225 protein-coding genes and 2 pseudogenes (1 of these 227 cut by a window edge) are annotated in these 223,305 nt (G+C 62.5%); 108 read left to right on the plus strand and 119 right to left on the minus strand.

Annotation, left to right across the window (positions count from 1 at the left end; genetic code table 11):
* Positions 1–59: 59 nt before the first annotated feature.
* Positions 60–959, minus strand: a complete 900-nt coding sequence (locus CLU94_RS26370) for a sensor histidine kinase (RefSeq protein WP_143451560.1) — start codon at positions 957–959, stop codon at positions 60–62.
* A 288-nt stretch (positions 960–1,247) separates the two neighbouring features.
* Between CLU94_RS26370 and queE the strand changes: the two genes are divergently transcribed.
* From queE to CLU94_RS26410, 8 genes are all read left to right on the plus strand, one after another.
* Entirely contained in the window at positions 1,248–1,883 is a 636-nt protein-coding gene (queE, locus tag CLU94_RS26375; protein ID WP_099667849.1) for a 7-carboxy-7-deazaguanine synthase, read from the plus strand.
* A gap of 10 nt (positions 1,884–1,893) precedes the next feature.
* Positions 1,894–2,340: a 6-carboxytetrahydropterin synthase QueD gene (queD, locus tag CLU94_RS26380; RefSeq protein ID WP_034755997.1), complete on the plus strand. Its 447-nt coding sequence runs from the start codon at positions 1,894–1,896 to the stop codon at positions 2,338–2,340.
* Positions 2,333–2,842 carry a tRNA adenosine(34) deaminase TadA gene (gene tadA, locus CLU94_RS26385; RefSeq protein ID WP_099667850.1) on the plus strand — a complete coding sequence of 170 codons (510 nt, stop codon included), beginning with the start codon at positions 2,333–2,335 and terminating at the stop codon, positions 2,840–2,842. The genes queD and tadA overlap by 8 nt, the downstream gene beginning before the upstream one ends.
* Positions 2,843–3,087: 245 nt before the next feature.
* Positions 3,088–5,451, plus strand: coding sequence for a TonB-dependent hemoglobin/transferrin/lactoferrin family receptor (locus CLU94_RS26390; RefSeq protein WP_099667851.1), 2,364 nt, complete (start codon positions 3,088–3,090; stop codon positions 5,449–5,451).
* Between the two features lie 61 nt (positions 5,452–5,512).
* A complete protein-coding gene (locus CLU94_RS26395; protein WP_099667852.1) occupies positions 5,513–6,667 on the plus strand; it encodes a hemin-degrading factor in 1,155 nt (384 codons plus the stop codon).
* A 164-nt stretch (positions 6,668–6,831) separates the two neighbouring features.
* On the plus strand, positions 6,832–7,749 hold the full coding sequence (locus CLU94_RS26400) for an alpha/beta fold hydrolase (protein ID WP_099667853.1): 918 nt from the start codon (positions 6,832–6,834) through the stop codon (positions 7,747–7,749).
* Positions 7,750–7,786: 37 nt separating this feature from the next.
* On the plus strand, positions 7,787–8,704 hold the full coding sequence (gene ldcA / locus CLU94_RS26405; RefSeq protein WP_099667854.1) for a muramoyltetrapeptide carboxypeptidase: 918 nt from the start codon (positions 7,787–7,789) through the stop codon (positions 8,702–8,704).
* 14 nt (positions 8,705–8,718) lie between these two features.
* Positions 8,719–9,897, plus strand: coding sequence for a DUF418 domain-containing protein (locus CLU94_RS26410; protein WP_257219013.1), 1,179 nt, complete (start codon positions 8,719–8,721; stop codon positions 9,895–9,897).
* Here CLU94_RS26410 and CLU94_RS26415 read toward each other — a convergent pair.
* Complete coding sequence (locus tag CLU94_RS26415) at positions 9,894–10,610, minus strand: SOS response-associated peptidase (protein ID WP_099667856.1); 717 nt, start codon at positions 10,608–10,610, stop codon at positions 9,894–9,896. The genes CLU94_RS26410 and CLU94_RS26415 overlap by 4 nt on opposite strands.
* 144 nt (positions 10,611–10,754) lie before the next feature.
* On the opposite strand from CLU94_RS26415, the gene CLU94_RS26420 reads away from it, so the two are divergent.
* Positions 10,755–10,976 carry a hypothetical protein gene (locus CLU94_RS26420; RefSeq protein ID WP_099667857.1) on the plus strand — a complete coding sequence of 74 codons (222 nt, stop codon included), beginning with the start codon at positions 10,755–10,757 and terminating at the stop codon, positions 10,974–10,976.
* Positions 10,977–10,989: 13 nt separating this feature from the next.
* On the opposite strand, the gene CLU94_RS26425 is transcribed toward CLU94_RS26420, so the two are convergent.
* From CLU94_RS26425 to CLU94_RS26450, 6 genes are all read right to left on the minus strand, one after another.
* Positions 10,990–11,235, minus strand: a complete 246-nt coding sequence (locus CLU94_RS26425; RefSeq protein WP_099667858.1) for a hypothetical protein — start codon at positions 11,233–11,235, stop codon at positions 10,990–10,992.
* A 72-nt stretch (positions 11,236–11,307) separates the two neighbouring features.
* Positions 11,308–11,637, minus strand: coding sequence for a hypothetical protein (locus CLU94_RS26430; RefSeq protein WP_099667859.1), 330 nt, complete (start codon positions 11,635–11,637; stop codon positions 11,308–11,310).
* 237 nt (positions 11,638–11,874) lie between these two features.
* The gene (locus CLU94_RS26435; RefSeq protein ID WP_143451561.1) at positions 11,875–12,081 is read right to left on the minus strand and encodes a hypothetical protein; all 207 of its coding nucleotides are present in this window, start codon (positions 12,079–12,081) and stop codon (positions 11,875–11,877) included.
* Between the two features lie 101 nt (positions 12,082–12,182).
* The gene (gene mntP / locus CLU94_RS26440) at positions 12,183–12,752 is read right to left on the minus strand and encodes a manganese efflux pump MntP (protein ID WP_070218395.1); all 570 of its coding nucleotides are present in this window, start codon (positions 12,750–12,752) and stop codon (positions 12,183–12,185) included.
* Between the two features lie 192 nt (positions 12,753–12,944).
* Positions 12,945–13,799, minus strand: a complete 855-nt coding sequence (locus CLU94_RS26445) for an undecaprenyl-diphosphate phosphatase (RefSeq protein ID WP_099667861.1) — start codon at positions 13,797–13,799, stop codon at positions 12,945–12,947.
* Between the two features lie 76 nt (positions 13,800–13,875).
* Complete coding sequence (locus CLU94_RS26450; RefSeq protein WP_099667862.1) at positions 13,876–14,496, minus strand: LysE family translocator; 621 nt, start codon at positions 14,494–14,496, stop codon at positions 13,876–13,878.
* Between the two features lie 172 nt (positions 14,497–14,668).
* Between CLU94_RS26450 and CLU94_RS26455 the strand changes: the two genes are divergently transcribed.
* Positions 14,669–15,556, plus strand: coding sequence for a LysR substrate-binding domain-containing protein (locus CLU94_RS26455; RefSeq protein WP_099667863.1), 888 nt, complete (start codon positions 14,669–14,671; stop codon positions 15,554–15,556).
* 9 nt (positions 15,557–15,565) lie between these two features.
* Here CLU94_RS26455 and CLU94_RS26460 read toward each other — a convergent pair whose 3' ends face one another.
* Positions 15,566–16,429: an alpha/beta hydrolase gene (locus CLU94_RS26460; RefSeq protein WP_099667864.1), complete on the minus strand. Its 864-nt coding sequence runs from the start codon at positions 16,427–16,429 to the stop codon at positions 15,566–15,568.
* Positions 16,430–16,526: 97 nt separating this feature from the next.
* On the minus strand, positions 16,527–17,168 hold the full coding sequence (locus CLU94_RS26465; protein WP_143451562.1) for a hypothetical protein: 642 nt from the start codon (positions 17,166–17,168) through the stop codon (positions 16,527–16,529).
* 162 nt (positions 17,169–17,330) lie between these two features.
* On the opposite strand from CLU94_RS26465, the gene CLU94_RS26470 reads away from it, so the two are divergent.
* Positions 17,331–17,759, plus strand: a complete 429-nt coding sequence (locus tag CLU94_RS26470) for an SMI1/KNR4 family protein (RefSeq protein ID WP_099667866.1) — start codon at positions 17,331–17,333, stop codon at positions 17,757–17,759.
* On the opposite strand, the gene CLU94_RS26475 is transcribed toward CLU94_RS26470, so the two are convergent.
* The 3 genes from CLU94_RS26475 to CLU94_RS26485 all read right to left on the minus strand — a co-directional run bounded on the left by CLU94_RS26475 (position 17,756) and on the right by CLU94_RS26485 (position 20,570).
* Positions 17,756–18,088 (minus strand): hypothetical protein, encoded by a 333-nt coding sequence (locus CLU94_RS26475; RefSeq protein ID WP_099667867.1) that lies wholly within the window; start codon positions 18,086–18,088, stop codon positions 17,756–17,758. The genes CLU94_RS26470 and CLU94_RS26475 overlap by 4 nt on opposite strands.
* A 26-nt stretch (positions 18,089–18,114) precedes the next feature.
* Complete coding sequence (locus tag CLU94_RS26480; protein ID WP_099667868.1) at positions 18,115–18,801, minus strand: hypothetical protein; 687 nt, start codon at positions 18,799–18,801, stop codon at positions 18,115–18,117.
* Between the two features lie 98 nt (positions 18,802–18,899).
* On the minus strand, positions 18,900–20,570 hold the full coding sequence (locus CLU94_RS26485) for a DUF6138 family protein (RefSeq protein ID WP_099667869.1): 1,671 nt from the start codon (positions 20,568–20,570) through the stop codon (positions 18,900–18,902).
* Positions 20,571–20,967: 397 nt separating this feature from the next.
* Here CLU94_RS26485 and CLU94_RS26490 point away from each other — a divergent pair, with 397 nt between their 5' ends.
* Positions 20,968–21,660 (plus strand): DUF3334 family protein, encoded by a 693-nt coding sequence (locus CLU94_RS26490; RefSeq protein ID WP_034784631.1) that lies wholly within the window; start codon positions 20,968–20,970, stop codon positions 21,658–21,660.
* Positions 21,661–21,719: 59 nt separating this feature from the next.
* Here the strand turns inward: CLU94_RS26490 and CLU94_RS26495 are convergent, their stop codons facing one another.
* From CLU94_RS26495 to CLU94_RS26505, 3 genes are all read right to left on the minus strand, one after another.
* On the minus strand, positions 21,720–22,166 hold the full coding sequence (locus CLU94_RS26495) for a GNAT family N-acetyltransferase (protein ID WP_143451563.1): 447 nt from the start codon (positions 22,164–22,166) through the stop codon (positions 21,720–21,722).
* Positions 22,167–22,229: 63 nt separating this feature from the next.
* Complete coding sequence (locus CLU94_RS26500) at positions 22,230–22,892, minus strand: hypothetical protein (RefSeq protein ID WP_099667870.1); 663 nt, start codon at positions 22,890–22,892, stop codon at positions 22,230–22,232.
* Between the two features lie 69 nt (positions 22,893–22,961).
* Positions 22,962–23,504 carry a DUF2939 domain-containing protein gene (locus CLU94_RS26505; RefSeq protein WP_143451564.1) on the minus strand — a complete coding sequence of 181 codons (543 nt, stop codon included), beginning with the start codon at positions 23,502–23,504 and terminating at the stop codon, positions 22,962–22,964.
* Positions 23,505–23,727: 223 nt separating this feature from the next.
* On the opposite strand from CLU94_RS26505, the gene CLU94_RS26510 reads away from it, so the two are divergent.
* The 5 genes from CLU94_RS26510 to CLU94_RS26530 all read left to right on the plus strand — a co-directional run bounded on the left by CLU94_RS26510 (position 23,728) and on the right by CLU94_RS26530 (position 29,416).
* Positions 23,728–25,326, plus strand: a complete 1,599-nt coding sequence (locus CLU94_RS26510; protein ID WP_034756044.1) for an ABC-F family ATPase — start codon at positions 23,728–23,730, stop codon at positions 25,324–25,326.
* Positions 25,327–25,463: 137 nt separating this feature from the next.
* Entirely contained in the window at positions 25,464–26,597 is a 1,134-nt protein-coding gene (nadA, locus tag CLU94_RS26515; protein WP_099667872.1) for a quinolinate synthase NadA, read from the plus strand.
* Complete coding sequence (nadC, locus tag CLU94_RS26520) at positions 26,594–27,460, plus strand: carboxylating nicotinate-nucleotide diphosphorylase (protein WP_099667873.1); 867 nt, start codon at positions 26,594–26,596, stop codon at positions 27,458–27,460. Before nadA ends, nadC begins: the two co-directional genes overlap by 4 nt.
* On the plus strand, positions 27,460–28,218 hold the full coding sequence (locus CLU94_RS26525; RefSeq protein WP_099667874.1) for a substrate-binding periplasmic protein: 759 nt from the start codon (positions 27,460–27,462) through the stop codon (positions 28,216–28,218). Before nadC ends, CLU94_RS26525 begins: the two co-directional genes overlap by 1 nt.
* Positions 28,219–28,333: 115 nt before the next feature.
* The gene (locus CLU94_RS26530) at positions 28,334–29,416 is read left to right on the plus strand and encodes a TIGR03118 family protein (protein WP_099667875.1); all 1,083 of its coding nucleotides are present in this window, start codon (positions 28,334–28,336) and stop codon (positions 29,414–29,416) included.
* A gap of 55 nt (positions 29,417–29,471) precedes the next feature.
* Here the strand turns inward: CLU94_RS26530 and ypfJ are convergent, their stop codons facing one another.
* On the minus strand, positions 29,472–30,365 hold the full coding sequence (gene ypfJ / locus CLU94_RS26535) for a KPN_02809 family neutral zinc metallopeptidase (RefSeq protein ID WP_099667876.1): 894 nt from the start codon (positions 30,363–30,365) through the stop codon (positions 29,472–29,474).
* A gap of 165 nt (positions 30,366–30,530) precedes the next feature.
* Here ypfJ and CLU94_RS28815 point away from each other — a divergent pair, with 165 nt between their 5' ends.
* Positions 30,531–31,424: a GNAT family N-acetyltransferase gene (locus CLU94_RS28815; RefSeq protein ID WP_099667877.1), complete on the plus strand. Its 894-nt coding sequence runs from the start codon at positions 30,531–30,533 to the stop codon at positions 31,422–31,424.
* 4 nt (positions 31,425–31,428) lie between these two features.
* On the opposite strand, the gene CLU94_RS26545 is transcribed toward CLU94_RS28815, so the two are convergent.
* On the minus strand, positions 31,429–32,127 hold the full coding sequence (locus CLU94_RS26545) for a DAPG hydrolase family protein (RefSeq protein WP_180278785.1): 699 nt from the start codon (positions 32,125–32,127) through the stop codon (positions 31,429–31,431).
* Between the two features lie 108 nt (positions 32,128–32,235).
* Between CLU94_RS26545 and CLU94_RS26550 the strand changes: the two genes are divergently transcribed.
* Complete coding sequence (locus CLU94_RS26550) at positions 32,236–32,910, plus strand: TetR/AcrR family transcriptional regulator (protein WP_099667878.1); 675 nt, start codon at positions 32,236–32,238, stop codon at positions 32,908–32,910.
* Here the strand turns inward: CLU94_RS26550 and CLU94_RS26555 are convergent.
* The 7 genes from CLU94_RS26555 to CLU94_RS26585 form a co-directional block, all read right to left on the minus strand.
* On the minus strand, positions 32,873–33,553 hold the full coding sequence (locus tag CLU94_RS26555) for a DNA alkylation repair protein (RefSeq protein WP_099667879.1): 681 nt from the start codon (positions 33,551–33,553) through the stop codon (positions 32,873–32,875). The genes CLU94_RS26550 and CLU94_RS26555 overlap by 38 nt on opposite strands.
* Positions 33,554–33,737: 184 nt before the next feature.
* The gene (locus tag CLU94_RS26560; RefSeq protein ID WP_034756072.1) at positions 33,738–34,514 is read right to left on the minus strand and encodes a peptidylprolyl isomerase; all 777 of its coding nucleotides are present in this window, start codon (positions 34,512–34,514) and stop codon (positions 33,738–33,740) included.
* A 116-nt stretch (positions 34,515–34,630) separates the two neighbouring features.
* A complete protein-coding gene (locus tag CLU94_RS26565; protein WP_077404793.1) occupies positions 34,631–35,410 on the minus strand; it encodes a peptidylprolyl isomerase in 780 nt (259 codons plus the stop codon).
* Between the two features lie 112 nt (positions 35,411–35,522).
* Positions 35,523–35,825: a BolA family protein gene (locus CLU94_RS26570; RefSeq protein ID WP_257219016.1), complete on the minus strand. Its 303-nt coding sequence runs from the start codon at positions 35,823–35,825 to the stop codon at positions 35,523–35,525.
* Positions 35,822–36,451 (minus strand): septation protein A, encoded by a 630-nt coding sequence (locus CLU94_RS26575; protein ID WP_099411909.1) that lies wholly within the window; start codon positions 36,449–36,451, stop codon positions 35,822–35,824. The genes CLU94_RS26570 and CLU94_RS26575 overlap by 4 nt, the downstream gene beginning before the upstream one ends.
* Positions 36,452–36,526: 75 nt before the next feature.
* Positions 36,527–36,928 (minus strand): peptide-methionine (R)-S-oxide reductase MsrB, encoded by a 402-nt coding sequence (gene msrB / locus CLU94_RS26580; RefSeq protein WP_034756083.1) that lies wholly within the window; start codon positions 36,926–36,928, stop codon positions 36,527–36,529.
* A 9-nt stretch (positions 36,929–36,937) separates the two neighbouring features.
* Positions 36,938–38,416 (minus strand): protein adenylyltransferase SelO, encoded by a 1,479-nt coding sequence (locus CLU94_RS26585; RefSeq protein WP_218965366.1) that lies wholly within the window; start codon positions 38,414–38,416, stop codon positions 36,938–36,940.
* A gap of 226 nt (positions 38,417–38,642) precedes the next feature.
* Here CLU94_RS26585 and CLU94_RS26590 point away from each other — a divergent pair, with 226 nt between their 5' ends.
* Positions 38,643–40,295 carry a 3-(methylthio)propionyl-CoA ligase gene (locus CLU94_RS26590; RefSeq protein ID WP_099667880.1) on the plus strand — a complete coding sequence of 551 codons (1,653 nt, stop codon included), beginning with the start codon at positions 38,643–38,645 and terminating at the stop codon, positions 40,293–40,295.
* Between the two features lie 6 nt (positions 40,296–40,301).
* Here CLU94_RS26590 and CLU94_RS26595 read toward each other — a convergent pair whose 3' ends face one another.
* From CLU94_RS26595 to CLU94_RS26610, 4 genes are read right to left on the minus strand one after another with little or no spacing between them, the layout of a single operon-like run.
* Entirely contained in the window at positions 40,302–41,828 is a 1,527-nt protein-coding gene (locus tag CLU94_RS26595; protein WP_257219017.1) for a chemotaxis protein CheW, read from the minus strand.
* The gene (locus CLU94_RS26600) at positions 41,815–42,348 is read right to left on the minus strand and encodes a chemotaxis protein CheD (RefSeq protein WP_099667881.1); all 534 of its coding nucleotides are present in this window, start codon (positions 42,346–42,348) and stop codon (positions 41,815–41,817) included. Before CLU94_RS26600 ends, CLU94_RS26595 begins: the two co-directional genes overlap by 14 nt.
* A complete protein-coding gene (locus tag CLU94_RS26605; protein WP_099667882.1) occupies positions 42,345–43,169 on the minus strand; it encodes a CheR family methyltransferase in 825 nt (274 codons plus the stop codon). Before CLU94_RS26605 ends, CLU94_RS26600 begins: the two co-directional genes overlap by 4 nt.
* Before the next feature lie 3 nt (positions 43,170–43,172).
* The gene (locus CLU94_RS26610; RefSeq protein ID WP_257219018.1) at positions 43,173–45,173 is read right to left on the minus strand and encodes a methyl-accepting chemotaxis protein; all 2,001 of its coding nucleotides are present in this window, start codon (positions 45,171–45,173) and stop codon (positions 43,173–43,175) included.
* A 627-nt stretch (positions 45,174–45,800) separates the two neighbouring features.
* On the opposite strand from CLU94_RS26610, the gene CLU94_RS26615 reads away from it, so the two are divergent.
* Positions 45,801–47,888 carry a 3-hydroxyacyl-CoA dehydrogenase NAD-binding domain-containing protein gene (locus CLU94_RS26615; RefSeq protein WP_099667884.1) on the plus strand — a complete coding sequence of 696 codons (2,088 nt, stop codon included), beginning with the start codon at positions 45,801–45,803 and terminating at the stop codon, positions 47,886–47,888.
* Positions 47,889–47,933: 45 nt separating this feature from the next.
* On the opposite strand, the gene CLU94_RS26620 is transcribed toward CLU94_RS26615, so the two are convergent.
* From CLU94_RS26620 to CLU94_RS26630, 3 genes are all read right to left on the minus strand, one after another.
* Positions 47,934–48,782 (minus strand): alpha/beta fold hydrolase, encoded by an 849-nt coding sequence (locus CLU94_RS26620; RefSeq protein WP_180278786.1) that lies wholly within the window; start codon positions 48,780–48,782, stop codon positions 47,934–47,936.
* A 107-nt stretch (positions 48,783–48,889) separates the two neighbouring features.
* A complete protein-coding gene (locus CLU94_RS26625; protein WP_099667886.1) occupies positions 48,890–49,288 on the minus strand; it encodes a VOC family protein in 399 nt (132 codons plus the stop codon).
* Positions 49,289–49,389: 101 nt separating this feature from the next.
* Entirely contained in the window at positions 49,390–49,683 is a 294-nt protein-coding gene (locus CLU94_RS26630) for a DUF2798 domain-containing protein (RefSeq protein WP_099667887.1), read from the minus strand.
* A 97-nt stretch (positions 49,684–49,780) separates the two neighbouring features.
* On the opposite strand from CLU94_RS26630, the gene CLU94_RS26635 reads away from it, so the two are divergent.
* Complete coding sequence (locus CLU94_RS26635) at positions 49,781–50,686, plus strand: LysR family transcriptional regulator (protein ID WP_099667888.1); 906 nt, start codon at positions 49,781–49,783, stop codon at positions 50,684–50,686.
* Here the strand turns inward: CLU94_RS26635 and CLU94_RS26640 are convergent.
* Complete coding sequence (locus CLU94_RS26640) at positions 50,683–51,432, minus strand: nucleotidyltransferase domain-containing protein (RefSeq protein WP_099667889.1); 750 nt, start codon at positions 51,430–51,432, stop codon at positions 50,683–50,685. The two genes, CLU94_RS26635 and CLU94_RS26640, sit on opposite strands and share 4 nt — an antisense overlap.
* Before the next feature lie 193 nt (positions 51,433–51,625).
* On the opposite strand from CLU94_RS26640, the gene CLU94_RS26645 reads away from it, so the two are divergent.
* Positions 51,626–51,826, plus strand: coding sequence for a hypothetical protein (locus CLU94_RS26645; RefSeq protein ID WP_077404762.1), 201 nt, complete (start codon positions 51,626–51,628; stop codon positions 51,824–51,826).
* Positions 51,827–51,923: 97 nt separating this feature from the next.
* Here the strand turns inward: CLU94_RS26645 and CLU94_RS26650 are convergent, their stop codons facing one another.
* Positions 51,924–53,624 (minus strand): MFS transporter, encoded by a 1,701-nt coding sequence (locus CLU94_RS26650; RefSeq protein ID WP_099667890.1) that lies wholly within the window; start codon positions 53,622–53,624, stop codon positions 51,924–51,926.
* Positions 53,625–53,857: 233 nt separating this feature from the next.
* Between CLU94_RS26650 and CLU94_RS26655 the strand changes: the two genes are divergently transcribed.
* The 4 genes from CLU94_RS26655 (at position 53,858) to CLU94_RS26670 (ending at position 57,079) form a co-directional block, all read left to right on the plus strand.
* Positions 53,858–55,036: an acetyl-CoA C-acyltransferase gene (locus tag CLU94_RS26655; protein WP_099667891.1), complete on the plus strand. Its 1,179-nt coding sequence runs from the start codon at positions 53,858–53,860 to the stop codon at positions 55,034–55,036.
* A 125-nt stretch (positions 55,037–55,161) separates the two neighbouring features.
* Positions 55,162–55,464 (plus strand): Dabb family protein, encoded by a 303-nt coding sequence (locus CLU94_RS26660; RefSeq protein WP_070288489.1) that lies wholly within the window; start codon positions 55,162–55,164, stop codon positions 55,462–55,464.
* A gap of 124 nt (positions 55,465–55,588) precedes the next feature.
* Entirely contained in the window at positions 55,589–56,590 is a 1,002-nt protein-coding gene (locus tag CLU94_RS26665) for an NADP-dependent oxidoreductase (protein ID WP_099667892.1), read from the plus strand.
* 60 nt (positions 56,591–56,650) lie between these two features.
* Positions 56,651–57,079: a GNAT family N-acetyltransferase gene (locus CLU94_RS26670; RefSeq protein WP_099667893.1), complete on the plus strand. Its 429-nt coding sequence runs from the start codon at positions 56,651–56,653 to the stop codon at positions 57,077–57,079.
* Between the two features lie 59 nt (positions 57,080–57,138).
* On the opposite strand, the gene CLU94_RS26675 is transcribed toward CLU94_RS26670, so the two are convergent.
* From CLU94_RS26675 to ygfZ, 9 genes are all read right to left on the minus strand, one after another.
* Positions 57,139–58,149 carry an ABC transporter permease subunit gene (locus CLU94_RS26675; protein ID WP_099667894.1) on the minus strand — a complete coding sequence of 337 codons (1,011 nt, stop codon included), beginning with the start codon at positions 58,147–58,149 and terminating at the stop codon, positions 57,139–57,141.
* 24 nt (positions 58,150–58,173) lie between these two features.
* Positions 58,174–59,673 carry a sugar ABC transporter ATP-binding protein gene (locus CLU94_RS26680; protein WP_099667895.1) on the minus strand — a complete coding sequence of 500 codons (1,500 nt, stop codon included), beginning with the start codon at positions 59,671–59,673 and terminating at the stop codon, positions 58,174–58,176.
* 82 nt (positions 59,674–59,755) lie between these two features.
* A complete protein-coding gene (locus CLU94_RS26685) occupies positions 59,756–60,691 on the minus strand; it encodes an ABC transporter substrate-binding protein (protein WP_077404737.1) in 936 nt (311 codons plus the stop codon).
* A 64-nt stretch (positions 60,692–60,755) separates the two neighbouring features.
* On the minus strand, positions 60,756–61,706 hold the full coding sequence (gene tal / locus CLU94_RS26690; protein WP_099667896.1) for a transaldolase: 951 nt from the start codon (positions 61,704–61,706) through the stop codon (positions 60,756–60,758).
* Positions 61,707–61,708: 2 nt separating this feature from the next.
* Positions 61,709–63,193: a xylulokinase gene (gene xylB / locus CLU94_RS26695; RefSeq protein ID WP_218965369.1), complete on the minus strand. Its 1,485-nt coding sequence runs from the start codon at positions 63,191–63,193 to the stop codon at positions 61,709–61,711.
* Between the two features lie 32 nt (positions 63,194–63,225).
* A complete protein-coding gene (locus CLU94_RS26700; RefSeq protein WP_099667898.1) occupies positions 63,226–64,233 on the minus strand; it encodes a LacI family DNA-binding transcriptional regulator in 1,008 nt (335 codons plus the stop codon).
* Between the two features lie 209 nt (positions 64,234–64,442).
* On the minus strand, positions 64,443–65,180 hold the full coding sequence (locus CLU94_RS26705; RefSeq protein ID WP_077404719.1) for an NRDE family protein: 738 nt from the start codon (positions 65,178–65,180) through the stop codon (positions 64,443–64,445).
* Positions 65,171–65,461 carry a DUF4936 family protein gene (locus CLU94_RS26710; RefSeq protein ID WP_099667899.1) on the minus strand — a complete coding sequence of 97 codons (291 nt, stop codon included), beginning with the start codon at positions 65,459–65,461 and terminating at the stop codon, positions 65,171–65,173. Before CLU94_RS26710 ends, CLU94_RS26705 begins: the two co-directional genes overlap by 10 nt.
* A 7-nt stretch (positions 65,462–65,468) precedes the next feature.
* On the minus strand, positions 65,469–66,584 hold the full coding sequence (gene ygfZ, locus CLU94_RS26715; RefSeq protein WP_099667900.1) for a CAF17-like 4Fe-4S cluster assembly/insertion protein YgfZ: 1,116 nt from the start codon (positions 66,582–66,584) through the stop codon (positions 65,469–65,471).
* A 176-nt stretch (positions 66,585–66,760) separates the two neighbouring features.
* Here ygfZ and mltG point away from each other — a divergent pair, with 176 nt between their 5' ends.
* The 3 genes from mltG to CLU94_RS26730 are packed head-to-tail and all read left to right on the plus strand — an operon-like array spanning position 66,761 to position 69,454.
* On the plus strand, positions 66,761–67,747 hold the full coding sequence (gene mltG / locus CLU94_RS26720) for an endolytic transglycosylase MltG (protein WP_099667901.1): 987 nt from the start codon (positions 66,761–66,763) through the stop codon (positions 67,745–67,747).
* A gap of 21 nt (positions 67,748–67,768) precedes the next feature.
* On the plus strand, positions 67,769–68,410 hold the full coding sequence (tmk, locus tag CLU94_RS26725; protein ID WP_099667902.1) for a dTMP kinase: 642 nt from the start codon (positions 67,769–67,771) through the stop codon (positions 68,408–68,410).
* 15 nt (positions 68,411–68,425) lie between these two features.
* The gene (locus tag CLU94_RS26730) at positions 68,426–69,454 is read left to right on the plus strand and encodes a DNA polymerase III subunit delta' (RefSeq protein ID WP_099667903.1); all 1,029 of its coding nucleotides are present in this window, start codon (positions 68,426–68,428) and stop codon (positions 69,452–69,454) included.
* Between the two features lie 63 nt (positions 69,455–69,517).
* Here CLU94_RS26730 and CLU94_RS26735 read toward each other — a convergent pair whose 3' ends face one another.
* Entirely contained in the window at positions 69,518–69,871 is a 354-nt protein-coding gene (locus CLU94_RS26735; protein WP_099667904.1) for a hypothetical protein, read from the minus strand.
* Between the two features lie 199 nt (positions 69,872–70,070).
* On the opposite strand from CLU94_RS26735, the gene CLU94_RS26740 reads away from it, so the two are divergent.
* From CLU94_RS26740 to CLU94_RS26765, 6 genes are all read left to right on the plus strand, one after another.
* Positions 70,071–70,457 (plus strand): VOC family protein, encoded by a 387-nt coding sequence (locus tag CLU94_RS26740; RefSeq protein ID WP_099667905.1) that lies wholly within the window; start codon positions 70,071–70,073, stop codon positions 70,455–70,457.
* Between the two features lie 85 nt (positions 70,458–70,542).
* Positions 70,543–71,322, plus strand: coding sequence for a TatD family hydrolase (locus tag CLU94_RS26745; protein ID WP_077404693.1), 780 nt, complete (start codon positions 70,543–70,545; stop codon positions 71,320–71,322).
* Positions 71,323–71,338: 16 nt separating this feature from the next.
* Complete coding sequence (locus tag CLU94_RS26750; RefSeq protein WP_099667906.1) at positions 71,339–71,989, plus strand: ankyrin repeat domain-containing protein; 651 nt, start codon at positions 71,339–71,341, stop codon at positions 71,987–71,989.
* Between the two features lie 256 nt (positions 71,990–72,245).
* Positions 72,246–73,169 carry a methyltransferase domain-containing protein gene (locus tag CLU94_RS26755; protein WP_099667907.1) on the plus strand — a complete coding sequence of 308 codons (924 nt, stop codon included), beginning with the start codon at positions 72,246–72,248 and terminating at the stop codon, positions 73,167–73,169.
* Positions 73,170–73,386: 217 nt separating this feature from the next.
* Complete coding sequence (locus CLU94_RS26760) at positions 73,387–73,635, plus strand: hypothetical protein (protein WP_092708370.1); 249 nt, start codon at positions 73,387–73,389, stop codon at positions 73,633–73,635.
* A 152-nt stretch (positions 73,636–73,787) separates the two neighbouring features.
* Positions 73,788–73,985: a hypothetical protein gene (locus CLU94_RS26765; protein ID WP_034784591.1), complete on the plus strand. Its 198-nt coding sequence runs from the start codon at positions 73,788–73,790 to the stop codon at positions 73,983–73,985.
* Positions 73,986–74,042: 57 nt separating this feature from the next.
* Here CLU94_RS26765 and CLU94_RS26770 read toward each other — a convergent pair whose 3' ends face one another.
* A complete protein-coding gene (locus CLU94_RS26770; protein WP_251348638.1) occupies positions 74,043–75,161 on the minus strand; it encodes a phospholipase A in 1,119 nt (372 codons plus the stop codon).
* A 284-nt stretch (positions 75,162–75,445) separates the two neighbouring features.
* Between CLU94_RS26770 and fusA the strand changes: the two genes are divergently transcribed.
* Positions 75,446–77,554 (plus strand): elongation factor G, encoded by a 2,109-nt coding sequence (fusA, locus tag CLU94_RS26775; RefSeq protein ID WP_099668518.1) that lies wholly within the window; start codon positions 75,446–75,448, stop codon positions 77,552–77,554.
* An 83-nt stretch (positions 77,555–77,637) separates the two neighbouring features.
* Here fusA and CLU94_RS26780 read toward each other — a convergent pair whose 3' ends face one another.
* Genes CLU94_RS26780 through CLU94_RS26795 form a run of 4 tightly spaced genes read right to left on the minus strand, consistent with a single transcriptional unit; the run spans position 77,638 to position 82,309 of the window.
* Positions 77,638–78,807 (minus strand): HlyD family secretion protein, encoded by a 1,170-nt coding sequence (locus CLU94_RS26780; RefSeq protein WP_099667909.1) that lies wholly within the window; start codon positions 78,805–78,807, stop codon positions 77,638–77,640.
* 21 nt (positions 78,808–78,828) lie between these two features.
* On the minus strand, positions 78,829–80,286 hold the full coding sequence (locus CLU94_RS26785; RefSeq protein WP_099667910.1) for an efflux transporter outer membrane subunit: 1,458 nt from the start codon (positions 80,284–80,286) through the stop codon (positions 78,829–78,831).
* 17 nt (positions 80,287–80,303) lie between these two features.
* Complete coding sequence (locus tag CLU94_RS26790) at positions 80,304–81,878, minus strand: DHA2 family efflux MFS transporter permease subunit (protein WP_099667911.1); 1,575 nt, start codon at positions 81,876–81,878, stop codon at positions 80,304–80,306.
* Positions 81,875–82,309 carry a MarR family winged helix-turn-helix transcriptional regulator gene (locus CLU94_RS26795; protein ID WP_099667912.1) on the minus strand — a complete coding sequence of 145 codons (435 nt, stop codon included), beginning with the start codon at positions 82,307–82,309 and terminating at the stop codon, positions 81,875–81,877. The genes CLU94_RS26790 and CLU94_RS26795 overlap by 4 nt, the downstream gene beginning before the upstream one ends.
* A gap of 130 nt (positions 82,310–82,439) precedes the next feature.
* On the opposite strand from CLU94_RS26795, the gene CLU94_RS26800 reads away from it, so the two are divergent.
* Positions 82,440–82,970 (plus strand): SRPBCC family protein, encoded by a 531-nt coding sequence (locus tag CLU94_RS26800; RefSeq protein WP_099667913.1) that lies wholly within the window; start codon positions 82,440–82,442, stop codon positions 82,968–82,970.
* A 245-nt stretch (positions 82,971–83,215) separates the two neighbouring features.
* Here the strand turns inward: CLU94_RS26800 and CLU94_RS28240 are convergent, their stop codons facing one another.
* The 3 genes from CLU94_RS28240 to CLU94_RS26805 form a co-directional block, all read right to left on the minus strand.
* Positions 83,216–84,076, minus strand: a complete 861-nt coding sequence (locus CLU94_RS28240; RefSeq protein ID WP_143451565.1) for a hypothetical protein — start codon at positions 84,074–84,076, stop codon at positions 83,216–83,218.
* Positions 84,077–84,457: 381 nt separating this feature from the next.
* Positions 84,458–85,366 (minus strand): hypothetical protein, encoded by a 909-nt coding sequence (locus CLU94_RS28245; RefSeq protein ID WP_143451566.1) that lies wholly within the window; start codon positions 85,364–85,366, stop codon positions 84,458–84,460.
* A gap of 14 nt (positions 85,367–85,380) precedes the next feature.
* Positions 85,381–86,331: an alpha/beta hydrolase gene (locus CLU94_RS26805; protein ID WP_099667914.1), complete on the minus strand. Its 951-nt coding sequence runs from the start codon at positions 86,329–86,331 to the stop codon at positions 85,381–85,383.
* 140 nt (positions 86,332–86,471) lie between these two features.
* On the opposite strand from CLU94_RS26805, the gene CLU94_RS26810 reads away from it, so the two are divergent.
* Entirely contained in the window at positions 86,472–89,672 is a 3,201-nt protein-coding gene (locus CLU94_RS26810) for a PAS domain-containing protein (protein ID WP_257219020.1), read from the plus strand.
* Here the strand turns inward: CLU94_RS26810 and CLU94_RS26815 are convergent.
* Genes CLU94_RS26815 through CLU94_RS26830 form a run of 4 tightly spaced genes read right to left on the minus strand, consistent with a single transcriptional unit; the run spans position 89,669 to position 98,135 of the window.
* A complete protein-coding gene (locus CLU94_RS26815) occupies positions 89,669–92,551 on the minus strand; it encodes a hybrid sensor histidine kinase/response regulator (RefSeq protein WP_180278787.1) in 2,883 nt (960 codons plus the stop codon). The genes CLU94_RS26810 and CLU94_RS26815 overlap by 4 nt on opposite strands.
* Before the next feature lie 7 nt (positions 92,552–92,558).
* Positions 92,559–93,749 (minus strand): hybrid sensor histidine kinase/response regulator, encoded by a 1,191-nt coding sequence (locus CLU94_RS26820; RefSeq protein WP_099667917.1) that lies wholly within the window; start codon positions 93,747–93,749, stop codon positions 92,559–92,561.
* The gene (locus CLU94_RS26825; RefSeq protein ID WP_099667918.1) at positions 93,746–94,624 is read right to left on the minus strand and encodes a CheR family methyltransferase; all 879 of its coding nucleotides are present in this window, start codon (positions 94,622–94,624) and stop codon (positions 93,746–93,748) included. The genes CLU94_RS26820 and CLU94_RS26825 overlap by 4 nt, the downstream gene beginning before the upstream one ends.
* A gap of 28 nt (positions 94,625–94,652) precedes the next feature.
* On the minus strand, positions 94,653–98,135 hold the full coding sequence (locus CLU94_RS26830; RefSeq protein ID WP_099667919.1) for a response regulator: 3,483 nt from the start codon (positions 98,133–98,135) through the stop codon (positions 94,653–94,655).
* 282 nt (positions 98,136–98,417) lie between these two features.
* Here CLU94_RS26830 and CLU94_RS26835 point away from each other — a divergent pair, with 282 nt between their 5' ends.
* Complete coding sequence (locus CLU94_RS26835) at positions 98,418–98,870, plus strand: Hsp20/alpha crystallin family protein (protein WP_099668519.1); 453 nt, start codon at positions 98,418–98,420, stop codon at positions 98,868–98,870.
* A 101-nt stretch (positions 98,871–98,971) separates the two neighbouring features.
* Here CLU94_RS26835 and CLU94_RS26840 read toward each other — a convergent pair whose 3' ends face one another.
* A complete protein-coding gene (locus CLU94_RS26840; protein ID WP_099667920.1) occupies positions 98,972–100,318 on the minus strand; it encodes an MFS transporter in 1,347 nt (448 codons plus the stop codon).
* A gap of 217 nt (positions 100,319–100,535) precedes the next feature.
* On the opposite strand from CLU94_RS26840, the gene cyoA reads away from it, so the two are divergent.
* From cyoA to CLU94_RS26875, 7 genes are all read left to right on the plus strand, one after another.
* Positions 100,536–101,519 carry a ubiquinol oxidase subunit II gene (gene cyoA / locus CLU94_RS26845; protein WP_251348654.1) on the plus strand — a complete coding sequence of 328 codons (984 nt, stop codon included), beginning with the start codon at positions 100,536–100,538 and terminating at the stop codon, positions 101,517–101,519.
* An 84-nt stretch (positions 101,520–101,603) separates the two neighbouring features.
* Entirely contained in the window at positions 101,604–103,607 is a 2,004-nt protein-coding gene (cyoB, locus tag CLU94_RS26850; RefSeq protein WP_099667922.1) for a cytochrome o ubiquinol oxidase subunit I, read from the plus strand.
* Positions 103,600–104,238, plus strand: a complete 639-nt coding sequence (gene cyoC / locus CLU94_RS26855) for a cytochrome o ubiquinol oxidase subunit III (RefSeq protein WP_086144570.1) — start codon at positions 103,600–103,602, stop codon at positions 104,236–104,238. Before cyoB ends, cyoC begins: the two co-directional genes overlap by 8 nt.
* Positions 104,235–104,621, plus strand: a complete 387-nt coding sequence (gene cyoD, locus CLU94_RS26860) for a cytochrome o ubiquinol oxidase subunit IV (protein ID WP_099667923.1) — start codon at positions 104,235–104,237, stop codon at positions 104,619–104,621. Before cyoC ends, cyoD begins: the two co-directional genes overlap by 4 nt.
* Positions 104,618–105,475: an SURF1 family protein gene (locus CLU94_RS26865; RefSeq protein ID WP_099667924.1), complete on the plus strand. Its 858-nt coding sequence runs from the start codon at positions 104,618–104,620 to the stop codon at positions 105,473–105,475. Before cyoD ends, CLU94_RS26865 begins: the two co-directional genes overlap by 4 nt.
* Positions 105,459–106,808, plus strand: a complete 1,350-nt coding sequence (locus CLU94_RS26870; RefSeq protein ID WP_099667925.1) for an ATP-binding protein — start codon at positions 105,459–105,461, stop codon at positions 106,806–106,808. The genes CLU94_RS26865 and CLU94_RS26870 overlap by 17 nt, the downstream gene beginning before the upstream one ends.
* A complete protein-coding gene (locus tag CLU94_RS26875; RefSeq protein WP_034788474.1) occupies positions 106,798–107,334 on the plus strand; it encodes a response regulator transcription factor in 537 nt (178 codons plus the stop codon). Before CLU94_RS26870 ends, CLU94_RS26875 begins: the two co-directional genes overlap by 11 nt.
* 392 nt (positions 107,335–107,726) lie before the next feature.
* Here the strand turns inward: CLU94_RS26875 and CLU94_RS26885 are convergent, their stop codons facing one another.
* Positions 107,727–108,488 carry a hypothetical protein gene (locus tag CLU94_RS26885; protein ID WP_143451567.1) on the minus strand — a complete coding sequence of 254 codons (762 nt, stop codon included), beginning with the start codon at positions 108,486–108,488 and terminating at the stop codon, positions 107,727–107,729.
* A gap of 146 nt (positions 108,489–108,634) precedes the next feature.
* On the opposite strand from CLU94_RS26885, the gene CLU94_RS28250 reads away from it, so the two are divergent.
* Entirely contained in the window at positions 108,635–108,841 is a 207-nt protein-coding gene (locus tag CLU94_RS28250; RefSeq protein WP_143451568.1) for a hypothetical protein, read from the plus strand.
* 25 nt (positions 108,842–108,866) lie between these two features.
* Here CLU94_RS28250 and CLU94_RS26890 read toward each other — a convergent pair whose 3' ends face one another.
* The 15 genes from CLU94_RS26890 to CLU94_RS26960 form a co-directional block, all read right to left on the minus strand.
* Positions 108,867–109,385, minus strand: a complete 519-nt coding sequence (locus CLU94_RS26890; protein ID WP_143451569.1) for a DUF6998 domain-containing protein — start codon at positions 109,383–109,385, stop codon at positions 108,867–108,869.
* Between the two features lie 53 nt (positions 109,386–109,438).
* Positions 109,439–109,813 (minus strand): hypothetical protein, encoded by a 375-nt coding sequence (locus CLU94_RS26895; protein ID WP_099667929.1) that lies wholly within the window; start codon positions 109,811–109,813, stop codon positions 109,439–109,441.
* Between the two features lie 155 nt (positions 109,814–109,968).
* A complete protein-coding gene (locus CLU94_RS26900; RefSeq protein ID WP_218965321.1) occupies positions 109,969–110,196 on the minus strand; it encodes a hypothetical protein in 228 nt (75 codons plus the stop codon).
* 51 nt (positions 110,197–110,247) lie between these two features.
* Positions 110,248–110,742, minus strand: a complete 495-nt coding sequence (locus tag CLU94_RS26905; RefSeq protein ID WP_099667930.1) for a GNAT family N-acetyltransferase — start codon at positions 110,740–110,742, stop codon at positions 110,248–110,250.
* On the minus strand, positions 110,739–111,113 hold the full coding sequence (locus CLU94_RS26910; protein WP_099667931.1) for a hypothetical protein: 375 nt from the start codon (positions 111,111–111,113) through the stop codon (positions 110,739–110,741). Before CLU94_RS26910 ends, CLU94_RS26905 begins: the two co-directional genes overlap by 4 nt.
* Positions 111,114–111,294: 181 nt before the next feature.
* Entirely contained in the window at positions 111,295–111,816 is a 522-nt protein-coding gene (locus CLU94_RS26915; RefSeq protein WP_099667932.1) for a GNAT family N-acetyltransferase, read from the minus strand.
* The gene (locus CLU94_RS26920) at positions 111,813–112,178 is read right to left on the minus strand and encodes a hypothetical protein (RefSeq protein WP_099667933.1); all 366 of its coding nucleotides are present in this window, start codon (positions 112,176–112,178) and stop codon (positions 111,813–111,815) included. Before CLU94_RS26920 ends, CLU94_RS26915 begins: the two co-directional genes overlap by 4 nt.
* A gap of 25 nt (positions 112,179–112,203) precedes the next feature.
* A complete protein-coding gene (phnE, locus tag CLU94_RS26925) occupies positions 112,204–113,007 on the minus strand; it encodes a phosphonate ABC transporter, permease protein PhnE (protein ID WP_099667934.1) in 804 nt (267 codons plus the stop codon).
* Entirely contained in the window at positions 113,004–113,816 is an 813-nt protein-coding gene (locus CLU94_RS26930; protein ID WP_099668521.1) for a PhnE/PtxC family ABC transporter permease, read from the minus strand. Before CLU94_RS26930 ends, phnE begins: the two co-directional genes overlap by 4 nt.
* An 11-nt stretch (positions 113,817–113,827) precedes the next feature.
* The gene (locus tag CLU94_RS26935; RefSeq protein WP_099667935.1) at positions 113,828–114,640 is read right to left on the minus strand and encodes a phosphonate ABC transporter ATP-binding protein; all 813 of its coding nucleotides are present in this window, start codon (positions 114,638–114,640) and stop codon (positions 113,828–113,830) included.
* 67 nt (positions 114,641–114,707) lie between these two features.
* Positions 114,708–115,586, minus strand: a complete 879-nt coding sequence (locus CLU94_RS26940) for a putative selenate ABC transporter substrate-binding protein (RefSeq protein ID WP_180278788.1) — start codon at positions 115,584–115,586, stop codon at positions 114,708–114,710.
* Positions 115,587–115,612: 26 nt separating this feature from the next.
* The gene (gene selD, locus CLU94_RS26945; protein WP_099668523.1) at positions 115,613–116,677 is read right to left on the minus strand and encodes a selenide, water dikinase SelD; all 1,065 of its coding nucleotides are present in this window, start codon (positions 116,675–116,677) and stop codon (positions 115,613–115,615) included.
* A gap of 44 nt (positions 116,678–116,721) precedes the next feature.
* Positions 116,722–117,813, minus strand: coding sequence for a tRNA 2-selenouridine(34) synthase MnmH (gene mnmH / locus CLU94_RS26950; RefSeq protein WP_099667936.1), 1,092 nt, complete (start codon positions 117,811–117,813; stop codon positions 116,722–116,724).
* A gap of 66 nt (positions 117,814–117,879) precedes the next feature.
* Positions 117,880–118,569: an LrgB family protein gene (locus CLU94_RS26955; protein WP_099667937.1), complete on the minus strand. Its 690-nt coding sequence runs from the start codon at positions 118,567–118,569 to the stop codon at positions 117,880–117,882.
* Entirely contained in the window at positions 118,566–119,024 is a 459-nt protein-coding gene (locus CLU94_RS26960; RefSeq protein ID WP_099667938.1) for a CidA/LrgA family protein, read from the minus strand. The genes CLU94_RS26955 and CLU94_RS26960 overlap by 4 nt, the downstream gene beginning before the upstream one ends.
* A 103-nt stretch (positions 119,025–119,127) precedes the next feature.
* On the opposite strand from CLU94_RS26960, the gene CLU94_RS26965 reads away from it, so the two are divergent.
* From CLU94_RS26965 to CLU94_RS26995, 7 genes are all read left to right on the plus strand, one after another.
* Positions 119,128–120,036: a LysR family transcriptional regulator gene (locus tag CLU94_RS26965; RefSeq protein ID WP_099668524.1), complete on the plus strand. Its 909-nt coding sequence runs from the start codon at positions 119,128–119,130 to the stop codon at positions 120,034–120,036.
* Between the two features lie 26 nt (positions 120,037–120,062).
* Positions 120,063–120,887, plus strand: coding sequence for a glutaminyl-peptide cyclotransferase (locus tag CLU94_RS26970; RefSeq protein ID WP_099667939.1), 825 nt, complete (start codon positions 120,063–120,065; stop codon positions 120,885–120,887).
* A 39-nt stretch (positions 120,888–120,926) separates the two neighbouring features.
* Positions 120,927–121,823: a hypothetical protein gene (locus CLU94_RS26975; RefSeq protein ID WP_218965322.1), complete on the plus strand. Its 897-nt coding sequence runs from the start codon at positions 120,927–120,929 to the stop codon at positions 121,821–121,823.
* Positions 121,820–122,467, plus strand: a complete 648-nt coding sequence (locus tag CLU94_RS26980) for a hypothetical protein (RefSeq protein ID WP_099667940.1) — start codon at positions 121,820–121,822, stop codon at positions 122,465–122,467. Before CLU94_RS26975 ends, CLU94_RS26980 begins: the two co-directional genes overlap by 4 nt.
* Before the next feature lie 281 nt (positions 122,468–122,748).
* Entirely contained in the window at positions 122,749–124,773 is a 2,025-nt protein-coding gene (locus CLU94_RS26985; RefSeq protein WP_099667941.1) for a ferritin-like domain-containing protein, read from the plus strand.
* Positions 124,773–125,699: an MNIO family bufferin maturase gene (bufB, locus tag CLU94_RS26990; RefSeq protein ID WP_099667942.1), complete on the plus strand. Its 927-nt coding sequence runs from the start codon at positions 124,773–124,775 to the stop codon at positions 125,697–125,699. Before CLU94_RS26985 ends, bufB begins: the two co-directional genes overlap by 1 nt.
* A complete protein-coding gene (locus CLU94_RS26995; protein ID WP_099667943.1) occupies positions 125,689–126,573 on the plus strand; it encodes an HvfC/BufC N-terminal domain-containing protein in 885 nt (294 codons plus the stop codon). The genes bufB and CLU94_RS26995 overlap by 11 nt, the downstream gene beginning before the upstream one ends.
* Positions 126,574–126,638: 65 nt before the next feature.
* On the opposite strand, the gene CLU94_RS27000 is transcribed toward CLU94_RS26995, so the two are convergent.
* The 9 genes from CLU94_RS27000 to CLU94_RS27040 form a co-directional block, all read right to left on the minus strand.
* Positions 126,639–126,887, minus strand: coding sequence for a DUF3297 family protein (locus CLU94_RS27000; protein ID WP_010398340.1), 249 nt, complete (start codon positions 126,885–126,887; stop codon positions 126,639–126,641).
* Between the two features lie 109 nt (positions 126,888–126,996).
* Positions 126,997–127,398, minus strand: coding sequence for a GFA family protein (locus tag CLU94_RS27005; protein ID WP_099667944.1), 402 nt, complete (start codon positions 127,396–127,398; stop codon positions 126,997–126,999).
* A gap of 11 nt (positions 127,399–127,409) precedes the next feature.
* Positions 127,410–129,182 carry an ABC transporter ATP-binding protein gene (locus CLU94_RS27010; RefSeq protein WP_099667945.1) on the minus strand — a complete coding sequence of 591 codons (1,773 nt, stop codon included), beginning with the start codon at positions 129,180–129,182 and terminating at the stop codon, positions 127,410–127,412.
* Complete coding sequence (locus CLU94_RS27015; RefSeq protein ID WP_099667946.1) at positions 129,179–129,733, minus strand: hypothetical protein; 555 nt, start codon at positions 129,731–129,733, stop codon at positions 129,179–129,181. Before CLU94_RS27015 ends, CLU94_RS27010 begins: the two co-directional genes overlap by 4 nt.
* Positions 129,733–130,254: a MauE/DoxX family redox-associated membrane protein gene (locus CLU94_RS27020; protein ID WP_099667947.1), complete on the minus strand. Its 522-nt coding sequence runs from the start codon at positions 130,252–130,254 to the stop codon at positions 129,733–129,735. The genes CLU94_RS27015 and CLU94_RS27020 overlap by 1 nt, the downstream gene beginning before the upstream one ends.
* On the minus strand, positions 130,248–131,114 hold the full coding sequence (locus CLU94_RS27025; RefSeq protein ID WP_099667948.1) for an SDH family Clp fold serine proteinase: 867 nt from the start codon (positions 131,112–131,114) through the stop codon (positions 130,248–130,250). Before CLU94_RS27025 ends, CLU94_RS27020 begins: the two co-directional genes overlap by 7 nt.
* On the minus strand, positions 131,096–132,109 hold the full coding sequence (locus tag CLU94_RS27030; protein ID WP_099667949.1) for an ATP-grasp domain-containing protein: 1,014 nt from the start codon (positions 132,107–132,109) through the stop codon (positions 131,096–131,098). Before CLU94_RS27030 ends, CLU94_RS27025 begins: the two co-directional genes overlap by 19 nt.
* A 64-nt stretch (positions 132,110–132,173) precedes the next feature.
* A complete protein-coding gene (locus CLU94_RS27035; protein WP_099376727.1) occupies positions 132,174–132,359 on the minus strand; it encodes a hypothetical protein in 186 nt (61 codons plus the stop codon).
* Between the two features lie 204 nt (positions 132,360–132,563).
* Positions 132,564–132,749 (minus strand): hypothetical protein, encoded by a 186-nt coding sequence (locus tag CLU94_RS27040; RefSeq protein ID WP_099667950.1) that lies wholly within the window; start codon positions 132,747–132,749, stop codon positions 132,564–132,566.
* Between the two features lie 307 nt (positions 132,750–133,056).
* On the opposite strand from CLU94_RS27040, the gene CLU94_RS27045 reads away from it, so the two are divergent.
* From CLU94_RS27045 to CLU94_RS27055, 3 genes are all read left to right on the plus strand, one after another.
* Positions 133,057–133,431, plus strand: a complete 375-nt coding sequence (locus tag CLU94_RS27045; RefSeq protein WP_143451570.1) for a hypothetical protein — start codon at positions 133,057–133,059, stop codon at positions 133,429–133,431.
* A gap of 7 nt (positions 133,432–133,438) precedes the next feature.
* Positions 133,439–133,768 carry an immunity protein Imm33 domain-containing protein gene (locus tag CLU94_RS27050; RefSeq protein ID WP_099667952.1) on the plus strand — a complete coding sequence of 110 codons (330 nt, stop codon included), beginning with the start codon at positions 133,439–133,441 and terminating at the stop codon, positions 133,766–133,768.
* Between the two features lie 85 nt (positions 133,769–133,853).
* The gene (locus tag CLU94_RS27055) at positions 133,854–135,326 is read left to right on the plus strand and encodes a serine hydrolase domain-containing protein (RefSeq protein WP_218965323.1); all 1,473 of its coding nucleotides are present in this window, start codon (positions 133,854–133,856) and stop codon (positions 135,324–135,326) included.
* Between the two features lie 5 nt (positions 135,327–135,331).
* Here CLU94_RS27055 and CLU94_RS27060 read toward each other — a convergent pair whose 3' ends face one another.
* Both CLU94_RS27060 and CLU94_RS27065 read right to left on the minus strand, forming a co-directional pair.
* Positions 135,332–136,678 (minus strand): S41 family peptidase, encoded by a 1,347-nt coding sequence (locus CLU94_RS27060; RefSeq protein ID WP_099667954.1) that lies wholly within the window; start codon positions 136,676–136,678, stop codon positions 135,332–135,334.
* Between the two features lie 105 nt (positions 136,679–136,783).
* Entirely contained in the window at positions 136,784–137,374 is a 591-nt protein-coding gene (locus CLU94_RS27065; protein WP_099667955.1) for a type 1 glutamine amidotransferase family protein, read from the minus strand.
* 217 nt (positions 137,375–137,591) lie between these two features.
* Here CLU94_RS27065 and CLU94_RS27070 point away from each other — a divergent pair, with 217 nt between their 5' ends.
* Positions 137,592–139,238: a phosphoethanolamine transferase gene (locus CLU94_RS27070; RefSeq protein WP_099667956.1), complete on the plus strand. Its 1,647-nt coding sequence runs from the start codon at positions 137,592–137,594 to the stop codon at positions 139,236–139,238.
* Positions 139,239–139,307: 69 nt separating this feature from the next.
* Here the strand turns inward: CLU94_RS27070 and CLU94_RS27075 are convergent, their stop codons facing one another.
* Positions 139,308–140,081: a ferredoxin--NADP reductase gene (locus CLU94_RS27075; RefSeq protein WP_035818959.1), complete on the minus strand. Its 774-nt coding sequence runs from the start codon at positions 140,079–140,081 to the stop codon at positions 139,308–139,310.
* Between the two features lie 233 nt (positions 140,082–140,314).
* Complete coding sequence (locus CLU94_RS27080) at positions 140,315–141,460, minus strand: acyltransferase family protein (protein WP_257219022.1); 1,146 nt, start codon at positions 141,458–141,460, stop codon at positions 140,315–140,317.
* A 264-nt stretch (positions 141,461–141,724) separates the two neighbouring features.
* On the opposite strand from CLU94_RS27080, the gene CLU94_RS27085 reads away from it, so the two are divergent.
* A complete protein-coding gene (locus tag CLU94_RS27085; protein ID WP_099667957.1) occupies positions 141,725–143,230 on the plus strand; it encodes an anion permease in 1,506 nt (501 codons plus the stop codon).
* Between the two features lie 18 nt (positions 143,231–143,248).
* Here CLU94_RS27085 and CLU94_RS27090 read toward each other — a convergent pair whose 3' ends face one another.
* Positions 143,249–143,896: a hypothetical protein gene (locus CLU94_RS27090; protein WP_143451571.1), complete on the minus strand. Its 648-nt coding sequence runs from the start codon at positions 143,894–143,896 to the stop codon at positions 143,249–143,251.
* A gap of 244 nt (positions 143,897–144,140) precedes the next feature.
* Positions 144,141–144,545, minus strand: coding sequence for a ribonuclease domain-containing protein (locus tag CLU94_RS27095; protein WP_099667959.1), 405 nt, complete (start codon positions 144,543–144,545; stop codon positions 144,141–144,143).
* A gap of 418 nt (positions 144,546–144,963) precedes the next feature.
* On the opposite strand from CLU94_RS27095, the gene CLU94_RS27100 reads away from it, so the two are divergent.
* Positions 144,964–146,826 carry an amidohydrolase gene (locus CLU94_RS27100; RefSeq protein WP_099667960.1) on the plus strand — a complete coding sequence of 621 codons (1,863 nt, stop codon included), beginning with the start codon at positions 144,964–144,966 and terminating at the stop codon, positions 146,824–146,826.
* A gap of 77 nt (positions 146,827–146,903) precedes the next feature.
* Here CLU94_RS27100 and CLU94_RS27105 read toward each other — a convergent pair whose 3' ends face one another.
* From CLU94_RS27105 to CLU94_RS27125, 5 genes are all read right to left on the minus strand, one after another.
* Positions 146,904–148,853: a cytochrome c/FTR1 family iron permease gene (locus tag CLU94_RS27105; protein ID WP_099667961.1), complete on the minus strand. Its 1,950-nt coding sequence runs from the start codon at positions 148,851–148,853 to the stop codon at positions 146,904–146,906.
* A 155-nt stretch (positions 148,854–149,008) separates the two neighbouring features.
* Positions 149,009–149,713, minus strand: a complete 705-nt coding sequence (locus CLU94_RS27110) for a hypothetical protein (RefSeq protein WP_099667962.1) — start codon at positions 149,711–149,713, stop codon at positions 149,009–149,011.
* A 100-nt stretch (positions 149,714–149,813) separates the two neighbouring features.
* Positions 149,814–150,848 (minus strand): zinc-dependent alcohol dehydrogenase, encoded by a 1,035-nt coding sequence (locus CLU94_RS27115; protein ID WP_218965372.1) that lies wholly within the window; start codon positions 150,846–150,848, stop codon positions 149,814–149,816.
* A gap of 195 nt (positions 150,849–151,043) precedes the next feature.
* Positions 151,044–152,006 (minus strand): acetoacetate decarboxylase (ADC), encoded by a 963-nt coding sequence (locus tag CLU94_RS27120; RefSeq protein WP_218965324.1) that lies wholly within the window; start codon positions 152,004–152,006, stop codon positions 151,044–151,046.
* A gap of 86 nt (positions 152,007–152,092) precedes the next feature.
* Positions 152,093–153,322 (minus strand): NADH:flavin oxidoreductase/NADH oxidase family protein, encoded by a 1,230-nt coding sequence (locus CLU94_RS27125; RefSeq protein WP_099667963.1) that lies wholly within the window; start codon positions 153,320–153,322, stop codon positions 152,093–152,095.
* A 253-nt stretch (positions 153,323–153,575) separates the two neighbouring features.
* Between CLU94_RS27125 and CLU94_RS27130 the strand changes: the two genes are divergently transcribed.
* The 4 genes from CLU94_RS27130 (at position 153,576) to CLU94_RS28260 (ending at position 157,607) form a co-directional block, all read left to right on the plus strand.
* A complete protein-coding gene (locus tag CLU94_RS27130) occupies positions 153,576–154,385 on the plus strand; it encodes a type 1 glutamine amidotransferase domain-containing protein (protein ID WP_099667964.1) in 810 nt (269 codons plus the stop codon).
* Complete coding sequence (locus tag CLU94_RS27135; protein WP_099667965.1) at positions 154,385–154,798, plus strand: MerR family transcriptional regulator; 414 nt, start codon at positions 154,385–154,387, stop codon at positions 154,796–154,798. The genes CLU94_RS27130 and CLU94_RS27135 overlap by 1 nt, the downstream gene beginning before the upstream one ends.
* Positions 154,799–155,019: 221 nt before the next feature.
* A complete protein-coding gene (locus CLU94_RS28255; RefSeq protein ID WP_143451572.1) occupies positions 155,020–155,787 on the plus strand; it encodes a S1 family peptidase in 768 nt (255 codons plus the stop codon).
* Positions 155,788–156,299: 512 nt separating this feature from the next.
* A complete protein-coding gene (locus tag CLU94_RS28260; RefSeq protein ID WP_143451573.1) occupies positions 156,300–157,607 on the plus strand; it encodes a HEPN domain-containing protein in 1,308 nt (435 codons plus the stop codon).
* A gap of 109 nt (positions 157,608–157,716) precedes the next feature.
* Here the strand turns inward: CLU94_RS28260 and CLU94_RS27155 are convergent, their stop codons facing one another.
* Positions 157,717–158,397 carry an NAD(P)H-binding protein gene (locus tag CLU94_RS27155; RefSeq protein WP_218965325.1) on the minus strand — a complete coding sequence of 227 codons (681 nt, stop codon included), beginning with the start codon at positions 158,395–158,397 and terminating at the stop codon, positions 157,717–157,719.
* Positions 158,398–158,416: 19 nt separating this feature from the next.
* Here CLU94_RS27155 and CLU94_RS27160 point away from each other — a divergent pair, with 19 nt between their 5' ends.
* A complete protein-coding gene (locus CLU94_RS27160; protein WP_099667970.1) occupies positions 158,417–159,994 on the plus strand; it encodes a PA domain protein in 1,578 nt (525 codons plus the stop codon).
* Between the two features lie 247 nt (positions 159,995–160,241).
* Positions 160,242–161,633 (plus strand): chitinase, encoded by a 1,392-nt coding sequence (locus CLU94_RS27165; protein ID WP_257219024.1) that lies wholly within the window; start codon positions 160,242–160,244, stop codon positions 161,631–161,633.
* A gap of 36 nt (positions 161,634–161,669) precedes the next feature.
* Here the strand turns inward: CLU94_RS27165 and CLU94_RS27170 are convergent, their stop codons facing one another.
* Positions 161,670–162,254, minus strand: a complete 585-nt coding sequence (locus CLU94_RS27170; protein ID WP_099667971.1) for a TetR/AcrR family transcriptional regulator — start codon at positions 162,252–162,254, stop codon at positions 161,670–161,672.
* A gap of 93 nt (positions 162,255–162,347) precedes the next feature.
* On the opposite strand from CLU94_RS27170, the gene CLU94_RS27175 reads away from it, so the two are divergent.
* Entirely contained in the window at positions 162,348–162,746 is a 399-nt protein-coding gene (locus CLU94_RS27175; RefSeq protein ID WP_099667972.1) for a nuclear transport factor 2 family protein, read from the plus strand.
* Positions 162,747–162,910: 164 nt separating this feature from the next.
* Positions 162,911–163,333 (plus strand): DUF2061 domain-containing protein, encoded by a 423-nt coding sequence (locus CLU94_RS27180; protein WP_099667973.1) that lies wholly within the window; start codon positions 162,911–162,913, stop codon positions 163,331–163,333.
* A gap of 9 nt (positions 163,334–163,342) precedes the next feature.
* Here CLU94_RS27180 and CLU94_RS27185 read toward each other — a convergent pair whose 3' ends face one another.
* Entirely contained in the window at positions 163,343–164,788 is a 1,446-nt protein-coding gene (locus tag CLU94_RS27185) for an amidase (RefSeq protein WP_099667974.1), read from the minus strand.
* A 101-nt stretch (positions 164,789–164,889) separates the two neighbouring features.
* Here CLU94_RS27185 and CLU94_RS27190 point away from each other — a divergent pair, with 101 nt between their 5' ends.
* The 7 genes and pseudogenes from CLU94_RS27190 (at position 164,890) to CLU94_RS27220 (ending at position 173,354) form a co-directional block, all read left to right on the plus strand.
* Positions 164,890–165,798, plus strand: coding sequence for a LysR family transcriptional regulator (locus tag CLU94_RS27190; RefSeq protein WP_099667975.1), 909 nt, complete (start codon positions 164,890–164,892; stop codon positions 165,796–165,798).
* A 130-nt stretch (positions 165,799–165,928) separates the two neighbouring features.
* The gene (locus tag CLU94_RS27195) at positions 165,929–167,278 is read left to right on the plus strand and encodes an MFS transporter (protein ID WP_218965326.1); all 1,350 of its coding nucleotides are present in this window, start codon (positions 165,929–165,931) and stop codon (positions 167,276–167,278) included.
* Positions 167,271–167,783 (plus strand): MarR family winged helix-turn-helix transcriptional regulator, encoded by a 513-nt coding sequence (locus CLU94_RS27200; protein ID WP_099667977.1) that lies wholly within the window; start codon positions 167,271–167,273, stop codon positions 167,781–167,783. Before CLU94_RS27195 ends, CLU94_RS27200 begins: the two co-directional genes overlap by 8 nt.
* The gene (locus CLU94_RS27205; RefSeq protein WP_099667978.1) at positions 167,780–168,979 is read left to right on the plus strand and encodes an FAD-dependent monooxygenase; all 1,200 of its coding nucleotides are present in this window, start codon (positions 167,780–167,782) and stop codon (positions 168,977–168,979) included. Before CLU94_RS27200 ends, CLU94_RS27205 begins: the two co-directional genes overlap by 4 nt.
* Positions 168,980–169,203: 224 nt before the next feature.
* Positions 169,204–171,216 (plus strand): c-type cytochrome, encoded by a 2,013-nt coding sequence (locus tag CLU94_RS27210; RefSeq protein WP_099668530.1) that lies wholly within the window; start codon positions 169,204–169,206, stop codon positions 171,214–171,216.
* A gap of 59 nt (positions 171,217–171,275) precedes the next feature.
* Positions 171,276–172,046, plus strand: a pseudogene (locus CLU94_RS27215) (class I SAM-dependent methyltransferase).
* On the plus strand, positions 172,047–173,354 hold the full coding sequence (locus CLU94_RS27220) for an NRAMP family divalent metal transporter (protein ID WP_099667979.1): 1,308 nt from the start codon (positions 172,047–172,049) through the stop codon (positions 173,352–173,354).
* Positions 173,355–173,357: 3 nt separating this feature from the next.
* Here CLU94_RS27220 and CLU94_RS27225 read toward each other — a convergent pair whose 3' ends face one another.
* On the minus strand, positions 173,358–174,152 hold the full coding sequence (locus CLU94_RS27225; protein WP_099667980.1) for an SDR family NAD(P)-dependent oxidoreductase: 795 nt from the start codon (positions 174,150–174,152) through the stop codon (positions 173,358–173,360).
* 70 nt (positions 174,153–174,222) lie between these two features.
* Here CLU94_RS27225 and CLU94_RS27230 point away from each other — a divergent pair, with 70 nt between their 5' ends.
* The 7 genes from CLU94_RS27230 to CLU94_RS27260 all read left to right on the plus strand — a co-directional run bounded on the left by CLU94_RS27230 (position 174,223) and on the right by CLU94_RS27260 (position 179,181).
* Positions 174,223–174,630: a MerR family transcriptional regulator gene (locus CLU94_RS27230; protein WP_099667981.1), complete on the plus strand. Its 408-nt coding sequence runs from the start codon at positions 174,223–174,225 to the stop codon at positions 174,628–174,630.
* On the plus strand, positions 174,627–175,280 hold the full coding sequence (locus tag CLU94_RS27235) for an SMI1/KNR4 family protein (RefSeq protein WP_099667982.1): 654 nt from the start codon (positions 174,627–174,629) through the stop codon (positions 175,278–175,280). The genes CLU94_RS27230 and CLU94_RS27235 overlap by 4 nt, the downstream gene beginning before the upstream one ends.
* Before the next feature lie 100 nt (positions 175,281–175,380).
* The gene (locus tag CLU94_RS27240) at positions 175,381–175,932 is read left to right on the plus strand and encodes a DUF4142 domain-containing protein (RefSeq protein ID WP_099667983.1); all 552 of its coding nucleotides are present in this window, start codon (positions 175,381–175,383) and stop codon (positions 175,930–175,932) included.
* A gap of 103 nt (positions 175,933–176,035) precedes the next feature.
* The gene (locus tag CLU94_RS27245; RefSeq protein WP_099667984.1) at positions 176,036–176,416 is read left to right on the plus strand and encodes a hypothetical protein; all 381 of its coding nucleotides are present in this window, start codon (positions 176,036–176,038) and stop codon (positions 176,414–176,416) included.
* A 14-nt stretch (positions 176,417–176,430) separates the two neighbouring features.
* Positions 176,431–176,862, plus strand: a complete 432-nt coding sequence (locus tag CLU94_RS27250; RefSeq protein ID WP_099667985.1) for a hypothetical protein — start codon at positions 176,431–176,433, stop codon at positions 176,860–176,862.
* Positions 176,863–177,101: 239 nt separating this feature from the next.
* Positions 177,102–177,569 carry a cache domain-containing protein gene (locus CLU94_RS27255; protein WP_306558512.1) on the plus strand — a complete coding sequence of 156 codons (468 nt, stop codon included), beginning with the start codon at positions 177,102–177,104 and terminating at the stop codon, positions 177,567–177,569.
* A gap of 79 nt (positions 177,570–177,648) precedes the next feature.
* Positions 177,649–179,181, plus strand: a complete 1,533-nt coding sequence (locus CLU94_RS27260) for a methyl-accepting chemotaxis protein (RefSeq protein ID WP_099667986.1) — start codon at positions 177,649–177,651, stop codon at positions 179,179–179,181.
* Here the strand turns inward: CLU94_RS27260 and CLU94_RS27265 are convergent.
* Entirely contained in the window at positions 179,178–180,260 is a 1,083-nt protein-coding gene (locus CLU94_RS27265) for a hypothetical protein (RefSeq protein WP_099667987.1), read from the minus strand. The two genes, CLU94_RS27260 and CLU94_RS27265, sit on opposite strands and share 4 nt — an antisense overlap.
* 10 nt (positions 180,261–180,270) lie before the next feature.
* Positions 180,271–180,702, minus strand: a complete 432-nt coding sequence (gene cadR / locus CLU94_RS27270) for a Cd(II)/Pb(II)-responsive transcriptional regulator (RefSeq protein WP_099667988.1) — start codon at positions 180,700–180,702, stop codon at positions 180,271–180,273.
* Positions 180,703–180,801: 99 nt separating this feature from the next.
* Here cadR and CLU94_RS27275 point away from each other — a divergent pair, with 99 nt between their 5' ends.
* The 3 genes from CLU94_RS27275 to CLU94_RS27285 all read left to right on the plus strand — a co-directional run bounded on the left by CLU94_RS27275 (position 180,802) and on the right by CLU94_RS27285 (position 185,689).
* Positions 180,802–183,087 (plus strand): heavy metal translocating P-type ATPase, encoded by a 2,286-nt coding sequence (locus CLU94_RS27275; RefSeq protein WP_099667989.1) that lies wholly within the window; start codon positions 180,802–180,804, stop codon positions 183,085–183,087.
* Between the two features lie 85 nt (positions 183,088–183,172).
* Positions 183,173–184,630: an alpha/beta fold hydrolase gene (locus tag CLU94_RS27280; RefSeq protein WP_099667990.1), complete on the plus strand. Its 1,458-nt coding sequence runs from the start codon at positions 183,173–183,175 to the stop codon at positions 184,628–184,630.
* A 9-nt stretch (positions 184,631–184,639) separates the two neighbouring features.
* Complete coding sequence (locus tag CLU94_RS27285; protein WP_099667991.1) at positions 184,640–185,689, plus strand: alpha/beta fold hydrolase; 1,050 nt, start codon at positions 184,640–184,642, stop codon at positions 185,687–185,689.
* Between the two features lie 19 nt (positions 185,690–185,708).
* On the opposite strand, the gene CLU94_RS27290 is transcribed toward CLU94_RS27285, so the two are convergent.
* A complete protein-coding gene (locus CLU94_RS27290) occupies positions 185,709–186,518 on the minus strand; it encodes an anti-sigma factor family protein (protein ID WP_257219025.1) in 810 nt (269 codons plus the stop codon).
* A complete protein-coding gene (locus CLU94_RS27295; RefSeq protein ID WP_257219026.1) occupies positions 186,505–186,996 on the minus strand; it encodes a sigma-70 family RNA polymerase sigma factor in 492 nt (163 codons plus the stop codon). The genes CLU94_RS27290 and CLU94_RS27295 overlap by 14 nt, the downstream gene beginning before the upstream one ends.
* A 234-nt stretch (positions 186,997–187,230) precedes the next feature.
* Between CLU94_RS27295 and CLU94_RS27300 the strand changes: the two genes are divergently transcribed.
* Genes CLU94_RS27300 through CLU94_RS27310 form a run of 3 tightly spaced genes read left to right on the plus strand, consistent with a single transcriptional unit; the run spans position 187,231 to position 188,968 of the window.
* A complete protein-coding gene (locus CLU94_RS27300; RefSeq protein ID WP_099667994.1) occupies positions 187,231–187,629 on the plus strand; it encodes a c-type cytochrome in 399 nt (132 codons plus the stop codon).
* 58 nt (positions 187,630–187,687) lie between these two features.
* A complete protein-coding gene (locus tag CLU94_RS27305) occupies positions 187,688–188,581 on the plus strand; it encodes a metallophosphoesterase family protein (RefSeq protein WP_099668532.1) in 894 nt (297 codons plus the stop codon).
* 3 nt (positions 188,582–188,584) lie between these two features.
* Positions 188,585–188,968, plus strand: coding sequence for a cupredoxin domain-containing protein (locus CLU94_RS27310; RefSeq protein ID WP_099667995.1), 384 nt, complete (start codon positions 188,585–188,587; stop codon positions 188,966–188,968).
* Between the two features lie 765 nt (positions 188,969–189,733).
* On the opposite strand, the gene CLU94_RS27315 is transcribed toward CLU94_RS27310, so the two are convergent.
* From CLU94_RS27315 to CLU94_RS27330, 4 genes are all read right to left on the minus strand, one after another.
* Complete coding sequence (locus CLU94_RS27315; RefSeq protein ID WP_099667996.1) at positions 189,734–190,135, minus strand: hypothetical protein; 402 nt, start codon at positions 190,133–190,135, stop codon at positions 189,734–189,736.
* Positions 190,136–190,371: 236 nt separating this feature from the next.
* A complete protein-coding gene (locus tag CLU94_RS27320) occupies positions 190,372–190,773 on the minus strand; it encodes a ribonuclease E inhibitor RraB (protein ID WP_099667997.1) in 402 nt (133 codons plus the stop codon).
* A 248-nt stretch (positions 190,774–191,021) separates the two neighbouring features.
* Positions 191,022–192,500 (minus strand): MFS transporter, encoded by a 1,479-nt coding sequence (locus CLU94_RS27325; RefSeq protein WP_289905585.1) that lies wholly within the window; start codon positions 192,498–192,500, stop codon positions 191,022–191,024.
* Positions 192,501–192,628: 128 nt separating this feature from the next.
* Positions 192,629–193,213, minus strand: a complete 585-nt coding sequence (locus tag CLU94_RS27330) for a GNAT family N-acetyltransferase (protein WP_180278790.1) — start codon at positions 193,211–193,213, stop codon at positions 192,629–192,631.
* A gap of 97 nt (positions 193,214–193,310) precedes the next feature.
* Here CLU94_RS27330 and CLU94_RS27335 point away from each other — a divergent pair, with 97 nt between their 5' ends.
* The 4 genes from CLU94_RS27335 to CLU94_RS27350 all read left to right on the plus strand — a co-directional run bounded on the left by CLU94_RS27335 (position 193,311) and on the right by CLU94_RS27350 (position 196,023).
* Complete coding sequence (locus CLU94_RS27335) at positions 193,311–194,192, plus strand: LysR family transcriptional regulator (protein WP_180278791.1); 882 nt, start codon at positions 193,311–193,313, stop codon at positions 194,190–194,192.
* A 213-nt stretch (positions 194,193–194,405) separates the two neighbouring features.
* Entirely contained in the window at positions 194,406–194,825 is a 420-nt protein-coding gene (locus CLU94_RS27340; protein WP_099668001.1) for an NTF2 fold immunity protein, read from the plus strand.
* Between the two features lie 117 nt (positions 194,826–194,942).
* A complete protein-coding gene (locus CLU94_RS27345) occupies positions 194,943–195,560 on the plus strand; it encodes a hypothetical protein (RefSeq protein ID WP_099668002.1) in 618 nt (205 codons plus the stop codon).
* Positions 195,561–195,564: 4 nt separating this feature from the next.
* Positions 195,565–196,023, plus strand: coding sequence for a hypothetical protein (locus tag CLU94_RS27350; RefSeq protein ID WP_143451574.1), 459 nt, complete (start codon positions 195,565–195,567; stop codon positions 196,021–196,023).
* Positions 196,024–196,054: 31 nt separating this feature from the next.
* On the opposite strand, the gene CLU94_RS27355 is transcribed toward CLU94_RS27350, so the two are convergent.
* Together CLU94_RS27355 and CLU94_RS27360 are read right to left on the minus strand one after the other, a co-directional pair.
* Complete coding sequence (locus CLU94_RS27355) at positions 196,055–197,107, minus strand: NAD(P)/FAD-dependent oxidoreductase (protein ID WP_099668004.1); 1,053 nt, start codon at positions 197,105–197,107, stop codon at positions 196,055–196,057.
* 22 nt (positions 197,108–197,129) lie between these two features.
* A complete protein-coding gene (locus CLU94_RS27360; protein ID WP_099668005.1) occupies positions 197,130–197,672 on the minus strand; it encodes a GNAT family N-acetyltransferase in 543 nt (180 codons plus the stop codon).
* 76 nt (positions 197,673–197,748) lie between these two features.
* Here CLU94_RS27360 and CLU94_RS27365 point away from each other — a divergent pair, with 76 nt between their 5' ends.
* The 7 genes from CLU94_RS27365 to CLU94_RS27395 all read left to right on the plus strand — a co-directional run bounded on the left by CLU94_RS27365 (position 197,749) and on the right by CLU94_RS27395 (position 201,917).
* Entirely contained in the window at positions 197,749–198,945 is a 1,197-nt protein-coding gene (locus CLU94_RS27365; protein WP_257219028.1) for a citrate synthase, read from the plus strand.
* A gap of 45 nt (positions 198,946–198,990) precedes the next feature.
* Entirely contained in the window at positions 198,991–199,482 is a 492-nt protein-coding gene (locus CLU94_RS27370; RefSeq protein WP_099668006.1) for a MarR family winged helix-turn-helix transcriptional regulator, read from the plus strand.
* Between the two features lie 28 nt (positions 199,483–199,510).
* Positions 199,511–199,969 carry a PaaI family thioesterase gene (locus CLU94_RS27375; protein ID WP_099668007.1) on the plus strand — a complete coding sequence of 153 codons (459 nt, stop codon included), beginning with the start codon at positions 199,511–199,513 and terminating at the stop codon, positions 199,967–199,969.
* On the plus strand, positions 199,966–200,391 hold the full coding sequence (locus tag CLU94_RS27380; protein ID WP_099668008.1) for a GNAT family N-acetyltransferase: 426 nt from the start codon (positions 199,966–199,968) through the stop codon (positions 200,389–200,391). Before CLU94_RS27375 ends, CLU94_RS27380 begins: the two co-directional genes overlap by 4 nt.
* 50 nt (positions 200,392–200,441) lie before the next feature.
* Entirely contained in the window at positions 200,442–201,065 is a 624-nt protein-coding gene (locus CLU94_RS27385; RefSeq protein ID WP_143451575.1) for a hypothetical protein, read from the plus strand.
* A gap of 74 nt (positions 201,066–201,139) precedes the next feature.
* Complete coding sequence (locus CLU94_RS27390; RefSeq protein ID WP_099668010.1) at positions 201,140–201,553, plus strand: hypothetical protein; 414 nt, start codon at positions 201,140–201,142, stop codon at positions 201,551–201,553.
* A gap of 64 nt (positions 201,554–201,617) precedes the next feature.
* Positions 201,618–201,917 (plus strand): hypothetical protein, encoded by a 300-nt coding sequence (locus CLU94_RS27395; RefSeq protein ID WP_099668011.1) that lies wholly within the window; start codon positions 201,618–201,620, stop codon positions 201,915–201,917.
* Positions 201,918–201,975: 58 nt separating this feature from the next.
* On the opposite strand, the gene CLU94_RS27400 is transcribed toward CLU94_RS27395, so the two are convergent.
* Positions 201,976–202,995, minus strand: a complete 1,020-nt coding sequence (locus tag CLU94_RS27400) for a tyrosine-type recombinase/integrase (RefSeq protein WP_099668012.1) — start codon at positions 202,993–202,995, stop codon at positions 201,976–201,978.
* Positions 202,996–203,216: 221 nt separating this feature from the next.
* On the opposite strand from CLU94_RS27400, the gene CLU94_RS27405 reads away from it, so the two are divergent.
* Positions 203,217–204,239, plus strand: coding sequence for a DNA-binding protein (locus CLU94_RS27405; RefSeq protein WP_257219029.1), 1,023 nt, complete (start codon positions 203,217–203,219; stop codon positions 204,237–204,239).
* 154 nt (positions 204,240–204,393) lie between these two features.
* Here the strand turns inward: CLU94_RS27405 and CLU94_RS27410 are convergent, their stop codons facing one another.
* The 5 genes from CLU94_RS27410 to CLU94_RS27430 all read right to left on the minus strand — a co-directional run bounded on the left by CLU94_RS27410 (position 204,394) and on the right by CLU94_RS27430 (position 207,109).
* A complete protein-coding gene (locus CLU94_RS27410) occupies positions 204,394–204,927 on the minus strand; it encodes a DUF3592 domain-containing protein (protein ID WP_180278793.1) in 534 nt (177 codons plus the stop codon).
* On the minus strand, positions 204,924–205,373 hold the full coding sequence (locus CLU94_RS27415) for a GNAT family N-acetyltransferase (protein ID WP_099668015.1): 450 nt from the start codon (positions 205,371–205,373) through the stop codon (positions 204,924–204,926). Before CLU94_RS27415 ends, CLU94_RS27410 begins: the two co-directional genes overlap by 4 nt.
* 88 nt (positions 205,374–205,461) lie before the next feature.
* Positions 205,462–206,022 carry a hypothetical protein gene (locus tag CLU94_RS27420; protein ID WP_099668016.1) on the minus strand — a complete coding sequence of 187 codons (561 nt, stop codon included), beginning with the start codon at positions 206,020–206,022 and terminating at the stop codon, positions 205,462–205,464.
* Entirely contained in the window at positions 206,019–206,453 is a 435-nt protein-coding gene (locus CLU94_RS27425; protein WP_099668017.1) for a DUF1801 domain-containing protein, read from the minus strand. The genes CLU94_RS27420 and CLU94_RS27425 overlap by 4 nt, the downstream gene beginning before the upstream one ends.
* 47 nt (positions 206,454–206,500) lie before the next feature.
* Positions 206,501–207,109 carry a hypothetical protein gene (locus tag CLU94_RS27430; RefSeq protein WP_143451576.1) on the minus strand — a complete coding sequence of 203 codons (609 nt, stop codon included), beginning with the start codon at positions 207,107–207,109 and terminating at the stop codon, positions 206,501–206,503.
* Positions 207,110–207,297: 188 nt separating this feature from the next.
* Here CLU94_RS27430 and CLU94_RS27435 point away from each other — a divergent pair, with 188 nt between their 5' ends.
* Both CLU94_RS27435 and CLU94_RS27440 read left to right on the plus strand, forming a co-directional pair.
* Positions 207,298–208,206, plus strand: coding sequence for a VirK/YbjX family protein (locus CLU94_RS27435; RefSeq protein WP_099668019.1), 909 nt, complete (start codon positions 207,298–207,300; stop codon positions 208,204–208,206).
* A gap of 137 nt (positions 208,207–208,343) precedes the next feature.
* Positions 208,344–209,696, plus strand: coding sequence for a serine hydrolase (locus tag CLU94_RS27440; protein ID WP_180278794.1), 1,353 nt, complete (start codon positions 208,344–208,346; stop codon positions 209,694–209,696).
* A 169-nt stretch (positions 209,697–209,865) separates the two neighbouring features.
* Here the strand turns inward: CLU94_RS27440 and CLU94_RS27445 are convergent, their stop codons facing one another.
* The 4 genes and pseudogenes from CLU94_RS27445 to CLU94_RS27460 form a co-directional block, all read right to left on the minus strand.
* On the minus strand, positions 209,866–211,581 hold the full coding sequence (locus tag CLU94_RS27445; protein WP_099668021.1) for a DUF262 domain-containing protein: 1,716 nt from the start codon (positions 211,579–211,581) through the stop codon (positions 209,866–209,868).
* Positions 211,582–211,638: 57 nt separating this feature from the next.
* Positions 211,639–212,007 carry a hypothetical protein gene (locus CLU94_RS27450; RefSeq protein ID WP_143451577.1) on the minus strand — a complete coding sequence of 123 codons (369 nt, stop codon included), beginning with the start codon at positions 212,005–212,007 and terminating at the stop codon, positions 211,639–211,641.
* A complete protein-coding gene (locus CLU94_RS27455; protein WP_099668023.1) occupies positions 212,004–213,572 on the minus strand; it encodes an EAL domain-containing protein in 1,569 nt (522 codons plus the stop codon). Before CLU94_RS27455 ends, CLU94_RS27450 begins: the two co-directional genes overlap by 4 nt.
* 91 nt (positions 213,573–213,663) lie before the next feature.
* A pseudogene (locus CLU94_RS27460) lies at positions 213,664–215,163 on the minus strand (MFS transporter); the annotation flags it as partial.
* 60 nt (positions 215,164–215,223) lie between these two features.
* Between CLU94_RS27460 and CLU94_RS27465 the strand changes: the two are divergent.
* On the plus strand, positions 215,224–216,120 hold the full coding sequence (locus tag CLU94_RS27465; RefSeq protein WP_257219030.1) for a LysR family transcriptional regulator: 897 nt from the start codon (positions 215,224–215,226) through the stop codon (positions 216,118–216,120).
* Here the strand turns inward: CLU94_RS27465 and CLU94_RS27470 are convergent.
* A complete protein-coding gene (locus CLU94_RS27470) occupies positions 216,117–216,692 on the minus strand; it encodes a helix-turn-helix domain-containing protein (protein WP_099668025.1) in 576 nt (191 codons plus the stop codon). The genes CLU94_RS27465 and CLU94_RS27470 overlap by 4 nt on opposite strands.
* Positions 216,693–216,772: 80 nt before the next feature.
* On the opposite strand from CLU94_RS27470, the gene CLU94_RS27475 reads away from it, so the two are divergent.
* Positions 216,773–217,303, plus strand: a complete 531-nt coding sequence (locus CLU94_RS27475; protein WP_099668026.1) for a GNAT family N-acetyltransferase — start codon at positions 216,773–216,775, stop codon at positions 217,301–217,303.
* 27 nt (positions 217,304–217,330) lie between these two features.
* Here the strand turns inward: CLU94_RS27475 and CLU94_RS27480 are convergent, their stop codons facing one another.
* Positions 217,331–218,521, minus strand: coding sequence for a low temperature requirement protein A (locus CLU94_RS27480; RefSeq protein ID WP_099668027.1), 1,191 nt, complete (start codon positions 218,519–218,521; stop codon positions 217,331–217,333).
* Between the two features lie 168 nt (positions 218,522–218,689).
* On the opposite strand from CLU94_RS27480, the gene CLU94_RS27485 reads away from it, so the two are divergent.
* The 3 genes from CLU94_RS27485 to CLU94_RS27495 form a co-directional block, all read left to right on the plus strand.
* Positions 218,690–219,148 carry a hypothetical protein gene (locus CLU94_RS27485; RefSeq protein ID WP_143451578.1) on the plus strand — a complete coding sequence of 153 codons (459 nt, stop codon included), beginning with the start codon at positions 218,690–218,692 and terminating at the stop codon, positions 219,146–219,148.
* A 460-nt stretch (positions 219,149–219,608) separates the two neighbouring features.
* The gene (locus tag CLU94_RS27490; RefSeq protein ID WP_099668029.1) at positions 219,609–219,986 is read left to right on the plus strand and encodes a hypothetical protein; all 378 of its coding nucleotides are present in this window, start codon (positions 219,609–219,611) and stop codon (positions 219,984–219,986) included.
* 180 nt (positions 219,987–220,166) lie between these two features.
* Positions 220,167–223,305 carry the 5' portion of a hypothetical protein gene (locus CLU94_RS27495; RefSeq protein ID WP_099668030.1) on the plus strand. The gene runs 530 nt beyond the window's last position, so 3,139 of the gene's 3,669 nt are visible here — the first part of the coding sequence; it begins with the start codon at positions 220,167–220,169; its stop codon lies off the right edge, out of view.

The raw sequence follows: 223,305 nt of genomic DNA on the forward strand, positions 1-223,305 counted from the left end.
ATGATGCAGCGCAGCGGGACGGGAGGTGTTGATATTGAGCAATATTTATGACGCCACGATCAGTCGTGCAGCAGGGGCGCCTCCTCGCAGGCGGCCAGCGGCAGGGACAGGCGCAAGGTGGTGCCGGCGCCGCTGCGGCTTTCGATGTGCAGGCTGCCGCCGGCGGCGGCCACGCGCTCATGCATGCCGGACAGGCCGCAGCCGAGGCGCGGTGGCGAACCCGACAGCCCGACGCCGTCGTCGCTGATGCGGCATGCCAGGGTGGCTCCCGCTTGCTGCAGGCTCAGCTGGACATGCGTGGCGCGCGCATGGCGGGCGATGTTCGCCAGCGCTTCCTGCAGCACGTGATACAGCAGGGGGCCGTGCGCGCTGCCGGCGGCGGCGTCGAGCCGGTAGTCGCAGCTGCAAGCGATGCCCGTGGTGCGCTTGAAGTCCGCCAGCAAGCCGTCGCACGCCGCTTGCAGGCCCGCGTCGAGGGCGGGCGGGCGCAGGTCGTGGATGACGCAGCGCAGCGCCGCGATGCTGAGGTCGATATTGCGCGCCATCATGGCCAGTTGCCGCGCCAGCAAGGGTGCGGCGTCATGCGTGCTGGTCTGCAGCATGGCCAGGTCGATTTTCAGGGTCAGCAGATGCTGGCCCAGGTCGTCGTGGATGTCGCGCCCGATGCGCAGGCGTTCCTGCGCGCGCGCCTTGTGCTGTTCGCCGGCCAGGCGCGCCTGTTCCGCCTCCGCGCGCAGCTGTTCCAGTGCCTGCAGGCGCAGCGCCAGGCGGTGCTGGCGCCACAGCAGCAGCGCCAGCGCACCGAGCAGGACGGCGCAGGCCAGCATCAAGGGGGAGGGCGTGCCAGCCTGCTGCATTGGCCCGGCGGCATGGCTGGCGTGCAGGGCCGCGAGTGCGGCCGCCGCCAGGCAGGCCAGAATACTCAGGCGGTACGGCGGGCGTAGCCAGCGTTGCGGCATGTCCATGCTCCCTTAATGTTTTCCATCAGGCAATGTTCTTACAGAAAATATATTAACTTGGGATCATTTACATTGTCTAAACGCAAAAGCCGCGCAGTTATGCCTGCCCATGTCGATTTCCGGCCCCGGACGCCGCAGCGGCAGGCGGCGGGCACGGCATTTGCACGGGAAGTGTCGTGGCGGCATATAATAGAGGGTTGTCAATCGGCTTTTGCGGTAACGGCGCCACGCGCCAGCCCCGATGCGTTCGCCCTGCGCGATGACGCCAGCCAGCTCTTAGGAAATACAGTGACTTATAGCATCAAAGAGATTTTTTATACCCTGCAGGGCGAAGGTGCGCACGCGGGCCGTCCGGCCGTGTTTTGCCGCTTTTCCGGCTGCAACCTGTGGACGGGCCGCGAAAGCGACCGCGCCACGGCCGTGTGCCAGTTCTGCGATACGGATTTCGTCGGCACGGACGGCGAACTGGGCGGCAAGTTCAAGACGCCGGCCGAACTGGCCGCGCTGATCGACAGCCTGTGGCCCGCCAGCTACGCGCCCAGCAAATACGTGGTGTTTACGGGCGGCGAACCGCTGCTGCAACTGGACACGGCGCTGATCGACGCCATGCACGCGGTCGGCTTTACCATCGCCATCGAAACCAATGGCACCTTGCCCGTGCCGGCCGGCGTGGACTGGATCTGCGTCAGCCCGAAGATGGGTTCCACCCTGGTGGTGCACAAAGGCAATGAAATCAAGGTGGTCATCCCCCAGTTCCAGCAAGACCTGGCCGCCTACGAACAACTGGACTTCGAGAACTTCTTCGTGCAGGCGATGGACGGCCCCCTGGCCGCGCACAACATGAAGCTGGCCATCGAAACATGCAAAAGCAACCCGAAGTGGAAGCTGAGCCTGCAAACCCATAAACTCCTGCAAATCCCTTAAAACAAATAATATGCTGACTATCACACGCAAGCTCGAATTCGACGCGGGCCACCGCATTCCCGACCACAAAAGCCAGTGCCGCAACCTGCACGGCCACCGCTACACGGTGGAAATCACCCTGGTCGGCAAGGTCATCGAAGCGGAAGGCAATTCCGACAATGGCATGATCATGGACTTTTCCGACGTGAAAACCCTGGCCAAGCAGCACCTGGTCGATGTGTGGGACCACGCCTTCCTCGTCTACGAAAAAGATACGGCCGTGCGCGACTTCCTGGCCAGCCTGCCCGACCATAAAACCGTCGTCATCGACCGCATCCCGACCGTGGAAAACCTGGCGCGCATCGCCTTCGACATCCTGAAAGCCGCATTTACCGATCATTTCGGCACGGGCTTGCACCTGCATAAGCTGGTGCTGCATGAAACGCCGAATTGCTGGGCAGAAGTGACCGATGACTGAAATGCACGCTAGCGCGCAGGACGCGCGCTACATGCAGCTGGCCCTGGAACAGGCCCAGCACGCATGGGACCTGGGCGAAGTGCCCGTCGGCGCCGTCGTCGTCAAGGATGGGGAAGTCATCGCCGTCGGCTACAACCAGCCCATCGGCCGCCACGACCCCACGGCGCATGCGGAAGTCATGGCCTTGCGCGCGGCCGCTGAAAAGCTGGGCAACTACCGCTTGCCCGGCTGCGAGCTGTACGTGACCCTGGAACCGTGCGTGATGTGCTCGGGCGCCATGCTGCATGCGCGCCTGGCGCGCGTCGTGTACGGCGCGGGCGACCCGAAGACGGGCGCCTGCGGTTCCGTGCTGAACCTGTTTGAACAGCCGGCGCTGAACCACCAGACAGCCATCGCTGGCGGCGTGCTGGCCGAGGAGTGCGGCGCTTTCCTCAAGCGCTTCTTTGCCGAGCGCCGCCGCGCGCAGGCGGAAGCGCGCAAGCTGGCCCATCCTCCGGCCTGATTTCGTCCCAGACAGGGCAGGGCCGCCATGGCCTTGTCCCGCGCGTCAGCCATGCCAGCCACCCCGGCTGGCATTTTTTATAACTGTTGCGAAATAACATCTGTCTAGACCACTTTGCCATTCTCAAATGAGAATGATTCGTGTTACAGTATTGTTTTCGCCAGCAAACTTTCCTTATACATCGTTAACACTTTCGTTATCGATCCGGGTTCAAGAGCCAGCCTTTACTCTTCCACCGGATCATCATGACTACTGTGCCTACGCAGCGCCTCGCTGCACCCGTCGTATCCCCAGCTCACCTGCCTGTCCGCCGCCATAACCTGGTGCTGCGCGCCGCCTTGCTGGGCCTGTTCGCCGCGCCGCTGCTGCCCGTGGCCGCGCAAAACGCCGCCGTCAATGCAGGCACGGCCGCGCAGGAACCGGCCAAGCTGCCTGTCTTCCCGGAAATCGTCGTGAACGCCAAACAGGATTACGAGCGCCGCGCGGGCACCAAGACGGTGATCCGCAGCGACGACCTGGAGCGCCGCAACGTGACGGACATGGCCGGCGTCGTGCGCTATCAGCCGCTGATCAGCACGTCAATGGCGGCCTCGGGCGGCGGCGGCATGTGGGATGGCGCGGGCAATACCGGTTACAACATCCGCGGCCTGGAAGGCAACCGGGTCAGCCTGGAACTCGACGGCATTTCCCTGCCCGACGCGGCACCGAAGCCGGACAGCACTAACATGAACGCCTTCGGCATGGGCCGCGATTATTTTGATCCGGAAACTTTCCGCGAAGTGCGCATCGATTCGGGCACGACGGCCGTCAGCGGCGCCAATCCCGGCCTGGGCGGCGGCGTGGCCTTCATCACCAAGTCGCCCGAAGATTACCTGGGCGAAGGGGTGGACCATTATGTGGCGTATAAATACGGCCGCGCCACGGTGGACCGCAGCAACGCGCACACCCTGACGGGCGCCGCCAAGATCGGCGCCAGTCTGCAAGGCCTGGCCGTGTACGTGCACCGCGATGGCGAGCAGCTGGACAGCCGTGGCAGCGCCACCGTCAACCCGGATGACTGGCATTCGAACGCCCTGCTGTCGAAGCTGGTGTGGGCCTTGCCGGGCGAACAAAAGCTGGACTTGACGGTCGACATGTTCGAACGCAAGAACAAGCGCGACCTCAACAATAAAGTCAGCGCCATGTACCCGGACGGCGTGCAGCAGGATTCCACCACCAAGCGCACCCGCGTCAGCCTGGGCCACGAGGTGGTGCTGAAGGATTTCGCCCTGTTCGACCGCCTGACCTCGAAAGTCTACCTGCAGAACGCGAAGATCGAGGACAAGAGCAAAGGCCGCTATGTCTACCGCGGCAACTCCCTGCGCGCCATCGACACCAGCTTCAAGAATGACAGCATCGGCCTGACCTCGGAAGCGTTCAAGCAGCTCAACGCCGACAACGCGCTGCTGTACGGCGTGCAGCTGGAACAGGCCAAATCGCGCCGCCCCTGGATGGAAGACCGCACCCTCATTGCCACGGGCGAGCACCAGATCACGCGCAAGAACCGCATGGCCGACATGGATGCCACCAAGCTGGCCCTGTACGTGCGCGACGACCTCAGTTTCGACTTGGGCGGCAAGAAGGCCGTGCTGACGCCGGGCCTGCGTGCCGACTACCGCAAGCTGGAGCCGAAAAACCTGCAGAACTACCTGATCGGCGTGCCGAATGCGGCCAAGGAAGTGCGCAAGGAGAGCGATTCCTACTTCACGCCGAGCCTGAGCCTGTCCGTGGAAGTGCTGCCGCAAATGCAAGCCTACGCCACGTTCACGCGCGGCACGCGCCTGCCGACGGCGATCGAACGCACGGGTACCTATGATTCCATCAGCTATACGGGCACGGGGAATGGCTATGCCGTGCTGGGCAATCCGAATCTGGGCAAGGAAACCAGCAAGGCATATGAACTGGGGCTGAAAGGCGACGTGACCAGGGGCTTGAGCATGCAGGCGTCCGTCTACCAGACGGAGTACAAGAACATGATCGAGTACGTGGCGCAAGAGCTGGATCCGGTGAATTACCCGACCCTCACCCTGGGCCTGTTCCGTCCGGAAAACATCGGCAATGCGCGCACCTGGGGCGCCGAGCTGAGCCTGCGCGCGGAGCTGGGAACCTGGTTGCCGGCCATGCAGGGCTACCGCGTCGACCTGGCCACGGGCGTGGCCAAGGGCCGCTCCTTCAATACCCTGACGGGCGAGAGCGGCGGCCTGGCCTCGGTGGCGCCGGCCAAGACGGCGCTGACCTTCGGCTATGACCATACGAACAAGTTGTTCGGCCTGGAACTGACGGCGCTGCATGCCGGCGAGAAACAGGCGCCGAACGATTTGCTGATGGGCGGGACCGCGCCGCTCTTCAAGGTGCCGTCGTACACCATCTTCGACCTGTCGACCTACTGGAACGTGCACAAGAACGCCAAGATCATCGTCGGCGTGTACAACTTGACGGATCGCAAGTACTGGGATTATGCCGCCGCGCGCAGCCTGGCCTCCGGCACCACGGCTGCCAGCCGCCTGGAGATCGAGCGCTACGCCAAGCCGGGCCGCAACGTCGCCGCCAGCCTCAGCGTCAACTATTGATTTTTACCGGGGAGGGGTGCTTGCCCCTCTTTTTTTCCATGTTTGATTGAATGGTCTCTCTATGAAGTTATCCAAACTCGTTCTATCCCTGCTAGGCAGCCTGCTGATCGCAAACGCATACGCGGCCCCAGCCACTTTGGCGGAACGCTGGTCCACCTTGCGCACGGATCAGCCGAAGCTGCAGATCCGCGACGCGGCGCGCGCGCTGGGTGTATCCGAAGCGCAATTGCTGGCAACCAACATCGGCAAGGGCGTCACGCGCCTACAGGCCGACGGCAACCAGCCGCGCGAAATCATGCGCGCCGCGCTGGACCTGGGCATCGTGCAAGCGATCACGCGCAATGAAAACGGCGTCATCGAAACGACGGGCGTCGCCAGCAAATTCAAGCAGGCGGGCGACAAGTCCGAGCAGGCCGACGCCAAGGACCCGGAAACGGAAGCGCGCCAGCGCAATATCGCGGGCGGCTACCTGGGCGGCCAGATCGACCTGCGTTTCCACTTTGAAAACTGGAAATACGCATTTGCGGTAGAACAAGCAGGCCGCGATGGCAAGCCGACGCGCAGCCTGCAATTTTTTGACGCCAACGGCACGGCCGTGCACAAGATCTACCTGCGCAACGAGCCGGGCGTGGCCGTCTACGATAAATTGGTGGCCACCTTCCGCATGCCCCGGCAAAGCGCGGAGCTGAACGTGCTGGCCGTGGCGCCGAAAGCGGCGGAAAAGCCGGATGCCGAGATCGACGTCAAGGAATTCCAGCTGGCCTGGAAAGACATGACGGACGTGCACCAGTTTGCGCAAATCATGCGCGAATTCCACCTGTCGCGCGAACAGGCCCTGCGCCTGGCGCCGGCCGGCGTGGTCGAGCGCGTGACGCCAGCGGCGCTGCGCACCCTGCTGGAAAACGCGGCCAAGGACAAGGTCGCCATCATGGTGTTCCTGGGCAATGAAGGCTTGACGCAGATCTACAGCGGCAAGATCGAGAAAACCATGGCCGCCGGCGGCTTCTTCAACGTGCTGGACCCGGACTTCAACCTGCACATCCGCGACACGGCCCTGCGCAGCGGCTGGATCGTCAAGCGCGGCGGCGTCACTTCCGTCGAGTTCTTCGACAATGACGGCACGCAAGTGGTCTCCTTCTTCGGCGTGCGCGAGCGCGGCAAACCGCAGCCGCAAAGCTGGGTGGACCTGGCCGATTCCTTGCCTAAGGCCAAGTAAGCAGTAGCGATGATTCTGCACGGTTGCCGCGCGCCGTACCGGCGCGGCAACACTTCAGCTTGTGTACCGCGTGCCGGTCTCATGTCTGAAGCACAATAGTGGTATGCTGATTGCAAGGCCGCAGCGATCGTGCCTGCGTGCTGGTTCCTGGAAGAGAGGCAATCATGGCAACCATCATGGCGAACGGCCTCAACATAGCTTATGAGAGCCACGGCAACCCCGATGACCCGTGCGTGCTGCTGGTCATGGGCCTGGGCATGCAACTGATTGCCTGGCCGGCGGACTTCGTCGAAGGCATCGTCGAGCAAGGCTTCCGGGTTGTGCGTTTCGACAACCGCGACAGCGGCCTGTCGAGCAAGATGGCGCTGGCGGGCAAGCCGTATCTGCCGCTGGCCTACGTGAAAAACCTGCTGGGCTGGCCCCTCAAGACTTCCTACACCCTCGATGACATGGCGGACGACGCGCTGGGCTTGCTGGCGTCCCTGCGGATTGCCCAGGCGCACGTGATCGGCGTGTCGATGGGCGGCATGATCGCGCAAGTGATGGCGGCGCGCGCGCCGCTGCAGGTGCTCAGCCTGACGTCCATCATGTCGAGCAGCGGCCGGCGCGGCTTGCCCGGCCCCACGCGGGCCGCGCGCAATGCGCTGCTGCAACGCCCGAAACGCAACGCCAGCCGCGCCGAACTGATGGCGCACATGGCCGCCACCGTGCGCGTGATCGGCAGTCCCGCCTATCCCGTGTCGGAAAAACTGCTGTACCAGCGCATCGAAGCGGCGCTGCAGCGGGGCAGTTGCCCCGAAGGCGTGGCGCGGCAAATGGTGGCGATCGCCGCCTCGGGCGAACGCACGGCCTTGCTGCCGAGCATCAGTTGTCCGGCCTTGGTGATCCATGGCGCGGCCGACCCCTTGATCCCCGTCGCCTGCGGCATCGATACGGCGGCGCTGATCCCCGGCGCCCGGCTGGAAGTGATCGAAGGCATGGGGCACGACATGCCGCCCCAGCTGATCGAGCGCCTGCTCGCCTTGATCGATGTGCATCTGCAAGGTAAGATGGCGCCCCAGATGCGCTCCCAGCCAGCTTGAGCCAGGCGCGCCCACCACTTGACTAGCCAGGCATATTTTGAAGACACCTGAGATTGGCATCGCCATCGTCGCGCCGGGCGGTTGTGCGCCCGACGAGGCGGCTTTGGCGCGCGGCATCGCCCGCTTGCAGGCGCAAGGCGCCACCGTCCACAATTACTACGACCCCGAGCACACATTCCAGCGCTTCGGCGGCACGGATGCGGGCCGCCTGGCGCAGCTGAACGCGGCGGCCGCCGACCCAGACGTGCAGGTGGTGATCGCCTTGCGCGGCAGCTACGGCATCAGCCGCATCCTGCCCGACATCGATTTCGACCGCATGGCGGACAGCGGCAAGCTGTTTGTCGGCTACAGCGACTTCACGGCCTTCCACATGGGCTTGCTGGCAAAAACGGGCCGCGCCAGCTTTGCCGGCCCCATGATCTGCGACGATTTCATCCGCGACGAGCCCGAGCAATTTACGCTGGATCAACTGTGGTCGTGCCTGGCCGGTCCCACGCACACGGTCACGGGCGCGGCGGCGGGCAATCCGCAGGTAGAGCTGAGCGGGCAACTGTGGGGCGGCAACCTGGCCATGCTGGTTCACTTGCTGGGCACGCCGTATTTCCCCCAGATCGATGGCGGCATCCTGTTCCTGGAAGACGTCAACGAACACCCGTACCGGGTCGAGCGCATGCTGCTGCAACTGCTGCACGCGGGCGTGATCCAGCGCCAGCAAGCGGTCGTGCTCGGTGACTTTTCCGGCTATAAACTGAGCCCCATGGACAAGGGCTACGATGTCGACGCCATGCTGGCCTACGTGCGCGAGCGCCTGCCCGTGCCCGTGTTGACGGGACTGGAATTCGGCCACATCCGCCGCCGCGTCACCTTGCCGTTCGGCGGCCAGGCGCGGCTGCAATCGGATGCGTCCGGTTTCAGCCTGCAGGTGGGCGATTACCCGACCCTGGCGCGCCCCTGAACGTCCTGCACTCCGTGGGCGCCAAGCCCGGCAGGTTGCTGCAGCTCGATGTGCTGCGCGGCATCGCCGTGTTTGGCATCCTGCTGGTGAATATATGGTCGTTCGCCTGGGGCAGCCTGTCCTTGCGCTACGGCACCTTGCCGGCGCAGCCTCCCGTGCTCGACCAGCTCGTCATTTTTGGCGTGGCGGCGCTGGCGCAATTCAAGTTTTACCCCATCTTCGCCTTTCTGTTCGGCGCCGGTTTTGCCTTGCAGACACGTTCCCTGCGGCGCCAGCTGGGTAGCTGGGAAGTGGCGCAAGCGGCTTACCTGCGCCGTTTGCGCTGGCTGCTCGTGTTCGGCCTGCTGCACGGCTTCTGCATCTGGAGCGGCGACGTGCTGACCTCGTATGCCGTCGCCGGCATGCTGGTCCTGCCCTTGCTGTCCGCCAGGCTCAGCCGCGTGCGCAACCGCGCCTGGCTGGTGGCGGCCGGTTTTCTATTATTCATGTGCCTGTTGATTCCGGTGGGCCAGCAGGGCGGCGCGCCGGACATCGCACGCGACCTGCAAGCCTTTGCGGAGCGCTACGCGGTCTACACGCAGGGCGGCGCATGGGCCGTCGCCAGGCTGCGCGCCAACGATTTCCTCGTCTCCTTGCTGTATTCGGCCGTCATGCTGCCGCATATCATCGTGCTGTTCTTGCTGGGCATCTTGTCCGTGCGTTTCGGCTGGCTGACGCAGCCGCAGCGCCACCAGTGCCTGTGGCGCCGCGTGCGTGCCGTGGGCCTGGGCGCGGGCTTGCCGTTCAACCTGCTGGCGGCGGGGGCCGTCGCGTGGCAGGTGGCCGATCCGTATCAAACCGTCTTTGACACGGCCCTGTTCGAAGTGGGCCTGTTCGCCGGCGGCCCCGTGCTGGCGGCCGGCTATGTGGCCGCGCTGATGCTGGCCGGCCCCTTCATGCTGCGCTGGCTCGGTGCATGGCTGGCGCCCGTGGGACGCATGGCGCTGAGCAATTACCTGCTGCAATCGCTGATCGGCACCTGGCTGCTGCAGGGGCCGGGCCTGGGCTGGGGCGCAACATTGCGTCCCGCCGAGATGCTGGGCCTGGCGGTCGTGATGATGGCGGGGCAGGTGCTGCTGAGCCGCTACTGGCTGCGCCATTTCAGGCAAGGTCCCATGGAAGCGCTGTGGCGCCGCCTGGCGCGCCTGCCTTAATCCGTACCCCAGTCGAACGCACTTTGCGCCGCGGCCGGCGGCGGCGCCTTGGCCCTGGCGGACGGCACCAGCGGATTGTCGACGGCATGCCATTCGAACAAGTCCACGTCGAGCATGCAGGTGCGCGCCAGGTGCAGCGCTTGCTCGGGCGTCAGGGCGGGGTCCAGCCAGCGGTGCGCGTCTTCCCGGCTGACGGCCACGGGGCGGCGGTCGTGGATATCGACCATGCCGCCCATGCTGTCGGCCGTCACCAGCACGAAGCCCGCTTCTTCCCGATTGACCTTGTAGGGGCCGAACTGGGCCAGCGCCAGCAGGAACAGGGGCGCGCGGTCCTTGCGGTGGATGTGCCACGGCTGCTTGCCGCCTTTCTCGCCCGTCCATTCATACCAGCCGGAAACGCAGACGATGCCGCGCCCCGCGCGCAGCAAGGGTTTCCAGTAGGCGCCGGCGAGCTTTTCCAGGCGGGCATTGATGGCGATGGGGATTTTCTTCTTGCCGGGAGCGGGCGTGGCCGCGGCGGCCCAGGCGGGCCGGTAGCCCCAGAAGACATCGTCGACCCGGTGCACGCCATCCTGGATGTGCAGGATGGGCCGGTAGGTGCCGGGCGAGACGTTCAGGTGCGCTTCCGCCTCGCTGTCGAACACCGCGTCGGTCCAGCCGAAGGATGACGCCAGCACGCGCGCCGTGTCATTTTGATCGAATCGTCCACACATGGGGAAATCATACCCGATCGCCTGCCGGCGCGAGCGCGGCGCGCGCCCTTTTCGTGAGTGTGGTCAAACGTACAGACGTGGGCGGCCGCAAGGCGCACAGTGGAAGCCAGTCAGGTCCCTGACGCTTCTTGCATCGGAGGAATTATGCCTTTTGAAAATCCCACCATCCACAAAGGTTTTACCATCAGCGCCACGGCCAGCCAGCGCCGCGATGGCCGCTGGGTCGGCTCGTATGTCAGCCAGAACCAGGCGTGCGGCGCGTATGCGGATACCTGCGATTACGACGATTGCAGCAATGAAAAAGAGGCGCAGCAACTGGCCCTGTCCGTCGGCTGGCGCCTGGCCGATGGAGTGCCGGCACGTTGAGACCGCTTGCGGGTCAGTGTTTTCGCCGCAGGGCCAGCAGCAAGCCGGCCACGGGGAAGAACAGGGCGGTACCCAGCCGGACGGAGGTCAGCGAAGCGGCCTCCACGCCCACCACATGGGGCAAGGCCAGCAGCAACAGGGGCGTGGGCACGGCGATGGCGAAGAAAAACAGGTACCACGAATAGCCATTCTTCTTGGCCAGCAAGGCAATCAGGGCGCAGCCGACGAGGAAGACCAGCGGCAAGTTCACATATTCCATGGTTTTGCGTTTTCATCCGGGAAAGCGCGTCATTATACGCGCGCCCGGGCGGGCCGGATGGGCTTGCCGGCGTCAGTTGCCGACGAAATCCGGCGGCTGCGGCGCCTGCGTACCGGCCTGCGTATCGGCCTGCGTATCCGCGAGCGGGGCCTCGGCCGGCAGCAGCGCCTTGATGGCGCCGTTATAGATGAGTTCCTGGGCGTACGCCGAGGCCTCGATCAAGGCCGCATGCACGGATTTGAAACTGCTCGGCGTTTCAATCAGCACGGGCTTGGCATACGCCTGCAAGGTATCGCCGCGCTTGCTGATCAAGATCATGCCCCGGTAGCGCCCATCCTTCTCCAGCGCCCCCGTCACATGAAATTCATAACCCCTGATCTGGTGTTTTTGTTCCTGATCCATGTCTCCCGCCTCCAGACCTGATTGTCGTGGCCCAGACCTGCTTACGCGTATCGAACAGCAGAGTGTTTGATCTGAATCAAGACCGCCATTTCAAGCCACGATTCAACGAACGTCGCGACGGCAGCGGCAAGCGTAGCGAGCGGAGCGGATGTGTGGCTGAGAAGCGCAACCGTACATTGGTACGGTGAGCATCGCCAGCCGCAAAGCCGCCCGCGCAGTAGCTTGCGGCTGCCGTCATCATCCAGCGCGGATGGCGCGGATCTGCCGGGCCGTTTCTTCGATTTCCCGATACGCTTCCTGAATGTAGCCATCGAGCGGATGCCCGTCCATCCACTCGAAATAGGCGCGCTCGTCGTGCTTGATGGCAAAAGGGACGTGGTGATCGCGTATCGATTCGGCCGTTTCGCGCACCAGCGAGGCAAAAAGCAGCTCAAGAGTTTCCATGATGGTCACCTTGCGGGACAGGAATGCAGAGCCTTGAATGTAGCACAAAGTGGCGCGTCGCCTGCGCAGCCGGCCATGGCGTGCGCAGGCCTTGCCCGGCGTCAGGCCGGATGGCCGATATGTTCGTACAGGATCACGCAGCCGATGACGATCAGCACCAGGCCGCCCACCAGCTCGGCGCGCCGGCCCGCCACCGTGCCAAGCACGCGGCCCAGCATCACGCCCAGGGTCACCATGACGAAGGTGGAAAAGCCGATGGCGGCCGCCGTGACGACGATGTTGGCGCCCAGCAAAGCCAGACCCGCACCCACCACCATGGCGTCGATACTGGTGGCCAGGCCCGTCACGGCCAGCACCCAGAACGAGTGCGACTGGGCCGGCGCCTCTTCCTCGTCGGCATCGGAAAGGGCATTGCGTATCATCAGCAAGCCGATGATGCCCAGCAGGCTGAAGGCGATCCAGTGGTCCCACGCTTCCACGTAGGGCGCGGCCACGCTGCCCAGGGCCCAGCCGATGATGGGCGTGATGGCTTCGATGACGCCAAAGATCAGCCCCGTGCGCAGCGCTTCGCGCCATTGCGGCTTGTGCAGGGCGGCGCCCTTGCCCACGGCGGCCGCGAAGGCATCGGTGGACATGGCAAGCGAGAGGGCGGCGGTGGCGGCGAAATTCATCGTTGGCTTTCAGTAAAACCTAGCTGGGATAATAAGGCAACAACGCCGAAGAAAACCGTAGCGAGCGGAAGGGAGGCTCGGCGCCCCCGTTGGCCCGAGAAGCGCAACTGTACGCAGGTACAGTGAGCATCGCAGGCCGTAAATCACGACGCGCAGTAGGTTTTATAGGCGTTTAACGCAAACCCGGCGATTTTACCCTACGTACAGCACCACCAAGGAGGCCAGCAGGCAATATGCGCCAAAGAAATGCCAGCGCCCCTGTTCCAGCCAGCGCGACAGCCAGCGCAGGGCCAGCAAGCCGGCCAGGAACGACAGCAGCATGCCCAGCAGGCTGGGGCCGAGCAGGTGCAGCAGGCTGTTGCCGTGCTCCAGATGATCGAGGCTGCCGTTTGCCACGGCCTGGTAGAAGCGCCAGCCTTCCTTGACCAGCACGGCCGGCGTCAGCACGACGGCCAGGGCGAAGCTGAATTCTTCCGCGCGGCGCTGCGGCACGCCCATGGCGATGCCGGCGGAAATGGTGGCGCCCGAGCGGGAAAAGCCCCGGAAGGGCAGGCACAGTCCCTGCACGGCGCCGATCACCATCGCCTTGCCGATGGACAAGGTGCCATGCTGGCGCGCCTGCAGGCGCGACGACACAATGATCAGCACGCCTGCGGCGGCCAGGGCGGCGGCCATCAGTTTTGCGTTGCCGAACAGGTGCTCGATTTCAAAGCCCGGCGCATCCTTGCTCATGACGTGCGTAATGCCTTTCAGCAAGCCGAAGCCGACGATGCCCGTCAGGGCCGTGGCGGCCACGAGCAGCAAGGCATTGCTGCGGAAGGCAGTGGCCGAGCTGAAATACGTGGCGCGCCAGGATTTCCAGAAATACACGATGACGGCGAACATGGTGCCCGTGTGCAGCATCACCAGCAGCATGGTCAGCTCCGGTGACGTGGGGTCCAGGCCCATCAGTTTTTCCGCCATGATGACGTGGGCGGAGCTGGACACGGGCAGCAGCTCGGCGAAGCCCTGGACGATGGAAAGAATAAATAGTTGTAAAAAACTCATGGATATCGGTGCTCGGCGGGGGAAGAAAGGTCGCCGATTTTACCCGCCGGATACGGCGGGCACGTCCCGCGCCAGATTACAGTTTGTCCATGTTGGCGCAGGCGAGCGCGACGCCCAGCGCCATCAGGACCGCGCCGATCAGCCGGTCGATGCTCCGCTGGTGGCTGACCATGCGCATGCGGAAGCGCGCTTGCGAGAAAAAGACGGCCACCAGGGCGAACCAGGCCAGGTGGATGGCGGACATGCACAGCCCGTAGCCGAACTGGACTGCCAACGGCGTGCCGGGCTGCACCACCTGGGTGTAGGTGCTGATGACAAACAGGGTCGTTTTCGGGTTCAGGGCATTGGTCAGTAAGCCGTTGAGCAAGATTTGACGCCGGGGCACGCTGGCGCCGCCATGCAGGTCGATGACGAGTCCGGCGCGGTTGGTCCAGGTTTTCCAGCCGATCACGGCCAGGTAGAGGGCGCCGGCCAGCTTGATCGCCGTAAATAGCGCAGGCGAACCGGCGATGAGCAGCGCTACGCCAAACATCGTATAGAACACGTGCACTTGCACGCCCAGCGCGATGCCGAGCGCGGCCAGCAGGCCGGCACGGCGGCCATGCAGATAGCTGTTGCGCGTGACCATCGCGAAATCGGGGCCCGGAACGATGGAGGCCAGCAGGGTAATCAGGGCAACGGCAAGCAATGCAATCATGTGTCTTCCTTGGGCAGTGGTGGCGCCCGCACGGCCATCGGTGACTATTTCTCGCCTGTTGGGCAAGGGCGCGGCGCGCATGCGGGCTGCCGGAAGACAAATTATCCCTATAATGGCCTTCCATGAAAAACGATGATATCTTGCGGATATGTGTGAGAAAAAGTGACAGATCATGACTAGGCAGACGGCGCTGGGCACCTTGCGTTTCTTCGAGGCTGCGGCCAGGCTGGGCAGTTTCGTCCAGGCGGCCGCGGAGTTGCACGTGACGCACGGGGCCGTCAGCCGGCAAATCCGCCTGCTGGAAACGTCGCTGGGCACGCCCCTGTTCGAACGCCGCAACCGCGGCGTGTTCCTCCTGCCGGCGGGCGCGCAGCTGCGCGATGCCGTCCAGCAAGCATTCGAGCGGCTCGACGCCGCCCTCGAAGCCGTGCGCCAGCCGGTGCGCCAGGGGCCGCTGGTGGTGTCGTGCGAGCCGACGATCGCGATGAAATGGCTGATACCGCGCCTCGGCGACTTTTACCAGCAGCATCCCGAGGTGCCGCTGCACCTGTTCGCCTCGGGCGGGCCGGTGGCGTTCCAGCGCGACGCGGTGGACGTGGCGCTGCGCCGCAACGATTTTCTGTGGGATGCGGGCTTGCATGCGGAAAAGGTGTGCGATGAATGGATCGCGCCCGTGTGCGCGCCGGCCCTGCTGCGGCAAGGCGGGCTGGACCTGTCCGCGCAGCGCCTGCTGCACACGGCGTCGCGTCCGGCTGCCTGGGCCCACTGGCGCGCCGCCGGCAAGGATGCCGACGGCGGCGGCCAGGGCGGCAGCCAGACCTACGAGCACTTCTATCTGAGCCTGCAAGCGGCTTGCGCCGGCCTCGGCGTGGCCATCGGCTCTGTCTTCATGGCGCGCGAAGACCTCGACAGCGGGCGCCTGGTCGCGCCCTTCGGTTTCCGGCGCGACGGCAGCGCCTATTTCCTGCTGTCGCCGCTGCCATTTGATGGCGACGCGCGCCGCACCACCTTGCTGCACTGGCTGCGCGAGCAGATGGGGCAGGCGCTGCCGGCGCCGTAGCCGCGCCCCTTATTGCGGCGGCGTGGCCGGCTTGAAGACGCTGCGAAACGCTTTCAGGGCGGCAGGGTGATAGATCGTGCCGTGGGTTTCTTCCGGCATCTTTTCCACATGCCATTGCAAGCCGCGCGGCGCCTGTTTTTCCAGCACGTCGGCCAGGCGCTGCACTTCCACGGCGATGCCTGCCTCGCTGCTGGACGCCAGGTACAGGCTGTGCTTGCCCGGCGTGCCTTTCGCCAGCAGGGCTGCCGCCTGGCGCGGCAGGGCGCCATGATTCCACCACAGGCTGGGGTCGAACGCCACGTAATGGTCGAACAGCTGCGGTTCCAGCAGATAGGTTTCCACCACGAACAGGCCCCCCAGCGATTCGCCGACGATGGCCGTCTCGCCCGTCGTGCGGTAGCGGCGCTTGATTTCCGGCATCAGCTCATCGCGGATGAAGGTCCGGTAAGCGGCCGCACCGCCCACGACGGGGGCGATCTTGCGGTCTTCCGCATTCCCGGTCGGGCCCGTCAGGTCGCGCCGGCGCTGCGTGTTTTGCATGCCGACCAGCATGAAGGGGCGCATCGTGCCATTCGCCACCGACACTTGCAGCAAGCCGGCCACGTGCAAAAAGTCTTCGGCCACGCCGCCGTCCGGCATGTACAGCACGGGCAGCGGGGCGTCGGGCGGCGTATCCCAGGCGCGCGCCATGTACACATTGATGTGGCGTTTTTCTTTCAGCGCCTGCGAATCGATGCTGAAACTTTCGCCGATGACGAGCGGCGTGGCTGCGCTGGAGGAAGCGGCAGCGGCGGACGCGGCAGTGGCGAGGTGGAAGGGGCTGGACAGCAGCAGGGCGGCGGTGAGGTGCAGTGCAAGGCAAGAGCGGCGCATGGTTTCCTGTGATAAGTAAGTTTGGATCGATGGCATGTACTCGTATAGACATGCCATCAAGCAATTCTATCTCATCTTTCTTGTCTTTGATGCAGCCTTACTTGATCGTCAATAGTTTTCGCTCGCGCACGATACCGGCCTTGTCGATCGTGTAGGCGACCAGCAGGGCGCCATCGTCGGCGCAGGCGTGGCAGGTGATCAGGGGCGTGGAAAACAGCACGCTCTGGCCGCCATCGCCGGTGGCCGTGCTGCCGACGAACTCGGCGGGCGCGAACGGCATGGCGTCCGGGTGGGCGGCGGTAAACGCTTGCCAGGCAGGCGTGGCCCGGTCTTCCTCGCGCACGGAGTGCTCGTCGACATCGATGGCCGCGCCATCGCTGCCGATCAGCAAGGTGCTTTCATTCGTGTTGGCGCGAAACGGATAGGTGACGGTGGCCAGCGCCACCTTGCCCAGCGGGCGCCAGGCAGAGATGTAGCCTGGCATGTTTGCCCCGACCAGCATCCTGGCGGCGGCGATGGCTTGCGGGGGCGCACCGGTACGCTTCATGGTGCGCAGCAGGCAGACGTCGGGCGCGGAGTGCGATTGCCCGGTGCGGCAGGCCGACAGCGAGCGTTCCTGCCAGACGGCACGCGCATCGATGGGCCCCGTCTCTTCGGCATGGGCGGCCTGCATGGCGGCCAAACCGGAAAAGGCCAATACGGCGCAACCTATTACATGGCGGGGAAATGGTATGGACATGGGGAACTTTCTGTAGCGGAAACAATAGAGCCTCAGATTATAGGAGGGGGCCGACGAGCTTGCGCGCACGGCTGGATGGTCGCTTGACGCCCGGCGTCCGCTCGCCGATGATGGCGCGCTGAGGCAGCCCGCCGCGCGCCCATTCAAAGGAAACCCATCTCTATGCGTCTTGCCCCAGTCATCGCCGCCGTCGCGCCGTACTGGCGTGCCAGTCCTGGCGCCACGCCGGCATCCCTGGCTGCCATCGAACAGGCCATGGGCTTGCCGTTGCCGCCGGATTTACACGACTTCCTGTGCTGGTCCGATGGCGGCGCAGGGGATGTCGATGGGCAATCGCTGTCGCTGTGGCCCGCGCGCGAGCTGGTGGCGCTGAATGGCGCGTATCAACTGCAGCGCTACCTGGGCGGCCAGTGCCTGGGGATCGGTTCCGATGGCGGGCCGCTATGCCTGCTGCTCGATTATCGCGCGGGCGCTACGCCGGCCCTGGCGTACGTCAACTTCGGCGACCTCGATCCGGCCGAGGTACGCGTCATCGCCCCCGCGTTCGGCGAGGGCATGGCCTTGCTGGCGGCCGGCTTGCGCCTCGATTAACGCTTTTTGGCCGCCGCCTGGCGCAAGGCCTTCGCTTCCTGCTTGTTGGGGATGTGCGGGCGCGTGGCCAGCACCGCCTTGACGGCGGCGATGGCGGCGCCGAACTGCTGCTCGGCCTGCTCTGGGGTGGCGCCTGCATAATCCTGCTGGTTGGATTGCGCGGCACGCAGCCGGCGCAGCAGCGCCAGCAATTGCTTGCCGTGCAGGCTGGCCAGGTCTTGCGCCAATACCTGCTTGCTCAGCGCACCGTCCACGTGGTCGGGATCGAGCAGGCGCAGCAGGGCCAGGCCTGCCGGCTGGGCGACGGGTGTCAGTTTGGGTTTATCCACCGGCAGCCTTAGGGATGAGTGAAGGATTACAGGTATTCCCAGATTTCATCGAAGGTTTCGCGCGCGAAATCGTTGCGCCAGGCTTCCGAGTTCTTTTCGCGGCTGACGGCAAACACGGCGCGCCACGCCTGTTTTGGCGAGCTCGTGTAGGTCGCGGCGATCTTTTGCAGGCCGGCCTTGCATTGCTCGACCTTGCAACCGCTCTTCGCCAGTTGCTGGGCGGCAGGCGCCCATGCCAGCGGTACCTTGACGACCTGGCATTCGAAGCTGACGGCGGCCGTCTGGATGCCGTTTTCCACCGTCACCGGATCCGCCTTGGTGGCCTGGCAGGCGGCGCCCTTCTTGGCGGCGATGACGTTCGCCGCCAGCAATTCGGCGGCCGGCGTCACGGCCGCGCGCATGGTCGCGGGGAACAGGTCGGCGATCAGCTTGCCCGTTTCCGTTGGAAACTTGGCGTCCGCTTCCTTCATGTCGCTGTACGACGCGTATTCGGCGCTCTGGTGGCCGGCCAGGCGGGTGGGGCGCAGGTAGGCGTTGAGCTTGGCGACGCTGGCTTCATCCTGGTTGATGATGGTCTTGATGTACAGGTCGGCCGCATCGAGCGGGGCCAGTTCCGCGGCGTCGGCGGCGATGGCGGGCTGGGCCAGCGCCACGGCGGCGGCAAAGCTTGCTGCCAGCAGGAAGGTGCGCGATGTTTGTTGTGTTTGATGCATGTATTTTCTCCACGATTCAATGTCAGGCGCCAAAAGATGCCTTAAGGCAACTCTGGCGCCGCGCATTATATATGGTGAAAGTCATAACGTTGCGCACATTAGGCGCCAGTCTTGCTGGCCGCTTCAAGCAAGGCCAGCAGCAACTCCCTGCGCCGGCCTTGCGCCTTGCGCGCCAGGGCCGCCAGTTTTTCCAGCTTGCCCCAGATGGGATACAGCATGTGCTCGACCTGATAGCCTTCCAGCCCTTGCAGTTGCTGGCAGAACAGTTCCAGTTTCTCCACCTCTTCCAGTTCCGCCTGGATTTTGACTTTGGCGTTATCCGTGCACGCGCGCAGGCAGGCCGCCAGCACGGGAACGGACTCCGTCGTCACGCCATGCCGTTCGGCGAACGCGGCCGTGAACTGATCCTGCACGGACTGGTGTTCCTCGTCGACGTTGGCCATGTAGTGCTGCACCAGCGGGAAATGGCGTGCATCGAGCAAGCCCAGGCCAAACGTGGCGTAACTGCCGGGCATGCAATTCTTTTCGCCTTCCGTGTCGGCATAGAACTCGTATTGCTCGATGGCGGCGCGCGCATACGCGTCCAGTTGCGGCTGCAGCGATGCATGGGCGAGGGCGTTGGCAAAGAAGCGGTGCGTGTCGGAGCGGGCCAGGCCTTTCAAGGGCAGATATTCCTTGACCTTCGATTTGAGCTTGATCTGGTAGCTTTTCGGGAAACCGTTGTTCAGCAGGTGCGTGATGAACGCGAGCGCCTGCGCATACGCGTCCTCTTCTTCCTGGGCAATCGTGATGCTGATCGTGGCAAACACGTCGTTGGCGCGGCATTCCAGCAGCGCATTTTTGACGTGGATGTCGCCGTCGGGGAAGGTGCCGCTGCCTTCCTTGAGCATGCGCACGGCCCGTTCACTGCCCAGTTCACGCGCGATTTCCAGGAATTTCAGGCCCGTCGACTTGGCGTAGCTCGGTTCGTGGCGCAAGATCATCACGGCCCCGTACAGCAGCAGGTCGATCGGCGCCAGCGCCTGGGCATCGGGCGCCGCGCCCGCTTTCAAGGTGTATTCCGTGCCGCTGTAGCTTGACGTTTGCACGTCATAGAACTGCGGCAAGAACTGTTTTTCCGCCCAGGCCGACACGGCCTGGATGATGTCGCTGCGATGTTCGGCCAGCGCTTGCGGCCGCGACTTGTTCAGCTGTTCGATGCGCTCGAATTGTGCGATGGTCCAGGCGATATCGGGCTGCGGAAACAGCTGGGGATCGAGCAGGTGGCGCGCCAGGAAGAAGGTTTCCAGCTTTTTCGTCGGCCGGTTGCCGCGCTCGAGTTTCTGCGCGACGTAGCTGTGGATGCGCGCGAGCAGGGCGCTGCGCTTGCCTTCGTTGACATGATCGAGCAGATTCAGGTGCAGCGTGCCCTGTGCCGTCTGGAATTTGCCGCGAAAGCTGAAGCGGTAGTCGATCAGGGGCGTGTCGGCCAGCGTTGCCAGTTTCGCTTGCACCATGGCAACCAGCTGGGGCGCGATGCTGTCGCGTACGACGGCTTCATCGAGGCGCGATGGCGTCCTCTGCGTGAAATCCCCGGCATCGGCCAGATGGTAATCGTCGGCCGTGGTGCGGCCGGGTTTGTAGTCGAGCAAGAGATCGTTAAAAATACCCATTTGCAAGGTGGTCCGATTCACGGCGCTTTCCAGATCGGTGCGCTTCAGGCGCTCGACAAACCACGCCTCCACGGCCGCCATCATTTCCGCCGTTGCCTGTTCCTGCAGTGTACTCATCCTCTCATGCCTTTCAGTAGTTGCGTCCCGCGGGGCAGTATACGTGATGCTGCCTTTTCGCCATGGTTTCAACCGTGCCAGCCTGATTCTTCCTGCATGCTTATCTTCCGCATAATGTTGCATTGCAGTGTATTGGTATTTCCGCACAGATCGTCAAGTAAATGCAGGTATGGCTGGACGGAAATGTTACATCTGGGTATTCTGCGCATGATACTTATTTCTATACAGAAAAAGGTAAGAGGGCGGTTCGGGGCGGCGGCAACGCGGCGCGCGCCGCCACGCAAGGTCAGGCATGCAAAGGTGAAGTCGTCCGCCAGCTGAGCGAAACTGTCAGGTTTCGGCTCGCGGCGGGCAGGGAACAGTGCTGTCATCTTTAAAATAGTAGGAGAGGTTGCTCATGGATGCAGAAAAGGATGTTGTGTACGGTACAGAAGATTTGTTGATGAGTTTGTGCAACTCGGTGGTTCGGGTGCTCAACGTTGCAACGCAAAGCAAGGTCAATTATTCAGGCATGGTGCAGCGCATCACCAAGACGGGACTGAAGCCGGATATCGGCTGTTTCGTGATGTTCGATGGCGGTTTCACGGGCCTGGTGGTACTTAATTTTGCCGCCGATACGGCGATGGAAATCTATGAGCGCTACATGTTGCACATGGGTATGCCGAAGTCGGAGCTGGCCAGCTTCTACACGTCGGACGAAGTGTCGAACATCATGGGCGAGCTGATGAACCAGATCGTGGGCGACTTCACGGGCAAGGTGCGGCGCGAGCTGCAAACGAATATCACCCAGAGCCAGCCGAAGATGCTGGTGCTGAACAAGCAGGTGATGCTCAGCGTCGACACGCCGCTGGACCGCCCGGAAATGCGCCGCGTCACTTTCTACACGGAAAAGAACAATATTTTCTACCTGGAACTGGCGATCGACCGTACCGAGTTCATCAAGTTGCACGATTTCGATTCCCGCGAAGTCGACGCCGACTCGCTGATGGATGGCGAATTCGCGAACCGCGAACGGGACGCCGCCCCGGCGCCTGCCGCGGAACCGGAAGACGACGACAACGCCGACCTGCTCAAGTCCCTGGGCATGTAAGCAGAGGTCGCTGACCAGGGCTGGCGGCAGGTTTGCCGCCAGCCCTGGTCGCATGCCGCCTACAGGGTCTTGCTCATGAATACCCGGCTCGTCCCCTCGGGACTGCAGGCAATCTCGCCGAAGCGGCACCAGCCGCGCCGCTCGTAAAACTCGGGCGCCTGGAAAGTGATGGTGTACAGCACCGCCGAGGCGCAGCCGCGCCGGCGTCCTTCCTCTTCGAACTGCGCCAGTATCTGGCTGCCCAGTCCCAGTCCCCGCAAGGCGGCGGGCAAATAAAACAAATCGAGAAACAGCAGGCCCAGCGAAGTCCGGCCCATGGCGCCGCCCAGCACGCGCTGGCTGTCGCGGTCGCGCACGACGACGCTCAATACCTGCCTGTCGCTATAGCCGGTGATGGCGTCGTTGTAGGCATTCAAGCCCTCGAGGATGGTTTGCTCGACTTCCGCGTCGATCGTGGCGCTGATGCAGATGGTGTACGGTAATTGGATGGGCGGGTGTGCAGGCATGTTCGAAAAGGGGATAATGGATAACTGTATGAATATACAGTATTCCGCCTGTTCGCGTCTGTTTTATTGTGACAACGTCAATGTTTCCATCCTGCGAATGCCGACCATGCCGCGTTGCTGGCTGTCATCGAGTGACCAGTACTCGAGCGCGTACGCATAACTGCCGTCGATGATGGTCAGCGATTCCTTCTGGCGGCCGTTGGGCGCCTTGTAGTACAGGCGCCGCGCGGGCCTGCCATCGACCTGCTGCTTGAACGATTGCGGCGAAATGTGGGCGCGCTTGCCCGTCTTGCCGGCCATCGACATGGCCGTGATCGTCACATAGGCCCGATCCGGGCACCGCGCCAGCAGGTGCGCGCCGCTCAGGACGGTCACTTGCGCTTGTTCCAGCGGGAAACCGAACGGCTGCATGCCGACGATATCGTCGCAGCCCATCTGTTGCGCCAGGGTGCTCAGCACGGCCGGATCGAGCGCGCTGGTATAGTGTTTTTCAGCGGCCTGCGCCTGTCCCAGCGCCAGGCGGCGCTCCAGCTCGGCCAGCGAAATGTCGCTGGGCATGGGCAGCAGTGCCGGGGCGTCCGGATCGGCGGCCCTGGACGTTTCCGCCTGCATGCGCGCGGCAACGGAGTGGCTGCGCTCGGCGGCGGCGATCCCATCGTGGGCATGGGCGGATGGTGCGGCGCCGGCAAAGGCCATGGCCAGCGCCAGGGTCGTGTGTTTCAGCATGAAATCTCCTGCAATCGGATACAAGTGGCCCGCATTGTGTATCAGATTGCCTGCGCATGCGCGCTTCTTCTAGCGTGCGGCCATCGCCGACGCAATCTCGATCGAACTCAGCTTCCAGCCCCACACGCCATGGCGCAGCAGGACCAGCGCGCCTTCCTGCGCATTGCCATCCTTTGCGCGCACGATGAAGGTGTTCAGGCCGGCATAGCCGGCAGAATAGTCGGCCTTCTTGCGCGCGCCATCGGCGGGCGCATCCGGATTTGGCTCTGCTTGCGGGCTGACGGCGCTCTTGTTGACCAGCGCCACCACGCCGGCGGGCGAGACCATGGTGTCGACCATCTTGCCCAGCATGGCGCTGGCGATCGACTGGCCCAGCGCGGCCAGCGGGTTGCCGCTGCCGGCGGTCGCCTCGATGCTGCGCGCCATGCTCGCTTCCAGCTGCGTCTTGACGCTGGCGCGCAGGGCGGGGAAGTCCACGTGTGCGGCCAGGGCATCTGCGTTGCGCTCGGCCAGCGCGGTCTTGATCTGGTGCAAGGTGTAGTAGGGCGAAGCGTAGGCGGTGACAGCGACGGCAATGACGGCCGCAGCGGCGGCGATGGTGATTTTTTTCAAGTGATGCCTGTGAGGTAAAGGGTAGAAAACAATGCCACGCAGCGTAGCTGCTAAATGGGAATACGGCAATCATATTTTCTTGCCATTATTTCTGCGCCGTATGCCTGCGCATGGGCTCCGGCTGCGCTTGCCGGGCCACTATAGAGTGGAAGAGGGTGGGTGCTGTATAATGGGGGAAAAGTACTTAACTAGCTGTTTTAACTGAATAAAGACCTAATATCACATGCTTTCAACCGCAAATATTACGATGCAGTTTGGCGCCAAGCCATTGTTTGAGAATATCTCCGTCAAGTTCGGCGACGGCAACCGCTATGGTTTGATCGGCGCGAACGGCTGCGGCAAGTCGACGTTCATGAAGATCCTGGGCGGCGACCTGGACCCGTCGGGCGGCAACGTCATGCTCGATACCAACGAGCGCCTGGGCAAGCTGCGCCAGGACCAGTTTGCGTTTGAAGACATGCGCGTCCTCGACGTCGTCATGATGGGCCATACGGAAATGTGGGCCGCCATCCAGCAACGCGACGCGATCTACGCGAACCCGGAAGCGACGGACGACGACTACATGCAGGCCGCCGAGCTGGAAGGCAAAGTTTCCGAATACGACGGCTACACGGCCGAATCGCGCGCGGGCGAACTGCTGCTGGGCGCCGGTGTCGCCATTGATTTGCATCAAGGCCCGATGAGCAATGTCTCGCCAGGCTGGAAGCTGCGCGTGCTGCTGGCGCAGGCGCTGTTCTCGAACCCGGACATCCTGCTGCTCGACGAGCCGACGAATAACCTGGACATCAACACGATTCGCTGGCTGGAAGACGTGCTCAACGAGCGCAATTCCACCATGATCATCATTTCCCATGATCGCCACTTCCTGAACCAGGTGTGCACCCACGTGGCCGACATGGACTACGGCACCCTGAAGATTTATCCAGGCAACTACGACGAATACATGTTCGCCTCGACCCAGGCGCGCAACCAGCAGCTGGCCAACAACGCGAAAGCGAAAGACAAGGTTGCCGAGTTGCAGGAATTCGTGCGCCGCTTCGCCGCGAACAAGTCGAAGGCCCGCCAGGCGACGTCGCGCGCCAAGCAGATCGAAAAGATCAAGGTCGACGATATCAAGCCATCGTCGCGCGCCTATCCGTTCGTGCGTTTCGACGGCGAAAAGAAATTGCACCGCCTGGCCGTGGAAGTCGAGAATATCTCGAAAGGCTTCGACCGCCAGCTGTTCAAGAATTTCAGCATCATGGTCGAAGCGGGCGAGCGCATCGCCATCATCGGCGCCAACGGCGCCGGCAAGACCACCATGCTGCGCTGCATCGCGGGCGACATCGCCGGCTTGCAGCCGGACCAGGGCCGCGTGAAGTGGGCGGAAAACGCCAACGTGGGCTACATGCCACAAGATCCGACGGAAGATTTCGCCAAGGACACGAACCTGACCGACTGGATCGGCCAGTGGACGAAAGAGGGCGACGACGACCAGGCCGTGCGCTCCATCCTGGGCCGTTTGCTGTTCGGCGGCGACGACGTCAAGAAGGCCGTCAAGGTACTGTCCGGCGGTGAAAAGGGCCGCATGATGTACGGCAAGCTGATGCTGGGCCGCCACAACGTGCTGATGCTCGATGAGCCGACCAACCACATGGACATGGAATCGATCGAATCCCTGAACATCGCGCTGGAAAAATACGCTGGCACCCTGATCTTCGTGTCGCATGACCGCGAATTCGTCTCTTCGCTGGCCAACCGCATCATCGAGATCAAGGAAGATGAAGTGGTCGATTACCGCGGCAACTACGAAGACTATCTGAAGAGCCAGGGTATTGACTAAATTCTGAGGCAAGATGCCGGATGGCGCGCCAGTCGCCCATCCGGCAGCACCACACCGACGCGCCGCGGTCCTTTCGTTCCGGCGCACCTGCTTTATTGCAATCGTGCCGGTCTATCCCGTTTTTGTTTGACACAGCCATGCAAACTTTAGCCATCAAATCCGTCGAGTACGAACATCCACAAGACGGAGCCAGCTGCACTGCCCATGCCTGGGCACGCACGCCAGCGACGCCTTCCCCGGCCGAAAAAGCCGAACTGATCACGCGCATCAAGCGCTTGCTGATCGAGCGCGAAGCCGTGCTCGTTGCCCACTACTACGTTGATGCTGACCTGCAAGACCTGGCTGAAGCCACGGGCGGCTGCGTCTCCGATTCCCTGGAAATGGCCCGCTTCGGGCGCGACCATCCGGCCAAGACCCTGGTCGTGGCCGGCGTGCGCTTCATGGGCGAAACGGCGAAAATCCTCAGTCCCGAAAAAACGGTCTTGATGCCCGACCTCGACGCGACCTGTTCGCTCGACCTGGGCTGCCCGGTGGATGAATTCACGGCCTTTTGCGACGCCCATCCGGACCGCACCGTCGTCGTCTACGCCAACACCAGCGCCGCAGTCAAGGCGCGCGCGGACTGGATGGTGACGTCGTCCATCGGCCTCGACATCGTTGCCCATTTGCATGCGCAGGGCAAGAAAATCCTGTGGGCACCGGACAAGCACCTGGGTTCGTATATCCAGAAGGAAACGGGCGCCGACATGCTGCTGTGGCAGGGCAGCTGCCTCGTGCACGATGAATTCAAGGGCATCGAACTCGATTTGCTCAAGGAAGAGTATCCGCAAGCCAAGGTGCTCGTGCATCCGGAGTCGCCCGCCAACGTGGTGGCCCTGGCCGACATGGTCGGTTCCACGTCGCAAATGATTGCGGCAGCGCAAACCATGGACACGGACACGTTCATTGTCGCCACCGACAACGGCATCCTGCACAAGATGCGCGCGGCCGCGCCGGGCAAGCGTTTCATCGAAGCGCCCACGGCCGGCAACAGCGCCACTTGCAAGAGCTGCGCTCACTGCCCGTGGATGGCCATGAATGGATTGCTGAACCTGGCTGAAACGCTGGAAAACATGTACAACGAAATCCACGTCGATCCCGCCGTCGGCCAGCTGGCCGTGCGTTCGATCAACCGCATGCTCGACTTCGCCGCCGCCAAGAAGGCGGGCCTCAAGCCGGGCGCGGATCTGGCAAAAGAAACTAAATTGTTCCAAGGAATCGGTCCAGCATGAGTACCCTCGTCAATTCTTTCGCTCCTTTCGATCCCGCCCTGGCGCGCGCATTCGAAGGCAATTTGCTGGCCGCCTTGCTGGAAGACGTGGGCCAGTGCGACCTGACGGGCGAACTGGTGCCGCCCGACCATATCGTCACGGCCCGTGTCATCGTGCGCGAAGCAGCCGTGCTGTGCGGCGCGCCTTGGTTCGAAGGCATCATGAAAAGCCTGGACCGCAGCATCGACATCGCTTGGCATTACGCGGAAGGCGACATGATGACGGCCGACAGCGTCGTCTGCACGATCGAAGCGCCGGCCCGCGCCTTGCTCACGGCCGAGCGCAGCGCCCTCAATTTCCTGCAATTGCTGTCGGCGGTCGCCACGGCTACGCGCCAGTATGTCGACGTGGTCGCCGGCACCAAGGCGTCCATCCTGGACACGCGCAAGACCTTGCCGGGCCTGCGCCTGGCGCAAAAGTATGCGGTGCGCGTGGGCGGCGGCAAGAACCAGCGCCTGGCCCTGTATGACGGCATCCTGATCAAGGAAAACCATATCGCTGCCGCGGGCGGCGTCAGCCAGGCCCTGGAAAATGCGCGCAACCTCGACGCGGGCGTGCCCGTGCAAATCGAGGTGGAAACCCTGGCGCAATTGCAGGAAGCGCTGGACGCGGGCGCCGTTTCCGTCTTGCTCGATAACTTCAGCAACGACATGATGCGCGACGCCGTGGCCTTGACGCATGGCCGCGCCTTGCTGGAAGCGTCTGGCGGCATCAATTTCGATACCGTGCGCGCGATTGCCGAAACGGGCGTGGACCGCATCTCGATCGGCAGCCTGACCAAGGACGTGCGGGCCACCGATTACTCCTTGCGCATCGTCGGCTGATGAGCGGAGCAGGGCGGCGCCTGCTGGCCTTGGCGCTGCTGTGGCCGGCACTCGCCGCGCCGCTGCAGGCGCGCGAGCTGCTGGCCGTGGGCGCGCAGTTCGAGCGCGTCTTCGAGTACCAGGATAGCGGCGAGTATGGCGGCCTGGGCGCGGAACTGCTGCGCCTGATGGCGGCACGCACGGGCAATACCGTGCGTTTTCGCATGGTGCCGTGGGCGCGCGCGCAAGCCATGCTGGTGCAGGGCCAGGCCGATATCTTGATCGGCCCCTACAAGACGCCCGAGCGTATCGCCGGCATGGCGTTTTCCGACAAGCCGTTTTACCAGGACCAGATGGTCTTTTACACGCGCCAGGATGCCAGCTTCAGCTGGGATGGCGACTACGCGGTGCTGAAGAGCCGCCGGGTGGTGCTGCTCAATGGCTGGGCCTATGGCGCGGACTGGGAGCGCGTGCGGCCCGGCTTGCAGGTCAGCGTGGCGAATAACGTGGAAAACGGCTTGAAGATGCTGGTGCACAACCACGTCGACGTGTTCGTCAGCAACCGCCGCAATACCGATCCCGTGATCGCCCGCCTCGGCTATGGGCGCCAGGTGAAACCCTTGCCCAAAGTCATAGAAGTGCAGAACGGCTATTTTGCCTTTCCCCGCTCGCCCGCCTTCGACAAGCTGCGCCTGCAGTTCGACCAGGAATTGAATAGCCTGATCGAGACAGGCGAACTGAAAAAGCTGGGCAAGCGCTACGACGTCGGCATACCCTGACGGGGCGCAAGCCCTATCTGCGCTGCGCTTGACGCGGCTCAAGCGTCCGGCACGGTCCGCTTATACCCTGATGGCAGGCAGCGCAACTCTGCCCATCACGCAGAAGGGGAACGCCATGAAAACGCATACCACCAGGCAGATTGTTTGCGCCTGTCTCGCCGCCGCGCTGGCCACCGCGCTGTTTGCCTGCGGCGGCGGCCACCACCATCACAAGCCGCCAGCCCTGAACGCATATGCGGCGACCAGCCTCGTGTCCGATACGGCCGCGCTGCCGGCCGCGCACACGGACCCCAACCTCGTCAATGCCTGGGGCGTGGCGTTCAATCCGCGCGGCTTCGTCTGGGTGGCGGCGAATGGCACGGCGAAGTCGACCTTGTACGATGGCAACGGCGTGCCGCAATCGCTGGTGGTCAGCACGCCGGCAGGGCCGACGGGCATCGTCTTCAACGGCACGCAGGATTTCAAGCTGAGCCAGAATGGCGTGACGGCGCCCAGCCCCTTCATCTTCGCCAGCGAAAGCGGCAGCATCTCGGCCTGGTCGCCCACGGTCAGTCCCGTCACGGCCCTGGTCGTGTATGACGGCAGCGCCGGCGGCAGCGTCTACAAGGGCCTGGCGATTGCCGCCCGTGCGGGCGCCAACTACCTGTATGCGGCCGATTTCCATAACGGGCGCGTCGATGTCTTCGATGCCAATTTTGCCAGGGCCAGCTGGCCTGGCGCGTTCAGCGATCCCGGCTTGCCGGCTGGCTATGCGCCGTTCGGCATCCAGGCCATCGGCGAGCGCATCTATGTCGCCTATGCCAAGCGCGAAGCCAGCGGCGACGATGAGGAGGCGGGCGCGGGCCTGGGCATCGTCAATGTGTACGACACCGGCGGCACGCTGATCAAGCGGCTGGTGAGCGGCGGGGCCTTGAATGCGCCATGGGGCATGGCGCTGGCGCCGGCCGACTTCGGCTCTGCCAGCAATATGCTGTTGATCGGGAATTTTGGCGATGGCAAGATCAACGCCTATGACAGCGTCACGGGCAAGGCTGGCGGGCCGCTGCTCAAGCCCGACGGCACGCCGCTGGTGATCGATGGCTTGTGGGGCATCGCCTTTGGCAATGGCCTCAACAGCCAGCCCGTCAATACCCTGTTCTATGCGGCCGGGCCGGCTGACGAGGCGCACGGACAATATGGGCGCATCGACGTGAAGTAGCGTGGCACGGGCAGGCGCGCTGTGCCCAGCGCGCCTGCAACCGGCCGGCGAGGGCCTACAACTGGCGCGCCTCGAAGGTGTTGCACTGGGAAATCTGGCCGCTCTCGATGCCCTTGCTGAACCAGCGCACGCGCTGCTCCGAGGTGCCGTGCGTAAACGAGTCCGGCACGACATGGCCTTGCGACTGGCGCTGCAGCGCATCGTCGCCGATGGCCGTGGCCGCTTTCAGGGCCGCTTCCACGTCGCCCTGTTCCAGGATCTTGCGGTCGGCGTTCGCGTGATACGCCCACACGCCGGCAAAGCAGTCGGCCTGCAATTCCAAGCGCACGGACATGGCGTTGGCCTGGCGCTCCGACTGCGTGCGGCGGGCATTGTCGACCTTCTCGGACAAGCCCATCAGGTTTTGCACGTGGTGGCCCACCTCATGCGCGATCACGTAGGCCTCGGCAAATTCGCCCGAGACCTTGAAGCGCTGCTGCATCAGGTTGAAGAAATCGAGGTCCAGGTAGACTTTCTGGTCGCCAGGGCAATAGAAGGGGCCGCTGGCGCTCTGGCCCGTGCCGCAAGCCGTCGGCGTGCTGCCGGAAAACAGCACCAGCTTGGGTTTCACATAGCTGCCGCCTTCGGCCTTGAACAGGGCGCCCCACGTGTCTTCCGTATCGGCCAGCACGGTTTTCACGAAGCGGGCCATCTCGTCCGATTCGGGCGGCTGGCGCGCGGGCGACTGGCTTTGCTGGGTGCTGATCTGGCCGCCACCGCCGCTGAGCAGGTTGAGCAAGGTCAAGGGATTGACGCCCAGCACATACGAGCCGACGAGGGCGATGACGATGGTGCCGATGCCGATCGAGCGCCCGCCAAACCCAAAGCCGCCACCGCCGCCGCCCCCACCGCCGTCTTCGCCACGGCGATCTTCCACATTGTCGCTTTCGCGATTGCCTTCCCATTTCATGATATCTACTCCTGCTGCGATTTGCGATTGATTGGTGACGCCGCAAGATGTCTCTTGCGGTGAGTCTTATAACGAATCTTACAATTATCGCAGCAAACCGCGCCGCGACAGGAGCGACAGTGTTACGCTTTGCAACTTTCCACCCACATCACAACAGGTACACGCATGGCGCTTGCCAACGATACACGCATTTCTCCCGTCGCGGTGGTCCAGGCCCAACTGGACGCCTACAACGCGCACGACGTGCCGGCCTTGCTGGCCATCTATGCTGATGACGCACAGCAATTCCAGCATCCCGATACCTTGCTGGCCACGGGCAGCGGGCAAATCGGCCCCCGTTTCACGGCCCGCTTCGCCGCCAGCAAACCGCACGCGCAGTTACTCAACCGCATCGCCTGCGGCAAGCTGGTGATCGACCATGAAATCGTCCATGGCGACACGGACGATGGCGTGTCGGCGCAGGAACTGGTGGCGACGTATGAAGTGGAGCAGGGACGCATCAGCCGCGCCTGGTTCAGCTTTGGCGCTTTGAGCTGCTTGCGCGTGGCGCTGCCGGCCGACGTGCCTGCCATGAACGCGCTGATTGCCCGTTCCGGCGTGGCGCTGAGCGCGGGGTTCTATACGCCGGAACAGGCCGAGTCCGTGACGCGCCACGTGTTCGGCGTCGATACGCAGCTCATGGCCGACCAGACGTATTTCGTCATCGAACGGGAGGGCGCCATGCTGGCTTGCGGCGGCTGGAGCCGGCGTGCCACCCTGTATGGCGCCGACCGCGCCAAGAGCGGCCCGGACCCGCTGCTCGATCCGGCCAGCCAGCCGGGCCGCATCCGCGCCTTCTTTGTCGAGCCGGCGGCCGTCCGCCAGGGATTGGGCCGCATGCTGATGCGCCATTGCGAACGCCAGGCGCTGGCCGCCGGTTTTACTGCCCTGGAACTGGCCGCCACCTTGCCTGGCGTGCCGCTGTACCTGGCCAGCGGCTTTGCCGTGACGGAAGAGTTTTACCTGGACTTGCCCGATGGCGTCAAACTGCCGCTGGCGCGCATGCACAAGCGGCTGTAATGTTTTACCAGGGCAACGGTGCTTGCTCTCCATTCGCGTGCTCGCCGTAATACAGCGAGGGCAAAAAGCGCGACAGGTAGGTAAATTCGCTGTAGCAATGGCGCAGCAAGTTCAGACCCAGCACGTCGGGCACGTCGCGCACGGGGTTCAGGCTATTGCGGCCTAGCAAGAAGCGGCTGCGCAGCACGCAGCCCGTGGGGGTGTCGCGCGTCAGGTGCAGCATTTCGCCATCGAGCGGGTCGCCCTGCGGGTCGAGCACCACGTGGTCGCCGAAGCCGATGCGCGCGCAGATGGCGGCCGACAGGGCGCCGCTGTCCCTGGCCTGTTGCAGTTGCGCCGTATCAAATACATCCTTCGGATCATGGAACTTCAGCTTGGCTTTCACGGGTGGAATGTCGCCCAGCGATTCCACTGCCTCGATCGAGGCGCCGTAGTAACTTTCTCCCTTTTTCCACGCGCTGTTCCAGCCATGATGGGCCACGTGATCGTGCGGGTGCCACCATTTGATGTGCTGCGTCGTCTCGAAAAACGTAAACCACCAGTCCAGCATGCGCCCGCTGCAGCCGTGCAGTTCCGTGCGCGCTGCCACCAGCAGACAACCGTTTTCCAGGCGCGTGACGCCCGTTTCCAGGTGCAGGGGAAATGGGTCGAGCAAGTCGCCCGTGCTGGTAATGCTCCATGGGAATTCAATATGCTGCGTCATGTCGTTCTCCTTTGTTGGGGGTGAGCCAATTATATATTAAAGAAACGTTTAGCGTTTCCTAAATATGTTTCAGTGTAAAATTGCTCATCGATCAAGCTTGGAGCTGGCATGCAGGAAGAAGAGAGCAAGGCCTTGCGCGGACGGGGCCGTCCGGCGCGGCCTCCCGAGGAAGCGCGCGAGGCGGCCGTGCAGGCGGCTACCTGGCTGCTGCTGAACGAAGGCTATGCGGCAACGACCATGGAAGCGGTGGCGCGCCATGCGGGCATGGCAAAGAAATCGCTGTATCAATACGCGGCCAACCGCGAGGAACTGGTCGCCCTGGTGGTGCGCGGCTGGACGGATGCTTTCCTGCCGGCCATGGCGCACGATGCGGCCAGGCCTGGCGAGGTGTTGCCGCTGTTAAAAGAGATCTTGCAGGCGATGGCGGGGCGCGTGCTGACGGCGGACGCCGTCGGACTGTTCCGCCTGCTGTGCACGGAGTTTCCCGCCCGCGCGGATCTACTTGCCGTGTATCAGCGCAACGGCATCGAGCGGGGCACGGCCCTGCTGGCCGACTGGCTGCAGCGCCAGGCCGCGCGCGGCCATCTGGCGTTGCAGGATGGGCGGGAGGTGGCCGGCTTGCTGCTGGCCATGGTGATTGCCGAGCCCCTGCGGCAGATGGCGCTGGGCTTGCTGGCGCCCGCGCCGGCCTGGGATGCCGCGCCGCGCATCGATGCCGCGCTGCGCCTGCTGGGCGGCTCGGCCTTCAGCGTGGCTGGTGCTTCAGCGCTTCGCGGTAGCTGAGCGCCGACAGTTGCTGGCGGTGCGCGTCGGCAAACGCCGTCACGGCCTCGGGCGTGTGGCGCGCGTAGTCGCGCAAGGCCCAGCCGATGGCCTTGCGGATGAAAAACTCGTCTTCGTGGGCCAGCGCCAGCGCCGCGTCGAACAGCCAGGCCGCATCCGTGTCGGCCCGCCAGCCCAGCTGGTGCAGCATGGCGATGCGGCGCAGCCAGAAGTCATCATGGCGCAAGGCGCCCTCCATGTGCGCATGGCCGTCGCCGCCGCGCTGTCGTTCCGCCTGCAGCACCTCGCCGACGATGCCCGCCATGCCGTCGACGCTGTCCCACCACGCGCGCTGGCGCGCCAGTGCCAGCAGGGCGGGGAGGTGTTCGATGCCCAGCTGGCGCCGGTGCAGGGCCAGCATGTCGAGCGCCACGTGCTGGTATTCGCGCTCCGGCTGTTGCCACAGCAGTTGCGCATGTTCCAGCAGGGCATCGGCACCGATGCCTTGCAAGCCCGCCAGCAAGCCCCTGGCGGCCAGCCGCCGCTGCGGCGCCGCCACGCCCAGGAAAACGAACTGGTCGCGCATGTAGGCTTGCATGGGCCCCGCGCGGCCCGGTTCGGCAACCGCTTCCAGCGCCGCCTTCAGTTCTGCATGTAAATCCATCGCATCTCGCTTTTTTCAGGCGTAAAAAAAGCGCCCCGAAGAGCGCTCTTGTCCAGCCATCCAAACGGTTGATAGAAGCGTAGCGAGCGGCAGCGATTTGTGGCCGAGACGCGCAACCGTACGAAGGTACGGTGAGCATCGCAGGCCGCAAAGCGCGACGCGCAGTAGCTTATATCAGGCGTTTTTATTGGATTTTTGCCTTCTTCATCAGTTCGTCGCGGTAGGCGGCGAGTTTCTTCTGTTGCAGCGACTCGGCCACCTGGCCCTTGACTTCTTCCAGTGCCGGCAACTTCGTCGGACGGGTTTCTTCCAGCTTGATCACGTGGAAGCCGAATTGCGATTGCACTGGCGTTTGCGTGACCTGGCCTGGTTTCAGGGCGACCATGGCGTCAGAGAATGGCTTCACGTACGAAGCTGGGCTAGCCCAGTCCAGGTCGCCGCCATTGGCTGCGGAACCGTCTTTCGATACTTTCGCCAGTTCTTCGAACTTGGCGCCGCCTTTCAGCTTGGCGATGATGTCTTTCGCTTCCGCTTCGGTGGCGACCAGGATGTGGCGTGCATGGTATTCCTTGTCGCCCGCTTGTGCCTTGAACTTGTCGTATTCGGCCTTGATTTCAGCGTCCTTGACAGGGTTTTTCTTCACGTAGTCGGCCAGCAGGGCGTTGATGATGATGCTTTGACGGGCATTGTCGATCTGCGACTTGACTTCCGGGCGGGTGCCGTAGCCTTGCTTGTCGGCTTCCTGGATCAGCACTTCACGGCCGATCAGGTCTTTCTTGATGGCTTCGCGCAATTGCGGCGAATCCGCTTGTTTGCCTTGGGCAACGACTTGCTTGACGACCTGGTCGACGCGCGACGAAGGGATGGCCTTGCCGTTCACGGTGGCCACGTTTTGCGCGAACGCAGGGATCGCTACTACGGCGACCAGGGCTAAGATCAGGCGGGCTGGCTTCAAAATCATGTTCATTCCTAATAAGTATACAAAAACCGATACAAAAGATCGCGACTGCCGTGCAGTACGCATTCAGGCGCAGAATACACGACCGGCGCCGAAAAGGGCGCCGGGGAGGTCAGTTCTTACTGAACTTTCGCTTTTTTGATCATTTCTTCCTGATACGCTTGCAGTTTCTTTTGCTGCAGCGCTTCGGCGATCTGTGGCTTGACTTCTTCCAGGGTCGGCAGTTTTGCCGCGCGGGTGTCGTCCAGCTTGATCACGTGGAAACCGTTAGGCGTTTGCACCGGGGTGTCGGTGACCTGGCCTTTTTGCAGTTTCACGAAGGCGTCGGAGAAGACTTTCGGGAAGGACGATGGTGCTGCCCAGTCCAGGTCGCCGCCGTTGTCGGCCGAACCGGCATCTTTCGATTGCTTGGCCAGGTCTTCGAACTTGGCGCCGCCTTTCAGCTTGGCGATGATGTCTTTCGCTTCCGCTTCGGTCGCTACCAGGATGTGGCGTACGTGGTATTCCTTGTCGCCGGTCTGGGCCACGAAACGGTCGTATTCCGCCTTGATTTCAGCGTCGTTGACGGGGTTCTTTTTCAGGTAGTCGCCGACCAGGGCGTTGATGACGATGGCCTGGCGCGCGTTCTCGATTTGCTGCTTGACTGCTGCATCTTTACCGAAACCTTTGTTTTCCGCTTCTTGCATCAGCACTTCACGGCCGATCAAGTCCTTCTTGATCATTTCGCGCAATTGCGGCGAATCCGGTTGCTGGCCTTGGGCGACGACTTGCTTGACGACTGCATCAACGCGCGACGATGGGATAGGCTTGCCATTAACAACGGCAACATTTTGCGCAAAAACAGGTACCGCGACAACGGCGAGTAGTGCGATCAGCAAGCGGGCTGGCTTAAAAGTCATTATTAAATCCTGTTAGGGAAAGTTTCGTAAAAAACGCATGGAAAGAAATCCAGGCATGGCGCCAGAAGCAAGGGCATACCCAAGTGATCCGGGTACGCCAAAAACGCCATCCTTATGCTACCTCGGACGGCGCCAATGCCACAATCGCCAATGCATGTATCTCATTATGCATCATATCGTGCACGGAATCATACACCAGTCGATGGCGCATGACGAGCCTGAGCCCTTCAAATTGACTAGAAATAATGCGTAGATTGTAATGGCCGCCGCCCGAGGCGGCGCCCGCATGGCCCCGGTGGCGCGCCGAGTCGTCTTCCAGCACGCATTCCAGAGGGGAAAGTGCCGTTTCCAGGCGGGTACGAATGCGCTGCATGCGCGTTTCCGGCGCAGTATTTTCGGTGGTGGTGTGCATCATGCGTCTTCCTTGATATGTTTGGCCAGGAACAGGGTTTGCGCCACGATGAAGGCAAAGAAAATGCCCGTCGCGCCAAACGCCTTGAAGCTGACCCAGGCAGCCATGTCGCCCTTGTACAGCACGAAGGCGACGAACAGGTTCAGTGCGCCGATGGCGCCGAAGAAAATGATCCATGCGGCCAGCAGCTGGTTCCAGACGGCATCCGGCAATTGCACTTGCGCTTCCATGGTCTTGCGGATCAGGTTTTTCTTGAAACCCACGTGGGCGATCAAGAGGGCCAGGCCGGACAGCCAGTAGATCAGGGTCGGCTTCCATTTCAGGAAGAAATCGTCATGCAGGTAAATGCTGGCGCCGCCGAACACGACAAAGATGAACAGCGACAGCCACAGCATGCCGTCCACCTTGCGCCCGCGCAGCAGCAGATAGCTGACCTGGCAAGCCGTGGCGACGATGCCGACGAGGGTGGCAAGTATCCACGGCGCCTGGTCGGCCTTGATCAGGCCGCCTGACACGAAGCCGGACAGATATTGCTGCACGAAATCGTGCGTGGCCGCTTCATACATGCCGCCCAGTTTGAAGGCGGTGAAGAAGGCGATCAGGGGGAAGAGGTCGAATAGAAATTTCATGGCGAGACTTTACACTGGTCTTATTAAAATCATCTTAGGAATGGCTTAGGAGCAAGGCCCAAGCCATTGCCGGCATCACGGCTGCGGATCGAAGCGCAGGGAAGCCGAATTGATGCAATAGCGCAAGCCGGTCGGCGGCGGGCCGTCCGGAAACACGTGGCCCAGGTGGGCGTCGCAGACGGCGCAGACGATTTCCGTGCGCACCATGCCGTGGCTGCGGTCGACGATTTCCGTGACATTCGCCGGGTCGAGCGCCTGGAAATAGCTGGGCCAGCCGCAGCCGGAGTCGAATTTCGTGTCGGAGGCAAATAGTGGCGTGTTGCAGCAGACGCAGGTGTAGACGCCGTGTTCATGGTGGTCCCAGAACTTGCCCGTGAAGGCCCGTTCCGTGGCCGCGTGGCGCGTGACTTCGTATTGCATCGAGTCGAGCATGGCGCGCCATTCGGCGTCGGTTTTCTTGACTTTATTCGTGGTCATAAGGACTCCTCAGGATGAGCAACTGACTTCAAGGTGGCTGGCCCAGTCGGGCGGCAGGGCCGCATAGTGCTGGTGTTCGGGCTGTTCGTCAAATGGCTTTTGCAAAACTTCCAGCAATTTCGCCACTTCCGTGTAATCGTGCTGCTGGGCTTTCTCGATGGCCACTTGCGCCAGGTAGTTGCGCAGCACGTATTTCGGGTTGACCTGGTTCATGGCGGCTTGCCGTTCAGCATCGACGCTGTGCTCCTGCAGCAGGCGCGCGCGGTAGGTCGTCGCCCACGCATCGAAGGCGGGGCGGTCGATGAACATGTCGCGCAGCATCGTGTCGTGTTCGGGGGCGGCCACTTGCAAGGTCGCCAGTGCGCGGAAGAAGTTGGTGAAATCCACGTGGTTGGCTTGCATCAGCGCAAACATGCTGTCGAACAGGGCCGTATCGTCGTCCTGCGTCGTGCGCAAACCCAGCTTGGCGCGTAGCAAGGCATTCATCTTGTCCGCAAACGCGGGTTGGTAGCCGTCCAGCGCCGCCTGCGCCAGTTCCACTTCGCCGATCAGCGGCAGCAGGGCCTGGCCCAGCGCATAGCAGTTCCAGTGGCCCACCTGCGGCTGGTTGGCGTAGGAATAGCGGCCCTGCTGGTCCGTATGGTTGCAGATGTGCTCGGCGTCAAACGCTTCCATGAAGCCGAAGGGGCCATAATCGAGCGTCAAGCCCAGGATGGACATATTGTCCGTGTTCATGACGCCATGCATGAAGCCCACGGCTTGCCAGTGAGCAATCATGTGCGCCGTGCGCACGCACACTTCGGCCAGCAAGGCTTGATATGGATTTGATGCGGCGCGCAAATGGGGATAAAAACCGTCGATGACGTAATCGGCCAGGATTTTCAGCTCGTCCGGCTTCTTGCGGTAAAACCAGTGTTCGAACGAGCCGAAGCGCACGAAAGTGGGCGCCATGCGCGTCACGACGGCGGCCGTTTCCACCGTTTCGCGCATGATGCCTTGCTGCGAACCCATGATGGATAGCGCGCGCGAGGTGGGAATGCCCAGCGCCGCCATGGCTTCCGAGCACAGGAATTCGCGGATGGACGAGCGCAGCACGGCGCGCCCGTCGCCCATGCGTGAATACGGCGTGGCGCCGGCGCCTTTCAGCTGCAGCTCCATCGGGCCGTGTTCGGTGGCGATATCGCCCAGCAAGATGGCGCGGCCGTCGCCCAGCTGGCCGGCCCAGACGCCGAACTGGTGACCCGAATACACGGCCGACAGGGGAATCGAGCGCTCGGCAACCGTGTTGCCACTCAGCAGCTCCACGTAATCGGGCCCGGCCAGGCGCGCGGCATCGAGGCCGACCAGGCTGGCGGCCGGCCCGCTGGCGGCCACGAAATACGGGGCGGGCAGGGGCGTGGGCATCAAGCGCGTATAGAACGCGGGCGGCAAGGCCGCAAAGGCGTTATCCAGTGGTAAGGTATGAGCGGTGATGGCAATTCCAGTCAGATAAGAGGGAGCGGCAAGGTGCGCCAGCCTGGAAGGCGATTTTACCGCACGGCGCCAAGCTGCGTGGCGGGCGCGGAAATGGGGGCCACTGCGGCAAAAAACGGAATCAAAAATTCCATGCTGCAATGCAATATCGAAATGCGTTGACGATTTCCGCACGACCGTACGAAACTAAGGAAAATCTTTAAATTCCAACAATAACCGAGTATCCAACCCAGGAGACACGATGTCGGCATTTCCCTTGAGTCCAGTGATGGGCCAGATGATGAATCAGCCCCTGCTGATTTCCAGCATTATCGAGTTTGCAGCGCGTCATTATGGAGGCAGCGAAATCATTTCGCGGCGGGTGGAGGGCGATATGCATCGCTACACCTACCGCGATTGCCACCAGCGCGCGCGGCGCCTGGCGAACGCCTTGCATGGCCTCGGCGTCGGCATGGGCGACCGGGTCGCCACCCTGGCCTGGAACGGCTACCGCCACCTGGAAGCCTATTATGCCGTGTCGGGCTCGGGCGCCGTGTTGCACACCATCAATCCGCGCCTGTTCCCCGACCAGATCGCCTACATCTCGAACCATGCCGAAGACCAGGTCTTGCTGTTCGATTTGACCTTCTTGCCCGTGGTGGAGAAAATCGCCGCCGACTGCACGTTTGTCCGTCACTTCGTGCTGATGTGCGACCGCGAGCGCATGCCCGCCAGCAGCACGATTCCCGACCTGCTGTGCTATGAAGACTTGATCGCCACGCATTCCGACGATTACGCCTGGCCCCTGTTCGACGAAAATGCAGCCGCCACCCTGTGCTACACGTCGGGCACGACGGGCAACCCCAAGGGCGCCCTGTATTCGCACCGCTCGACCGTGCTGCACGCGTACGCGTCGGCCATGCCCAGCGCCCTGAACGTGCGCGCCTCGGACACCGTGCTGCCCGTCGTGCCCATGTTCCACGTGAACGCGTGGGGCTTGCCGTATTCCGTGCCCCTGTCCGGCGCGCGCATGGTGTTTCCCGGCGCGGCGCTCGATGGCAAGTCGCTGTACGAACTGTTCGAGGCGGAAAAGGTGACGTTCTCGGCCGGCGTGCCCACCGTCTGGCTGGGTTTGCTCAATCACGCCTTGCAGAATGACTTGCAGTTTTCCACCTTCCGCCGCACGGTGATCGGCGGCGCCGCGTGCCCGCCCGCCATGATGGATACCCTGATCGACAAGTTCGACATCGAGGTCATCCACGCCTGGGGCATGACGGAAATGTCGCCGCTGGGCACGGCCGGCGGCTTGCAGACCAAGCACCTGGACTTGCCGAAGGAGGAACAGCGCAAGATCCTGCAAAAGCAGGGCCATGCGATTTATGGCGTGGACATGAAGATCGTCGACGACGATGGCAAGGAATTGCCGTGGGATGGCGTGGCCTACGGGCATTTGCTGGTGAAAGGGCCGTGGATCATTTCCTCGTACTACAAGAACGAGGGTGGCGAGGTGTTGCAGGATGGCTGGTTCCCCACGGGCGACGTGGCCACCATCGATGCGGACGGCTACATGCAGATCACGGACCGCAGCAAGGACGTGATCAAGTCGGGCGGCGAGTGGATCGGCACCATCGACCTGGAAAACCTGGCCATGGCGCACCCGGCCGTGCTGCAGGCGGCCTGCATCGGCGTGTTCCACCCGAAATGGGACGAGCGCCCCGTGCTGGTGGTGGTGGTGCGTCCCGGCATGGCGGTCACGCGCGACGCCTTGCTGCAATTTTTCGAAGGCAAGATCGCCAAGTGGTGGACGCCGGACGACGTGCTGTTCATCGACGCCTTGCCCATGGGCGCCACGGGCAAGATCCAGAAAAACAAGCTGCGCGAGCAGTTCAAGGGGCACAAGTTGCCGGGCATGTAAAGCAGCCTAGGCCGCCTGCGGCAGCGCCGACCCCAGCTTTTCCAGCAAATGATCGCACTGGAAGACGGACAGGGTCTGGCGCTGCGCATCCGTGCCGATATCGATCATTTCATCCATTTCGCTGCGCAAGTCGTCATGCTCTCCCGTGCGGATGATTTGCGGTGCCGCAAAGCGCTGGCTGTCGGAAATCGTCATGATGTTATCGACATGGTCGACGAGAAAACCGTAGCGCTCGTCACCCCGTTCCACGATCAGAATCTTGCCCGCGCTGGCGTCCGGCAAGGCCGGCATCGCATACAGCTGGCGCAAGTCGATGATGCTGATCATTTGCTGGCGTAAATTCAGCATGCCGCGCATGCAGGCCGGCATGCCCGGCGGCGTGGTGATGGCGCCGCTGAAATCGATGATTTCGCGCACTTGCCCGATTTCCACGGCGAAGCGGGTTTCCACCGTAAACGTGATGTAGACGCGGCGTTGCGCCTTGCGCGTGGCGGCGGTGGCCGTTTCCGGGTCGCTGGGGTACAGGCGCGCGTGGCCGTCGCGCATCTCGACGATCTCCGCCTGCGACAGGATTTCCTTGTGATCCAGGAAAATGATGTCGCCCAGGCCTTCCTTCGTGATGCAGCCGGCAAACATGGCGGCGCGCGCCTTGCTCAGCAGGGGAATCGGCAGCACTTCGTCGCCAAAGAAATGCACGATGCTGTCGACGGAGTCGACGAGGAAGCCCACGGTCGTGTCCTCCAGGCGCACGACGATGATGCGCTGGTCGCCGGTGGCTGCCTTGCCGGGCTCGCCCGCCTGCAGCAGGGCGCCGAAATCGACTACGGCCACCTGGCTGCCGCGAAAATGCATGCGTCCCAGGCACAATTCGCTGTTCAGCAGGGAACTGTGCAGTTCCGGCACCCGGATGATTTCCTGGATGGCCAGCATTTCGAAGGCAAACGTGGCGCCCGCCGCATGGAAGCTGACGCACTGCCGGCGTTCGCTTTGCGCATGGTAGCGGGACGTGCTGAGCCTGGCGCCCGTGGCCTGCAGGGCCAGCACGTGGGGCACGTTTTCGATGCGCAGCAGGGCGTGCGGGTCGAGTACCTGCAGCAGGCGCGCGCCGCCGTCCTGCAGGATCGTGCCGGCGATGACGGCGTGGCTGTCGCCGGCCGCATAGTGCAGGGCGCTGCGGGCGCTGGCGGGCACGCGCAGGATTTCGCCCGTATCCTGGAAGACGATGCCGATCAGTACTTGCTGGAAATCGAGGATGGCGATCTTGTCCGTGGCCACGGCGCGCGGCGCGTCGGCGCGGAACAAGCGGCCCAGGTTGACCACCGGAATGACGCTGCCGCGCAAGGTGAACATGCCTTCCAGGTAGGCGGGCGACAGGGGCAGGGCGGTGACTTTGGCGGGGTAATTGACGACCTCGCGGATGCAGCTGGCGGGCAGGGCGAATTCATCGTCGCCCAGGTGGAAGGAACCGAACAGTTCGGTGGCCGTGTCGCTGGCGCCCTGCGCTTGCAAGCCCGTTGCTTCATGCATATCCATATGCGCCTTCCTTGCGTGGAATCAATTCGGGTTGCGCCACCACATCGGTGACGGCATAGCTGTGCCGGGCGCAATCGATCAGCAACTGGCGCCCGTGGCGGCCGCCCAGCGCGCAAAAACTGACGTGCAAGCCGCACTGGTCCAGGTATTTTTGCGCCGCTTCCGCGTTTTGCCGGCCCACTTGCAAGCGCCCGTTGCGCGGGCCAAACATGCTGGCGCCGCCCGCCAGCACCACTTCGATATCGGCGTAATCGGCCTGGCGCACGCCCATCAGGCGCAGCAGCGAGGGCACGGCCTGGCTGACATAGCGTGCATTCGGAGCGCCAGGGGCGCCGGCGGTACCGGGCGCTTCCGGCAGCAGGCAGTGGGCCAGGCCGCAGCAGGGGCCATTCTTCCAGATGAAGCCGATGCCGATGCAGGAGCCGAGCAAGGCTTGCAGCTGCTCGCCCTGCGTGCCCACGCTGAGTTGCCCCATGCCAACATGTTGCAGCGGCAAGTTTTGCTCGATGATGATGCTCATGCGGTACCCGCCTTATAAATCATGGGAAACTCGAATTGATAGCCGGTGCCGAGGCGGGCGATGGTTTCCGACTCGCCCAGGATCAGCCGGCCCTCGTCCTTCAGGCTCAGGCGCGCCTGGCGCAGCACGGTTTCCTGGTGCTCGGCGTCGAAATAGATCAGCACGTTGCGCAGGAAGACCAGGTCGAAGCGCTGGGCCGGGCGCAGCGCTTCCAGCAGATTGTGCTGGGCAAAGCTGACGTGCTGGCGCAGTTCCTCGTTGACCTTGACGCCATACGGCGCGGGCGTGAAATATTTGCGCAGCAAGTCCGGGTGCGACAGGCGGATGCGCTCGACGGAGCGGCCGCTGTACTGGCCGGCCCGCGCCGCGCCCAGGATCTGCTGCGAAATGTCGCTGGCCAGGATCTGGTAGCGGAAGGCGGGCGCCTGCAGCTTGAATTGCTCGCACAGCATGGCGATCGAATACAGTTCCTCGCCGCTGGCGGCGGCCGCCGACCAGATGGCGAGGCAGCCGCCCGGATGCGCGCGGGCCCAGGCGGGCAGGTAGCGGTCGCGGAAGTAATCCCAGATGGACGGCGTGCGGAAGAACAGGGTGTCGTTGGTGGTCACCAGGTCGATGAAATGGGCTACCTCGTCGCGGTCGCTGGCCACGCGGTCCAGGTAAGCCTGGTAGCTGTGCAGGGACAGCGCCTGCAGCCGTGGCTGCAAGCGCCGTTCCAGCAAGACGCTCTTGCGTGCCGTCATGGCGATGCCCGTATGCTGGCGCACCAGCGCGATCAGGGTCGTCAGCACCTCGGGCGTCAAGGTGGCCGCGTGGCTCATGGCCTACACCACGAAGCCGGAGACAGTCTGGTTCAGGCTGCCCGCGCGCTCGTTCAAGCCATCCGTCGAGCGGGCGATGCTGTCGCAGTTGGCGGCCGACTTTTCCGTTTCCTCGGCAATGTACTGGATCGCCGTGGACACTTCGCGCGCCGTCAGCAGCTGCTCGTTGGCCGCCTTCGAGATATCCGAGATGGCCAGGGTGGTCTTCGCCACGCCCGAGACGATCTTGTCGAAGGCGTCGCTGGCCTGGCGGGAGATTTCGCTGCCCGTCGAGACGCGCTTGACGGATTCGTTGATCAGCTTGGAAATTTCCTTGGTCGCCTGCGAAGAGCGCTCGGCCAGCTTGCGCACCTCGTCGGCAACGACGGAAAAGCCCAGCCCGTGCTCGCCCGCGCGGGCCGCCTCGATGGCCGCATTGAAGGCCAGCATGTTCGTCTGGTTGGCGATTTCGCTGATCACCTTGACGATTTCGCCGATGTCTTCCGACGAGCGGTTGATCAAGTCCATCGCTTCGATCGACTTGGCGACGGCGCGCGCGCCCGCTTCCGCTTCCTGCTGCGTGGCTTTCGCCAGGTAATCGGCGTTCGAGGTGTTTTCCGCGATGGAATTGATGGAAAAGGTCAGGCCGTCGATGGAGGCGTTCATTTCTTCCACCGTGGCGCCCAGCGCCTGCGTGCCCACGGCCACGCCCGTGGCCCGTTCGGCGATCGCGTGCGAGGCGTCGGCAAAGCCGTTCGCCGCCGACACCACGTTGCCGATCACGCCGCGCAAGTCGATGATCATCTTGCTGATGCCGCCGGCCAGCAGGTCGATCGGCTCGTCGCCCTCGGGCACGATATTGCAGGTCAGGTCGCCTTGCGCCGCGCGCGCCACCGATTCGAGCAGGGCATTGACCTTGCGGCTGTCGTTGGCGGCCTTGGACTGGATGCTGTTTTCCAGGTTCACCTGTTCGCTGATGTCGATGGCGAACTTGACCACCTTATACGGCTTGCCGTTGAGGTCCAGGATGGGGTTGTAGGTGGCCTGTATCCACACCACCTTGCCATGGTTGCCCAGGCGCTTGTAGCGGCCCGCGTCGAATTCGCCGCGGTTGAGCTTTTGCCAGAATTTCTTGTACTCGGCGCTGCTCGCATACTCGGGCTCGCAAAACATGCGGTGGTGCTCGCCCTTGATATCGCTCAAGTCATAGTCCATGACGGCGAGGAAATTGTCGTTCGCATCCAGCACATTGCCCTGCATGTCGAATTCGATCACGGCCTGCGCCTTGCCGATGGCGCTGACCTTGCCTTCGTATTCGGCGTTGCGCTTTTTCAGGGCCGTGACGTCGCTGGCGAACTTGACCACCTTGAAGGGCCGGCCTTCCGTATCGAAAATGGGGTTGTACGAGGCATTGAGCCAGATTTCGCGGCCGTCCTTGGTGAGGCGCTTGTATTCGCCCGCGTCGAACTGGCCTTGCCCCAGCTTGTGCCAGAACTGCGCATAGTCGTCGCTGTTGGCGTAATCGGGCAGGCAAAACATGCGGTGATGCTTGCCCTTGATCTCGTCGAGCGTGTAGCCGACGGACTTGAGGAAATTGTCGTTGGCGTCGAGGATGGTGCCGTCGAGCCGGAACTCGATCACGGCCTGGGCCTTGCTGATGGCGTCGATCTTGCCTTCGTAATCGGCGTTGCGGCGCTTGGTGACCGTGATGTCGGTGGCAAACTTGATGACTTTATACGGTTTGCCGTCCGCGTCGAGGATGGGGTTGTAGGATGCGTTGATCCACACTTCGCGCCCATCCTTGGCGCGGCGCTTGTATTCGCCATGGTCGAACTCGCCGCGTCCCAGCTTGGCCCAGAAGTTGCTGTATTCATCCGTCTTGACATATTCGGGGTCGCAGAAGATGGCATGGTGCTTGCCTTGCACTTCCGCCAGGGTATAGCCGACGACGCGCAGGAAATTGTCGTTCGCATGCAGGATGGTGCCGTCGAGTTCGAATTCGATCACGGCCTGGACACGGTTCAATGCAGTATTTATCGCTTGTAAGTCCAGATCCTGGGAGTGGCTGACATGGCTGGCTGCGTCCATAGTATTTCCTTCGGGGTGAGAAGAGGAATGGGAACGATAATGCCGCTGCTATTACTTTTACTGCTATCCATAAAAGGCAGCAATGTTATTGCCGCGGTCGACATCTGGTGATAATCGGTGAGAATGTGCGCGCAGAACGGCCGCCAGTGTTTTTCCTGCGGTATGCCTTATTGTAGATAAATTGTAGAGTATTGATTTGTATCAACAATTTTATTATTCCCCAGCATCTGGCGAAAAACAAGGGGCGGGAATAAATAATGTAAAAACTGTCGCAATTGGCCCATGCCGGCATATAACAAACGCATTTTCTTACATAATAAAACGGCGTTATTATTATTGTGCTTTTATTATTTAAATGAATATTCAAGTGATAGCTTCTACTGGACCTTGCTGCATGCAGCAGAATCTTTCCGCAAATGATGTTGTACCATGGCGTACCATGCTGGCGCCTGCGCGCGCACGACAAAAATAATACGAGCGTTCTTTTATGCGGTATAGTGCAGCTTCATCCCTTGCAACCACCTCATCGCCAAGCAAAAACCTATAGACCAACAAGGAAGAGACATGAGTGCTGAATATCAAGTGAACGGCGCCGTTGCCGTCATTACCCTGGCCAACCCGCCCGTCAACGGCCTGGGCCTGGCGACGCGCACGGCCGCCGTGGCCGGCATCCGCCAGGCGCTGGCGGACGACGCCGTCAAAGCCATCGTCATCACGGGCGCCGGCAAGGCCTTTTCGGGCGGCGCCGATATCAAGGAATTCAATTCGCCCAAGGCGCTCACGGAACCAACGCTGCACACCCTGATCAACGTCGTCGAGCAATCGACCAAGCCCGTCGTGGCAGCCATCCACAGCGTCTGCATGGGCGGCGGCCTGGAGCTGGCGCTGGGCTGCAACTACCGCGTGGCCGCGCCTGGCGCGCAGATGGCCTTGCCTGAAGTCAAACTCGGCATCTTGCCGGGCGCGGGCGGCACGCAGCGCCTGCCGCGCGTGCTGGGCCTGGAAATGGCCCTGAACATGATCGTCTCGGGCACGCCCGTGGCGTCCGAAAAACTGGCCGGCACGGCCCTGTTCGACGAAGTCATCGCGCCCGGCGCGGACTTGCTGGCCGCCGCCGTGGCCTTCGCCACGAAAGTGGGCGACGTGCGCCCGCTGCCGAAAGTGCGCGAGCGCAAGGTCGATTACCCGAACCACGAAGCGTTCCTGCAGTTTTCGCGCAATACCGTGAAAGCCATGTCCGGCCCGTTCCCCGCACCGCTGAAATGCGTCGATGCCGTGGCGGCCGCCGTGACGATGAAATTCGACGAGGGCTTGAAGTACGAGCGCGAACTGTTCATGCAGCTGGTACAGTCGCCGGAATCGAAAGCCCTGCGCCACGCCTTCTTTGCCGAGCGCGTCGCCAGCAAGGTGCCCGACGTGCCGGCCGACACGCCCGTGCGCGCCATCGCCAGCGCGGCGATTGTCGGCGCCGGCACTATGGGCGGCGGCATCGCCATGAATTTCGCCAACGCGGGCATCCCCGTGACCTTGCTGGAAACGAAGCAGGAAGCGCTGGACAAGGGCCTGGCCACCATCCGCAAGAATTATGAAAACACGGTCAAGAAGGGCAAATTGACGCAGGACAAGGCCGAGCAGCGCATCGCGCTCGTTTCCGGCACGTTGGCGTATGCGGATATCGCGCAGGCGGACATCGTCATCGAAGCCGTCCTCGAAGAACTGGGCGTCAAGGAAACCGTGTTCAGGCAGCTCGACGCCGTCATGAAGCCGGGCGCCATCCTCGCCTCGAACACCTCGACCCTGGACCTGGACAAGATCGCCGCGTTCACCCAGCGCCCGCAAGACGTGGTCGGCACGCATTTCTTCAGCCCGGCGAACGTCATGAAACTGCTGGAAATCGTCCGTGGCAAGGAAACGGGCAAGGATGTGCTGGCCACGGCGCTGGCGCTGTCGAAAAAGCTGAAAAAGACGGGCGTCGTTTCCGGCGTGTGCGACGGTTTCATCGGCAACCGCATGATCGAGCAATACAGCCGCCAAGCCGGTTTCCTGCTGGAAGAAGGCTGTCTGCCCGAGCAGGTCGACAAGGCCGTCGAGAAATTCGGCTTTGCCATGGGCCCGTTCCGCATGGGCGACCTGGCCGGCAACGACATCGGCTGGGCCATCCGCAAGCGCCGCTACGTGGAAAAACCGGAAGTGACGTATTCGAAGACGGCCGATCTGCTGTGCGAACTGGGGCGCTATGGCCAGAAGACGGGCGCCGGCTGGTATGACTACAAGCCGGGCGACCGCAAGGCGTACGCCTCGGAACAGGTCAACGCCATGATAGTCCAGCACTCCGCCGACATCGGCGTGGCGCGGCGCAAGATCGGCGACCAGGAAATCGTCGAGCGGCTCGTGTATGCGCTCGTCAACGAAGGCGCGCGCATCCTGGAAGAGGGCATCGCCCTGCGCGCCTCGGACATCGACATGGTGTATCTGACGGGCTACGGTTTCCCGCTGTTCCGCGGCGGCCCCATGTTCTACGCGGACACGGTCGGCTTGCCGAACGTGCTCGACACGATCGCCGGCTATGCGAAAGGCCGCCATGGCGAAGCGTGGACGCCTGCGCCCCTGCTGGTGAAGCTGGCGGGCGAGGGCAAGGGCTTCAATAGTTGATGTTGGGCTGTTGAATGACAAAGGGCAGATTTCTCTGCCCTTTTTTTATTTCTTCTTCGCCACCATCTTGACCGCTTCGTTGACGATGACGGGATTGTCCTTCTGGATGTAGTAGCCGGCGCCCGTGATGCGCTCGATGGCCGGCGCGCCGGACAGGCGCTGCCAATCCTTTTCCTGGGCCCGCACCACGTTTTCAAACGAGCCCATTTCCTCGATGCCGAACTTGTCGCGCACCAGCAGCATGGCGGGCACGCGCAGCGGGCTGCCCATGTCGACGTGCTGCAGACATTGCGTCTGGGCATCAAATTCGGCCGATTCCGTACTGTTGAACATCAGCTTGCGCCGCGTCTTGACGAGCATGGCGTAGGTGGATGCGTCCGTCTGCAGGCGGTTCCATTGCTGCGGGTGCGTGGGATCGAGCAAGACCAGGCCGGCCACGTCCTGCGGGTACAGCTTCGCATACACATACTGGTACAGTCCGCCCAAGCCATGGCCGACCAGCACATACGGCGGTTTCAGGCCCGCTTGCGCCAGCAGGGCGCGCTGCTGGGCGGCGATGGTGCACGGGTCGCGCGGCGTGGTGGTTTTCTTGCTGTCGCCGTAGCCGGGACGGTCGTACACAAGCACGCGGTGCTGCTTTGCCACTTCGGGCGCCACCTTGGCCCACACATCCTTGCCGTCGCCCATGGCCGACTGGAACACGACGGGCACGCCGCCCTGGCCGCTCACGGTGTAGGCGATGCTGGCGTCGGGCAGGGCGGCGGTAGCCGGCACGCCGGGCATGACCGGGGTCGATGGCAACAGGGAGCAGCCGGAAAAACAGCCTGCCAGCAGCAAGCCGGCGCTGGAGAGGAGCATGGTGCGCGCGGGGCGGCCGACGAATAGATGATGCATGAATCTCCTTCTTGGTGCAGGGACCGGGGACCGGTATGGCGTGCCAGCCATTATAGGCAAATCGTCACGAAGTGGAAATGCCGAACAGAGACGGATTTCCCGTCCTGTCAGCCGGCGTCGGCGCGGTGGCAGACGGCTTCGATGCGGTTGCCGTCCGGATCGAACAAAAAGGCCGCGTAATAGCTGGCGTGATAGTGGCGCAAGCCGGGCGCGCCCAGGTCGATGCCGCCCTGCGCCAGCCCCGCGTGCCAGAACGCTTCCACGGCCGCGCGCGAGGGGGCCTTGAAGCAGCAATGGCGGCGCGGCGCGTCGCCGGGCGCGGGGCCCAGGCGGACGGAAAAATAGCTGCGTTCGGGGTGTTCGGCATCGCTGCGCTCGCCATAGCCTATCCACGCATTGGCATGGTCGCTGCCCACCTTGGGCACGCCGAGCGCGGCGAAGATGGCGTCGTAGAAGCGCTCGGCGCGTTCCAGGTCGCTGACGGTGAGGGAAACGTGGTCGAGCATGGTCACTCCGCAGTAAAAACAAGGACGGCCATAGCATAGCCCGGATCAGGGCGGCCGTGGGCGGGAGTGACCGAGTGATACTGCCGGTGGCCGACTGCCGGTTAAGGTCGGCGGACGCACGCACATGGCGCATTGGCCGCGCAGGCGGGGCAGGTCGGCGCCGGGCGCGCCAGCCGGGTGACGATATTGCGGCTGATGACTTGCACGCGGGGCGCGAACAGCATCACGGCGCAGAAGGCCACGGGCCAGGCGGCAAAGAACGCGTGGCGCCAGCGGGGCAGGAAGTCCGCCTGCAGGCCGATATTGAGCCAGGTGACCCAGGCGCTCATCAGCAGGGTCATGACCAGCGACATCAGGAAGGCAAATACGCAACGCAAACGCAGGGCTTCGGACATGGGACACTTTCAAAATGGTAAGGAAAGGGCAGCGTAACAACTTGCAGCAATCTATACTAGAGCCATATTTTTAATTTCAAATTCCGAAAATGCAATCATGCTCGATGATTTAGCCCTGTTTGTTTCCATTGTCGAGGCGGGCAGCCTGCATGCGGCGGCCGTCAAGGAAGACTTGCCCGCCGCCACCGTCACGCGCCGGCTGCAAAAGCTGGAAAGCCAGCTCGGTTACCGCTTGCTCAACCGCAGCGCGCGCCGCTTGCAGCCGACGGCGGAAGGCTGGCAATACTACGAGCAGTGCCGTCCCCTGGTCCATGCCCTGAGGCAAGCCACGCAGCAGCTCGACGCCAGCCTGTCGGCCGTCTCGGGCAGCATCCGCGTGTTGGCGCCCGTCAACTTCGCCAGCGGCTTGCTGACGCCGGCCTGGGTCAGCTTCATGCAGAAGTATCCGGACATCCGCCTGGAGCTGGAACTGTCGAACCTGCTGCAAGACCTGGTGGGCAGCGGCGCCGACCTGGCCATCCGCGTGGGCTCGCTCGACGACTCCTCGCTGATGCAGCGCCGCCTGGGCAGCGCCGCGCTGGTGATGGTGGCCGCGCCCGGCTACCTGGCGCGCGCCGGCGTGCCGCGCGACTTGCAGGAGCTGGAAAAGCACGAGCTGATCGTGGCCGAACCGCTGCGCACCTGGCGCTTGCGGCGGCCCGGCGACGGCGCCGAAATGGTGATCGAACCGCAGGCGCGCCTGCGCGTGAACGAGATGCGCCTGGCCGTGGAGATGGCCGACGCGGGCATCGGCATACTGCTGTGTCCGCTTCTGCAATGCCGCGACGAAGTGGCCAGCGGCAGCCTGGTGCGCGTGCTGCCCGACTGGATGCCGCAGCCGCGCCACGTGTACGCCGTGTGGACGCAGCGGCGCTACCTGCCGGCCCGCGTGCGCGTGCTGCTCGAGCACCTGGCGGCGTTTGCGGCCGGCAATCCGCTGTTGAACGACGGGACTGGCGTCTAGCCCGCCTGTTGCTGCACCAGCCACTGCGTGAATCGGCGCAGCGCCGGCGCAAAGCCGCTGGCCGGCGCGGCGCCGGGCCTGGCCTGGGCAAGGAAATAGGCTGCCTGCGCCTGCATGGCGGGATAGCGGCGTAGCAACAGCGCGGCATGCTCGTCCAGGCTGGCGGGCCAGCCGGGATCGCCATCCTGGCGCAGCAGGTTGCAGGAACGGATCAGCTTGCGCGACGCTTCGCGCTGCAGGCGGGCGATGGCGGCAGGGTCGCGCTCGTCATCGAGGCGCCGCGCATAATCGTCCAGCACGCGGGCAAAGTCGCCATTCACGGCCAGGGCGATGGCGCGCGAGGGAGAGAAGGGCGCAAAGTGCGGCGCCAGGTCCTCGCCCCACAGGCAGCGGCACTGGTGCTTGAGCCAGTAGCCCCAGCTGTACAGGTGCTCCGGCGCCAGCACCTGGGCCCGGTGGCCGATATCGAAATCGATTTTCAGTACTTCCCGGCGGCGTGCCTGCAGGGCCAGGCGCAGCGCTTCCAGCGTTTCCAGTTGCGGCGGCGTGGGCGGCTGGCGCAGCACCAGGGTCAGGTCGAGGTCGGACACGCCCGGCGTGGCATCGCCGCGGGCGATGCTGCCATACAGGTAGATGCCGTCCAGCAAGTTGCCGGCGTGCGCAGCCAGGCTGGCGCAGACGTCTTGCAGCAAGGCGTCGAAATGGTGCTGCAGCGGGCCGCAGGGGGCGGGGGCGATGGTCGGCATGCCTGGGGACGAGTCCGGTGGGAGAAACTTCCACCATAGCATGCAGTGGCGCGCGCGCAGGTAATCCTTTCTAATAAGTAATACCGAGCGCTTGTACTTTTCGCCAGGATCGCGTTAAGATAAAGCTGCCCGCTTATCCAGTGGGCAATCTGGTGTTTTTCGCGCAATCCCGTCCCTATCCATGAGAGTAGCAATGAAATATCTGATCATTCCCTTCTTGCTGGCCATTACTGGCTGTGAAGTACTGTATGACGCAAACCGGGACAAGATCGGCGAGTATTGCAACAGCCTCAATAATTTTGACGACCGCAACGCCTGCCGCAAGCGCAACCAGACCAGCTACCAGGAATACGTGCAGCAGCGCGACCAGCTGAAAAAGAAAAACGACAAGTAAGCCTGCCGCCATAGACGCCACATAAAAAAACGCCGCTGACCAGTCAGCGGCGTTTTGCTTTGCAGACCCCGGTCTTGCGGCCGGGGCTGGCATCCATTTAATCGTCGGCGTAGATATTGTTGTCCTTGGTTTCCTTGACGAACAGGGTGCCGATCACGACAGTCGCCAGGGCGACGACGATCGGATACCACAGGCCATAATAAATGTCGCCCTTGAAGGCCACCAGCGCGAAGGCCGTGGTCGGCAGCAAGCCGCCGAACCAGCCGTTACCGATATGGTAGGGCAGGGACATCGAGGTGTAACGTATGCGCGTCGGGAACATTTCCACCAGCATGGCGGCGATCGGGCCATACACCATGGTCACGTACAGCACCAGGATGAACAGCAGCAAGACGACCATCGGCTTGTTGATCTGGTCCGGATCCGCTTTCGCAGGGTAGCCCGCTTCCTTGATGCCGGCGCCCAGTTCTTTCTTCAGCGCCGCTTCGTGGGCCTTGCTGTCCGCATCGAAGTTCAGGCCGTCCGGCGTCATGACGGCGTTGAACGAGCTAAATTCCTTCGTACCGATGCGCACCTTGGCGATGCTGCCGGCCGGCGCGTCTTCCTTCGTGTAATTCACCGAGCTGTTCGACAGGAAACCCGTGGCGATGTCGCACGACGATGGGAACTTCTTGGTACCCGTCATGTTGAACTGGAAGTGGCAGGAAGCCGGATCGGCGACCACCACCACTGGCGAGTTCTTCAGTGCCGCTTCCAGCTGCGGGTTGGCGAAGTGGGTCAGGCCGTTGAAGATCGGGAAGTAGGTGGCTGCGGCGATCAGGCAGCCGCCGAGGATGATGTACTTGCGGCCGATGCGGTCGGACAGGCTGCCGAAGAACAGGAAGAACGGCGTGGCCAGCAGCAGGGCGACGGCGACGAGCACGTTGGCCGTTGCCAGGTCCACCTTCAGGGTCTGGATCATGAAGAACAGGGCGTAGAACTGGCCCGTGTACCACACGACAGCCTGGCCGGCGGTCAAGCCGATCAGGGCCAGGATGACGATCTTCAGGTTCTTCCACTTGCCGAACGCTTCCGTCAGCGGGGCTTTCGAGGTCTTGCCCTCGGCCTTCATCTTGGCAAACGCCGGCGATTCATTCATGGCCAGACGGATCCATACGGAAATACCCAGCAGGATGACGGAGACGAGGAAGGGAATGCGCCAGCCCCACGCTTCGAAATCCTTCTCGCCGGTCGCCAGGCGGGTGCCCAGGATGACCATCAGCGACAGGAAGAAGCCCAGGGTTGCCGTCGTCTGTATCCACGCCGTGAACGCGCCGCGCTTGCCTTCAGGCGCATGCTCGGCCACGTAGGTGGCTGCGCCGCCGTACTCGCCGCCCAGCGCCAGGCCTTGCAGGATGCGCAGGATGACGAGGATGATCGGTGCGGCGATGCCGATGGACGCATGGCCCGGCAGCAAGCCGACGATGAAGGTGGAGCCGCCCATGATCAGAATGGTGATCAGGAAAGTGTACTTGCGGCCGATCATGTCGCCCAGGCGGCCGAAGACCAGCGCGCCGAACGGACGCACGATGAAGCCGGCGGCAAAGGCCAGCAGCGCGAAGATGAAGGTGGTGGTGGGGTCGCCGATGAAGAATTGCTTGGCGATGATCGATGCCAGCGAACCGTACAGGTAAAAATCGTACCATTCAAAGACGGTGCCCAAGGAGGATGCAAAGATGACCTTGCGTTCCTCTGGCGTAATCGGCGTTCCTTTGGTGGAAATTTTCCGTACGTCGGCAGAGCCGGATGGTGATGCCATGGTTTGTCTCCCTATGTTTTATAGTGAACCATTGCCGCGGTCTTTTTGACCATTCTTGCAACAGCTGGAGGCGAGTGTGTTCTCCGAACCTTACGTCATGCTTGCTTGAAACTTACAGCAAGCTTACAAATTGCCATTCCTTTCAACTTTGCGAACGACCGTACTTAAATGTGCTATTCTGATTCCGCAGATCTATCACCCGACCATATAACATTCCCACAAGGAGACACAGCATGAATGAAGCCGTCATCGTATCGACCGCCCGCACGGGCCTGGCCAAGTCCTGGAAGGGCGCGTTCAACATGACGCATGGCGCCACCCTGGGCGGCCATGTGCTGGCGGCCGCCGTCGAGCGCGCGCGCATCGAGGCGGAGGAAGTGGAAGACGTGCTGGTCGGCTGCGCCTTTCCCGAAGGCGCCACGGGCGGCAACATCGCGCGCCAGGTGGCCTTGCGCGGCGGCTGCCCCGTCACGACGGCCGGCATGACCGTCAACCGTTTTTGTTCCTCGGGCTTGCAGGCCATCGCCCTGGCGGCGCAGCGCATCATCGCCGGCGAAGGCGATATCTATGCGGCGGGCGGCGTGGAATCGATTTCCTGTGTGCAAAACGAGATGAATACGCATATGTACCGCGACGTCTGGCTGCAGCAGCACAAGCCGGAAGTGTATTGGCCCATGCTGCAGACGGCTGAAACCGTGGCCAAGCGCTATCAGATTTCGCGCGAGCGCCAGGATGCCTACGGCGCGCAAAGCCAGCAGCGCGCCGCCGCGGCCCTGGCTGCCGGCCTGTTCGATGCGGAAATCGTGCCGATGACCACCGTCATGGGCGTGGCCGACAAGGCCAGCGGCATGCTGGTGTCGCGCGAAGTGACGATCTCGGCAGACGAAGGCATCCGCGCGGACACGACGTATGACGGCGTGGCGAAGATCCGCCCGGCCATTCCGGGCGGCGTCATCAGCGCCGGCAACGCTAGCCAGTTTTCCGATGGCGCTTCGATGGCCATCGTCATGAATGCGAAAGTGGCCGAAGCGAAAGGTCTGCAGCCGCTGGGCATCTTCCGCGGCTTCGCCGTGGCCGGCTGCGAACCCGATGAAATGGGCATTGGCCCCGTGTTTGCCATCCCGAAACTGCTGAAAAAGGCGGGCTTGACGGTGGCCGACATCGGCCTGTGGGAACTCAATGAAGCGTTCGCCGTGCAAGTGCTGTACTGCGCCGACACCCTGGGCATCCCCATGGACCGCCTGAACGTGAACGGTGGCGCGATCGCCGTCGGCCACCCGTACGGCGTGTCGGGCGCCCGCCTGACGGGCCACGCCTTGATCGAAGGCAAGCGCCGTGGCGTCAAATACGTGGTGGTGACCATGTGCATCGGCGGCGGGCAGGGCGCGGCCGGGTTGTTCGAAGTGCTGTGATATAGGTAAACCCGGTCTGCGGGCGGCTTCCAGGGCCGCCCGTTTGCATTGCGCGCCCTGTTCCTGCAAGACGCGCCGATAGCGGTTACAGTAATGCTTCATTAATAAACAAGCAGCCTGCCGCCATGATCAAGCACATCGTTTTCTGGAAACTCAAAGACCACGCCGAAGGCGCCGACCGCGCCACCAATGCATTGAAACTGAAAGCCCTGCTCGATTCCTGCTCGGACTTGGTGCCGGGCATCTTGAAATTCGAGGCAGCCGTGGCCCAGCCTGGCCTGGAAGCGACCTACGACATCGTGCTGTACAGCGAGTTCGCCAGCCGCGAGGCGCTCGACGCTTACCAGAACCACCCCGAGCACGTGAAAATCAAGCCATTCTTTGGCGCCGTGCGGGAAGCCAGACAGTGCATGGACTATGAAGTGTAAATCCGGGGTCAGTCGCTTCGCGATCGGAATGCGTCCCATTGGGACGTATTCCCCCGCGGGGTCTGACCCCAGCTCTTGCGTTACGGGCTAAATTCTGAACTTCCCCCCACAAACAGGATCCCATATGACCACCTACCAACGCATCGTCCTCGCCTCGCGCCCCGCCTCCAATGAGGAAGTGCAGCCGGCACATTTTCGTCTGGAAACTAAAGACATTCCCGCCATCCAGGATGGCGAATTGCTGGTGCGCAACCAGTACCTGTCGCTCGACCCCTATATGCGCGGGCGCATGAGCGCCAATAAAAGCTATGCGGCGCCGCAGGCGCTCGATGAAACCATGATAGGCGGCACGGTGGGCGTGGTGCTGGAATCGAAGCATCCGAAGTTTGCCGTGGGCGACACCGTCGTGGGCACCCTGGGCTGGACGGAAGTGGCCGTATCGGACGGCACCATGCTGCGCAAGGTCGATACGACGCACATTCCCGCCTCCGCCTACCTGGGCTCCGTCGGCATGCCGGGCATGACGGCGTGGTATGGCTTGAACCAGATCATGGCGCCGAAAGCCGGTGAAACCGTGGTCGTGTCGGCCGCCAGCGGCGCCGTGGGCAGCGTCGTGGGGCAGCTGGCGAAATTGAAAGGCTGCCGCGTGGTCGGCATCGCCGGCGGCGCGGACAAATGTGCGTATGTGGTCAATGAACTGGGTTTCGACGCCTGCGTCGACTACAAGGCGGGCAACTTGGAGGCCGACCTGGCGGCGGCCACGCCGGACGGCATCGACGCCATCTTTGAAAACGTGGGCGGCGCCATCTTCGATGCGGCCCTGGCGCGCACCAACGCGTTTGGCCGGATCGCCGTGTGCGGCTGGATAGCCGGCTACAACGGCGAACCGACGCCGCTCGACAATGCGCGCCTGATCCTCACCAACCGCCTCACCGTGCGCGGCTTCATCGTTTCCGAGCAGCCGGAATTCTGGCCGCAAGGCTTGAGTGAACTGGGCACGCTGGTGGCGACGGGCAAGCTGAAATTCCGCGAATCCGTGGCTGACGGCCTGGCCAGCGCGCCGGAAGCGTTTATCGGCCTGTTGAAAGGCCGCAATTTCGGCAAGCAGTTGGTCAAGCTCAGCTGATCTCTCTGTGAAAAGGCAGGTCGTGCGACAATTGCGGCCTGTCTCTTTCTACATTACACCATGACCAAGCACACCATCCGCCTCGGCGACTGGGCCACCCTGGGCCCTGACGCCACCGCCATCCGTTTTGAAGTTTTCGTCGATGAACAAAAGGTGCCGGCCGAGATCGAACTCGACGACATGGACGCCGTCTGCCTGCACGCCGTCGCCTATGACGATGCCGGCAACGCCATCGGCACGGGCCGCCTATTGCCTGACGGCCACATCGGCCGCATGGCCGTGCGCCAGCCGGGCCGGGGCACGGGCGTGGGCGGCGCCATTTTGACCTTGCTGATGGACAAAGCCCGCGAACGGGGCGACAAGGCGGTGGTGCTGAACGCGCAAACCGTGGCCGCGCCATTCTATGCGCGGCACGGTTTCGTGCAGCAGGGGGAACAATTTGAAGAGGCGGGGATTGCGCATGTGGAAATGCGCCTGCAGTTTGCCTGATTAATCAAGCAGGCCTGGTTCGCACGGCGTCCGCGAATACGGACGCCGCGCGGCTACGCTTAATTCTGCGCGTGCGACTGGCGCCATTTATCCAGAATCACGGCCAGCACGATCACGACGCCCTTGGCTACATACTGCCAGAACGACGACAGTCCCAAAATCGTCAAGCCATTGTTCATCACGCCGATGATCAGGGCGCCGATGACGGTGCCCCAGACGGAACCCACGCCGCCCATCAGGCTGGTGCCGCCCAGCACGACGGCCGCGATGGCATCGAGTTCATAACCGGTACCCCAGTTGCCGTTGGCCGCATACAGGCGGCTGGCCGACATGGCGCCGCCCAGGCCCGCGAACAGACCGCTGATCGTGTAGACAAACATCAAGACGAGACCGACTTTGATCCCCGTCAAACGGGCCGCCTGGATATTGCCGCCGACGGCGTAGATATGCAGGCCCAGGGTGGTCTTGCGCAAGATGAACCACGTCAGCACGACGACGGCCGCCGCCAGCCAGATCAGCCAGGGCACGGCCAGGAAGCTGCCGTTGCCCATCCATTCGAAGCTGGGGATTTCCGTGTTCAGCACGCTGGTGCCATCCGCCAGCAGGTAAGCGGCGCCGCGCAGGGCCGTCATGGTGCCGAGGGTCACGACGAAGGGGTTCAGGCCGACGAGGGCCACCAGCACGCCGTTCAGCGCGCCCAGCAGCAGGCCGACGATGAGGAAGGCGGGAATCGAGAAGCCGGCGAACTGGGCCGATAGCGACATCAGCATGCCTGCCACGGCCGAGACGGCCAGCACGGAACCGACGGACAGGTCGATGCCGCTGGTCAAAATGACGAAGGTCATGCCCGACGCCAGCACGATGTTGATCGACACCTGGCGGAAGATGTTCATGGTGTTATTGCTGGTCATGAACGTCGACGTGCCATCGGCCGAGAAATACACGGTCAGGCCATACATGGCCAGGTACAGCACCACCAGCACGGGCAGCATGCCCAGGCGGCGCATCAGGTTCGAGGCATTGAAGGGTTCGCCGGCGCGCGCGGCGCCGCGGGTGGTAGTCGTTGTCATGTTGAATCTCCTGAATGATTATTTTTATGCCGCTTCCAGCTGGGTGGCATAGGCGAGGATGTTTTCCTGCGTAATGTCGTCGCCCGTCACTTCGCCCGTCAGGCGTCCTTCGCACATCACCATCACGCGGTCGCAGATGCCGACCAGCTCGGCCAGTTCGCTGGAAATGCACAGCACGGCCGTGCCCGCATCGGCCAGCTGGTGGATGATCTTGTAGATTTCGCTCTTCGCGCCCACGTCCACACCCCGCGTCGGTTCGTCGAGGATCAGCACTTTCGGCGCGATGGCCAGCCAGCGCGCCAGCAAGACTTTCTGCTGGTTGCCGCCAGACAATCCGCCGACGATGCCGTCCGGCCCCGACACCTTGACGTTCAGGTTGCTGATCGCTTCGCGCGTGAGCTGCGTCAGGGCGCCACGGTTGACGACGCCCGCCGTCGCATGCTTGGACAGGATATTCATCGACATGTTTTCCATGGCCGACAATTGCATGAACAGTCCCAGGCTCTTGCGGTCCTCGGGCAGGTAGCCAATGCCGTGGCGGATGGCCGCCAGCGGGCGCTGGATATGCACTTCCTGGCCGTCGAGCCACACTTGCCCCGATTGTTTCTTGTCCGCGCCAAAGATCAGGCGCGCCAGTTCCGTGCGGCCCGCGCCGACGAGGCCGGCCAGGCCCGTGACTTCGCCCGCATGCAGGGAGAACGAGGCGGGCTTGACCTTGCCGCCGCCCACGTTTTCCACGCGCAAGCGCTCGGCGCCCCGCGTGGTGCGCCGCTGGTGCGAATAAAAGTCGTCGGCGGGGCGGCCCACCATCATTTGCACGACTTTCTTTTGATCCAGCTCATCCTTGCCCAGCTCGCCCACATAGGCGCCATCGCGCAGCACCGTGATGCGGCGCGCCAGGCGTTCCACCTCGGCCATGCGGTGGCTGATGTACAGCACGGCCAGGCCCTTGTCGCGCTGTTCTTCGATGATGCGGAACAATTGTTCTGTTTCCCGGTCGGACAGGGCGGCAGTGGGCTCGTCCATGATCAGGATGCGGCTTTCGTGCACGAGGGCGCGGGCGATTTCCACCTGCTGCTGCTCGGCGATCGACAGGGTGGACACCATGGTGTCCGCGTCGAAGCGGGAACCGAGGTCGGCCAGGATGGCGTTCGTGCGCGCGCGCATTTCGCCGCCCTTGACGGTCCAGAACGGTCCTTGCGGCTCGCTGCCCATGAAGACGTTCTGCGCCACCGTCATGTTCTTGGCCACGCTCAATTCCTGGTAGATCAGGTTGATGCCCAGCGCGCGGGCCTCGCCGGGGTTGCGGATGCGGATCGGCTTGCCGTCGAGAATGATTTCGCCCGCGTCCGGCGTGTACACGCCCGACAGAATCTTCATCAGGGTGCTCTTGCCGGCGCCGTTTTCGCCCATCACGGCATGGATTTCGCCGCTGCGCACCGTCAGGTGCACGCCGCGCAGCGCGCGCGTGGCGCCAAAGCGCTTCTCGATGCCGCGCATTTCAAAAATAATATCGTCGCTCATGACTGTCCTTCCTTGCTTTTGAAACTGCCGCCCGCCACCGGCCGGGGCCGGGACGGGCAACACGTGGTTCAGGTCAGGCAGATCAGTTCTTTACCCAGCCCGTGTAGGTGGCGACGTTTTCCTTGGTGATGGCCGGGGTCGGCAACAGCACCATGGTCTGTTTCGGCGTGCGGCCGTTCATGATGTCGTAGCCCATCTGCACGGCGTCCGTGGCCATGCGGTACGGGTTTTGCGCCGAGGTGGCGGCAAACAGGCCGGCCTTGTTTTTCAGGGCGTTCTGGCCATCGGGCGCGCCATCGACGGCCGTGATCAGTTTCACGTCCGTGCGCTTCGACTGCTTGATCGCCAGTTCGGCGCCGATGCCCGTCGGGTCGTTGATGGCGAACACGCCGTCGATCTTCGGATGGGCCGTCAGCAGGTTCGACATCACGGTCATGCCGCCGTCGCGGCTGCCGCCCGCGTTCTGGTTGTCGGACAGAATCTTGATATCCTTGAACGCGGCCAGGGTCTTCTTGCAGCCATTCACGCGGTCGATCACGGACGTCACGGGCGGGCCGTTCAGGATCACCACATTGCCCTTGCCGCCGATCTGTTTGGCCAGGTAGGCGCACGACACGTCGCCCGCCATGGTGTTGTCGGACATCACGGTGGCCGAAGCGCCCACGGCGCCCACGTCCACGGCGATCACGACCACGCCCGCATTGCGCGCTTTCTTGATGGCTGGCGCGATGCCCTTGGAATCGACGGCGTTCAGGATGATGATGTCGGTCTTGTTGGCGATGAAGTTCTCGATCTGGTCCACCTGGGTGTTCAGGTCATACTTGCTGGAAACAGTCGTGACTTTCACGCCAGGGCCGCCCAGTTTTTTCGCGCTTTCTTCCGCGCCGCGGCCGATGGCGACAAAAAACGGGTTGGCCAGGTCGCCCACGCTCACGCCGATGGATTTCAGCGGTTTGTCGGCGGCGAAGGCGCCGCAGGCGGCGGACAGCAGCAGGGAGGCGGTAATGACTTTTTTCATGAGGATCTCCAAGGGTTTTTATTGTAAAAAACAAACGGTGCTACGGTAAAAACTGGGTGAAAACTTAGCGAGTGCGCAATTTCTCGATCATGGCGTCCAGCTTGCCCGCATCGACGGCGAAGCCGCGGATGCCTTCGGCCAGCTTTTCGGTCGCCATCGCGTCGTCGTTCAGGGCATAGCGGAAAGCGGCTTCGTCGTAGGTGACGGCCGGTTGCGGCGCGCCTAGGTCGCCGCCCAGCGCGCGCTCGAACGGCGCATCCGCCGCTTCCAGCTTGGCCAGCAAGTCCGGGCTGATGGTCAGCAAGTCGCAGCCGGACAGGGCCGTAATCTGGCCCACGTTGCGGAAGCTGGCGCCCATCACTTGGGTGGCGATGCCGTGTTGCTTGTAGTAATTGAAGATGCGCGTGACCGATTGCACGCCCGGATCGTTGGACAGGCTGCGCGCCGCTTCGTCCCATGCCGCACCCTGCGACTTCTTGTGCCAGTCGTAGATGCGGCCCACGAACGGCGAAATCAGGCGCACGTTCGCATCGGCGCAGGCGACGGCCTGGCAAAATGCGAACAGCAAGGTCAGGTTGCAAAAGATGCCGTCTTTTTCCAGCTCGCGCGCGGCCTGGATGCCTTCCCAGGTGGCGGCGACCTTGATCAGCACGCGTTCGCGGGCCACGCCGGCTTGCTCGTACAGGGCGATCAGGCGGCGACCGCGGGCGACGGTGGCGTCGCGGTCAAAGCTCAAGCGGGCATCGACTTCCGTCGACACGCGGCCCGGCACGACTTTCAAAATTTCCAGGCCGAAGCGCACCAGCACCTGGTCGACGATATCGTCCAGGCTGGCGGATTGATGCGCGGCGACCGTGCTTTCCAGCAAGGGCGCGTAATCGGGCTGCAGCACGGCCTTCAAGATCAGCGACGGGTTGGTGGTCGCGTCTTGCGGCGCGAAGCGCGCCAGTTGCAGGAAGTCGCCCGTGTCGGCGACGACGGTGCTGTGTTGCTTCAATTGTTGCAGCTGATTCATTACTATTCCTTATCACTGAGTTGGTGCAAGGCTTGCACGGCGGGAAACAGGCTACGGTAGCGGCCGTAGCGGATGCTCAAGGCTGCGCTGTGCGCGGCATCGGGCAGGAAAGTGTTTTTGATGGGCAAGCCGGTGGACAGCAGCTGGCGCTGGCCGATGGCGGCAAAGCCCAGCTTGGCCGCGCCCAGGCTGGCCGACAGTTCGCTGTTGTGCAGGGTGCGCATTTCGCGTCCCAGCACATTGGCCAGCAATTGCGCCCAGTACTGGCTGCGCGCGCCGCCGCCCACCAGCATGCAGTGGGGCACGACGGCACCCGTCGACGTGACGGCCGCCATGGCGTCGCGCAAGGCAAAGGCCACGCCTTCGAGCACGGCGTAACCGAGCTGCGCCTGCGTGCTGTCGTGGCCCAGTTGCAAAAAGGCGCCGCGCACTTGCGGGTCGTTATGCGGCGTGCGCTCGCCCGACAGGTAGGGCAGGAACAGGGGCGCGGACGGGGCGACGGGGGCGTCGAGCGGCAAACCCGCTTCCACCAGCGCCAGCAGGGCCGCTTCGTCGGGCTGGCCCAGCACGCCGGTGGCCCAGCGCAAACAGCTGGCGCCGGACAAGATCGCGCCCATCGCATACCAGCGGCCGGGCAGGGCGTGGCAAAAGCTGTGCACGCCGCCGGCCGGGTTGCCCAGGGGCGTTTCGGTCACGGACACGATGGCGGCGCTGGTGCCCAGCGAGATAAAACTGTCGCCGCCGTTGACGGCGCCGATGCCCACGGCCGAGACGGGATTGTCGCCGCCGCCGCCCGCCACCACAACGTTGGCGGGCAAGCCCAGCTTGTCGGCGATGGCGTCCGGCACGGTACCGGTGGCGGCGTCGCCTTCGGCCAGGGCCGGCATTTGATCCAGGCGCAAACCGCAGGCCGTGACCATGGGTGCGAACCAGGCGCGTCGGGCCTCGTCCAGCCACAGGGTGCCGGCCGCGTCGGACATGTCCGTGAGTTTGATCCCCGTCAATTGCAGGCGCAGATAGTCTTTCGGCGACAGCAGGCAGGCGATGGCGGCGAAGGCGGCCGGCTCGTGCGTTTGCAGCCACAGCAGTTTCGGTGCCGTCAAGCCCGCCATGGGCAGGCTGCCCGTCACGTCCGCATACGCGGGATAGTCGCGCGCCAGGGCGGCCGCTTCGGCTTCGGCGCGCGCATCGTTCCACAGGATGGCGGGACGGATGACTTCATCGTTGGCGTCGAGCAGCACGGCGCCGTGCATCTGGCCCGACAGGCCGATGCAGGCGATCTGTGCATAGTCCTGCGGCCAGCCGGCGCGCAGCTGGGCCAGCGCCTGGATGCAGGCGGCCCACCAGTCCTGCGGCGCTTGTTCGGACCAGCCTGCTTGCGGGCGGCTGGTGTCGATGCGCACGGATGCCTGGCCGCGCACGCTGCCTGCGCTGTCCATCAGCACGGTTTTCAGTTCGGAGGTACCGAGGTCGATACCGAGGGAAATCGCTGGATGCATGGTGTGTCTATGTGTAAAGGTCAGGGGCAGCCGCAGGAGTTGCGTACGCGCAAGGTTGGCGACAAACGCTGCACGTGCTGGGCGCGGCCCGGATTGGCGATGCGGTCGATCAAGAGGTCGACGGCCATGGCGCCCAGCTCTTCGAGCGGCTGCGCCATCACGGTCAGGCGGGGGCTGAAATAATCGGCCCAGTCGAAATCATCGAAGCCGGCCAGCGCGACGTCTTGAGGTACCGCAATGTGCGCGTCGCGCAAGGCATGCATGGTGCCGATGGTCATCAGGTTATTGCCGGCGACGATGGCCGTGGGACGCTGTGCGGCGGGCAGGGCCAGCAATTCGCGCGTGGCTGCGCCGCTGCGCTCCAGGTTGGAGTCGCCCGAGCGCAGCAGCTCGGGATCAAAGGCGATATCGGCGCGCTGCAAGGCTAGGCGGTAGCCGTCGATGCGCTCGTCCGTCGTGGACAGGCCGGGCGCACCCGCGATGAAGCCGATGCGGCGGTGGCCGTGGACGGTGATCAGGTGGCTGACCAGCTCGGCCGTGGCGTGCGTGTTTTCCACGCCCACCTGGTCGAAGGGCTGGGGCGACATGCGGTCGACCAGCACGGAAGCGATCTTGTTGCTATTTAAATAGTCGAGGGCGCGGTTGTGCGGATCGCCGGACGGCGCCAGCACGATGCCGTCGACGCGGCGCTGGTGCAAGTTCTGCACCACCTTCAACTCCTGTTCGGGGTCGTCATGCGTATCGGAAAACAGCATCATCAAGCCATGGCGCGTGCAAGCCGCCTCGATGGCGCGCACGGTTTCGCTGAAGTAATGATTGGTGAAGGCGGAAATGGCCACGCCGATGGTGCCCGACGAGGAGCCTGCCAGTGCGCGCGCCAGCATGTTCGGCACATAGCCGATCTGCTGCATGGCCGCGTTGACGGCGGCGACGGTTTTCGGGCTGACCTTGCGGGTGCCGTTGACTACGTGAGAGACGGTCGACAGCGATACGTCCGCCGCCCGCGCTACATCTTCCATGGTGGCCATGGTGTCTCCTGAGGTTTTTCTTATTATTGTGTACTGCGATTGGGTACGGCTGTGTCGCCGCGATTGAAGCTATCGTAAACAAAAGAAAGCGCTTGCGCAAGCGCTTTCTTTTTTTGCGCGAACGATATTTTGCCAAGGCAAGCAAGCCGCGCGGGAGGGAATGGATGAGGGAAACGGGGCGGAGCCGGACGGTGCCGGCCCCGCAGCAATTACTGAATCACCAGCTCGTGCAATTCGCCGGGCGAGTCCGGGAACAGTTTCACGACGGTGGACGTGCGCGTGCCGTAGCCCGGCGTTTCGATGCAGACGGCGGACAGCACGCGCTCGAGGTCGAGTGGTACGCCCGTGTCCGGCAAGCGGAAGTCGGGCGCGCGCGTGGTGTCGGCCAGCATGTCGAAATACGCTTCGTCGGGCGCGCCCTGGCACAGCAGGCTGGCGAACTGGGCCTTGGTTTTCAGCACCTTCGGCCACGGCGCGTCGAGCAGGGCGTTCGACAGGCCGTAGATGCCCGGTTCCAAGGGCTGGCCATTGCGCGCATCGCCGTCGCCCCGGTTGGAAAACCAGATCAGGGTATCCGCGTCGCCCAGCACCAGGTTGAAACCGTTGTAGGCTTTGCAGCCGGGACGGATCTGTGCGATGTAGTCTTGTGGCGACATGTCGCCGGCCAGATAGTCTGCCACCAGGGCGCCGCGCGAGGGGGCGTCCGGGTTGCGGTCTTGCGGGCTGCGGATATTCGTGATGGCGGCAAAGCGCGAGCTGCCGCTGCCGGCCTGGGTGATGCCCATCCAGCTGCCGCCCGCCTGCAGGTCGCGACCCGCATACACTTGCGGGTGCTCGGGCCAGGCGCCGGCGGGGGCGCTGGCGCGTTCATAGAATTCGTCGCGGTTGGCGGCGGCAATCAGCGGGATGTGCGGATTGACTTTCCAGGCAAAAACGATCAGGCACATGGGGGCAAATCCATGAACACTTCCGTATGCCGCGCGCCAGCCGTCAGGGACAGCAAGCCCGCTTCCTCTGCCATGCTGGCCAGCAGTTCCGTAAAGCCTTCGCCGACGACGGGGTAGATTTCCATCCACGTCTGCAAGCCGTCCTTGGCTTCCGGACGGCGCTTCAGTTGCGGCGCCACGCCGGAAGCGGCCGCCAGCTTGCCTTGCAGGGCGCGGACCCGCGCTTCCAGCGCCTGGGCGTGCTCTTCTTTTACCTGATAGTAAACGTACAGATCTTTCATGGCATTCTCACAAGTCGAGTGCGTCGAGCACGTAAGGCATGGACAGGAACTGCACGGCGGCGCCCTGGGCCGAGCCGTAGCGCACGGCGCCGGCGGCGCTTGAACCTTCTTCGATCGCCCCCAGCTTCATTTCGACGAGGGCGTCGATGCCGCCGTCGCCGTTGGGCGCCGCGTTGACGACCATGCCGCAAGGCTGCTCGGGGTCGCTGACGGCAAACAGTTCGCCACCGGCGGCGACGCTTGCGTCAGCGATGCTGACGAGGGTGGTGCGGCGCTTGAGCTTGCCCAGATACTGGCTGCGCGCGACGATTTCCTGGCCCGGGTAGCAGCCTTTCTTGAAATTGACGCCGCCCAACAGCTCGAAATTGACCATTTGCGGCACGAATTGCTCTTGCGTGGCGGCCGTGATCTGCGGGATGCCCGCGTGGATGTCCGACAATTGCCAGGCGTCATTGCCGCCCTTGGCCAGCTGCGTCGTCAATGGCGTCCACGCGTCGCGCGCCGTGGCGGCCGACGTCAGCCATTCATAGCGGGGGCTGCCGAAAGCGTCGGCCACGCGCAGCAGGGTGCCGGACGCGTGTTCGACCTTGCTGAACGGCGTGGCGGGCAGGATGGGGAACCAGGCGGACAGGGCCGCGTTGGCGTGCTTGCCGCCCAGGCCCAGCACGACCTGGTTCGCTTCGTCGCCGGAGGCATCGTGCAGCTTGGCCTTGGCGCGCAGCACGAACATCTGCAGCCGCTTCTGGATGGCTGGCTGTATGGCGCGCGGCAATTGCAGATAAATGGTGGTGGCGTTGCGCCACATCAGGAAACTGGCCAGCAGCCGGCCTTTCGGCGTGCAGTAGCCGGCCAGGCGCACTTGCTCCGGGCTCAGGTGTTCCACGTCGTTGGTCAGCTGGCCGTGCAGGAAACTGGCTGCCTCGTCGCCGTTCAAGCCGATCAAGCCCTGGTCCGTGATGGCCGCGACAAAACCTTCTTGCAGTTGGGGCACTGTCAGGGACTGGCCGAAGTCGGCGATAGGGGTGGCGGCGATGGGGGCGGTGCTGTCAGGCGCGCCATCGGTGGCAACGGGGCGGGCGCCTTGTGCGGTTAAAAATTGATTCCAGTTATTCATAATTTCCATTAGATCAGCGATTAAGCATTATCATTACGGGTTCATTATAGTGATGTCGGGCAGATTGCGTCGGCAGCGGCAAGATTGCCAGTGTTGGCGCCGCTTTGCGCGCACTTGCTTCACAAATGAACGATCATAACAAGCGGACGTTGGCCATCAGCGCCCGCATCACAAGAATCGGAACAATGGCTTTCTTTAAAAAACTTGTAGTCAGCTCGGTCATCGCCGCCATCGGCGTCGGTGGTACTTTTGTGTACTGGGCGCAGCAGCCCATCACCACGGACGGCGAAGCGATTCCGTTTACGATCAGCCCGGGCAGCGGCGCGCATGCGGCCGGCCAGCAGATCGCGGACGCGGGCGTGCCCATCGTGCCCATCCTGTTCAACATGCTGGCGCGCATCGAAGGCAAGACGTCGAAGATCAAGGCCGGTTCCTACGAATTGAAACCGGGCACCACGCCGCAGCGTTTGATCACGCAACTGGCGCGCGGCGAGTTCGCGCAAGAGTCGCTGACCATCATCGAAGGCTGGACTTTCAAGCAGATGCGTATGGCCATGGCCAACCATGCCGGTCTCAAGCACGATACCGTGGGCCTGTCCGACAAGGAACTGATGGCGAAGATCAGCCCGGAATATGTGTTGCCGGAAGGCTTGTTCTTCCCGGACACATATCTGTTCGCCAAGGGCGCCAGCGAAATGCAGATTTTCAGGCAGGCGCACGCGGCCATGATCGGCCGCCTGTCCGAAGCGTGGGACAAGCGCGATCCGGCCTTGCCGTATAAAAACCCGTACGAGGCGCTGATCATGGCCTCCATCGTGGAAAAGGAAACGGGACAAAAGTCCGAGCGCGCCATGATCGCCGGCGTGTTCGTCAATCGCCTGAAGACAGGCATGCTGCTGCAGACCGACCCGACCGTGATCTATGGCATGGGCGACAACTACCAGGGCAAGATCCGCAAACGCGACCTGGAAGCGGACACCCCGTACAATACCTACACGCGCGGCGGCTTGCCGCCCACGCCGATCGCCCTGGCTGGCGCGCAATCGCTGACGGCGGCGCTGGCGCCGGCCCGCACGCAAGCGCTGTATTTCGTCGCGCGCGGCGACGGCACCAGCCAGTTCTCGGCCAACTTGCCCGACCATAACCGCGCCGTGAATCAATACCAGCGTTAATTATTTCAAACTAGAAGCTTCATGACACCACACTATCAACCCCGTTTCATCACCTTCGAAGGCATCGATGGCGCGGGCAAGTCGACGCATATCGGCTTTGTCACCGACTACCTGCAGCAGCGGGGCGTGACCCTCGTCTCGTCGCGCGAACCGGGCGGTACCAGCCTGGGCGAAAAGCTGCGCGAATTGCTGCTGCATGAAAAGATGCACCTGGAAACGGAAGCCTTGCTGATGTTCGCCAGCCGCCGCGAACACATCGCGCAAGTCATCGCCCCCGCGCTGGAGCGCGGCGAATGGGTCATTTCCGACCGCTTCAGCGATGCCAGCTTTGCCTACCAGGGCGGCGGGCGTGGCATGGATTTACGCAAGATGGAGCAACTGGAAGCGTGGGTGCACCCGCACCTGCAGCCGGACCTGACGTTCCTGTTCGACGTTCCGCTGGCCGTCGCCCGTGCCCGCCTGGACGCCACGCGTGCGCTCGACAAGTTCGAGCAGGAGCAGGCCGACTTCTTCGCCGCCACGCGCAACGAGTACCTGCGCCGCGCGGCCCAGTTCCCGCAGCGTTTCCGCATCATCGATTCCACGCAAAGCATTGCCGATATTCAAGTACAACTGGCGCAACTGCTTGACGTGTTACTTGAGAAAAGCATCGCAACGTATTGATTTGCAAAGAATAAAATGACGACTTCTCTCTATCCGTGGCAACAGGACGCCTGGCAGCAATTGCAAGCCTTGCGCCCACGCATGCCGCACGCCATCCTGTTCCATGGCGCGCAGGGCATCGGCAAGGCCGACTTCATCGAGCATTTCGCGCAGGCATTGCTGTGCGAAGACGTGCGCGCCGACGGCCATGCCTGCGGCGCATGCGCCTCGTGCGGCTGGTTTAGCCAGGGCAACCATCCCGATTACCGCCGGGTCCGTCCGGAAGCGCTGGAAGACGACGTGGCCGACGACGGCGAAGAGGGCGAAGGCGCGAAGAAAAGCGCCAAGACCAAGACGCCGTCGAAAGACATCAAGATCGAGCAGATCCGCAACCTGGCCGACTTCATGAACATTTCCACGCACCGCCAAGGCTTGCGCGTGGTGGTGCTGTACCCGGCCGAGGCGCTGAACACGCCTGCCTCGAATGCCTTGCTGAAGACGCTGGAAGAGCCGCCGCCGGGCACCTTGTTCTTGCTGGCATCGAACAGCCTGGACCGCCTGCTGCCGACGATATTGTCGCGCTGCAGGAAATTTGCCTTGCCGATGCCCAGCCATGAGCAAGCCTTGACGTGGCTCAAGCAACAAGGCTTGAACGATGCGGACAGCTGGCTGCGCGAGCAGGGCGGCGCGCCGCTGGCCGCACTGGCCCAGTCCGAATCGGGTGGCCGCGAAGAGACGGAACAATTGTTGCAAGTCTTGGCTAACCCTGGCGTGGAAGCGGCCCTGAAAGCGGCCGATAAATTGCAGAAGTCTCCGCTGGCGCCGCTCGTGGCATCGCTCCAGCGCTGGCTGTACGACGTGTTTTCAGTCAAGCTGTCCGGCACCATCCGCTACTACCCGCGCCACCGGCGCGAGCTGGAAGCGTTGGCGGGACGCATCAACGTGAGCCGTTTGATGGCCGCCATCAAGGCTGCCAACGAACGCCGGGCGATTGCCGAGCATCCCCTGTCGCCCAAGCTGTTCCTGGAAGACATGCTGCTCGACTACGCATCCAGTTGCCAATAAAATCAAACACTTGCGCTGCCAAGTTAATCCGGATTGTGCGATTTTTTGCCCGTTTGGAATGACTTAGCCGCAGGTGCGCGTGCAACTGCGGTATTGCACTTCGCACGCTTGCTGGCGCTCGGCGCGTCGGGCGCGGAAGGCTTCGGCCTCCGTCGGGCGCAACTGCTGCGACTGGGTGCCGGCTTCTTTGCCAGCGGCAACGTAGGGATTGCTGCTCGGCTTCATCAATAGCATGGGGCTGGTATCGTTTTCCGTGGCGCCTTGCGCTTGTGCGCGGCAATCCTGGCGCGCCGAGGCGCAGACGGGCTGGCACAGTCCGGCATCGGGGATGGCATTCGGCGCATCGCGCTTGTCTTGCGCATGCGCTGTCAGGGCCAGGCTGGCCAACAGTATCAAAGGGCCGGCAACTTTCAGCATGAACACTCTCCACGGTTCCGCGTGCAACCCCATGGTTGCGCATCGGCAAGCTACTATACATCTTGATAATATTTTTGCCTAGCCATGCCAGTCAAGGCCGGCCACTTCACCGGCCAGGTCCGTTTGCCATGCCGGGAACGCGGTGTTACAGTCAGTCACTCTTGCAAACCACGCGGCAGCGCCGCACCGGAGGCGTCAAATGAAGCGAGTCACTGGCATCGGCGGCATCTTTTTCCACGCGCAAGACCCGGCCGCGCTGCGCGCCTGGTACCAGCGCCACCTGGGCCTGGACGTGCAGCCGTGGGGCGGCGCCGCCTTCACCTGGACGGACGCCGATGGCAAGCCCACTGGCGGCACCACCATCTGGTCCGTCGCGGACAAGGACAGCGAGCAATTCGCGCCCGGCAAGGCCTCCTTCATGATCAACTACCGCGTCGACGACCTCGACGCGCTGCTGCAAGCCCTGCGCGACGAGGGCTGCAACGTGCTGGAAAAGGCGCCCGATTCCGAATATGGCCAGTTCGGCTGGGTCATCGATCCCGAAGGCAACAAGGTGGAGCTGTGGCAGCCGCCGCAGGGGCAGTAGGCGAACCACGCGGGAGCAGTCGGCGGCAGCACGGATTTGCGTCTCCCCCTGCCAGTTTCCCCGTGCTCCGGTACAATCCCGCCTTATGTATATCGATTCCCATTGCCATATCAATTTCCCCGAGCTGGCTGCTCGCATGCCCGAGATCCTGGCCAAGATGGCCGAGAACAAGGTGACCCATGCCTTGTGCGTGTCCGTCGACTTGCCGGACTTTCCACAGGTGCTGGCCCTGGCCGAGCAGTATCCGCATATCTTTGCTTCCGTCGGCGTGCATCCCGATTACGAGGACACGCCTGAACCGTCCGTGGAAGACCTGGTCCGCCTGGCCGACCATCCGAAGATCATCGCCATCGGCGAGACGGGTCTCGACTATTTCCGTTTGACGGGCGACCTGGAGTGGCAGCGCGAGCGTTTCCGCACTCACATCAAAGCTTCAAGAATCACGCGCAAGCCCTTGATTATTCACACAAGGGCGGCTAGCGAAGACACCATACGCATCATGCGTGAAGAGGGTGCCGGCGTGTCCGACGGCGGCGTGGCCGGCGTCATGCATTGCTTTACGGAATCCCTGGAAGTGGCGCGCGCCGCCATTGACATGGGCTTCTATATTTCCTTTTCCGGCATCGTCACGTTCAAGAGCGCGAAAGACTTGCAGGCCGTGGCCCTGGAAGTGCCGCTCGAGCGCATCCTCATCGAGACGGATTCGCCGTATCTGGCGCCCGTGCCGTTCCGCGGCCGCATGAACGAACCCGGCTATGTGGCCCACGTGGCGGAATACCTGTCGACCTTGAAAGGCATCCCCCTGGACCAGGTGGCGCGCCAGACGACGGATAATTTCTTCAAGTTATTCAATCAGTTGCCATAACTTCTTAAGGTCAGACATGATGAAAAAACTCGCGCTGGCGATGCTGCTGTGCTGCGCGGCGGCCAGCCACGCGGCGCCGGAACCGGATGCTTTCTTCCGCGCCGTCTCCGTCAACAATGTCAGCGGCGTGCGCAGCATGCTGCTTGACGGCATGAATCCGAACCAGCCTGACGCGCAGCGGGGCGACATTCCCCTCGTGCTGGCCCTGCGCGACGATGCGGACCGGGTGTTCCAGGTACTGCTCGACGCGCCCGGCATCGACATCGAAGCCCGTTCGGCCAACGGCAACACGGCGCTGATGATGGCAGCCTACAAGCACAAGCTGGAAGCCGTGAACGCCTTGCTGGCCAAGGGCGCGAAGGTCAACCAGAGCGGCTGGACGGCGCTGCACTATGCGGCCTCGGCTGGCGACTTGCCCATCATGAAGATATTGCTCGACCGTGACGCCATGGTCGATGCGCGCGCCCCCGCGAATATCACGCCGCTGATGTTTGCCGCCCGCGAAGGCCAGGAGGGCGCCGTCAAGCTGCTGCTGTCCTGGGGCGCGGACGCCAGCCTGAAAAGCGACCATGGCTGGACGGCCGTGCAGTTCGCCCAGGCGGGCGACAAGCCCGGCGTGGTCGCCATCATCGAAGCGGCACAGAAGGCGCGCGCAGCCCGCAAGTAATGTTTTAATTTCAATACTTTCCATGCCAGCGCTGAAACTGGCATGGAATTGCCTCTTACCTCAGCCCTTTGTTCTCCCTGCCGATTAACGATAATGATCGTGTCGCATTAATCAGGAGATACCTCGCATGGGTCATCACATCACCGTCAGGCGCCGGCTGTATTGTCGCCGCCCCTCGCGCAGCCCGTGCGATATCACTGCTTTCTGGAATGACAAAACCGATCGGCCATCGGAGCCAGACTCCAAGAGGACAGACATGCTGAATGAACGAGAAATCGAGAGTTGTTACCTGGGGCAATTTATCCCCGTCCATTACCACCACAATATGTTGATGGACCAGAACCGCATGCACGGGTTCAAGTCGGCGATCGATTACGCGGTAAAACCCGGCATGAAGGTGCTGGAACTGGGCGGCGGCACGGGCGTGCTGTCGTGGTTTGCGGCCGCGCGCGCCGACAAGGTGTGGTGCGTGGAATTCAATCCGGACATGGTCAAGGAAGCGCGCAAGATGCTGGCGCTCAACCCCAACGGTGAAAAAGTCGAAGTCGTCCACGCGGACGCCTTCGAATACCTGCCGCCGGAACCCGTCGATGTGGTCATCTGCGAAATGATCCATGTCGGCATGCTGCGCGAAAAACAGGTGGAAGTGATCGAATCGTTCAAGCGCCGCTACCTGGCCCGTTTCGGCGGCCCGCTGCCCATCTTCCTGCCCGAAGCCGTCATCATGGCCGTGCAGCCGATGCAGCAGGAATACGACTTCGAGGGTTTTTATGCGCCCATCGTGCAATTCCAGGAAACCACGGCCATCCATCCTGGCGTACAGGAACTGGCGCCGCCGTCCGTGTACAGCATCATCGACTTCAGCCAGCCGACGGACAGCGTGTTCGGCTTCGACGGCAAGTTTGTCGTCGAGCGCAGCGGCACCCTGAACGCCTTGCGTTTCGTCACCAAGAACATCCTGGCCGTCGTGCCCGAGCGTTCGACCACCATCGACTGGCTGAACCACTACATGTGCTTGCCGCTGGCCACGCCGGTCGCCGTGAAGGCGGGCGACGTGCTGCAGGTGACTTTCCAGTACCGCGCGGGCGGCTCGATTCCCTCGCTGGAAGCGTCGATCCGCGCGCAGGTCATCTATGACGTCAACTTGCAGCCGGTGACACAGAGCGCCGTCTACGCCTGACCAGCCGACCAAACCTGCTGCGCGTCGCGATTTGCGGCCTGCGATGCTCACCGTACTGGAGTACGGTTGCGCTTCTTAGCCACAACTCACTGCCGCTCGCTACGGTTTTGTCAGCCGTTCGAAACCGAATCAAGGCAACGCCGCAGCGATTTCATCCTGCGGCGTTTGTCCATTCAGGGTATATTTCGTCTTTTACCCACTGGACAGCTTTACTATCATGGAACAGATCGATCAGCGTTACCTCGTGCAACAGAACAAAATCAGCGATGGCGAGACCAGGCCGCCCGTGTTTGCCAAGGTAATGCGCAGCAAGGAAGGCGTGTTTGAAGGCGTGTCCTTCATCAAGTCGAAGGACAAGGCCACCGTCATGACCATCGAAGATGCCAACCAGGCCATCAAATGGGCCACCAGCAAGAAGCCGAATGCGCATGAATACGTCACGAAAGTGATTTGCGTCGGTCAATAAGCCCCGTTCATTCCCGTTTTCGTACCGTTCATCCCCGCAGCACGCAGTTCATCGCATGGCCGTTGCCGCCGTCGCGGCGCTTTACTATAGTGCTGTCACGGTAGCGGGGCAAGCACGGCTTGCTCCGCACATTTCATTCTAGGGGGAACGCAATGCTGGGATTCGTGCTGTGGCTGCTGCTCTTGCTGGTGTGCTGGCCCCTGGCCTTGCTGGCCCTCGTGCTGTATCCGCTGGCCTGGCTGCTGTTGCTGCCATTCCGCTTGATCGGCATCGGCGTGGAAGGCGTGTTCGAATTGCTGCGCGCCATCGTCATGCTGCCGGCCCGCGTGCTGGGCGGCGGGCGGCGCTAAACTGGTTTTCCCCATAAAAAATGGCGCCCTCGGCGCCATTTGTCGTTTATGTGCCGCTTACAGGTCAACCATGAAGCCGGCGCCGATCGATTTCTGCGAATAGTTGTAGTCGATCAAGCTCTGGCCATAGCCGGAGAACAGCTGCAGATAGCCTTTCAGGTTGGCCTTCAAAGGGAAAGCCCAGCTTGCCTGCATGGAGCCATGCTTCTTGCTGAAATTGCGGCGCGCCGTCACGGCGTACTCGTGCCCCTTGTTGCGGTAGCTCACGCGCAAGTCGCCATGTCCCAGGTAATCGGTGATGTCGATATTGTCATTGTCGACCGCGCTATTGTCGAGGCGGTGCCAGACGCGCGCCGCGACGGCCAGGTTATCCTTCTCCATGCCCAGCTCGGCATACACGCGGTTCCAGCTGCGCGACAGGGTCGACGTCTGGCCGTTGGACTGGTGCACGAGGCCGAAGTTCAGGTAATTGAATTCGATGCCCGCGAAATTCTTGTTGATCGGCATGACCAGCATCAGTTCCGGCTGGTAATTGGTCTCGCGGAAGGGGCTCGACGCCTTGCGGTTATATGCCTGCCAGAAACTTTGCTGCGTGTAGCCGAACCACATGTCGATGGGCGTGCCGGCGATGTCTTCCAGCAGCTTCATCTTGAAGCTCAGCTGGAACGTCAATTCCACGTGCTGGCTCTTGATGCCGGCCGGCGTGAAATCCTGGAACGGTTCGTCATTGGACGCGTCGCTGTAATTGGCCAGCAACAGATAGGTGTCGCGGTGCGGACGGAAGTTGAACAGTCCCCGCTTCGAGGCGTCGTTCAGCTCCCAGGACTGTTGCGTGCGCGAAATTGGTGCCTCCGGCGGCGCCGCGCCTGCCTGCGCGATGGCCGGAATGGCGGCGTTGACGGCGTCCGGCGTGGCCACGCCAGGCGGGCTGACAAACGTGAGGGGGGCGACTTCGGCGGCTGCCGCCAGGGTGACCGCCGCCGTGGCGGGATCGCCGCCGGCGGCGATGGTGGCCTTTTCCGCCGCCTTGGCCAGGGTGTCGAAGCAACCGAGGCGGGCGCTGGCGTCACCGAGCACGGCGCAACGCTGCATTTGCTGTTCCAGTTCGCCGGCCATGGCCAGCGCCGGCGACGCCAGCAGGGAAGAGAGAATTATTTTTCTTAGTCGGATAGTCATAGGCTGAGTGGGGCATGTCGTTCGGTGCGCACCTGGGCTGCATGCCGGCGGCGTCGCCTTACACGATAAATTACCGTGCGTCTTGATCCTGATTAATCTTTATTAGATTAATACTTATGAAAGTATAGCGGATTACCTTGTTTACCCCGTGCGGCTACCGTGCGCGCGGCCGACAGTGTTGTGCGCTTGGTAAACGGTTTGCCGCCGTGCCGCCCAAATCGATGTCTGCTACACTGGAAAACCGGTGCTGACACTGGCGCGCCGGGCTAGCCATGGAGATTGTGATGACCCGCAAAACACCTATCGAGCGCTACCGCAACATCGGCATCAGCGCCCATATCGACGCCGGCAAGACCACCACCACCGAGCGCATCCTGTTTTATACGGGGGTGAATCACAAGATCGGCGAAGTGCACAACGGCGCCGCCACCATGGACTGGATGGAGCAGGAGCAGGAACGGGGCATCACCATCACCTCGGCCGCCACCACGGCCTTCTGGAAAGGCATGGCCGGCAACTTCCCCGAACACCGGATCAACATCATCGATACGCCGGGCCACGTGGATTTCACGATCGAGGTCGAACGCTCGATGCGCGTGCTCGACGGCGCCGTGATGGTCTACGACGCCGTCGGCGGCGTGCAGCCGCAATCGGAAACCGTCTGGCGGCAAGCCAACAAATACCATGTGCCGCGCATCGCCTTCATCAACAAGATGGACCGGGTGGGGGCGGATTTCTTGCGCGTGCGCAAGCAGATCGCCGAGCGCCTGAAGGGCGTGGCCGTGCCCATCCAGCTACCCATCGGCGCGGAAGAGCATTTTACGGGCGTGATCGACCTCTTGAAAATGCGCGCCATCACCTGGGACGACGCCAGCCAGGGCGTGCAGTTCAGCTATGGCGAGATTCCCGCCGAGCTGCTGGCGCAGGCGCAGGAGTGGCACGAGCACCTGGTCGAGCAGGCGGCCGAAGCCACGCTGGAGATGACGGAACGCTACCTGAATGGCGATACGTTCACGGAAGCGGAGCTGAAGCAGGCCTTGCGCACGCGCACCATCCGCAATGAAATCGTGCCCATGCTGTGCGGCAGCGCCTTCAAGAACAAGGGCGTGCAGGCGATGCTGGACGCCGTCATCGAATATCTGCCCTCGCCGATGGAAGTGCCGCCCATCATGGGCCACGACGAGCACGACAACGAGGTGGAGCGCCACCCGGCCGACGACGAGCATTTCTCGGCCCTGGCCTTCAAGATCATGACGGACCCGTTCGTGGGGCAGCTGACCTTCTTCCGCGTGTATTCGGGCGTGGTGAACTCGGGCGACATGGTCTACAACCCCACCAAGAGCGCGCGCGAGCGGCTGGGGCGCATCCTGCAGATGCATGCGAACGAGCGCAAGGAAATCAAGGAAGTGTATGCGGGCGACATCGCCGCCGCCGTGGGCCTGAAAGCCGTCACCACGGGCGACACCCTGTGCGCCATCGACCACATCATCGTGCTGGAAAAGATGATTTTCCCGGAACCCGTGATTTCCCAGGCGGTCGAACCCAAGACCAAGCCTGACCAGGAAAAGATGGGCATCGCCCTGAACCGCCTGGCGCAGGAAGACCCGTCGTTCCGGGTGCATACGGACGAGGAATCGGGCCAGACCATCATGTCGGGCATGGGGGAATTACACCTGGAAATTCTGGTCGACCGCATGCGGCGCGAATTCGGCGTGGAAGCCAATGTCGGCAAGCCGCAGGTGGCGTACCGGGAAACCATCACGCGCGCGGTGGACGATATCGAAGGCAAGTTCGTCAAGCAATCGGGCGGACGGGGCCAGTACGGCCACGTGGTACTCAAGCTGGAACCCTTGCCGCCAGGCACCGGTTATCAATTCGTCGACGCCATCAAGGGCGGCGTGGTGCCGCGCGAATTCATCCCGGCCGTCGACAAGGGCATCGTCGAAACCTTGAAGTCGGGCGTGCTGGCCGGCTATCCGGTCGTCGACGTCAAGGCGACGCTGACCTTCGGTTCCTACCACGACGTCGATTCGAACGAAAACGCGTTCCGCATGGCCGGCTCCATCGCCTTCAAGGATGGCATGCGCAAGGCCCATCCTGTGCTGCTGGAACCGATGATGCAGGTGGAGGCGGAAACACCGGAAGAGTTCATGGGCAACGTGATGGGCGACCTGACGGCCCGGCGCGGCATGGTGCAGGGCGTCGACGACATTCCCGGCGGCGCGGGCCGCATCGTCAAGGCCCTGGTGCCGCTGGCCGAAATGTTCGGTTACTCGACAACCTTGCGTTCGCTGACCCAGGGCCGCGCCACCTACACGATGGAATTCAAGCACTATGCGGCCGTGCCCAAGCATATACTGGACCAGGTGGCGGCGGCGGGGAAGGCGAAGTAACGTCAAGCAAACCCAAAGGCCAAATGCTGGGGTCGTACCCTGCAGGGTACGACCCCGGATGTTGCTTGGGGTTAGGGTTTGTCTTAACGTAGCAAATTCTGCGCAATGATCGCATCGGCCATCTTCTCCGCCTCATCCACTGGCTGGCTCAGCGCGTGGGTCGTGTAGACCGTGCTGGCCACCATCGGCTGGTCCAGGGTCGCTCCTTCGCCATGGCTGGTATCGACCGTCACCGTGGTCGACAGGCCGATGCGCAGCGGGTGGGCGGCCAATTCCTTCGGGTCGAGCGTGATGCGCACGGGCACGCGCTGCACCACCTTGATCCAGTTGCCCGTGGCGTTTTGCGCTGGCAGCAGGGAAAACGCGCTGCCCGTGCCGGCCGACATGCCCAGCACCTTGCCGTGGTAGACCACCTTGCTGCCATACAAGTCCGTTTCGATGGTGGCCGCCTGACCCACGCGGATATTGCGCAATTCGGACTCCTTGAAGTTCGCATCGACCCATAATTGATCCAGCGGCACGATGGACATCAAGGGCGTGCCCGGCGTCACGTGCGTGCCCAGCTGCACGCTGCGCTTGGCGACATAGCCCGAAACGGGCGCGACGACGGCATTGCGGCGCACGGCCAGCCACGCCTGCAGCACGTCGCCCCTGGCCGACAAGACGGCCGGATGGCTGGCCAGGCTGACGCCGGCAACGCCCGATTTGGCCGACTCGGCCTGGCGCTGCGCCACCGTCAAGGCCGCTTTCGCATCGTCGACGGCCTGTTTCGCATGGGCCAGGTCTTCGCCGGAGATCGTCTGGTCCGCCGCCAGCGGCGCGCGGCGGGCCAGGTTGCCCTGCGCCGTGGCCAGGGCCAGGCGGCGCTGCTCGATGACGGCATCGTACTGCGCCACGTTCGCATAGCGTTCGCGCTCCTGGCGCACGACGTTGCCCAATCGTGCCTCGGCCTGGCTCAGGGCCAGCTCCGCATCGATGGCATTGAGGGTGATCAGCGGGGCGCCCGCTTTCACCATCTGCGTCTCGTCGGCGCGGATGGCGTCCACATTGCCCGTTACTTGCGCGGACAGGGTGACCAGGTTGCCGCCCACGTAGGCATTGTCCGTGACTTCTTCCCTGGACAGTACCAGTTGATAGTAGGCGGCCCAGGCTGCGCCAGCCACGAGGAAGGCGGCCGTGATGGCGATGAGGACGGTCTTGCGCTTGCCCGGGTTGTCGGTGGGCGCGGAAGTGGAGGTGGTATCGCTGCTCATGATGTGTTCCGTAATCGTTGGTTATTGTTTGGTGGTGACGGTGTCGGCGCTGGCGGCGAAATCGCTGCTGCCACGGTAGCCGCCGCCCAGGGCCACGGTCAGGTTGATTTCCGCGTCCTGGCGCTGGTTTTGCAGCTGCATGCCCAGGTCCACCTGGCCGCGCACGGTCATTTCCGCATTCAGTTGCGTGGCGCGGTCGGCCAGACCTTGCTTGAGGCGCGCATTCGCATTGCGCAACTGCGCTTCGCTGGCGCGCAGGTTTTCCTGCTGCAGGCGCAGCTGGTTTTCCACGCCCTGCACCCTGGCGCCCGCCTGCGCCACGTCGCGCACGACATTGAAGACGTTCTGGTTGTAGTCGGCGATCAATTCATTGCGTTCGCTGCGCGCGCCAGCCAACTGCGCCTGCAGGCGGCCGCTGTCGAACAGGGGCAGCGACAGGGCCGGGCCGATGAACAGGGTGCGGCTGCCCGACTGCAGCAGCTTGCCCAGCTTGATCGCGTCGAGGCCGAACGAGGCACCCAGGTCGATATCGGGGTAGAACGATGCCTGCGCCGCCTCGATCGTGCTCATGGCTGCCTGGACTCGCCAGCGGGCCGCCTGCAAGTCGGGCCGGCGCGCCAGCAATTCCATGCCCAGCTTGCCGGGTAGGGCGTGCGGCAGCGCCTGTGCCTCTTTCGGCTGCAGACTGGCCAGGGCCGAGGCATCCGCACCCAATGATGTTCCCAACAGGGCGCGCAAGGCTTCCCGCTCCGTGACGACTTGCGTTTCCAGCAAGGCGATCTGCTGTTGCAGCAAGCTCAAACGCGTTTGCGCGGACAAATGGTCGTCGCTGACGCCCAGGCCGTTGGCGATGCGCTTTTCCTTGTCCACCACCAGTTGCTGTTGCAGCTTGACGAGCGCATGCAGGTTGTCCATGCGTGCCCAGCCATTTTGCATGCTGAAGTAGTGGCGGGCAATCTCGGCGGCCAGCATCTGCTCCGCCATCGCATATTCGGCGCGGCGCGCGTTGACTTCGCCCAGGCTGGCCGCGATCTGCGCCTTGTGCTTGCCCCACCAGTCGAGGTCGTAATGGGCTTGCACGCCCACGGTGGTTTCATTGTAGTAATTGCCGCCGATGGGGGCGGGCATCAAGCCATTGCCCGAATAGCGCTGGCGGCTGGCATTCGCGCCCAGGTCGATCCTGGGACCGCGCTGCGCATGCTGTGCGTCAAACGCGGACAGGGCCGAGCCGATGCGGGCATTCGCCACGTCCAGGTTCGGGCTGCTGGACAGGGCGTGTTCAATCAGCTGGTCCAGCTGGGTGTCCTGGAACTGGCGCCACCACAGCGCGGCGGGCCAGCCTTCGCTGGCCAGGTGGATGTCGGCCGCCAGCTGTATCGTGGCCAGGTCTTGCTGCGGCAACTGTTGCGTGTCGGGCGGGATGCTGGCGCAGCCGGCCAGGGCCAAACTTAGCGCCAGGACGCTCAGGGAGAGTTTCATAGGTGTATGCATGAGGGTTATTCCATGGCCGCGTGGTCGACCACGACGGGCGCATTCTTCTTCGGTGGTTTGATCAGGAGCAAGAGCGGCAGCACGAGGATGGTCAGCCACATCATCAGCCAGAAGTCGTCGAGGTAGGCGATCATCGATGCCTGCCGCGTGATTTCGCCATTCAGGGCCGCCATGCCGGAAGCCGTCCCCAAGTTGTAGACGCTGGCAATGGCGGGGTCATGCAGGGCCGGGTTGGCGATAGTGATGTGTTCCGTCAGGGATGCATGGGCGATCTGCGTATTGCGCACCAACAAGGTCTGCACTAGGGCGATGCCGATGCTGCTGCCGATATTGCGCACCAGGCTGTAGATGGCCGTGCCTTCCGCCCGCATCTGCGGCGACAGGGTGGCAAACGTGGCCGCGCTCAGGGGCACGAAGACGAGGCCCAGGCCGATGCCCTGGATGATGCCGTTCCACACGACCGTCTTCGGCACCAGGTCCAGGGTGAAATTGGCCATCTGCCACAGCGAGAACGCGGTAATCGAAAAGCCCACGCCCAGCAGGATGCGCGTATCGATCTTGCCCGTCAGCCTGCCGACGATCAGCATGGCCAGCATCGTGCCCAGGCCGCTGGGCGCCGTCACGAGGCCGGCGATGGCCGCCGGATAGTTCATCAAGCCTTGCAGCATCGACGGCGTCAGCGCGCGGGTGGCGAACAGCACCATGCCGACGATGAAGATGAACAGCAAGCCGCTCACATAGTTCGAGTTTTTCAGCAATCGATAGTCGAGGAAGGACTTGCCGGCCGGGCGCAAGGCCGTGTGGGCGATGAAGTAGCACAAGCTCATGGCCAGCACGATGGCTTCGATCCACGTTTCGGTGGAAGAAAACCAATCGTTCTGCTCGCCCCGGTCCAGCAGCATCTGCAGCGCGCCAATGGACAGGCTCAGGGTGGCAAAGCCGAACATGTCAAAGTTCATGCGGCGGTTCGGCGGGTCCTTGCGGATGTAACGCCAGATGCCATAGAAAGCCATGGCGCCGATGGGGATGTTGATGAAGAAGACCCAGCGCCAGCTGTAGCTGTCCGTCAGCCAGCCGCCCAGGGTCGGTCCCAGGATGGGGCCGATCATCACGCCCATGCCCCAGATGGCCATGGCCGAGCCGTGCTTTTCGCGCGGATTGATGTCGAGCAAGACCGCCTGCGACAGGGGCACGAGGGCCGCGCCGAACACGCCCTGCAGCAGACGGGCGGCGACGATCTCGGAAAGGGTGCCGGACAGGCCGCACAGCACGGAAGCGAGCGTAAAACCGGCCACGGAAACGAGAAAGGTGTTTTTCTGGCCGAAGCGGTCGCACAGCCAGCCCGTCAGGGGCGTGGCGATGGCGGCGGCGACGATGAAGGAGGTGAGTACCCAGGTGATCTGGTCTTGCGAGGCGGACAGGCTGCCTTGCATGTGGGGCAGGGCGACGTTGGCGATGGTGCCGTCGAGCGCCTGGATGATGGTGGCGAGCATGATCGAAATCGTGATCATGCGCCGGTTCAGGGTGGGGTCCTGTGAAGCGGGCAGCGCCGGTGCGGCGCCGGCTGTGGCCGAACTCATGCGGATTTCTCCGTGGCCGCCTGCAATGCTTCCAGCAGTTCGGTGGCGGCCTGCAATTGATCGGGATCAATGCCCTGCAGCAGTTCCTTGCGGAAACCGTCCGCTTCCTTGCGCACGGTGTCATATACCTGCATGCCCGCCTCGGTCAGCACGACGAGTTTCACGCGGCGGTCCGTTTCCGATGGCTGGCGCTGCACGAAGCCCGATTTCACGAGCCGGTCCAGCATCGACACCATGGTGGGATTTTCCACGCCCAATTGATGGGCCAGTTCGCTTTGCGAAGGCGGCTGGGGCGACTTGGCGATCATGGCGATGCACATCCAGCTTGCTTGCCCCAGGTCCAGGTCTTTCAGGCGCCGGTCGATGGCATGGCGCCAGCCGCGCGCCGTCTTGTGGAGGGCGGCGGAAAAGCGCTCTTCGATAGAAGTCATAAGGTGAGTCGTCTAATGGTTAGGTATCTAGCTAATATTTTAGCATGCTGGTTTGACAGGCGTACAGGCCTTCCCGTTTATCTGCGCCGCTGGTACATTAGTGCCAGACCATTACCCTGAGGAGAGCGCCATGACCACCGCAGAACAGAAGCAGGAAGGACAGCACCGCGACAGCAGCGACTTTGTCATCACGCAAACTTTCGACGCGCCGCGCGAACTGGTGTTCCAGTCGTGGGTGGAGCCGGAACGCCTGGCCCAATGGTGGGGCCCCGTCGGCTTCGAATTGAGCGTGCTGGCGCTGGACTTGCAGCCGGGCGGCATTTTCCATTACGGCATGCGCGCCGACAATGGCTATGAGATGTGGGGCAAGTTCACCTACCAGGCGATCGAAGCGCCGGAAAAGATCGTGTCGATTTTGTCATTCGCCGACAAGCAGGGCAATGCGGTGCAGCATCCGGTCAGCGCCACCTGGCCTTTGGAATCGTTCAATGTCATGACCCTCACGGAGGAAAACGGCAAGACGACGATGACCTTGCGGTCGACGCCGCATAAGGCCACGGATGAGCAGCATGAGACTTTCAAGCAGGGGTTTGAGTCGATGAAGGAGGGATTCAAGGCGACGTTCGGCCAGCTGGCACAGTACCTGGCGCGTGTTCAGTAGGTTTTTATTGCTTATTGAAGAGCGGGCCAGAGTCGCGGGCCTGAGAAAATGTCCATGGCTGCGTTGCTTGGGCTCGCCGTACATGCGTACTGTCTTCGCCCGCGCGCCTTGCCCTGGTCATTTTTCAGGCCCGCTGGGCCCGGGGGAGCCTTTGATTGAGGCGCGGGCGGGTTCTTGCTGTCGTTGGCAGTTTGCGGTGACAGAGCATGTGACCTGCTATCGAGGCCAGTTTATGTGCGATACAACTACTTTTTCAGGGCGCCCGCTTCGTTTGGACTGACCTTGGGTGCTGAAGGCGTAGAATTCCCGGTGGCATCCCTTGTGGTCTCACTTGCCATTTTGCGGACCTGCGGTGCTGAGAGCGCTGTGTTCGTATTAGCATTTCTCTCGTTGTGCTTGACTGTGGTTTGCGACACCGCAGTTGAGTTTGAAGTTATGCTTCCTGCCCGACCAGCCGGATCGACTTGCTGAATGGTTTGTCCTGTCTTTGTCTCTGATGTTGCAGGGGCAAAAAATGCAACCGTCGCAAGCGCAAGCATTAATACGCCAGCTACAAGTAACACCAAATCCACTTTTTTTACAGCATTGCGATATTCAGGTTCACCGCGCCTGACCGTTTCCCACTCTTGCGCCACAACGACCATACCTAGTTCATTGGCGCACTCTACTGCGTCAAAGACCGGCTTAATATCAGCATTGTTTTCTCCCATTAGATACGCTTGCTGGGTTTCCATCATCACTTCAAGCAACCGCTGAAGCTCGACATGGCTATCTTGCTTGCGGTCTAGCAGAAGTCCAACGCGGTATTTCAACTCAGCCGACGAATGACGCACCTCAACGATTTTCTGTTGGCCGAAGTGAAATTTTGGATGAGTGCCGTTGCCGTTTTGCCTATCTCGTTCTTCCTGTACTGCACGTGCGAGCGAGCGTACGGCCGAGAACAGCGACGATAGATTTTCGCGGAGTTCTCCAACCCATATTTGCCTAAACTCGGAAATCTTCGATTCCTTGGAAGCAATCAGATTAGAACGAGCGATGCCGCCTGCAACGAATGCAGCTGCTAGGGTGGCGAGTGCCGGGACTACGGATGTGGCTGTTATTTCCATGAGTTTTTCACAAGTCGACGACATGTTAATATACAACCAATTGTCACCTTGTATTGTGGAATTATCAAGGTCGGCACGGCATCCACACTCTGCTTAAGTGTATGGTGACGCCAGTCTGCCACCATTTGAGTAAGCAGAATTAATGCTGAGCTTGAATTGTTAATGGGCATCATCATTTGGAAACAAGCAACAGGTGGGCCTTGCCTGTGTAGGACGGAGATGAACGGATGAAAAAGAACGTGCTGAAATGACTACGTTGTAAGTCTGACTGGGTCCTTTTTTGCGTCATGAGAGAAAACGTTTCCCTAACCTGTTAAATACCATGATCGGCTGCTTGTGTCCGACTGCCATCATTGGTAGCTTGTGCCAAAAATCGTGTCATTACCTAAAGCACTTGGCGGCCTCGCGGAGTAGTCTCTGATCATCAATACCTATTCCTCGTCTCGGGTTAACTCCCCACTGATGGACGAAGATATATTTACCCACATCTTTAGAAACAGCTATTAACGATAGCCTAAGCAAGGTTCCGATGATTCGTGAATCTTGGTCTGCATATTCTTGTTCCCAAACATGCCCGTTATCCAGGATGTATTGATCAATGATCGCCTGACTCCTTGGACCAATTTCTGCCTCGGTTGGCGATTCAAAAACGTATCGCGGTGGTGGCATAGTTGTTAATTTGGAAATATCTAGGGCGACCAGGCCTCGTTGGTTAATTTGGGGATGTTTATCTATCGTACGCTTCAGTTGCCTACAAGCTTTGTTCACATTTGACTTGAGCTGAGCATGCGAAGTAAGCCTCTTACATTCAACCCAGATTGAACTCTTGTGCAGCGTGAAGCCTGTGTCCGTAGGTGCATTCAAAATTGTGAGTGAACCGTTATCTGGGCGATGAACGCGCGCTGCGGTGACGGCTTCAAATAAAAAATTCCTCGGACCATTGGACTTCTCCGTTTCGTTTTGCAGGTGCACAGGGCCTTCAATTGCTTTCTTTAACTTTGCACCTAAGCCTCCCAGATGGGCTATTCGTTCGCCGCGAAATGCTGCATGTATTTCCAAGAACTGCGGAACTTCATAAACAGCTGATGTGATCGCTGGCAGGTGTTCAAGACCCCCCTGGCGATCTCGGTCTTCGTCCAGCAGCGACACCCATTGTTGAGCGGCTGTCCGATAATTTGTAAGCCTTCCTTGATCTACGTTCACACCTAACGAACGCATCCAGTCAATTGACTCACCGAACTTTCTAAGGAATTCCTGGCTTGTCTGTTTGGGGATTGCTGATTCGGTCACATTCAGTCCTTTACTTAAATCTCATTACTTCTCATGTCACAGCGAATGTCTGTTGCTGGCCTCATGCTGCCCATCCCCAGCATCCCCCGCACCACCGGCAAAATCATCCCCCAGGCATTCGACGTCGCCGCGATCTCGTCATAGTGGCTGGCACCGGGCAAAATCAGCACTTCCGCATGGTCGCCGGCCAGCTTGGCCTTGGCCGCGTAGTCGTGCGCGACTCTGGGCGGGGAGATGGTGTCGAGCTCGCCTGTGATCAGGACGGTGCGGCTGCCGTTGGGCATCAGGTCGGCTGCGTTGGTGTCGCTGTAGATGTCGGGGCGCTCGGTGCTGGCGCTGCCTGCCAACTGGGCAATGTCGCGCTCGCAGCTGGTCTTGATCAAGTCCTTTTCATGGCGCAGGTCGGCCAGGCCGCCCAGGCTGACGATGTTTTTGACAGGCAGGAACTGGTCGCGATACAGGGGGCTGGTCTTGGGCAGCTTTTCCCTGCCTGCGATCCACTGCACCAGCTGGCCGCCGGCCGAGTGGCCCATGGCGAGGATGCGGCTCGTGTCGATCTGGTACTGGGGCGCGTGCTGTTGCAGGCTGTCGAGCGCTGCGTGCATGTCTTCATAGGTGCCCGGATAGCCGCCGCCCGGCTCGTCCACGCGCCGGTACTCGACATTCCACACGGCGATGCCTTGCGCGACGAGGGCGCCGGCCACGTTGCGCATCTGCTGGATGCCGCCGAAGGCCACCGTCCAGCAGCCGCCATGCACGAGCACGACGACGGGGAACGGTCCGTTGCCGTCGGGCCGGAACAGCTGCGCGTATTGCGACGGCGCGGGGCCATACGCGATCTGCGCCGTGGGCGGGGGGCCGTTCAGGGCCAGGTAGTCGTCCAGGCTCATGGGGGCGGCGACGGCGCCGTGGGCGGAGGCGAGCAGGGCGGTGGCGATCAGGGAGGATGGCAAGGAGGTAGGCATGCTGGAATTCGCTTGAGAAGAGAGCAACACTTTAGCATAGGCCCGCGTGGGCGCAGAGATCAAGCGCTGAGCTGTTTTCCTCCTGCAAGAGGGGTGCCCCATGGTATATTTCGGGCATCAGTTTTCCCCTTATCGACACGGTGCACGCAAACAACATTCTTTCCTTGCTGGATGCCGAGCATACTGCGCTGGGCAGCATCGCGGCCGGCGCCGACCTGGCTCATGCATTGGAGCATTTGTTGCTGGCGCTGCAAGACCTGGCCGAGGGCGGCGCGCATGCCTGCCTCGTGCTCATCGACGAAGCCGACCGCTTTTGCGGCCTGTCCGCGCCCAGCCTGCCGCAAGACCTGTGCCTGGCCCTGCGCCACGGCGGCGACCAGCCATCCCCGTTCGGCACGGCGGCCTTTTCCGGCGCGCCCGTGTATTGCGGCGACATCACGCGTGACGTGAACTGGAGCGCCGGACGCAAGGAAGCCATGCTGCACGGCTACCGCGCCTGCTGGGTCGCTCCCGTCTTTGGCGCCAAGGGACATATCCTGGGCGTGCTGGGCCTGTTTTTCCAGGCGCCATGCCATCCCACGCAACCCGAGACCGAATTGCTGGCGCTGGCTGCGCGCGTGGCCGCGCATGTCATTGAGCGGGGCCAGCTGGAACAATCGCTGCACGACAGCCGCGAACATTTTCATTACGCCATCGAATTGAACACACAAGTGCTGTGGACGGCCGACGTCGACGGCAAGCTCGATTATGTGGCGCAGCGCTGGCGCGAATGGACGGGCGGCAGCGGCCTGGGTACGAGCTGGCTGGACGCCATCCACCCCGAGGACGTGCCCCATTCCCTGGCGGCCTGGAGCGAAGCCGTGGGCAGCGGCCAGCCTTTCGACCAGGAAATGCGCGTGCGCCGGCAAGACGGCCGCTACCGCTGGATGCACTCGCGCGCCTACTGCCGCCAAGACGAGCGCGGCCAGCCCGCGAAATGGTATGGCTCGTGCGAGGATATCGATGAACACTGGCAGGCGCGCAACGCCTTGCTCGACAGCGAAGCGCAGTTCCGTTCGCTCGCTTCCACCATGCCCAACCAGGCCTGGCTGGCGCATGGCAGCGGCGCCACCTACTGGGTCAACGAGCAGGTCTGCGAATACACGGGACAGTCGCTGAAGTCGCTCGTCACCAGCGGTTTTCGCCACTGCGTGCATCCGGACGACGTGCAGGCCACGCAAAAGAGCTGGGAACGGGCCGTCGCCACCGCCAGCGCCTACGAACACGAATTCCGCATGCGCCGCGCCAGCGACGGCGCCTACCGCTGGTTCCTGGCGCGCGCCTTGCCCCTGTTCGACGAGGCGGGCACGGTGCTGCGCTGGGTGGGCACAAATACGGACGTGCAGGAACAGAAGAACGTGCTGGAAAAGATGGCCTACCTGAATTCCTCGCTGGAAGTGGAAATGGCCAACCGCACGGCCGACCGCGACCGCATGTGGCGGCTGTCGACCGATATCATGCTGGTGGCGGACCTGGCCGGCATGATCATCGCCGTCAATCCCGCCTGGAGCAAGATCCTCGACCGGCCGGAAATTGAGTCGCTGGGCATGGATTTCATCAGCCTCGTGCATCCCGACGACCGCATGGCGGCCTTGAAGGACTTGTCGCGCCTGGCCCACGGCGCGCCCACCTTGCGCATGGAAAACCGCTACCGGCGCCGCGATGGCGGCTACCGCTGGATTTCCTGGACGGCCGTGCCGGCGCAAAAGCTGATCCATGCCATCGGCCGCGACGTCACGGACGAGAAGGAGGCGCGGCTGGCACTGGTGCGCAGCGAGCAAGCTTTATTGCAGGCACAGAAGCTGGAATCGATCGGCAAGCTGACGGGCGGCGTGGCCCACGATTTCAATAACGTGCTGCAGATTATCTCGGGCAATCTGCAGTTGCTGAAGCTGACGGTGGCCGACAATCCGCAGGCGGCCAGGCGCCTCGCTTCGGCAGCCTCGGCCGTGGAGCGGGGCGCCAAGCTGTCGTCGCAACTGCTGGCCTTTGCGCGGCGTCAACCTTTGCGGCCGCTGGTGACGGACCTGGGGCGCTTGCTGCGCCGCATGCATGAGCTGATCCGGCGCGCCCTGGGCGAAGCGATTGCCGAGGAAACCTTCATCAGCGAAGGCTTGTGGCATACCCTGGTCGACCCGAACCAGATGGAAAACGTGCTGCTGAACATGGCCATCAACGCGCGCGACGCGATGGACAAGGGCGGGCGCCTCACTTTTACCTTGAGCAATGTCACGCTCGATGCGGACTACGCCAGCCGGCATGCCGACGTGCTGGAAGGGCAATACGTGCTGCTGACCATCACCGACACGGGCCACGGCATGACGCGCGACGTGATCGACCAGATTTTCGAGCCCTTCTTCACCACCAAGCGCGAAGGCGAGGGCACGGGCCTGGGCCTGTCCATGGCCTACGGCTTCATCCGCCAGAGCGCGGGCCACATCAAGGTGCACAGCGCGCCGGGCGCCGGCACGACGTTCAAGATTTATCTGCCCCGTTCGCTGGAAACGCTGGCCGAGCCGCCGCCGGGCCTGACGGGCCCCGTGCTGGGCGGCAGCGAGACCATCCTCGTGGTGGAGGATGATGCCCCGGTGCAACATACGGTGGTCGACATGCTGCGCGGCCTCGGCTACGACGTGCTGCATGCGGATGACGGCGCCTCGGCCCTGGCCCTGCTGGGCACGGGCGTGGCCATCGACCTGCTGTTTACGGATGTCGTCATGCCGGGGCCCGTCAGCAGCAAGGAACTGGCGCAGCAGGCCAGGCTGCTGCTGCCGGAACTGGCCGTCCTGTTTACCTCGGGCTATACGCACAACGCCATCATGCAGGGCGGGCGGCTGGATCCGGGCGTCGAATTGTTGAGCAAACCGTATCAGCGCGAAGACCTGGCGCGGCGCATCCGCCACGTGCTGGCCGACCGCCGCCTGGTGGGCGCACCGGACCCGTCCGGGCGGCGCATCCTGCTGGTGGAAGACAATGACGATGCGCGCGAAATGACGACGGAAATGCTCAATATGCTGGGCCACACCGTGCACGGCGTGTCCAGCGCCGAGGAAGCCTTGCCCCTGCTGGCCTTGCCGGGCCTGGACGTGCTGGTGACGGACATCAGCCTGCCCACCATGTCCGGCCTGGAACTGGCGCGCCACGCGCGCGCGCACTGGCCGCAGCTGGACGTGGTATTTGCTTCCGGGCACGATTGGGGCGCCAGCCTGATGCAGGACGCCAGCGCGCGTTTCCTGCGCAAGCCGTTTGGCCTGGAAGAGCTGGCCGGCGCATTGAAGGCGCGCCGGCTCGACGTTTACTAGCCTGTCGGCAGCAAGGCTTGCTGCAATTGCTCGACGGTAAATGGTTTCACCAGAAAGCGCGCTTGCGGGTCCAGCACGCCGGAATTGGCCGGCGCGTGGCCCGTGGAAAACACCACTTCCAGCCGCGGATGGTCGCGCGCCGCCAGTTCGGCCAGCTCGGCGCCCGACATCCGGGGCAGGCTGATATCGGTCAGCAGCAGGTCCAGCCCCGGCGTGTCCAGCAGGGGCAAGGCTTCCTCGGCCGTGCCCACGGCCAGCACCGTGTGTCCCAGCATGGACAGCAGGTCGCCCGTCATGGCGCGCGCGTCCGCATTGTCTTCCACCAGAAGGATATGGCGGCCTGCCGGCGGCGCTGTTGCCGGCTGCGGCGGCAGCTGTGCGCGGTACTGGTGCAGGGCCGTCACGTGGCGGCCATTCGCCAGCAAGTGGCGGATGCGCCGCGCCAGGTCTTCGCGCCGGTATGGCTTGCTCAATAATTCCACGCCCGGTTCCAGCCGCCCGCCCTGCATGATGGCGTCCTGCGTATAGCCCGAGGTAAACAGCACGGCCAGCTGCGGCAGCAGCACGCGGGCCTGGCGCGCCAGCGCCGTGCTGGCCACCTTGCCTGGCATCACCACGTCCGTAAACAGCAGGTCGATGGGCACGCCGCTGCCGATGATGGCCAGCGCGCTTTCGCCATCGCTGGCGCGCAGCACGGCATAGCCGAGGCCGCGCAACATGTCCACCACCGTCGTCTGTACTTGCACGTCGTCTTCCACGACGAGGATGGTTTCCTTGCCGCCCAGCACGGGGCCGCCCAGTTGCAGCGGCAGTTCCGTTTCCGCTTCGAGCGAGCGCGGCAGATAGATGCGGAAGGTGCTGCCATGGCCAGGCAGACTGTCCACCGTCAGGTGGCCGCCGCTCTGGCGCAGGAAGCCGTACGCCATGCTCAAACCCAGGCCCGTGCCTTCGCCTTCTTTCTTGGTCGTGAAGAACGGCTCGAAAATCTTGTCCAGCAGTTCCGCGGGAATGCCCGTGCCCGTGTCGGAGACGGCCAGCTGCACGTAGTCGCCGGGCGCCACGTCCGCATGGCGCGCCGCGTAGTCGCTGCCCAGCACGCTGTTGCTGAGTTCGATGGTCAGCTGGCCCTCGCCCTCCATGGCGTCGCGCGCGTTGATGGCCAGGTTGAGGATGACGTTTTCCAGCTGGTGCGGATCGACCAGGGCGCGCCAGCAGTCGTCGGCCAGCAGCAAACGCGTCTCGATGGTTTCGCCAGTGGCGCGCCGCAGCAGCTCTTCCGTTGCGCGCAGCAGTTGCGCCAGGTCCGTCACCAGCGGTTTTAATGGTTGACGCCGCGCAAAGGCCAGCAACTGGGCCGACAGCTTGGCGCCCCGTTCCACGGCGGCCGAGGCGCTGGCGATGCGCTTGGCGGCCAGCGGGTCGTTATCCAGGCCCAGCTGCAGCAATTGCAAATTGCCCGAGATAATTTGCAGCACGTTATTGAAGTCGTGGGCCACGCCGCCCGTCAGCTTGCCCAGCGCTTCGAGCTTTTGCGATTGCAGCAGGGCCATCTCGCTGTGGCGCAACGATTCCTGCATGCGGCGCAAGGTGTTTTGCGCTTCCTTTTCCAGGGTGACGTGGCGTCCCGTGGCAAACACCAGGTCGCCTTCGATTGCCGCCACCCACGATAGCCAGCGGTGGCCGCCGTCGCGGTGCCGGTAGCGGTTTTCAAAGCTGGGCATGGATTCCTTGCCCACTTGCAGCAAGGCCTGGCGCGTGGCGGCGGCATCCTCGGGCAGCACGAAGTCGAAGATGCTGCGGCCCAGCATTTCCTCGGGCAACCAGCCCAGGATGGCGCCGGCGGCCGGGTTGACGGCGGCAAAGCAGCCTTCGGCATCGATGGCCACCATCAAGTCTTGCGCGCTGCGCCATAGCCGCTCGCGCTCGCTGTTGCGCGCGGCCAGGTCCGCTTCCAGCTTCTTTTCCACGGTGATGTCGCGCGCGCTGCAATACACCTTGTCGCCTTCGGGCACGGCCACCCACGACAGCCAGTGCCAGCCGCCCAGCTTGTGGCGGTAGCGGTTTTCGAAGCGCAAGGCGGGCTGGCCCTGGTTGGCCGCATCCCAGGCCGCATGGGTGCGCGGCAAGTCGTCTGGATGGATCAGTTCGAGGAATTTCGTCGTGCGGATTTCCTCGGCCGACCAGCCCAGGGTGGCTTGCCAGGCGGGGTTCGAGTGTTCGAAATAGCCGTCGAGGTTGAGCACGCCCAGCAAGTCGGGGCTCACGTTCCAGGTGCGACCGAATTCGCGCGTGCGCTCGGCCACCTGCGTTTCCATGCTGGCACTGAGGGCGCGCAGGCGCGCTTCCGCCTGGGCCCGCAAAATGGTCGACCAGACCCGCTCCGACACTTGCACGGCCAGTTCGATCTCGTCCGCATGCCACAGGCGGGCCGCGCGGCTGTGCACGACGAACAGGGCCGCCAGCTGGCCATCCTTGGCAATGGGAATGTTCAGGAAGGCGCGGATGCCCAGGCGCGCAAACGTGGCTTGCGCGGCGGGCTGGGCCGTGCGCGGGTCATTCATCACGTCGCTGACGGCCAGCGCCTGGCCCGCGGCAAGCGCCTCGGCCAGGCCTGCCGCGCAATCGCCGAGGAAATATTCGCCGGCGGCGCCCGGCGCCAGGCCGTCGCTCCACGCATGCTGCAGGGTGGGGCACTGCAGGACCTGGTCAATATCGAAACACGCCACTTGCTGGGCGCCCAGGCGCTGGCCCAGCAGCTGGGCCGACAGGGCGAGGATCTCGCCCGTGTCTTGCAGCAGGCGCAGCCGGCGTTCCAGTTGCAGCAGGAAGGCCACGCCGCTGGCGCCGGCCTGGCTGCTGGTGGCAGGAGTGCTGCTCATGCGGGCCTCAGCTGCCGGCCAGCGGCAGGGTGACGCTGAACAGGGCGCCATTGCCGGGCTGGCTTTGCAGGGTGATGGCGCCGCCGTGGGCGTCCACCAGCTGCTTGGTGATGAACAGGCCCAGGCCCAGGCCGCCCGTGCGGTCCTGGTGGATGACGCGCTCGAAAGCATCGAAGATGCGTTCCTGGTCGCGCGCGTTGATGCCGATGCCATGGTCGCGCACTTCGATGACGGCGCTGTTCTGCGTGTGCGCCAGGCTGATTTCCACGGGCTGGCCCTGGCCGTAGCGCACGGCATTGCTGATCAGGTTGACAACGATCTGCTCGACGCGGAAGGCATCCCAGTAACCCTGGATGGGTTCGAAGGCCAGCACTTCCAGCACGCTGCCGGCGGCGGCCGCATACGGGACCAGGTCGTCCGCCACGCGGCGTACCAGGCTGGCCAGGTCGACGGCTTCGCGGCGGATCGACAGCTTGCCGCTGGTGATGCGCGACACGTCGAGCATGTCGTCGATCAGGCGCACCATGCTGCGGATTTGCCGCCCGTCGCGCGCCACCATCTTGCCCAGCTTTTCCGGTTCGAAGGCGGCCAGGTTGCCCCGTTCCAGGTTGACGGTGCGCATCTGCGTTTCCAGGAACAGCGTGTTCAGCGGCGTGCGCAGCTCGTGCGCCACCATGGACATGAATTCGTCGCGCAGCCGTAGCGAACGCTGCAGTTCCGCCTGGGTGGCGCGCAATTCTTTCAGCAGCGCTTCCTGCTGCTGGCGGCTGTGCTCGAGCGCCTGCACCTGGCGCCGCGTTTCGCTGCGCTGCTGGTGCAGGGCAACGAAGACGTTGACCTTGCTTTGCACGGCATTGATGTCGAGCGGCTTGTGCAGGAAATCGACGGCGCCGCTTTCATAGCCCTGGAAGGCGAAATTCATTTCCTTGCCGGCCGCCGTGACGAAGACGATGGGGATGTGGCGCGTTTTTTCCGTGCCGCGCATCAATTGCGCCAGCTCAAAGCCATCCATTTCCGGCATTTGCACGTCGAGGATGGCCAGCGCGAAATCGTGTTCCAGCAGTAGGGCCAGCGCTTCTTCGCCCGAGGATGCCTGGTAGACGCTGCGGTCGCTCTCGCGTATCAACGCATTGAGCGCGCGCAAGTTTTCCGGCAAGTCGTCAACGATCAGCAGTTTGGTGCTTGTTTCATTCATCATGTTTCATTCCTGGCATGGCTTTGCCGTCCAGCGTAGTGGGAAGCGGCGTGCGACGGCGCACGCTTGCGGTAGAGCTTTTCGGGACCCGGCAATGGCTCGAATTCGGCGGCAAAGCGGGTGAAATGCGTGCTTTCCTTGCTGCCCAGGCCCAGGAAACCCCGGTGGCACAGCGAGTCGTGGAACAGGCCCAGGGCCCGTTCCTGCAAGGTTTTGTTGAAGTAAATCAGCACGTTACGGCAGCAAATCAATTGCGTTTCAATAAAAACACTGTCCGTGGACAGGCTGTGGTCGGCAAAGTTGATCCTATCGAGCAGGCGCTGCTGGAAGCGCGCCGTGGCGTGCTCGGCCGTGTAGTAGTCGGCCAGCTGGCCCAGGCCGCCCGCGGCCAGGTAGTTGGCGCCGTACTCATCGAGCCGGTGCAGCGGATACACGCCGCGCGCGGCCGTGGCCAGCGCTTGCGGATTGATGTCCGTGGCGTAAATCGTGCTGCGTTCGAGCAAGCCTTCCTCGTGCAGCAGGATGGCCAGCGACAGCGCTTCTTCGCCCGTGCAGCAGCCGGCCACCCAGATGGTCGGCGACGGGTAGGTTTTCAGCACGGGCACCACCTGTTCGCGCAAGGCGCGGAAAAACGCCGGGTCGCGGAACATTTGCGTGACGGGCACGGTCAAAATCTGCAGCAGCTTGCCAAAGGCGGCGGCATCGTCCAGCACCAGCTGCTGCAAGGCGGGCAGGTCGGCGCAATGCAGGCGTTCGAGCGCCTGATGCAGGCGCCGCCGCTGCGAGGGTAAAGAGTAGTCGCGGAAATCATAGCTGTAGCGCTGATAGATTGCCTCCATCAGCGCCTGCAGTTGCGCGTCCGTGGTGCGCTGGGACATCAGCGCCGCTCCCGGGCATGGCGCGTCATCACATGCGTTCCATCTTCGGCATCCACACGCGCAGCAGCGAATACAAACGGTCCAGGTCAATCGGCTTGGCCAGGTAATCTGACGCGCCCGCCTGCAGGCATTCTTCCTGGTCATTCTTCATGGCCTTGGCCGTGATGGCGATGATGGGCAGCTTGTTGTAGCGGCCATCGGCGCGGATCAAGCGCGTCGCTTCCAGGCCATCCATGCCCGGCATCATGACATCCATCAATACGAGGTCGATATCGTCCACGCTGTTGAGCTTGCTGATGGCTTCGAAGCCGTTACGGCCGATTTCCACCACCACGCCTTTTTGTTCCAGCGCATTCGTCAGGGCAAAGATATTGCGCACGTCGTCGTCCACCAGCAAAATCTTGCGCCCTTCAAACACGCGCTCGCGGCTGCGCACCTGTTGCAGCATGCCCTGGCGCTCGCTCGACAGTTCCGACTCCACCTTGTGCAGGAAGAGGGTGACTTCGTCGAGCAGGCGTTCGGGCGAGCGGGCGCCCTTGATGATGATGGAGCGCGAATACTTCATCAGGTCCGCTTCTTCCTCGCGGCTCAGGTTGCGGCCCGTGTAGACGATGACGGGCGGGAACGAGCACAGCTCTTCATGTTCCATGCGTTCGAGCAATTCGTTGCCCTGGATATCGGGCAACTTGAGGTCGATGATCATGCAGTCGAAAATCTGTGTTTTCAGCAATTCCAGCGCCTGCTCGCCCAGCGCCACGGCCGTGATTTCCACGTCGTCGTCGCTGATCAGGTGCACCACGCTTTCGCGCTGGCGTTCGTCGTCCTCGACCAGCAGGATGCGCTTCATCTGTTGCGTGAACTTCGATTCGAGCTTGCGGAACACTTCCTTCAACTGCTCGCGCGTGCGCGGCTTGGTGGCGTAGCCGATGGCGCCCAATTGCATGGCTTCCTGCATCTGGTCGTTGCCGGAGACGATGTGCACGGGAATGTGGCGCGTCAGCGGGTTTTCCTTGAGCTGCTGCAAGACCAGCAAGCCCGGGCGGTCCGGCAAGCCCATGTCGAGCAGGATGGCGTCGGGCAGGAATTCTTGCGCCAGGCGCAAGCCTTCGTCGGCGCCGTGCGCCACCAGGCAGCGGTATTGCATTTCATGCGCCAGGTCGAACAGGATGCCGGCGAACGACGGCTCATCCTCGATCACCAGCACGGAACGCTGGCCCGTCTTGGCCGCGGGCACGCTATTCCTGTCATCCTCGAAGGTGGGCAGCGGCACGGGCTTGGCGGCAGGCGCCGCCTTGGGCGCGGCGGCTGCGATTCTGGCGGGGGCCTGCGGCGCGGCGGCGGGCACGGTGACCGCTTCCGCCGCGCGTTCCGGCATGACGGCCGGCAGCACGAGGGTGAACGTGCTGCCCTGGCCGGGCGTGCTGGCCAGCTCGATGCTGCCACCGAGCAAGGCTGCCAGGTCGCGCGAAATCGACAGGCCCAGGCCCGTGCCGCCGTAGCGGCGGCTGGTGGTGCCGTCGGCCTGGTGGAAGGCGTCGAAAATCTTGTGCTGCTGGTCGCCGGCGATGCCGATGCCCGTATCCTGCACCTGGAAGCGCACCTGGCCGGCCGCAGCGGTGCTCACGTGCAGCGACACGCTGCCCGTATCGGTAAACTTGATGGCGTTCGACAGCAGGTTTTTCAGGATTTGCTCGAGGCGCTGGCGGTCGCTGACGAACGATGGCGGGGAGTCCGGCGCCACCTTGACGTCAAAGACGAGTTTCTTTTGCTGCGCCTGGGCGCCGAACAGCATCTTCATGCTGCTGAGCAGCTCGTCGAAGGGCACGGCTTCCGGCGTCAATTCCAGCTTGCCCGCCTCGACCTTGGAAATGTCGAGGATATCGTTGATGAGGGTCAACAAATCGTTGCCGGCCGAATAAATGGTTTGCGCAAACGTCACTTGCTCCGGCGTCAGGTTGCCGCTGGTATTGTCCGACAGCAGCTTCGACAGGATGAGCGAACTGTTCAACGGCGTGCGCAGTTCGTGCGACATGTTCGCCAGGAATTCGGATTTATAGCGGCTGGCCCGCTGCAGCTCTTCGGCGCGGGCTTCCAGCTGTGCATGGGCTTCGCCGATGGCCATGTTTTTCTGGTCCAGCGACAGCGCCTGCACGGCCAGCTGCTCGTTCGACTGTTCCAGTGCCGCCTTTTGCTCTTCCAGGTGGGCTTGCGACTGTTCCAGCACGCGCGACTGCTCGCCCAGCTCTTCATTGGCCGTGCGCAATTCTTCCTGCTGCACTTCCAGTTCTTCATTCAATTGTTGGGTTTCTTCCAGCACATTTTGCAGGCGCTGGCGGTACAGGGCCGCTTCCAGCGACGTGCCGACATTCGCGGCAATCAGGTTCAGCCATTCCTTGGCGCGGGCACTGACGGGGTGTGTAAAGCCCAGTTCGATGACGCCGTTGACGACGCCTTCGTTATTGACGGGCGTCAAGACCAGCTCCAGCGGCGTGCCGTGGCCCAGGCTCGACGTCACGGTCAGGTAATTCTCGGGCACTTGCTGCACATGCTTGAGGCGTTTTTCGCGCGCCGTCTCGCCCACCAGGCCTTCGCCCAGCTTGAAGACGGGCTTGTCCTTGACGCCCTGGTCGCTGAAGCCGTACACGGCCGTGCGGCGCAGGCTGCCGTCCTCGTCGACGACGTACAGGGTGGCGACGGCCACGTCGAGGCGGTGGGCCAGGAAGTCCAGCACGTGCCGTCCCAGCTGCGGCAAGCCCAGCTGGCCGCTCGTGTGGGCCGCCAGTTCCGTCTGCCCAGTACGCAGCCACGCCTGCTCCTGCAGCACGTCGTTATCCTTGCCGCGCTGCTCGAGCGCATCGTTGTAGATGTCGGACAGGCGCAGCAGTTCGCGCCGTCCCAGGTAGGCGAGCAAGCCCGACAATCCCAGGCTGAGGATGAGGAAGACCACCACGGCCAGCATGGTGCGGCTTTCGGCCGTATCGGCCCGTTCCTGGCGCAGCCGCTGCTCCATGGACAGGAAGGCGAGGAATTCGCGGCGGATTTCGTCAAATTCCAGCTTGCCTTCGCCCTGGCGCACGCGCGCGAGGAATTCCTGGTTGCTGCGGCGCTGGGCGATCACGCCTTCGGCATAATCGAGCCATTGGCCTTGCAGCGCACGGATGCGGCGCAGCCGGTCGACCTGGATGGGACTGTCGGACACCAGTTCCAGCAGCGTGTTCATTTCGACGGCGATCTTTGCCTTGCCTGATTTATATGGCGCCAAAAACGTTTCGTCGCCCGTCAGCAAGTAGCCGCGCATGCCCGTTTCCAGGTCGACGGACAATTTCATGACCTCGTTCGCATTGCCGATCACCCGTTCGGAATGCTCGACCGAGCGCAGGGCCGACAGCAGGTAGGCGATCAGGGCGACGAACACGAGGGCCGTGATGACCCCGATGACCAACGGCAAGGTGACGTTGCGGGCGAGGATGCGGCGAAAGCTGAAGGAATCGATCGGGGTCTTGGTATTCATCATGTCCGTGTAAGGCTGTCGCGAAAGAATTAATTTTAATTGAAATGCAAGTTTTCTGGTGGTCAAGTATGGCGTGCGCTAGCATAACAGTCTTGCGCCCAATTGCCGACTCGCACGCCCGTGCAAAGCGCGGCAACGCACAGATCAAAGTGGCGGGAAAATCAAGCTGGCCTCGATTGAGGCAGATCAAAGAGATTGGCTGTTGTCATCCTAAGATGCAGGAGGTGGCGGCGTCCTTGCGGGCGGCCGCCGTGTGCAAGCCAGCCCATGCAGGAGGACATCATGGCCAATCATTTGATCCACCGCGATCCGCAGCACCCGCTGGGACGTTTCGACCCCTTCAGCGACATGGAAGAATTCATGCGCGACTTTTTCGCGCCCGCCTTGCATGTACGCGACGTGGGCAATGGGCGCATGCGCGTCGACATTGCCGAAACCGAACAAGCCTATCAGTTGCAGGCGGACATTCCAGGCGTGAATAAAGACGATATCCAGGTGTCCATCGATGGCAACCGCGTCTCCATCAGCGCCGAACTCAAGAATGAAAGGGTGACGCGCGACGGCGGCGGCAAGGTCGTGCGCAGCGAACGCGAGTACGGCCAGCAATACCGCAGCTTCGTGCTGCAGCATGAGGTGGACGAGGCCGGTGCGCAGGCCCGCTATGAAAATGGCGTGTTGCTGCTGGACTTGCCGAAGAAGGAAGGCACGGGCGGGCGGCAATTGGCGATACAGTAAGCGTGGCCAGGAAGCGTGGCGTCAAGCTGGCGCGGGGATGAAAAAACGCCGGACGGAGCCGGCGTTTTTCAGTGCTGTGCGTACTGCACACTATATATATGTCAGTCGCGGATTTCCAGCGCCCGGTTCAGGCTCAGGGCGGCCAGCGAGGCGACGGCGCCCGACAGCAGGTAGAAGCTGACGTAGGCGAGGCCGAAGTTGGCTGACAGGCCCAGCGCCACCAGCGGAGCGAAGCCGGCGCCGACCAGCCAGGCCAGGTCGGACGTCAGGGCCGCGCCCGTATAGCGGAAGCGGGCAGGGAAGTTGGCCGTCACGGCGCCGGCTGCCTGGCCGTAGGACAAGCCCAGCAGGCTGAAGCCCACGAGGATGAACACGTCCTGGCCCGTATTGCCGCCACCCATCAGGGTCGGCACGAAGGCGCTGAAGATGGCGATCAGCACGGCCAGCACGCCCAGGGTGGTGCGGCGGCCCACTTTATCGGCCAGCAAGCCGGAAATCACCACGCCGACGGCGGCCAACACGGCGCCCAGCATCTGGATTTGCAGGAAGTCCGGCGCGGAGCGGGTCTGGTAGACGGAAATCCACGACAGCGGGAACACGGTCACCAGGTGGAACAGTGCATAGCTGGCCAGCGCGGCGAGGGCGCCGATCAGCACGTTGCGGCCCTGGCCGCGGCTCATTTCAAACACGCTCACGGGCTGCAGTTCGCGTTCGTCGAGCAGGCGCGCATATTCATTCGTCGACACCAGGCGCAGACGGGCAAACAGGGCGACCACGTTGATGGCGAAGGCCACATAGAACGGATAGCGCCAGCCCCAATCGAGGAAGTCTTCATCCGTCAGGGTGGTCAACATGAACCAGAACAGGCCGGCGGCGATCAGGAAGCCGGCGGGCGCGCCCAGCTGGCCCAGCATGGCGTACCATCCCCGCTTGTTTTCCGGCGCGTTCAGGGCCAGCAGCGACGGCAAGCCATCCCACGAACCGCCCAGCGCCACGCCCTGGCCGATGCGCAGCACGGACAGCCAGATGATGGCGGCAAAGCCCAGGTGGGAATACGTGGGCAGGAAGGCGATGCCGGCCGTCGACACGCCCAGCAGGAAGAGGGCGAAGGTCAGCTTGGCGCTGCGTCCCATGCGGCGCTGGATCTCCATGAAGATCACGGTGCCGAACGGACGGGCGATGAAGGCGAACGAGAAAATCAGGAAGGCATATAAAGTCCCTTCCAGGCGCTCTTCGAATGGGAAGAAGACGCGCGGAAACACCAGCACCGAGGCGATGGCGTAGACAAAGAAGTCGAAGTATTCGGAAGCGCGGCCGATGATCACGCCGACGGCGATCTCACCGGGGTCGATATGCGATTCGACCGTGCCGGCCCCGCTTGCGTCGCGCAGGGAGTGAGGGGAAAAGTCGGCGGGTACATCCCCGCTGTGTATGCGCGTGCTGGACATGATGATCGTCTCCAATATAGTTTCGAGTTCGGCCAACGCGTAACATACCCCGGGTGTCTCACGCCCGGAGTAGGACTATTCAATAGATAGCTGTAGGAAAACTCCGCAACTACCGAGTGAAAATCCGAGCAAGGGGTAGGACAAAACGTCCAATTGCCAACGCGCTCCAGTGAGAATACAGTACCATATCTTCATCCCCTGTACTGGACTTTCCTGTATGTTTTCATTAAAAGTTCGTCGCGGACTGCTTCTTTTACCTCTCGCATTGTTGGCTGGTTGCAATACGGTGGTACTGAATCCGTCCGGAGACATCGCAGTTCAGCAAGGCAATCTGATTGTCATCTCGACATTGCTGATGCTGTTGATTATCGTTCCGGTAATCGCCCTGACCCTGCTTTTCGCATGGCGCTATAGAAAAAACAACACCGCGGCCAAATACGAGCCGGACTGGGACCACTCGACTCGCCTCGAGCTGATCATCTGGGGCGCGCCCCTGCTGATCATCATCGTGCTGGGCCTGCTGACCTGGATCAGCACCCACACCCTCGATCCTTATCGTCCGCTGAGCCGTATCGACGCCAACCGTCCGATTCCTGCCAGCCACAAGCCGATGATCGTCGAAGTCGTGGCGCTGGACTGGAAATGGCTGTTCATCTACCCGGAACAAGGCATCGCTTCCGTGAATGAACTGTACGCGCCAGTCGATCGTCCGATCCGCTTCAAGATCACCGCGTCGTCCGTCATGAACTCGTTCTTCATCCCCGCACTGGCAGGTCAGATCTACGCCATGCCTGGCATGGAAACGCAGTTGAATGCCGTCATCAACAAGCCTGGCGTCTACAAGGGCTTTTCCGCCAACTACAGCGGTGCCGGTTTCTCGGGCATGCGCTTCAAGTTCCACGGCGTGAATGATGCGGACTTCGACAAATGGGTGGAATCGGCACGTGCCGGTGGCGGCGCGCTGAACCGCGACGACTACCTGTCGCTGGCCCAGCCTAGCGAACGCGACCCGGTCCGCCGCTACAGCGCCGTACCTAGCGATCTGTACAAGGCAATTTTGAACCGCACCATCGTTTCCGACGCTCTGTGCGTGACGCCGGTCGAGCCATACAAATTGACGATGGCAAATAGCCCGGTAGCGGCCGTAACGGCAGTAGTCGCTAGCGATGCAGTAGTTGAAAAGGGCGTTCAAGCCAAGTAACGACTGCATGAATCCCGCAGCGCATTGCGCTGCAGATACTGGCGCCGCTTGCCTGGCGCCTCCCTTTTTTCTCTGAGAGTAACAATGCTAGACCATATTGATCTGACGAAGCTTATATTCGGCCGTCTGACTTGGGATGCAATTCCATTTCACGAACCTATCCTGCTGGCGACCTTTGCAATGGTCGCCCTGGGCGGTATCGCACTCGTTGCGGCACTGACGTATTTCCGCGTTTGGGGTACCCTGTGGCGCGACTGGATCACCAGTATCGACCATAAAAAAATCGGTATCATGTACATGATCCTGGGCCTGGTCATGCTGCTGCGCGGCTTTGCCGACGCGCTCATGATGCGCACCCAGCAGGCGATCGCCTTTGGCGACAATGCCGGCTTCCTGCCGCCGCATCACTACGACCAGATCTTCACCGCCCACGGCGTGATCATGATCTTCTTCGTCGCGATGCCTTTCGTGACGGGTCTGATGAACTACGTGGTGCCGCTGCAAATCGGCGCGCGCGACGTGGCTTTCCCTTTCCTTAACAACTTCAGCTTCTGGATGACCACCATGGGCGCCGCCCTGGTCATGGCTTCGCTGTTCGTCGGCGAATTCGCCCGCACGGGCTGGCTGGCATATCCACCGCTGTCGGGCATCGTCGGCAGTCCGGACGTGGGGGTAGACTATTACATCTGGTCCTTGCAGATTGCCGGGGTCGGGACGCTATTGTCCGGTGTCAACCTGATCGCCACCATCGTCAAGATGCGCGCACCAGGCATGACCTGGATGAAAATGCCGGTCTTCACCTGGACCGCATTGTGCACCAACATCCTGATCGTCGCCGCCTTCCCGGTGCTGACGGCCGTGCTGGCCATGCTGTCGCTGGACCGCGTTGCAGGCTTTAACTTCTTCACGACGGAACTGGGCGGCAACGCCATGATGTACGTCAACCTGATCTGGATCTGGGGTCACCCAGAGGTGTACATCTTGATCCTGCCGCTGTTCGGCGTGTTCTCGGAAGTCGTTGCCACCTTCAGCAGCAAGCGCCTGTTCGGCTACGCTTCGATGGTGTACGCCACCTGCGTCATCATGATCCTGTCGTACCTGGTATGGCTGCATCACTTCTTCACCATGGGTTCGGGCGCCAGCGTCAACTCCTTCTTCGGCATCACGACGATGATCATTTCGATCCCGACGGGCGCGAAGATCTTCAACTGGCTGTTTACCATGTACCGCGGCCGTATCCGTTTTGAGTTGCCCATGCTGTGGACGATCGGCTTCATGGTCACCTTCACCATCGGCGGCATGACCGGCGTATTGCTGGCCGTACCACCAGCGGACTTCGTGCTGCACAACAGCCTGTTCCTGATCGCCCACTTCCATAACGTGATTATCGGCGGCGTGGTCTTCGGTGTATTCGCTGCGATTAACTACTGGTATCCGAAAGCCTTCGGTTACAAGCTCGACGCGTTCTGGGGCAAGTGCTCGTTCTGGTTCTGGTTCGTCGGCTTCTACCTGGCCTTCATGCCGCTGTACGTGCTGGGCCTGATGGGCGTGACCCGTCGTGTCAACCACTTTGAAGATCCATCGCTGCAAATCTGGACCATCATCGCCTGGTTTGGCGCCGTCTCGATCGCACTGGGCATCGCGTCCATGCTGATCCAGTTCTTCGTCAGCTACCGCAACCGTCACGCCCTGCGCGACGTTACCGGCGACCCATGGGGCGGCCGTACGCTGGAATGGTCGACGTCGTCGCCACCGCCAGACTATAATTTCGCCTTCACACCACAAGTGCACGAACTCGATGCATGGACTGACATGAAGAAACACGGTTACCAGCGTCCGACGTCCGGTTTCACGAAGATCCACATGCCGAAGAACACCTGGGCTGGTTTCGTGATCGCCGCACTGTCCGCACTGGTCGGTTTTGGCCTGATCTGGCAAATGTGGCTCGTCGCCAGCGTTGGCTTCGTGATCATGATGATTACCATCATCGTCCATACCTTTAACTACAAGCGCGATTACTACATTCCTGCGGAAGAAGTGGTCCGTACCGAAGACGCTTATACTAAATTGCTGAGCAGCCATGTCTGATACCATCGCCCATAACACCGGCGCCGCTGGCGCCGCACCAAGCACGCGCAGCTACTTTGTGCGCGAGCACCACCCGGAAAACGGCAGCTTGCTGGGTTTCTGGCTCTACCTGATGAGCGATTGCCTGATCTTCGCCTGTCTGTTCGCCACGTACGCCGTGGTCGGCCGCAGCTACGCGGACGGCCCGACGGGCGCCGCGCTGTTCGACCTGCCGCTGGTGGCCGTCAACACGGCCATGCTGCTGTTGTCGTCGATCACCTACGGCTTCGCCATGCTGACCATGCAGCGCAAGCAATTGCGCAGCACCCTGGTCTGGCTGGGTATCACGGGCCTGTTCGGCCTGGCCTTCCTGTCGCTGGAAATGTATGAATTCATTCATCTGATCCACGAAGGCGCCGGTCCGCAGCGCAGCGCGTTCCTGTCGTCGTTCTTCGCCCTGGTCGGTACCCACGGCTTGCACGTGACGTTCGGCGTGATCTGGCTCGTGACTTTGATGTTCCAGTTGAACAAGCATGGTCTGACCCCGGAAAACGGCCGTCGCATGATGTGCCTGTCGCTGTTCTGGCATTTCCTGGACGTCATCTGGATCGGCGTCTTCACCTTTGTCTACCTGATGGGAGTGCTGCCATGAGCGACCACCACACACACGGCGATAGCCACCACCATGACGATCACGATCATGGCAGCCTGAAAAGCTATACCATCGGCTTCATCCTGTCGGTGATCCTGACGGCCATTCCGTTCTGGCTGGTGATGACGAAAGCCATCACCAACTCGGGCACCATGGGCCTGGTCCTGCTGGCGTTCGCGGCCGTTCAAGTCGTGGTACACATGGTGTACTTCCTGCACATGAACACCAAGTCCGAAGGCGGCTGGAACATGATGGCGCTGATCTTCACGATCATGATCGTGGGTATTGCCATGGCCGGTTCCCTGTGGGTCATGTACCACATGAACCACAACATGATGCCGGATCTGATGCCTGAGTACATGCATACGAAAACGGCTCCATGATGAGTAATACGCGCCCAAGCAACACCGGGCGCGCCCCTGGCGCCGCATCGCAAGATGCCGCGCCAGGCCCACGCGGCATGGCTGTGCATTATTCAAAAATTGCACTGGCCTTGCTGGCGGGGATCTTGTTTGCCGGTTTCTGTGCCCTGGGCACCTGGCAAGTCAAGCGCCTGTTCTGGAAGCTTGACCTGATCGAGCGCGTCGAACAACGCGTACATGCGCCCGCAACGGACGCGCCTGGACCCGCAGCCTGGGCCAGTGTCACGCAGCAAACGGATGAGTACCGCCATGTGCGACTCTCCGGTACGTATCTCCCCATTTTCAATACCCTGGTGCAAGCAACGACGGCACTGGGCGGCGGTTACTGGCTGGTGACGCCCTTGCGCCTGGCCGATGGCAGCACCGTGCTGATCAACCGCGGCTTCGTGCCGAAACGCGAAGGCATCGCCGCCAGCACGCCGGCCGGCATCGTCCACGTGGACGGCTTGCTGCGCGTCAGCGAGACGGGCGGCGGTTTCCTGCGCGAAAACAGTCCTGCCACGCAGCAGTGGTATTCGCGCGACGTGGCCGCCATCGGCGCCTCGCACATGCTGACCAACGTGGCGCCATACTTCGTCGATGCGAAGGCAAAGTCGGAAACGGCTGCGGACGCCCCCGTCGGCGGGCTGACCGTGATTTCCTTCCACAACAGCCACCTCGTGTACGCCTTGACGTGGTTCACCCTGGCCTTGATGGTAGCCGGTATCAGCTGGTGGATCGTGCGCGAAGACAAACGCCGCCGCGCGCGCAAGGCCAGCTTGTCCCAACAGCACCTTGATCTATCGCAAGAAAGCGACCATGCCGGGCAGGATTGAGATCCTGCCCAACCGCGAGGTGCTGGAACGCGGTGCGGTGGCGGCCGAGATGGAACATCCGGCCGGCCACCAGAACATGAAGCTGCTGATCCAGCTGCGCTGGCTGGCCGTGATCGGCCAGATCAGCACGATCTTCGGCGTGGGCGTGGGACTGGGCATCGCCTTGCCCGTGCCCTACATGCTCGAAGTGCTGTCCTGCCTCATCGCTTTTAATTTAGCCAGCCTGCTGCGCTGGCACGAACGCCAGCCCGTGTCCAACACGGCCCTGTTCCTGGCCCTGCTGGTCGACGTCACCGTGCTGACGGCCCAGCTCTACCTGAGCGGCGGCATCAGCAACCCGTTTGCCTTCCTGTACTTGTTGCAAGTCATCCTCAGCGCCGTCCTGCTGGAAGTGTGGTCGACCTGGATCATGGTGGCCATCACCAGCCTGTGCCTGGCGGGCCTGGCCTTGCTGCCCGGCCCCTTGATCCTGCCGATCGACCCGGAGCGGGGCTTTTCCAGCCTGTATGTGCAAGGCTTGCTGATCTGTTTCATCTTGAACGCCGCCTTGCTGGTGGTGTTTATTACGCGCATCAACCGCAACCAGCGCGCCGGCGACGCCAAGGTGGCGGACTTGCGCCAGCGCGCGGCGGAAGAAGAGCACATCATCCGCATGGGCTTGCTGGCTTCGGGCGCCGCGCACGAGCTGGGCACGCCGCTGGCGACCCTGTCCGTCATCCTCGGCGACTGGCGCCGCATGCCGGAATTGAGCAAGAACAGCGAATTGCTGGAAGAAATCACGGAAATGCAGGCGCAGTTGCAGCGCTGCAAGAGCATCGTCAGCGGCATCCTGCTGTCGGCCGGCGAGGCGCGCGGCGAATCGTCCGTGAAAACGACGATCAACACCTTCCTCAACGACCTGGTCGACGAGTGGCGTACGAGCCGCCCGATCCAGGATTTCGAGTACGATAACCGCATCGAGCACGACGTGCCCGTCGTCTTCGATTCGACCCTGAAACAAACCATCTGCAATGTGCTCGACAATGCACTGGAAGCGTCGCCCGACTGGCTGCGCTTCGAAGCGACGCGCGAAGCGGATGCCTTGCACCTGGTCATCACCGATGCGGGCCCCGGCTTCGAGCCGTCGATGCTGACGCACCTGGGCAAACCCTACCAAAGCAGCAAGGGCAAGCCCGGCGGCGGCCTCGGCCTGTTCCTGGTGGTGAATGTCGCGCGTACCTTGGGCGGTACGGTGACGGCGCGCAACAGGGTGCAGGGCGGGGCGGTGGTGCACCTGGCCTTGCCGCTGGCGGCCATCAAACTGGAAAGAGAAAGCGACCACCATGCAGGATGACCGTCTGTTACTGATCGTGGAAGACGATGCCGCGTTTGCCCGCACCCTGGGCCGCTCGTTCGAACGGCGCGGCTACCAGGTCATCCTGGCCACCAATTTCGACGAGGCGAGCGCCTTGCTGGAACAGCATTGCCCCGACTACGCCGTCGTCGATTTAAAACTCAATGGCAATACCTCCGGCCTGGCTTGCGTGCAGATGCTGCACCAGCACGACCCGGAGATGCTGATCGTCGTGCTCACCGGTTACGCCAGCATCGGCACGGCCGTGGAAGCCATCAAGCTGGGCGCCTGCCAGTACCTGGCGAAACCGTCGAACACGGACGACATCGAAGCGGCCTTCGGCCACGTGGCCGGCAACGCCGACATCGAACTGACGAACCGCGCCACCAACATCAAGACCCTGGAATGGGAACGCATCCACGAAATGCTGGCCGAGACGGATTTCAATATCTCGGAAACGGCGAGAAGGCTGGGCATGCACCGGCGCACCCTGGCGCGCAAGCTGGAAAAGCAGCGGGTGAAATAGACAGGCATCCCGCAGCTTTGGCCCGCCACGGCATGGCGCATCAGTTGGAGTCATTCTTGGCAAGGATATTGATCCACACCATGACGATACCGCAGAGTGACAGAACGAATCCCAGATATATTAGGAAAAATCCGAAAGATTCGGATAAATATCTGATCGTCAAATACCCAATCATCCCAGTCAGGAAACCAAAAAATCCAATTTTGTGGCCTTTGGATTTTTTACTTTGCATGATGTAATTCCCTGAATATTGATAAAACCATTTTCAAGCTCCTGTTGATGATGTTTTATGCAAGTCCTGCGCAACCTACGGGACCATGTTTCAGTGCACATTCTGCGCCTGAATGTGCGGACTGCTCTCCCGTTGCGCCCATGCCGGCAGGAACAAAACCTTATTTCTCGTCTTCAAACGTCAGTTCGAGCACGCTGTCGTCGCTCCAGTCCTGTTCCCGCAGCGGCGGCGTGAACGATGAACCGCTGAAGGGCACGGGCGCGCTCTTGCCGTTAAAACTGATCGTTGCCGCCGTGATGCGCCGTGGTTCGGAAAAGCTGTAGGTTCCCTTTTGCGACACGAAATTGCACGGGCCGCCCAATGCGCTCATCGTGGTACGGATCGCAAACGGCAAGGTTTCCTTGTCGATGGCCCAATGCACTTCGCACGCCAGCCGCAGGTCGCCCAGGCGGCGCAGCGTGTCGCTGGTGGCCGCGCTCCTGACGTAGGGTATCCACCTGACCGACCCCGCCTTGCGGTTCACGGTCAGCTCGGCCTTCTCATACAGCGGACCCTGTTCGACGGGCAGGCTGAAGATATTGCGCTCACCCAGCGGTATCGCCATACCCGCCTCGTCGCTTTCCAGCCGCAGCGCGATGGCGTGCATGTCGACATCGGCACGGCGTGGCTCCAGGATGAAGCGCAATTCGGCGCCAGGCGCCAGACCGTGTTTTTCCTCGAAGCGTTTCACCCCCTTGAGCATGGCGCTGTAGGGTTTCCAATCCGGATCCCGGATGCCTTTGACATTGACGGACGCCGCCGCAGCGGGTTCAGTTTGTTCCACGGCTTGCTCCACGGCCGTCGCCACGGCTTGTTCCACATCGGCCTGGGCGTGGACGGCGGCGCCGCATGCACACAGCAGAAGTCCGGCGATTGCACGCATATTCATCCTGTTCATTTGCCTCTCACGTCATTGTTTATCAAGTCAGAGCAGTCTGTTTTTCCTGCCCATTCAAGGAAACATGAGTGTAGAAAAGAATGGCGATGAATGGGGATTTTTAGGACAGAGTGTCAATCTGGAGCAATGGAATGCTTGAATCAGCTGTTTTTCGCATGGCGCCGCAAAAATGCAGCACGCTCTTTTCAGAATCCCGTGACTCAACGCTTTTCCGCCAGATGGCAGGGGTAGTTATTTATTGGCCGGGAAAGAGCGCCTGGCAAGGACGGCAAGCCATGCGGGTTGGAATTGCAACATCCGGGTTGCCGGAAAAATATTTCGGGAACTGTGATGAGTAATTCCTTTAAGTAACATTCAAGCTATTCATATGCAGATAATGTCGTGCCTGGCCGATTGCATATCTTCATGACCATCTTCATCCGCTTGCATGTCGCGTTTCCGCACTCTTGAACCGGGTGCTACCGCACTTGAAAGCTGCTTTAAAACGACATTGGGGAAAGAAAGCAAAGTTGTGCCGATGCCACGTCGATGCGCGTATCTGTCATAAATGATACTGCCCGGACCGTTATATATTTCCTCGTAATTTCCATCGGGAAAGAGCTTAAAACCGAGAAAGTAATCGGGTGTTCCCTTGAAGGTCAGGCTATCCTTGAAAGTAGCCTTTACTTGCACACGTTTTCCATCGCTGCTGACTCCGTCGTAGAGGGGCTGTGATACTTCGTCGAGCATCACGTCATATTCAAGCGAGGCAATGATCTCTCCAATATCCCCCACAAGGCGGCCATCAACAGTAAATTTCCGGTTTGGAAATGTCGAGTTGAGATGTGCGATACCTTGAAAGACCAGTGCAAGTCCTTCGGCAAGTGCTTTATGTTTCGGCATAATCCATTAATTTTTAAGGATGGTAAATTCCCCAGCGGGGCATTCTTGGCGGATTACTGCAGGTGTGCGTAGCAAACGAAACGCCCGTTCAAGGCCAATCCGGTGCAATTTTTAAACAAGCACGGTTCCCCGGAAAATCCACCATGTGCAAGCACCTCCAGAAAAGCCTTCTGGGCCGCCACGCTGGCCGACTTCCAGGTCAGCGTGTCCGCCACCTCTTTCATGGCAAACAGGGGCCAGCTTGTCTGCTCAGGTGCGCATTCCACATACCATTTTTGCGAACATATGTTGCACACATAGTGAGACCTTTCATGGTCGAGTGCTGGTGAGAAGTCTTCCGTGTCCAGTTCCTGAAAATAGGCAGCAAATGCCTGTGCACCTTGATAATCAAAGCGTTTTTTCCTGTCGCCGAGATCTGCAATGGCCAATGGTAGTTCTTTACAGCGGCACATGAAATTCCGTCTCTATTCTGATGAGCAGTGCATGAAACATTATTATCGCCACAGCGCGAAGGAAAACAGGGCATCCGGGCCCGGATGCGGGCATTCCTTGCTGTTGCCCTTTAATTTGATAAAACACTGTATTACGTCAATGCCATCAACAAGCCGGAAGCGATGACTATCGCAGCAAACAGGGCGACGGCAAAGCGATTATGCGGCAACGGTCTCGCCGGCGGGTAGTGGCCCAGCGTGAGTAGCCGTAGTATTGCCCAGCCCGGCCAATAGAACAGCTTTTCAATGACCGTTCCTAACAGGTTATAGATCAGCAGACGAACGATCCAGACGATGCCGTCAAAAATCCAGTCAAGCACGATTCATCCTCGGAGGGACGCAAGAATGGCCGTTACGCGCAGTGATCGAACTCATGCCACCGCCAGCCATTCCATTTTCTGCACGCGGATATGGGGATGGCTTTCCAGCGCTTCCCATTCCGGTAAAAAGACAAAGCCCTGTTTCTGGTAAAACGCGGCCGCGCGCGCATTTTCCGGTGCGACGTCGAGCACCAGCCGCGCGTGGCCATTGCGGACGGCGCATCGTTTCACGGCCTCGACCAGCCCTTGCGCCACGGTCAGGCCGCGATATTCGGAATGTACCCACATGGCGATCAGGTGGCATTCGCCATTGCCGGCCACCACTTGCGCGGCCAGGCCGATGGGTTGTTCTGCGTCAAAGGCGAGGAAAAACGTGCGCTGCGGCGTGCTGACGGCGCGTTGCTGCCAGTCGGCGTCCGAAAAAGCGGCCGCGCTGGCGTGGCTGGCGCCAAAGGCCGTGGGGGCGTCAAGCAAGGCGGCCAGGCGCGTGGACTTCAGCGCCGGCCAATCGGCGGCGCTGGTGGGGCGGATGACGATGTGGTTCAAATCTGTGACATTTCTTCACTGGTGGGCACGGCCGTGGACGAGGAAATCTTCTTGTACGCTTCCGCCAGCATCGTGACGGTCGCCACGTCGTTCACGCTGCGCGCCTCGATGACTGTCTCGCCCGCAGCGATGGTGATGTCGCCGTTCGCATAGCTGGCGGGAAAGCGCCGTTCGACGATCTTGTTGGTGAGGACATTGCGCGCATAGCGCAGCGCCACGAGCCGCTCGCCTTCCTGCTTGATGACGACATAGTTCGGGACGGTGGTGCGTTCCAGTTTCCAGGTGCCGATAAAGTCTTCGACAGGCGCGGCGCTGGCGTTGGTGAACAGCGCGCAGCAGGCGGTGGTAATACCAAAAAATATTTTTTTCATGGTGCCGGCAATTCCATGCAAAGGTGGCCCGCATAGGCGGGAAAGACGTCCGTCATGCTTGAATGGCGTGGCGCGCATCCATGGATGGCGCCAGTCATTTAAGTATTTGGCAATATTAACAGCATCAATGCCTTGCCGGTGCCCGTGCATGCTGCAGTGTTGTATGCGCGTAAGACTTTGCCTAGCTGTTGGCCTCAAACGCGCGGTGGTAGGTCACGTTGCCTGTTGGTAAGGACCCCGCCAGATGCAGTGTCTGGAAATACTCCGCCGGCACGCCCGGCAGGGTCAAGGCAGCGTCCGCGCGGAAGCCGAAACGCCCGTAATACCGTGGATCGCCCAGCACCACGCAGCCAGCCGCGCCCAATTGGTGCAAGTCGTCCAGCAATTGCCTGATGAGCTGGGTGCCCACTCCCTGTTGCTGATGGCCAGGGGCAACGGAAACGGGACCCAGCCCATACCAGCGCGGCGTGCCATCGCTGATACTGACGGGGGAGGCGGCCACGTGGCCGATGATGGCGCCTTCCAGTTCGGCCACCAGCGACACGCTCAGGGCGCCCGCGTCGCGCAAGGCCTTGACGATGAACTGTTCCGTATGGTCCGTATGGTCCGTGTGTTCGGCGTGCAGGAACGCCTCGCGCGTGAGTTGGTCGATGGCTGTAATGTCGGCCGCGGTTTCCTTGCGAATGATCAACGCTTGCTTCATGACTGGTCCCACACTTCGATCGTCAGCAGTTGCCCGGCCTGGCAGGCGGCGATGCGCTCCGGATGCACGGTAATGCTGCCGGGCCAGCCCGTCAGCGTATCTTGCGGAAATTCCCCATCTTGCGCCTCGGCAATGCCCGCCTGCAGCAGGGGCGCGATGACGTCCGCCGAAACCGTGTAGCGGTTGGGAAAGCCGTTCGACGACAGCTGGGTCGCCTTGCCTTGTGTGCACAGCTGCGCGATCCAGTCGGCGCCGAACAGGCCCGCTTCCCAAGTGGCGAGAAATGCGTCCTTGTTGATTTTCGTCATGTCGGCCAGCTGTTCCGGCGTTTCTGTCGAGATAATGGTCCACCAGCCTGACATGGGCGATCCTTGCGAAAAGTGACAATTAACGGGTCATGGCGCGGCGCAGCAGGTAGCTGAGGCCATCGACGGCGGCCACCATCAGCAGCATGGCGACGATGACGGTGGCGGCGTTCTGCATCTGGAACAGGGACAGATGGTATTTCAGCATCTGTCCCAGGCCACCGGCGCCGACGACGCCGAGGATGGCGGCGGCGCGGATATTGTTTTCCCAGCGGTACAGGGTGTAGGACATCATTTGCGGGCTGCATTGCGGCAAGGTCGCGTACAGGAAGGCCACGGCGGGGCGCGCGCCGTTGATGCGCAAGGTCACCGCCGGCAAGGGCGGGCAATTCTCGAAGGCGTCGGCAAACAAGCGGCCCAGCACGCCCACCGTGTGCAGGGCCAGCGCCAGGGTGCCCGCGAACGGGCCCAGGCCGGCGGCGATCAGCAAGATCGACGCCCAGACCAGTTCCGGGATCGAGCGCAGCACATTCAACACGCCGCGCGTCGCGTTGCGCGCCACGGTGCCAAAACGCCCGCTGGCGGGCAGGGCCAGCAGCGCGCCCAGCACGGCCGCGATGACCGTGCCGATGGCCGACATGGCCAGGGTCTCGAACGTGGCCACGCCGACTTTCATCAGGAAGGGGCTGGCCAGCTCGGGCGGGGCGAAGCCGTGCAGGAAGTCGGCGCTCGTGCGCACGGCGTCCGCGCTGAAGAACTCGCCCCATTTCAGGGGCAGGGTGGCGAAGCTGGCGATGACCAGCAGCAACAAACCGGCCAGCAAGGCCCAGGTGGACCAGCGCACGGGAGCAGGCGCGGGCATCGCTGTAAAATGCTGATGCTTCATGCCAGCCTCCGGCGCAACATGGCGGACACGGCGTCGGCGCCCGCCACCAGCAGCACGAAGACCATCAGCATGGTGGCCAGTTCGCTGCCCGCCATCATCTTCATCGATTCATCCATGCGCTGGCCCAGGCCGCCTGCGCCGACAAAGCCCATGACGACGGAGCCGCGGATCGCGCATTCCCAGCGGTAAATCGTGTACGACACCAGTTCGGCGGCCGATTCGGGCAGGGCGCCGTACAGCAAGGCTTTCAGCCTGCCGCTGCCGTTGTGCAATAACGCGTCGCAGGCGGACGCATCCGACGATTCGAGGATTTCCGCGTAGACCTTGCCCAGCATGCCGCAATAGGTGAGGGCGATGGCGATCACGCCTGCCGTCGGCCCCAGCCCCACGATGCGCACCAATAACAAGGCCCACACCAGTTCCGGCACGCTGCGCAGCAGCACCAGCAAGGCACGGACCGCGTGGCGCAGGGCGGCGGCCAGGGGCGCCACCCGGCCGGAGCCGAGGCGCGAAATCGACAGGCGTTCCGTCACCAGCAAGGTCAGGGGGATGGCGCCCAGCATGGCCAGCGCCATGCCGGCCGTGGCCATGGCGATGGTTTCCCAGCTGGAAATGGCCACCAGTTGCAGGAATTCCAGCGAATGGGCGGGCGGCACGAAGCTGGCAAGGAATTGCCAGGTGGCCGCCAAGCTTTGCGCATCCCATAAAATCCACGGCTTGAATTCCGCCTGCACCAGCATCGGCCACAGCACGAGCAGCACGATGGCGGCGCCGGTCAGGCGGCCGCGCCAGGCGGGGTCGCGCGGCATGGCGGTGCTCGTCAGCAAAGGGGCCTCGCGGCGTCCAGCTGCGTTTCCACGGCCTCGAACTGCGGCGCCGTATCGGCCTTGTTGCGGTACAGTTCGGCGATCATGGCGTCGCTGACCTGGGCGCCGGGCAAGTCGAAGACGATCTTGCCGTCGCGCAAGGCGACGATGCGCGTAAAGCAGGCGCGGGCGATTTCCACCTGGTGCAGGCTGCAGATCAGGGTGGCGTTGCGCGCCGTCGCTTCCGCTTGCAGCACGTGGATCGTTTGCAAGGCGAGCGTGGGGTCGAGCGCGGACAGCGGTTCGTCGACGAGGAACACTTGCGCATCCGACACGAGCGCGCGGGCCATGCCGCAGCGCTGGCGTTCGCCGCCGGACAGGCGGTCGACCCGTGCATACAGCTTATCCTGCAGGTTGAATTTACCTAAAGCTTCCCATGCGGCGCGCGGATCGACGGGCGCCAGCAGCGAACGGATGGCCGTCCACAAGCTCCATTGGGGCAAGCGGCCCGCCAGCACGGCGTTGACGACGCGCTGGCGCGGCGGCAGCGGCGGCGTTTGCGGCGCCAGGAACAGGCGCGCGCGCAAGGCGTGGCGCTCGGCGCTGCCGATTTGCCAGGGAGAAATGCCCAGGATGTCCAAGGTGCCGGATTCGGGACGCAGCGCGCACGCCAAGGTGTGCAGCAGGCTGGTCTTGCCGGCGCCGGACGGGCCGATCAGGGCGATCTGCTCACCCTGGGCCACGTCCAGGTCCAGGTCGCGCAGGGCCAGCGCATTGCCGGCGGCGCCCGCGTGGTGGACGCTGACCTTGTGAAGTTGGAATGTCATGCGAGATTTCGGTGTGGGGGAGTGTGCCGGATGCGTCCGCAGGACGCCATCCGGCAAGTTTCAGCAGTTACTTCAACAACTTGGCATCGCGCGCAGCCGCTTCGATATCCTTGTAGTTCTCGGCCTTGGTCGGGATGAACTTGGTGGCGCGCTGCAGTTCGAGGATTTCCTTGCCTTCGGCCGTTGATGGGTCCAGCGCCAGGAAGGCGTCCGTCAGCTTCTTGCGCACGACGGGGTTCATGTCGGCGCGCACGCTCCAGTTGTAATCGTAGTAGCCTGGCGTCGTGTAGAACACGCGCACCTTGCTTGGATCGACCTTTTTCGCTTCGACCAGTTTTTCCCATACGGAAATGTTCAAGGTGCCAGCATCGACCTTGCCGCCGGCCACAGCCGCCACGGTGGCGTCATGCGCGCCGGAAAACGCGATGCGCTTCATGTCCGTGTCCGGGTTGATCTTGGCGGCCAGCAAGTAGTAGCGTGGCATCAAGTGACCCGAGGTCGACGATTCCGAGCCGAACGTGAAATTCTTGCCCTTCAGGTCGGACAATTGATTGATGTCCTTGCTGGTGGTCACAAACACGGAGCGGAACTTCGTGTCTTCCTCGCGCTGCACCAGGGGCACGATCTTGCCGCCGCTGCGCACGTTCGCTTGCACGAAGGTAAAACCGCCGAACCAGACCATGTCCAGCTTGTTATTGATCAAGCCTTCGACGGACGCCGCGTAATCGGTGACGGGCGTAAATTCCACCTTCATGCCCAGCTTTTTCTCCAGGTAGCTGCCCAGCGGCTTGAACTTGCGCTGCAATTCCGTCGGCGCTTCGTCGGGGATGGCGGAGACGCGCAGTACTTGCTGCGCTTGCGCCAGGCCGCTGTGGATGGCCAGGGTGGCGGCGACGGTGGCCAGGATGGCGGGGAACTTGCTAAATGAGTTCGAGAATGTGGTCATGGGACTGCCTTTGCAAAAAATATTCATTAGATTACGGAAACCCCGGTACTGCCTTCCTGCATCTCGCCGATGACGACGGCGTCGCCAAAGCCTTCGGCGCGGAAAATCGCCAGCACTTGCTCGACGGCTTCCGGCGCGCAGGCCACCAGCAGGGGGCCGGCCGTTTGCGGGTCCGTCAAAATCGCCTTGTCGATGGCGCTCAGGCTGTCGTCCAGCGCCACTTGCGCGCCATATCCCTGCCAGTTGCGGCCCGAGGCGCCCGTGATATTGCCGTTCTGCGCCAGTTGCTGCACTTGCGGCAGCAGCGGCACGTCGTTCATGGCGATACGCGCCTGCAACTTGGCGCCGCGCGCCAGTTCCAGGGTGTGGCCCAGCAAGCCGAAGCCCGTCACATCCGTCAGCGCATGCACGCCGTCCAGCAGGGCCAGCTTCTTGCCCGGGGTATTCAATTTGGTGGTGTTGTCTATAAGGGAAGCGTAACCCTCCGCGTCCAGCGCGTTCTTTTTCAGCGCGGCCGACAAGATGCCCACGCCGATCGGCTTACCCAATACCAGCTTGTCGCCGGCGCGCGCGCCCGCGTTGCGTTTTACTTGCGAGGGATGGACCAGGCCCAGCACGACCAGGCCATAGATCGGTTCGACGGAATCGATGGTATGGCCGCCCGCGATGGGGATGCCGGCCTGGGCGCAGATGGTTTCGCCGCCTTTCAAGATGAGGCCGATGGTTTCCACGGGCAGCTTGTTGATCGGCATGCCGACCAGGGCCAGCGCCATGATGGGCGTGCCGCCCATGGCGTACACGTCGGAAATGGCGTTGGTGGCGGCGATGCGGCCGAAGTCGAACGGGTCGTCGACGATGGGCATGAAGAAATCCGTCGTGGCGATCAGCGCCTGCTCGTCGTTGAGCTGGTAGACGGCCGCGTCATCCGAGGTTTCTATGCCAACCAGCAATTCCTTCGGCAGGGGGAAACCGCCGCTGCCCTTTAAAATATTGGCCAGCACGCCCGGCGCGATTTTGCAGCCGCAGCCGCCGCCATGGGCAAATTCGGTCAATCGGATGGGGGTATCGGGTGTTGCTGCGCTATCGGACATGGTCGTCATCCTGCTAAAAAGGTCATCAAAAGCTGCGCCGGCGCTTACGCGGCGCTGGCGGCACGGGGTTCGCCGACGATAGCACATAATGCGCGCGCGGCTTGCTCAAAGGCATGTTCTGAAATGTCGGGCAAGACCAGCGGCGTCGCCTGGGCATAGCGGCTGAAGTTGCGGGCGATCGATTGCCGGTAGACGGGGTCGTAATGCTGCACCAGCAACTCTTCCACGAGCTCGGCCATGCGGCCGGAAGTGGCCAGCTGCTGCCAGTGGGCAATTTTCTCCTTGCCATGCAGTTGCGTCAACAGGGCCAGCTGCACGTTCAGGCGCGCCGCATCGCCGACGAAATGCTCGTAGTCCTGCATCAGCAATTGCACGCGCTGCTCCGTGGCCAGGCGCACATCCGTGCAGGCGGCCGCGCGCATCTTGTCCATCAGCGCATCGGGCACGCGCAAACGGCCCACTTTCTTGCTTTCCGATTCGATGAAGACGGGGAGTTGCGGGTCGAAATGGCGCAGTTGCTGCCACAGCGCGCTTTCAAACGCTTTTTGCGCCGGCTGGTCCGCCTCGGGTAAGCCGCCCAGCACGGAGCCGCGGTGGGCCGCCAGGTCTTCCAGGTCGATCACTTGCGCGCCTTGCCTGTCCAGCACTTGCAGCAAACGGCTCTTGCCGCTGCCCGTGGGGCCGCACAGCACGTTGATGAAGTCGAAGCGTTCGGGCAGGGTGGCCAGTTCCGCATTCACGTGGCGGCGGTAATCCTTGTAGCCGCCTTCGAGCTGCGTGACGGGCCAGCCGATGCGCGCCAGGATGTGCGCCATGGCGCCGCTGCGGTTGCCGCCGCGCCAGCAGTACACGAGGGGTTTCCAGTGCTGCGGGTGGCCGAGGAAACCGTCTTCGATATGCTGCGCGATGTTCCTGGCGATCAGCGCCGCGCCCAGCTTCTTCGCTTCGAAGGCGCTGGTCTGTTTATATAGGGTACCGACGCGCACGCGCTGCTCGTCGTCCAGCACGGGCAGGTTGATGGCGCCGGGCAAGTGGTCTTCCGCGAACTCGGACGGGCTGCGCACGTCGATGATGGCATCGAATTCATTCAGGCGCGGCAGGATGTCGCTGAAGGGAAGCACTGCAGGGTATTTCATCGTGGCGCGGCTGCTTGGAATGGGGAAAGACGTATTATCCCCGATAAACGCCTTCCCCGTGGACCGTTAGCCCAACAATCTGCCCAGCAGCGGCGCCAGCAATACGGTCACGACGCCCGAGAAAATCATCGTCAGGCTGGCCACGGCGCCTTCTTCCGTGCCCACCCGGCGCGCCACGGACAATCCAAAACCGTGCGCGGCCGCGCCATACGGGGCGCCACGGGCGATGCGCATGCGCAAGGGCAGCAGTTTCAAGAGCGGTTTACCCAGCATCAAGCCAAACAAGCCCGTCATCACGACGAAGATGCCCGTCAGCTGGGCCGAGCCGCCCATGTGGCGCGACGCTTCCAGCGCGAACGGCGTCGACACGGAACGGGCCAGCAAGCTGCGCGCCATGTCGCCATGCACGCCCAGCAGCCGGTCCAGCAGCAGGGTGGCGGCCACCGAGGCAACGATGCCGGCGCAGCTGCCCAGCGACAGGGCCAGCCAGTGCTTGCGGATCAGCTTGCGCTCCTGGAAGATGGGCAGCGCAAAGGCGATGGTGGCCGGGCCCAGCAGCCACGGCAGCCAGCGCGTTTCGCCGAAATACGTGGCGAACGGCGTCGACGTCGCCTGCACGATGACGATCAATATCGCCGAGGTGCAGATGGCGGGCGTGAGCAGGAAATGCGGATGGCGGCGGTGCAGCGCCTGGTTGGCGTAGAACAGCACCAGGGTCAGCAGCAAAAACAACAGGGACAACAGCAGGGTATTCATGCCGCTGTCCTCGCGGCGCGCTGGCGCAGCAGTTTCTGTAGGCGCAACTTGCGCTCATAGCGGCACACCCATTCCACCGTCAACGCCGTGGCCAGCATCACGCTGGCAAAGCCCAGGCCGATATTCACGAACAGCATCAGACCTTGCGACTTCAGCAGCTGTGTAAATTGCACCACGGACACGACCAGCGGAATGAAGAACAGCAGCATATTGGCCAGCAGCCAGTTCGCGCCCAGTTCGATGGCGGCTGGCCGCACCCAGCCTGCCAGCAGCAGGGCCACCAGCACGAACAGGCCCACGACCCCGCCGGAAAACGGCAGGTGCAGGGTGGAGGCGGCCTCATCGGCCAGCCACCAGGCGGCGATCAGCACGCCCACTTGCCACACGGTCTGTGCGGGCTGGCGCCAGGCAGGGATGGCGGGCAGGGCGGCGGTGGAACAGTGCAAGGCTTTCACGGCAGGCTTTCAAACGGCAGGGGGAAGTTTTCATTGTAGAGACCCCACATCAAAAGATAAAATGACTTAAACTCATGAAAATCATTCGATATTGGAATGCATCATGGATATCCGCTCGCTGCGCTACTTCGTCGAAGTGGTGGAACAGAACAGTTTTACGCGCGCGGCCGCCAGGCTGCACGTGACGCAACCGACAGTGAGCAAGATGATTGCCCAGCTGGAACAGTCGCTGGACCTGGCCTTGCTGGACCGCGCCGGCAAGCGTTTTACCCTGACGGACGCGGGCAAGGTGGTGCTGTCGCGCGCGCATACATTGCTGGCCCTGCACGCGGAACTGAAGGTGGAATTGCGCGACTTGCAACATCTGGAACGGGGGGAACTGCGTGTCGGCGTGTCGCCGCAAACCCACTCCACGCTGGCGCCATGGCTGGCCGAATACCACCAGCGCTATCCGGGCATCGAGCTGAAGATGTACGAGAGCGGCACGCAAGCGATCGAGCGCGACTTGCGCACGGGCACGGTGGAGCTGGGCACCATGCTCGATTATCCGGGCAATGCGGCCACCTGGCAGGATTTCGAGGCGCTGCCTCTCGTGCGCTCGCCGCTGTGCCTGCTGGCCGCGCCCGGCTCGCCGTGGCAGGGACGTGCTTCCGTCGCCCTGGCCGAACTGGCCGACAGCCCCTTCATTTTCTATGGCGCCGCATTTGCCTTGAACGACATCGTGCTGGACGCCTGCCAGCGCGCCGGTTTCGCCCCGCGCATCACGGGCCGCAGCGGTCAGTGGGACTTTATTGCCTCGCTGGTGCGGCTGGGCGTGGGCATCTGCCTGCTGCCGAAGATGTACTGCGACACCCTGGAGCCGTCGCAGTTTGCCGTCATTCCCCTGGACGGCCCGCCCGTGGAATGGAATCTGATGCTGGCCTGGCGCCGCGGCGGGCGGCTGTCGTTTGCCGCCCGCGCCTGGCTGGAGCTCGTCAGGGCGCGCATGACGGACGCGGCACGTTTACAATAGGCGCTCGCCAACTTCCGTCCGACCAGATGAACATCAACGCCAAGGTTACAGCCAAAATCAAACGCACGGCAGGCTCGCTGCTGCTGGGATTGTTATGCACCGTGGGCCTGATGAGCGAAATGGGCTACGCCCAGGCCGCCATTCCCGTATATGGCTATTTCGTCAAGAATACCTATCCGCACGACCCCCAGGCGTTTACCCAGGGCTTGCTGTTCAAGGATGGCCATCTGTATGAAAGCACGGGCCAGAACGGCCAGTCGTCCTTGCGCAAGGTGGAATTGACGACGGGCAAGGTGCTGCAGAAAAGCATGCTGGACAAGAATGTGTTTGGCGAAGGCATCACGGACGTGGGCGATGAAATCCTGGGACTGACGTGGATTTCGCAGACCGGTTATGTGTTCGACCAGAAAACGTTCAAGCTGAAACGCAAATTCAGCTACCAGGGCGAAGGTTGGGGCCTGGCCAGCGATGGTCATTTCGTCTACATGAGCGACGGCACGGCCGCCATCCGCGTGCTCAATCCGAAAACCCTGGCCGAGGTGCGCCGCTTCGAAGTGAAGGCCGAGGGCCGTCCCATCGAACGCCTGAACGAACTGGAAATGGTCGATGGGGAATTGTTTGCCAATGTGTGGGGCGCGGACGTGATCGCCCGCATCGACCCGGCCAGCGGCAAGGTCGTCGGCTGGATCGACCTGACGGGCTTGCTGCCGCCCGAGCAGCGGGGCACGGCCAATCCCGACGCCGTGCTCAACGGCATCGCCTGGGATGCGCGCGGCAAGCGTTTGTTTGTCACGGGGAAACTGTGGCCCAAGCTGTTCGAGATCGAGCTGATCGAAATCCAGCGCCACTGATGTTTCCTATCGGACAGTGTTGCTAGCGAAGAATCGTCTATGATGCTGTTCTTTCGCCCCGTGCGACCCTTGCAGGATGCCATGCTGTCTCTTCCTTTATGCCGCCTGGCGGCCGCCGCCAGCTTGCTGGCCACCGTCTTGCCCGCCGCGCAGGCGCAAACGCCATACGTGCCGGTGATGCAGCAATACGGCGACTTTGTCGTCACGCGCGACCGCCACGACCCGCTCGTCAACTTGTCTTTCCGTAAGCACGGCTATTGGCCCGGCGGCGCGCGCGAAGTGGTGGAAGTGCGGCCCCTCAAGGCCAGGCGCGAAGGCCAGCCCATGCTGCTGGCCTTTACCAAGGGCTATACGGGCCAGGGCACGATATTGATCGGCGTGCAGAACGGCGAACCGTTGATGCGCCCCGTCAGTCCTTTGCGGCGCGACGACATGGTGCGCACGGAGCGCGACCCAGAATGGGGCGTGCCGCAGCCGGGCGGCAGCGAAATACTGCTGTTCGCCCGCGACGGCCGCGCGCTCGATACGGACTCGGGCGAACTGCTATGGTTTGACATGCCGGGCATCGTCACGGGCGATTACGCGCCCGCCATGCTGGTCTCCGTCTCGCCCGACGGACGGCGCGGCGCCTATCTGGCCCGCAGGGCGACCAGCGTGGAGGTCGTCGTCGCCACGCGCGACGACGGCGTGGCCGGCGTCCTGGCCTTGCCGCCCGACACCTATCAACGGTGGTTGAAGCCCTTGTCGCAGGCCGCTGCCGAACAGGCGGGCGCCGCCATCAAGGCGCGCCAGGGCCGCACGGATTCGAACCGCATCCAGCGCGAGCTGGAACTGGCCTGGTTCGGCCAGCAATTTCAATGGAAACAGGGCAAGAACGGCTTGCAGGTGACGGGGCTGGGCCTCATTTCCGCGCCGCCCGAGGGGGAACAGCCATGAGCATACCTGGACTGATCGCCGGCTGCTTCGCCGCCTCCGCGCTGGCCGGCTGCGTGCACGGGGAAATATTCGCCCAGGATTATCTGGCGCAAGACATCGACAAGCAACAAGCCTTGCTGGAACTGGACGTGGTCTTCGGGCAAGCGCCCGATGACAAGCTGACGTCGCGCGTAACGGCCCGCAATACCGTGGAATACACGGGCGCGCCGCATATCGTCGTACCGTTTTACCAGAAGGGCCTCGGCTTCGACCAGGGGTTTGCCGGCACCTACATGTTTGCCGTGCCCTATCCGATCGCCAAGGTCGAAACGGCCACGGCCAGCAGCCGCGTCTTCGGCCAGAAACTCGACGGCCAGCAGCAGGGCAGCCCGCGCTACCGCTTCCGCGTGCCGGGCAAGGCGCAATGGAACAGCAATGAAACCTTCATGCTGGGCTTTGAGCGCAAGGGCCGCCGCGAAGAAATCACTTTCCGTTTCAGCAACGAGCAAAGCTGCCCGTCCGCCTTCCTGGCCACCACGCCAAAATACGGTTTCCACATCAAGGTGGTCGCCACGTTCAAGGATGACAAAGGCTGCCTGAAAGTATGTGACAGCCGCGACCAGTGGCCCGGCTTTTGCGCCTTCCAGCCGCCGCCCGGCACCTGACTATCACCATGCAAGCCACGCGCCGGCGTTTGCCGGCGCGCCGCTTATACACGCGCGCGTTTTGCCGATTCTATTCAATTGTCATCGAATGGCCGCCTGAAACGCCTATTTTCACGGCGTATGGGCGGTGATATTGACGCAGGTCAATGTCTGGATCGGCGCATAAATCTTGTCGCAAAAGTATCTTTCTCAGGCGTATGATTTCTGTGCCGTGATCGGCGCACGCAGATGGCGCGGCGCGGCCCGATATCCGAAACGCATCCTTCCTGTGGAGAGACAGAATGAAAATGCCCGTTTTAGGAAGCACCCAGCCCGCCATCACCAGGCGTCCGCTCGACATGCTGGACACCGACAAGGCCGCCGTGCGCGCCATCGCCCAGGCGGCCGTCAGCGTCGAACTGTTCACCATTCCCCTGTACATGGCCACCATGTATTCGATCCAGGGTACGCACCAGATCAACTCGAAAGGCATCACGTATTACGAAGGCCGCCAGTGGCCGGGCATGGGCACCACGGCCCGCCCCGAGCTGGCGGAGCAAAAGGCCTTCAATATCATCTTCAGCGTCTTCATCCAGGAAATGCTGCACCTGCAGATGGCGGCCAACCTGGCCACGGCCATCGGCACGGCGCCGTGCTTCACGGGTTCGGAGCTGCAATCGCAGGACCATGGCTGGACTTGCTATGGCAAGAGCTGCACGGTGATCCCGCACATCGTCGACTTGCAGGACACGTCCGGCTACCGCCACGTGCGCGTCAACCTGGAAGAGCTGAACGCCAACCAGTGCGACCTGTTCCTCGCCATCGAGCAGCCGGAGGAGCAGGCACGGGCCCAGCTGGCCGAGTTCGACAAGCATAACCACACTAAATATTTCCCCGAGGTACCGTTCGTGGGCTGGACGCCGGGCAAGCACGTGCATGATCTGCCCCTGTTCGGCACCATCGGCTACATGTACGAATGTTATGCGCGCTACATCGGCATCGAATACGCGGATGGCCAGACCTTGTGGCAAAAACTGTTCGTCAACGGCTCGGTGCAGCAAGACATGTTCAACAGCCAGGTGCAGGGCCATGCGCGGGCGGAATTTCCCAAGTTCGACACCTGTTTCGGCCCGCAAGACCAGGATGGCGGCCAGACGGGCTCGTTCAACAAGGCCATCGACATGATGGCGGCCATCACGGACCAGGGCGAAGGCAGCGCAACGGCCATCCAGCGCTACCGCCGCGATGCGGCGCAGCGCCTGATGGCCGTGCAGCCCGATTACCGCGAAGACCTGGCCGCCCTGAAGTGCGATTATCCGTCCTACGCGAACAATGGCAAGGATGCGGAATCGCGCGACGCGCAGGCGCGCCACGACAGCGCCCCGTTCGACCACTACGAGCGTTTCGGCCAGGTGAAGGCCATGCTGCCCGTGAAAACCTGGGCCGGCTGGCACCAGGACGGGGGCCGCTGGAGCGAGGCCATGCTGACCAACGAGCGCTACAACCCGGCCACCGCGCCCAAGAATATCCCGGCGCCGGCGGCCGTGGCGGACGCCCTGAACCGCCTGAAGGATAGCAGCGGCACCTTGGGGATGCTGAGCACGGTCGCCACGGGCGCCATCTATGGCATCACTTCCGTGCTGGACAAGTACTGGCTGAACCAGGACCTGGACTTCCCGTATCCGTCGATGGTGGGCGCGGGCGACCGCATGGCCATCTGCTGGGCCGTGCTGGGCCAGGCGCCGAACCTGGCGACGGGCGTGCCGCTGGCCGAGAAAAGCGTGCTGTACCACGCCTGCCAGGGCATGCACCTTGAGGGCGAAGCGTCGTCCACCTGCGCCGCACTGGCTGTCTACCACACCTGCCGCGGCTCCAACGGCTGCCACGCCCAGGGCGGCTGCGGCTTTGCCCAGGCCGACACGGGCGGCTCGTCCTGCGGCCATTCGGTCAAGCTGGCCGCGTCGCCGGGCACGCCGTGTTATGTGCCGCCGCCTCCGCCGCAGCCAGACAAGGTCTACAGCGCGCCCAGCGACAACAAATGCGGCGGCTTCGGCGGCTGCGCCGTGCCGATTTCGGCCTCGCAGCTGTATCCGAACACCTCGGGCAAGGAACCGCCCGAGCCCGCCACAATGACCCTGTACGATTTCGGCCCCGCGCCCGACCACCGCAGCATTCCGCTGGGCCAGACCATGAGCTTTGCGCTGGGCGACAATGTCTACGACAAGGCCTGGGAAGCCTATGGCAAGGTGATGGCGGCGCGCGGCACGCCGGTGGGGGCGCCGCCGCCGCCCACCGACCTGCGCCTGGCCTTGCCGCCGTCGACCTGATGCGGGCCACGCATGGGGTGCCGCCACGCCTGGGCTTGCCGAACCTGGGCCTGGGCGTGGGGCTGCGCCCGCCGCACTATGAACACATCCTGCGCCACGGTCCGCAGGTGGACTGGTTCGAGATCATCAGCGAGAACTTCATCGACAACCACGGCTATGCGCGCCATGTGCTGGAGCAGGTGGCGGCGCAGGTGCCCATCGTCATGCATGGCGTGTCGCTGTCGATCGGCAGCAGCGATCCGCTCAATCTCGGCTACCTGCGCAAGCTGCGCCAGCTGGCCGGCGAGATCCGGCCCGCGTGGATTTCCGACCACCTGTGCTGGACGGGCGCCGCCTCGCTCAACAGCCACGACTTGCTGCCGTTGCCGCTGGACGAGGCCAGCCTGCGCCACGTGGCGGGACGCGTGCGGCAAGTGCAGGAATTCCTGGGCCGTCCCCTGGTCCTGGAAAACCCCAGCACCTACGTGGAGTTTGCCCAGTCCAGCATGCCGGAATGGGAATTCCTGGGCCGCCTGGCCGAGGATACGGGGTGCGGGATCTTGCTTGACGTCAACAATGTCCACGTCAGCGCGCATAACCACGGCTATGACGCGGCCGCCTACATCCGCCAGTTGCCGCACGCGCACATCGTGCAGATCCACCTGGCCGGGCCGACCGTGTGCGGCGCCATGCTGATCGACACCCACGACGCACCCGTGCCGGCCGCCGTATGGCGTCTGTACGCGCTGGCGCAGCGGCTGACGGGCGGCGTATCGGCCCTGCTGGAATGGGATGCCGGCATTCCCCCGTATCCGCAACTGCTGGCCGAACTCGACAAGGCGCGCGCGGCCGAACGGGGAGAATTCGCGGATGCGGCGCCCGCCACGGCTGCCGCCGCCGTGTCCGCGCCGCTGGGCTTTCACCTGGAGGCGGCCCATGCGCCATAGCGCGTCCGGGGACGAGGAGGGGGCCGGCGGCGCCCGCGCACCGCTGGCGCAATTGCAGGCGTGGTTCCTGACGGCGATGACGGCGCCGGGCGGCGCGGCGCGCGGCGTCCAGCTGGCCAGCGAGCGCCATGGCTTGACGCAGGAGCAAGTATTGAAACGGGCCAGGGGCGGGCCGGCGCCGCTGTACATCCATGCGGATGGCTATGTGCTGCGCCTGCTCGAATGCCTGCAAGCCGACTATCCCGTCTTGCGCAAGGTCATGGGCGACGAGCTGTTCGCCTTCTTTGCGCGCGCCTATGTCTGGCGCCACCCGTCCGCTTCCGCGACCCTGTACGACCTGGGCGGCGGTTTTGCCGATTTTCTCGCCGCCAGCCAGCGTGCCGCCGGCGCGCAAGGGGCTGCCTTGCGCTTTCCCGTGGAACTGGCGCAGCTGGAACGGGCGCGCAGCGAGGCGGGTAGGGCGCCGGGCCTGGAAAAGCTGGCGCCGCCCATGCTGCCGTGCGGATTGGACTTGCTGTTAGGAAATACACCGTCCTGGCGCCTGGCGCCGTGCACGCGGCTGCTGGCCCTGTCCTTCCCCCTGTGCGACTACTGGCAACAGGCGCAGGCCGCACCCGGCGACGCCGTGCCGGCCCAGCCGGAGGCGAGTCCCGCCTTTGTCGCCATCACGCGCATGCATTACCGGCTTGCCATGCAAGAGTTGCAGCCTTGGCAATTTTACTGGCTGCAAGCGCTGGCCGGCGGCGCGCCGCTGGCGCAGTGCGCGCGGCAGGCGGCGCAGTCCAGCGGCAGGGCGCCGGACGAGGTGCTGGCCGACGCCATGCTGTGGCTGCCCATGGCGGCCGCGGCCGGTCTGGTCGCCTGCGATGCTTGAACAACAAGCGGCGGACGCAAAAAAGGCCGATGAAAATCGGCCTCGATGACAGTTGAATGCGTTGCTTAGCGGTAAAACGCTTCGACTTTGCCCTTCAGCTTGATCTGCAGCGGACGGCCGCGACGGTCCAGCGACTTGGTGGAAGCGACCTTGATCCAGCGTTCGCTGATGCAATATTCTTCTACGTCAAGACGTTCCTTGTCGTTGAAGCGGATGCCGACGTCGTTCTCGAACACGGCTGCAACGTGGTAAGGGCTGCTGGGGTCGATCGACAGGCGATCGGGCAATGGGGGTAAGGTGGTGGTATCGTTCATGGGCGTAATTATCGCCCAGAATGCCGATCCAGACAACGGGGTGCGCATGCTTATCTGGCCGGCCGCGGCGCGGCGCTCCCGCATTTCCCTTCCCAGCGATGCCTACGCCCTACAGATGCCGTGTTTCCTGCGGCGGAACATTCCACTCGTCATGCAAGCCATCGACAAAGGTCACGGGCACCCGGGCCAGTTCGGCCGCCGAGGCATCGTCGAGGCAGTTGACGCCGATGCCGACAAACGGACCGCTGCGGGCGGAATCGCCACGGCCGAACAGGCGCACGCCGCAGTGGCGGCAAAAGTAATGGCGTTCGCGGCCGGCACCGAAGCGGTACTCGCTCAAGTCCGCCTCGCCGGCCAGCAGGCGGAAGGCCGTGGGCGGCACTTGGCTGGCCCAGCAGCGGATTTTCAGGCAATAGGAACAGTTGCAGCGCAGGCTGGGCGCCGCCAGGTCGATCTCGGCCGCGAAGCGCACGGCGCCGCAGTGGCAACTGCCATGACAGGTTTTTTTCATCGTGTCTTACTTTACAGCGTTGCCGTGCTGTCATGCAACTGCTGGAATTGCGACAACTGCTGCTGCATCAGCCGCGCATACTGGCCGCCCGCGCGCAGCAGCTCGGCGTGTGTGCCTTGCTGGCAAATCCGACCCTTGTCCATGACGATGATGCGGTCCGCTTTGACGATGGTGGAAAAGCGGTGGGCGATGATGATGGTGGTGCGTCCTTGCATCAGGGTATCGAGGGCGAGCTGCACCTGCTGTTCGCTGGCGGCGTCGAGCGCGCTGGTGGCTTCGTCCAGGATGAGGATTTTCGGCGCGCGCAGGATGGCGCGGGCGATCGCGATGCGCTGCTTCTGTCCGCCGGACAATTGCACGCCCCGTTCGCCCACCAGGGTTTCGTAGCCGTCCGGAAAGGCCGCAATGAAATCGTGGGCGTGCGCCAGGCGCGCCGCCGCCAGCATTTCGTCGCGCGTCACCTGGCGGTCCGGCACGGCAAAGCCGATATTGTCGGCGATGCTGCCGGAGAACAGGGCCGGTTCCTGCTCCACCACGGCCATCTGGCGGCGCAGCTGCGTCACGCCCAGCACGTGCGCATCGATGCCGTCGAATTGCAGGCTGCCCCCGTCAAGCCGGTAATGGCCGAGCACCAGGCTGGCGATGGTGGACTTGCCCGCGCCCGAGGCGCCCACCAGGGCGATTTTCTCGCCCGCGCGGATGGACAGGCTGACGCCGTCGAGGGCCATGACTTGCGCGCGCTCGGGATACGAAAAACGCACGTCGCGCAGCGCGATATGGCCGGCCAGCGGCGGCTGCGGCGGCGCCTCGGGCACGGCGCGGTGGCTGCGCAGGATGTCGAAGATGCGGTCGGTCGACCCCATGGTGCGCATCCACGTGTTCCAGAATTCGCTGATGGAGCCGGCCGTGTCCGTCACCATGCTGGCATAGATGACAAAGGCCGTCAGCTCGCCCACGCTCAAGCGGCCCTGGCCGATCAGGTGGGCGCCGAAGCACAGGGTGGTCAGCAGGGCCACGAAGGCCAGCAAGCCCTGCGCGCCCTGGAACACGGCCAGCAGCCGCGTGCCGGCCAGGGACACGTCCAGCAATTGCCGCATGGCTTGCGCGTAGCGGGCCATGGCGCCGCCTTGCTGGTTGAACGCCTGCACCAGGCGCGCATGGGCAAAGTATTCCTGCGCCACCTTGCCGCTGGCGGCCAGGCTGGCGGAAATGGCCCGCGCGCGCAGCCGGTAGTTACTGCCAGACAACTTGCCCAGATACAGGCTGACGGGAATGAACAGGGCCAGCGGCAGGCTCAGCATCGGTGACAGATGCAGCAGCATGGCGATGCCGCCCACGAAGACGCACAGCGAACGCAGGGCGTTGGCCGCACCGATGGTCAGGCTTTCGTGCAGGGCCGACACGTCGGACGTGAGCCGGCTGTTCAGTTCTCCGCCATGGTGCTTGTCGAAGAAGGCGATGGGCTGGTTGATCACCACGTCGAACAGGCGCCGGCGCACGCCCATGACGATCATGTGGCCGCCCGACTGCAGCAGATAGAAGCGCGCGGTCGTGATCAGCGCATACAGCAGGCTGAAGGCCAGCATGGCGGCCACCATGCCCGGCGTGACGCCGCGCCGCGTCAGTTCCGCCACGTTGTCGATGAAATACGCGATGGCTTGCGGAAAGGCCAGCTGCGCACCCACGGTGAGGGCCATGCACAGCAAGCCGGCGGCGATGCGCCAGCGCACGGGATACAGCAGGCGCAGCCGTTCGAGATGGGGGCCGACATTCAAATGGCTCATGCGGCGCGCTCCTGCGACGGTTCGGCGTGCAATTGCCCCACGAGGGCCAGCCAGTCTTCGTCGCCGATCAGGCCGGCCGCTTCCACTTGTCCCTGGTAATTAACAAAGACATAAGATGGCGAGCTCATCAGGGGATTCACGCGCCGGTAGTCGCGCAGGGCAAGCCGCGCCGTGGCCGAGCGCAGGCTGTCGCCGGGCAAGAAGGCGCGCAGCCGGCGGGCCGGCTCTTCGCTGAGCAGCCACAGGGCCAGGCCCGCTTCCTGCGCCAGCGGCAGCAGCCGCTCGATGCCGGCCAGCTTTTCCCCGCATTTCGGACAGCGGCTGGCCAGGAACAGCAGCACGGCCGCCTGGCCGGCCGCGCCCGGCTGGAAGCGCGCGCCGCCAGCCAGCGGACGGGCTTGCACGGCGGGCAGGGGCTGGCCCGGCTCCAGCGCCATGGGCGCGATGCGTTCGCGGCGGCCGGCGCGCAGCACGGCCAGGCTTAGCCAGATATTGCCCGCGACGGCAAAGGCCAGGGCCGCCAGCACCCATTGCAAGGTGGTGGCATCCATCAGTCGGCCTTTGCCAGGGTGGCGATGTCGTGCAGGGAAATCGTGGCCACGCAGACGATGGCAGCCAGTCCAGCTGCCAATGCCGTGGTGGCGACGGGCAAGGTCGCTTCTTGCGCGAGCGCAAAGTAGGCGCCGTTGATGCCCACCGCCAGCACGTTGCGCAGCAAGTCGTACCGCGACACGGGCCGCGCCGCTTCGCCGAAGCAGCTGCAGCGCACCACGCTGTGCGTGAAGTAGCGCCAGGCCAGGACGGCCGTGAGGGTAGTCAACAGCAAGAGCGACAGCAGCATCGGTATGTGGGTACCGCCGGCCAGCAGCCAGCCGGCGAGCGACAGTTCCGCCATCACGAGGGCCGGCGCGGCCAGGCTGGCGGCGGCGGGCGGCACGCCGAACGAGGTGGCCAGGTTGCCGCGAAAGTCGCCGTAGCTGCGCAGCTTGCCCACGCTGGCCGCCAGCAGCAGCAAGGCGATGCAATAGCGCGCGGTGTCGGCCAGTAATGTGGCCAGCACGGACGTCAGCATTGTGTGCTCCACACGGGCGCAAAGCCGCCCGGACGCTGGCGCCGCAGCTGCACGCCGTCGCGCGTGGCCAGCAGGGCATCGGTCCACGGCTCGTCCGGCGCGCTGCGCAGGGCGCCGCCTATGCTGGCCTGCAATTGCGTCGAAATGGCCCAGCCCAACCGTTCGGCATGCGCATCGCGCTCCATGCGCAAGCCCAGCCGGGCCAGCTCTTCGCGCGTCAACGCATAGTTGTGCGAGTGATAACCCGTCACCAGTTGCGCGACGATGGCGCGCCGCGCCTCGGGTGTGGCATCGGGCAATTGCCAGGCGAGCAATTCCTCGCCGATCTGCCCCAGTTCCAGCGTGGTGCGGTAAAAGGCCGTCAGGGAAGGGGGGAAGATGCTGCCGCACAGCAAAGACAGCGATTGCTGGCGCGCTTCGGCCGCATCCACGCCGAACCATTGCTGCGCCATGTCGCCGAAGACCTTGATGTCCAGGCTGGAAAAGGCGCCCCCATCCGCGCCTTCGAGCTGCGGGTCGATGGGCGAGAACAGGGCCAGGTCGCCCGCGATGATGTCATCCGCGCCCAGGGCCAGCAGGGTGGCGGCCGACTGGCAGTGGAAGGGCACGATAAAGCTCAGGTGGCGCGCATGCTGGCGCAGCAGGAGGGCGATGCGGCGCGCCGCGTTGACGATGCCGCCGCGTCCGTGCAGCACGACGTCGAGGCGCGCCACGGGGCCGATGCCCTGGCACAGCTCGTACAAGGCGGGCAGCAATTCCATGTCCAGGTGCGAGGCGGCCAGGACGATGGCGCGGCTGTCGCGCACTTGTTCCAGCTCGCGCAGCTGGACGGGGATCCGGTTCAGGTCGGGCTGCGGCATACGGCTCCTTCGATCAGGGTATCGGCCACGCTTTCCAGCAGGGGCAGGGCGGGCACCAGTTGTTGTACGTACAAGAATTGACCAACAGGATTGTTTTCCAGGAAAACATACTCGCCCTCGGGCGTGACGATCAGGTCCAGGGCGCCATATTCGAGGCCATAGCTGTGCACGAAGGCGAGGCAGCGCTGCTGTATTTCCGCCGGCAAGGTGCACGCCTCATAGCGGATGGGGGCCGACATGTCGCGCGAATCGATGGCCGTGCGGGCATCGTCCTGGGAATACAGGCGCGCGGCAAACAATTGCTTGCCGATCACGGTGATCCGCAGTTCGTATTGCTTGGCAATATATTCCTGGAACTGGCAGCTCAGTTCGCCGACGGCGTCCAGGCTGTCGAGCATGGCGTCGTCGACGATGGTGGTGCCGATGCCGGCGCTGACCCTGTCAACCTCCTCGACCGTCTCGGCGGCCAGGCTGGGCGTGGACATGGACTTGAAAATGATGGGTCCCTTGACGGCTGCGCGGAAGGCGCGCACGTCGTCGGGCACGTTGGTGATCACGGTGGCGGGCACGCGAAAGCCCATGCGCGCGGCGCGCGCAAGCTGTTCGCCTTTCCATTGGGCGCCGCGCAAGGCCAGCGGATGGCTGAGCCAGTAGCAATCGAGACCGTACAGCACGCTGAAGACGGCTTGCTCCGTTTCCAGCTGCGCATAGGCGCGTTCCTGCGGCGTCAGGTCGGCGCTGGCATAGGCATAGTCGGCCGCCTTGCGCAGCCAGACGGCGCCCACGTCCTGCAATTCGAGCCAGTCGCCGTCGGGCAGGCGGCGCAGGCGCGCGCTGGCGCGGCCGTCCTGCACGCGCTGGCACAGCTGGTACTCGCGGGGAAAGGCGTCGAGGTCGATACGGAAAGGGGCATGGCCGCGGGCGGCGAGGAGCGATCCGACCAGGTCGGCGTGCAGATCGCCGCTATGGCTGATGATCAAGACCTTTTTGTGCATGGAGGGGGCCTGCGTAAGGGAAGGAAAAAAGCCTTGCCGTGGCAAGGCTTTCAGCTGGAACGTATCAGCAGAACTCGCCGCCATCGCTGGAACCGATGCGCGAATAGCGGTATTGCTCTTCGCTGTCGACCGCCGTGCAGCCGGCCACGGCGACGCCGTCGCGCACCTTCCAGGGCGCGGGAAGGGCCGGTTTTTCCTGTTCCTTCTTTTCCGCCAGTTTGAATGCGAACAGTTTGGTTTCTTTATGCATGGGAATATCCTCTATGAATGGTTATGTTCCGGTTTTTACCGATAAATACATATTTAAAAAATGGAATCGCCAATTGAAAGGCGATCATATGGCTTTATGCATTGCGCGCAGAAAAGCCGCGCCGGAATTGGCGCCGGCGCCAGTTTGAATATGGAAGATTGAATGAAACCCCCACGCCTGGCGGGGGTTATGGCGTGCCGGGGATCAGCAATACTGGCCGCGGTCGTTCGGCTGGAAGCGCGAAGAGTCGCGGTATTGCTCAGCTTGCACCGCGGTGCAGCCGGCCACGGCGACGCCGTCGCGCACTTTCCAGGCGGTGGCGGGCGCCGCCGGTTTTTGTTCCTGTTTCTCTGCCAGTTTGAATGCGAACAATTTGGTTTGATTTTGCATTGTACTATCCTCTTGTGATGGTTAAGTACTGCTTGCGTTGTATGCCATGGTATATGGCCATTCGATCTTAGCGCTGGAATAAATAAGCGTCAACTTGAATTGAATCGTATTCGCTATTATCTTTTTGAAATACTCACCAAATATCACGCAGGCCATTTTTATTATTGCAGTGCGATAAATAATATCGGCCCATTTTAAATGGGTGGCAATATGCCTGATTATCGATGAAAAACGGATCGACCATGCGCGCGGGCACGCACTATAATGGCGCCTGTTGAATGGATAAGGCAGGAATCGCTCTATGGACATGGCCATCACAGACAGCTTGCGGCAGCTGGCATATGCGCAGGCCGCCGCGTTCGTGCAGACGCTCGACCGGCGCGATCCTGTTGCGCTGCAACGCGACTGGGGCCTGTCGCCCGGCGTGGCCGACGAGATCATCGAGATGCTCGACAGTTATTTTGCGGCAAACCAGGCGCTGTCCCTGGCGCCGCTGGCGCAAGCCTTTGTGCCGGGCAAGGGGGGCCGCGTGGCCGTCGATGTGTATGCCACCGATGCCGGGCCCCTGGGCCTGGAATGCCTGTTGCTGGCCGATGGCCAGCCGGGCGAGGCGACCTTGCACCTGGAAATGTCCAGCCACGACGGCGCGCTGCGCCTCCATTACCACTACATCGGATCCTGAGAACACCATGACCGCACCGATCAGCGACACACAGCAGCGCATCTGCGACAAATTCGGCTTGCCCGTGCAAGCGCCCGAGCCCATGGTGGCCCTCGCCATCGGCAGCCTGGACCAGTCGCCCATCTACGGCACGCGCATCGTGCTGCCGGAAAACGGCACCATCAGCTGGTTCATCCACTGCGGCGAGCACGACGATGCCAGCGGCTTTTACCAGCCCCTGCATGCGGACCACCTGCACGAGCTGCTGCCGCAGGTGGTCGATTACCTGGCCTTGCCCAGCGGCGCCAGGTTCATCCTCGACCGGGAAGGGTATGAGGATGTGTGGCTGGAAGAGTAACTTTCCGACCGGCAAGATTGTCGTTGACGTTGATAAATAGGTATGGGATGCTGCTGTTCCGTTTTCAACTGTCGAAAGCCTTATCTTGAAGCCACGCCTCCCGTCTTTCCTGCTCGTCATGGCGCTCGCTGCCGTGGCTGCTCCCGTCACCGCGGCTGCCGCTGCCACCAGCCAGCCGCAAGCCTTGCGCGCGGAACAGGATATCGCCGCCTTTGTGCGCAGCGAAATGCAGGAGCGCCAGATTCCTGGCTTGCAACTGGCAGTGATTCAGCATGGCAAGGTCGTGCTGTCGCGCAATTTCGGCCTGGCCAGCCTGCAATACCAGGTGCCGGTGACGGATGCCAGCCTGTTTTCCATCAATTCCGCAACGAAAGCGTTTGCGGGCGTGGCCGTGATGCAACTGGTGCAAGAGGGCAAGATCGACCTGGCGGCACCCATCGGCCAGTACCTGACGGGCTTGCCTGCCGCCTGGCAAGCCGTGACGGTGACCCAATTGCTCAACCATACCTCGGGCTTGCCCGACGTGCTGGACCAGCGCAGCGGCAAGCTCGTGGGGCCGCAGCCGGATGATGCCGCTGCGGCGTGGACTGCCGTGCAGGCGCTGCCCATGGAAGCCCAGCCAGGCGAGCGCTACCGCTATAACCAGACCAATTACGTGTTGCTGGCGCAATTGATCGAGCTGCAAGGCGGCCAGCCGTTTACCGCTTTCATCCAGCGCCGGCAATTCGACGTGGCCGGCATGCCGCACAGCGGCTTTGGCGATGCAAAGGACGTAGTCGCCAACAAGGCCAGTTCCTACGTGCTGGACCGGGGAGGCAAGGGTTACCGCAACGTGATCGAGGATTTCCCCGTGTTCATGCGGGCCGGGGCCGGCATCAACAGCAATGCGGGCGAACTGGCCAACTGGCTCGTCGCGCTGCAGTCTGGGCGCTTGCTGGCGCCCGCCAGCGTGGAACGGCTGTGGCAGCCGACCAGCTTGAAGGATGGCAAGCCGGGGGCGTGGGCGCTGGGCTGGCCCGCCATCGGCCGCGATGCGCACCGGGCCGTGGCCGGCATCGGCGGCGCCCGCTCGGCCTTTTATGTGTATCCGGACGACGGCCTGGCCGTCGTTATCCTCAGCAACCTGGCCGGCGGCCAGCCGGAACAGCTGATTGATACCGTCGCCGGCTTTTACCTTCCCGCCCTGCGCCAGCAGCGCGGCGGCGCGTATGCCGCGCACCTGCTGCGCAAGCAGGCGGCCAGCAGCGGTTTCGACGGGCTGGAGCAGAAGCTGGTGGCCATCCGGCGCCAGCACGGCTTGTCCGCGCCCACGGAAGACGATTTGAATGCCTGGGGCTACCGCCTGCTGGCGCAGCAGCGGACGAAACAGGCTCTCGCCGTGCTGCAGCTGGCCGTGCAGCTGGCGCCGGGCAGCGCGAATGCCCACGACAGCCTGGCCGAGGCGCATGAGGCGGACGGCGGCACGGCACTGGCCGTCGCGCACTACCGCCGTACGCTGGAGCTGGACCCGGGCAATACGCACGCGGCGGCGCGCCTGCGCAGCCTGGCCGCCCGTTAAGCTCGTCAAGTGTCCAGCTTCAGCACGGCATCGATCAGCGCGCGCGGATCGTAGAGGTTGTCCGGCATCACGATGTCCGGCTGCAGCAGCACGGGCGTGGCCGCGCCCGACGGGCGCTGGAACAGCAAGCGGGGCACGCCCAGCTCCAGGCCGCTGTTGGGCAGCACGAAATTCTGCGTGCCGCCGCTCTGGCGCGTGCGCGCCTGGCCCGCCGCGCCCACCACCTTGCCAAAGCCGAAGTCCTGCATGACATTGCTCAACAGGATGGAGGAGGAATACGTGCGCCCGCCCACCAGCAGATAGGTGTTGCCCGAAAAATGCAGGGGATCGTCCAGCCGCGGCTGCTGCCAGGAGGTGATCTCGCCATCGATGACGTCGCCCAGCTTTTCGCGCGCGCTGTCGCGTCCCCGTATTACCTTCTTGCGGTAGGTCGAGGCCCAGCGGTAGGGCTTGTCCGCGATATAGCGCAGCACGCCATCGATCCACATGTCATCATTGCCGCCGCCATTCGCCCGCACGTCGATGAGCAGGGTGCGCACGTCCGCCGCGCGCATCTGGCGGAAGGCATCGGCCGTGAACGCCGTGAATTGCGCTTTGTCAGGCCAGGCAAAGGTGTTCAGGGTCAGCAGGGCGGCCTTGCCGGGCAGCAGTTCGAAGCGGAATTGCTGCGCGAAACTGCCATCGCTATCCAGATAGGCGGGCAGGGCGGCGGTGCCGGGCACCGTCAATTCCCGGCCGTCGTCCAGCTGCAAGGCATGGCTGGCCGGCGCGCCCAGCACCTTCCAGTACAGGAAGGGCCAGCGCAGCGACAGCAGGCTGGCACGAAATGCGGCCGTGTCGCCGTGGCAGCGGGCCAGCAAGTCGGCGACGATGCGGCTGGCCGGCACGCCATTGATGCGCGTGATGCGTGCGCCTTGCAGCGGCGTCGGCGCGCCGCCCAGCAGGGCCCGGATGTACAGGCCGCCAGCGCCATCGAGCGTGACTTCATAGGGGAAGAAGCGCCCTCCCTCGTCGAGGAAGGCCTGGCTTTGCGCCCGCGGCGCGGCCGGCGTGATGGCCAGGTGGCCATCGGCATACAGGGGATTGAGCGTGGCCAGCAAGCGCCAGGCCTGGTCGGGCGACATCGGCGCCCGCATCTGTTCCGCGATGGCGGCGTAGGCGTGGCCCACAGCGGCGGGATCGGCGGAAAAGCCCGGCTCCGGGTGCGTCGCGGCGATCGCGTCCTGGACGAAGCGCAGGTCGGCGCGCAGCTGTTCCGGCGTCAGCGGGGGAACGGTGGCGCCCCGGGCCAGCGCCAGCGGCGCACAGCACGACAGGATCAGGCAGGCTGACAGGTACTTCAGGCGGTTCATGGCATCCTTCCCCGGTGTCGATGAAGGATGCACTTTAATCAAGTCTGGCGCAGAACGCCAGTCATTCCGTGACGTGCTGCAGAAATTGCCGGGCAGGGAGCGGCATCAGGCGGCCAGGTGCGCACGATCCGCCTGGCCATGTTCGGCCCCGTGCATGGCCAGGTAAGCGGCCAGGTTGTCATCGGCGATGTCCAGAGCCCGCAAGACTTCCCGCGTGAAGGTGACGGGCGCCGTGCCGGGCGCCGTGATGATGCGCTGGTCGGCCACGGCCCACGGCACGTCCTGGTACAGGGCCGCGCCCGCATAGCCGGTACCGGCCAGGTTGTCGGCGGAATTGGAAGTGTGGCGCACGGTGTCGAGCACGCCGGCTTGCGCCAGCACGCGCGTGCCGTCGCAAATGCCTGCCAGCACGACACTCTTGTCGCGCGCGGCGCGCAGCAACGGGCCCAGGTCGGGCGCCTTGCCGCTTTGCCAGTGGCTGCCGCCACACACCATCAGCAAATCGAGTTCCTCGAGATTGATTTCTTCCAGCGCCAGTTGCGGTGTGACGAGCATGCCGCCGGACGAAGTGACGGGCAAGCCGCCCGGCGTGGCGAACTGCGTGTAGAAGCCGTAGTACAGGCGCGCCGTGGAATTGATCAGGGCGGTTTCCCAATCGGCAAAGTTCTCGGTCAGAATGGTAATGGCACGTGTCATGAAAAGTCCTGTCGCAGGTGGTGATATCAATATGAATACAGGCTGGCTGGCCTGTCGGTGCCGAAAGCATAATAAAAAGCACTGACAATTTCTGTCAGGAGCCCACGCAAAATGATGGCACGAGTTGCAACAGCCTGCGCTACAATCGCAGGCCCGTTACCGCGGGCATGACACTGTTCCATGTACGCCTGTTGATTACCTCCTACTTGCCGCCGCCATGCTGATTCTGTTTTGCCGTGTCCTGTTCAGCATTGCTGGCCTGCTGCTGTTCTTCCTCTTCGATCAGTTAAGCGCGAACGAATGCCTGAAATTGAGCGTCTTGCTGGCGGCCTTCCTGCTGGGCGTAGGTGGCGTGCTGTATGCGTGGCGCGGCAATGCCGGCGCCAGCGCGATTACCGTGCTGGTGCGCGTCGTCGTGCCCGTGTTTTACCTCGATGTCGCCATCAAGGGCTTCTTGCGTGGCTATTTTGGCATGCGGCCGAATCCCAATGCGGTTTTACAGGCGATGTTTGCGACAGATCAAGCCGAGACGGGAGAGTTTTTCCTGCACAACAGCGTCGCCCTGGCGCAAGCGGCCGGCTGGTTCGTGCTCGTGACGGCGGCGGTGCTGCTGGCCGACCGCCAGCTGCAGCGCTGGCAGGCCGGGCGCGACAGTACGCCGCCGGGCTTGCCGCAAAAGGGCTTTGCCGTCTTCATGGCCGCATTGCTCGTGTCCTTGCACGTCAATACCACCATGCGGCGCGAAAATCCGGCCCTGTTCTGGCCGCTGCGCTACCAGCAATACAGCGCGCAACTGGAGGCGATGAAGTCCATGCAGCACGCGCTGACGGCGGCCATGGCCGCGCCGCGCGACTGGAACGTGCGCTATGCGGGCGAGGATGCCCGCACCGTCATCCTGGTGATCGGCGAGAGCACCAACCGCGCCTCGATGTCGCTGTATGGCTATCCGCGCGCCACCACGCCCCAGCTCGACGCTCTGCGGTCGAAACTGCTGGTATTTAACGATGTGATTTCGCCGGCCGCCAGCACGGTGGAATCGATGATGACGATGCTCACGCCGGCCGATATCGGCAACCCCGATGCGTGGATGGCCAAGCCGAACTTGCTGATGCTGGCCGAGGCGGCCGGCTACAAGACGTTCTGGGTGTCGAACCAGACGCGCAACGATGGCTGGATCGGGCTGCTGGCGGGCGAGGCCGATGAAAGCGACTTCATCAACTACGGCACCGGCCGTGGCGAAAACAATTTTGATGGCAACCTGTTCCAGCCATTCGCCCATGCGCTGCGCGACGAGGCGCCGAAAAAGCTCATCGTCGTGCATTTGCTGGGCGCGCATCCCAGCTATGACATGCGCTACCCCAGCCGCTTTGCGCATTTCGACCGGGCGCACGACGCCGTCAGCGCGCAGATGGAACACCAGGGCAGGTCAAGCTGGATACGCAGCCAGCGCGACGAGTACGACAACGCCATCCGCTATGGCGATTATGTGCTCGGTACGCTGATCGGCATGACGGAAAAGGCCAAGACCGACCGCGCCGCGTCGCTGCTGTTCGTTTCCGACCACGGGCAGGAAGTGGGTTACAACCGCAATCACGCGGGCCATTCGGCCTCGGACAAGAGCGGCTATGAAATTCCCATGTTGATCTGGAATAACCGGCAGGCGCCGCAATCGGCGGCGGCGCGCGCCGCGCTGGAAAACCGGCCCTACCAGACGGACAAGCTCGATGCGACCGTGCTGGGCTTGCTGAAGATCGAGACGCGCTATTACGCGGCGCAGGACGATATCCTCAGCAGCGCTTTCTTGCCCGTACAGCGCTTCATGAATGGCTTGCGCTACCAGCGCGCCGCGCCGCTGGCCCGCTGACGCGGCAATGAAAAAGGCCCGGCGCCGCCGCAGTGTGCGGCGGGACCGGGCCCCCTGGGGTCTTGCGGATTACTTCTCGGCGAACGCGCGCTCGACAACGAAGTCGCCAGGCGTCGAGGTATTGCCTTCCTTGAAGCCACGGGCTTCCAGCATTTCTTTCAGGTCGCGCAGCATGTCCGAGCTGCCGCAGATCATGACGCGGTCTTCGGCAGGATTGAGCGCCGGCACGCCCAGATCTTCGGCCAGCTTGCCGTTTTCGATCAGTTCGGTAATGCGGCCCATGTTGCGGAAGTCTTCGCGCGTCACGGTCGGGTAGTAGCGCAGCTTGTCGCTGACCATTTCGCCCAGGAACTCATGTTTCGGCAGATGCTCTTCCAGCAAGTCGTGGTAAGCCAGTTCATCGACCTGGCGCACGCCGTGCACGAGGATCAATTCGTCGAAGCGTTCGTAGATGTCCGGATCGCGCACGATGCTGAGGAAAGGCGCCAGGCCGGTGCCCGTCGACAGCATGTACAGGCGCTTGCCTGGCAGCAGGTAGTCGGACACCAGGGTGCCCGTCGGCTTGCGGCCGACGATGACGGTGTCGCCCACTTGCAAGTGTTGCAGGCGCGACGTCAACGGACCGCCCGGTACCTTGATGCTGAAAAATTCCAGGTGGTCTTCGTAATTGGCGCTGGCGATACTGTAGGCGCGCAGCAATGGCTTGCCGTCGACGCGCAGGCCGATCATGGTGAAGTGGCCATTCGAGAAACGCAGCGACGGGTCGCGCGTGGTGGTAAAGGAGAACAGGGTATCCGTCCAGTGGTGCACGCTTAAAACGCGCTCTTCATTCATCGAACTCATAGTATTTGTTGGCTGGTCAAAAAAATGGTTAGTTGCTGGCAACTGCTGGCAAAAGTGAAACCCTGTGTAGGCCCAGACGCTATTGTACCGGCCTCCACACGAAATTGTTACCGTCTATCGCCGCCAATGCTGCCGCACACGGTGCCAACATTATAGTGCGGCTGGCAAGATCGGGCTGGAATTCGCCCGTAAACGGGCTGCGGGCATGCGGACTCTTGACCTGGCTCAGTTTTTCAGGGCGCCGCGCCAGGGCTGCCGCCAGCGCACGCCGGCGCGGCCGTGGCGGCGCCCCGGAAGCGCCGGCGCAGGGCGGCATTGGCCGGGTCGGACACGTAGCGGGCCACGAGGGCTGCCGCCAGCGCCGTCGCTGCCAGGAACAGCGCCAGCCAAGGCAGCCGTTCCGCGTAGCCCAGGCCCGCCTTGTCGACCAGATTGCGCATGCCGGCCAGCACGATGATATGGAACAAATACAGCTCATAGCTGTGCCGTCCCAGCCATTGCAGCGGGCCGGGGAGGGCCCGGCCGGCCGCCTGGCCCGCCGTGGCGCCCGCGATGAAGGCGGCGCCGGCCACGGCGACCCACGTAAAACCGAACACCTCATGGCCGCCGATGCCGCGCACGTACAGGGCCGCCAGGGCCAGGCCCGCCGTCCAGCGCAAGAATCGCCCGGCCCGCGCGCCCGGTTGCCAGTGTTGCGTCAGCAGGGCCGTCAGGCAACCGATGGCGATGGCGTCGAAACAGGCAAGGTAGCCGTACATGAAGTAAATCTCGTTGCCCACATGCAGGCTGCGGTACACGGGGCCGGCGGCGATGGCGGCGCCGCACAGCAGCATGATCCAGTGCCGCTGGCGCAGCACGCGGCACGACAGGGGCAGCAGCAGATAGAACATTTCTTCAACGGATAGCGACCAGTACACGTTCAGGCAGTAATTGAAATAGCCGGCGCTTTGCATCAGCACGTTGTGCCAGAAGGTCAGGACGGAAGCGATGGCGATGACGAAGTAACTGGCGGGCAAGTCCTTGCCGCCATCGGAATTGGCAAAGAAGGGCACGTCGAGCACGCCCAGCAGTACGATAGTGGACAGGGCCAGCAGCAGCGCGGGCAGCAGGCGCGCGATGCGGTAGGCATAAAACGCCGCCAGGTCGATGCGCGCCAGGTCGCCCCAGCGACGCAGCGAGGTCGAGGTGATCAGGTAGCCGGAAATGACGAAAAACACGGTCACGCCGTAATTGCCCTGGTAGGCGGCGCGCAGCAGCCAGGATGGCAGGACTTCGAGCGGGCTGTTCTTCAAACCGTAGGCGAGCGCAAAGTGCAGCACCAGCACGCACAGGATGGCGGCGCCGCGCAGCGCGTCGATATGGCTGTTCCGGATATTCAATATGAGTCCTTCGCAAGATGGTTGGCGACGCAAGGGGCAATTATGTGACAAGTGTCGCTTGCCGGTCAATGATTTTGAAGATAAGGACGCGCGCTGCCGTATCGGAGCGGGGGGCGGGGAAGTCTTGCGTGTATGATATTGCCGAACAGAATTGTTGGGCATCTGTCATCTCGCGGGGGCGTTTTGTGGCCTTCCAGCCCCATGAATCTGCGTGCACGATTGCGTGTTGCCACGATGCCCGGCCCACAGCGAAAGGTAATAAAGATGTATAAAACAGTGCGCGACATGTTCCTGCATTTCAAGGAAGCCGTCCCATTCCGCCTCGTCCCCGCCCTGATTTGCACGGTCTTGCTGGTGAGCATGCTATTGCTGCCGGCGCCGGATGGCTTGACGCCCAAGGCCTGGGGCCTGGTGGCGATCTTCCTCACCACGATTTTGGCGATCATCCTGAAAGTCATGCCGATCGGCGTGATGGCGATGATGGCCATCGTCATCGTGTCACTGTCGCAAGTGACGTCGACCTCGTCCAAGGGCGCCATCACGGATGCGCTCAGCAGTTTTTCGAATCCCCTGATCTGGCTGATCGTCGTGGCGATCCTGATTTCGCGCGGCTTGAAAAAGACGGGATTGGGCAGCCGCATCGGCTTGCTGTTCATCTCGCTGCTGGGCAAGCGCACCATGGGCATCGGCTATGGCTTGGCGATTTGCGAACTGGTGCTGGCACCGTTTACGCCAAGTAACACGGCGCGCGGCGGCGGCATCGTCCACCCCGTCATGAAGTCGATCGCCAACGCCTTCGATTCGGACCCGGCCAAGGGCACGGAAAAGAAAGTCGGCACCTATCTGGCCCTCGTCAACTACCATGCCAACCCGATCACGTCGGCCATGTTCCTGACGGCCACGGCGCCGAACCCACTGGTGGTCGACTTCGTGGCCAAGGCCAGCGGCCAGGCTTTCCACCTGACATGGACCACCTGGGCCCTGTGCATGCTGCTGCCGGGCCTGGTCTGCCTGCTGGCGATGCCGTTGATCATCTACTGGCTGTCGCCGCCGGAACTGAAAGCCACGCCCGACGCCGTCACCTATGCCAAGGCGGAATTGAAAAGCATGGGCCCGCTGTCGCCGTCGGAAAAAGTCATGCTGGGCACCTTCGCCTTGCTGCTCTTGCTGTGGGCCAACGTCCCAGCCATGCTGTTCGGTCCCGCGTTTTCGCTCGATGCGACGGTCGTTGCCTTTGTCGGCTTGTTCGTGCTGATCATTACCGGCACCATCGACTGGGATGACGTGCTGTCGGAAAAGAGCGCCTGGGATACCCTCGTGTGGTTCGGCGCGCTCGTCATGATGGCCGAGCAATTGAACAAGACGGGCGTGATCGCCTGGTTCTCGGGCGGCATGAAGGCGGCGATTATCGCCAGCGGCATGGACTGGCTGCCGATCGCCGGCGTCCTCGTGCTGGTGTTTGTCTTCTCGCATTATTTCTTTGCCAGCACGACGGCCCACATCAGCGCCATGCTGCTGGCCTTCCTGACGGTGGGCCTGCACCTGATCCCGGCCGAATACCACGTGCCGTTCATGCTGATGATGACGGCCGGCTCGGCCATCATGATGACCCTGACCCACTATGCGACGGGTACGTCGCCCATCATCTTCGGCAGCGGCTTCGTGACGATGGGCAACTGGTGGCGCGTCGGCTTCATCATGTGCGTGGTGGAACTGCTGATCTTTGCCGTCGTGGGCACCACCTGGTGGAAAGTGCTCGGCTACTGGTAATGCAGGCTATCACCGCCGCTACAGCTGGCGCGCCAGGCTCTGCACCGTCGCCAGGCAGTGCTTGAGCTCGCCGCCCGCGGCGCGCTTCCACAGGGCGGCCGCCTGCGACCACGCCTTTTGCGCCAGCAAGTCCTTGATTTCGCTCTGCAATTCGCCCGGCAAGCCGCCGAACTGGCGCAGTTCCAGTGTACGGGGCTGGCCGTGGCGGCCCGCCGGGTCGTTTTCTTCCAGCGCATCATGCAGGCTGCCGTAACGGTGCGTGATGCCGGCGTCGTCCACGGCCGCCAGCGCCAGATCGGGCGTTTCCTCCAGATCGTAGCCGAGGTCGCGGCAAGGTTCGTCGATCAGCTGGGCGATGTTATAGATCGTCAATACCTGCGCGGAACGCACGACGTCCGTCAGGTCGTGCACGTCGACGCCCGCGTCCAGCAAGCGCTGCAGGGCAGGGGAGTTGATGAAGGGAAAGCCTGATTCTCCCAGTTCGCGCCAGCGTTCCAGCCATTGCGGCTGCGGCATGGACTCGTCGACGACGTCGGACCACAGGCCGCGCAGCAGCAACTGCTGCAGCAAGGGACCATATTTCTTGTGTTGAATATCCTGCGCGAGGGCGTCTGCCTGCGCCGCATCGATGCCGCATTCCTGCAATCGCCCGGTGATCGTTGTCATTCTCCGCCGCCAGCCTTTCCATTTCATCTTGTCCAGGCGGCATCATATACGCAAGCGGGCGGTTCCGGCATGCACGCTTGATGAGTTGTTGTAGATCAAAGCCTGTTTTGCGGACCTGCGCTAATATCTATTAAATAAGCGCAGTCGGCGCAGTTGAATATCGAACCTGATATGCGGGTATTTCAAGCGGCACCAGGTATTTACCTGAGCCGCTTGAATAATGCAGGAAATTAATAAAGAACGATTAGTTCTTCAGGCTGCAAAAGGAAGCATAGTGGTCTTGCGTGTAATAGCGTTCCACCAGCTTGCGTTTGCCCGCCGGAGTCTGCACGAGCAATACCGCGCGATGCGAACCTGCTCCGCCATCGCCGCCGATACCCAGATAATATTCATAATAAATCTCGTCCTTGCCGGCGGCAGGGAGACGCTTTTCATTATTATTGAAGACGGTATTGCCCGGACCGCCCGCCACCGCGCTCGTTTTCGCGTTGCGGTATGCATCGTATTCGCTATTTTGCGGGGTGGGCAGGGTTTTGCTCGGCTCCCTTTTGCCGCAATCGGGGATTTTCGCCGCATAGGCTTGGGAAGAGAACAGGGCGCCTGCCACGATAAGACCAAGCGACCAGGTTGTTGCGCGTTGAATTTTCATCGGTAAGCTTTCGTTGGTGCTGCGTTCAATGGATGGGCTATTGCGGATGCGGCCGGAATCCGGGCGGCCGGTGTCATCACTGCAATGCTGAATATAGTAGTATTTTTAAAAAAATTACTATTCAATTGTCACTCTTCGATAAATAACCATATATTTACTTCAGGGAAACTATATGGGAGACATTGCAGAAAATAAAAGCAGGACAAGGAATGGAAAGCAGCCGCGCCGCCATTTGCATTGACGTGACAATGTTTGAGTTTTTTTGATCGGCAATTCGTTATGCTTCGAAGAAGTTACTGGCAACAAGCAAGCCAGTCCAGGCGTCGCGTTTCCCCGATATTCTGTTGTTGGGTATATTCGAGCCGGAATAAAGGATGACTTCATTGATTTAAATCATTAACCTCTGATAGGAATCTGCATGAGCCATGACCACCTCGGTTGCGCCTGCTGCAACCTGCCACACCTGCCTACGCTGACAAGCGGCCTGTTGACGGGAACCGCACTCAGCGGTGAACTGGACGCGGCGTTCCAGCAGGCATATCCCCAGCACGCCCAGAAACTGACGCCGCAAGCGACGATTTTCCATAACGGTAACATTCATACCATGGCCGCGGATGGCAGCGACCAGGTGGCGGCGCTGGGTATCGCCGGCGGCACCATCATTGCCACCGGCACGCTGGACGAGGTGCGCCAGGCCATGCAGCCGCACCAGGCAAGCGAGGTGGACCTGGACGGCCGCACCTTGCTGCCAGGCTTCGTCGAACCCCATATGCACATCCTGCCCAGCGCGCTGTACAAGAGCTGGCTGTCGCTCACGCCGTTCCTGAGCGCACCCCGGCAGCAGGAACTGGATCCGGAATACAGTTTCAAGAGCATCAGTTGGCGAATTGGCGCGGCGCTGGGGCAGCCGGACCAGCTGCCGAAAGACAAGAAAGGCAACCCTTGGGTGCTGGGCTTCGGCGTCGATCCCTCGCTGATGCAGTCGTGGGAAGACATCACCGCCAGCGAGCTCGATAAGCTGAGCAGCACGGTGCCCATCTTGCTGATGAACTCGTCCGGCCACCTGGCCTATCTCAATACCGCGGCACTGAAGGCGGCGAACATCGAGGACAGCCCTTCCGGCGTGCTGACCGAAATCAGGATCGCCAAGGCGCTGCTGGTTGCGCCGCTGCCCAAGCTGCCGGAATTTATCGCTTGCCTGAAGCAGGTGCTGGACAATGCCTCGGCCATGGGCTTTACCAGCGTCTTCGACGCGGGCCTGGGCGCCACCGATGCGCCGCTGGTGGAAATCGGCTTGCTCAAGCTGGCGGCCCATCTCGGTCCCGTGCGCATCGGCGCCGCGCTGTTCACCAAACCCGACGAAAAGGCACTGGACAATTGGCTCGATCATTACAAGCCGGACCTGGACAATCACGGCGACCAGCGTTTCAGCATCAAGGCGATCAAGCTGATCGCGGACGGCTCCAACCAGGGCTTGACCGGTTACCAGAGCCAGCCCTATGCCTGCTCGCATGACCATTCGATACCTGAGGTGCCGCCCACCGGTTTGAGCAATTACCCCGACACGTCCGTGTTTTCCCGCATGCTGGACAAGGCGGTGGGGCGCGGCTGGCCCGTGCTGGTGCACGCCAACGGCGACAAGGCGGTGGAATATGTGCTGCACAGCTACGACAAGGTACTGACGCCACGACCCGGCGGCATCAGCGAAGAGGAAGCGCAAAAGCGGCGCCAGCTGCGCCTGCGCGTCGAGCACGCCTCGCTGCTGAATGATGAGGCCATCACGAAAATGGCGACACTGCAGTTGAACCCCAGTTTCCTCATCGGCCACGTCGGCTATTGGGGACACACCTTCCAGCAGACCATCTTTGGCCGGGAGCGGGCCCAGTTGCTGGATCGTTGCCACTCGGCATTGAATGCGGGCATGCACATCAGCTTGCACTCGGACCATTTCGTTTCGCCGCTGGGCCCCTTGCGCATGATGGAGCAGGCGGTGTTCCGCACCATGGAAGGTGCGCCAGGGAAAGAGGTGCTGAATCCGGATGAGCGCATCAGCCGCATGGCGGGATTGCGCGCCGTCACGCTCGATGCCGCCTGGCATTGCCACATGGATCATCTGGTGGGCTCGCTGGAAGCCGGCAAGCGGGCCGACCTGGTGATCCTGGCGCAAGACCCGCTGGACGACAACGTGCGCAAGCTGCGCGACATCGTCGTGGAGGAAACCTGGCTGGCAGGGGTGCAAGTACACAGCGCCGCCACATCCGCAGGGGCCGTGACGCGATAAGCGGCTGTAAACGTAACAGCCCCCGATAGCTGCAGGCAGCTATCGGGGGCTTTCAGTTACTGCGGGGCGTCACTGGGTCAGGCCAGCTTGTGCTTGCCTGCCGAGAAACGGTTCCAGCCATAACCGGCGACGATGATGGCCAGGATGGCCGCTTGCGCCAGCAAGGTTTCCAGGGTCGGCAGGATGCCCAGCAAGTCGACGCGCATGAAATCGACGGGAGTGACGCCGACCCAGCCCGCTTCCTGCAGCGCGGCCACGCCTTTGCCCATCAAAATCACGGCCAGCACGGCCACGAAGGCGGACGTCCACGAGAAGAATTTGCCGATCGGCATGCGGGCGCTCGTGCGCAGCAAGGCCCAGGCGATCACCACCAGCAGCACGATGGCCACGAGGAAGCCGCCCAGCAGGGCGCCGCCATTGCCGTCCGCCGCCAGGGCGGAATAGAACAGCACGGTTTCAAAGACTTCGCGGTAGACCGCGATGAAGGCCAGCGCGAACAGGCCCCAGGCAGAGCGCCGCGACATCGCCGCCGTGAGTTTTTCGTGCAGGTATTCCTGCCAGCGGCCGGCGCTGCTCTTCTGGTGCATCCACAAACCCACGCTGAGCAAGACCAGGGCTGCAAATACGGAACCGAGTCCTTCGCTCACTTCACGGCTGGCGCCGCTGATGGTCACCAGATACGTTGCCGCCACCCACGTCAGGCCGCCTGCCACCAGTGCGCTGGCCCAGCCCGCATGCACGTAGGGCAGCACATCGTTGCGCTTGGCCTTGCGCAGGAAGGCGATGATGCCGATCACGATCAGCAGCGCTTCCACGCCTTCGCGCAGCAGGATCGTCAGGGCGCCGACAAAGGTCGTCATCGGCTCGGCCTTGGCGTCGCCCAGCTCCGCTTCCACGTGGGTAAACAGTTGCTGCAGCTTTTCTCCCGCCGCCTCGGCCTCGGCCACCGTGCCCTTGGCCACGGCGGAGCGGTAAGCCAGCATGGCGTTTTCCACGGCCAGCAGCAGGGATTTGTTGCGCGCGCCGACCATCGGCTCGATCGGCTCGAAGCCGTCCAGGTAGGCGGACAGGCCCAGGCGCGTCGCGCCCGCGCGGTCGCCTGCATGCATGGCGGCCAGGCTTTCCGCCAGGCGCAGGCGGGACAGGGCCAGGCCGGCCGGCTTGTGCGCCTCGGCCTTGTCCGGGTGGCTGCGCAGGTAGGCCGTCAGCGCTTGCGCTTCGTCTGCGCCCAGCTTGGCGGCCACGGCTTCCTGCGTCAGCGTCGTCACGGCAGCCAGGTCGGTGTACAGTTTTTTGCTGCGCGGATCGTCCTGCCACAGCTTTTCGCCGCGCGCGCTCGCCGCCGCGTCGTGCGACATGCCGCCGATATAGAACGCCAGGTCCCAGCGCTCGTTGTCGGACAACTGGCCGAAACTGGCCATCGAGGTGCCGGACACGCCTTGCGAAATGACCTGGTACAGCGCCATCAGGCTGCGCGACTGCGCCCGTTCGCCATCGGTGAAGGCGATCGGCTTCGGTTCCAGGCTGGCCGCCAGGGGGCCGTCGCCGCCGCCGGCCACGCCGTGGCAAGACGCGCACTGGGCCGCGTACAGGGCCGCGCCGCGCGCCAGGTTGGGCAGCACTTTCGGCGCCACGGGAATCGGGTAGGCGGCAATCAACAAGCCGTTCGCGTGGTGCGCCAGGCGCTTGACTTCCACGCCGTCCGCCTTGGCGACGACGGCCGCGCGCAGGTCGGCGATGGCGGCGGCAATGGCCGCCTGCGAGGCGTGGGCGGGCAGGGCGGCGATCTGCGTCGTCGCGTTGTCCGTGAAATCGAGCATTTCAGCGTATTCCGCCTCGCTGACCACTTTGCCGTGCTCGACGGCGCCGCTGTAATCGACGGCAACATAGTCGATCAATTGCCACAACTGCTTGGCGCCGGCGCCCTGGTCGGCCACTTGCGCTTGCGCGCCGCCTGCCAGTAAGAGGCTGAGGCTGGCGGCCACGAGCGGATAGCACACGAGCCATTTCTTGATAGAACTGAACATGATTCTCATTCTCATTTGTCGTTAACCCGGCGACTATAGGACAGACAGTGCGGGGTGTCAACGGCGCACGGGCGTGCGCGGGCGCAAACAGCGTCGTCCTGGTCAATATGCTTGACCAGGACGGCGTGCCTGGAGAATGAAACGAGGGGGGACGGTTATTGCTTCGATGCCGCTTTCGCGTACAGGCCCCTGGCCAGTCCGTTGTCCCCATCGTCGACCTTCAGGCCGCCCTTGACGACGCGCAAGGCCAGCTTCTGGAACGCCTGGCCCCGCAACCACTGGGGATCGGTGACGGCGAACGCGGCGATGCGTTCCTGCGCGCGCGCGGCCGGCACGGCCAGCCATTGATAGTCGGCCTTCGATCCCTGGCGGCGCAAGCCGGCCCGCACCCAGCGTTCCGACGCCGGCATGCGGACGATGGCGTCGCCGTTCGCCACGCTGACGGCCGTGGCCGTCTTGCCGCTTTGCGCCTCGAACTTCACTTCCACGCCGGGCATCGGCCCCACCTGTGGGTAGCCGACGATGGCCACCCACAGGCCTGCTTCGGCGGGTTTCTGGATGCGCATTTCCGCTTCCTCGAACACGCGAAACTGCGGCTCCTTGCCGCCGTTGCCCGCCTCCAGGGTCACCAGGTCGCCGGCAACGCGCCACTCGCCGCTGGCTTGCTCGTCGGTATTGCCATAACTGAGCATCCATTCGAAGGTGCCGTCCTTTTTCAGCAGCAGTTCGGAGCCCGTTTCCATGACGCCTTGCAGGTAATAGTGTCCGGGCAGCGTAGCCGGGGCCGGCTCGGCTGCGCTGGCCGAAAACGACCAGGCGAGGGCGGCGCAGGCCAGCAGGCGGGAGAGGGATTTCTTCATCGGTGTATCCTCGGTGTGTCTTTTAGGAAATGCCATCATAGCAACATCAATCGCATTGCCGTCGCACGACACACCGAGCAGCCTGCCGGCGGCGTGCCGCTCAGCTGCCGCTGAAATCGAGCACCACGCGCGAGGCAACCTGGCCATGTTCCAGCCGGCTGAAGATCTCGTTGATGGCCGACAGCGGCTGCAATTCCACGCCGGCCTTGACCTTGCCCGTGGCGGCGAAGGCGAGCGCCTCGGCCATGTCCTGGCGCGTGCCCACAAAGGAGCCGCGTATCGTCACGCAATTGGCGACCACGTCGAACAGCGGCGTCGGGAAGTCGCCCGGCGGCAAGCCGACCAATACGCAGGTGCCGCGCTTGCGCGTCATCGCCACGCCTTGCTGGAAGGCATCGATCGACGGCGCCGTGATCAGCACGCCGTGAGCGCCGCCTCCGGTCGCTTCGCGCAAGGCCGCGACCGGGTCGCCTTGGCGCGCATTGATGGTCACTTCGGCGCCCAGGGCGCGCGCGTGCTCCAGCTTGCCTTCATCGATGTCGACGGCCGCCACGCGCAAGCCCATGGCCACCGCATATTCGATGGCCAGGTGGCCCAGTCCGCCGATGCCGGATACGGCCAGCCACTGGCCCGGCCGCGCGCCCGTTTCCTTGATGCCCTTGTAACTGGTCACGCCGGCGCAAATGATGGGCGCCGCCTGCACGGCGGACAAGCCGGCCGGAATGTGCGCGACGTAGCGCGGGTCGGCCAGGATGTATTCGGCGAAGCCGCCATTCTTGGTGTAGCCGCCGAACTGCGCCTCGGCGCACACGGTTTCCCAGGCTGCCAGGCAATGTTCGCAATGGCCGCACGCCGAATACAGCCAGGGCACGCCGACCCGGTCGCCCAGCTGCACTTCCGTCACGCCCGTGCCCATGGCCACCACGAGGCCGATGCCTTCGTGGCCGGGAATGAACGGCGGCGTCGGCTTGACGGGCCAGTCGCCGCGCGCCGCATGCAAGTCCGTGTGGCACACGCCGCACGCTTCCGTCTTGACGAGGATCTGGCCGGGGCCGGGCACCGGCACGGCGACGTCGCGCAGCACCAGCGGTTGACCCAGCTGTTCGACAACGGCGGCTTTCATGGTGGTGGGGATCATGTTATTCCTTATGTAGTGGCAAATGCAGGACGCAGGCGCTCTGCCATGGTCTGTTCAACAGAGGCTTGCGAATGATCATATTCTGCTGCACACAATAGGAAAATTGATTGATCTACATCAACATATACCGGGAGGGGAGGCGATAAAAAAGCACCTGGAACGGTGCTTTTTCGCTGGCTGCTATTTAGCCAATCACTTGCCGGCACCGAGGGTTGCCAGCGGCTGCGGGGCATACAGCGCATTCTGGAAGGCTGGCACGTATTCATAGCTCATCATCTTCCCCAGCTTCAATGATTTGATATACGTGGAAAAACTGCCGTCGCCCAGTTTCAGGTCGACCGATTCCGCGCGCGTGCTCGATGCATGGCTCAGCAGGCGGGAAACGGCATAGCCATACGTCAGCTTGCCGGCGCCATCCTTGTTGGTGAAGCTGTTGCTCACCACCTCGGCCTCGTGCGACAGGTCGCCCAGCTTTTTGCCTTCGAAAACAAAATCCAGCTTGCCCGTCGCGCTGTCCGTGACGGCAAAGGAAACGCTTGCTTCAGTTTCCTGTATGTCGATACCGGTCAGCCACTTGGGCAAGTTGTAGCCGACCACGCCACGCACCCTGGCCAGTTCCGTATTGACGGGAAGCTTGAGCACATAGCCCCAGAAATCATGGGACAGCGATTGGCCCAGCAAGGTCAAGGGGCCAAAACTGGTGGCGCCGGGCTTGTTGGTCACAATCGCCAATGAAATTTCATTGTAGCTGTCGTTGTCGCAGTATTCGTAGGCGTAGGCCGTCAACGCCACGGCTCCACGGCCTGGCCACACTTGCAGCGGCTGGACTGCCTTCAATATGTCTTCCGGCATCAATTCCTTCAAGCGGGCGAGGTCGGCCGTAAATACCGCCGTGATCTTGCGGTTCTTGTAATAGAAATTCGGCGAATACGAGGCAAAGCCGATGTCGACCTTTTCTTTCTGCATGCCCTTGAACCAGCTCAGGTCAAGGTCCGGCGCTTCCGACGCAATGACCGATAAGGGCGGATTCGAGCGGAAGCGCTCGTACAGGCCGCCAGCCGCCACGGGGACGGCATGGCCGGCGATATCGATGATGACGGGCGTGTTTTCGGCAGGAGTTTCGGCCCGCGCCGGGCTTGCGGCTAGACTCAGCATCAATGCCGATACTGAGGCGGCTGCTGCCGCGGCAATTTTCATGTTCATGGCTTGCACCTTCAATGTTGGATGTGGAAAAATTCAGTTCAAATCCCGCTATTCATCCTGCGGCGATACTGGCGGTTCCTGATGGCGGTTTCCCATTGCTGCATCAGCAGCGCCAGGGCGGGCGCCACCTGGGGCCTGGTATGCTTGCCCTGGCTCAGGCGCCGCAGCTGGTACTTGACCATCGCCATATACGCGATGGACGACAGCACCTTGTTTTTCCAGGTGATGGCCCTGAGCAGGGGGCTCGCCGATGGATCGGCACGCCATGCCTTGGGCAATTGCGGATCGATCGCCAGCGCCGTTCCCATGCCGGCCATGGCGATGCCGCTGTCGAGCACTTGCTCGACCACCTGGTAGCGGCGTATGCCGCCCGTCACCATGAGGGGCATGCTGGCCACCGTGGCGATCTCCTTGGCGAACTCCAGGAAATAGGCTTCGCGGGCCAGCGTGCGGCCATCGCGGGTCTGGCCATGCATGGCAGGCGCTTCATAACTGCCGCCGGACAACTCAATCAAGTCCACGCCCAGGGTGTTGAGCATGGAAACGACTTCCTTCGCATCTTCCGAACTGAAGCCGCCTTTCTGGAAATCCGCCGAGTTGAGCTTCACCGCGACGGCAAAGCCCTTGCCGACGGCTTGCCGTACCCCGTTGACGATGTCGACCAGCAAGCGTGCCCGGTTTTCCAGCGATCCGCCCCAGCGGTCCGTGCGTTGATTGGTCAGCGGGGAGAGGAACTGGCTGATCAGGTAACCGTGCGCCGCATGGATTTGCACGCCCGTAAAGCCAAACCGCTCGGCCAGCCGGGCGCTGTTGACAAAGCGCTGCTTCACGTCGGCAATATCGGCCTCCGTCATCTCGCGTGGCGCCGAAAATTGCCTGGAAAAGTTGCCCATATCCATAGGCACAGGAGAAGGCGCGATGGTTTCCTGTCCCAGGGCGGCGGGCATCTGGCGCCCTGGATGGTTGATCTGCATCCAGATCTGCGCCCCGCGTGACCGTGCGGTGCGGGACCACTGCTCGAAGCGGGCGCCAAATTGCTCGGACTCAAGCACCACGCCTCCGGGGCCCGTCATGGCGCGGCGGTCGATCATCACGTTTCCGGTGATCATCAGGCCAACGCCGCCGTCCGCCCATGACTGGTACAGGCGGATCAGTTCTTTTGACGGCGCGTGGTCCTGGTCAGCCATGTTTTCTTCCATGGCGGCTTTGGCGAGGCGGTTCGGAATGACTGTCCCATTGGGCAATGTCAGTGCGGTAAAGGGTTTCATGCTGATCTCCAAGGTTGCGATAGCCTCACGATAAGCTTTAAGCTAACTTGAAGGTCAAGCCCTGAAATGAAAAAAAAATCGCACTGTCGCGTTCGGGACACTGGTTGGAAGAAAGGCCGCTCCCCTTGAACCACAAAAATCCCGTGGCAGCCGATCTGCCGCTTGACATTCAAGTTGGCTTTAAGCTTATAGTTGATCACGCTGTGTTCGGCGGACATGGCCCAGACTACTCAACTATTCGGAGGACGATCCCATGTCTGTTTTCAAGAAACTGCTCCTGGCTGTCATGCCCTTGCTGTTCCTGCAGATGGTTGCTGCTGAACCGGTGTCCCCCATGCGCGATCCGGCCATGGAAAAAGTGCTGGTAGTCATGACCAATCATTCCCGATATCCGAGCAGAAACGACCATACGGGGCTGTGGCTCACGGAATTGACGCATGTGTATGATGTGCTGAAGGAAGCCGGGTATGGCATCGACTTCGTCAGTCCCAGCGGCGGCGTGGTGCCGCTGGATGAACGCAGCCAAGGATGGCTGTACATGGATGTGGCAGCAAAAAGTCACCTGAGTGATCCTGCTTTCATGGCATTGCTGCAATCGACAAAAGCGGCGGCCGACATCGATCCCGCTGCCTATGGGGCTGTTTTCTACACGGGAGGCCATGGAACGATGTGGGATTTCAAGGGCAACAAGGACCTCAAGCGCATTGCCGAGGCCATCTACCGCAACGGCGGCGTCGTTTCCTCCGTGTGCCATGGCGCCGCTGGCTTGCTGGATCTGGAGGACGAGAAGGGCGAGCCACTGATAAAAGGGCGCAGCGTGACAGGATTTTCCAACTTGGAAGAATCGCTTGCCGGAATCAGGGACCAGGTTCCCTACCTTTTGCAAAGCGAGGTCGAGAGCAAAGGGGCGCTGTATGCCAAAGGCTTTTTCCCGTTTGGCAGCTTCGTGCTGACGGACGGCCGCCTCGTCACCGGCCAGAACCCTGGTTCCAGCAAGGAAGTGGCGCAAGCTCTGCTCAAGGCTTTAGAGAATAACAAACTACAACTTCAGCGGGAAAAATAATGAAAATTGGCGAATTGGCCAAGCGCAGCGGCTTGGCGGCGTCCACGATCCGGTTCTACGAATCCAAGGGCTTGTTGAAAGCCGTGAGCCGCCAGTCGAACGGCTACCGCGACTATCCGCTGGAAGCGGTGGCGGTACTGTCCATTATCAGCGACGCGCAGCAGGCGGGCTTTTCCCTGGACGAAATCAAGCAAGTCTTGCCAGAGGACAGTTCATCATGGAAACATGATGAATTGATGGCTGCGCTCAAAAAGAAGATCGCCGATATCGAATCGCTGGAAGTGCGCCTGGCGCAAAACAAGGCCCATCTTTTGTCGTTGATTCAACTGATCGATGCAAAACCGGAGGATGTGGACTGCAAGGACAATGCCGCCAGGGTCATGGAAAGCTTCGGTATCGTCGGTAAGAATTAATACAAGGCAACTGCGGGTGGCGGATATTCGAAGGCAGACCAGGGGAGGGTGGCTGCTCGTCCACGGCGCACCGTCAAATGCGCGCCGGTGGAAACCCTTCCAGATGCGCGGTTCCTCCGACGGCCCCACGCCAGAAATTTTTGTGTCGGAGTTGATCGAATTTACCTTGTGCCCAGATTTCAAAAGAGCAATATAGACCTAGATAAATAACGAGGGTAAAAATGGATAAAGACGAAGCAATCGTTCTTCTAAGCGGGGAGTTTGGCAAGCAATTATTGAGAGGTGTAATGAATTATACGACTCCTGTTTCATGGGGAATCATTGAGACGGGTATATGGAAGATTCATGGTAATGGTACCGCGTTCCTACTGAACTGTGGGCAAGACAGCTTTTTGGTCACGGCGGCACATGTTTACGAAGGCTATTTAGACGCACAAAAGAAATATCCGCAATTACGATCATATGTAGGCGATATTGAATTCTGTTTCACTGACCGCCTAATCTGTCATTTGGGCTCTTCAATCCTTGACATAGTGACTTTTAGAATTACAACCGATGAGATAGCCAGATTAAAAAAACAAGTAGCATATGGTTCAAGTGATTGGCTTCGTCCAGTTGTTGAACACGACGGAGTGCTTTTTGGTGGTTATCCTGGAAAAGAGCGTAATCAGCGGCTTCCAGAAGAAGTTAATTTTGGAATGTATGTCGGTCTTACTCCAGCATCATCTTCGAGCGAACGTCACTTCGGTTGCGTTCTTGAGCACGACGAATGGATAGACGCTATTGGCAATGGTATACCTCAAGAAGGGTATGACCTGGGTGGAGTAAGCGGAGGCCCAGCGTTCCGGGTTCATGAAAATGAAATTGGAATCATTACATGGACCATCGCAGGAGTGATCTACAACGCATCATCTGTCCTTGCCGACATAGTTCTATGCAATCACATTCATTTCGTTAAGCCTGACGGCACACTGTCGGCACCTGCTTAATTGCATCGAGCAGAGTAAAAACCAGAAACGCTACTTACGCTCCAGAGGCATCGTGGTGCCGGAAGTCCATGTATGGCGGGTACCGTTTCCGGATTGCCACAAGCGGTGGACGATTGACCTTTTTGACAGTTACTCCACCTTGATTGACGGGGAGGAGGGACGTGACATTGCAAATTTTGACGCTAATTCGCTGCGGATACTTGAGCAAGTAGAGGATGAGTTCCGCAATCAGTACTGGATTATTCGCTACTCTAGGCGGACCAACTGGCGGGCGGTCAACCGCACCAGAATGCTCGGTGACTTCATGTATATGCTTGGAGTGCCAAAATGGGCGGTTCATGAAGCTCGATATTGTCTGCGTTTAAAGGTCTGTAAGCGGTGCTTTAAAGATGAAATTCATTGTCACGGGATTTGCGGACGTGCCAGACGTGGTGATTTTGATACATAATGCTGTTATCCGGGTACCGTCAGAACGGGAAATTATTTTTGTTTTTTTTATTAGGGCTTAAAAAATGTCTGAATCAATGACACTGATATTGAATGAACAAATAAATACCTTATTGCAGGAATTGACGAATTTATGCAAAGACAGTCAAGATTTAACTTTTTCTAGGCGGGAATTTGATTTGCTTTCCGCTTTGGAATGCCGAGATGATGATATTAAATATTCTGCTATTTTTAAGATGGATGAGCTGGGGAAAAAATTAGATGAAATTGTCACTCGGGATCATCGTTTCCCAGGTGAGGAAACTAGAATGGTTCGCACAGGAAATGGAGCTACTTGCTTTTATCCATTTAACATTGGTACGTCGCTTCTAAGGCTGGCGCTAGAATATAAATCAGCAGAGGCAGCCATAGAGTGGGCATTGAAGGTACTTGGAACTAAAGCTGCAACCGGAAAATTCATATGTGCCATTTGGGGCGTTCCTGTTGATAGACAAATTCAACTTACAGCGGAAGTGAAAATTGTACCGATTGAGGATATTCCATATAGTGAGCAAAAGAAATTTATAATGGGAAATTTCAATACTAGTACAGTTACAAGTATGCTAGATTTTATCCCCCCGCAATCTGCACTGATTCTTGAAAAATTAATCGATCCCTATATCTATGATCCTAAACAATCAGATGCTTCAGAAAATGATGATTTTTTAAAAAATCACGAATTGTTCAATGAGATAATCACTGTGCTAACGGTTGTTGGGCCAAGAATATCAATGTCCTCGGCATATTGGTTTACATTTGATGATCCAGATTTAGAGCGGGCTAGTTTAGGTGGCGGACGGGGTGGACACATGCATGAGATTTTGCCTAGTTCTTTAGGGGATTTCAGCATTTTAAATGAGCACGATGCGCAAAAAATAGTTCAAGCATATCTTTCCCTTTCTGAGCCTATGCGCGCTCCTGTCCGGGTTGCTCTCCAACGGCTCAATCAAGCTCAACGCCGTCGTAGCGTTGGTGATTGCGCGGTTGAGGTTGCGACGGCGTTTGAAGCACTGCTCGGGGACAAAGCTAACAATGAAATGATGCATAAAATTACCGTCAGGTCAGTTCGGTTGATCGGTGGAACAGTTGATGTTCGCAAAAGAAATGCCGCTTTATTAAAGAAGTCCTACGAGGTCCGCAGCAAACTTGTTCATACGGGGCAGGCCAACCCCTCCGAAATGATATCTGTTTGTGGTCAAAGGATAACCACCGCTGCATTAATGAAGGAAGTTATCGTTCTTTGTGTGCAAGTGATCAGGGTCATAATTTTGCGTAGATCGATCCCCGACTGGTCAATTTTTGATATTACTGAGCACAATGAGATAGGGGACTAGTTCTGTGGGCGTCCCAACAACCTTGGGCGCCAAGCAATGTTATGTGAACGATGTATTTTGATACCTAAAAGTATCGTCCACCTCCGCCTTTCATTTGACATAATATAAATTATGCGAAGTTATGGATGGATTTGAGAAAACCTCCATTTTGCCATCTCCCCAATCGCAAATGCGATTTTCCCCCCCTGCGTGCTGCTGTCGCTGATGCTGCGCCGCCGCGCTTGAACGAGCTGCATGAAATACACGGCTTGTCCCCGTCCATGTGCGGTTTGTTCACGCCCAGATTCGCGTGCAGGTGCAAGTCTGGCGCTGCGATGATGTTGGCGATCAGGTCTGCCACGCTCCTGCGCGAGACCACGGTGCCGTTGAATGGCGCGCGGCGCATCGTCCGTTCGTCGCCGACTTCGTCTTCGTTCGTCATCCAGGCTGGACGCACGATCATGTATGCGAAGCCCGGTGCTTCGATGGCGTCGGCGGAGCGGCGGAATGGTTTCAGGTGTTGTGCCAGCCTGGCGTTGGTCCATTCGCCGAATGTGCCGGGACCTTCATCGTAGATGCCCATCGACAGGATGAAAACCAGGCGTTCGACACCGGAGGCCCGCATGGCGGCAATGATGCTGTTGGCCTGGTCTCCCATGCCGTTGCCCAGCAGATTGGCGTGAATCAGGACATGGAATCCGGTGACGCGTGCCGGCCCGGCGCCTTGTCTCGTGGTAAATTGCCGTCCGTGAGAAGTATCTCCAATACCTACAATATCAATGAAATCAGGCGTTTGCCGACTATTTTGCATGAGAAGTCTCAAGATCCGCATGACCCGGCAACCTGCACGCACGGCGTTGCTTTTACCGCCTTGCCGGCGCTTCCTGTCCCTTGCCGGCGCGCTGGCCATCGCGGCCGCCTTGTGCGGCTGTGCCAGCAAGCCTGGCCCCTGGCCTGCGCGCGTCCTGCCGGCGTCGGCTGCCGTGACGGTCGATGCCACGCAATTCCTGTCCAGAAAACAACTGGTGGACTGGCAAGTCGACCTGGACGAACGCCGCCTGCGCGCCACGGGTTCGCCCCGGCATGAAGCGTATATCAACGTCCTGCATGAACGCCTGGCGCGCGCCGGTGTCAAACAACTGCGCTTCGAGCCTGTCAGTTTCCGGCAATGGTCGGTGCAGCCGGAAGACTGGGGCCTGGAAGTGGTCCACGACGACAGGTCTGGCGTGCTGCCCACGGCTGGCTACATTCCGTATTCGGGCGTGACGCCGCCGTCCGGCATTACGGGGCGCATCGCCTATCTGGCGCCGGGGGCCAGTCCCGATGCCAGCCTCGCCGGCAAGCTGGTGCTCGTCGACATGCCCGCCGTGGCGTGGACGGGCAAGGTTTTCCATCGGTCCGCCGTGCATGTCCACGATCCGGACCACGCCATGGGGCCGGACACGCCGTATGCGCGCCAGTTCCAGATGCTGGGGCCGTTCATCACCTTGCTGGACAGCCTGCAGGCGGCCGGTGCGGCGGGCGTGATCGTCATTCTCGATACGCCGCCCATGTCGATGAACGGCTTGTATGCGCCTTACGACGGCAAAGTGCGCCAGCTGCCCGGCATGTTTATCGACCGTGACCGGGGGCGGCGCCTGCGCGAGAGCGTGCTGGCGGGCACGGCGCCTGTCTTGCGGCTGACCATGGCTGCCACCGTGGGCCAGGTACAGACGCGCAACCTGGTCGGCATCATTCCCGGCAAGTCCGCGGAATTGATGGTGCTGGGCAGCCACACGGATGGCACGAACGCGCTGGAAGACAATGGACCGAACGCCATCGTCGACATGGCCCAGTACCTGGCGCGCCTGCCGCAGGACAGCTTGCCGCGAAGCGTCATGCTGCTGTTGACGAGCGGCCATTTCGCGGGCGGCGTGGGCATGAAGCAGTTTATGGATCGCCACCAGGACGATGGCTTGATGCAAGGTATCGCCACGGTGCTCACCATCGGGAACCTGGGCGCGCTGGAAGTGCTGCCTGACAGCAATGGTTACCTGCGCCTCACGGGCAGGTTCGAGCCGTCCGCCGTGTTTTCACCGCGCACGCCGGCCCTGATGGACGCCTCCTACGCCATGCTGAAGCAGGCCGATGCGGCGCCCGCGTTCGTGCTGCCAGCCTCCAGTCCTGCGGGCGATGGCGGTCCGAAGAATGCCGCCTGGCCTGGCGCAGGCCAGTATTTATGGGAGGCGCAGCGCATTCCCACGGTGCATTACATCACGCAACCGACCTATTTGCTCTACTATGGCATCGACAGCGTGACCCGGCTGGATTACCGGCTGATGCAGCGCCAGACCGTGGCCTTGACGCAAATGCTGCTGGACCTGTCGCGCGTGCCGTATGCCGATTTGCGCAAGGAAACGGTGCCATAGACCTTGCCTGGCGTCCACCGCCCTTCCCCGCCCTGCTTCCGGCGCATTCCGGACACCATACCAACGCACTGGAAAACAGGCACTGGTATGGCCCGCATTGCCCATCTCCTGGGGTAATGCCGTAACTGGTATTGTGATCTTGCGCAAAGAATAAAACCAGTTGACTACCACCTGCAATGCTTGCACTCTGAAAAATCGGACGGTGTCCAGCCGCCCGGCCATGCTAAAAAATACACAAGGAGATGCAATGAACCGGACAGTCATGAATACCCTCATCCTTACCCTCTTCGGCGGCACCCTGGCGGCCTGCGGCGGCGGCAGCGGCGACGGATCCAGCGGGGGCGCGAGCCAGCTGCTGGCCGGCGCGCCCGCAGCAGTGGCCTGCTACACGCCGTGGAATAGCGGCACCGCCTACAACGGCGGCGGCCAGGCCAGTTACAACAACGTCAATTACACGGCCAACTGGTGGACGCAAGGCAATAACCCGTCGACCAGCAGCGGCAGCGCCGGCAGCGGCCAGCCCTGGACGGCGGTGGGAGACTGCGGCACGCCGACGCCGACTCCTACCCCAACGCCTACACCCACGCCGACCCCAACACCTACGCCGACTCCCACCCCAACTCCGACGCCAACCCCAACCCCAACGCCGACACCTACCCCGACTCCAACACCGACGCCGACGCCGACGCCCACCGGCCTGGCCAAGCACGCGCTGATCGGCTACTGGCACAACTTCACCAACCCCAGCGGCGCCACGTATCCGATCAGCCAGGTCAGCGATGACTGGGACGTGATCGTCGTCTCGTTCGGCGACAACGCGGGCGGCGGCAATGTCAGCCTGACCATCGATCCGGGTGCGGGCACGGAAGCGCAATTCATCGCCGACGTGGCGGCCAAGCGGGCCAAGGGCAAGAAAGTCATCCTGTCGCTGGGCGGGCAAAACGGTTCCGTTTCCGTCGGCAACACGGCCGAAGCGACGAATTTCACCAACAGCCTGTACGCCATCATCACGAAATATGGTTTCGACGGCATCGACCTGGACTTGGAAAACGGCGTTGCGCAAGGCGCGGCCATCCAGACCTATCTGCCGATCGCCGTGAAAAACCTGAAAACCAAGGTCGGCAGCAGCTTTTACTTGTCGATGGCGCCCGAATGGGTGTATGTGGAAGGGGGATACACGAGCTATGGCAGTATCTGGGGTGCCTACATTCCCATCATCAATGCCTTGCGCAGCGAGCTGACGGTGCTGCACCCGCAGTACTACAACAATGGCGACATTTACACGCCGTACGCGACGGGCGCCATCAAGGCGGGTTCGGCCGACCAGCTGGTGGCCACGGCGCGCATGTTGATCGAGGGGTTCAATTATGGCGGCAATACCTTTGCCGGCCTGCGTCCGGACCAGGTGGGCTTCGGCGTGCCGTCGGGGCGCAGCTCGGCCGGTTCGGGCTTTACGACGAATGCCGACGTCAGCAATGCCTTGAATTGCCTGACGCGCCTGCTCAATTGCGGCAGCATCAAGCCGCTGCAGGCGTATCCGGACTTCCGCGGCGTGATGACGTGGTCGATCAACTGGGACCGCCACGACAACTATAATTTCTCCGTGCCGACGAAGAATGTGCTGAAGACCCTGCCGTAACGGCCCAGGCCCGACTGCGCATGGGAGCTTGGCCGCTCACATGCGCAGCAGCGCCGCGCCCAGCAAGCGCATGTGCAGCGCCACGCCCTGGCGCAACGCCTCCCCTCCCCCTTGCGCATGCTTGATGCCATCCATGGTGGCCACCAGCAAGCCGGCCACCTGCGCGGCGGTCGCGTCCACCCGGCGCAGCGCAATATCGCCCGCCGCCTCGGCCTGTTCCAGCGCGCCGGCCAGCGACGCCACCAGTGTTGCCCGCGCCGTCAAGGTGATGTCGGCGGCCAGGGTCATATTGGCGTCGAACAATTCCTTCCCATGGGCGCTGGCGGAAATTTCCGCCATCAAGCCTTGCTGGAATGCCAGCAGCGCCGTTTCGATGCGCATGAAGACGGGGCCGGGTTCGGCCAGCGCCGCTGCCACTTGCGCCATGACCGTGGCATGGGCCCGTTCGGAACCGGCGCGGAACACGTCTTCCTTGTTCTTGAAGTGCAGGTACAGCGCGGCGCGCGACATATCGGCCGCCTGCGCGATATCGAGCATCGATGTCTTGCGGTAGCCATAGCGGCAAAACACGGCCAGGGCCGCGTCGAGTATGCGCTGGGTCTTGAGGGTGTGGGGTGACATGCTGGCATATTGACATTTTATATATATAGTGTCAACATGGCTTTTGGACAAATTACGTCAAAGTGTCAATCCCCCACAGCGAAGGATGGAATCATGCAAGAACAGCACCCTGGCTCCGAAGCGGCCATGCAGGAACAATTGCGCGACATCGAACGCGGCCGCCTGCGCGCGCTCGTCGACGGCGACGTGGCGCTGGCGCGCACCCTGCACGCCGACGATTTTCAGCTGGTCACGCCCATCGGCAGTATGCTGTCGCGGGAGGAATACCTGGGCGCCATCGCGGCGGGCCACATGCGCTATCTGAGCTGGGAACCGGGCGAGATCGCCGTGCGCGTGCATGGCGATGCGGCCGTCTTGCGCTACCAGGCCCAGCTTGAAATCCATTTCGCCGGCCAGGCCGTGCCCCGCGCACGCTACTGGCATATCGATAGCTATGAGCGGCGCGCTGGGCGCTGGCAAGCCGTGTGGTCGCAGGCGACGGCGATACGCTGACGGCCATGGCGGCTGCGGGAGGTGTGCGCAGCAGGGGCAATTGATATTTCTCAAACCATAGCCTCAATCTATGGGTTCGGTTGAAATATTTTACTTCCTTTTGTAAATGAGAATCGTTACTATCTAAATCAAGGATAAGCGAATTCAACAGAAAGGAGCATCCCTTGTTCACAGCCATCAAAACATTCAGCCAGGTCTGCACGCACATGTCGATCGCCTTCGGCCTCGCCTACTTGCTGACGGGGTCCCTGGCGCTCGGTGGCTTGGCCGCGATCATCGAACCGATCATCAACGTTGCCCTGCTGCCGTGGCATGAAAAAGCCTGGCACGCGATTCGCCGCCGCTACGCCGCCAGCGGCCTGGGCATTGCCGCCCTGGCCGGCGAAAAACTCAGCCAGACGACCCTGCACATGGGCGTGGCCTTCGGCGTCATGTACTGGGCCACGGGGTCCATGGCCTTCGGCGGCTTGCTGGCCGTGGTCGAGCCGATCTGCAACGTGATCGTCCTGCCCTTCCACGACCGGCTGTGGGAAAAAGCCCGCTTTCGCCTGGAAAACCGCGGCGCGGCCCGCCTCGCCGCCCTGTAATCGTCCTTCTTAATTCCCTGCCCACACGGATGGGCGACGCTGCCGCCACGGCGCCGCCCGCTCCAGCTGCCCAGCCAGGCGCAGCAGCACGCCATCCTTGGCGTAGCCGGCCATGAACTGCATGCCGATCGGCACCCCCTCATTTGACATGCCCAGCGGCACGGACATGGCCGGCAAGCCCGCCACGTTCGCCAGCGGCGTGTACGGCGAATGCTCGAACAGGCGCGCCGTCCAGCCAACCCCGTCGAGCTGGTCCTCCTTTTCGCCGTAGCGGCCCAGTTGCCACGGCACATCCGGCAAGGTGGGCGTCAGCAGCACGTCGTACTGGCCGAACAAGGCGCCCGCGTGGCGCGTGACCGTGTTGCGCACGTCGAGGGCCGCCACGAAGTCCACCGCAGAGACCGTTTTGCCATGGCGGTAACAGGCCAGGGTCGCCGCTTCCAAGGTCTCGAGCGACACGCCGCGCCCGCTCTCCTGCGCCAGGCCATCGATCCACGGCACCAGGTTGGCGCACCAGATGCCGGCATTCGCGTGCACGAACGCTTCCCACGACACGCCCAGCGCGGGCGCCACTTCTTCCACGTGGTGGCCCAGGCTTTCCAGCAGGCGCACGGTGGCGTCCAGCGCGGCTTCGATGGCGGGCACGGGCCGGGCACCATTGCTGGCGGCGCGCTGCACGCCGATGCGCAGCTTGCCCGGCGCCACGCCCACCTGCGACAGCCAGCTGTGGCCGGGCGGATTCGTCACATACGGTTCGCCTGCCATCACGCCCTGCACGGCATCGAGCAAGGCGGCGCTGTCGCGCACGGTGCGGCTCACGCCCAGCTGCACGCCCAGGCCGCTAAAGATCTCGTCCATGGCGGGGCCGTTCGAGACCCGGCCACGGCTTGGTTTCAGGCCGAATAGGCCCGTCGAGGCGGCCGGCACGCGGATGGAACCGGCCGCATCCGTCGCATGGGCCAGCGGCACGATGCCGGCCGCCACGGCCGCCGCCGCGCCGCCGCTGGAGCCGCCCGCGCTCAAGGCCAGATTCCATGGATTGCGCGTGGCGCCGTACAGTACGGGTTCCGTGGTGGTGGCAAACGCCATTTCCGGCGTGCTCGTGCGGCCGAACGTCGCCAGGCCGGCTGCGCGGAACTGCGTCATCAGGTGGGAGTCGAACGCGGCGATATGGCCGGCGCCCAGGCGGCTGCCCGCTTCGCTGCGCCGGCCCGCCATCGTGACGGCCACGTCCTTGATCAGGAAGGGCACGCCGGCGAACGGCGCAGTGTTGACTGTGCTGTCGATGGCAGTCAAATCCGCCGGCCACAGCTCGACCACGGCATTGATCAGCGGGTTGACGGCGGCGCAGGCGCGCGCGGCCGCGTCGTGCAATTCGGCGGCCGAGACGCTGCCGTCGCGCAGCAGCTGGGCCAGTCCCAGACCATCAAAGCTAGTATATTCATGGAGTTGCATCAGTTTATTCCTGTAATGGATGAAGAGTGGATATCACAGGAACTACTCTAGGGCTTGCGCTATCATAGTGGAAATGAATAGTTGATATACGAGGTATAGTCATGAACAATTTGCACAAGCTGGACTTGAACCTGCTGCTGACCCTGAACGCCCTGTTGATTGAACGCAACGTCACGCGGGCGGCGGCGCGGCTGCACCTGAGCCAGCCGTCCGTCAGCGTGCAGCTGGGCAAGCTGCGCGCCGCCTTCGACGATCCGCTGCTGTTGCCCGGCCCGCGCGGCATGCTGCCCACGGCGCGCGCGCTGGCCCTGTTCGCGCCGCTGCAAGCCGTGCTGGCCCAGCTGGAGCAAGTCTTGCAGCCGGAACAGGCGTTCGACCCGGCCACGGCCGAGGTGCGCTGGAATCTGGCGGCGGCCGACGCCACCGAGTATGCGATTTTGTTGCCCATGCTGCCGTCCCTGCGCGCGCAGGCGCCCCTGTCGCGCATGGCCGTCTTCGAAGCCGTGCCGGCGCGCATGGCGCATGCGCTGGAAAACGGCCAGGTCGACCTGGGCTTTTTGGCGCAGGAAGAAGCGCCGCCCGGCTTGCGCCACCGCACCCTGTTCACCGAACACTATGTGCTGGCGGGCCGCCGCGACCACCCGCTGCTGCAGGCGCCGCCCGACCTCGAGCGGTTTTGCACGCTGGAATTCATCGTCGTCTCGCCCAACGGCGGCGGTTTCCGCAGCAACGTCGATACGGCGTTGGAAACGCTGGGCCGGACGCGCAAGGTGGTGCTGTCCGTGCCGCATTTCCTCATCGTCCCTCCCCTGCTGGCGGCGTCCGACATGGTGGCCCTGCTGCCGTCGCGCCTGCTGAAAAACGCCCTGGGCGACCTGCGCACGTGGGAGCCGCCCGTCACCCTGCCCGATTACGAGATGGCGATGGTGTGGCACGAGCGCATGCACCTGGACCCGGCGCACCGCTGGCTGCGCGAACGCATCATGGCGTGGAACGAAAAGCCCGCTTGAGCCATTGACAAAGGGGGTCAGGCCGTATACTGTCTCGTTTTATTACTAACTAAGTTAGCTATTAATTTGTATGAAGACTGCTGCACTGCCTCGCTGGCCCATTTTACTGGTCATGATCGTTTCCGAAATCATGGACCTTGCCGCATCCACCATCGTCAACGTCGGCGGACCTGCCCTGATCGAGTCGCTGGGCGCCAGTTCCGCCCAGATGCAATGGGTGATCGGCGGCTATGCGCTGGCACTGGGCGCCGGCCTGGTGCTCGGCGGCAGGCTGGGCGACCGCTACGGGCGGCGCGCCATGTTTCTATGCGGCTTGGCCGCCTTTACCATCGCTTCGCTGTTGTGCGCCGTGGCGCCGACCATCGCATTGTTGATCGTCTTTCGCCTGCTGCAAGGGCTGGCCGGCGCGATGCTGTTGCCGCAAGGCTTGGGCTTGCTGCGTGAAAACTACCAGGGACCGGCCCTGGCCAAGGTGTTTGGCATCTTCGGCCCCATCCTGGGCCTGGCGGGCATACTCGGTCCCGTGCTGGGCGGGATGTTGCTCGAAGCGAACGTGTTCGGCCTGGGCTGGAGAGCCATGTTCCTGATCAATATTCCGATCGGCATCACCTGCTTCCTGGTGGCGCGCCGTTACCTGCCCCATCGTCCGGGAGACCGCTCCGTCAATATCGACGCTCCAGGCGCCAGCCTGCTGGTGCTGTCGTCCGTGTTCCTCGTCTTGCCGCTGGGCGAGGCGGGAGCGTGGCCGGCGTGGGGATGGCCGATGCTGGCGATGGCCGTGCTGGGCTTCGGCCTGTTCGGCCTGCGCCAGTCCGCGATGGTGCGCGCCGGGCAGACGCCGCTCATCATGACGTCGATCTTCCAGCGCTCCGCCTACACGGCCGGGCTGGCCGGCATTGCCCTGTTCTTTTGCTCGCTCGTCGGCATGCAGCTGGTGCTGACGCTTTTCTTGCAAATTGGACATGGATTGACGGCGGGCGAAGCAAGTATTGCCAATCTGCCATTCGCCGTGGGCACGGCGTGCGGCGCCACCCTGAGCGGCGCCGTCCTGGCGGCCCGTTTCGGGCGCAAGGTGCTGCAACTGGGCGCCGGGGTCCAGCTTGCCGGCGTGGCGCTGCTGCAATTTGAACTGGGCAATACGGCGGCATTTTCTGCATGGCATGTCGTTCCCGGCATGCTGGTCTGCGGCATCGGGGCCGGCCTCGTGATCGCAGCCTTGTTCAGCATCATTCTGGCGTCGCTGGACAACAAGCAGATCGGCTCCGGTTCCGGCGTGCTGTCTGCCGTGCAATCGATTGCCGCATCGATCGGCGTGGCCCTGTTCAGCGGCGCATTTTTTGCCGCGCATCCCGCCCTGACGCCGGACCGGGCGCTGAGCGCCGCATTGACGATCCAGACCGGCATACTCATCGCCTTCATGGGCGTGACGTTCTTCTTTCCCACTGCTGCAAAATCTGAACTTGAGGTAAATCATGCATGACCAGCCAACACACAATCAAGCATTCGCGGCCGACGATCCCCGTGGCATGCACATCGCCGGCGATGTCATCGGCCGACAGTTGCAGGATATCGCGATCCTGACGCGCGAAACGGCGTTGCACCTGAGCAACGCGATGGGCATCAACCAGACCGACCTGGCCCTGATGGAGCAATTGATCACGCACGGCCCGCTGTCTCCGAATGAGCTGGCCGCGCGCCTTGCCGTCACCACCGCAGGCGTGACGCTCGTCATCGACCGCCTGGAACGGGCCGGCCACGTGACGCGCGTGCGCCAGCAGGATGACAAGCGCCGCGTGCTCGTCCATCCCGTGCCAGCCTCGGTGGCGCAAACCTACACGCATATCGCGCCGATGCTCAACGGACTGGACGCGGTGCTGAGCGGCTTGTCCGCCGGCGAGCGGACGACGATAGAACACTTTCTCCAGCAAGTGATTACGGTTTACCAGACCACTTTGCCAACCACAGCAGAAAAGAAAATCAAATGACGATCAAACGAAAAATCCTGATCACGGGGGCCAGCGTTGCCGGCCCGACCCTGGCTTACTGGCTGTCGCGCCTGGGCATGGACGTCACCGTTGTCGAGCGGGCGCCCGAGTTTCGCGATGGCGGACAAACGATCGACGTGCGCGGCGCAGGCAAGCTGGTGGCGCAGCGCATGGGACTCGAGAGCGCCATCCGCGCCAAGACCACGCATGAGGATGGACTCCGGTTTGTCGACGCGCAAGACCGCACCCAGGCGGAATTCGGCATCGGGGCCTTTGGCGGCAACGGTCCCGTGGCCGAGCTGGAAATTTTGCGGGGGGAACTGGCCAAGCTGCTGATCGAGCATGGCCGCGACGCGGTCGACTACCGCTTTGGCGACAGCATCGCCGCGCTGGAAGAATTGCCGCATGGCGTCAAGGTGCGCTTCGAACAGGGCGGCGAAGCAGTGTTCGATCTCGTCATCGGCGCCGAAGGCGTCGGTTCGCATACGCGCAAACTCGTGTTCGGGGATGAAGTCCGACGCCGCTCGTTCAAGCTCTATACGGCCTATTTCACCATCCCGCGCGCGCCGGGCGACGAACGCCAGATGCGCTGGTTCAACGCCCCTGGCGGCTTGAGCGTGTGCCTGCGTCCCGATAACCTGGGCACCACGCGCGCCCTGCTGTCGTTCCAGGAAGCGCCCAGCGCCTATGAAAAACTGCCGATTGGCGAGCAAAAGGCCCTGCTGAAGCAAAAATTCGGCGCCCTGAAGTGGGAAACGCCGCGCATCCTGGCGGCCCTGGATGACGCCACCGACCTGTATTTCGACCAGATTTCCCAGGTCAAAATGCCGCGCTGGTCGAAGGGACGGATTGCCCTCGTCGGCGACGCCGCCTATTGCGCCTCGCCCATCAGCGGCATGGGTACGAGCCTGGGCATGTGCGGCGCCTACGTGCTGGCGGGGGAACTGGGACGCCACGACGATCACGCGCAAGCCTTTGCCGCGTATGAAGCGATCATGCGCCCGTATGTTGACCAGGCGCAAAGCGTGCCCACCTTCGCGCCGCGCCTGGCCTCGCCGCACTCGCGCGCCGGAATCGCCATCGGCCATGCGCTGTTGCGCATGTCAAACGTGCCAATTATCAAGACGATCCTGGCCAGGTTCCTGACGCCCAAGGCGGATGCCATCGCGCTGCCCGAGTATGCGAACATGGCCTGAGGCAGGCAGCAGGCGTTGGCATACACGAATTGTTGCCGCAATGCACTAGGCAAAATTACCTAGTCGATCGAAAGAAACTCCCAATTTTCGCATTGGGAAGGAATGCGTAAGCTTGGCCCGAATAATAAAGGGTCACCATGAAAGTCATTTCCATCCTGCATCGCGGCTCGCGCCGCCATCCTGCCGTCTTCTTTCCGATCACTACCTGGCTGCTGCTCCTGGGCATGCTGGCCTGCTGCGCCAGCGCCTGGGCCGCGCCCGCCACAGTGCCGTCCAAACCCGCCGCCTCGGCCGAGCTGATCAAGCGCGGCGAGTATGTCGCCCGCCTGGGCGACTGCGTGGCTTGCCACACGAGCCCGAACGGCGCCGCCATGGCCGGCGGCCTGGAATTGAAAACACCGTTCGGCACCATCTACAGCACGAATATCACGCCGGATGCGAAGACGGGCCTGGGCACGTACACCTTCGCGCAATTCGACCGCGCCATGCGCAAGGGCGTGGCGGCGGACGGGCACAATCTGTATCCGGCCATGCCCTACCCTTCCTACGCGAAGATCACGCCCGACGACATGCAGGCCCTGTACGCGTATTTGCAGCGGGGCGTGGCGCCCGTGGCGCAGCAAAACCGCGAAACGGACATGAAATGGCCGTTCAGCATGCGCTGGGGCTTGTCGCTGTGGAACGCCGTCTTCCTCGACGATGCGCCATTCAAGCCCGACAGCGCCAAGTCGGCCATGTGGAACCGGGGCAGCTATCTGGCCCAGGGGCTCGGTCATTGCGGCTCGTGCCACACGCCGCGCGGCGTGGCTTTCCAGGAAAAAACCATGGGCCAGGATGGCAGCAGCGGCAAGCATTATCTGTCCGGCTTCACCTTCGACGGCTGGCATGCCGTCAATTTGCGCAATCTGTGGACGCCGGCCGACATCGTGCAATTGCTGAAAACGGGCCGCAACAGCTTCGGCACGGCGGCCGGCAGCATGACGGAAGTCATCACGCACAGCACGCAATACTTCACGGACGGCGACCTCGATGCGCTGGCCCACTACCTGCACGGCTTGCCGGCCAAGCCGGGCGCGGCAGTGCCGCAGGCAAAACCGGCGCCGGCTGTCGCGGCCGGCAACGACGCGCTGTACAACACGCGCGGCGGCCTCGGCTACCTGCAGTTTTGCGCCACCTGCCACCGCCGCGACGGCCGCGGCGTGGAAAACATCTTCCCGCCGCTGGCGCAGAACGACTCGGTGCAATCGAAGGACGCCACTTCCGTCATCCATATCGCATTGACCGGGTGGCAGTCGGCCGTCACGCAACAGTCGCCCCGTTCCTTCGGCATGCCCGCGTATGACCGCCTGTCCGACACGGAACTGGCGGAAATCCTCACCTTCGTGCGCGGCAAGTGGGGGAATCACGGCGCGCCCGTCACGCCCGCCCACATCGCCAAGGTGCGCAAGGAGCTCAAGCTCAAGGCGCCGGATGCGGGCGGCTTCGTCACGCCCCGCTTTGCCGCCCTGACGGCCGATCCGAACGCCAGTCAATTGATCCACGGCATGCAGCTGATGACGGAAACCCGCGCCCGGCTGCCGCAAAACGTGGGCAACGACCTCAATTGCAGCAGTTGCCACCTGAATGGCGGCACCGTGGCCAACGGTTCGCCCTTCCTCGGCATTTCCGCCTTCTTCCCGGCGGAAGCGCCGCGCGCGGGCAAGGTCATCAGCCTGGGCGAGCGCATCAACGGCTGCTTCCGCCGCTCCATGCACGGCAAGCCCCTGCCCGTGGACGGCCCCGACCTGCAGGCCATGGTCGCCTATATCGACTGGATGAAGGGCGCCACGCAGGCGAACGACAAGGTGCCGGGACGGGGCGTGGCGAAGATCGACCGCAACCTGCTGCCCGACCCCGTGCATGGCAAAAAAGTGTACGCCGAGCAATGCGCCGTCTGCCATGGCGCGAATGGCGAAGGCATCCGGGGCGCCAACGGCGTGGTGGCTTTCCCGCCGCTGTGGGGCGAGCGCTCGTTCAATATCGGCGCCGGCATGGCCCGCACCTACACGGCGGCCGGCTTCGTCAAGGCGAACATGGTGATGGGCCACGGCCAGAAATTCCCGCTGGGGCAAGGCAACCTGTCCGACCAGGACGCCGTCGACGTGGCCGAATATTTTACGCACATGCCGCGCCCGGACTTCCCCGACAAGGTCAAGGATTGGCCGAAGGGCGGCAAGCCCAAGGATGCGCGCTACTGACGCCCCATCGCGTTCGTAATCTGCTACGCTCATGCCACGACCACGCCAAGGAGTCTTGCATGAGCAGCAACATCCACCACGCGGCAGCCGGCGGTTATGCCACGGCGGCCGCCAGCTACGTCAAGGGCCGGCCCGATTATCCGCCCGCGCTATCGGCCTGGTTGCAGGATAGCCTGGGCCTGGGGCCGGGCGCCACCGTGCTGGACCTGGGCGCCGGCACGGGCAAGTTCACGCCGCGCCTGCTGGACACGGGCGCCACGGTGATTGCCGTGGAACCCGTGCCTGCCATGCTGGCAAGACTGGCGGCGGCCTTGCCGCAAGTCCAGGCGCTGGCGGGCACGGCAACGGCCATTCCCCTGCCCGACGCCTCGGTCGACGCCGTGGTCTGCGCGCAAGCGTTTCACTGGTTCGCCACCCCGGAGGCGCTCGATGAAATCTGGCGCGTGCTCAAGCCGGGCGGCAGGCTGGGCCTCGTGTGGAATCTGCGCGACGCCAGCGTGCCCTGGGTGGCAAGACTGGACGCCATCGTCAACCAAGCGGAAGGCGACACGCCCCGCTACTACACGGGCGCCTGGCGCCGGGCCTTCCCCCATGCGGGGTTTACTCCCTTGCAGGAAACATAATTTTCCCAGGAACACACGGGATCGCCCGAAGACGTGCTGTTCAACCGCGTGCGCTCCACCAGTTTTATCGCCGCCTTGCCGCCGCAGGCGCGCCAGCGCATCGATGACGAGATTGGCCTGCTGGTCGCGTCGGAGCCGGCCTTGCGCGGGCGGGACAGCATCAGCGTGCCCTACCGGACGGCCGCCTTCGTGGCACAGGCCGTATAGATGTCTAGTGAACAAGGCATAGAACCGCAGCGGGCTGCCCGCCAGCAGGCGGCCCCGTCCGACACCTGGCTGGGCAAGCTGGGCCCCGGCCTGATCACGGGCGCGGCCGACGACGACCCCAGCGGCATCGCCACGTATTCGCAGGCGGGCGCCCAGTTCGGCTTCGGCATGCTGTGGACCGTCTGCCTGACCTTCCCCCTGATGCTGGGCATCCAGGTGATCAGCGCCAAGATCGGCCGGGTCAGCGGGCATGGGCTGGCGACGAATATCCGCCGCCACTATCCGAAATCCTTGCTGTACGCCATCGTCGGCTTGCTGCTGCTGGCCAATGTCATCAATATCGCCGCCGACGTGGCCGCCATGGGCGATGCCTTGACCCTGATCATCGGCGGTCCCACCCACCTGTACGCCATGGGCTTCGGCCTGCTGTCCCTGCTGCTGCAAGTGTTTATTCCCTACCAACAATATGTGCGCATCCTGAAATGGCTGACCCTGGGCTTGCTGGCCTATGTGGCCACCGTGCTGACCGTGCACATTCCCTGGGGGGAAGTGGCGCTGCGCACCGTCTGGCCCCGGTTCGCCTGGTCGGCCGCCTCGGTGACCATGATCGTGGCCGTGTTCGGCACGACGATCAGCCCCTACTTGTTCTTTTGGCAGGCGTCGCAGGAAGTGGAAGACTTGCAGGCGGATGCCGGCGCGCAAGCCCTGCGCCGGGCGCCGGAACAGGCGCCGCGGCAATTCCAGCGCATCAAGATGGACACGGCCATCGGCATGGGCTTTTCCAACCTGGTGGCCTTCTTCATCATGCTGACGACGGCCGTGACCCTGGGCGCGCAAGGCATCACGCATATCGACACGTCGGCGCAAGCGGCGTCCGCCCTGCGCCCCATCGCCGGCGAGTTCGCGTTCGCCCTGTTCAGCCTGGGCATCATCGGCACGGGCTTGCTGGCCATTCCCGTGCTGGCCGGCTCGGCCGCCTATGCCATGGCGGGCGCCTTTCACTGGAAAAACAGCCTGGAACTGGCGCCCCGGGCCGCCAAGAAGTTCTACGGCATCATCGTCACGGCCACCGTGATCGGAGCGGCCCTGTGCTTCACGCCGCTCGACCCCATCAAGGCCCTGTACTGGAGCGCCGTCATCAATGGCGTCATTTCCGTGCCCATCATGGCCCTGATGATGGTGATGGCGTCGCGCCCCGCCATCATGGGCACGCTCACCATTTCAAGACGCCTGCGGGCACTGGGCTGGCTGTCGACCATCGTCATGGCAACGGCCGTGCTGGCCATGTTCGCCACCATGGCGTTTTGAAGCCTAGGCCGTCTTCGGCTTGAGCATGCCTTCCACGATGCCCAGCACGGTCTGGCGGGGCAGCAAACGCGGCAGCCAGGCCAGCAGCCGATTCGGCCGGCCCGCCACATGGCTGCTGCGGCCCCGGTCCAGCGCGCGCAGCGCTTCATCGACGACGGCTTGCGGCGCCATGCGCTTGCCCACGGCCGCTTCGGGCGCGGCCACCACGTCGAAGAAGGCCGTGTCCGTGGCACCAGGGCACAGGGCCAGCACGCGCACGCCGCGCTGGCGGTTTTCCGCCCACAGCGCTTCCGAAAACGACAGCACGAACGCCTTGCTGGCGCCGTAGATCGCCATGTAGGGATCGGGTTGCAGGGCCGCCGTGGACGCCACGTTGATGACGGCACCCCGCCCCTGGGCCAGCATGTGCGGCAAGGCGCAGTGCGTCAATTCCATGAGGGCCGTGCAATTGACGGTGACTTCGGCCGCCTGGCGCGCCAGGTCGATGCTCTCGAACCTGCCATGCGTGGCGAATCCCGCGTTATTGATCAGTACATCGGGCGGCATGCCCAAGGCGCACGCCTGTGCGTAGGCGTCTTGCGCGGCGCTGGGCAAGCCCAGGTCGGCCACCAGCGCGTGCGCGCGGATGCCGTGGCGTTGGGAAAGTTCCCTGGCCAGGCTGTCGAGCACGGCGCCGGAACGGGCCAGCAACAGCAAGTGCGCGCCGCGCGCGGCCAGGGTTTGCGCAAAGACGCGGCCGATGCCGGACGAGGCGCCCGTGATCAGCACGGTTTGGTTGGTGTAATTGAAAGCGGTCATGGCAGCGGTGTGGAGTAGATGAGGTTTTCACTGTAAACTGTGGTCTTTAGTCCACGGTCAAGAGGAAACGATGCGCATCGGTGAAATCACCCGCCTGACGGGCGTCAGCAAGGATACGGTGCGCTTTTACGAGCGCCAGGGCTTGCTGGAGGAAGCGCCGCAGCCGGGCGTGACGAATAACTACAAGGAATACTCGGCGCAAGCGTTGCGGCGCATCGAGCTGATCGGCCACGCCAAGGCGCTGGGCTTTACCTTGAAGGAAATCGCCGAAGTCATTGCCGTCTGGCAGGAAAACGCGCTCGATGCGCAGACCAAACGGGCCATGCTGGAAACGAAAATTGCCCAGATCGATGACAAGGCCCGTTCGATGGCCGTGCTGCGCGCCGGCCTCGTCGATGCACTGGCCAAGGTGGAGACGGGTTGCGACGATGCGGCGCCAGTGCATATGAACAAGAATAACGACAAGGAGACTCAATGAGCAACCATTACACGCAATACCGCCACCTGGCGCTCGAGGGCGCCAAGCCTGCCCCCACGGCGCAGCAGATCGCCGCCATCGAAACCTTGCTGGAAGCGCCCTTGCCGCCCGCCTTCCTGGCGTTCTTGCGGGTTGCCAACGGCGCCTGGTTCGATTACACGTGCGATGTGCCGGACGGCAATGGCGGCGTGGAAAAAATGGGCTTCAATACCTTTTTCAGCGCCGACGAAGGCGATTTCTGCGATGAAACACTGGTCGGCGAAATCCGCGCCGCGCGCCAGCATGCGGACATGCCGGTGCGCATCCTGCCGTTCGCCCGCGATGGCGGCAATTCCATGCTCTACCTGGACTTGACGGAAGAAGGCGGCGGCCGGGTACTGGCCTATGTGCAGGAATTGCCGGAGTGGACGGGCAAGCGCGCCCACGGCCTGATGGAACTGGCGCCCTCGTTCGACGCCTGGCTGGACAGCCTGTATATCGACCGCGACACGGTGCTGGAGGAACTCGAACACAGCGTTTCGGAACCCTCGCACCTGGAAGCGATGGCGCAGTGGCTCGATATCGGCATGCCCGCCTGGCGCCGCGATGCGGGCATCGCCGCTTTATTTGCTATTAAACAAGTCGAACTGTGCGCTAACGAACAGGACTAGTCCTACGGGCATGGCCGCGCCTGTCCTATGGGTGTGCGCAGGCTGAGGGCTTAACATTGTCATCAGCTTGCATAAAACGCCATATTCGAAAGGATTTCCCATGCCTATCTCCACCACCAGTTCCCGTACCCCCTCCCTGAAAAGCGTGGCCATCGGCGCGGCCGTGGCGCTGTTGAGCGGGATCGCCATCAACAGCATTGCCGCCGCCGCACCGGGCGCGTACGACAAGCAATTCCTCAGCAAGGCCGCCGATGCGGGCAGCACGGAAATCGCCGCCAGCAAGGTGGCGCAAAGCAAGAGCAGCAATGCAGAAGTGAAGCAATTCGCCGACGCCATGGTCACCGCCCACACGACAGTGGCTGACGCGCTGAAACAGTTGGCCAGCAGCAAGCGGATCGAGGTCAGCGACCAGCCCGGTGCGAAACACAAGGCGCAGATCGACCGGCTGGGCCGCCTGGAAGGCCAGGCCTTCGACAGGGAATATGCGGCCACCATCGGCGTGGCGGCGCACAAGGAAGCCGTGAAACTGTTCACGGATGCCAGCCAAAAGGCGAGCGATCCCGACATCAAGGCCTTTGCCGCCAAGACCTTGCCAGCGTTGCAACATCACCTGGAAATGGCGCATGCGCTGGAGGCGACATTGGCGAAATAGACGGCCATACGCGGGGAAATACTTGCAGTACGTGCTGTACAGCAAGTATTTCTGCTCTTGACATACAATGCGGCAACTTCGTTTTCGGCCATGCCATGACCTCATGCAGCTACTCAAGAAAACCGGCTTGATCGCCGCCGCCTTCCTGTTCCTCATCCTGCTGGCAGGCTGGCTCTTCATCAAGGTGAGCGCGGCGCGCAATGCCACCGTGTATGCCCAGCAGTGGAATGACCAGGGCACGTGCGTGATCAAGACCTATGTGCCGCACTACGGCAACGGCGTGCCGAACAACATCGTGCGCGCGTTCAGCACGTCCACCTTCTTCCGCGTGTACCACAAGGATGGCACCATGCTGGAAAGCACGGAATGGGTGCTGGACATGCATGAAGACGGCATCCTCGACCATGCCCACTGGGGCCAAAACCGCGCCATCTACCCGACCGACCTCGGGTATGAAGGCTGGACCTTGCCCGAGTGCGCGTGAAACGGGGACTTATCATGCCACAGCAAAAAGGATTGCGCGGCCCCTGGAGCGACGCCCCCTACCTTCCCACCCTGCACCATTTCCTCGGTCCCTTCGACGTGTATGACCGCGAAGAAACCCTGGGCGTGGAGCTGGATGCCTGGGACATGAACGATCCTGCCCAGCGCGCGGCGCTGATACGGCGCGACATCACGTCGCAATACAAGGAACTCAGCTACCGCCACCGCCATGCGCTGGCGGCCGTGCTGGCGCAGGCCTTGCAAGACCCTGATTACGATTTCCAGGCCATCCTCGAACATGACCCCGAAAGCACGCACGCGCTGCCGGCCCTGTGGGACGAAATGCACGACCCGCGCGCCTTCTTTGCCGATATCTACCGCCTGGTGCGGCAAGACTGGCGCGACGACCTGGCGCGCGCGGCGGCGGAAGACCCGGCCAGCTGGTAGCGCGGCGGACGCGCCACACTATCGACACGATAGGCTGCGCCCTCCTTTCCCCTATGAAATATCCATTGCGGCAATGTGCACGCGCCGTTGCAAAAACGCCCGTCTGAAAAAATATCTGTTGCACCAGCGCATGCCCACTGGCATCGCGCTACCATGAGCCGTCGGCACTTCGATAGGCGCCGCTTACCGCGCCGGTTCCCCCGCCGGCTTCCCCCAGCCGCAATGTGAAGGAGATTCTCATGCCCAAGTTCGCCCCTGCCATGTGCTTGTCGCTCATGCTTGTCGCCGCTACCTTGCCTGGTATCGCCAGCGCTGCCGAAGGCGGCGCCACGCGCGCCGACGCCGAAGCCATGGTCAAGAAAGGCGTGGCCTACATCAAGAGCGCCGGCGACGCCAAGGCGTATGGCGAGATCACGGCCAAGTCCCCGCAATTCATCCTGCACGACCTGTACCTGGTCGTGTATAAGCTCGACGGCACGGTCGCCGCGCATGGCGCCAACCCGAAAATGGTGGGCAAGAACTTGATCGACTTGAAAGATATCGATGGCAAGGCCTTCGTCAAGGAGCGCGTCGACTTGGCCAAGAGCAAGGGCACGTTCTGGCAGGAATACAAATTCACGAATCCGGAAACCAAGAAGATCGAGCCGAAGGTGATGTATTGCGAAAAGCTGGCCGAGACCGTCGTCTGCGGCGGCATCTACCTGTAGCCAGCCGCCGCGCCGCCGGCGCCGGGATGGTTGTCCGCTCTCTTGACGATAGGGGCTACATGTGAAAATCGCACAGAAGATGTTGATCGTCCCGGTGGTCGCGCTGGCTTGCCTGCTGGCCATGGGAGCCTTGTCCTACTTCGCCATGCAGCAGAACGAGCAGCGCATGCGCGAACTGAAAGACGTCACCCTGACGGCCGAGCGGCTTGCGAACCAGCAAGCCATTGCCCTGGGCCAGGTGCACGCCGACGTGTATGCGAAGATCGCCATCGCGGCCAGCTTGTCGGATGAGCAGTTCAAGCAATTCGGCGCGCAAACGGATGGCCAGCTGAACGCCATTGCGCAAGGCTTGCAGCAATTGCAGACATTCTCGGGCGCCGCCACGGAAGCGGGCCAGGCGCTGCCGGGTATCGAACGCTACCGTGCCAGCGTGGCGCAGGCGCTGGACCTGGCGTCCATGGACCCGAATACGGGCGTGGCGGCGATGCAAAATGCCGCCACGCATTACCAGCAAGTGCGCGGGCAGTTGCGCCAGGTGCTGCTCAATCTCGACCACCGCACTGTCGATGCCTTGCAGGATACCAAGAATGCGGGCCAGCGCGCCGGCTGGCTGTCGCTGGGCGCCATGGCCATCGGCTTTGCCCTGCTGGCCCTGATCGCCACCTGGGTGGCGCGCTCCGTGGTGGGCCCCATCGACGAAGCTTGCCGCGCCGCCGAATCGCTGGCCGCCGGCGACTTGACCACGCGCATCGACGCCCGGGGCGACGACGAGGTGGGCAAGCTGGCGCGGGCCCTGGCCACGGTGCTGAAAAACTGGAACACTTTATTGGGCGACATCCGCCAGGCAGGCTCCACCATCACGGTGGAAGCGAGTGAAATCGCGCTGGGCAATGCGGACTTGTCGGCCCGCACGGAATCGCAAGCCCATTCCTTGCAGGAAACGGCGTCGTCGATGCATGCCTTGACGGATACCGTGCGAGAGAATGCCAGCCATGCGCACCAGGCCAACCAGATGGTGCTGTCGACGTCGAACGTGGCGCTGGAAGGCGGCCGCGTGGTGGGCCAGGTGGTCGAGACGATGGGCTCGATCAAGGCCAGTTCCGGGCGCATCGTCGACATCATCGCCGTCATCGACGGCATTGCCTTCCAGACCAATATCCTCGCCTTGAACGCGGCCGTGGAAGCGGCGCGCGCGGGCGAACAGGGGCGCGGCTTTGCCGTCGTCGCCACGGAAGTGCGGGGCTTGGCGCAGCGCTCGGCCACGGCGGCGCGCGAAATCAAGCAATTGATCGAGGATTCCGTGGCCAGGATAGAAACGGGCAGCGAGCTGGCCGACAGCGCCGGGCGCACCATGGGCGATATCGTCGCCTCCGTCCAGCAAGTGACGGAAATCATGAACGACATCACGGCGGCCAGCCAGCGCCAGAGCAAGGGCATCGAGGAAGTCAACAACGCCATCACGGAAATGGATGAATTGACCCAGCGCAATGCCGCCCTCGTCGAACAGTCGGCCGCCGCCGCGCAAAGCATGCAGGACCAGGCGCATGATCTATTGCGCGTGGTCGACGCCTTCCGCCTGGGCGAAGCCGGCGCGCCGTTGCTGGCGCCTTAGCGCCGGTGCGGCATGGCGGCCCGGGCGCAGGCTTGCATGGCCTTGCCTGTCCCGACCAGCGCGGGGTCCGCGTCCCGCAGCAAGACATTGCCCATGCGGTATTGCTGATGGTAATCACCCAGCAGGGCTGAATACAGGAAAACCTGGTCTTGCCTGCGCCAGGCGGCGTGGTCATTGCTGCCTGGCGTAGCCGGGATGGCGGCGCTGAAGTAACTGTACAGGCCGCCCACCTTCTTCTTGTGCAGCCATTCCATCAATTGCACGATGCGGTACTGTTCCAGCAAGCTCAATTCGCTGACATTGACGCTGGACAAGGCGTAATACAGTTCCAGGCGGGCCATCCAGTTGCCCTTCCCGCCTGCCGCCGCCAGCGCATCCCAGGCAGGGCCGGCACGCACCTTGCGCGCGTCATCCGGCAATGCCATCCACGCTTCCACAAAGGCCTGGTCCGGCACGGGGCCGTAGTCGGCCGGTGCGCGGCAGACGAACTGGCGCGCATCGGGCCCGTCCTGCGGGACTTCGTCGGCGATGTATCTGGCGATCTTGTCGCCGATGCCCAGCAGGCGCTTGCCATACCCTTCCAGGGTCCAGCTCGCAGGCAAACGCCCCAGCCAGGCCAGCGCATCGTCGTTGGCACGGGCCTCCACCGCGTAGGCGGCGATCCTGGCCTGCATCCTGGCTTCCTTCTGCTGCTCCGCCAGCTTGAGCGCCTCCTGCTCTTCGTCATAGCGGCTCGTGGTCTTGGCCAGTTGCACGCAGTCCAGGAAAGCCTCCGGCGCCCCCTGCCAGCACTTGGCCGGCACCTTCAGCTGCCAGCGCATGCTGACGGTTTTCAGCACATAGTTTTCCTCGCCCTCCTCGCCCTTGAGATAGGCGCGGCCATCGGCCTTCGTCACGCCTTTCGCCAGCTGCTTGCCGCCGGCCGTGCTCCAGGTGTACGGGTCATCGTCTTGCGGCACGCCGGGCACGGCGTACAGGGTCAGGTAGTGTCCGGCTGCGGGCGGCGCATCGGCGGCATGGCTCAGCGGCGACAGCAGGGATAAGGTCAGTAAAGTTCTTTTAGGTAACAGTTTCAGCATGCAGCAATCGTCAATGAAGTTCGGTGTGGCAGGCGCAGTCGTGGCCGCTGGCCGCCTCGGACAGGTTTTGCAGGATGGCGCAGTCTTGCGACGGCTGCGGCTGGTCGCACTGGTGGCGCACGGTCACCAGTTGCTGCTGCAAGGTTTGCAGGTTCGCCATTTGTTCGGCAATGCGCAAGATGTGGTGGTCGAGCAATTCATTGACGCTTTGGCAACCTTCTGCCGGGTTGTTCTTAAATTCCAGCAAGGCGCGGATATCCGTCAAGCCGATCTGCAGCGAGCGGCAATGGCGGATGAATTGCAGCCGTTCCTGGTGTTCTTCCCGGTACTCGCGGTAGCCGGCGCTGTTGCGGCCCGGTTCCTGCAGCAAGCCCGCCTTTTCATAGTAACGTACGGTTTCCACGTCACAATCTGTCCGTTTGGCCAATTCTCCGATACGCATGGCATCCCCTTTTTCATTCCAACATGCAAATTCCGCTTGACCCTGTAGCCGCTACAGGGTTTCTAATGGAAGCATACACGAAACCGGAAGGACGATGCGATGCCGCACGATAGCCATAACCATACCCATGCGCACGACCACAAGCATGCGCACGAACCCAGCCCTGCGCCCAAGGCGGCCAGCTGCTGTTCCAGCCAGCATGCGTGCTCGTCCACGCCTGCCGCTGCGTCCGGCCCAGCGCTGCCCAGCGCCGCCATCGCCGGCGCCAACACGGCCAAATACCGCATCGCCAACATGGATTGCCCAACGGAAGAGCGCTTGATCCGCAACAAGCTGGCCACCATGGCCGGCGTCGTGGGCCTCGATTTCAACCTGATGAACCGCGTGCTCGACGTGCACCACACCCTGCCTACACTGGCCACGGTGGAAGCGGCCCTGCACGGCATCGGCATGCAAGCCATTCCCCTGGAGGCGGACGCCGCCGTTTCGCGTAACCCGGATGAAGGCAGCCTCAGCGGCATGCAGAAGGGCTTGCTGGTCGTCTCCGGCCTGGCGGCGGCGGGCGCCGAAGCGCTGGCGTGGACCACGCATGCGGACAGTTCGCCCCTCGTCATCGCCCTGGCCCTGCTGTCGATCGCCACGGGCGGCTGGCCAACCCTGAAAAAGGGGTGGATCGCCCTGAAAACGTTCACCCTGAACATCAATTTCCTGATGAGCCTAGCGGTTTTCGGCGCCATCGCCATCGGCCAATGGCCGGAAGCGGCCATGGTCATCTTCCTGTTCGCCATTGCCGAGCTGATCGAGGGCTTGTCCTTGAACCGCGCCCGCAACGCCGTGCAAAGACTGATGCAGCTGGCGCCCGACACGGCGACCGTGGCCGACGCCAGCGGCGCCTGGCAGCCAGTTGCCGTCGCCACGGTGGCCATCGGCACGCTGATGCGCGTCAAGCCGGGCGAGCGCATCGCCCTCGACGGCATCGTGCAAAGCGGCGTATCGTCCGTCAACCAGGCGCCGATCACGGGTGAAAGCATGCCGGTGGACAAGGCCGTGGGCGATGTCGTGTATGCGGGCACCATCAATGAACGGGGCTTGCTCGACGTCACCGTCACCGCCAACAGCGGCAACAGCACCCTGGCGAAAATCGTCAAGGTGATCGAGGAAACCCAGGGAAAACAGGCGCCCACGCAGCGCTTCGTCGATAACTTCGCCCGCTATTACACGCCGGCCGTCGTCGTGTTCGCCATCCTCGTGGCCGTGCTGCCGCCGCTGCTCTTCGGCGCGCCCTTCATGGCCTGGATCTACAAGGCGCTGGTGATGCTGGTGATCGCCTGCCCGTGCGCGCTCGTCATTTCCACGCCCGTCACCGTGGTCAGCGGCCTGACGGCGGCCGCGCGGCGCGGCATACTGGTGAAAGGCGGCCAATTCCTGGAAACGGGTTACCGCATCAAGGCCATCGCCGTCGACAAGACGGGCACCTTGACCATGGGCAAACCGGCCGTGACGGACGTGGTGGCCCTGGAAGGCAGCGACCGCGACGCCATCCTGCTGCTGGCCGCCAGCCTGGACGCCAATTCCGCCCACCCACTGGCCGCCGCCATCGTCAAGGCGGGTCCGCCCGCAAGCAGCCATCTGCCCGTCACCCAGTTTGCCGCCCTGCATGGACGCGGCGTGCGCGGCAGCATCGATGGACAAACGTATTACCTGGGCAATGCCCGCCTGATGACGGAATTGAACGCCCTGACGCCGGAGCTGCAAGCCATCCTGGCGCGGCTGGAACGGCAAGCCTACACGGCCATGGTGCTGGCCACCTCGGCCGGCGCGCTGGGCGTCGTCGCCGTGGCCGACGTGCTGCGCCCAACGGCGGCGTCCGCCATTGCCCGCCTGAATGCGCTGGGCGTGACCACCGTGATGCTGACGGGCGACAACTTGCTGACGGCCCAGCGCATCGGCGATGAAGTCGGGGTCAGCCTGGTCAAGGCGGAATTGCTGCCAGAAAACAAGCTGGATGAAATCAAGGCCTTGCAGCAGCAGTTCGGCGTGGTCGCCATGCTGGGCGACGGCGTCAACGATGCCCCCGCCCTGGCGCAGGCCGACATCGGCTTTGCCATGGGCGCGGCCGGCAGCGACACGGCCATCGAGACGGCGGACGTGGCCCTGATGGACGATGAACTGGGTAAATTGCCTGAATTCATCAGCCTGAGCCAGCGCACGCGCAGCATCCTCGTGCAAAACATCAGCTTTGCCATCGGCATCAAGGCCGTGTTCTTCGGCCTGGCCCTGGCCGGCATGGCGACCCTGTGGATGGCCGTGTTCGCCGACGTGGGCGCCAGCCTGCTGGTGGTGGCCAACGGTTTGAGATTGTTGCGCAATAGCAAGCAAACATAGTCCCACGCAGAAATATTTCCATCTGGACAATTGCTGTAAAAAACGCTACTTTGGCGCTTGATCTCCACCTTCGCCAAAGTAGCCGATGACCGTTCTGCCCCGCCTCCCCCTGCTGGCCACCTTGCTGGCCGCTGCCTCCCTGCATGCCGAACCGATGTACTTCACCCCTTGCTCCGATACGGCCGTGCCCGGCAGCCTGTGCTCGGGTTTGAACGTGCCCGGCAGCTACGATGCCCAGGGCCGCGCCGTGGGCGAGCCGGACGCCATGCACGTCTTCGTGCGCAAGATTGCCGCCGACGTGCCTGCCGGCAAGCCCGCCAAGGGCACCCTGTGGCTGGTGGCGGGCGGCCCCGGCGAATCGGGCGCTTCGTTCTACAGCTTGCTGCCCACCTTGCGCCGCGGCTTTCCCGGCTTTGAATTCCTCATCCCCGACCACCGCGGCACGGGGCATTCGTCGCGCCTGTGCAAGGTGGAAGAGTCGGAACGGAGTCCCGGCGGCCGCGCCCTGGCGGGTGCCGAATGGGGCAGCTGCTTTGCCGGCATCAACTTGATGCCGGAATACGCGGGCCAGTTTTCCATCACCATGGCGGCGCGCGACTTGCAAGCCTTGATCGCAGGCGAACAGGGCAAGAACAAACCACCGATGTATGTATACAGTGTGTCGTATGGCACGCAGCTGGTCTTGCGCACCTTGCAACTGGGACCGCTGCCCGTCAAGGGCGTCATCCTCGACTCGCTGGTGCCGCCGCAGACGGATGCGCGCTGGGACTTGAGCCAGCGCTCGCACGTGGTCAACACGGTCGGCATGCAAGTGCTCGCCCGCTGCGATGCGGATGCCGCTTGCCACGCGGCACTGGGCGAGCCGGCAACAACCCTGTACCGCCGCGTGCTGGACAAGGCGCAAGCCGATCCCGCGCTGCTGGCGAAAATCCCCGGCAAGAACCTGAAACACTTCCTGGGCGGCATGCTCGACGTCCCTGCCGCCCGCGCCCGCATCCCCTATCTGCTGCAGGAGCTGGACCAGGGCAAGGATGGGGAACTGGCGTCCGTGCGCGCCACGTTGACGCAGGCGGCAGCTGGCCTGGGCAGCTATCCCCAGTCGCCGCTGTCGATTCCGCTGGTTAATATCATCAGCAATTCGGAAAACAATCTGCAAGCTTCGCTGCGCCCCGGCTGGGCCGCTACCGACATCGACCGCGACGAGGCGGACTTGCTGTTTACCAGTCCCCTGCCCCGCATCCTGCTGGGCGGCGGTTTGCCCACCTACCCGCGCGACGCCTATTTCGGCGCATTGCCGGCGAAAGTGCCGCCCACTTTGGTACTGCAGGGTACCCTGGACCCGAAGACGCCCTACGCGGGCGCGCAGGCGCAAGTGCAGGCCTTGACGCAGAACAAGGCCGGCATGGTGGCCCTGTCCACCGTGCACAACGCCCCGCATTTCCTCCTGTGGACGGCGCCCGCCTGTTTTGAGCAGGCCAGCACCCGCTTTATCGCCGGCAAGCCGGCGCAGGATTGCACGCTGCAATTCCCCCCAACTAGCTAAGAGGACGATATGCGCATCACAGGCCTGGCATTGCTGCTGTTATCTTGTTTCGGCGCGGCACAAGCGGCGCCGCCCGCTTCGCCGTCGATCTGCGCTTCGCCCGCACAGTCCGTTCGCGAACAGGGCTACGTGCCCATCAACGGCATCGAGCAATGGATCACGGTCACGGGCGCCGCCTGCGGCAATCCCGTGATCCTGTTCATCCACGGCGGCCCCGGCAATGCGCTGAGTCCCTACGCGGATGCCATCTATGCGGGCTGGGAACGCCACTACACCCTGGTGCAGTGGGACCAGCGCGGCGCGGGCATGACGTATGGCAAACAGCGCCCATCGGAAGAGGTCCCCTTGACGGTGGAACAGATGCGCGACGACGGCATCGCCGTGGCCCGCTATATCGAACAGCATCTGGGCCAGCGGAAAGTCATTTTGATGGGCAGTTCCTGGGGCTCGATCCTCGGTGTGCACATGGCCAAGGCGCAGCCAGAGCTGTTCCACGCGTATATCGGCACGGCGCAGGTGGTCAATGCGCGGGCCAACGAAACCGGCATGTACCGGGAAGTGCTTGCGCTGGCGCAAGCGGCCGGCGATACCGCCACGGTGGACAAGCTGACGGCGCTCGGCGCGCCGCCCTGGCGCGATCCGCGCAACTTCGGCATCCTGCGCCGCTTCGACCGCAAATATGAGGGATTGGCAACGGATGCGCCGCCCAAGCACTGGTGGCAGCCGGCGCCGTTCTACGCCACGCCGCAAGCGCTGGCCGATGCCGAGGCGGCCGATGACTACTCGTACATCCAGTTCATCGGCCTGCGCGGCGACGGCATGTTTGCCAAGGTCGACCTGCCCGCGCTGGGCACGCGCTTCGACTTGCCCGTATTTTTCATCATGGGCGAAGCGGACTTGCTGACCTCGCCCGTCATCGCGCGCAGCTACTTCGACAGTATCACGGCGCCGGCCAAGGATTTTACCGTGGTGAAACGGGCCGGACACGACCCCAACCAGGCCGTGCACGACGCCCAATGGACGGTCTTGCGCGACAAGGTGGAGCCGCTGCTGAAGTAAAGCGCGCGGCGCGGTGCATTCACGGCACACTTTCCTTGTCGATCTGTGCCGTGAAGCGCCGCTCGAAGTCCATCAGTTCCGCCACATTCAGGTCCGAGATGAGCCGATAATGCATGCCGGAGCGGCTCCAGCGTATCAAATGGTAGCCTTGCCTGACGGTCAGGCGCGGCGGCGCATCGCGCTGTGCCCCGTCGGGCCAGACATACAGGTTCAGCACATGCTGGTGCCGGCGGTACGCGAGAGCGGCGACGGGACGCGCGTTGATATAGTCGAGGCGCCCGCCGATCAAGGGGAAACCTTCTTGCGCCAGATCAACCACGGGTGGAGAAAAGTCGAGCTTGCCGCTGAACCATGGCTTGACCGTGTGCTGGTCGGAGGACGCCACGTCGGCCAGATGATCGGGCATCAGCGAACGGAAATGGCTGGCGACGATCTCCTGGTCGAGCCGTTCCGCGTCCGATGGCACGGACAGGTACAGCGCCAGGGTGACGGCCAGGGCCGCCGTGCTGGCGCTGGCCACGCCAAAATTGATCCAGGCCCACGGCAGTTGCGCCCATTTCCTGCCGCGCGGGGCTTTCCTTGCCTGCTTGCCCTCTTCCTGCAACGCCTGGCGCAGGCGCTGCTGCAGGAAAGCGGGCGCGGCATGGCCGGCGGCATGCTGTTTCACCGCCGCGCGCAGGGCAAACAGCTGTTCGCAGGCTTTGGCGCAGTCCTGGCACTGGGCCAGATGCTGCGCCAGTTGCGCCATGGCCGAGGCATCGAGCTCGCCATCGGCATAGGCGGACAGCCTGTCTTGTGATTCCTTGCACTCCATGTCAGCTCTCACCATCAGATTGTTTCAGGCGCGCCAGCAGCAGCTTGCGTCCGCGCGCCAGGCGCGACATCACCGTGCCGATCGGGATGTCGACGATGTCCGCAATCTCCTTGTAGGATAAATCGTCGATCTCCTTCAGCACCAGCACTTCCCTGAATGGCTGCGGCAGCGTATCCAGGGCATGGTTGACCGCCTCCTTCGCATCGGCGCGGGCCAGGATGTCTTCCGGGTTGCCGCATCCATCTTCATCGTGGCCATGGAGTTCCTCGTCAAAGCCGATGTCAGCGTGTTCTGCGCGACCATCGCGCAGCGACGTGTAATACGTATTGCGCACGATCGTCAGCAGCCAGGCGCGCGCGCCGTCGCCATGGTAGCCGTCCATGTAGCGGTAGGCGCGCAGGAAAGCCGTCTGCACCAGGTCCTGGGCATCCTGGTCATTGCGCGTGAGCCAGCGTGCCAGCTTGTAGGCGGCGTCCAGGTGAGGCAAGGCCATTTTCTCAAAGAACCGGGTTTTATCGATGTCGTTCAAATCAACACCCATCCGCCTGTCTGGCGTCTCAACTCCCAAGACTCGCTTTGCCTGCCGTTTATTCCCGATATGGCGGTTTTTTTACGGCAGAAAATAAACCGGCACAGGCGGGAATATTTGCCGCGCCTTCGCAGTTATAGCATGTGCAGGCCCCGATTGCATCGGGGCCTGGCAACCGCAAAGCGAAAGGAGTTCAACATGCAACATCCCCGCTTCCTCCCTGGCCTGGCCGCGGCCACGCTGATGACGTTCAGCGGGAGCGCCACCGCCGGCGACGCCATGCACGGCCAGGTGCTCTACAAAACCATGTGCATATCCTGCCACTCGATCGACTACAACGGCGTGGGACCCGCGCACAAGGGCGTGTTCGGCAGGAAAGCCGGCAGTGTCGCCGACTACAACTATTCGCCCGCCGTGAAGGCGTCCGCCATCGTGTGGGGCGAGAAAACGCTGGACCAATGGCTGTCGGGTCCGGAAAAACTGATTCCCGGCCAAAAAATGGGCTACCTGGTGCCGTCCGCGCAGGACCGCGCCGACCTGATCGCTTATCTGAAGCAGGAGTCCGCTCGGGCCAGCCCTGCCCAGGCCACCAAATAGAGACAGTTGTGCCACCGCCTGCCAGCCATTGCCAGGCATTTCAAGGAGAAACATCATGATGGACCGCAGAAGCTTCATGAAACTGGCCGCCGTCGGCGGCGGCGCCGTGTTCATGTCCGGACTCTACGGGCATGCGCCGGCGGCGGCCGGAAAAACGGCAGCCGCTCCCTACGAGGATTTCTATTTCGTCCAGTTGTCCGACGTGCACTGGGGTTTCACGGGCGCCGCCAACCCCGATGCCCTCCACACCTTCAGGACGGCCGTCGCCACCGTGAATGCGCTGGAAGTGCAGCCCGATTTCATCATCTTTACGGGCGACCTCACGCATACGACGGACGATCCGAAGGAGCGCCGCCAGCGCATGGCCGAATTCAAGGACATCGCGGCCGGTCTGACGGTGAAAAACGTGCGCTTCATCCCCGGCGAGCACGACGCTTCGCTCGACAACGGCGCCGCCTACAGGGAAAACTTCGGCCCGTCCAACTACGCGTTCGAGCACAAGGGCGTGCATTTCATTGCCCTCGATAACGTTTCCGACCCCGGCGCGCGCATCGGCGACACGCAGCTGGCATGGCTGAAGGACGACCTGGACAAGCAGGCCAAGGATGCGCGCATCGTCGTCTTCACCCACCGCCCCCTGTTCGACCTCGTGCCCAAATGGGACTGGGCCACGCGCGACGGCGACAAGGCGATGACGCTATTGATGCCGTACAGCAATGTGACCGTGTTCTATGGCCATATCCACCAGGAACATCACCACATGACGGGCCAGATCGCGCATCACGCCGCCAAGTCCCTGATTTTCCCCTTGCCGGCACCGGGATCGCAGGAAAAGCGCGCGCCCATGCCCTGGGACCCGGCCGCGCCGAACAAGGGCCTGGGCTTGCGCGAAGTGGAGGCGGAAGCAAACAAGGAGTACAAGCTCACGGAATTTCCCGTGACAAGGAGCTGAACCATGGACCGTGCAAGAAGACAGCTATGTGCAAGGTTAGCCTGCGGTATCGGCGCGCTGCTGACGGTGGCCGCCATCGACGCCCAAGGCGTGAAAAAAAATGCCGGAAAAGAAAGAATCATCGCCATCCAGGCGAAGAAATTCGTCTACACACCGAACGAAATCACCTTGAAGAAGGATGAACCGGTCGTGCTGGCGTTCACGGCCATCGATTTCATCCATGGTTTTTTCATCCCGGACATGAAAATCCGCGCCGACCTGACGCCGGGCCAGGTCACCGAAGTGAGGCTGACGCCCGGCAAGGCCGGTGAATACGCCTTTTTATGCGACAACTTTTGCGGCAGCGGCCACGAGGAGATGAATGGGAAGATCATTGTCACGGAGTAAGGTGGACAAATCATAAAGTTCGACGCAAGCCCGCCATGAGGCGAGCGACTTCGACGCGCCGCGCGTGCAAATACAGTTGACACCACCGCGCGTCGAAGCTTGCTGAGGCCATGGCTGCAACATTTCTGAGCTTATATGAGCGGCTGCTTTCGGCCCATAGCGGACGTTTCGACCTCGGCTTTATATAGGTTTTAGATGAAATGGCTCTACGAGCACTTCCAAGCGACCCACCTGTTGCTTACATTTTCAGCCGGTTGAGGCCCAAGCAGGTTTTGAGCCCATTTGTCGAATTCCTGTACGGTGCCGTCAGCCGCCTTGTATGCAATAGCGTAAGACCTTGATTGTCCAGCAATGAATGCAATAACGTAGGTGGCAAACGAATTTACGATGCCACTATCCGACGCCAACCATTCCTCCATCGCACGAAAATCTGCGAAACCATCCAGTCGCACCAGCGGATAGTGAGCAGAATAAACAAGTGCGAGGAACTCCCCGTGGACAGGCTCGTCACCTCTTAGTACTTCGGATCGAAATCGCGATCTGTCGACTGCAGGGTCTGCGAGATGTGCATTGTTTGAGTCGTGCGTATTGAGGCGGCTCATTACCTCAGCTACGGTGAGGCAAGAGCCTTCAGGGTCATCATTTGACGCGGTCACAGCCATTTCGGCCATCTCAAGTACGTTCATAATTGGTGTTTTTTGATGGAGGTCTCCCCTCCTGATAGCATGGGCCCAACGACCGCTTGTAGCCGATTGCTGTCGTTTCTCAATACTTCTCGCCCTCATCGCCCAGAACTTGGGCATCGAGCTTTACCGCTAATTCCTTCATTTTCTTGATTGCATTTCCACTCGGATTTTTTACCGAAATCTCACCACGATGATAATAGAAATAGTGCTTGTCGTTCGTCTTTGGATCAATCCATGCCGCCATCAATGGATTGCTGACCTGAACTATTTCACGTGTTTGAGGGTTCGCAGCCGTAGCAGTTGCATCCATTTTCAGCAATCCGTCGGCGGCGACAGCACTCTTCCATTCCAACTCGGAAATTGGCGTTTGCGAGCTCTGCGACCACTCCCCAGCTTTTGTAATGTGTAGATCGTAACCCATAGCTATAGTTGGAAAAACAAAGAAAAGGAGAGCCCCATATTGACTAGAGCGTATCTTCATAGTTTTTGTAAGGTGATATTTAAAGGTTCTTGCCGCTTCTCGCCGATAGCGGCACAAGAGCATAGCGGATTGCTAAACAGAAAAACTCACACATTGTCACGCTGCCGCGAATGACCGCTTGTTGGCCGTAAGCGGCTCTTCGTTGAATGTCCGCTCTTGGCCGGTTGCCGCTTCTGCCAGGTTCCGCCCCGTAGCGGTCGGTGAACACAATGAAGCAGTCCATCAGGCAATATCCGCTATTTGACTCCAACGGCGCCCCAGCCGTCGTAATACCCATTGCGAACTTCCGCCAGGGATTGTAGCGCGCGTGTCGTCGCCTGCATTGCTTGCAACTCTGGCACCATCTTACGTTTGGCGTGAATTTCCCATTGCTTCGCGGTGGGTGGCTGGCCAATGCCTACAATCTCGTATCCCAAGGCTCGGATTTTCTCTGCCGTGGCAACCGCGTCGGCCTTTCGAATAAAGACAAGAAAGAAATCGATGTTATGTACTTTGGTAACATCCGCGCCGTTCTGACGCAGATTTTCTATGACCCGTGCATCCTGTTGTTCGGCAATTGACGTCTGAGCAATGACTGTCGATGCTGCAAACCATGCAATTACCAACGTTGCGCAGCTTAACAAGCGAAGTGGCTTCATGGGAGATGTGCTCTTTCTTGATCTAATATAAAAATGTGCTGGCCACACCAGCTGGCGAGGGCCGACTGTCCGCTTCTGGCCGATAGCGACCGTTCCCGAAGCATAGCCGCCAGGCTCACTTGTATCAAATTTATTAATTTTTGTCTAAAACTATTGTCTTGCGTCCGACCGTTCGTCCAAAACCGAATCCTGCTTGCGCCGCCGCTCATGGCGGCGCCAGCATTTTCCCTGCCCCCCAAAGGGGGTAATCAGGCGGCGCGGCGCGCCCGCAGATGCAGGTGGCGGATGGTGGCCGCGGCCGCCATCAGGATGGCGGAAGCCGTGGCCAGCACGACAATGAACGCCTTGTCGAAGGCCGAACGGGCCAGTTCCGACACTTGCAAGCCCAGTTCGGCCGGCAATTGCTCGGCGGCCAGCAGCGCCGCGTCGAGCGTGTCATGGGCATTCGGCAACAGGCCCGCGCTTTCCGGAATCACCAGGGTGGCGCTGTAGACGGCCGACAAGATGGTGCCCAGCACCGTCACGCCGATCACGGCGCCCAGTTCATACGACACTTCCTCGATCGAGGCGGCCATGCCGGCCTGTTGCGGGGCCACGTTCAGCATCACGGCGCTGGACGCGGCCGTCATGACGGCACCCAGGCCCAGGCCCAGGATCACCAGGCTGGCCACTTGGGCCGAGACGGCGGCGTCATGCAGCAGCAGATACGACGCCATGCCTATGCCGGACAGCAACAACGAACCCCACAAGACCTTGGCCTTGTCGGCGCGCGGCAGCATGAAACCCGTCAGCGGGCCGGCAAACACGGATGCCAGCGGCAGCGGCAACAGCAGCAAGCCCGCTTCCAGCGGAGACAATTCCCGCACCAGCTGCATGTGCTGGCTTAGTGCCAGTTCCATGCCGATCAGGGCGGCGGACGCCACCATGGCGGCGGCCACGGCACTGGAAAACGGCAGTTCGCGGAACAGGGCGAAGTCGATCAGCGGCCTGGCTTGCCGCTTCTGGCGGCGCACGAACTTCAGCATGAAGAAGGCGCCCACGGCGAACGAGGCGGCGGCCAGCGCGTACGACGGCTGCGACTTGCCCAGTTCCTTGATCGCATACACGCCACCAAGCAGGCCCATCATGACTTGCAGCGAACCCTTCAGATCCCACGGCTTGTCGCGGTTACCGGCCCGTTTCGGCAGGACGACGGCGGCCAGCACCAGGGTCAGCAGGACGATGGGTACGTTGATCAGGAAGACGGAACCCCACCAGTAGTGTTCCATCAGGAAACCGCCCAGCACGGGGCCGAATGCGGCACCGCCCGAGGCGATGGCCGCCCACACGCCGATGGCGAACGAGCGCTCGCGGTTGTCCGTAAAGGTCAGGCGGATGATGGACAAGGTGGCCGGCATCATCAGCGCGGCGCCGATGGCCAGCAGCACGCGGGCAAAGATCAGCCACTCCGGCGCGGGCGAAAACGCGGCGCACAGCGAGGCGACGCCGAACACGGCCAGGCCGGCGAGGAAAACGGGTTTGTGGCTCAAGCGGTCACCGAGGGTGCCGAGGCCGGGCAACAAGCCGGAGACGACCAGCGCGTACACGTTGATGATCCACAGTTTTTGCGAGGAAGTGGCCTGCAAGTCGCGCGTCAGCGCGGGCAAGGCGGTGTAGAGCACGGTCATGTCGACCACGATGAGGAACAAGGCGCTGGAGACGATGGCCAGCGTCAGCCATTTTTTCATTGGATGCATAAACAACTCATGGATTTTAGTGTAACTTTTAACAACTATCGGTATGGATGAATTTGGTGCTGCGCAAATATTTACGTTCCAGGCTGCCACGGGCCTGGGCTGGTCGGGGGCGGCGGGCGTCAGCCACGGTCGCCATCCTTGTCATCCACGGCGGCCGTCACTTCCGGCACGTCGAGTTCGCGCAGCATGACGACGGACACTTGCTTGAAGCCGCGTCCCTGGAAAAAGGTCTGCGCCGTCAGGTTGTGCGCGCCGCATTCGAGGAACAAACGGGCGATGCCGTGGCTGCGCAATTCGCTCGCTACCCACTCCACCAGTTGGCTGCCGATGCCGCTGCCGCGCACGGAAGGCAGCAAGACCAGGTCGTCCAGCGCGGCGAACGATTTCGAGGCGCGCTGGCGCGTGTCGATGGAAACCAACGCCATGCCGACGATGGCCTCGCCCGAGGTGGCGACGGCCAGCAGGGTTGAATCGCCATGCGCCCAGTCGTGCGACAGGGCGGCGCGGATTTCGCCGCGTATGACCTCAGGCAAGTCCGCGCGCCAGTTGCCGGGCGCATCGGCGCGCTCGCCCTGCAGCTCCGAATGGGAGATGTAGTCGGCGCTGACGTTGTCGAGGTAGAGCTGGCACAGCGCATCTTCGGCGGTGGCGTCGTGACACCAGCTGAAGCTGATGGCGGGATTATGGGCTTGAGCGTTTTTCATGGCGGATCTCGTGTTGTTGAAAATGTAAATGCATTTTATGTCGCCCCTGAATGGCATTCAAGTTAAAATCCATCTGTAAAACAGATAGGTGGATGCCATGCAATGGACTTTGGAACAAATGCGCTACTTCGAGGCGGCCGTCGCAGCCGGTTCTTTTTCGGGTGCGGCGCGGCGGCTGGGCCGCGCGCAATCGGTGGTCAGCACCTCGATCGGTCTGCTGGAAGCGGAGTTCGGCGTGGAACTGTTCGACCGTTCGCGTCGCAGCGCCGTGCTGACGGAAGCGGGGAAGGTGATGCACCTGGAAGCATGCGAACTGCTGCGCCAGGCCGAGCGATTGCAACTGCGGGCGCAGCTTTTGAGCGAGGCGCCGGAAGCGCAGCTGACCCTGGCCCTGGACGAAGCCCTGCCCTACCTTGCCATCAGCACCCTGGTGAAGGAATTGGCGGCGCGCTACCCGGCGCTGGAACTGGTGATGCTCAACGCCACGGCGTCGGAAGTGGCGCAATACGTGGAGCAGCAGCAAGCGGACGTGGCCTTCCACTTCGACCGCGGCCCCATTTCCCCCGTGCTGGAACAGCAGCACATCGGCAGCGTGGCGCAAGGCGTGTTCGTGGCCAAAGGCCACCCTATGGCCCACGGCCAGGAAGTGAGCCGCAACGAGCTGACCCGCTACCGCCAGCTGATCATGGATTCAGAACTGAACCGCGAACACGCGTTCAGCCCCGCCGTCTGGTTTTCCGACAGTTTTTACAGCATCGCGGAAATGGTCGCGGACGAGCTGGGCTGGGCGATCCTGCCCCTGAACATCGCCAACTACGACAACTACAAGGGCTATCTGCAGGAAGTGCCCTGCCCTGCGCTGGCCCTGTCGCGCTTGCCCGTGCGGCGCTTATCGATCCACGGCAAGAAGCTCAGCGAGACGAGTTTGTGGCTGACGACCAGGTTGGCAGAGTTGCTATTGGATGGGCCGAGGGGGTGAGTGCATGCAAGTCAGTGCAGGAATGTTGAGGCTTTTATGATAAATAGAAGCCAGTTCCTGAGTGCTGATCCGGCACGGCAAGGAGGCGGAGCTTCAAGGTCGAGGTGTGGCACAATCCTGAATGGTCTGAACTTGAATGATCAAAGATGGCAGCATGAAATGACGGGCGCTGGCATCTTTATTGACACTAGCGACATTTGCTAGCCAAGGGAAATGATGAGTATTGAAATAGTTGATGTGGAAAATGTATTGAAGGATTTTATTCTGGCCATGAATGGTTGGGAACTTCATTACTACCCCGAGGTGCGAGAGAAAGGGCTGATTACTCTCAAAGAAAAAATGAAGCAGGATCTTGATGCTATTTTTGATTGCTTTTGCACCAAAAAAGAAAGAAAACAAGGTCGCCAGATGTCATTGCTCTGCAGCGATCCTCCTGAATACTCACCCACCGAAATATTTTTAAATTCATGCATCTCAGGAAGTAAAGCTGTCATTTCCACGCAGCAGACTTCGGGATTCAAGAATAGATACAGATATACATTTGGTCTTAAAAACCAGCAATGGTTTATTGATAAAAAAGAATGGCTTGATGAAGAGGAAGGCATGGAGCGTTGGCGACCGGCGTATCTTTAGTCGCGTTCGCTCAAGCTTGCGCCAATGCGGGCCACGCGACGACGATCAACGCAGTCCCCGCTTCCGAGAGACGCCAGCAATCATAACGAGCGCGGTATCGTCCGCACCAGGAAAAGAATGAGTATTAACACCAAACTGAAAAAACTCGAAGATAAGGCCATGGCCAAAGGCGAGTATGCGGTCGCCGCAGCTGCAGCCCATCTGTTGCAGGATATTGGCTGCGTGGACAAGCAGATTAACCTGGTCGGCGCGCTGCACGAAGTCGGCTACCTGCAGAATTCATTTTCTCCATACTGGAAAGAATTCAGAACTGATGAATCGGCATGGATAGAACGCTGTTTGGCCAGGCTTGTCACTGCTGACCATGACTATTGGGCGCTTGCCGCGCTTCTGGGCTGCAATGGTCCAACGACCATCAGCATCGCCATTGGCCAGGGTTTTAAATCCGCTGCAACAAGGCTTTACGAACGTTTTGACAAACCCAAGGTCCATGTCGATACTTTATATTTGACAGCCAATGGAGAAGTGCTGCATCCCGTATTGGAAGTCGGCTATGACATCAAAGACATGAAAACTGTCGACATGGGAAGAGCACGGGCACTTAATCTGAAGAATAAACAATGGAAGCCAGGCGATCGTATGGGCGACGGCGGACTGTCACTTTCCATGCAGGCCAAACTTCCGCATGGTGCATGGCGCTCGGTATGGACGGCTTTTAAAACATGGGATGCATGACGACATGATGAATTGCAGGACAGTCAATGCATGGCTGGAAATGGCGCAAGACGATGAAGTGTTCATTGATGCCGACGACATCAACCGCGAGGCGATGGAGAACATGTGGAGCTTTTCGCCTACGGACGAGGAAACGCCGCACATAGAAGCCGCGGATATCGTTGCATTCATCGGCGAATTGATCGCGGCACGCGGCAGCGCACTCAAAGGCGAGGACATGCTGTTCTATTGCTGGCACGATGCGCAATGCCGCCAGCTGCGCTTCAGCCTGGTGTCGCGCTCGCATGGCCGCCTGCCGTTTCGCTGCGAGGTGCGCGAAACGCAGGATTTATCTCTGATCGCCGACCGGGTGGTGAACGGGGACTGGCGCAACGAGGATGTTATGCAGGCCCCGTCGGAGGAAGGCGATGCGCAAGAGCAAGTGCCGTTCATCCTGCCCGTATTTGTCGTGCCCGTGCCGTAGGAATCGGCGCGGCGCCGGGTCTTCACTCCATTTACGCCTGAAAACGTGCGGGCCGGCAAGCCTCCAGGGCTGACGCTGGCTGTCCATCGACGATTTCCCCGCTGGCAAGCTGACCCACGATGCCTGCCAGCACGACGCCCGGATGCATGGCGCACACGTACGCGCCTTCGACCTGCGGCAAGTAGCCGATGATGGGCACGCCGTCAAAGGGCATGGGGCGCAGGCCGATGCAGGCGAATTCCGGCGCGATGGTGTCGGCGCCTTCAAGTTCACTGCGGATCGCGCTGGCCGTGCGTTGCGCCATGGCGGCCGGCTGGTTTTCAGGCGCCTCGTCCACATAATCTTCCGCCGCCAGCATGGTGCCGTCTTCGTCTTGCCGCACTTCCATGGCATGGCTGGAAATAATGCCGCGCACCAAGCCGGGCGGCGCCTGGTAGCGCAGGAAGACGGCGGGCGAGGCGTGGATGGGCAGGCTGGCGCCCAGCTGCTCCGCCAGCGCGGCAGTGGCGGTGCCTGCCGCCAGCACGATCACATCCGCATCGATGACGCCAGCGGCCGTTTCCACGCCCCTCACCTTCCCGTCCTGGACGGCAAAGCCCAGCACGGGCGTGTGCGTGCGGACCGTCGCACCGAGCGCCCGGGCCGCTGCCAGCAAGGCGTGCGTCGCGGCGACCGCGTCGAGGGCGCCCTGCTCCGGTTCGTACAGCGCCTTTTGCGGCGGTTGCCGCAGCTGCGGTTCCAAGTGGGCGATGCGGGTGCGGTCGATCACCATGCACGAGGGAGAAACGCGCCCATCCTGCGTGCCATACGACAAGGCGCCATGCCAGCGCACCGTCAAGCCTGGCACCTGCGTTTCCAGCCGGCGCCAGGCGGCGATGGCGCCGCCGCGCAGGGCCGCGATGGGATCACCCCCCGCGCAGGACGCGTTAAGCCAGGCAAACGAAGTGCCCGTCACGCCGGAAGCGATGCCGCCCGCCTCGACGACGGTGACTTTCGCCCCCTTGCTGGCCAGGTGGTAGGCGAGCGATGCGCCGACGATGCCGGCGCCGATGACGACGATGCGTTTTGAGGTTTCTTGATTCATATCTGGCAACTTTGCATATTTATCATATGGCAGAGTCTACCCCAGCCGCCCGCAATTCCAGCGCAAACCGGTGGCCATCGACGACGTTGCCTTCCACGATGGCAATATCGGGCACAGCCATTCCCTGCGCGAAACCGCAGCGTTCCAGCACGCGGATCGACGCCGCATTGCCGTCGATGGCGTAAGCGCACAGGCTGGCCAGCCGCCATTCGTCTTGCGCCAGGGCAATCAGGTACTGCAGCGCGGCCGTGGCCAGGCCCTTGCCCGCCTGCTGTTCCCCGATGCGGTAGCCGACTTCGGCTACGCCTTGCTCCCGGTCAATGTCCTTGAGGTTGGCGCGCCCGATCAACTGCCCGTATTCGTCCACGATGACGCAGGGGTGCATGCGCCCCTGTGCATGCTCGTCCAGGAATTGCGCGACGTGCGCGTGGATGCCGTCGATGCTGTAAAAAGCGTCCGGACGCCGGTCGATATGGCGCTCGAACCACGCCCGGTTGGCTTGCTCAAAGACCAGCAAGGGCGCGGCGTCGTCTGGGCGCAGGGTGCGTATGGCAAAGGTGCTCATGGAAACTCCTGGAAAAGCATGAGTCTAGTGACGCGTGGCACGGCCCGTCAATCTTGATTCCATGAATCAATATAAAGTGACAAACGCTACAATGGCCGCCATGAACAACGATCTGTCCGCTCCTGATGCGGCGCGCCTGCTGGGCGTCAGCCTGCCCACCCTGTATTCCTATGTGAGCCGGGGCTTGCTCGCTTCCGTCAGCAACGGTGCGTCGCGCCGCAAGCGCTATCCGCAGGAAGACGTGCTGCGCCTGGCGGCCCGTAAAAACGACGCCAAGCGCGGCGGCCAGACGGCCGTAGCCGCCATGCACTGGGGTTTGCCCGTGCTGGAGACGCGCATTTCCCACATCCTCGATGGCAGCTTGCTGTATCGCGGCTGCGATGCGGCGGCGCTGGCGCGACACGCGACGCTGGAAATGACCGCCAGCCTGCTGTGGGACGATGGTGCGAGTGACTATTTTCAGCAAGACGCGCCTGCCCAGCCGCCAGGGCTGGCCAGCGCACCCGATGCGCCGCCGCTGGCGCGCGCCATGCTGGCCATGGCCATGCTGACGACACCGGACATGCCGCACTCGCTGCAATCCGGCCCCGCCGTGATGCGCATCCTGGCCGCCGCCCTGCTGCAAACGGCGCCGTCCGCCATGCCGCTGCACCGGCAACTGGCCCAGGCGTGGCAAGCGGACGCGCAGCAGTCTGCATTGCTGCGCGCCGCCCTCGTGCTCCTGGCCGACCATGAATTGAATGCGTCGACGTTTGCCGTGCGCTGCGTCGCCTCGACGGGCGCCAGCCTGCCGGCCGCGCTGGGTGCGGGCTTGGCGGCCTTGTCCGGAGACAAGCACGGCGGCGGCAGCGCGGCGGCCAGGTGCATGTTGACGGCGGCGCTGGCCGCGCCCGATGCCAGGGCTGCCATCGCTACCTTTTACACAGCCATCGCGCCGGAATTCGCCGGTTTCGGCCACCCGCTGTATCCGCTGGGCGACCCGCGCGCCGCGTATCTGCTGGGAATCCTGTCCGCGATGTCGCGCGGGTACCCGCAGCTGCACGCCATCCTGGCCGCGTGCGCCATGGCGGGCGAGTTGCTCGAAGTAAAACCGAACGCCGACCTGGCGCTGGCGGCCATGGAACTGGCGTTCGGCTGGCCCGAGGGCGCGGGCATGAGCGTATTTGCGCTGGCCCGCTCGGCCGGCTGGATCGCCCATGCCATCGAGCAGGCAGACAGCGCGGTTCTGATACGGCCACGCGCCCGCTATATCGGGCGCCCACAGCGCGACTGAAAATTCACGCTTGATTTATTACGCATACGTAGTAGTATACTTCGCATGCGTACCAATACCTCATCCCAATCCGACCTCCCCGATGCCGCCGCCTGCCCGTTGGGCGAGCGTTCGCCGCGTCTGTTCAATCTGCTCAATCTGGCGCGCCAGAACCTGTTCCGCTCGGCCGATGCCGTGTTTACCAGCGAACTTGGGTTTTCCGGCACGCAAGTGGTCGCCTTGTTTGCCCTGAAAGGCGAGGAAGGCTGCCAATTGAAGGATCTGGGGCGGGCGCTGCAGCTGAAAAACTCGGCCGTCACGGGCCTCGTGACGCGCATGGAAGAAAACGGCCTCATCGTGCGCGGCCAGTCGGCGCTCGACGCGCGCGCCGGCACCCTGCACATGTCGCCCAGGGGCGGCGAGGTGCTGGCCGCCGCCCTGCCCCTGCTCGACAGCCTGAATGAACAACTGAAGCAAGGTTTCAGCGAGGAAGAACTGGCCGTCGTCGCCCGCTTCCTGCTGCATGCCTCGCGCCTGCGTTTCCAGCAAGACGTTTAACCCAACCTTCACCCCCACAGGAGTTACCATGCACCCCAACGACATGACCGGCTTGCAACTGATGCAAGCTTTCGCGCAAGGCCTGTTTCCCCGGCCCGGCATTTCCAAGACCATGCCGATGGACGCCCACACGATCGAGCACGGCAGGGTCATCTTCACGGCGACGGCGAATGAAAACCACACCAATCCCATGGGCGGCGTGCACGGCGGTTTTGCCGCCACCGTGCTCGACACGGTCACGGGTTGCGCCACGCACACGGTCTTGCCGGCCGGCGAAAGCTACGGCACGACGGACCTGAACATCAAGATGTGCCGTCCCCTGCCCTTCAACGTGACGGTCTACGCGGAAGGCAAAGTCATCAATGCGGGACGCAACCTGGTCATTTCCGAAGGCACGATCCGCGACGAAGCCGGTAAGGTGTATGCGCACGCGACGGCCACCTGCATGATCATCCGTCCGGCCCAGCGGGAACAAGCGGCCGCATGATCCGTATTGGCACCATCGAGGAAGCCTGGCTGGTGCTGCAGGCCATCCCAGAGTTCGACCAACGGCGCAGCATGGCGCAACTGCAGGAGCGCCTGCCTGCCGGCGCGCTGGTGCTGATCGCAGAAGCTGACGGCCAGCCCGTCGGCTGCAAGCTGGGGTATGGCGCCGAGGATGGCTCCTTGTATAGCTGGCTCGGCGGCGTGCTGCCCGCGCACCGCAAGACGGGCCTGGCGCAGTGGCTGCTGGAAGCCCAGGAAGCCTGGGCCAGCGAGCACGGCTTTGCGGCCGTCACCGTAAAATCGATGAACCGCTATCCCGCCATGCTGCGCGTGCTGATCCGCAATGGCTATCAGGTCCGACTGGTGGAGCACTTTGGCGACCCCGTCAGCGAGCGCATTCATCTCATCAAAGCCTTGTCCTAGAACGCTTCGTAAAATCACTTTCCTGTCTTCTACTTTTCAAAAGAGCAACAATGCCATACACTGAGTCATTCTGGCCGTTCGCTATCGGCCAGGATTCGGCCAAAAGCAGCCGTTTTTCTCGCCTAAAAATGTTGAGATCCAAAGGTAACATGAAGAGTATTGCTCAACTCGAAACCCTGTATTTCAAACTGCGTCATGGCTTTGTCAACGGTGTTGTGTGTGCCGCATGTGTCGATTGGGCAGTGGAGCGCCTGGACTTGGACGAAGAGGGCGATGACTTAGAGATAATCTTGCTGGCAAGTGCAAGAGGACTTGATGAGGTGCTGCCATTGGTAGAAGTGATCGTTGAGCGATATCTAGGTTCTGAGCGGCTCGATGACCAGCTGGCGGCGGGAAAATATATTGTAGAGCTCAGGAATGCTTATCTCCAAGGCAAGGAAACGATCTGGACAATCGACATGAAGCTGACACAGCTCTATTCGAAATTGGGATACCCAAATTGGCTAGGAATGCTGAGTCGGAATTGCGAATACGCGACAGACGTAAGCGCTTTCGAAGAGCCGTTCGAACTTGAATTCCACTACATTTCGACGCTATGGGGGAGTGTCTCCAGCCGCGCGGAGTTTGAGCAACATTACTGCGCCGAAATCTCCCAGGGACATGATGTCAAATAAAGGTCCGCAATGGGCCGATAGTCGCCAGCGACCGCAGTCGACCTGAAGCGGCCCCGAGCAATCACTGAAACTTAATGCAAATGTTGAATAAGAGACTTTTTGATGCTATTGCATCTGCGGTGGACCTGGATGACCCTGCGGAACAATTTTTAGCTCAGCGATTCATGATTGAGGCGATAGGAAGAGTGACTTCACAATTGCCTGAGGCTGCTAAATCCGTCGCAGCGGTGGCGAATCGATACATCACCGGCGCGGCGACGGCTGCGGAAGTTATTGCTGAGCGTGTACGCCTCCGGCGGGCAATTGAAGGGCGCGATCAATCGGACGAGCCCGACGTTTTGAAAATAAGAACTGCCATCTGCGTCTTGCATCCTATGGATATTGACGCTTCTGCCGAAACATTGGAGTATTTTTTTGAGTTTTGGCGGCGAGGAGGCTTGCCGCAGGCTGAGCTTAAGGCCGCTGTTCACAACAAGTATGGCATTTGAGGTAGCTTCAGCCGGCCAGGTCTCGCCTTCGGAACTTGAAATGCATCCTTTTCTTTGAGGTCAAATGATGGCTAAAAAGATCGCCTTTATTGTCCTCGGGTTCCTGGTTGGCATCGCATTCGATATGGTGCCTCATGCGGTTGAGGTCGTTGCAAAGAGCAACGTTTGTCGCGAATCATGCTCCAACTCGCTAAAAATCGTGTCAGTCGTCATCTATGCGATCTTGCCAATCGCATGGGCTGGACTCTTGGGAATCGTGATTGGAAAGCCTCGCGCACAACGAATACTGTTCATCAGCGCCCTATTCTCTCTGCTGATCATGGCAGTATTAACCTGGTTTCTCTACAAGCAGCAGCACCCATGATTATTATCAGGCGTTCCGTCACCTGCTGAAGGCGCGCCGCAAGGTCTTGTCGGCCGCCTCACCCCGCCGGTTTCTTCTTCGCCTTCAATAAACTTCCCGCCGCATTTTCCTCGAAGCGGCCCGCCTCTTCTATATAGCCATGCACGGTGCCGTCGTGGCGCCAGCCGCCCTGGCGCTTGATGGCCTGGAAATCGGCGCCGGCCCGGTGGGCGCTGGTAGCCATGCCGCGGCGCAGGCTGTGGCTCGACAGTTCCGGCACGTAATCGAGTTCGGACAGCCTGGCGCAGCTTTCCAGTATGGTATTGATGCTGCTCGCGTGCAGTGCTTTCGCGCTGACATGGCCCCATTGATTGACGGGGCGCAACAGCGGCCCCGTGCGGATGTGCGCTGCGGCCAGCCAGGCGCGCAAGGCCGTGGCCGGGCAGCAGACGCCGTCGCCGAACGGGATCGCCTTGACGATGCCCTCCCCCAGTTGATCCGTTTTCGAGCGGGGCAAGGTGATCACCATGCCCTGCGGCTCCCAGCTCACGTCTTCGACAGTCAACCCCGCCAGTTCGCTGCGCCGGAAACCGCCAAAAAATCCCAGCTGCAGCAAGGCGCTGTCGCGCAAGGCCTTGACGCTGCCCAGCGCGGCCAGTCTGGCGACGATCAGCTCCAGGTCTTCCAGCGGCAGGGCCTTGGCCTTTTTCTTTGGCTTGCCATGCAGGCGCGCGATGCCGGCCAGGGTCTTGCGCACGGTGGGCGTGGATGCCGGGTCGGTAAAGCCCTGGTACACATGCCATTGCGACAGGGCCGTCAGGCGCAGGGCCAGGGTGCGGGCGTTCAGGCTGTCCGCATACGCCAGCAGGTAGCGGATGACGGTGGACTCGTCGGCGGGCAGCGCCCCGCCCCAGACCTGGAAGTGGCGGATGGCGGAACGGTAGGTGCGGCGCGTGTTGTCGGACGTGGCGGCGGCAAGAAACGCCTGGTGGCGCGCGGCCAGCTCGGCATCGATCAGGGCGCCGTGTAACGGCGCCACGGCGATGGCGGCGCTTTTGGGCGCGGCGGCGCGGCGCTTGGAAAGGGGCAAATCGGGCATGGAATCGCTGAAATCGGGCTGGTGTACTGGGAAATACGCAGAATACCATGCAAACCACCCCCATAACCCGCGATAAGCAACCTTATCACGATATATATTTTTCAAAAAAGATCAAAATTTATATCGTAATATTATGCGATATTACGTATCATGTAATACGTTACTAAATTTCGTTCATAGGTGATTTCATGGCCCGCACCGGCATTCTGTACTCTGATGTTATGAAAGCAGCCCAAATCGTCGCTGCCGATGGGCGCAATCCCACGGTCGACAGCGTGCGCGAAGCGCTGGGCAGCACGGGCAGCAAGAGCACCATCGCTCCCCTGCTGAAACGCTGGAAGGAAGAGTTCCAGGGCGTGGGCGCCGTGAAAACGGAATCAGGCTTGCCGGCAGAACTGATGGAAGCGATGCGCGGCGTGTACGACAAGCAGCAGCGCGACGTGGCGCAGCAGCTGGAAACGGGCATGCGGGAAAACCGCGCCGAACTCGATGCGGCTTTGGCGCAGCTGAAGAAGACGGAAACGGAACGCTTGAAACTGACGGAGGCGCGCGCCGCCCTCACCCAGGAATTGCGCGCCACGCAGCACGCGCTGGCGCAATTGAAGGAAGAACACCATTTCCGCGCCGTCACCCTGGCCACCTTGCACAGCGATAACGCAGGCTTGACGCAGCGCCTGGCCGACCGGGGCGAGGAAATCGCCGCCCTGAACCGCCAGCTGGCGCAGGTGCGTTCGCAGTTCGACCATTACCAGGAAGCGGCTGCCACGCAGCGCAGCGAGGAACGGGCCCAGGCTCAGCAACGGACCAGTCGCCTGGAACAGGACAACGCCCAGCTGCAGCAGCGCCTGCAAGGCCAGCAAGCGACGCTGGTGCAGCAAGACATGCGCCTGGCGCAGCTGCAGGCGGAACAAACGACGCTGGCGGCCCAGGCCGCGGCAGACCGCGAAGCCCTGGCGACCGTGCGTCCCGAGCGCGACCAGTTCGAATTTCAATACTTGCAGGCGGCCGCGTCCGCCGACGCGCTGCTGGCCAAGCTCGACACGGCCCTGCTGGCGCTGAACGACGCCAAGGTGGCGCTGGCCGCGCAAGACCGGCAACTCGACATGCTGGCGGAAAACGGACAACTATCGCAACAGAAAATGGAAGCATTGGCGCAGGAGCGCGACGGCTTGCTGCGCGACAATGCCGGCATGGCGGCCAGGCTGGGACTGCTAAGCGACAACAAGGAGCAACGCCGGGTTTGAGTGCTGATGGCCTGGGATAGCTACGACAGCCCCAGGACGGGCATCGCCCGCCATCAGGGCTTGCCCCGCTATTTCGCCTGTCCCATGACGGCCGACGGGGCAAATATGTGCCGCATTTCACGTTGACGCCGAAAGGCGCGCCGCTCGAGCAAAATTATGACCGTGCTGCCATGGATGCCACGTTTGGCAAAGCGGACCCGGCTGGCGGCGCCTGCTTGCGCGCTTCCGACACGCCCAGCACGAACAGGACGACCCACAGCAGGACGCCAAAATAATCGAGGAAATCGAGGCTGGCGAGGAACACGGCGGTATCGTTCGGGTCGCGCGGCCGGTAATGCACGCGGATGTGCGCGCCTGGCGCCATGCTGGCCAGGCGCCAGGCTGTGACGGCCTGTTCGCGGTGGCAGCCGGCGTTGCCTATCCGCGAGACGCCGATGCGCGAGCTGCGGTAGGCCTTGCCATCCACGCTGTAGCGGTAGCTGAGCTTGACGCACCAGTCCTGCGACTTTCCTGTGCGCTGATACATGCTGCTGCGTACGATCTCGGCGCTGGTCACGGGCCAGGCTGGCGAGGCGAGCTTGTCATACGCGCGCCAGAAGGAAAAATACGCGGTGGGAAGGGCGAGCAGGATCAGGAACCAGCCCATCATTCTCGCCAGGGCGGGGTCGATGGCGCCAGGGTCTTTCATCGCCCGGGCGGTGCGGCGCGGTAGCGCACCCATATCCACGCGCCGAGGATATCCACGCCGCCATCGCCGGCGTCTTCGACCCAGCCCGCGCGCGCATACAAGCGCCGCGCGCCCGTATTGGCCAGCTGCGTCTTGAGGCTCAGCCGGGGACCGAAGCGCGCCGCCACGGCGGCCAGCAGCTGTGTGCCGATGCCCAGTCCGCTATGCGCCGGGTGCACATATAAATGGTGCAGGAAATGCTCGGGCGCGTCGCCCGTGTGCACGGCCGCAAAGCCGGCGACGATGCCGTCACGCTCGGCAACGAGGATTTCTTCGCCTTGCGTCGCTGCCGTGAAAGCGGCGGCGCTGGCGACAGGGCCAAAGGTATCGCGCCCCGCCAGCGCCAAGATGGCGGCGCAGGAAGGCGTGTCCGCCAGCGCGAATGGCCGAAGCGTGGCTGGCGTCATGCGGCGGCGCGCAAGCGAGGCGATGCCGTGGCGAAATGAGGACGAAGCATGGCGGGCGCGTATCAGTTATCGGAATGCCATTATACGGTCACAAACGGCGGTTCAGCACGCTGTCGATATCGTGGGTTTTCAATTCCACTTCGAGCGTGCCGTCTTGCAGCCAGTAACCGTCGTCCCCCTGGCGTAGCGCGTCCAGGTCGAGCGTGCCCAGCGCTGGCGGGATGGCGCCGGCGAGAACAGCGGCTGCATCGTCCCAGGCCGCATACAACAGTTTCAGGTACCAGCCGTCGTCGTGGGCAAAGGCGAGGAAGCGGTTTTGCAGGGCCGCCAGCCCCGTGCGCCGCGACGCGGCGTCGTGGTATGCCAGCGCCGCGGCCACGTCCCCATCCTGGGGCGGCGGCGCCGCGCCCTGCCAGTCGGCCCAGGCATGGCTGCCGCAGGCGTGCAGGTCTTCCTGGGCCAGGGCCGGCAACTGTTGCCGCGCCAGGGTCTGGTAGCCGGCCGGCTTCCTGGCCGTCCCGGCGCTGCCCTTGCGCAGCACGATGCCGCCGGACTCGCCGAGGGCGGGGAGAAAATCCTTGAATTCGATGCCGGAAGCGACCAGCATGCGCTCGGCCGGGTCGTGCCACAGATACAGATAATGTCTCAAGTCGGAGTCCGTTTGGGTTTCGGTGTCGTATTCAGCGCCACGGCGGCGCGTATCAGCGCCTTGAACGCCGCCGTATCGAGGTGCGCGCCTTCGTGCAGGTCGATGGCCCGGCGCGTGTTGCCGTCCAGGCTGGCATTGAACAGGCCGGCCGGATCGGGCAAGGCGGCGCCCTTGGCGAAGGTGAGTTTCACGGCCAGTTTATAGGTTTCGCCTGTGCAAATCATGCCCGCGTGCGACCAGACGGGCACGCCGCGCCATTTGACTTCCTCGACCACGTCCGGGTCCGCCTGGCGTATCAGTGCGCGCACCGTGGCCAGCGTCTTGCCGCGCCAGTCGGCCAGCGCGGCGATTTTCGCGTCGATCAGGCGAGCAGCGGATTCGGCGCTCACCGCCCCATCCTGGGACTGCGTAGTTGGCTCTGCTTTTTTCATGGCGGTGATCTCCTTTCCTGGCTTGCCTGTGCCCGTGTGCGCCTGCCTTACGGCGCGGGATCGGCCATGCAAGCGGCCAGCGAGCTGATGAACTGGTCGCGCAAGGCCTGGTACTGCGCATCCGTCGCGAATTCCCGTTTGTCCGCCGGCTGGTTGAGCAGATAGGCGGTGGCGACCGTCCCGCTGGCGGCATGCAGCAAGGTGTATAAACTGATGATGCCCGCCGATTGCGTGACATTTGGATTGTTCAATCCTAGCACTTCCACGCCCTGGCGCGTGTCCGTTTCCAGCGACACTAATTGCGGCGCCTTGCTGTTGGCGGCCATCTGCTGCATCTGCGCCACGATGGTGTCGCGGTCGGCGGCAAACCTGCCTTCGGCGCTGCGTTCGATTTTCAGGTTCACCAAGGGCAAGCTACCCTTGCGGAACAGCATCAGCCGGTAGCCATCGGCCGTCGATACCCGCCCCTCTCCCGTCGCCAGCTTGACGCTGCGCGTCGTCACGTGCGCGGGCAGGCGGTCCTGCTGCCGGAACTGGAACTCGCTGCGGTTGATGCATTGCGCCAACGGCCCCAGGGGATCGGCCGTGCGGTCTTGCGCCTGGGCGGCCAGGGCGGCAACGAGCATGGGAATGGCAAGCAATGGGCGGTGATTCATGAGCGGCATCAGTCCAGGAGTGAAGGTGCCGCGAGCATAACCGTCCATATTGCCAGAAGGCAAATGTTTAGTTGCCATCCTCTAAAGCCCGTGTGCATGGCATCTTAATAGGAAATTCACCTGGCCCGCGTAGCATTCAGATTGGCAAGGCTCTCATTGTGCAGCGCCTGCCCTTTTCCGGCTGAATCATGAATGACATCGCTTTACCCCTGCACCACGGCGCCGCCGTGCCGCACCCGGCCAGCGGCCACCGCCTCAAAGCGGCGCTGGGCGCCCTCTTCTTTCCCCGCCAGCGCACGCGCTGGCAAGCTTTCCTGGGCAGCATGCCCGGCCTGAACTCGCTGGCGCAGCTGCATCCTTGCTTGCGCTTCAAGATTTACCGCCCTTACGCCTCGCGCCGGCTCGGTTGCACGGACAGGCTGGCCTTGCTGGAAGGCCATTACCGTTTCCTGTGGCAAGCCGGGGCGCGCGCCCTGGTCGAGCGGGCCGCGCGCCAGCCCGTGGTGCTGGCCGCGTTCGAAGGCAAGGATGGGGCGCTGTACCGCTTGCAGCTGACGGCCATCCACGACAGCTACCGCGAAGGCGAACTGTGCCTGCGCCTGACGCGCGACGGCCAGCCGTTCTACCTGGCCAGCTTCCTGTTCCTGCCGCGCGCCGATGGCGTGTCCCTGCAACTGGGCGCGCTGCAAGGCTTGCGCTCGGAAGCGGGCGCGCAAGCCGTGAAGGCGGCCACGCGGGCGCTGCACGGTTGCCGCCCGAAAAATCTGATGGTGACGGCCCTGCGCGATTTCGGCGATTTTTTTGCCTGCAATAACCTGTTTTTGATCAGCAATGACAACCGCATCGCCCTGAATGCGCGGCGCCGGCGCCATATCGCCGCCGATTACGACCTGGCATGGCAGGAATTGCATGCCTTGCGCATGCGCGACGGTAATTATCACCTGCCCTGCGCGCCCTACCGGGCGCCCGACCTGGCCGACGTGCCATCGAAGAAACGGGCCGATGCGCGTCGGCGCGGTGAATTGCTGCAGTGCATGTCTACCGACATGCGCGCGCAGCTGGCGTGCCTGCTGGAAGCGCCGATGGCTGAACATTGAGCAAACGCAAGCCTTGCCATACCGGCAAACATAAAACTCAGGCAACCTTCATGTTGGGCCCGTATCCTTCACCAGGCATGCCAGCCACCTTCCCCATGCGCCGGCGTGCCTTCGATCCACTCTGGACAAGGTTACCCATGACACCCACTTTCGCCCTCCTCCCCCTTTGCCTCGCCGGCAGCGCCGCCCTGGCCGCGCCCGCGCTGGACGACGCCGTGCGCCAGCGCGCGGAAGAACTCACGCGCACGGGCTTGCACGCCAGCATCGTCATCGCCGTGATCGAAGGCAAGGACAGCGCCGTGTATGGTTTTGGCAGCAGCCATGCAGGCAAGAGCGCCAAGCCTGGCGCCGACACCGTCTACCAGATCGGTTCCGTCACCAAGACCATGACGGCCTTGCTGCTGGCCAACGCCGTCGTCGAAGGCAAGGCCAAGCTCGACGAGCCCGTGGCAGCCTTGTTGCCGGGCTATACCGTGCCTGCCTTCGATGGAAAAACGATCAGCCTGCTCGACCTGGCCACGCATTATTCCTCGCTGCCGCGCTTGCCCGACAACTTCGCGCCCAAGGACCCGGCCAACCCGTATGCCGACTACACGGAAGCGAAGCAGCGGCAGTTTCTCGCCGCCTACCACCTGCCGCGCGCGCCAGGCACGGCCTTTGACTACTCGAACATCGGCTACGCCGTGCTGGGCACGGCCCTGGCGGCCCAGGCCGGCACCAGCTATGAAGCGCTGCTGCAAAAGCGCATCGCCGTGCCGCTCGGCATGCGTTCCACCTCGAACAAGCCCACGCACGGCATGCTGGCGCGCCTGGCGCCCGGCCATCTGCTGTCGGGCGAAGCCACGCCCGCCTGGGATTTGAATGTGGTGGCGCCGGCCGGCGGCGTGTATTCCAGCGCCCGCGACATGGTCGCCTACCTGCAGGCGTATATGTTCAAGCCGCTGCGCCCGTATGCGCTGGCGATCCAGCCGCAGCGTCCGGTGGCGTCTGGCGACGACACGAAAATCGGCCTGTCCTGGCTGCTGGAACAGCGACAGGGCCAGGCCTACGCCTGGCACAGCGGCCAGACGGGCGGCTACAGCAGCTATGCGGCGTTCACGACGGACGGCAAGCGGGGCGTGGTGGTGCTGACGAATACGGCGCGCGACGTCGATGCGCTGGGCTTGTCCACCTTGCTGCCCGGCACGCCCCTGCCGCCGCTGAAAAAGCCGCAAGCGGCCATCGACGTGCCGCGCGCCGCGCTCGCCGAGTACGTTGGCGAGTATCCACTGGACAAGGATTTCACCTTGACGGTGAGCCTGGGCAAGCAAGGCCTGGAAGCGGCCGGTACGGGCATGGGATCCGCCCCCTTGTTTGCCAGCGCGAAAGACCTGTTCTTCTTCCGCGCCATCGACGCGGAACTGGCGTTTACGCGCGATGCGGCGGGCAAGATCGCCAGTGCCGTGCTCAAGCAAAGCGGGCAGGACACGGTCTTGCCGCGCAAGGAGTAATAAGACCAAGCCTCGTCTGTAGGCTTGATCTTGCGTCTGCAATTTTTAATCAATTCCCACGTTAATGCATAAATACTAGATAGAAATTACTTCCTACGCACCGCTTAAGAAAATAAAATATCTTGCCACAATGGAAAATAATTCATACAACCGCATAAAAAAGAAAGTTCTATAGTTGAACACTATTATAAAGATGTTGGGCAATACTTCTTGCCCTATCTTGAACTCCAGAACTTTCGGGAAATTTCTCTCCAACCAAAGCCTTGGCCAATGGATAACCCTTTCCCTCTAATTTCTTAATTTTCTCAGAAACTGTTAAGTTCATAAGTTCTTCTGAATTTGTTTTTTCATCAACCAGTAATAAATTTCCTATGCTGCCAACAACATCAGAACTTAACCCATCCTTCATGGTTGATTCTGAAATTATATGCTCAATACTCATTGCATCATGATTTATGTCAATTCCACCAAACTTGTCGCCAAATTGTTTTGAAAGACAATACTTAATAATGCCCTTATTTTTTGTCTTACTAGATAAGTAAGATAACTCTAAAAACTTCACCTCAAATTCCTCATATTGCGGCAATTTTGTCCTCAGGGAATTAAAGAGACTAGATATAATGGCCTGAATGTCATCATTTCCTTTCGCTCCGGTTAGGGAAATCGCATGACTCGAATACGTTGTAGCAATAACACCTGACGATCTCTGCGAAGTAATAGCATTAAATACAAAATGAAAATATTCTAGCTTCCTCAGGCACGCCTTTAAATTTCTTAAGGTGAGTCGCTTTTCATAATAGGCTCGCAATAGAGCCAGTGTCATAGATGATTGTTGCTTCACCTTAAATAGTCTTAATGCCTTAAGAGACTCTCTGACATCAGTTTCTTCCCTGCTCCACTCATGGGCACCAGGATCGATCAATTTGCAATAAATAGCTGCTGCATGATTTAATTTCTTAAGTAAATCATTCGCATTCTTTTCATCCTCGGATACATATTTTGAAATTGCTGAAAATAATTTCTTGTCAGTAGTGTAGTTGTATTCAGAGATCCAAAAATGCAAAAGAAATGAGTCAATTATTTCCGACTCACTTGCATCATCGAATTTCCTAATCAATGAATTCCAAGATTCTTTCGCCGAATCCAATTTCGCGTTACCTTCCTTTATCTTGCTTAACAATAGATTTTTCACTAAATCCGATGTACGCAAATCACGTCCTCGAGCATTTAAGGTTTCAAATATCAGATGCGCATCACTTTTATTGTCTAGCTGAATAAAAACAAGCTTCAAGGATAGCACCTTATCCCGAATTTCCTTCAACTTTAGAATGGGGTCTGGAACATCCACCGGAAACATACTTATTTGACCACCACTTTCGGAATTGGAGGTTGGAACCTCATCCTCCAATCGCGCACAAATAATCTCAAATGCATTTTTTAACTTTTGTTCCTCAATTCCCACATCGCAATCTATTTTTAAGCCATTGAAAGATTGAATGTGATCTTGGAGGTAAGGGAATGATGTATCGGCATCTAATATGAACTCAGCCTCATTATCTATGTTCGGTTGCTCAACAAATTTATGCACACCTTTTGCCAGATTATCTTCACCCAGTCTTAAAAAGGAATTCCTTATTGCAGACAGCATAAGAGTAATAGTCGTTAATCTCTGTTGACCATCGACAATTCCAAAATATGGCTTTCTTTCCTGGTACACGACCATCGATCCAATGAAATAATTTTCTGAAACATCATTAATTATATCGTTCCAAAAATTTTCCACTTCATCTCTTTCCCAAGAGTAAGGGCGTTGGAAGCGTGGTATCTGGAAATATCCTAGTGAGAAAATGTCTTGTATTTGCTTATCGTGGGCTTCAATTTTCATCTGAATTTAACTTGAAATTTAATAAATTTTAGGGTGATAAGAAAGAATATTTCTCGTTTACAATGATGTCTTTGAGATTTCACCATCAAGCATATAGTTTTCGATTACTTTTATCAATTCAAGTCGGGATTTTGTTCTAAATTCTCCCAGAAATACTTCAGAATTCATTTTTTTCTTATCTTGACGATCAAATGCCACTTTGCAAAATTCAACAACGAACTCGCCATCGGGGTCGTCTTCCGGCTCGAAGTGCGAATTGAAGCAGTAACCGCTGTCGCGGCAGCTGCCCCACAGCAGCAATGCGCTGCTGAACCATTCCATGGTGTCCGGCCCCGGCTCCACCTCGAACAGGGTGTTGACAGTGATGTGCCAGCCGCCCGGTACGCGCAGCGGCTGCAAGGGATAGGGAAAGCGTGGCGGTTTCATGGGGACGGTGGCGCGCGGCGCGTTTGATAAAAGGCAAGGAATTGCGCGGCCGGCAGCGCTTTGGCGAACAGCCAGCCCTGGCCGAATTCGACTTTGCGTTCCAGCAAATAATCGGCTTGCTGCTGCGTTTCGATGCCTTCGGCCACGATCAGCATGTTCAAGGTGCGGGCCATGGCGATGATGTGCGGCGTGACGCTGCTGGTGGCCGCATCCGTGCCGATGGTATCGACGAAGGATTTGTCGATCTTCAAGGCGTCGAGCGGCAGGTTTTGCAGGCTCGACAGGCTGGAATAGCCGGTGCCGAAGTCGTCGATGGCCACCGCATGGCCGCGCGCCCTGGCCTTTTCGATGGTGGCGCGCGCCGCGTCCACGTTGATGAAGCCCCGCTCCGTCGCTTCCAGCCAGATCTGCTGCGCCTCGATGCCCGTGCCGGCCAGGGCCCGCTCCAGCACGTCGAGCACGCGGCCCGTTTCGATATCGCTGGCGCACAGGTTGATGGCGATGTGCAGCTCGCGGTCGGCCAGCAGCGCGGTGCGCATGTCGGCGATGACGCAATCGATCACCTGGTCGGTGATGGGTAGAATCAGGTCGCCTTCCTCGGCCACGGGGATGAACAGGTCGGGCCGTATCATGCTGCCATCGGGACGGCGCCAGCGTATCAGCGCCTCGGCGCCCACGCACACGCCCGTATCGAGCGCGATGATCGGTTGATAATGGACAAAGAATTCGCGCCGGTCGATGGCGATGCGCAACTCTCCCATCAGCGACAAACGGCGGCGCGACAGCCACACGACGATGCCGACGAGGAAGGCGGCCATCAGCAGGCCCAGCGGCAAGAGCAGCAGCTGTTCGCGCCGCAGCCTGTCGTTCAGCTTGCTGCGCGGTTCGATCATGACGGCCGTCAAGCCATCGCGGTACAGCATGGCATGGATGCTGCCGTCCGGTACGGCGCCGGCCGCCGCCGGCTGGCCGGCCAGCAAGGCTTGCACCAGCGCCGGGTCCGGATGGTGCAAGGTGTCGAGCACGCCCCGCTTGCCGATGGCCACGGCCATCTGGATGTCGCTGTCGACGATGACGTCGGAAAAGCGCACGGGATCGATCAGCACCTTGTAGGCGCGATACGACAGCCCCACCATGCGCTTGCCGCCGCTGACGACGGGGCGCAGGTCGAAATCGAGGCCCATGCCATTGTCCAGGGTAAAGTCAGCGGGCGTGACGGCGATGCGCTCTTCCTCGATGCCCGTGGACGTGCATTTGAGCAAGCCGTTTTCCACATAGCCGATATCGTCGATGCTGCGCGTGGTGATGGTGATGCGGCGCAATTGCTGGACATGGGCTTCCGAACACGGCGCCAGCTCCAGCGCATCGGCGCTGCGCAGGGCCATGCTGGCCGAGGCGATCGAACGGTGGGCGCGCTCGAGCGCGTAACCGGCCAGCAGGCGTAGGCGTTCCTGCTCGCCCTGCTCGGCCCGCACGGACGACAGGTAGAAGGCCAGGCTCAGGGGAGCTGCCACGCCGATGACGGCCACCAGCACGCTGGTGATGATAATGCGTTTTCTGCGCATGCAATTCCCGCGGTAGTTATATGAATGCCATGTATTTCCTGATGGCATCATATTACAAGCAGAGGCCGCGCACGCAGAACTTGCTGAACAGTTACACTTTTTCCAGCGGCCTTGCCAGCACGAACACCAGCGCCGCCACCACGGCCGCGAGGCCGCCAGCCAGGTACAGCACGCTGGCAAAGCCGTCGATGAAGGCGTGGCGCGCCGCTTCCTGCGCCACGGATTGCAGGGCGGGCGGCAGCTGGCCGAAGGCGTCGGATGCGTTGCCGGCGACGATGCGCCCGATCATTTCCGGCGAAGCCTTCAAGCCGTGCAGCCACGCCAGTTGCTCGAACGAGGCGGCCGTGCGCATGGCCAGCACGGCGCCCAGCGCGCCCACGGCCAGCACGATGCCGACAAAGCGGGTGGTGGTGCTGATGCCGGAGCCCATGCCCGTGCGCTCGCGAGGGATGCAGGCGAGGATGGCCTTTTGCGTGGTGCCGTTGAGCAATCCGGCCCCCGCCCCCGTGACGACCATGCCCGCCGCCACCCAGCCGTACTGCAGGCTGGCGGCGGCCAGGGCCGTGGCCACGTTGCCCACGGCGACGATCAACAGCCCCGTCACGAGGATGCCGCGGTCGTCCAGGTAATGCATGGCGCGCGGCGCCAGGCGCGACAGCACGACCATGGCGACGGCAAACGGCAGCATGGCGCAGCCGGCCAGCACGGCGGAAAAGCCGAAGGCGTTCTGCAAATACAGGGGCAGGAACGTCATCATCACTTGCGCGGCGATGGCGTAGCCGAACATGCCCAGCACGGCGCCGACGAACACGCGCCGGCCAAACAGGGATAAATCGACCATGGGCGCGCGCTGGCGCCGCTCCACCAGCACGAACACCAGCAGCAGCGCCGCGCCGGCGGCAAAGCGCAGCAAGGTGGCGCGGCTGGACCAGCCCGCCACGCTGGCGTCAATCAGGCCCCAGATGATGCAGAACAGGCCGGCGGAAAACAGCAGCGCGCCAGCCGGGTCGAAGCTGGCGTTGGACGCATCCTTCGATTCATCCACGTGCCTGCTAACCAGCCACATCAAGATGGCCACGACAGGCAGGTTCAGGTAGAAAATCCAGCGCCAGTTGATGGCGCTCGTGATCAGGCCGCCCAAGAGGGGCGCCACCGTCATGGCCACGCCCATGGCCGCGCCCCACACGGACCAGGCGCGCGCCCGCTCCTTTTCCGCATGAAACGTGTGGCCGATGACGGCCAGCGCGGAGGTGAGCAGCAGCGCGGCGCCGAGTCCCTTGACGGCGCGCGCCACGTTGAGCACGAACGGCGTCCACGCCAGGCCGCACAGCAGGGACGCCAGCGCGAACACGGCCAGGCCAAACAGCATCACCCTGCGCCGTCCCAGGCGGTCGGCGATGCTGCCGGCTGGCAACAGGAATGAGGCGAACGCCAGCATGTAGGCGCTGACCACCCATTCCACGTCGACGAAGCTGGCGTTGAGCGAGCGGGCGATCGACGGCAGCGAGACGGCCACCACGTTGGTGTCGAGCATGATCAGCGCGCACACGCCCGAGCACGTATATAAGGTCCAGTTGGTATTCTTCATGCCCCGATTGTAAGCACGCTTGTATTATTTCCTGTTATAAGATGATCGCCTTATAATTCACTGATGGTGAATACAGACAAAGACATGGAATTGCGGCATTTCCGCTGCATACTGGCCGTCGCGCACAGCCTGCACTTCGCGCGGGCCGCTGCCGAGCTGGGAATTTCGCCGCCCGCGCTGACCAAGCAGGTGCAGGAAACGGAAAGCCTGCTCGGCACGCGCCTGTTCCAGCGCAGCAAGCGCGCCGTGGCCCTGACGGCGGCCGGCGAATTGTTCGTCATCGAAGCCACCCGCGCGCTGGGGCAGCTGGCGCAGGCGCAGGAAGTGGCGCGGCGCGCGGGACGGGGCGAGCTGGGACGGCTGGAAATCGGCTATGTGGCCTCGGCCGCCTACTCAGGCGTGCTGCAGGACCAGTTCGCCCGCTTTCGCGCCAGCCACCCCGGCATCCACATCGGTGCGCGCGAATACGCGATGGATGCCCTGCCCGGCTTGCTGGACCAGGGCCGGGTGGACCTGGCGTTCGTGCGTCCGCCCCTGCACTTGCCGGACGGACTCGACAGCGTGGTCTTGCTGCGCGACCGCTTCGTGCTGGCCGTGCAAGCGGACAGCCCGCTGGCACGCCTCGGCGTGGCGGGGCCGGCCGCGCTGGCGCAGCAGGCGTTCATCGTGCCGGAACAGGAATTGGGAACCCTGGAGGCGAGCCGGCGCGGCGGCTTTGCGGCACAGGTGGTGTCGCGCCCAGGCAGCCTGGTGGCCGTGCTGACGGAAGTGTCGCTGGGCGTGGGCTGCGCCATCGTGCCCCACTCGGTGATGGCCAGCGTGCAATTGCCCGGCGTGTGTTTCCGCGAGCTGGAAGGGCCGCAGATCAGCTCGGAAATCGCCGTGGCCTTCCGCCGCCACGAACAGGCGCCCGCCGCGCGCGCCTTCATCGCCCAGCTGCGCGCGGCGGCGCTGACTTAAGGTCGAACGCCCTTCAATACGGCCACGGCGTAGGTGCAGGCGGTGGCCGTTTCATTCATGAACACGCAGTCGGCCGGCGGGCCCAGTTCCAGGCAGTCGCCCTCGTCCAGCACGTGGCGGGTCTCCCCTTCGAGGAAGACGAGGCTGCCGCTGAGCGACCAGACGAGTTGCCGCCGCGACGCATAGGCGGCGGCCGGCATGGCCACCACGGCGCCGGGCGGCAAGGTAATATGCACGAGGTCGAGCGGCATGTCGGACGCGGGCGACACGTGGCGCCGCACATAGCCGCTCTGCGGGTCGATCCACACGGGCTGCTCAGCCTGGCGCAGCAAGCGCCCTGCGCGCATTTCGGCGCGGGCGATCAATTCGGACATGCTCAGGTCGAAGGCGCCCGACAGGCGCGCCAGCAAGGTGGCCGTGGGGCTGCAATCGCCCCGCTCCACCTTGTGCACCATCGCGCGCGACACGCCAGAGCGGGCCGCCAGCTCCGTCAGCGACCAGCCCAGGCTTTCCCGCTCGAGGCGTACCCTGGCGCCGATGCGCTGGTTCAATTCGTCTGGTTTAGTGGACATAATCAGGATTTATTGGACAAAAGCGTGGGCGGCAATCTATGATTTGTCCATTATAGTAGACGCCTAGCAAGGAGAGCAACATGCAGATACGCGATGCCCACGCGGGCGACATCGAGGCCATCACGGCCATCTACAACGATGCCGTCAGCAATACCCTGGCCATCTGGAATGAACGGACGGTCGATGCGGCCAACCGCGCCGCCTGGCTGGCCGACCGCGAAAAGGCCGGCTATCCCGTGCTCGTCGCCATCGATGCGGAAGGAACTGTCGCTGGCTACGCCTCGTTCGGCGACTGGCGCCCGTTCGAAGGCTTTCGCCATACGGTCGAGCATTCCGTGTACGTGCGCGCCGATCGGCGCGGCGCCGGGGTCGGCAAGGCCTTGATGGGGGAATTGATCGCGCGGGCGCGCGGCCTGGGCAAGCACGTGATGGTGGCGGGCATCGAAGCGGGCAATGCCGGCTCGATCGCCCTGCACAAGCAGCTGGGCTTCGAAGAGGTGGGACTGATGCGCCAGGTAGGCACCAAGTTCGGCGCCTGGCTGGACCTGGCGTTCCTGCAGCTGCAGCTCGATACGCGCAGCGATCCGGACGGCGTCGCGCCGCCCGGTTGAGGTCAAACAAATATCAAGGAGCGCGCATCAGAGATCGATCTCCGGTGGCGGGCGGCGCAGCGCCATATGTTCCCACACGGCCACCAATACCAGCACGCAACTGGTGATGCAGGCCAGGGTCAGGGGCGAATACAGCCGGCCATACGCCATCGGGATCAGCGCCAGGATGATCAAGATGCCCAGCAGGTGCGACAGCGGCGGCGTGGCGCGGTCGTTGCTGACCCATTTAAACAAGGCATTGCCCAGCAGATACAGGATCGGGCCGCCCAGCAAGGCGCTGATGCCAGCGAAGCTCGCCTCGTCCGGATGCACGAGGGCCAGCTCGTCGGCCACGGCGGAAACGATCACGCCGCCCACGATCAGCACGTGGATATACGTGTAAGCCTTGCGGGCGATGCGGCCCGGATCCTTCGAGTGGGCGATGCGGTGGTGGCCCGCCTCGGCGCCCGTGTCGAAATAGATCCACCACATGGCGATGCTGCCGACCAGGGCCGACAAAAAGCCCAGCCAGTTGGCGGCCGTCCATTCCAGGCCGGCGAAGGTGGCGCCCGTCACCAGCAGCGATTCGCCCAGGGCGATGATGACGAACAGCGCGCAGCGCTCGGCCATGTGGCCGCCGTCGACATCCCAGTCGGCCGTCGAGGAACGGCCCAGGCCCGGCATGCCGAACTGCATCCAGGGACCGGCCAGGTCGATCAGCAGGGCCGCGCCCCACCAGAAGATGCGCTGCTCGGGCGACGCGATGCCGCCGGCGATCCAGAAGATGCCGGACAGCACGGCCCACAGGGCGATGCGCTGGAAATTGCGGCGGCGCGACAGTTCCTCATGGCGCACGGCCCACCAGGCGAACAGGGGCCGGCCCACCTGCATGGCGACGTAGGCGCCCGCAAAGCCGAGGCCCCGCGTGCCGAACGCTTCGGGAATCGAGGCCGACATGAGCAAGCCGCCCAGCATCATGGCGAACAGGCTGATGCGCACGGGGATGCGTTCGGGATCGAGCCAGTTGGTGATCCACGAGGTAAAGATCCACACCCACCAGACGGCCATCAACAGCAGGCCCGTCTGCAGCCAGCCCATGGCGCTCAAGTGCGCCAGCAAGCCGTGCGACAGTTGCGTGACGGCAAATACGAACACGAGGTCGAAGAACAGCTCGATCATGCCCACCTTGCCGCTGTCCTGCACGCCGCGCTGGCGCAGCAGGGAAATGCGATTATTCATTTTTTTCCTTGCATAAATACCGGACCGGCGCCCGCGGCGCTGGCCAAAACGGCACGATGATAGCAGATGGGGATGGCGGCCATGGCGACGCCCTGCGGTCGGCATGCGTTTGCTCTTCCGGCCGAATTTCGTTACGATGGGCCGCATGCGCGGGACACCACCTCCACCATGTATCAGCTGAATTGGCGCGGCCCCTGGCTCGCTGCCGCGCTGCTGCTATCGCTCGGCGGCGACGCCCCGGCGCTGGCGCGCCAGCTGGCCGAACCGGCCCCCGCGTGCCGGGCGCCGCAAACCATGGCGCTGACGGTCAACAGCGACGCCATCGCCACGGCCACCAACGATATCAATGACAACACCCAGGTGGCGCTGCGCGCCAACGGCACCGCCTACTGGACGGTTTTATTGTCGACAGCGAATATCCTGCTGCAGCTGGGCGCCGACCGCGGCGATACCATCGTGACGTTCCAGAAAGGACTGACCCTGCGTTTCCAGGCGCTCGGTCCGCAGCAATATCAAATCCTCATCGATGGCCCCATCCTCGATGACGGCACGCAATACACGCTGACTGGCAAGGTGGTAGCCGTTTTTGAACGCTGTCCGGCCCTGCCCGCGCCGGCCGCGCAATAAAGCCGCGCAGGCTATCTATTTAAATCAATAAACCGTTTATATTCAATTGCATTTCCTATCCCGCTTGCCTGCCGCCGCGCAAAATGGCCGGCGGCGCATTCCCGTGCCGCGTCTGGAAGCCGCATTATTCTTGCCTTCGCGACAATTCGAGAGAATCGCGCAAAAAAATAGGCATAGAATCGCTACTCGTCATGCGCAAGAGCCGGCATGGTTATATTACGAATAGCCGGAAACTACTTTTTTGAATAAGCAAATACGAAATATATTAATCAATTCCGGATTGATTAATATCAAATATCTTGTCTTTATTTGAAATTGCGTATTGTCCCGCCATATTTTTATGGCATGGTCGCAAAGCCGTCGCAATACCATTTCCACCGACTTACCCAACTGCCCCGAACCTGTCGGCCACGGGGCGCCCACCGCAAGTGCAGGCCGATATCACCTCATGGAGAATGTCATGTCTAACTTACCTCGCGTCGAAGTCACCAACCATACGCTGGCCTCCGGCCAAAGCGTCACCACCAACACCACGCCGAACAGCATCGCGCTGTCCATCGCCAGCAGCGACAGCAACAACCAGACCGGCATCGCCTTCCAGTTCCAGGGCCGCACCACGTACTGGAATCCCAGCGTCAGCACGGGTTTCACCACGGCCAAGCTGGCCAGCGACACGGGCAACGGCGTCGTCACGTGGAAAGCCGGCCTGACGGTCACCTACTCGCCGCAAAGCACGGGCCTGTATAACGTGCTGCTCTCCGGCGACATCGTCGACAGCGGCACCTTGTATAGCTACACGGGCTTCGTGCTGGCCACCTTTACCTCCAACTCGCAGTAAGCGGCGGTTCCGCGCCCGCCTGCGGGCGGGCGCTCCGGATGGCCGCCCGCCACCGCATCCAGGCAAGCCGCCTGGCCATCCGACGCCCTTCCGGGCCCACCCGTTGTAAACGATTGCGTTGCCGCGCGGCAGCCATGCCGCCGCATCGCAGCCCGAGTCGCGTCTTGAGTGGAGGTTGTCATGGGTTTCAGTTTCGTCGCCACCGATCCCGCCAGCAAGGTCAGCCTGTATGAATCGCCGCCGCAGGCGGAGCATGCGTGGGCCGGCTACCTGCTGCCGCCCGTCGCGCCGCCGGCCACGCCCCCGGACGGCATCAGCTATGCCGACAGCCTGTCGCCGCAGCGCATGGGCAGCTACGTGTTTGCCAGCGCCCGTCCGGCGGCGCTGGACGCGGCGCCCGGCCCCTTCATCGCCGCCCTCGTCGCGTATATCGACCGGCAGTCATCGGCGCCGGGACTGAACCTGAACGCGCTGCTGTGGCTGCGCGACACCGATGCAGCGCCGACTGATTCCTTCAAGAACTACGGCTGCAGCTACACCTATAACCAGCTGACCAAGGGCTTTGCCACCAGCAGCAACGTCAATTTCCGGCTGGGACAGGACCTGCTGTTCAACGTGCTGTCCGGCGTCGGCCTGTCCATCGACGCCGCCAGCGGCAGTCTGCGGCTGGCCGCGCCGCTGGCTACGCCGCCGGCGCTGGCCTTCCAGCGCAATGCCAGCGATATCGGCATACGCGTCTCGGGCAGCGACGGCACGATCCGCACGTTCGTGCCGCTGGCGGGCGCGAATGCGGGCTGCCTGACGTTTACAGCCACCGTCAACCCTCCCGTCACCTTCGGCCCAAGCGGCCTGGCCGTCGGCTTCCCCATGACCGCGCGCGACACGGCCAGCGGCCAGCTGCAGCAGCTGTTCTACCCGGCGCTGAGCGCGCCCACCGGGCTGTCGGACAGACTGGCCTGGGTCGGCACCGTCGACCCGCTCGATCCCTACAATCAGAAGCTGTCCGCCAAGGCGAGGCTGGAAGGCGTATTGCGCTGCGGCTTGCTGCCGGCCGGCCGGCCCGCCTTGCCGTCCACCTACCGCACGGCGCTGGGCCATGCGACGATCTTGCGGCCGCTGGGCGCCGCCAGCGGGCAGCCGCCCGTGATCGGCCTGCAGTCGGGCGCCCTGGCCTTCGGCTGCGCCGCGCAGTCGCCTTCCCAGCCCGCCACCAGCAAGGCCCTGCTGACGCCGGCCGGGCGCTTCGGCCTGAGCGCCATCGGCCAGGCTGACGGGGCGCAGACAAACTTGTTATGCGGCATCTTCGGCTCGGAACAGCTGAGCATGACCACCTATGATGGCGCCGCGCCGGAGAATGACAGCCTGCTGTTCGTGCCCGCCTCGCCCGCCTACGCGTCCGTCTTTCCGTTCCAGGCAGCGACCCTGGACTTGCCCGATTCCGGTAACGTGGCCACGCCGCTGACGGCCGATTACCTCGGTTGCTGGGCCAGCGTGCTCAAGGGCGGCGCGGCCACGCCGCATTACCATGCGGAGCCGGCGGGCAGTCCCATGTACGGCCTGCCGCCGGCCGCCCGGGCCGCCGCCTTGCTGCGCGCCGTGGCTGCCGATACCGTGCTCGCCTCGACCCCGCCCTCGCTGCCCGTGCCGCAGGGCGCCGCGCACGCCTTTCCCCTGCTGCCGTATGGCGGCGCCGTCAGCGGCGGCCCGCTGGATGTCAGCGCCGCCCTGTTGTCGAGCTTTGAAAGCAGCATCGTCGCCGCCACCCGCAAGGCCGTCATTTCCAGCGGCGCCAGCGCCACCTGGCAGGCGCGCGCGGCCGCCAGCCGCCGCGTGCGCGGACTGGCCGCCGGCGACGCGCTGGCGGAAGCGCCGCACTACCGCACCACGCCGCAGGGAGCGGTCGCCACCGTGTCCAGCCAGGCGCAGGACCAGGACGCCTTCCTGTCAGTGACCCTGGGTCAGACCCTGGGCGGCGGCGGCCAGGTCTTGCCGTTCGGCTTCCGCTTCCCGGACGCGACCTTGCAGGATGCCTTGCAGACCAACCAGCTGTTCCTCGTGGCCGTCAACGCGGCCCACCTGTCGGACGGCGCCGCGCACTTCGACAATACCGTGGGCATCGCGGGCTGGACCATGCAAGCGCAGGTGGGCGTCGGCGTGACGCCCACGTCCTACCGCAACGTGATGCTGCTCAAGTATTGCAGCGGCAGCGTCAGGGAACGCGTCGCCAATCCGAACGCCTGGTCGGGCGCGCCCGATTTTTCGCTGGCCGCCGACGCCGGCCCCGACGTCCAGGGCATCGCCTACACGGGGCTGTCGCAGTGGCTGCAGGATGTCATCGAAGCGGCCGAGGTGCTGGCGGCGGACAAGCCCGAATCGCCGTACCGGCATTTCCTGGAACTGGTCAGCGATCCCGCCTGGACGGGCGTGCTGGTGCTGCAGGCGGACCTGGATCCGTCCAGCCTGCCGCCCGGCCTGCAAGGCATCGCGGCCGGCCTCGACCTGACGCGCTTCGTCGCCCACCATTTCGGCTTCACGGCCAGCCGCGTGACGGTGCATGGCGACGGCAGCATCACCCTCGACGGCAATTCCAGCACCTTCGGCCTGGTCGACTACCAGGACCCGGCCTTCGCCGCCGGCCAGCGCAACGGCTTGCCGCCCGATACCCCCATCGCCCTGCCCGACACCGACAACTATGCATTCCGCGTGCTGCAATTACAGGTGCTGTTCGACAATGCCGTCATCAAGACCTTCAAGAGCTACGTGCAGCTGGCCGTCAACGCCCTGCTCGGCTCGCGCGTGACGGCCACCACCTTCGGCGGCAATGCGATGCCGAACAACGGCGTGGTACTCGACGGCAGCTATATCGACCAGAATGGCACCGGCATCTACATCTTCGAGCAAGCCACGCCGTCGATATTCAGCCTCGACAGCAACCTGCTGCGCCACGTGGCGTTCCAGCGCATCCAGTTCAACTGCCTGGGCACCACCGACGCGGGCGCGACCGTGCTGAACCGTTTTTCCGTCTGGGGCACGCTGGACTTCGCCAGCCTGGACGACCGCACGGGCGCCGTGCTGGACCTGCTGTCGTTCGGCGCGCTGGCGCCGGACCTGCCGCCGGACGGCGCAGGCCTGGCCTTTTCCAACCTGGTGATCGACATGCGCTATCCGCAGACGACGCCGTCGGCCGTGCGCTTCGACGAGGTGACGGCCAACCTGGCCTACGACCTCGACGCCAGCCAGGCCAGGCCGGACAGCCTGTTCAAGGGCTTCGGCCTGGAACTGTCGGGCTTTATCGCCGCCGCCGACGGGCAAAAGCCGG

It is taken from the genome of Janthinobacterium sp. 13 (genome assembly GCF_002749695.1).
GTDB classification, from domain to species: Bacteria; Pseudomonadota; Gammaproteobacteria; order Burkholderiales; family Burkholderiaceae_D; genus Janthinobacterium; species Janthinobacterium kumbetense.

What these genes read in the sequence shown, in the direction of transcription:
- CLU94_RS26445 (WP_099667861.1), bottom strand. Translation starts at nt 13,799, where the DNA reads ATGAGTTTTTTACAACTATTTATTCTTTCCATCGTCCAGGGCTTCGCC.
- CLU94_RS26575 (WP_099411909.1), bottom strand. Translation starts at nt 36,451, where the DNA reads ATGAAATTTCTATTCGACCTCTTCCCCCTGATCGCCTTCTTCACCGCC.
- CLU94_RS27350 (WP_143451574.1), top strand. Translation starts at nt 195,565, where the DNA reads ATGATGAATTGCAGGACAGTCAATGCATGGCTGGAAATGGCGCAAGAC.
- ygfZ (WP_099667900.1), bottom strand. Translation starts at nt 66,584, where the DNA reads ATGGAAATTATGAATAACTGGAATCAATTTTTAACCGCACAAGGCGCC.
- CLU94_RS26745 (WP_077404693.1), top strand. Translation starts at nt 70,543, where the DNA reads ATGTATATCGATTCCCATTGCCATATCAATTTCCCCGAGCTGGCTGCT.
- CLU94_RS27380 (WP_099668008.1), top strand. Translation starts at nt 199,966, where the DNA reads ATGATCCGTATTGGCACCATCGAGGAAGCCTGGCTGGTGCTGCAGGCC.
- CLU94_RS26965 (WP_099668524.1), top strand. Translation starts at nt 119,128, where the DNA reads ATGGATATCCGCTCGCTGCGCTACTTCGTCGAAGTGGTGGAACAGAAC.
- CLU94_RS26415 (WP_099667856.1), bottom strand. Translation starts at nt 10,610, where the DNA reads ATGTGTGGACGATTCGATCAAAATGACACGGCGCGCGTGCTGGCGTCA.
- CLU94_RS27410 (WP_180278793.1), bottom strand. Translation starts at nt 204,927, where the DNA reads ATGAAAGACCCTGGCGCCATCGACCCCGCCCTGGCGAGAATGATGGGC.
- CLU94_RS27400 (WP_099668012.1), bottom strand. Translation starts at nt 202,995, where the DNA reads ATGCCCGATTTGCCCCTTTCCAAGCGCCGCGCCGCCGCGCCCAAAAGC.
- bufB (WP_099667942.1), top strand. Translation starts at nt 124,773, where the DNA reads ATGCGGGCCACGCATGGGGTGCCGCCACGCCTGGGCTTGCCGAACCTG.
- CLU94_RS28260 (WP_143451573.1), top strand. Translation starts at nt 156,300, where the DNA reads ATGTCTGAATCAATGACACTGATATTGAATGAACAAATAAATACCTTA.
- CLU94_RS26400 (WP_099667853.1), top strand. Translation starts at nt 6,832, where the DNA reads ATGGCAACCATCATGGCGAACGGCCTCAACATAGCTTATGAGAGCCAC.
- CLU94_RS27325 (WP_289905585.1), bottom strand. Translation starts at nt 192,500, where the DNA reads ATGAAAAAATGGCTGACGCTGGCCATCGTCTCCAGCGCCTTGTTCCTC.
- CLU94_RS26370 (WP_143451560.1), bottom strand. Translation starts at nt 959, where the DNA reads ATGCCGCAACGCTGGCTACGCCCGCCGTACCGCCTGAGTATTCTGGCC.
- CLU94_RS26890 (WP_143451569.1), bottom strand. Translation starts at nt 109,385, where the DNA reads ATGCCGAAACATAAAGCACTTGCCGAAGGACTTGCACTGGTCTTTCAA.
- CLU94_RS27065 (WP_099667955.1), bottom strand. Translation starts at nt 137,374, where the DNA reads ATGACACGTGCCATTACCATTCTGACCGAGAACTTTGCCGATTGGGAA.
- tal (WP_099667896.1), bottom strand. Translation starts at nt 61,706, where the DNA reads ATGAATCAGCTGCAACAATTGAAGCAACACAGCACCGTCGTCGCCGAC.
- CLU94_RS26930 (WP_099668521.1), bottom strand. Translation starts at nt 113,816, where the DNA reads ATGCCGCGCGACCCCGCCTGGCGCGGCCGCCTGACCGGCGCCGCCATC.
- CLU94_RS26910 (WP_099667931.1), bottom strand. Translation starts at nt 111,113, where the DNA reads ATGAAAAAAATATTTTTTGGTATTACCACCGCCTGCTGCGCGCTGTTC.
- CLU94_RS27020 (WP_099667947.1), bottom strand. Translation starts at nt 130,254, where the DNA reads ATGCTGACGTCCGTGCTGGCCACATTACTGGCCGACACCGCGCGCTAT.
- CLU94_RS27165 (WP_257219024.1), top strand. Translation starts at nt 160,242, where the DNA reads ATGAACCGGACAGTCATGAATACCCTCATCCTTACCCTCTTCGGCGGC.
- CLU94_RS27280 (WP_099667990.1), top strand. Translation starts at nt 183,173, where the DNA reads ATGACCGTTCTGCCCCGCCTCCCCCTGCTGGCCACCTTGCTGGCCGCT.
- CLU94_RS27130 (WP_099667964.1), top strand. Translation starts at nt 153,576, where the DNA reads ATGTCTGTTTTCAAGAAACTGCTCCTGGCTGTCATGCCCTTGCTGTTC.
- CLU94_RS26590 (WP_099667880.1), top strand. Translation starts at nt 38,643, where the DNA reads ATGTCGGCATTTCCCTTGAGTCCAGTGATGGGCCAGATGATGAATCAG.
- CLU94_RS26680 (WP_099667895.1), bottom strand. Translation starts at nt 59,673, where the DNA reads ATGAGCGACGATATTATTTTTGAAATGCGCGGCATCGAGAAGCGCTTT.
- cadR (WP_099667988.1), bottom strand. Translation starts at nt 180,702, where the DNA reads ATGCGTATCGGAGAATTGGCCAAACGGACAGATTGTGACGTGGAAACC.
- CLU94_RS26630 (WP_099667887.1), bottom strand. Translation starts at nt 49,683, where the DNA reads ATGTCCGAAGCCCTGCGTTTGCGTTGCGTATTTGCCTTCCTGATGTCG.
- CLU94_RS28240 (WP_143451565.1), bottom strand. Translation starts at nt 84,076, where the DNA reads ATGGAAATAACAGCCACATCCGTAGTCCCGGCACTCGCCACCCTAGCA.
- CLU94_RS27235 (WP_099667982.1), top strand. Translation starts at nt 174,627, where the DNA reads ATGAGCAACCATTACACGCAATACCGCCACCTGGCGCTCGAGGGCGCC.
- CLU94_RS26450 (WP_099667862.1), bottom strand. Translation starts at nt 14,496, where the DNA reads ATGATTGCATTGCTTGCCGTTGCCCTGATTACCCTGCTGGCCTCCATC.
- CLU94_RS26780 (WP_099667909.1), bottom strand. Translation starts at nt 78,807, where the DNA reads ATGAGCAGCGATACCACCTCCACTTCCGCGCCCACCGACAACCCGGGC.
- CLU94_RS27310 (WP_099667995.1), top strand. Translation starts at nt 188,585, where the DNA reads ATGGACCGTGCAAGAAGACAGCTATGTGCAAGGTTAGCCTGCGGTATC.
- CLU94_RS27430 (WP_143451576.1), bottom strand. Translation starts at nt 207,109, where the DNA reads ATGAATCACCGCCCATTGCTTGCCATTCCCATGCTCGTTGCCGCCCTG.
- CLU94_RS26465 (WP_143451562.1), bottom strand. Translation starts at nt 17,168, where the DNA reads ATGTCCATACCATTTCCCCGCCATGTAATAGGTTGCGCCGTATTGGCC.
- CLU94_RS26970 (WP_099667939.1), top strand. Translation starts at nt 120,063, where the DNA reads ATGAACATCAACGCCAAGGTTACAGCCAAAATCAAACGCACGGCAGGC.
- nadA (WP_099667872.1), top strand. Translation starts at nt 25,464, where the DNA reads ATGCAAACTTTAGCCATCAAATCCGTCGAGTACGAACATCCACAAGAC.
- CLU94_RS28255 (WP_143451572.1), top strand. Translation starts at nt 155,020, where the DNA reads ATGGATAAAGACGAAGCAATCGTTCTTCTAAGCGGGGAGTTTGGCAAG.
- CLU94_RS27285 (WP_099667991.1), top strand. Translation starts at nt 184,640, where the DNA reads ATGCGCATCACAGGCCTGGCATTGCTGCTGTTATCTTGTTTCGGCGCG.
- CLU94_RS26770 (WP_251348638.1), bottom strand. Translation starts at nt 75,161, where the DNA reads ATGACTATCCGACTAAGAAAAATAATTCTCTCTTCCCTGCTGGCGTCG.
- CLU94_RS26750 (WP_099667906.1), top strand. Translation starts at nt 71,339, where the DNA reads ATGATGAAAAAACTCGCGCTGGCGATGCTGCTGTGCTGCGCGGCGGCC.
- CLU94_RS27070 (WP_099667956.1), top strand. Translation starts at nt 137,592, where the DNA reads ATGCTGATTCTGTTTTGCCGTGTCCTGTTCAGCATTGCTGGCCTGCTG.
- CLU94_RS27000 (WP_010398340.1), bottom strand. Translation starts at nt 126,887, where the DNA reads ATGAACGATACCACCACCTTACCCCCATTGCCCGATCGCCTGTCGATC.
- CLU94_RS27105 (WP_099667961.1), bottom strand. Translation starts at nt 148,853, where the DNA reads ATGTTCAGTTCTATCAAGAAATGGCTCGTGTGCTATCCGCTCGTGGCC.
- CLU94_RS27290 (WP_257219025.1), bottom strand. Translation starts at nt 186,518, where the DNA reads ATGGTGAGAGCTGACATGGAGTGCAAGGAATCACAAGACAGGCTGTCC.
- CLU94_RS27010 (WP_099667945.1), bottom strand. Translation starts at nt 129,182, where the DNA reads ATGAGCCATTTGAATGTCGGCCCCCATCTCGAACGGCTGCGCCTGCTG.
- CLU94_RS27155 (WP_218965325.1), bottom strand. Translation starts at nt 158,397, where the DNA reads ATGCAAAATAGTCGGCAAACGCCTGATTTCATTGATATTGTAGGTATT.
- queD (WP_034755997.1), top strand. Translation starts at nt 1,894, where the DNA reads ATGCTGACTATCACACGCAAGCTCGAATTCGACGCGGGCCACCGCATT.
- CLU94_RS27085 (WP_099667957.1), top strand. Translation starts at nt 141,725, where the DNA reads ATGTATAAAACAGTGCGCGACATGTTCCTGCATTTCAAGGAAGCCGTC.
- CLU94_RS26865 (WP_099667924.1), top strand. Translation starts at nt 104,618, where the DNA reads ATGATGAGTAATACGCGCCCAAGCAACACCGGGCGCGCCCCTGGCGCC.
- CLU94_RS26975 (WP_218965322.1), top strand. Translation starts at nt 120,927, where the DNA reads ATGATGCTGTTCTTTCGCCCCGTGCGACCCTTGCAGGATGCCATGCTG.
- CLU94_RS26700 (WP_099667898.1), bottom strand. Translation starts at nt 64,233, where the DNA reads ATGGCCACCATGGAAGATGTAGCGCGGGCGGCGGACGTATCGCTGTCG.
- CLU94_RS27445 (WP_099668021.1), bottom strand. Translation starts at nt 211,581, where the DNA reads ATGAAAATTGAAGCCCACGATAAGCAAATACAAGACATTTTCTCACTA.
- CLU94_RS27475 (WP_099668026.1), top strand. Translation starts at nt 216,773, where the DNA reads ATGCAGATACGCGATGCCCACGCGGGCGACATCGAGGCCATCACGGCC.
- CLU94_RS27015 (WP_099667946.1), bottom strand. Translation starts at nt 129,733, where the DNA reads ATGGATGCCACCACCTTGCAATGGGTGCTGGCGGCCCTGGCCTTTGCC.
- CLU94_RS27200 (WP_099667977.1), top strand. Translation starts at nt 167,271, where the DNA reads ATGCATGACCAGCCAACACACAATCAAGCATTCGCGGCCGACGATCCC.
- CLU94_RS27035 (WP_099376727.1), bottom strand. Translation starts at nt 132,359, where the DNA reads ATGCATAAAGAAACCAAACTGTTCGCATTCAAACTGGCGGAAAAGAAG.
- CLU94_RS27470 (WP_099668025.1), bottom strand. Translation starts at nt 216,692, where the DNA reads ATGTCCACTAAACCAGACGAATTGAACCAGCGCATCGGCGCCAGGGTA.
- tadA (WP_099667850.1), top strand. Translation starts at nt 2,333, where the DNA reads ATGACTGAAATGCACGCTAGCGCGCAGGACGCGCGCTACATGCAGCTG.
- CLU94_RS28250 (WP_143451568.1), top strand. Translation starts at nt 108,635, where the DNA reads ATGCTTGAATCAGCTGTTTTTCGCATGGCGCCGCAAAAATGCAGCACG.
- CLU94_RS26685 (WP_077404737.1), bottom strand. Translation starts at nt 60,691, where the DNA reads ATGAAAAAAGTCATTACCGCCTCCCTGCTGCTGTCCGCCGCCTGCGGC.
- selD (WP_099668523.1), bottom strand. Translation starts at nt 116,677, where the DNA reads ATGTCCGATAGCGCAGCAACACCCGATACCCCCATCCGATTGACCGAA.
- CLU94_RS27225 (WP_099667980.1), bottom strand. Translation starts at nt 174,152, where the DNA reads ATGACCGCTTTCAATTACACCAACCAAACCGTGCTGATCACGGGCGCC.
- tmk (WP_099667902.1), top strand. Translation starts at nt 67,769, where the DNA reads ATGACACCACACTATCAACCCCGTTTCATCACCTTCGAAGGCATCGAT.
- CLU94_RS27135 (WP_099667965.1), top strand. Translation starts at nt 154,385, where the DNA reads ATGAAAATTGGCGAATTGGCCAAGCGCAGCGGCTTGGCGGCGTCCACG.
- CLU94_RS26835 (WP_099668519.1), top strand. Translation starts at nt 98,418, where the DNA reads ATGGCCAATCATTTGATCCACCGCGATCCGCAGCACCCGCTGGGACGT.
- CLU94_RS27195 (WP_218965326.1), top strand. Translation starts at nt 165,929, where the DNA reads ATGGACCTTGCCGCATCCACCATCGTCAACGTCGGCGGACCTGCCCTG.
- CLU94_RS26655 (WP_099667891.1), top strand. Translation starts at nt 53,858, where the DNA reads ATGAATGAAGCCGTCATCGTATCGACCGCCCGCACGGGCCTGGCCAAG.
- CLU94_RS26560 (WP_034756072.1), bottom strand. Translation starts at nt 34,514, where the DNA reads ATGATTTTGAAGCCAGCCCGCCTGATCTTAGCCCTGGTCGCCGTAGTA.
- CLU94_RS26735 (WP_099667904.1), bottom strand. Translation starts at nt 69,871, where the DNA reads ATGCTGAAAGTTGCCGGCCCTTTGATACTGTTGGCCAGCCTGGCCCTG.
- CLU94_RS26595 (WP_257219017.1), bottom strand. Translation starts at nt 41,828, where the DNA reads ATGGATATGCATGAAGCAACGGGCTTGCAAGCGCAGGGCGCCAGCGAC.
- CLU94_RS26915 (WP_099667932.1), bottom strand. Translation starts at nt 111,816, where the DNA reads ATGAAGCAAGCGTTGATCATTCGCAAGGAAACCGCGGCCGACATTACA.
- cyoD (WP_099667923.1), top strand. Translation starts at nt 104,235, where the DNA reads ATGAGCGACCACCACACACACGGCGATAGCCACCACCATGACGATCAC.
- CLU94_RS27240 (WP_099667983.1), top strand. Translation starts at nt 175,381, where the DNA reads ATGCCTATCTCCACCACCAGTTCCCGTACCCCCTCCCTGAAAAGCGTG.
- CLU94_RS26565 (WP_077404793.1), bottom strand. Translation starts at nt 35,410, where the DNA reads ATGACTTTTAAGCCAGCCCGCTTGCTGATCGCACTACTCGCCGTTGTC.
- CLU94_RS26500 (WP_099667870.1), bottom strand. Translation starts at nt 22,892, where the DNA reads ATGCTGAAACACACGACCCTGGCGCTGGCCATGGCCTTTGCCGGCGCC.
- CLU94_RS27250 (WP_099667985.1), top strand. Translation starts at nt 176,431, where the DNA reads ATGCCACAGCAAAAAGGATTGCGCGGCCCCTGGAGCGACGCCCCCTAC.
- CLU94_RS27255 (WP_306558512.1), top strand. Translation starts at nt 177,102, where the DNA reads ATGCCCAAGTTCGCCCCTGCCATGTGCTTGTCGCTCATGCTTGTCGCC.
- CLU94_RS26390 (WP_099667851.1), top strand. Translation starts at nt 3,088, where the DNA reads ATGACTACTGTGCCTACGCAGCGCCTCGCTGCACCCGTCGTATCCCCA.
- CLU94_RS27330 (WP_180278790.1), bottom strand. Translation starts at nt 193,213, where the DNA reads ATGAAAAACGCTCAAGCCCATAATCCCGCCATCAGCTTCAGCTGGTGT.
- CLU94_RS27415 (WP_099668015.1), bottom strand. Translation starts at nt 205,373, where the DNA reads ATGACGCCAGCCACGCTTCGGCCATTCGCGCTGGCGGACACGCCTTCC.
- msrB (WP_034756083.1), bottom strand. Translation starts at nt 36,928, where the DNA reads ATGACCACGAATAAAGTCAAGAAAACCGACGCCGAATGGCGCGCCATG.
- CLU94_RS26760 (WP_092708370.1), top strand. Translation starts at nt 73,387, where the DNA reads ATGGAACAGATCGATCAGCGTTACCTCGTGCAACAGAACAAAATCAGC.
- CLU94_RS26935 (WP_099667935.1), bottom strand. Translation starts at nt 114,640, where the DNA reads ATGACATTCCAACTTCACAAGGTCAGCGTCCACCACGCGGGCGCCGCC.
- CLU94_RS27370 (WP_099668006.1), top strand. Translation starts at nt 198,991, where the DNA reads ATGCGTACCAATACCTCATCCCAATCCGACCTCCCCGATGCCGCCGCC.
- CLU94_RS27335 (WP_180278791.1), top strand. Translation starts at nt 193,311, where the DNA reads ATGCAATGGACTTTGGAACAAATGCGCTACTTCGAGGCGGCCGTCGCA.
- CLU94_RS28815 (WP_099667877.1), top strand. Translation starts at nt 30,531, where the DNA reads ATGGCGCTTGCCAACGATACACGCATTTCTCCCGTCGCGGTGGTCCAG.
- CLU94_RS26485 (WP_099667869.1), bottom strand. Translation starts at nt 20,570, where the DNA reads ATGAGTACACTGCAGGAACAGGCAACGGCGGAAATGATGGCGGCCGTG.
- CLU94_RS26875 (WP_034788474.1), top strand. Translation starts at nt 106,798, where the DNA reads ATGCAGGATGACCGTCTGTTACTGATCGTGGAAGACGATGCCGCGTTT.
- cyoC (WP_086144570.1), top strand. Translation starts at nt 103,600, where the DNA reads ATGTCTGATACCATCGCCCATAACACCGGCGCCGCTGGCGCCGCACCA.
- CLU94_RS27485 (WP_143451578.1), top strand. Translation starts at nt 218,690, where the DNA reads ATGTATCAGCTGAATTGGCGCGGCCCCTGGCTCGCTGCCGCGCTGCTG.
- CLU94_RS27390 (WP_099668010.1), top strand. Translation starts at nt 201,140, where the DNA reads ATGCAAATGTTGAATAAGAGACTTTTTGATGCTATTGCATCTGCGGTG.
- CLU94_RS27005 (WP_099667944.1), bottom strand. Translation starts at nt 127,398, where the DNA reads ATGAAAAAAACCTGTCATGGCAGTTGCCACTGCGGCGCCGTGCGCTTC.
- CLU94_RS26790 (WP_099667911.1), bottom strand. Translation starts at nt 81,878, where the DNA reads ATGAGTTCGGCCACAGCCGGCGCCGCACCGGCGCTGCCCGCTTCACAG.
- CLU94_RS27095 (WP_099667959.1), bottom strand. Translation starts at nt 144,545, where the DNA reads ATGAAAATTCAACGCGCAACAACCTGGTCGCTTGGTCTTATCGTGGCA.
- CLU94_RS27230 (WP_099667981.1), top strand. Translation starts at nt 174,223, where the DNA reads ATGCGCATCGGTGAAATCACCCGCCTGACGGGCGTCAGCAAGGATACG.
- CLU94_RS27205 (WP_099667978.1), top strand. Translation starts at nt 167,780, where the DNA reads ATGACGATCAAACGAAAAATCCTGATCACGGGGGCCAGCGTTGCCGGC.
- CLU94_RS26675 (WP_099667894.1), bottom strand. Translation starts at nt 58,149, where the DNA reads ATGACAACGACTACCACCCGCGGCGCCGCGCGCGCCGGCGAACCCTTC.
- CLU94_RS26660 (WP_070288489.1), top strand. Translation starts at nt 55,162, where the DNA reads ATGATCAAGCACATCGTTTTCTGGAAACTCAAAGACCACGCCGAAGGC.
- CLU94_RS26940 (WP_180278788.1), bottom strand. Translation starts at nt 115,586, where the DNA reads ATGACCACATTCTCGAACTCATTTAGCAAGTTCCCCGCCATCCTGGCC.
- CLU94_RS27100 (WP_099667960.1), top strand. Translation starts at nt 144,964, where the DNA reads ATGAGCCATGACCACCTCGGTTGCGCCTGCTGCAACCTGCCACACCTG.
- CLU94_RS27075 (WP_035818959.1), bottom strand. Translation starts at nt 140,081, where the DNA reads ATGAGTTCGATGAATGAAGAGCGCGTTTTAAGCGTGCACCACTGGACG.
- CLU94_RS26420 (WP_099667857.1), top strand. Translation starts at nt 10,755, where the DNA reads ATGCCTTTTGAAAATCCCACCATCCACAAAGGTTTTACCATCAGCGCC.
- CLU94_RS27440 (WP_180278794.1), top strand. Translation starts at nt 208,344, where the DNA reads ATGACACCCACTTTCGCCCTCCTCCCCCTTTGCCTCGCCGGCAGCGCC.
- CLU94_RS26885 (WP_143451567.1), bottom strand. Translation starts at nt 108,488, where the DNA reads ATGCGTGCAATCGCCGGACTTCTGCTGTGTGCATGCGGCGCCGCCGTC.
- CLU94_RS26755 (WP_099667907.1), top strand. Translation starts at nt 72,246, where the DNA reads ATGCTGAATGAACGAGAAATCGAGAGTTGTTACCTGGGGCAATTTATC.
- CLU94_RS26525 (WP_099667874.1), top strand. Translation starts at nt 27,460, where the DNA reads ATGAGCGGAGCAGGGCGGCGCCTGCTGGCCTTGGCGCTGCTGTGGCCG.
- CLU94_RS26665 (WP_099667892.1), top strand. Translation starts at nt 55,589, where the DNA reads ATGACCACCTACCAACGCATCGTCCTCGCCTCGCGCCCCGCCTCCAAT.
- CLU94_RS26985 (WP_099667941.1), top strand. Translation starts at nt 122,749, where the DNA reads ATGAAAATGCCCGTTTTAGGAAGCACCCAGCCCGCCATCACCAGGCGT.
- CLU94_RS27040 (WP_099667950.1), bottom strand. Translation starts at nt 132,749, where the DNA reads ATGCAAAATCAAACCAAATTGTTCGCATTCAAACTGGCAGAGAAACAG.
- CLU94_RS26670 (WP_099667893.1), top strand. Translation starts at nt 56,651, where the DNA reads ATGACCAAGCACACCATCCGCCTCGGCGACTGGGCCACCCTGGGCCCT.
- CLU94_RS27360 (WP_099668005.1), bottom strand. Translation starts at nt 197,672, where the DNA reads ATGAGCACCTTTGCCATACGCACCCTGCGCCCAGACGACGCCGCGCCC.
- CLU94_RS26710 (WP_099667899.1), bottom strand. Translation starts at nt 65,461, where the DNA reads ATGAAAGATCTGTACGTTTACTATCAGGTAAAAGAAGAGCACGCCCAG.
- CLU94_RS26815 (WP_180278787.1), bottom strand. Translation starts at nt 92,551, where the DNA reads ATGAGCAGCACTCCTGCCACCAGCAGCCAGGCCGGCGCCAGCGGCGTG.
- mnmH (WP_099667936.1), bottom strand. Translation starts at nt 117,813, where the DNA reads ATGAAATACCCTGCAGTGCTTCCCTTCAGCGACATCCTGCCGCGCCTG.
- CLU94_RS27465 (WP_257219030.1), top strand. Translation starts at nt 215,224, where the DNA reads ATGGTGAATACAGACAAAGACATGGAATTGCGGCATTTCCGCTGCATA.
- CLU94_RS26980 (WP_099667940.1), top strand. Translation starts at nt 121,820, where the DNA reads ATGAGCATACCTGGACTGATCGCCGGCTGCTTCGCCGCCTCCGCGCTG.
- CLU94_RS27455 (WP_099668023.1), bottom strand. Translation starts at nt 213,572, where the DNA reads ATGCGCAGAAAACGCATTATCATCACCAGCGTGCTGGTGGCCGTCATC.
- CLU94_RS27395 (WP_099668011.1), top strand. Translation starts at nt 201,618, where the DNA reads ATGATGGCTAAAAAGATCGCCTTTATTGTCCTCGGGTTCCTGGTTGGC.
- CLU94_RS26430 (WP_099667859.1), bottom strand. Translation starts at nt 11,637, where the DNA reads ATGGATCAGGAACAAAAACACCAGATCAGGGGTTATGAATTTCATGTG.
- CLU94_RS26460 (WP_099667864.1), bottom strand. Translation starts at nt 16,429, where the DNA reads ATGCGCCGCTCTTGCCTTGCACTGCACCTCACCGCCGCCCTGCTGCTG.
- CLU94_RS27120 (WP_218965324.1), bottom strand. Translation starts at nt 152,006, where the DNA reads ATGCTGAGTCTAGCCGCAAGCCCGGCGCGGGCCGAAACTCCTGCCGAA.
- CLU94_RS26480 (WP_099667868.1), bottom strand. Translation starts at nt 18,801, where the DNA reads ATGCATCAAACACAACAAACATCGCGCACCTTCCTGCTGGCAGCAAGC.
- CLU94_RS26600 (WP_099667881.1), bottom strand. Translation starts at nt 42,348, where the DNA reads ATGAGCATCATCATCGAGCAAAACTTGCCGCTGCAACATGTTGGCATG.
- CLU94_RS26870 (WP_099667925.1), top strand. Translation starts at nt 105,459, where the DNA reads ATGCCGGGCAGGATTGAGATCCTGCCCAACCGCGAGGTGCTGGAACGC.
- cyoA (WP_251348654.1), top strand. Translation starts at nt 100,536, where the DNA reads ATGTTTTCATTAAAAGTTCGTCGCGGACTGCTTCTTTTACCTCTCGCA.
- CLU94_RS26545 (WP_180278785.1), bottom strand. Translation starts at nt 32,127, where the DNA reads ATGACGCAGCATATTGAATTCCCATGGAGCATTACCAGCACGGGCGAC.
- CLU94_RS27175 (WP_099667972.1), top strand. Translation starts at nt 162,348, where the DNA reads ATGCAAGAACAGCACCCTGGCTCCGAAGCGGCCATGCAGGAACAATTG.
- CLU94_RS26605 (WP_099667882.1), bottom strand. Translation starts at nt 43,169, where the DNA reads ATGAGCCACGCGGCCACCTTGACGCCCGAGGTGCTGACGACCCTGATC.
- CLU94_RS26495 (WP_143451563.1), bottom strand. Translation starts at nt 22,166, where the DNA reads ATGCCTGCACACCCGCCCATCCAATTACCGTACACCATCTGCATCAGC.
- CLU94_RS27050 (WP_099667952.1), top strand. Translation starts at nt 133,439, where the DNA reads ATGACCGCACCGATCAGCGACACACAGCAGCGCATCTGCGACAAATTC.
- CLU94_RS26435 (WP_143451561.1), bottom strand. Translation starts at nt 12,081, where the DNA reads ATGGAAACTCTTGAGCTGCTTTTTGCCTCGCTGGTGCGCGAAACGGCC.
- CLU94_RS26625 (WP_099667886.1), bottom strand. Translation starts at nt 49,288, where the DNA reads ATGCTCGACCACGTTTCCCTCACCGTCAGCGACCTGGAACGCGCCGAG.
- CLU94_RS27405 (WP_257219029.1), top strand. Translation starts at nt 203,217, where the DNA reads ATGAAAGCAGCCCAAATCGTCGCTGCCGATGGGCGCAATCCCACGGTC.
- CLU94_RS26615 (WP_099667884.1), top strand. Translation starts at nt 45,801, where the DNA reads ATGAGTGCTGAATATCAAGTGAACGGCGCCGTTGCCGTCATTACCCTG.
- CLU94_RS26795 (WP_099667912.1), bottom strand. Translation starts at nt 82,309, where the DNA reads ATGACTTCTATCGAAGAGCGCTTTTCCGCCGCCCTCCACAAGACGGCG.
- CLU94_RS26765 (WP_034784591.1), top strand. Translation starts at nt 73,788, where the DNA reads ATGCTGGGATTCGTGCTGTGGCTGCTGCTCTTGCTGGTGTGCTGGCCC.
- CLU94_RS26455 (WP_099667863.1), top strand. Translation starts at nt 14,669, where the DNA reads ATGACTAGGCAGACGGCGCTGGGCACCTTGCGTTTCTTCGAGGCTGCG.
- CLU94_RS26555 (WP_099667879.1), bottom strand. Translation starts at nt 33,553, where the DNA reads ATGGATTTACATGCAGAACTGAAGGCGGCGCTGGAAGCGGTTGCCGAA.
- CLU94_RS26740 (WP_099667905.1), top strand. Translation starts at nt 70,071, where the DNA reads ATGAAGCGAGTCACTGGCATCGGCGGCATCTTTTTCCACGCGCAAGAC.
- CLU94_RS27090 (WP_143451571.1), bottom strand. Translation starts at nt 143,896, where the DNA reads ATGACAACGATCACCGGGCGATTGCAGGAATGCGGCATCGATGCGGCG.
- CLU94_RS27190 (WP_099667975.1), top strand. Translation starts at nt 164,890, where the DNA reads ATGAACAATTTGCACAAGCTGGACTTGAACCTGCTGCTGACCCTGAAC.
- CLU94_RS27480 (WP_099668027.1), bottom strand. Translation starts at nt 218,521, where the DNA reads ATGAATAATCGCATTTCCCTGCTGCGCCAGCGCGGCGTGCAGGACAGC.
- CLU94_RS27025 (WP_099667948.1), bottom strand. Translation starts at nt 131,114, where the DNA reads ATGCCGCAGCCCGACCTGAACCGGATCCCCGTCCAGCTGCGCGAGCTG.
- CLU94_RS27220 (WP_099667979.1), top strand. Translation starts at nt 172,047, where the DNA reads ATGTCTAGTGAACAAGGCATAGAACCGCAGCGGGCTGCCCGCCAGCAG.
- CLU94_RS27185 (WP_099667974.1), bottom strand. Translation starts at nt 164,788, where the DNA reads ATGCAACTCCATGAATATACTAGCTTTGATGGTCTGGGACTGGCCCAG.
- CLU94_RS27245 (WP_099667984.1), top strand. Translation starts at nt 176,036, where the DNA reads ATGCAGCTACTCAAGAAAACCGGCTTGATCGCCGCCGCCTTCCTGTTC.
- CLU94_RS26425 (WP_099667858.1), bottom strand. Translation starts at nt 11,235, where the DNA reads ATGGAATATGTGAACTTGCCGCTGGTCTTCCTCGTCGGCTGCGCCCTG.
- CLU94_RS27160 (WP_099667970.1), top strand. Translation starts at nt 158,417, where the DNA reads ATGACCCGGCAACCTGCACGCACGGCGTTGCTTTTACCGCCTTGCCGG.
- CLU94_RS27210 (WP_099668530.1), top strand. Translation starts at nt 169,204, where the DNA reads ATGCTGGCCTGCTGCGCCAGCGCCTGGGCCGCGCCCGCCACAGTGCCG.
- mltG (WP_099667901.1), top strand. Translation starts at nt 66,761, where the DNA reads ATGGCTTTCTTTAAAAAACTTGTAGTCAGCTCGGTCATCGCCGCCATC.
- CLU94_RS27305 (WP_099668532.1), top strand. Translation starts at nt 187,688, where the DNA reads ATGGACCGCAGAAGCTTCATGAAACTGGCCGCCGTCGGCGGCGGCGCC.
- CLU94_RS26840 (WP_099667920.1), bottom strand. Translation starts at nt 100,318, where the DNA reads ATGTCCAGCACGCGCATACACAGCGGGGATGTACCCGCCGACTTTTCC.
- cyoB (WP_099667922.1), top strand. Translation starts at nt 101,604, where the DNA reads ATGCTAGACCATATTGATCTGACGAAGCTTATATTCGGCCGTCTGACT.
- CLU94_RS26805 (WP_099667914.1), bottom strand. Translation starts at nt 86,331, where the DNA reads ATGCCTACCTCCTTGCCATCCTCCCTGATCGCCACCGCCCTGCTCGCC.
- CLU94_RS27435 (WP_099668019.1), top strand. Translation starts at nt 207,298, where the DNA reads ATGAATGACATCGCTTTACCCCTGCACCACGGCGCCGCCGTGCCGCAC.
- CLU94_RS27045 (WP_143451570.1), top strand. Translation starts at nt 133,057, where the DNA reads ATGGCCATCACAGACAGCTTGCGGCAGCTGGCATATGCGCAGGCCGCC.
- ypfJ (WP_099667876.1), bottom strand. Translation starts at nt 30,365, where the DNA reads ATGAAATGGGAAGGCAATCGCGAAAGCGACAATGTGGAAGATCGCCGT.
- CLU94_RS27060 (WP_099667954.1), bottom strand. Translation starts at nt 136,678, where the DNA reads ATGAACCGCCTGAAGTACCTGTCAGCCTGCCTGATCCTGTCGTGCTGT.
- CLU94_RS27385 (WP_143451575.1), top strand. Translation starts at nt 200,442, where the DNA reads ATGCCATACACTGAGTCATTCTGGCCGTTCGCTATCGGCCAGGATTCG.
- CLU94_RS26650 (WP_099667890.1), bottom strand. Translation starts at nt 53,624, where the DNA reads ATGGCATCACCATCCGGCTCTGCCGACGTACGGAAAATTTCCACCAAA.
- CLU94_RS26470 (WP_099667866.1), top strand. Translation starts at nt 17,331, where the DNA reads ATGCGTCTTGCCCCAGTCATCGCCGCCGTCGCGCCGTACTGGCGTGCC.
- CLU94_RS27340 (WP_099668001.1), top strand. Translation starts at nt 194,406, where the DNA reads ATGATGAGTATTGAAATAGTTGATGTGGAAAATGTATTGAAGGATTTT.
- CLU94_RS27110 (WP_099667962.1), bottom strand. Translation starts at nt 149,713, where the DNA reads ATGAAGAAATCCCTCTCCCGCCTGCTGGCCTGCGCCGCCCTCGCCTGG.
- CLU94_RS27295 (WP_257219026.1), bottom strand. Translation starts at nt 186,996, where the DNA reads ATGGCCTTGCCTCACCTGGACGCCGCCTACAAGCTGGCACGCTGGCTC.
- CLU94_RS27125 (WP_099667963.1), bottom strand. Translation starts at nt 153,322, where the DNA reads ATGAAACCCTTTACCGCACTGACATTGCCCAATGGGACAGTCATTCCG.
- CLU94_RS26635 (WP_099667888.1), top strand. Translation starts at nt 49,781, where the DNA reads ATGCTCGATGATTTAGCCCTGTTTGTTTCCATTGTCGAGGCGGGCAGC.
- CLU94_RS27355 (WP_099668004.1), bottom strand. Translation starts at nt 197,107, where the DNA reads ATGAATCAAGAAACCTCAAAACGCATCGTCGTCATCGGCGCCGGCATC.
- CLU94_RS26705 (WP_077404719.1), bottom strand. Translation starts at nt 65,180, where the DNA reads ATGTGCCTGATCGTTTTTGCCTGGAAAGTCAATCCGCACATCCCGCTG.
- CLU94_RS26825 (WP_099667918.1), bottom strand. Translation starts at nt 94,624, where the DNA reads ATGTCCCAGCGCACCACGGACGCGCAACTGCAGGCGCTGATGGAGGCA.
- CLU94_RS26490 (WP_034784631.1), top strand. Translation starts at nt 20,968, where the DNA reads ATGGATGCAGAAAAGGATGTTGTGTACGGTACAGAAGATTTGTTGATG.
- CLU94_RS26395 (WP_099667852.1), top strand. Translation starts at nt 5,513, where the DNA reads ATGAAGTTATCCAAACTCGTTCTATCCCTGCTAGGCAGCCTGCTGATC.
- CLU94_RS26645 (WP_077404762.1), top strand. Translation starts at nt 51,626, where the DNA reads ATGAAATATCTGATCATTCCCTTCTTGCTGGCCATTACTGGCTGTGAA.
- CLU94_RS27275 (WP_099667989.1), top strand. Translation starts at nt 180,802, where the DNA reads ATGCCGCACGATAGCCATAACCATACCCATGCGCACGACCACAAGCAT.
- CLU94_RS26510 (WP_034756044.1), top strand. Translation starts at nt 23,728, where the DNA reads ATGCTTTCAACCGCAAATATTACGATGCAGTTTGGCGCCAAGCCATTG.
- CLU94_RS26955 (WP_099667937.1), bottom strand. Translation starts at nt 118,569, where the DNA reads ATGAATACCCTGCTGTTGTCCCTGTTGTTTTTGCTGCTGACCCTGGTG.
- nadC (WP_099667873.1), top strand. Translation starts at nt 26,594, where the DNA reads ATGAGTACCCTCGTCAATTCTTTCGCTCCTTTCGATCCCGCCCTGGCG.
- CLU94_RS26995 (WP_099667943.1), top strand. Translation starts at nt 125,689, where the DNA reads ATGCGCCATAGCGCGTCCGGGGACGAGGAGGGGGCCGGCGGCGCCCGC.
- CLU94_RS26830 (WP_099667919.1), bottom strand. Translation starts at nt 98,135, where the DNA reads ATGAATACCAAGACCCCGATCGATTCCTTCAGCTTTCGCCGCATCCTC.
- CLU94_RS26820 (WP_099667917.1), bottom strand. Translation starts at nt 93,749, where the DNA reads ATGATGAATGAAACAAGCACCAAACTGCTGATCGTTGACGACTTGCCG.
- CLU94_RS27375 (WP_099668007.1), top strand. Translation starts at nt 199,511, where the DNA reads ATGCACCCCAACGACATGACCGGCTTGCAACTGATGCAAGCTTTCGCG.
- CLU94_RS27450 (WP_143451577.1), bottom strand. Translation starts at nt 212,007, where the DNA reads ATGAAACCGCCACGCTTTCCCTATCCCTTGCAGCCGCTGCGCGTACCG.
- CLU94_RS27320 (WP_099667997.1), bottom strand. Translation starts at nt 190,773, where the DNA reads ATGAAGCCACTTCGCTTGTTAAGCTGCGCAACGTTGGTAATTGCATGG.
- CLU94_RS26730 (WP_099667903.1), top strand. Translation starts at nt 68,426, where the DNA reads ATGACGACTTCTCTCTATCCGTGGCAACAGGACGCCTGGCAGCAATTG.
- phnE (WP_099667934.1), bottom strand. Translation starts at nt 113,007, where the DNA reads ATGAAGCATCAGCATTTTACAGCGATGCCCGCGCCTGCTCCCGTGCGC.
- CLU94_RS27490 (WP_099668029.1), top strand. Translation starts at nt 219,609, where the DNA reads ATGTCTAACTTACCTCGCGTCGAAGTCACCAACCATACGCTGGCCTCC.
- CLU94_RS26550 (WP_099667878.1), top strand. Translation starts at nt 32,236, where the DNA reads ATGCAGGAAGAAGAGAGCAAGGCCTTGCGCGGACGGGGCCGTCCGGCG.
- CLU94_RS27345 (WP_099668002.1), top strand. Translation starts at nt 194,943, where the DNA reads ATGAGTATTAACACCAAACTGAAAAAACTCGAAGATAAGGCCATGGCC.
- CLU94_RS26920 (WP_099667933.1), bottom strand. Translation starts at nt 112,178, where the DNA reads ATGTCAGGCTGGTGGACCATTATCTCGACAGAAACGCCGGAACAGCTG.
- CLU94_RS26640 (WP_099667889.1), bottom strand. Translation starts at nt 51,432, where the DNA reads ATGCCGACCATCGCCCCCGCCCCCTGCGGCCCGCTGCAGCACCATTTC.
- CLU94_RS27265 (WP_099667987.1), bottom strand. Translation starts at nt 180,260, where the DNA reads ATGCTGAAACTGTTACCTAAAAGAACTTTACTGACCTTATCCCTGCTG.
- mntP (WP_070218395.1), bottom strand. Translation starts at nt 12,752, where the DNA reads ATGAATTTCGCCGCCACCGCCGCCCTCTCGCTTGCCATGTCCACCGAT.
- CLU94_RS26530 (WP_099667875.1), top strand. Translation starts at nt 28,334, where the DNA reads ATGAAAACGCATACCACCAGGCAGATTGTTTGCGCCTGTCTCGCCGCC.
- CLU94_RS26570 (WP_257219016.1), bottom strand. Translation starts at nt 35,825, where the DNA reads ATGATGCACACCACCACCGAAAATACTGCGCCGGAAACGCGCATGCAG.
- CLU94_RS26800 (WP_099667913.1), top strand. Translation starts at nt 82,440, where the DNA reads ATGACCACCGCAGAACAGAAGCAGGAAGGACAGCACCGCGACAGCAGC.
- CLU94_RS27260 (WP_099667986.1), top strand. Translation starts at nt 177,649, where the DNA reads ATGTTGATCGTCCCGGTGGTCGCGCTGGCTTGCCTGCTGGCCATGGGA.
- CLU94_RS26785 (WP_099667910.1), bottom strand. Translation starts at nt 80,286, where the DNA reads ATGAAACTCTCCCTGAGCGTCCTGGCGCTAAGTTTGGCCCTGGCCGGC.
- fusA (WP_099668518.1), top strand. Translation starts at nt 75,446, where the DNA reads ATGACCCGCAAAACACCTATCGAGCGCTACCGCAACATCGGCATCAGC.
- CLU94_RS27425 (WP_099668017.1), bottom strand. Translation starts at nt 206,453, where the DNA reads ATGAAAAAAGCAGAGCCAACTACGCAGTCCCAGGATGGGGCGGTGAGC.
- CLU94_RS27170 (WP_099667971.1), bottom strand. Translation starts at nt 162,254, where the DNA reads ATGTCACCCCACACCCTCAAGACCCAGCGCATACTCGACGCGGCCCTG.
- CLU94_RS27300 (WP_099667994.1), top strand. Translation starts at nt 187,231, where the DNA reads ATGCAACATCCCCGCTTCCTCCCTGGCCTGGCCGCGGCCACGCTGATG.
- CLU94_RS26620 (WP_180278786.1), bottom strand. Translation starts at nt 48,782, where the DNA reads ATGCATCATCTATTCGTCGGCCGCCCCGCGCGCACCATGCTCCTCTCC.
- CLU94_RS27030 (WP_099667949.1), bottom strand. Translation starts at nt 132,109, where the DNA reads ATGCACAAAAAGGTCTTGATCATCAGCCATAGCGGCGATCTGCACGCC.
- CLU94_RS27315 (WP_099667996.1), bottom strand. Translation starts at nt 190,135, where the DNA reads ATGAAGATACGCTCTAGTCAATATGGGGCTCTCCTTTTCTTTGTTTTT.